The organism is Saccharothrix xinjiangensis, from assembly GCF_039527585.1.
In the GTDB taxonomy this organism is placed as follows: Bacteria; Actinomycetota; Actinomycetes; order Mycobacteriales; family Pseudonocardiaceae; genus Actinosynnema; species Actinosynnema xinjiangensis.
In genome coordinates, this window is the sequence record NZ_BAAAKE010000003.1 from 1 (window position 1) to 230686 (window position 230686).

At 74.0% G+C, this 230686-nt stretch carries 180 protein-coding genes and 2 pseudogenes (1 of these 182 cut by a window edge); 81 read left to right on the forward strand and 101 right to left on the reverse strand.

All coding sequences use genetic code 11. The features are described from left to right. Positions 1-241: 241 nt before the first annotated feature. Together ABD223_RS08295 and ABD223_RS08300 are read right to left on the reverse strand one after the other, a co-directional pair. The gene (locus ABD223_RS08295; protein WP_344035396.1) at positions 242-388 is read right to left on the reverse strand and encodes a hypothetical protein; all 147 of its coding nucleotides are present in this window, start codon (positions 386-388) and stop codon (positions 242-244) included. Positions 389-434: 46 nt separating this feature from the next. Further along, on the reverse strand, positions 435-1403 hold the full coding sequence (locus ABD223_RS08300; protein ID WP_344035397.1) for a LysR family transcriptional regulator: 969 nt from the start codon (positions 1401-1403) through the stop codon (positions 435-437). Positions 1404-1449: 46 nt separating this feature from the next. Between ABD223_RS08300 and ABD223_RS08305 the strand changes: the two genes are divergently transcribed. Both ABD223_RS08305 and ABD223_RS08310 read left to right on the forward strand, forming a co-directional pair. After that, entirely contained in the window at positions 1450-2313 is an 864-nt protein-coding gene (locus ABD223_RS08305; protein WP_344035868.1) for a serine hydrolase, read from the forward strand. Positions 2314-2435: 122 nt separating this feature from the next. After that, positions 2436-3413 (forward strand): MBL fold metallo-hydrolase, encoded by a 978-nt coding sequence (locus tag ABD223_RS08310; RefSeq protein WP_344035398.1) that lies wholly within the window; start codon positions 2436-2438, stop codon positions 3411-3413. Positions 3414-3528: 115 nt separating this feature from the next. Here ABD223_RS08310 and ABD223_RS08315 read toward each other — a convergent pair whose 3' ends face one another. From ABD223_RS08315 to ABD223_RS08335, 5 genes are all read right to left on the reverse strand, one after another. Further along, positions 3529-4158, reverse strand: a complete 630-nt coding sequence (locus ABD223_RS08315; RefSeq protein ID WP_344035399.1) for a DJ-1/PfpI family protein — start codon at positions 4156-4158, stop codon at positions 3529-3531. Continuing rightward, positions 4155-5123 carry a GlxA family transcriptional regulator gene (locus ABD223_RS08320; protein ID WP_344035400.1) on the reverse strand — a complete coding sequence of 323 codons (969 nt, stop codon included), beginning with the start codon at positions 5121-5123 and terminating at the stop codon, positions 4155-4157. The genes ABD223_RS08315 and ABD223_RS08320 overlap by 4 nt, the downstream gene beginning before the upstream one ends. Before the next feature lie 103 nt (positions 5124-5226). Continuing rightward, the gene (locus ABD223_RS08325; RefSeq protein WP_344035401.1) at positions 5227-6720 is read right to left on the reverse strand and encodes an alpha/beta hydrolase; all 1494 of its coding nucleotides are present in this window, start codon (positions 6718-6720) and stop codon (positions 5227-5229) included. Positions 6721-6769: 49 nt separating this feature from the next. Further along, positions 6770-7486 (reverse strand): MerR family transcriptional regulator, encoded by a 717-nt coding sequence (locus ABD223_RS08330; protein WP_344035402.1) that lies wholly within the window; start codon positions 7484-7486, stop codon positions 6770-6772. Between the two features lie 193 nt (positions 7487-7679). After that, positions 7680-8060 carry a winged helix-turn-helix transcriptional regulator gene (locus ABD223_RS08335; RefSeq protein WP_344035403.1) on the reverse strand — a complete coding sequence of 127 codons (381 nt, stop codon included), beginning with the start codon at positions 8058-8060 and terminating at the stop codon, positions 7680-7682. Positions 8061-8154: 94 nt separating this feature from the next. Between ABD223_RS08335 and ABD223_RS08340 the strand changes: the two genes are divergently transcribed. After that, a complete protein-coding gene (locus ABD223_RS08340) occupies positions 8155-8562 on the forward strand; it encodes a RidA family protein (protein WP_344035404.1) in 408 nt (135 codons plus the stop codon). A gap of 71 nt (positions 8563-8633) precedes the next feature. On the opposite strand, the gene ABD223_RS08345 is transcribed toward ABD223_RS08340, so the two are convergent. From ABD223_RS08345 to ABD223_RS08370, 6 genes are all read right to left on the reverse strand, one after another. After that, positions 8634-10373, reverse strand: a complete 1740-nt coding sequence (locus ABD223_RS08345) for an RICIN domain-containing protein (protein ID WP_344035405.1) — start codon at positions 10371-10373, stop codon at positions 8634-8636. Positions 10374-10605: 232 nt separating this feature from the next. Then, positions 10606-11466 (reverse strand): metal ABC transporter permease, encoded by an 861-nt coding sequence (locus ABD223_RS08350; RefSeq protein ID WP_344035406.1) that lies wholly within the window; start codon positions 11464-11466, stop codon positions 10606-10608. Beyond that, entirely contained in the window at positions 11463-12200 is a 738-nt protein-coding gene (locus ABD223_RS08355; RefSeq protein ID WP_344035408.1) for a metal ABC transporter ATP-binding protein, read from the reverse strand. The genes ABD223_RS08350 and ABD223_RS08355 overlap by 4 nt, the downstream gene beginning before the upstream one ends. Further along, the gene (locus ABD223_RS08360; RefSeq protein WP_344035409.1) at positions 12197-13105 is read right to left on the reverse strand and encodes a metal ABC transporter substrate-binding protein; all 909 of its coding nucleotides are present in this window, start codon (positions 13103-13105) and stop codon (positions 12197-12199) included. Before ABD223_RS08360 ends, ABD223_RS08355 begins: the two co-directional genes overlap by 4 nt. Positions 13106-13256: 151 nt before the next feature. Then, positions 13257-14534: an RNA polymerase sigma factor gene (locus ABD223_RS08365; protein WP_344035869.1), complete on the reverse strand. Its 1278-nt coding sequence runs from the start codon at positions 14532-14534 to the stop codon at positions 13257-13259. 14 nt (positions 14535-14548) lie between these two features. After that, entirely contained in the window at positions 14549-14968 is a 420-nt protein-coding gene (locus ABD223_RS08370) for a YciI family protein (RefSeq protein WP_344035410.1), read from the reverse strand. Positions 14969-15312: 344 nt separating this feature from the next. Between ABD223_RS08370 and ABD223_RS08375 the strand changes: the two genes are divergently transcribed. Then, complete coding sequence (locus ABD223_RS08375; RefSeq protein WP_344035411.1) at positions 15313-15948, forward strand: lytic polysaccharide monooxygenase auxiliary activity family 9 protein; 636 nt, start codon at positions 15313-15315, stop codon at positions 15946-15948. Between the two features lie 151 nt (positions 15949-16099). Then, positions 16100-16912 carry a class I SAM-dependent methyltransferase gene (locus ABD223_RS08380; RefSeq protein ID WP_344035412.1) on the forward strand — a complete coding sequence of 271 codons (813 nt, stop codon included), beginning with the start codon at positions 16100-16102 and terminating at the stop codon, positions 16910-16912. 42 nt (positions 16913-16954) lie between these two features. Here ABD223_RS08380 and ABD223_RS08385 read toward each other — a convergent pair whose 3' ends face one another. Then, positions 16955-17383, reverse strand: coding sequence for a pyridoxamine 5'-phosphate oxidase family protein (locus ABD223_RS08385; protein ID WP_344035413.1), 429 nt, complete (start codon positions 17381-17383; stop codon positions 16955-16957). Between the two features lie 119 nt (positions 17384-17502). Between ABD223_RS08385 and ABD223_RS08390 the strand changes: the two genes are divergently transcribed. Continuing rightward, positions 17503-18918, forward strand: a complete 1416-nt coding sequence (locus ABD223_RS08390; RefSeq protein WP_344035415.1) for a protein kinase domain-containing protein — start codon at positions 17503-17505, stop codon at positions 18916-18918. Between the two features lie 2 nt (positions 18919-18920). Here ABD223_RS08390 and ABD223_RS08395 read toward each other — a convergent pair whose 3' ends face one another. The 3 genes from ABD223_RS08395 to ABD223_RS08405 form a co-directional block, all read right to left on the reverse strand. Next, a complete protein-coding gene (locus tag ABD223_RS08395) occupies positions 18921-19847 on the reverse strand; it encodes a PDR/VanB family oxidoreductase (protein ID WP_344035416.1) in 927 nt (308 codons plus the stop codon). Further along, positions 19840-20706, reverse strand: coding sequence for an MOSC domain-containing protein (locus tag ABD223_RS08400; RefSeq protein WP_344035417.1), 867 nt, complete (start codon positions 20704-20706; stop codon positions 19840-19842). Before ABD223_RS08400 ends, ABD223_RS08395 begins: the two co-directional genes overlap by 8 nt. A gap of 66 nt (positions 20707-20772) precedes the next feature. Then, positions 20773-20901 carry a hypothetical protein gene (locus ABD223_RS08405; protein WP_344035418.1) on the reverse strand — a complete coding sequence of 43 codons (129 nt, stop codon included), beginning with the start codon at positions 20899-20901 and terminating at the stop codon, positions 20773-20775. A 123-nt stretch (positions 20902-21024) separates the two neighbouring features. Here ABD223_RS08405 and ABD223_RS08410 point away from each other — a divergent pair, with 123 nt between their 5' ends. Further along, entirely contained in the window at positions 21025-21525 is a 501-nt protein-coding gene (locus ABD223_RS08410; RefSeq protein ID WP_344035419.1) for a hypothetical protein, read from the forward strand. Positions 21526-21545: 20 nt separating this feature from the next. Then, positions 21546-21908, forward strand: coding sequence for a DUF2203 domain-containing protein (locus ABD223_RS08415; protein WP_344035420.1), 363 nt, complete (start codon positions 21546-21548; stop codon positions 21906-21908). 22 nt (positions 21909-21930) lie between these two features. Here ABD223_RS08415 and ABD223_RS08420 read toward each other — a convergent pair whose 3' ends face one another. The 3 genes from ABD223_RS08420 to ABD223_RS08430 form a co-directional block, all read right to left on the reverse strand. Beyond that, positions 21931-25137 (reverse strand): S8 family serine peptidase, encoded by a 3207-nt coding sequence (locus ABD223_RS08420; protein ID WP_344035421.1) that lies wholly within the window; start codon positions 25135-25137, stop codon positions 21931-21933. Positions 25138-25508: 371 nt separating this feature from the next. Further along, positions 25509-25793, reverse strand: a complete 285-nt coding sequence (locus tag ABD223_RS08425) for a hypothetical protein (protein ID WP_344035422.1) — start codon at positions 25791-25793, stop codon at positions 25509-25511. 45 nt (positions 25794-25838) lie between these two features. Further along, on the reverse strand, positions 25839-26885 hold the full coding sequence (locus ABD223_RS08430) for a LacI family DNA-binding transcriptional regulator (protein ID WP_344035423.1): 1047 nt from the start codon (positions 26883-26885) through the stop codon (positions 25839-25841). A gap of 229 nt (positions 26886-27114) precedes the next feature. Between ABD223_RS08430 and ABD223_RS08435 the strand changes: the two genes are divergently transcribed. The 7 genes from ABD223_RS08435 to ABD223_RS08465 all read left to right on the forward strand — a co-directional run bounded on the left by ABD223_RS08435 (position 27115) and on the right by ABD223_RS08465 (position 37309). After that, entirely contained in the window at positions 27115-29448 is a 2334-nt protein-coding gene (locus tag ABD223_RS08435) for a beta-xylosidase/alpha-l-arabinosidase (protein ID WP_344035424.1), read from the forward strand. Further along, on the forward strand, positions 29445-30428 hold the full coding sequence (locus ABD223_RS08440; protein ID WP_344035425.1) for an ABC transporter permease: 984 nt from the start codon (positions 29445-29447) through the stop codon (positions 30426-30428). The genes ABD223_RS08435 and ABD223_RS08440 overlap by 4 nt, the downstream gene beginning before the upstream one ends. Then, complete coding sequence (locus tag ABD223_RS08445) at positions 30425-31363, forward strand: carbohydrate ABC transporter permease (RefSeq protein ID WP_344035426.1); 939 nt, start codon at positions 30425-30427, stop codon at positions 31361-31363. The genes ABD223_RS08440 and ABD223_RS08445 overlap by 4 nt, the downstream gene beginning before the upstream one ends. A 20-nt stretch (positions 31364-31383) precedes the next feature. Continuing rightward, positions 31384-33009: an ABC transporter substrate-binding protein gene (locus ABD223_RS08450; protein WP_344035427.1), complete on the forward strand. Its 1626-nt coding sequence runs from the start codon at positions 31384-31386 to the stop codon at positions 33007-33009. A gap of 96 nt (positions 33010-33105) precedes the next feature. Further along, the gene (locus tag ABD223_RS08455; RefSeq protein ID WP_344035428.1) at positions 33106-34629 is read left to right on the forward strand and encodes a GH39 family glycosyl hydrolase; all 1524 of its coding nucleotides are present in this window, start codon (positions 33106-33108) and stop codon (positions 34627-34629) included. Further along, complete coding sequence (locus ABD223_RS08460; RefSeq protein WP_344035429.1) at positions 34626-35315, forward strand: glycosyl transferase; 690 nt, start codon at positions 34626-34628, stop codon at positions 35313-35315. Before ABD223_RS08455 ends, ABD223_RS08460 begins: the two co-directional genes overlap by 4 nt. Next, positions 35312-37309, forward strand: coding sequence for a beta-galactosidase (locus tag ABD223_RS08465; protein ID WP_344035430.1), 1998 nt, complete (start codon positions 35312-35314; stop codon positions 37307-37309). Before ABD223_RS08460 ends, ABD223_RS08465 begins: the two co-directional genes overlap by 4 nt. A gap of 70 nt (positions 37310-37379) precedes the next feature. On the opposite strand, the gene ABD223_RS08470 is transcribed toward ABD223_RS08465, so the two are convergent. Beyond that, positions 37380-39308, reverse strand: a complete 1929-nt coding sequence (locus tag ABD223_RS08470; protein WP_344035431.1) for an alpha-glucuronidase — start codon at positions 39306-39308, stop codon at positions 37380-37382. Positions 39309-39501: 193 nt separating this feature from the next. Between ABD223_RS08470 and ABD223_RS08475 the strand changes: the two genes are divergently transcribed. After that, entirely contained in the window at positions 39502-40464 is a 963-nt protein-coding gene (locus ABD223_RS08475) for a pirin family protein (RefSeq protein WP_344035432.1), read from the forward strand. 4 nt (positions 40465-40468) lie between these two features. On the opposite strand, the gene ABD223_RS08480 is transcribed toward ABD223_RS08475, so the two are convergent. Then, the gene (locus tag ABD223_RS08480) at positions 40469-40798 is read right to left on the reverse strand and encodes a YnfA family protein (RefSeq protein ID WP_380648670.1); all 330 of its coding nucleotides are present in this window, start codon (positions 40796-40798) and stop codon (positions 40469-40471) included. A gap of 147 nt (positions 40799-40945) precedes the next feature. On the opposite strand from ABD223_RS08480, the gene ABD223_RS08485 reads away from it, so the two are divergent. Then, positions 40946-41758, forward strand: coding sequence for a class I SAM-dependent methyltransferase (locus tag ABD223_RS08485; RefSeq protein WP_344035433.1), 813 nt, complete (start codon positions 40946-40948; stop codon positions 41756-41758). Positions 41759-41781: 23 nt separating this feature from the next. Beyond that, positions 41782-42402 (forward strand): TetR/AcrR family transcriptional regulator, encoded by a 621-nt coding sequence (locus ABD223_RS08490; RefSeq protein WP_344035434.1) that lies wholly within the window; start codon positions 41782-41784, stop codon positions 42400-42402. A 50-nt stretch (positions 42403-42452) separates the two neighbouring features. On the opposite strand, the gene atpB is transcribed toward ABD223_RS08490, so the two are convergent. Both atpB and ABD223_RS08500 read right to left on the reverse strand, forming a co-directional pair. Beyond that, complete coding sequence (gene atpB / locus ABD223_RS08495; RefSeq protein ID WP_344035435.1) at positions 42453-43220, reverse strand: F0F1 ATP synthase subunit A; 768 nt, start codon at positions 43218-43220, stop codon at positions 42453-42455. Between the two features lie 95 nt (positions 43221-43315). Further along, positions 43316-43657 carry an STAS domain-containing protein gene (locus tag ABD223_RS08500; RefSeq protein ID WP_344035436.1) on the reverse strand — a complete coding sequence of 114 codons (342 nt, stop codon included), beginning with the start codon at positions 43655-43657 and terminating at the stop codon, positions 43316-43318. A gap of 180 nt (positions 43658-43837) precedes the next feature. Here ABD223_RS08500 and ABD223_RS08505 point away from each other — a divergent pair, with 180 nt between their 5' ends. Further along, positions 43838-46516: a SpoIIE family protein phosphatase gene (locus tag ABD223_RS08505; RefSeq protein WP_344035437.1), complete on the forward strand. Its 2679-nt coding sequence runs from the start codon at positions 43838-43840 to the stop codon at positions 46514-46516. A 173-nt stretch (positions 46517-46689) separates the two neighbouring features. Here ABD223_RS08505 and ABD223_RS08510 read toward each other — a convergent pair whose 3' ends face one another. Genes ABD223_RS08510 through ABD223_RS08535 form a run of 6 tightly spaced genes read right to left on the reverse strand, consistent with a single transcriptional unit; the run spans position 46690 to position 52609 of the window. After that, the gene (locus ABD223_RS08510) at positions 46690-48237 is read right to left on the reverse strand and encodes a SpoIIE family protein phosphatase (RefSeq protein ID WP_344035438.1); all 1548 of its coding nucleotides are present in this window, start codon (positions 48235-48237) and stop codon (positions 46690-46692) included. Next, entirely contained in the window at positions 48234-49976 is a 1743-nt protein-coding gene (locus tag ABD223_RS08515; RefSeq protein WP_344035439.1) for an ATP-binding response regulator, read from the reverse strand. The genes ABD223_RS08510 and ABD223_RS08515 overlap by 4 nt, the downstream gene beginning before the upstream one ends. Continuing rightward, positions 49973-50995: an ATP-binding protein gene (locus ABD223_RS08520; protein ID WP_344035440.1), complete on the reverse strand. Its 1023-nt coding sequence runs from the start codon at positions 50993-50995 to the stop codon at positions 49973-49975. The genes ABD223_RS08515 and ABD223_RS08520 overlap by 4 nt, the downstream gene beginning before the upstream one ends. Beyond that, positions 50983-51396 (reverse strand): ATP-binding protein, encoded by a 414-nt coding sequence (locus ABD223_RS08525; RefSeq protein ID WP_344035441.1) that lies wholly within the window; start codon positions 51394-51396, stop codon positions 50983-50985. The genes ABD223_RS08520 and ABD223_RS08525 overlap by 13 nt, the downstream gene beginning before the upstream one ends. After that, positions 51393-51767 (reverse strand): STAS domain-containing protein, encoded by a 375-nt coding sequence (locus tag ABD223_RS08530; protein ID WP_344035442.1) that lies wholly within the window; start codon positions 51765-51767, stop codon positions 51393-51395. Before ABD223_RS08530 ends, ABD223_RS08525 begins: the two co-directional genes overlap by 4 nt. Next, positions 51767-52609 carry an STAS domain-containing protein gene (locus ABD223_RS08535; protein ID WP_344035443.1) on the reverse strand — a complete coding sequence of 281 codons (843 nt, stop codon included), beginning with the start codon at positions 52607-52609 and terminating at the stop codon, positions 51767-51769. Before ABD223_RS08535 ends, ABD223_RS08530 begins: the two co-directional genes overlap by 1 nt. A gap of 129 nt (positions 52610-52738) precedes the next feature. Between ABD223_RS08535 and ABD223_RS08540 the strand changes: the two genes are divergently transcribed. From ABD223_RS08540 to ABD223_RS08560, 5 genes are all read left to right on the forward strand, one after another. Then, entirely contained in the window at positions 52739-53869 is a 1131-nt protein-coding gene (locus tag ABD223_RS08540) for an alkaline phosphatase family protein (RefSeq protein ID WP_344035444.1), read from the forward strand. A 118-nt stretch (positions 53870-53987) separates the two neighbouring features. Then, a complete protein-coding gene (locus tag ABD223_RS08545; protein ID WP_344035445.1) occupies positions 53988-57479 on the forward strand; it encodes a DEAD/DEAH box helicase in 3492 nt (1163 codons plus the stop codon). 172 nt (positions 57480-57651) lie between these two features. After that, the gene (locus tag ABD223_RS08550; protein WP_344035446.1) at positions 57652-58245 is read left to right on the forward strand and encodes an acetoacetate decarboxylase family protein; all 594 of its coding nucleotides are present in this window, start codon (positions 57652-57654) and stop codon (positions 58243-58245) included. A 119-nt stretch (positions 58246-58364) separates the two neighbouring features. Beyond that, positions 58365-59957 (forward strand): alpha/beta hydrolase, encoded by a 1593-nt coding sequence (locus ABD223_RS08555; protein WP_344035447.1) that lies wholly within the window; start codon positions 58365-58367, stop codon positions 59955-59957. 94 nt (positions 59958-60051) lie between these two features. Then, positions 60052-60804 carry a class I SAM-dependent methyltransferase gene (locus tag ABD223_RS08560; protein ID WP_344035448.1) on the forward strand — a complete coding sequence of 251 codons (753 nt, stop codon included), beginning with the start codon at positions 60052-60054 and terminating at the stop codon, positions 60802-60804. Here the strand turns inward: ABD223_RS08560 and ABD223_RS08565 are convergent. Continuing rightward, positions 60801-62375, reverse strand: a complete 1575-nt coding sequence (locus ABD223_RS08565; protein WP_344035450.1) for an ABC-F family ATP-binding cassette domain-containing protein — start codon at positions 62373-62375, stop codon at positions 60801-60803. The genes ABD223_RS08560 and ABD223_RS08565 overlap by 4 nt on opposite strands. A 71-nt stretch (positions 62376-62446) precedes the next feature. Here ABD223_RS08565 and ABD223_RS08570 point away from each other — a divergent pair, with 71 nt between their 5' ends. Then, on the forward strand, positions 62447-63163 hold the full coding sequence (locus ABD223_RS08570; RefSeq protein ID WP_344035451.1) for a TetR/AcrR family transcriptional regulator C-terminal domain-containing protein: 717 nt from the start codon (positions 62447-62449) through the stop codon (positions 63161-63163). Here ABD223_RS08570 and ABD223_RS08575 read toward each other — a convergent pair. Continuing rightward, positions 63147-64352: a cysteine desulfurase-like protein gene (locus ABD223_RS08575; RefSeq protein WP_344035452.1), complete on the reverse strand. Its 1206-nt coding sequence runs from the start codon at positions 64350-64352 to the stop codon at positions 63147-63149. The genes ABD223_RS08570 and ABD223_RS08575 overlap by 17 nt on opposite strands. Positions 64353-64502: 150 nt before the next feature. Between ABD223_RS08575 and ABD223_RS08580 the strand changes: the two genes are divergently transcribed. Continuing rightward, positions 64503-66092 carry a glycoside hydrolase family 64 protein gene (locus ABD223_RS08580; RefSeq protein ID WP_344035453.1) on the forward strand — a complete coding sequence of 530 codons (1590 nt, stop codon included), beginning with the start codon at positions 64503-64505 and terminating at the stop codon, positions 66090-66092. Positions 66093-66246: 154 nt separating this feature from the next. On the opposite strand, the gene ABD223_RS08585 is transcribed toward ABD223_RS08580, so the two are convergent. Then, entirely contained in the window at positions 66247-67557 is a 1311-nt protein-coding gene (locus ABD223_RS08585) for an aminotransferase-like domain-containing protein (protein ID WP_344035454.1), read from the reverse strand. A 91-nt stretch (positions 67558-67648) separates the two neighbouring features. Between ABD223_RS08585 and ABD223_RS08590 the strand changes: the two genes are divergently transcribed. Then, a complete protein-coding gene (locus tag ABD223_RS08590; protein ID WP_344035455.1) occupies positions 67649-68455 on the forward strand; it encodes an alpha/beta fold hydrolase in 807 nt (268 codons plus the stop codon). A gap of 52 nt (positions 68456-68507) precedes the next feature. On the opposite strand, the gene ABD223_RS08595 is transcribed toward ABD223_RS08590, so the two are convergent. Then, complete coding sequence (locus tag ABD223_RS08595; RefSeq protein WP_344035456.1) at positions 68508-69587, reverse strand: serine/threonine-protein kinase; 1080 nt, start codon at positions 69585-69587, stop codon at positions 68508-68510. 504 nt (positions 69588-70091) lie between these two features. Beyond that, complete coding sequence (locus ABD223_RS08600; RefSeq protein WP_344035457.1) at positions 70092-71096, reverse strand: lysyl oxidase family protein; 1005 nt, start codon at positions 71094-71096, stop codon at positions 70092-70094. Between the two features lie 177 nt (positions 71097-71273). Between ABD223_RS08600 and wecB the strand changes: the two genes are divergently transcribed. Then, positions 71274-72473 (forward strand): non-hydrolyzing UDP-N-acetylglucosamine 2-epimerase, encoded by a 1200-nt coding sequence (wecB, locus tag ABD223_RS08605; protein ID WP_344035458.1) that lies wholly within the window; start codon positions 71274-71276, stop codon positions 72471-72473. On the opposite strand, the gene ABD223_RS08610 is transcribed toward wecB, so the two are convergent. Next, positions 72391-73701, reverse strand: coding sequence for an FAD-dependent oxidoreductase (locus ABD223_RS08610; protein ID WP_344035459.1), 1311 nt, complete (start codon positions 73699-73701; stop codon positions 72391-72393). The two genes, wecB and ABD223_RS08610, sit on opposite strands and share 83 nt — an antisense overlap. Next, positions 73701-74492: a glycosyltransferase gene (locus ABD223_RS08615; RefSeq protein WP_344035460.1), complete on the reverse strand. Its 792-nt coding sequence runs from the start codon at positions 74490-74492 to the stop codon at positions 73701-73703. Before ABD223_RS08615 ends, ABD223_RS08610 begins: the two co-directional genes overlap by 1 nt. 466 nt (positions 74493-74958) lie before the next feature. Here ABD223_RS08615 and ABD223_RS08620 point away from each other — a divergent pair, with 466 nt between their 5' ends. Beyond that, positions 74959-76269 (forward strand): sugar transferase, encoded by a 1311-nt coding sequence (locus ABD223_RS08620; protein ID WP_344035461.1) that lies wholly within the window; start codon positions 74959-74961, stop codon positions 76267-76269. After that, positions 76251-77744, forward strand: coding sequence for a putative glycoside hydrolase family 15 protein (locus ABD223_RS08625; RefSeq protein WP_344035462.1), 1494 nt, complete (start codon positions 76251-76253; stop codon positions 77742-77744). The genes ABD223_RS08620 and ABD223_RS08625 overlap by 19 nt, the downstream gene beginning before the upstream one ends. A gap of 198 nt (positions 77745-77942) precedes the next feature. On the opposite strand, the gene ABD223_RS08630 is transcribed toward ABD223_RS08625, so the two are convergent. From ABD223_RS08630 to ABD223_RS08680, 11 genes are all read right to left on the reverse strand, one after another. Then, positions 77943-79034 carry a glycosyltransferase family 4 protein gene (locus ABD223_RS08630; RefSeq protein ID WP_344035463.1) on the reverse strand — a complete coding sequence of 364 codons (1092 nt, stop codon included), beginning with the start codon at positions 79032-79034 and terminating at the stop codon, positions 77943-77945. Further along, entirely contained in the window at positions 79027-80112 is a 1086-nt protein-coding gene (locus ABD223_RS08635) for a glycosyltransferase family 4 protein (protein WP_344035464.1), read from the reverse strand. Before ABD223_RS08635 ends, ABD223_RS08630 begins: the two co-directional genes overlap by 8 nt. Further along, positions 80109-81518 carry an oligosaccharide flippase family protein gene (locus tag ABD223_RS08640; RefSeq protein ID WP_344035466.1) on the reverse strand — a complete coding sequence of 470 codons (1410 nt, stop codon included), beginning with the start codon at positions 81516-81518 and terminating at the stop codon, positions 80109-80111. Before ABD223_RS08640 ends, ABD223_RS08635 begins: the two co-directional genes overlap by 4 nt. Continuing rightward, positions 81515-82774 carry a glycosyltransferase family 87 protein gene (locus tag ABD223_RS08645; RefSeq protein WP_344035468.1) on the reverse strand — a complete coding sequence of 420 codons (1260 nt, stop codon included), beginning with the start codon at positions 82772-82774 and terminating at the stop codon, positions 81515-81517. Before ABD223_RS08645 ends, ABD223_RS08640 begins: the two co-directional genes overlap by 4 nt. Further along, the gene (locus tag ABD223_RS08650) at positions 82771-83658 is read right to left on the reverse strand and encodes a YveK family protein (RefSeq protein WP_344035469.1); all 888 of its coding nucleotides are present in this window, start codon (positions 83656-83658) and stop codon (positions 82771-82773) included. The genes ABD223_RS08645 and ABD223_RS08650 overlap by 4 nt, the downstream gene beginning before the upstream one ends. Further along, on the reverse strand, positions 83655-84701 hold the full coding sequence (locus ABD223_RS08655; protein ID WP_344035470.1) for a glycosyltransferase: 1047 nt from the start codon (positions 84699-84701) through the stop codon (positions 83655-83657). The genes ABD223_RS08650 and ABD223_RS08655 overlap by 4 nt, the downstream gene beginning before the upstream one ends. A gap of 1 nt (position 84702) precedes the next feature. Beyond that, positions 84703-86055: an O-antigen ligase family protein gene (locus tag ABD223_RS08660; protein WP_344035471.1), complete on the reverse strand. Its 1353-nt coding sequence runs from the start codon at positions 86053-86055 to the stop codon at positions 84703-84705. Further along, positions 86052-86996, reverse strand: a complete 945-nt coding sequence (locus ABD223_RS08665; protein ID WP_344035472.1) for a polysaccharide deacetylase family protein — start codon at positions 86994-86996, stop codon at positions 86052-86054. The genes ABD223_RS08660 and ABD223_RS08665 overlap by 4 nt, the downstream gene beginning before the upstream one ends. Further along, positions 86993-87817: a hypothetical protein gene (locus tag ABD223_RS08670; RefSeq protein WP_344035473.1), complete on the reverse strand. Its 825-nt coding sequence runs from the start codon at positions 87815-87817 to the stop codon at positions 86993-86995. The genes ABD223_RS08665 and ABD223_RS08670 overlap by 4 nt, the downstream gene beginning before the upstream one ends. Positions 87818-87942: 125 nt before the next feature. Further along, a complete protein-coding gene (locus ABD223_RS08675) occupies positions 87943-88893 on the reverse strand; it encodes a hypothetical protein (RefSeq protein WP_344035475.1) in 951 nt (316 codons plus the stop codon). After that, the gene (locus ABD223_RS08680) at positions 88893-89390 is read right to left on the reverse strand and encodes a SigE family RNA polymerase sigma factor (RefSeq protein ID WP_344035476.1); all 498 of its coding nucleotides are present in this window, start codon (positions 89388-89390) and stop codon (positions 88893-88895) included. The genes ABD223_RS08675 and ABD223_RS08680 overlap by 1 nt, the downstream gene beginning before the upstream one ends. Positions 89391-89516: 126 nt before the next feature. Between ABD223_RS08680 and ABD223_RS08685 the strand changes: the two genes are divergently transcribed. Beyond that, entirely contained in the window at positions 89517-90137 is a 621-nt protein-coding gene (locus ABD223_RS08685) for an SAM-dependent methyltransferase (protein WP_344035477.1), read from the forward strand. Positions 90138-90391: 254 nt separating this feature from the next. On the opposite strand, the gene ABD223_RS08690 is transcribed toward ABD223_RS08685, so the two are convergent. Both ABD223_RS08690 and ABD223_RS08695 read right to left on the reverse strand, forming a co-directional pair. Next, a complete protein-coding gene (locus ABD223_RS08690) occupies positions 90392-91264 on the reverse strand; it encodes an NAD-dependent protein deacetylase (protein ID WP_344035478.1) in 873 nt (290 codons plus the stop codon). Positions 91265-91424: 160 nt separating this feature from the next. Continuing rightward, positions 91425-92453, reverse strand: coding sequence for a LacI family DNA-binding transcriptional regulator (locus tag ABD223_RS08695; protein WP_344035479.1), 1029 nt, complete (start codon positions 92451-92453; stop codon positions 91425-91427). Positions 92454-92522: 69 nt separating this feature from the next. On the opposite strand from ABD223_RS08695, the gene ABD223_RS08700 reads away from it, so the two are divergent. Both ABD223_RS08700 and manD read left to right on the forward strand, forming a co-directional pair. Continuing rightward, positions 92523-94475 (forward strand): cellulase family glycosylhydrolase, encoded by a 1953-nt coding sequence (locus tag ABD223_RS08700; protein ID WP_344035480.1) that lies wholly within the window; start codon positions 92523-92525, stop codon positions 94473-94475. After that, positions 94472-95701, forward strand: coding sequence for a D-mannonate dehydratase ManD (gene manD / locus ABD223_RS08705; RefSeq protein ID WP_344035481.1), 1230 nt, complete (start codon positions 94472-94474; stop codon positions 95699-95701). The genes ABD223_RS08700 and manD overlap by 4 nt, the downstream gene beginning before the upstream one ends. 193 nt (positions 95702-95894) lie before the next feature. On the opposite strand, the gene ABD223_RS08710 is transcribed toward manD, so the two are convergent. Continuing rightward, positions 95895-98054, reverse strand: coding sequence for a M20/M25/M40 family metallo-hydrolase (locus tag ABD223_RS08710; protein ID WP_344035482.1), 2160 nt, complete (start codon positions 98052-98054; stop codon positions 95895-95897). Positions 98055-98228: 174 nt separating this feature from the next. Between ABD223_RS08710 and ABD223_RS08715 the strand changes: the two genes are divergently transcribed. Both ABD223_RS08715 and ABD223_RS08720 read left to right on the forward strand, forming a co-directional pair. Beyond that, positions 98229-99143 (forward strand): hypothetical protein, encoded by a 915-nt coding sequence (locus tag ABD223_RS08715; protein WP_344035483.1) that lies wholly within the window; start codon positions 98229-98231, stop codon positions 99141-99143. Positions 99144-99208: 65 nt separating this feature from the next. Next, positions 99209-100159 (forward strand): GNAT family N-acetyltransferase, encoded by a 951-nt coding sequence (locus tag ABD223_RS08720; RefSeq protein ID WP_344035485.1) that lies wholly within the window; start codon positions 99209-99211, stop codon positions 100157-100159. Between the two features lie 54 nt (positions 100160-100213). On the opposite strand, the gene ABD223_RS08725 is transcribed toward ABD223_RS08720, so the two are convergent. Next, on the reverse strand, positions 100214-101950 hold the full coding sequence (locus tag ABD223_RS08725) for a protein kinase domain-containing protein (protein WP_344035486.1): 1737 nt from the start codon (positions 101948-101950) through the stop codon (positions 100214-100216). Between the two features lie 290 nt (positions 101951-102240). On the opposite strand from ABD223_RS08725, the gene ABD223_RS08730 reads away from it, so the two are divergent. From ABD223_RS08730 to ABD223_RS08740, 3 genes are read left to right on the forward strand one after another with little or no spacing between them, the layout of a single operon-like run. Next, on the forward strand, positions 102241-103062 hold the full coding sequence (locus ABD223_RS08730; RefSeq protein ID WP_344035487.1) for a hypothetical protein: 822 nt from the start codon (positions 102241-102243) through the stop codon (positions 103060-103062). Further along, entirely contained in the window at positions 103059-104006 is a 948-nt protein-coding gene (locus tag ABD223_RS08735) for a hypothetical protein (protein ID WP_344035488.1), read from the forward strand. The genes ABD223_RS08730 and ABD223_RS08735 overlap by 4 nt, the downstream gene beginning before the upstream one ends. Further along, positions 103999-106338, forward strand: a complete 2340-nt coding sequence (locus ABD223_RS08740; RefSeq protein WP_344035489.1) for a hypothetical protein — start codon at positions 103999-104001, stop codon at positions 106336-106338. Before ABD223_RS08735 ends, ABD223_RS08740 begins: the two co-directional genes overlap by 8 nt. 73 nt (positions 106339-106411) lie before the next feature. Here ABD223_RS08740 and ABD223_RS08745 read toward each other — a convergent pair whose 3' ends face one another. Genes ABD223_RS08745 through fxsA form a run of 3 tightly spaced genes read right to left on the reverse strand, consistent with a single transcriptional unit; the run spans position 106412 to position 111323 of the window. After that, complete coding sequence (locus ABD223_RS08745) at positions 106412-107332, reverse strand: hypothetical protein (RefSeq protein ID WP_344035490.1); 921 nt, start codon at positions 107330-107332, stop codon at positions 106412-106414. A 39-nt stretch (positions 107333-107371) separates the two neighbouring features. After that, entirely contained in the window at positions 107372-111127 is a 3756-nt protein-coding gene (gene fxsT, locus ABD223_RS08750) for an FxSxx-COOH system tetratricopeptide repeat protein (RefSeq protein WP_344035491.1), read from the reverse strand. Between the two features lie 13 nt (positions 111128-111140). Then, positions 111141-111323, reverse strand: a complete 183-nt coding sequence (gene fxsA, locus ABD223_RS08755; protein ID WP_344035492.1) for an FxSxx-COOH cyclophane-containing RiPP peptide — start codon at positions 111321-111323, stop codon at positions 111141-111143. A 337-nt stretch (positions 111324-111660) separates the two neighbouring features. On the opposite strand from fxsA, the gene ABD223_RS08760 reads away from it, so the two are divergent. Then, entirely contained in the window at positions 111661-112908 is a 1248-nt protein-coding gene (locus ABD223_RS08760; RefSeq protein WP_344035493.1) for an aKG-HExxH-type peptide beta-hydroxylase, read from the forward strand. Between the two features lie 6 nt (positions 112909-112914). Here ABD223_RS08760 and ABD223_RS08765 read toward each other — a convergent pair whose 3' ends face one another. After that, positions 112915-114216, reverse strand: a complete 1302-nt coding sequence (locus tag ABD223_RS08765; RefSeq protein WP_344035494.1) for a CoA transferase — start codon at positions 114214-114216, stop codon at positions 112915-112917. Positions 114217-114300: 84 nt separating this feature from the next. Here ABD223_RS08765 and ABD223_RS08770 point away from each other — a divergent pair, with 84 nt between their 5' ends. From ABD223_RS08770 to ABD223_RS08800, 6 genes are all read left to right on the forward strand, one after another. Further along, on the forward strand, positions 114301-117951 hold the full coding sequence (locus tag ABD223_RS08770) for a DUF4132 domain-containing protein (protein ID WP_344035495.1): 3651 nt from the start codon (positions 114301-114303) through the stop codon (positions 117949-117951). 82 nt (positions 117952-118033) lie between these two features. Continuing rightward, a complete protein-coding gene (locus ABD223_RS08775; protein ID WP_344035496.1) occupies positions 118034-119110 on the forward strand; it encodes an ATP-binding protein in 1077 nt (358 codons plus the stop codon). Next, positions 119068-121377, forward strand: a complete 2310-nt coding sequence (locus tag ABD223_RS08780; RefSeq protein ID WP_344035498.1) for a DUF5682 family protein — start codon at positions 119068-119070, stop codon at positions 121375-121377. The genes ABD223_RS08775 and ABD223_RS08780 overlap by 43 nt, the downstream gene beginning before the upstream one ends. Positions 121378-121418: 41 nt before the next feature. Beyond that, a complete protein-coding gene (locus tag ABD223_RS08785) occupies positions 121419-122567 on the forward strand; it encodes a VWA domain-containing protein (protein WP_344035500.1) in 1149 nt (382 codons plus the stop codon). 19 nt (positions 122568-122586) lie between these two features. Continuing rightward, complete coding sequence (locus tag ABD223_RS08790; RefSeq protein WP_344035501.1) at positions 122587-124461, forward strand: hypothetical protein; 1875 nt, start codon at positions 122587-122589, stop codon at positions 124459-124461. 418 nt (positions 124462-124879) lie between these two features. Beyond that, positions 124880-125827: a cold-shock protein gene (locus tag ABD223_RS08800; RefSeq protein WP_425563943.1), complete on the forward strand. Its 948-nt coding sequence runs from the start codon at positions 124880-124882 to the stop codon at positions 125825-125827. Positions 125828-126056: 229 nt separating this feature from the next. Here the strand turns inward: ABD223_RS08800 and ABD223_RS08805 are convergent. Beyond that, positions 126057-126897, reverse strand: a protein-coding gene (locus ABD223_RS08805; protein ID WP_344035502.1) for an IS5 family transposase whose coding sequence is annotated in 2 segments (ribosomal slippage) — positions 126057-126555 and positions 126554-126897 — 843 coding nt in all. Because the reading frame shifts where the segments join, the coding sequence is not laid out codon by codon here. A gap of 84 nt (positions 126898-126981) precedes the next feature. On the opposite strand from ABD223_RS08805, the gene ABD223_RS08810 reads away from it, so the two are divergent. Next, positions 126982-128151: a cytochrome P450 gene (locus ABD223_RS08810; RefSeq protein ID WP_344035503.1), complete on the forward strand. Its 1170-nt coding sequence runs from the start codon at positions 126982-126984 to the stop codon at positions 128149-128151. A gap of 185 nt (positions 128152-128336) precedes the next feature. Further along, on the forward strand, positions 128337-129263 hold the full coding sequence (locus ABD223_RS08815) for an NADP-dependent oxidoreductase (RefSeq protein ID WP_344035504.1): 927 nt from the start codon (positions 128337-128339) through the stop codon (positions 129261-129263). A gap of 2 nt (positions 129264-129265) precedes the next feature. Here ABD223_RS08815 and ABD223_RS08820 read toward each other — a convergent pair whose 3' ends face one another. From ABD223_RS08820 to ABD223_RS08855, 8 genes are all read right to left on the reverse strand, one after another. Then, a complete protein-coding gene (locus ABD223_RS08820; RefSeq protein WP_344035505.1) occupies positions 129266-129700 on the reverse strand; it encodes a MerR family transcriptional regulator in 435 nt (144 codons plus the stop codon). A 144-nt stretch (positions 129701-129844) separates the two neighbouring features. Continuing rightward, the gene (locus ABD223_RS08825; RefSeq protein ID WP_344035507.1) at positions 129845-130849 is read right to left on the reverse strand and encodes a sugar phosphate isomerase/epimerase family protein; all 1005 of its coding nucleotides are present in this window, start codon (positions 130847-130849) and stop codon (positions 129845-129847) included. Continuing rightward, the gene (locus ABD223_RS08830; protein WP_344035508.1) at positions 130846-131982 is read right to left on the reverse strand and encodes a Gfo/Idh/MocA family protein; all 1137 of its coding nucleotides are present in this window, start codon (positions 131980-131982) and stop codon (positions 130846-130848) included. Before ABD223_RS08830 ends, ABD223_RS08825 begins: the two co-directional genes overlap by 4 nt. Before the next feature lie 35 nt (positions 131983-132017). Then, on the reverse strand, positions 132018-133064 hold the full coding sequence (locus ABD223_RS08835; RefSeq protein ID WP_344035509.1) for a substrate-binding domain-containing protein: 1047 nt from the start codon (positions 133062-133064) through the stop codon (positions 132018-132020). Positions 133065-133154: 90 nt separating this feature from the next. Further along, the gene (locus ABD223_RS08840) at positions 133155-134156 is read right to left on the reverse strand and encodes an ABC transporter permease (RefSeq protein WP_344035872.1); all 1002 of its coding nucleotides are present in this window, start codon (positions 134154-134156) and stop codon (positions 133155-133157) included. A 5-nt stretch (positions 134157-134161) separates the two neighbouring features. Further along, entirely contained in the window at positions 134162-135706 is a 1545-nt protein-coding gene (locus tag ABD223_RS08845) for a sugar ABC transporter ATP-binding protein (RefSeq protein WP_344035510.1), read from the reverse strand. After that, positions 135703-136911, reverse strand: a complete 1209-nt coding sequence (locus ABD223_RS08850; protein WP_344035511.1) for an ROK family protein — start codon at positions 136909-136911, stop codon at positions 135703-135705. The genes ABD223_RS08845 and ABD223_RS08850 overlap by 4 nt, the downstream gene beginning before the upstream one ends. Positions 136912-137171: 260 nt before the next feature. Next, complete coding sequence (locus tag ABD223_RS08855; RefSeq protein WP_344035512.1) at positions 137172-138374, reverse strand: ROK family transcriptional regulator; 1203 nt, start codon at positions 138372-138374, stop codon at positions 137172-137174. Between the two features lie 933 nt (positions 138375-139307). Here ABD223_RS08855 and ABD223_RS08860 point away from each other — a divergent pair. Next, positions 139308-139673 (forward strand): annotated as a pseudogene (locus ABD223_RS08860) (transglycosylase SLT domain-containing protein); the annotation flags it as partial. 72 nt (positions 139674-139745) lie between these two features. On the opposite strand, the gene ABD223_RS08865 reads toward ABD223_RS08860, so the two are convergent. Next, complete coding sequence (locus ABD223_RS08865; protein ID WP_344035513.1) at positions 139746-141152, reverse strand: BNR repeat-containing protein; 1407 nt, start codon at positions 141150-141152, stop codon at positions 139746-139748. Between the two features lie 393 nt (positions 141153-141545). Between ABD223_RS08865 and ABD223_RS08870 the strand changes: the two genes are divergently transcribed. Further along, positions 141546-142628, forward strand: coding sequence for a substrate-binding domain-containing protein (locus ABD223_RS08870; RefSeq protein ID WP_344035514.1), 1083 nt, complete (start codon positions 141546-141548; stop codon positions 142626-142628). Between the two features lie 95 nt (positions 142629-142723). Here the strand turns inward: ABD223_RS08870 and ABD223_RS08875 are convergent, their stop codons facing one another. The 3 genes from ABD223_RS08875 to ABD223_RS08885 are packed head-to-tail and all read right to left on the reverse strand — an operon-like array spanning position 142724 to position 145792. Beyond that, a complete protein-coding gene (locus ABD223_RS08875) occupies positions 142724-144313 on the reverse strand; it encodes a RecQ family ATP-dependent DNA helicase (RefSeq protein WP_344035515.1) in 1590 nt (529 codons plus the stop codon). Next, positions 144306-145328 carry a M20/M25/M40 family metallo-hydrolase gene (locus tag ABD223_RS08880; protein ID WP_344035516.1) on the reverse strand — a complete coding sequence of 341 codons (1023 nt, stop codon included), beginning with the start codon at positions 145326-145328 and terminating at the stop codon, positions 144306-144308. Before ABD223_RS08880 ends, ABD223_RS08875 begins: the two co-directional genes overlap by 8 nt. Then, positions 145325-145792: a DUF2243 domain-containing protein gene (locus tag ABD223_RS08885; RefSeq protein ID WP_344035517.1), complete on the reverse strand. Its 468-nt coding sequence runs from the start codon at positions 145790-145792 to the stop codon at positions 145325-145327. The genes ABD223_RS08880 and ABD223_RS08885 overlap by 4 nt, the downstream gene beginning before the upstream one ends. A gap of 112 nt (positions 145793-145904) precedes the next feature. On the opposite strand from ABD223_RS08885, the gene ABD223_RS08890 reads away from it, so the two are divergent. The 3 genes from ABD223_RS08890 (at position 145905) to ABD223_RS08900 (ending at position 149268) form a co-directional block, all read left to right on the forward strand. After that, a complete protein-coding gene (locus ABD223_RS08890) occupies positions 145905-146741 on the forward strand; it encodes an alpha/beta fold hydrolase (RefSeq protein ID WP_344035518.1) in 837 nt (278 codons plus the stop codon). A gap of 72 nt (positions 146742-146813) precedes the next feature. After that, a complete protein-coding gene (locus ABD223_RS08895) occupies positions 146814-148472 on the forward strand; it encodes a glycoside hydrolase family 99 protein (protein WP_344035519.1) in 1659 nt (552 codons plus the stop codon). Between the two features lie 34 nt (positions 148473-148506). After that, entirely contained in the window at positions 148507-149268 is a 762-nt protein-coding gene (locus ABD223_RS08900) for an SDR family NAD(P)-dependent oxidoreductase (RefSeq protein WP_344035520.1), read from the forward strand. A gap of 78 nt (positions 149269-149346) precedes the next feature. Here the strand turns inward: ABD223_RS08900 and ABD223_RS08905 are convergent, their stop codons facing one another. The 3 genes from ABD223_RS08905 to ABD223_RS08915 all read right to left on the reverse strand — a co-directional run bounded on the left by ABD223_RS08905 (position 149347) and on the right by ABD223_RS08915 (position 151905). Continuing rightward, the gene (locus tag ABD223_RS08905; protein ID WP_344035521.1) at positions 149347-149814 is read right to left on the reverse strand and encodes a hypothetical protein; all 468 of its coding nucleotides are present in this window, start codon (positions 149812-149814) and stop codon (positions 149347-149349) included. Between the two features lie 23 nt (positions 149815-149837). Beyond that, positions 149838-150902 (reverse strand): DNA polymerase III subunit beta family protein, encoded by a 1065-nt coding sequence (locus tag ABD223_RS08910; RefSeq protein WP_344035522.1) that lies wholly within the window; start codon positions 150900-150902, stop codon positions 149838-149840. Positions 150903-150984: 82 nt separating this feature from the next. Then, the gene (locus tag ABD223_RS08915) at positions 150985-151905 is read right to left on the reverse strand and encodes an SDR family NAD(P)-dependent oxidoreductase (protein WP_344035523.1); all 921 of its coding nucleotides are present in this window, start codon (positions 151903-151905) and stop codon (positions 150985-150987) included. Between the two features lie 125 nt (positions 151906-152030). Here ABD223_RS08915 and ABD223_RS08920 point away from each other — a divergent pair, with 125 nt between their 5' ends. Then, on the forward strand, positions 152031-152567 hold the full coding sequence (locus ABD223_RS08920; protein WP_344035524.1) for a TetR/AcrR family transcriptional regulator: 537 nt from the start codon (positions 152031-152033) through the stop codon (positions 152565-152567). A 41-nt stretch (positions 152568-152608) separates the two neighbouring features. Further along, entirely contained in the window at positions 152609-153502 is an 894-nt protein-coding gene (locus tag ABD223_RS08925) for an SDR family NAD(P)-dependent oxidoreductase (protein WP_344035525.1), read from the forward strand. 982 nt (positions 153503-154484) lie between these two features. On the opposite strand, the gene ABD223_RS08930 is transcribed toward ABD223_RS08925, so the two are convergent. Then, complete coding sequence (locus ABD223_RS08930) at positions 154485-155189, reverse strand: FadR/GntR family transcriptional regulator (protein ID WP_344035526.1); 705 nt, start codon at positions 155187-155189, stop codon at positions 154485-154487. Between the two features lie 67 nt (positions 155190-155256). Here ABD223_RS08930 and ABD223_RS08935 point away from each other — a divergent pair, with 67 nt between their 5' ends. The 4 genes from ABD223_RS08935 (at position 155257) to metH (ending at position 161867) form a co-directional block, all read left to right on the forward strand. Continuing rightward, complete coding sequence (locus tag ABD223_RS08935) at positions 155257-155985, forward strand: (Fe-S)-binding protein (protein WP_344035527.1); 729 nt, start codon at positions 155257-155259, stop codon at positions 155983-155985. Beyond that, positions 155982-157379, forward strand: a complete 1398-nt coding sequence (locus ABD223_RS08940) for a lactate utilization protein B (protein WP_344035528.1) — start codon at positions 155982-155984, stop codon at positions 157377-157379. Before ABD223_RS08935 ends, ABD223_RS08940 begins: the two co-directional genes overlap by 4 nt. Next, positions 157376-157972, forward strand: a complete 597-nt coding sequence (locus tag ABD223_RS08945; RefSeq protein ID WP_344035529.1) for a LutC/YkgG family protein — start codon at positions 157376-157378, stop codon at positions 157970-157972. Before ABD223_RS08940 ends, ABD223_RS08945 begins: the two co-directional genes overlap by 4 nt. A 298-nt stretch (positions 157973-158270) precedes the next feature. Then, entirely contained in the window at positions 158271-161867 is a 3597-nt protein-coding gene (metH, locus tag ABD223_RS08950) for a methionine synthase (protein ID WP_344035530.1), read from the forward strand. A gap of 169 nt (positions 161868-162036) precedes the next feature. Here the strand turns inward: metH and ABD223_RS08955 are convergent, their stop codons facing one another. From ABD223_RS08955 to ABD223_RS08970, 4 genes are all read right to left on the reverse strand, one after another. Beyond that, positions 162037-165126, reverse strand: a complete 3090-nt coding sequence (locus ABD223_RS08955) for an efflux RND transporter permease subunit (protein ID WP_344035532.1) — start codon at positions 165124-165126, stop codon at positions 162037-162039. A 334-nt stretch (positions 165127-165460) separates the two neighbouring features. After that, a complete protein-coding gene (locus ABD223_RS08960; protein ID WP_344035533.1) occupies positions 165461-165871 on the reverse strand; it encodes a hypothetical protein in 411 nt (136 codons plus the stop codon). Further along, positions 165864-166244 (reverse strand): hypothetical protein, encoded by a 381-nt coding sequence (locus tag ABD223_RS08965; RefSeq protein WP_344035534.1) that lies wholly within the window; start codon positions 166242-166244, stop codon positions 165864-165866. Before ABD223_RS08965 ends, ABD223_RS08960 begins: the two co-directional genes overlap by 8 nt. Positions 166245-166346: 102 nt before the next feature. After that, positions 166347-168830 (reverse strand): hypothetical protein, encoded by a 2484-nt coding sequence (locus ABD223_RS08970; RefSeq protein WP_344035535.1) that lies wholly within the window; start codon positions 168828-168830, stop codon positions 166347-166349. Positions 168831-169000: 170 nt separating this feature from the next. Between ABD223_RS08970 and ABD223_RS08975 the strand changes: the two genes are divergently transcribed. Beyond that, the gene (locus tag ABD223_RS08975; RefSeq protein WP_344035536.1) at positions 169001-170416 is read left to right on the forward strand and encodes an aminopeptidase P family protein; all 1416 of its coding nucleotides are present in this window, start codon (positions 169001-169003) and stop codon (positions 170414-170416) included. Positions 170417-170439: 23 nt separating this feature from the next. Here the strand turns inward: ABD223_RS08975 and ABD223_RS08980 are convergent, their stop codons facing one another. After that, positions 170440-171747 (reverse strand): hemolysin family protein, encoded by a 1308-nt coding sequence (locus tag ABD223_RS08980; protein WP_344035537.1) that lies wholly within the window; start codon positions 171745-171747, stop codon positions 170440-170442. 131 nt (positions 171748-171878) lie between these two features. On the opposite strand from ABD223_RS08980, the gene ABD223_RS08985 reads away from it, so the two are divergent. The 3 genes from ABD223_RS08985 (at position 171879) to ABD223_RS08995 (ending at position 174961) form a co-directional block, all read left to right on the forward strand. Continuing rightward, positions 171879-172793 (forward strand): effector-associated domain 2-containing protein, encoded by a 915-nt coding sequence (locus ABD223_RS08985; protein WP_344035538.1) that lies wholly within the window; start codon positions 171879-171881, stop codon positions 172791-172793. A 117-nt stretch (positions 172794-172910) separates the two neighbouring features. Further along, a complete protein-coding gene (locus ABD223_RS08990) occupies positions 172911-173105 on the forward strand; it encodes a hypothetical protein (protein WP_344035539.1) in 195 nt (64 codons plus the stop codon). A gap of 62 nt (positions 173106-173167) precedes the next feature. Next, on the forward strand, positions 173168-174961 hold the full coding sequence (locus ABD223_RS08995) for an HEXXH motif domain-containing protein (protein WP_344035540.1): 1794 nt from the start codon (positions 173168-173170) through the stop codon (positions 174959-174961). Positions 174962-174976: 15 nt separating this feature from the next. Here the strand turns inward: ABD223_RS08995 and fxsT (ABD223_RS09000) are convergent, their stop codons facing one another. From fxsT (ABD223_RS09000) to ABD223_RS09030, 7 genes are all read right to left on the reverse strand, one after another. After that, positions 174977-178927: an FxSxx-COOH system tetratricopeptide repeat protein gene (fxsT, locus tag ABD223_RS09000; protein ID WP_344035541.1), complete on the reverse strand. Its 3951-nt coding sequence runs from the start codon at positions 178925-178927 to the stop codon at positions 174977-174979. Between the two features lie 167 nt (positions 178928-179094). After that, entirely contained in the window at positions 179095-180606 is a 1512-nt protein-coding gene (locus ABD223_RS09005) for a VMAP-C domain-containing protein (protein WP_344035542.1), read from the reverse strand. Positions 180607-180755: 149 nt separating this feature from the next. Beyond that, entirely contained in the window at positions 180756-182690 is a 1935-nt protein-coding gene (locus tag ABD223_RS09010) for a DHA2 family efflux MFS transporter permease subunit (protein ID WP_344035873.1), read from the reverse strand. A gap of 148 nt (positions 182691-182838) precedes the next feature. After that, the gene (locus ABD223_RS09015; RefSeq protein WP_344035543.1) at positions 182839-182985 is read right to left on the reverse strand and encodes a DUF1059 domain-containing protein; all 147 of its coding nucleotides are present in this window, start codon (positions 182983-182985) and stop codon (positions 182839-182841) included. Between the two features lie 73 nt (positions 182986-183058). Next, positions 183059-183778 carry a maleylpyruvate isomerase family mycothiol-dependent enzyme gene (locus tag ABD223_RS09020; protein ID WP_344035544.1) on the reverse strand — a complete coding sequence of 240 codons (720 nt, stop codon included), beginning with the start codon at positions 183776-183778 and terminating at the stop codon, positions 183059-183061. A gap of 210 nt (positions 183779-183988) precedes the next feature. Next, positions 183989-185803, reverse strand: coding sequence for a glutamine--fructose-6-phosphate transaminase (isomerizing) (gene glmS / locus ABD223_RS09025; RefSeq protein WP_344035545.1), 1815 nt, complete (start codon positions 185801-185803; stop codon positions 183989-183991). A gap of 12 nt (positions 185804-185815) precedes the next feature. Next, entirely contained in the window at positions 185816-186097 is a 282-nt protein-coding gene (locus ABD223_RS09030) for a hypothetical protein (protein WP_380648626.1), read from the reverse strand. A 139-nt stretch (positions 186098-186236) separates the two neighbouring features. On the opposite strand from ABD223_RS09030, the gene ABD223_RS09035 reads away from it, so the two are divergent. Further along, positions 186237-186599: a siderophore-interacting protein gene (locus ABD223_RS09035; protein WP_344035546.1), complete on the forward strand. Its 363-nt coding sequence runs from the start codon at positions 186237-186239 to the stop codon at positions 186597-186599. Between the two features lie 6 nt (positions 186600-186605). Here ABD223_RS09035 and ABD223_RS09040 read toward each other — a convergent pair whose 3' ends face one another. Next, positions 186606-187142 (reverse strand): TetR/AcrR family transcriptional regulator, encoded by a 537-nt coding sequence (locus ABD223_RS09040; RefSeq protein WP_344035547.1) that lies wholly within the window; start codon positions 187140-187142, stop codon positions 186606-186608. A gap of 83 nt (positions 187143-187225) precedes the next feature. Here ABD223_RS09040 and ABD223_RS09045 point away from each other — a divergent pair, with 83 nt between their 5' ends. Together ABD223_RS09045 and ABD223_RS09050 are read left to right on the forward strand one after the other, a co-directional pair. Further along, complete coding sequence (locus ABD223_RS09045) at positions 187226-188419, forward strand: FAD-dependent monooxygenase (protein ID WP_344035548.1); 1194 nt, start codon at positions 187226-187228, stop codon at positions 188417-188419. Positions 188420-188586: 167 nt separating this feature from the next. Next, positions 188587-189108 carry a hypothetical protein gene (locus ABD223_RS09050; protein WP_344035549.1) on the forward strand — a complete coding sequence of 174 codons (522 nt, stop codon included), beginning with the start codon at positions 188587-188589 and terminating at the stop codon, positions 189106-189108. A gap of 1 nt (position 189109) precedes the next feature. On the opposite strand, the gene ABD223_RS09055 is transcribed toward ABD223_RS09050, so the two are convergent. Beyond that, positions 189110-190936 carry a DNA/RNA non-specific endonuclease gene (locus ABD223_RS09055; RefSeq protein ID WP_344035550.1) on the reverse strand — a complete coding sequence of 609 codons (1827 nt, stop codon included), beginning with the start codon at positions 190934-190936 and terminating at the stop codon, positions 189110-189112. 237 nt (positions 190937-191173) lie between these two features. Between ABD223_RS09055 and ABD223_RS09060 the strand changes: the two genes are divergently transcribed. The 7 genes from ABD223_RS09060 (at position 191174) to galK (ending at position 200319) form a co-directional block, all read left to right on the forward strand. Further along, a complete protein-coding gene (locus ABD223_RS09060; protein ID WP_344035551.1) occupies positions 191174-192352 on the forward strand; it encodes a S8 family peptidase in 1179 nt (392 codons plus the stop codon). A gap of 936 nt (positions 192353-193288) precedes the next feature. Then, positions 193289-195028, forward strand: coding sequence for a polyprenol phosphomannose-dependent alpha 1,6 mannosyltransferase MptB (mptB, locus tag ABD223_RS09065; RefSeq protein WP_344035552.1), 1740 nt, complete (start codon positions 193289-193291; stop codon positions 195026-195028). Beyond that, positions 195021-196265 carry a glycosyltransferase 87 family protein gene (locus ABD223_RS09070; RefSeq protein WP_344035553.1) on the forward strand — a complete coding sequence of 415 codons (1245 nt, stop codon included), beginning with the start codon at positions 195021-195023 and terminating at the stop codon, positions 196263-196265. The genes mptB and ABD223_RS09070 overlap by 8 nt, the downstream gene beginning before the upstream one ends. Before the next feature lie 19 nt (positions 196266-196284). Next, entirely contained in the window at positions 196285-197529 is a 1245-nt protein-coding gene (locus tag ABD223_RS09075) for a glycosyltransferase 87 family protein (RefSeq protein WP_344035554.1), read from the forward strand. A 7-nt stretch (positions 197530-197536) separates the two neighbouring features. Beyond that, positions 197537-198103, forward strand: a complete 567-nt coding sequence (locus ABD223_RS09080; protein WP_344035555.1) for a dienelactone hydrolase family protein — start codon at positions 197537-197539, stop codon at positions 198101-198103. Between the two features lie 130 nt (positions 198104-198233). Next, positions 198234-199232: a LacI family DNA-binding transcriptional regulator gene (locus tag ABD223_RS09085; protein WP_344035556.1), complete on the forward strand. Its 999-nt coding sequence runs from the start codon at positions 198234-198236 to the stop codon at positions 199230-199232. After that, positions 199222-200319, forward strand: a complete 1098-nt coding sequence (gene galK / locus ABD223_RS09090) for a galactokinase (protein WP_344035557.1) — start codon at positions 199222-199224, stop codon at positions 200317-200319. The genes ABD223_RS09085 and galK overlap by 11 nt, the downstream gene beginning before the upstream one ends. Positions 200320-200475: 156 nt before the next feature. Here galK and ABD223_RS09095 read toward each other — a convergent pair whose 3' ends face one another. Then, a complete protein-coding gene (locus ABD223_RS09095) occupies positions 200476-202215 on the reverse strand; it encodes a hypothetical protein (protein WP_344035558.1) in 1740 nt (579 codons plus the stop codon). A gap of 446 nt (positions 202216-202661) precedes the next feature. On the opposite strand from ABD223_RS09095, the gene ABD223_RS09100 reads away from it, so the two are divergent. From ABD223_RS09100 to ABD223_RS09110, 3 genes are all read left to right on the forward strand, one after another. Next, positions 202662-204173 (forward strand): alkaline phosphatase D family protein, encoded by a 1512-nt coding sequence (locus ABD223_RS09100; RefSeq protein ID WP_344035559.1) that lies wholly within the window; start codon positions 202662-202664, stop codon positions 204171-204173. Next, the gene (locus tag ABD223_RS09105) at positions 204170-205378 is read left to right on the forward strand and encodes a hypothetical protein (RefSeq protein ID WP_344035560.1); all 1209 of its coding nucleotides are present in this window, start codon (positions 204170-204172) and stop codon (positions 205376-205378) included. The genes ABD223_RS09100 and ABD223_RS09105 overlap by 4 nt, the downstream gene beginning before the upstream one ends. Before the next feature lie 192 nt (positions 205379-205570). Beyond that, positions 205571-206557 (forward strand): arabinan endo-1,5-alpha-L-arabinosidase, encoded by a 987-nt coding sequence (locus ABD223_RS09110; protein WP_380648619.1) that lies wholly within the window; start codon positions 205571-205573, stop codon positions 206555-206557. On the opposite strand, the gene ABD223_RS09115 is transcribed toward ABD223_RS09110, so the two are convergent. Further along, positions 206554-207135 carry a LysE/ArgO family amino acid transporter gene (locus ABD223_RS09115; protein WP_344035876.1) on the reverse strand — a complete coding sequence of 194 codons (582 nt, stop codon included), beginning with the start codon at positions 207133-207135 and terminating at the stop codon, positions 206554-206556. The genes ABD223_RS09110 and ABD223_RS09115 overlap by 4 nt on opposite strands. 71 nt (positions 207136-207206) lie before the next feature. Between ABD223_RS09115 and ABD223_RS09120 the strand changes: the two genes are divergently transcribed. The 5 genes and pseudogenes from ABD223_RS09120 to ABD223_RS09140 all read left to right on the forward strand — a co-directional run bounded on the left by ABD223_RS09120 (position 207207) and on the right by ABD223_RS09140 (position 211318). Beyond that, positions 207207-208061, forward strand: a complete 855-nt coding sequence (locus ABD223_RS09120) for an ArgP/LysG family DNA-binding transcriptional regulator (protein WP_344035877.1) — start codon at positions 207207-207209, stop codon at positions 208059-208061. Positions 208062-208245: 184 nt separating this feature from the next. Beyond that, positions 208246-209073: a metallophosphoesterase gene (locus ABD223_RS09125; protein WP_344035562.1), complete on the forward strand. Its 828-nt coding sequence runs from the start codon at positions 208246-208248 to the stop codon at positions 209071-209073. Positions 209074-209092: 19 nt separating this feature from the next. Beyond that, positions 209093-210266: pseudogene (locus ABD223_RS09130) on the forward strand (MFS transporter). After that, positions 210263-210460: a hypothetical protein gene (locus tag ABD223_RS09135; protein ID WP_344035563.1), complete on the forward strand. Its 198-nt coding sequence runs from the start codon at positions 210263-210265 to the stop codon at positions 210458-210460. The pseudogene ABD223_RS09130 and the gene ABD223_RS09135 overlap by 4 nt, the downstream one beginning before the upstream one ends. Further along, positions 210461-211318: a TolB family protein gene (locus ABD223_RS09140; RefSeq protein ID WP_344035565.1), complete on the forward strand. Its 858-nt coding sequence runs from the start codon at positions 210461-210463 to the stop codon at positions 211316-211318. A gap of 235 nt (positions 211319-211553) precedes the next feature. On the opposite strand, the gene ABD223_RS09145 is transcribed toward ABD223_RS09140, so the two are convergent. The 12 genes from ABD223_RS09145 to ABD223_RS09200 form a co-directional block, all read right to left on the reverse strand. Further along, positions 211554-212339: a DeoR/GlpR family DNA-binding transcription regulator gene (locus ABD223_RS09145; RefSeq protein WP_344035566.1), complete on the reverse strand. Its 786-nt coding sequence runs from the start codon at positions 212337-212339 to the stop codon at positions 211554-211556. Between the two features lie 107 nt (positions 212340-212446). After that, positions 212447-213568: a hypothetical protein gene (locus tag ABD223_RS09150; protein WP_344035567.1), complete on the reverse strand. Its 1122-nt coding sequence runs from the start codon at positions 213566-213568 to the stop codon at positions 212447-212449. Between the two features lie 239 nt (positions 213569-213807). Further along, positions 213808-215022 (reverse strand): multiple monosaccharide ABC transporter permease, encoded by a 1215-nt coding sequence (gene mmsB, locus ABD223_RS09155; protein WP_344035568.1) that lies wholly within the window; start codon positions 215020-215022, stop codon positions 213808-213810. Next, entirely contained in the window at positions 215019-216545 is a 1527-nt protein-coding gene (mmsA, locus tag ABD223_RS09160) for a multiple monosaccharide ABC transporter ATP-binding protein (RefSeq protein WP_344035569.1), read from the reverse strand. Before mmsA ends, mmsB begins: the two co-directional genes overlap by 4 nt. Before the next feature lie 8 nt (positions 216546-216553). Then, complete coding sequence (gene chvE / locus ABD223_RS09165; RefSeq protein ID WP_344035570.1) at positions 216554-217666, reverse strand: multiple monosaccharide ABC transporter substrate-binding protein; 1113 nt, start codon at positions 217664-217666, stop codon at positions 216554-216556. 29 nt (positions 217667-217695) lie between these two features. Beyond that, positions 217696-219207, reverse strand: coding sequence for an L-arabinose isomerase (araA, locus tag ABD223_RS09170; protein WP_344035571.1), 1512 nt, complete (start codon positions 219205-219207; stop codon positions 217696-217698). Positions 219208-219227: 20 nt separating this feature from the next. Continuing rightward, positions 219228-219881 carry an L-ribulose-5-phosphate 4-epimerase gene (locus ABD223_RS09175; RefSeq protein WP_344035572.1) on the reverse strand — a complete coding sequence of 218 codons (654 nt, stop codon included), beginning with the start codon at positions 219879-219881 and terminating at the stop codon, positions 219228-219230. After that, on the reverse strand, positions 219881-221539 hold the full coding sequence (gene araB, locus ABD223_RS09180) for a ribulokinase (RefSeq protein ID WP_344035573.1): 1659 nt from the start codon (positions 221537-221539) through the stop codon (positions 219881-219883). The genes ABD223_RS09175 and araB overlap by 1 nt, the downstream gene beginning before the upstream one ends. A 197-nt stretch (positions 221540-221736) precedes the next feature. After that, positions 221737-222720 (reverse strand): LacI family DNA-binding transcriptional regulator, encoded by a 984-nt coding sequence (locus ABD223_RS09185; protein WP_344035574.1) that lies wholly within the window; start codon positions 222718-222720, stop codon positions 221737-221739. Between the two features lie 151 nt (positions 222721-222871). Continuing rightward, complete coding sequence (locus ABD223_RS09190) at positions 222872-224356, reverse strand: family 43 glycosylhydrolase (RefSeq protein ID WP_344035575.1); 1485 nt, start codon at positions 224354-224356, stop codon at positions 222872-222874. Positions 224357-224471: 115 nt separating this feature from the next. After that, positions 224472-226958, reverse strand: a complete 2487-nt coding sequence (locus tag ABD223_RS09195; RefSeq protein WP_344035576.1) for an alpha-L-arabinofuranosidase C-terminal domain-containing protein — start codon at positions 226956-226958, stop codon at positions 224472-224474. Between the two features lie 811 nt (positions 226959-227769). Beyond that, on the reverse strand, positions 227770-230151 hold the full coding sequence (locus ABD223_RS09200) for an immunoglobulin-like domain-containing protein (RefSeq protein WP_344035577.1): 2382 nt from the start codon (positions 230149-230151) through the stop codon (positions 227770-227772). 254 nt (positions 230152-230405) lie between these two features. Between ABD223_RS09200 and ABD223_RS09205 the strand changes: the two genes are divergently transcribed. Beyond that, positions 230406-230686, forward strand: partial view of an ABC transporter substrate-binding protein gene (locus ABD223_RS09205; RefSeq protein ID WP_344035578.1) — the beginning only. The gene runs 691 nt beyond the window's last position; 281 of the gene's 972 nt are visible here — the first part of the coding sequence; the start codon lies at positions 230406-230408; its stop codon lies off the right edge, out of view.

Below are 230686 nucleotides of genomic sequence, written 5' to 3' on the forward strand. Positions count from 1 at the left end.
CTGGACCACTTCGAGGGCCGCTCCTGGCTCGGCTGGCACCGCCACGTCACCCTCGCCTCCCTCGCCCAGGCCGTCTGCACCCAGCTGCGCCGCACCCCAAAAGTCCCTGCGCAGGCATGACCCTCTACGCCGTCCTGCGCCACCTCCAACGATTACTCGCCGCCTGGACCGGCACCTGCCACACCTGCCGACAACCGGTCCAGGCCACAACACCACCCATAAAACCGCAGGTCAACACCACCTAACAAAGTCCTACTAGTGCCCCGACGCCGAAGCCCGCGTCCGGCGGGGAGGGCCAACGGCGTTCGAAGCCGCGCTCCTCCTCCAACCGCAGCGCCAACGACGAGCCCGGGTGGTCGTAGTCGTCGTGCCGGCCGTGCCAGTCCACGACAGGTGACCCTACGGCGACCTCGGACGCCACGGCCACCGCTTCCTCACCTCCCGTTGCCGGGCACGAACGGGTCGTACACGACGCTCCACGGACGCGTCGGGGCCGGCTCCGCGACCACCGGTTCCTGGGTCGGCTCCAGCGTCGCCGCGGCGACGGCGGCGAACCGCTCCACCGCGGGGTGCGGCGACTGCGCCGGCCAGGCGGCGGAGGTGGTCAGGTGCAGCGGGTCGCCGGCGAGGGGCCGCCAGACCACGCGCGCCTCGCGCCGCGCCGTGCTCTCCGGCTCGAACGCGACGCCGTGCCCGGCCAGCACCAGGCCGAGCAGGAACTCGGTGTTGCGCGCGTGGCGGGTCCGCGCCGGCGCGAAGCCGTGCCGCAGGCAGACGTCCAGGACGTGGTCGTGCCGGCCCGGCGCGGTGGCCCGGGGCGCCAGCACGAGGTCGTGTCCGGTCAGGTCCGCCAAGGCCAGATCGCCGCTCCGGGCCAGCGGCGACGTGCGCGGCAGGACCACCCCGAGCCGGGTCCGGGCGGTCGGGCCGAACCGCAGGTCCGGCGCGTCGACCGGGTGGTGGACCAGGCCGACGTCGAGCCGGGCGTCGGCGAGCAGGCGCAGCTGCTCGCCCGTGGTCAGCTCCTGGAGGTCGACGTCGAGGCCGGGCAGCTCGTCGGCCACGCGCCGCAGGAGGGCCTGGAGCACGACGGCCGGCGTCTCCGGCGGCACACCGGCGCGCAGCGCGCCCAGCGTGCCGTCGCGGACCATGCGCATGAGCGCCCGCGCCCGCGCCTCGCCGGCGAGGAGGCCGCGCGCCTCGTCGAGCAGCAGCCGGCCGGCGTGGGTCAGCTCGACCCGGCGCCGGGAGCGGTCGAACAGCTCGACGCCCAGCTCCCGCTCCAACCGCTGGACCGACTGGCTCAGCGGGGGCTGCGCGATGCCGAGCGCCTCGGCGGCGCGGCCGAAGTGCAGCTCTTCCGCGACCGCCGCGAAGTAGCGCAGGTGCCGGAGGAGGTCCACGCCGCGACGGTACGCGACCCGGGCCGGCTACCTTGGCGACGTGCTCATGGCGGAAATCTTCGACGAGGTCGGCGTGGACGCGCGGCTGCACGTGGTCGACGTGGACACCGGCCGCGAGGTCGGGTCGGGCGCGGACGAGCAGGTGGTGATCGCGTCCGTGTTCAAGGTCCTGCTGGTGCTGGAGTTCGCGCGGCAGGCGGTGGCCGGTCAGCTCGACCCCGCCGAGCGGGTGCTGGTGCGCGCCGGTGACCGGTTGGGCGGCTGGGGCACTGCCGGGTGCGCCGACGACGTGGAGCTGTCGCTGCGGGACCTGGCGCACTTCGCCATGTCGGTCAGCGACAACACGGCCGCCGACCTGCTGATGCGCCGGGTCGGGCCGGACGTGGTGCCGCTGCTGGCCGCGGAGCTGGGGTTGGGGCGCACCAGGGTGGTCGGCGGGCCGCGGCAGCTGCTGGAGAGCATGTTCGCCGACGTGGGGGCGCGGGACGCGGCCGAGTTCGCGCGGGTGTTCCCGACCCTGTCCGAGGAGCGGGTGCGGGCGCTGCGGGTCTTCGACCCCGACCACACCACCTCCAGCACCGCGCGGGAGGTCACCCGGCTGCTGGGGCTGATCTGGCGCGACGAGGCCGGTCCGCCCGCCGCGTGCGCGATGGTGCGGGACCTGATGTCGCGGCAGGTGTTCCGGACCCGGCTGCCGTCCGGGTTCCCGCCCGACGTGCGGGTGTCGGCCAAGACCGGCACCCTGCCGGGGCTGCACGTCGAGGCGGGCGTGGCCGAGTACCCGGACGGCGGCCGGTACGCGATCGCGGTGTTCGCCCGCACCCGGCGGCTCGCCACCCGCCGGATCGACGTGGACCTCGCGATGGGCGCGGCGGCCCGCGCCGCGGTGGAGTCGCTGCGCGCGGTGTGAGCCGCGCCTCGGCCGCGCGCCCGGTCCGACCGCCGTGGCCAGGACCGATACGCGACCGGATATCGCGGCGGTGGCCCGGTGGTCTTGGACGCGCCGCGCCGGGCGGTGCTTCGCTGCGCGCCATGACCGATCCCCGACTCGGCCGCCGCCGGTTCCTGGGCGCCGCGGCCGGCGCGGCCGTGGCCACTGCCGCGATGCCGCCCGCCGCGTCCGCCGCGCCGGTCGCAGCCACCCCCACCGCCCCGCGCCGCCGCGGCCCCGGCGGGCCCGCCGCCACGTTCCGCTGGCTGGGCGCCGCCGGCTGGCGCATCGACGTCGGCACGACGACCGTGCTGGTGGACCCGTACCTGAGCCGCTTCGAGACCGGGTTGTTCAGGCCGCCGTTCAACCAGGCCACGGCGCTGACCGTCGACACCGCGCGCATCGCCGACCACCCCGGGGAGCCGCGGGCGATCCTGGTCACCCACACCCACTGGGACCACTACAGCGACGTGCCGCACATCGCGGAGCGGTCCGGCGCGCGGGTGTTCGGCACGCTCACCGCCTACCACCTCGGGCTGGCCAACGGCCTGCCCACCTCCCAGCTCAGCCCCGTCAAGGGCGGCGAGGTGCTGGACCTCGGCGAGTGCGTGGTCGAGGTGGTGGCCGCGCTGCACAGCCGCAACGGCTCGTACTCGCTGGCCTTCCCCGGCGTCCGGGTCGAGGTGCCGCCGAAGCCGGCGACGATCGCCGACCTGCCGGAGGGCGACACCCTCGCCTACCAGGTGACACCGCGCGGCGGCCCGTCGGTGTTCTTCATGGGCGCCAGCGACTTCGTCGAGCGCGACCTCGTCGGCCTGGCGCCCGACGTCGCGATGGTCGCGGTGCCGAGCGGCGACGCCACCCACGAGTACGTGCCGCGCCTGCTGTCCGCGCTGGACCGGCCCGCCACCGTGGTGCCGGTGCACTGGGACGACTTCGAGACCGCCCTGACGAACCCGCCGCCGGTCGCGCCGAGCGACCGGGACCGGCTCGACCGGTTCGTCGCCGAGGTCCGCCGCGTCGCGCCGCGAACCCGGGTCCTGGTGCCGGAGTACCTGACGCCTTACACGTTCGCGTGAGGGCCTTGAGGAGATCGGGTCGTGCAGTCGCCGGAGCACGTGGGGCCGAGGGGTTGCGGCCGGCGCCGACCCGCGCCCACCGGCCGGCCGGCGCCGGGCCGCCGCGCCACCCCGGCTACCGCGCGGACCGGAGCTGATCCTGGTCGAGGGGCTCGTCGGCGAGGTACGGCGGGGCGGGCTCGTACTGCACGTAGCGGCGGACCCGGCGGGCGTGGTCGCGGCCGTGCAGGCGGCCGACCAGCCACAGGGCCATGTCGATCCCGGCGGACACGCCCTGGCTGGTGACCAGGTTCCCGTCCACCACGTAGCGGGCGTCGCGCACGACCGTGACGTCGCCCAGGGCTTCGAGCCGGTCCTCGTACGAGAAGTGCGTGGCCACGCGGCGGCCCCGGGCGACGCCCGACGCGTGGAGGAGCGCGGCGCCGGTGCAGACGCCGGTCACCCAGGACGCCCCGGCGGCCGTCCTGGCGATCCAGCCGGTCACGACGGGGTTGTCGACCTGGGTCTCGCGGGCGCCGTTGCCGCCGGGCACCAGCAGGACGTCCAGCGGCGGGTGGTCGTCGAGGGTGTGGTCGGGCAGCACGCGCATGCCCTTGTTGCAGCGCACGGGTTCGGCGCTCTCGGCGATCAGCACGGCGGTGTCCGCGCCGTCGCGCAGCATCGACGACGCGGTGAATATCTCCCAGGGCCCGACGAAGTCGAGTTCCTCGACGCGGTCGAAGATCAGCAGTCCGTACGTGGTCACGTGTGCTCCCTCAGGGCTCGGAATCGTTCGCGGTAGTCGGACGGGGCGACGCCGACGTGCCGGTGGAACGCGCGGCGCAGCGTCTCGGCGGAGCCGAAACCCAGGCGCCGGGCGATCGCCTCGACCGGTTCGCCGGCCTCGGCGAGCGCGCGGCGCGCGGCTTCGACGCGCACGCGCTCCACGTAGGCGGCGGGCGGCACGCCCAGCTCGGCGGTGAACCGGCGCTGGAGGTGCCGCGGGCTGAGCCCGGCGCGGGCGGCCAGGTCGGCGATGCCGTGCCGGGCGCCGGGCTCGGCGTTGACCGAGGCCACCGCCTCCCGGATCGGGTCGGTGGCGGGCCGCGCGCCCCACAGCGGCACGCTGAACTGCGACTGGCTGCCCGGCCGGCGCAGGAACATCACCAGTTCCCGGGCGACCGAGTGCGCCACGTCGCGGCCGTGGTCGTCCTCCACCAGGGCCAGGGCCAGGTCCATGCCCGCGGTGACGCCCGCGGACGTCCAGACCCGGTCGTCCCGGATGAAGATCGGGTCGCAGTCGACGGTCGCCTCGGGGTGCTCGCGCCGCAACTGGGCCTCGCGCGCCCAGTGCGTGGTGACCCGGCGTCCCCGCAGCAGGCCCGCGGCGGCCAGCAGGAACACCCCGCTGCACACGGAGGTGACGCGGCGCGCGCCGGCGGCCGCGGCGGAGACCCAGTCGACGAGCGCGGTGTCGTGCCGGGCCCGGTCGACGCCCCGCCCGCCCGCGACGACGAGCGTGTCGACGCCCTCCGGCGGCAGGTCGGCGATCGCGTGCCCGGCGTGGAGCGACAGCCCGCCGGAGGTCCGCACGGCACCGGCTCCGGGCGCCGCGACCTGGCAGAGGTAGCCGCCGCCGGTCAAGCCGCTCGCGTGCTCGAACACCTCGTGCGGCCCGACCAGGTCGAGCGGCTGGATGTCCTCGTAGATCACGAAAACGACGCGGCGCATGTGCTCAAGGCTGGTGGCGCGGGGCCGTGGCGTCAACGACGCGCACCCCACGGATCGCGCCATCGCCCGTGCCCCCGGCGGGCCGGGGGCACGGGCGTGGGAGCTACCAGGCGGACGGCAGCCGGATGTGGCTCCGGTCCGCGGTCGGCTCCTCGGCGGCGCACGCGAGGTCGCGCGCCGGGCGTCGCCCGCCGAGCAGGTACGCGGTCACCTCGGTGTTGGCGCACCGGTTCGCGCCCAGGACGTAGACGCCGTGCCCGCCCTGGTCGACGGTCAGCATCGCGGCCCGGTCGCCGAAGGCGCGGCGCAGCGTCCGCGCGCCGGCCAGGGGCGTGGCGGGGTCCCGCTCGTTCTGCACCAGGAGCACGTTGCGCGGGCCCCGGTCGGAGATCCGCACCGGCTGCTCGACGGGGTCCGGCCAGAAGGCGCACGGGTAGACGTTGGCCGCCGCCGCGCCGAACATCGGGTGGCGGACGCGGTCGACGGCGACGTTGCGCTCGTAGGTCGCCACCGAGGTGGGCCAGCGGGAGTCGCCGCACACGACGTAGTGGCGACTGGCGATCAGGTTTTCGAGGTTCGCCGGGACGGGCGTGTCGTTCGGCGGCAGCGGCGTGTCGGTGTCCAGCGCCTTCCAGATCCCGGCCAGCGCGGTGAACGCGGCGTCACCGGTGCCGTAGAGGCCGGCGAACGTCAGCATCCGGAACAGCGGGCCGCTGACGCCCTGCACGGGCGCCTCGTCGAGGCGGCGGGCGAGGTCGAAGTACTTCGCCCGCACCTGGTGGGGCGTGCCGCCCAGGCCGAACCCGGGGTGCGCCGCCAGCCACTCCGCGAAGTCCGGGAACGTGTCCTCCACGCCGCGGCCGTACCCGCGCCCGCCCTCGACGTCCCAGCCGGTCGCGCCGAGGTTGCTGTCGAGCACGACGCGGTCGGTGGTCCGCGGGAACAGCGTGGCGTACACCGCGCCCAGGTACGTGCCGTACGAGTAGCCGAGGAACGAGGCCTTCCGCTCGCCCAGGGCGGCGCGGACCCGGTCCAGGTCGCGTGCGGTGTTCGCGGTCGTGATGTGCGGCAGCAGGTCCGCGGTGGACGACGTGGTGCACCGCCGGGCGACGTCCCGCACCTCCTCGGCCCGCTTCCGCACGTCGGCGGGCGTCACGGCGTAGGGCGGGACGCTGCCCGCGTACTGCTGCTCCTGCGTCAGGTCGCACGTCACCGGCGTGCTGTGGCCGATGCCGCGCCCGTCGACGCCGATCACGTCGTAGGCGTCCCGCACCTCCCGCGGCAGGCCGGCGAACTCCAGGAACGCCGGGAACGTCAGGCCAGGGCCGGGCCCGCCCGGGTTGGTCAGCAGGATGCCGCGGCGCGCGTCCGGGTCGCCGCTCGCCAGGCGCGAGATCATCAGCTCGATCGTGCGACCCCCCGGCTCGCGGTAGTCCAGCGGCACCTGGAGCGTCCCGCACTCCAGGCCCGGGACGGCGACGTCCGCGGGGCAGTCGACCCACCGCACGGTGGGCGCGGGCGTCGCCGACGACACCCCCGGCGCCACCAGCGACGCCGCGGTGACCAGCACCGCGATCAAGGACAATGACTTTCGCATTTGCAAATACCTCCCCGAGGGCGCGCCCCTCGCGCGCCCGGTGGACATCTCAGCCGTTCATGCGCACCAGGACGTCGACCTGGGCCTCGTTGTAGAGCTCGACGATGACCTTGCCGATCGCCCGCATCGTGAACTCCTCGCCGCGCGGAGCGCCGACGAGCATGTCCTCGGCCCTCGGGAACGTCGCGCTCATCTCCTTCACGTACGGGAGCGAGCGCAGGCGTTCGGCCAGGCGTCGACGGGTCCCGTCGTCCGCGTCGGCGGGCAGGTCGTCGAACTCGTCCATCGCCGGGTCCCGCGAGAAGCCCGACAGCACCCCGGCGTACGCGGCCAGCGCTTCCGGCGCGAGCAGCTGGGCCAGCACGACGGTGAACGAGCGGTCCTGCGGCGACAGGTCCGCGCCGGCGATCGTCGCGGCGACGTCGGACGGCAGGTCGGTCGGCGCCTCCTGGCGCAGGATCAGGGCCAGTTCGGCGCGCACCCGCCGCAGGCGCTCGATCGTGGCGGCCAGCTCGGCGTCCAGCCGGCGCAGCGCCTCACCGGGGTGCTCGTCCGCGTCGCCCAGGTCGGCGATCTGCGCCAGCGACAGCCCGAGGCCGGTGAGGCGCTTGACGCGCAGCACGCGCACGAGGTGGGGCACGCCGTAGCTCTTGTAGCCGTTGGCCCGGCGCTCGGGCTCGGCGAGCAGGCCGACCTCGTGGTAGTGCCGGATCGTGCGCAGCGTCGTGCCGGCGAGGTCGGCCAGCTGGCTGGTGCTCCACCCCACGACGCCCTCCCCGGCCCCTCGGTGCCGCCGACGCGGTCGCGCCGGCCCACCCAGTGGAAACCATGCCGCTACGGCACGGTCAATCCAGGGGGAAAGTTTCCGACGAAGGTATGACGCCGGAGTTCACTTTCGTCCAGGGTGCGGGCGCGGATGGTCGTCGATGATCCCGAGCGGGTGGTCCTCGACGGCGCCGTCAGGCGTCGAACCGGCGGCGGGAGGTCTCGATGTGGCCGAGGTGCCGGTGGGTCCAGGCGCACATGGCGTCGACCGTCGCCCGGAGCGCCCGACCCGGCCCGGTGAGGGTGTACTCGACGCGCGGCGGCACGGTGGGGTGCACGGTCCGCTCGACCAGGCCGTTGCGCTCCAGCATCCGCAGGTTCTGGGTGAGCATCTTGTGGCTGATGCCGTCGACCTCGCCGCGCAGCGCGCTGAAGCGCAGCGTGCGGTCGCCCAGGGCCTCGATGATCAGCAGCGCCCACTTGTTGGCCACGTCCGAGAAGATCTCCCGCGCCAGGGAGTCCGCGCGCGCCAGGTCCGCGTCCTCGGCCGAGCCGCTGAACTGCTTGGTCACCATGAGGTTCCCCAGTTTCCGAAAAGTGCGTTCTTCCACGTCAGCGGCCACTCTCCTACGGTTACCCAGTAACCACAAGAGAGCACGAGGAGACATGATGGCCATCACCCTGGTGAACCCCGACGGGCTGCCGGAGATCGACGTCTACCGGCAGGTGTCGGTCTCGACCGGGTCGAGGCTGGTGTTCGTCGCGGGCCAGGTCGCCTGGGACGCCGACGGGGCCGTGGTCGGCGAGGGCGACCTCGCCGCCCAGGTCGAGCGGTGCTACCTCAACGTCGCCACCGCCCTGGCCGGGGTCGGGGCCTCCTTCGCCGACGTGGCGAAGCTGAACGTCCACGTCGTCGACTGGACGCCCGACAAGATGCCCCTGCTCCTGGAGGGGATCGGCCGGGCGGCGGCGAAGCTGGGCGTGACGCCGGCCCCGCCCGCCACGCTGCTGGGCGTGGCCGCGCTGGACGTGCCCGAGCACCTGGTGGAGGTCGAGGCCACCGCGGTCCTCGACTGAGGGCCGCGCGGGACCGGGGTCGCCCCGGCCCCGCCGGGCGCGTCGGCGGGACCGGGGGCGAGCGGGGTCGGCTACCAGGTCACCGGCTTGCCGCCGAAGGTGACGGCGAGGCGGCCGTCGGAGGCGTAGGACCAGCCGAGGGACCCGGTGTAGGACGAGCAGCGGGAGCCGTTGGTCCCGGACCAGAACTGGTTGGTGCCGTCGACGTCGCCGACGGTCTTGTCGTTGCTGCCGCTGCCGCTGCGGCAGGAGGTGTTGCCGCGGAAGACCGAGCTGCCGCCGTCGAAGCTGAAGTTGCGCTCGGTGTTGTCGATGCTGATGTTGTTCGACACGGCCATGGAGCCCAGGTTGCGGTTGTAGGTGAAGCCGTGCTTGCCGTTGTCGTAGGCGATGCTGCGGCGGACGACGTGGTTGACGCCGATGTCCTCGCCGCCGAGCTTGTAGCCGTTGCGGTCGCCGTTGCCGGCCTGGCCGCCGTTGCCGAGGGTGCCGTTCTCGTAGGCCAGGGAGTCCTCGATGGTGACCGCGCCGATGGGGCCGGTGTCGGTCTTGGTGTAGAGGTCCCAGCCGTCGTCGATGTTGTTGTGGGCGACGGCGTAGCGGAAGACGTTGCCGGGGCCCGAGGTGAGCTTGGCGGCGAAGCCGTCGGCGTCCTCGCCGTCGGAGTCGGCGTTGTCGTGCGACTCCGCGCTGAGGATCAGGTTGTTGGCCGGCCACTGGTCCTTGGGCGTGCTGGACAGCATCCGCGACAGCTGGAGGCCGGTGTCGCGGTTGAAGCGCGTGATCGTGCGCTCCAAGACGTTGTTGCTGCCGCCGACGAAGATGCCGTTGTCACCGGCGCGCTCGACGACGACGCCGCGCACATGCCAGTAGTCGCCGTTCACCGCGAGGCCGCGGTTCGCCGGGTCCTCGGCCTGGGCCGAGAAGTTCAGCACCGGGATCTCGCCCGGGTGGGCGAACAGCTCCGTGCGGTCGGACGAGGTGCCGTTGTTGCCCTGCGGGATGGTGACGGTCTGCGAGAAGCGGTAGGTGCCGCCGCGCAGGTGGATCGTCCCGCCGGACGTGACGCGGGCGATCGCGGAGGTCAGCGTCGTCGGGTCCGACTGCGTGCCGGACGCGCCGTCGCCGCCGTTCGGCGCGACGTACAGCGTGCCCGCGGGCGGCTGCGACGTCGTGGTGGTCGTCGTGGTCGTGGTGGTGGTCGTCGTCGTGGTGCTCGTGGTGGTGGACGTGGTGGTCGAGGTCGGCCCACCGCCGGACGCGGTCAGCGCCCACTGCTTGGTGGCGGCGTTGTCGCAGGAGTTGGTCTGCACGAGCGCGCCGGACGCCGTGGAGTTGTCCTTGACGTTGGCGCACTTGCCGCCGTTGGCGTCGACCAGGCGGTAGTTGCCGCCGCTCGCGGTCGCGGCCCAGACCTGGCCCGCGCCGCCCGTGCACGCCTGCTGCTGGATCGCCTTCCCCGCGCTGGTCGACGCGCCCTGCACGCCGACGCACAGGCCGTTGGCGGCCGAGGTGATCCGGAAGCCGCCGCTGACGGCGGTCAGCGTCCACCGCTGGTTGTCCGCGCCGGTGCACGCCGACTGCCGGAGCTGCGCGCCCGCGCCCGACCCCGGCGAGTCCAGGCACAGCCCGCTGCCCGCGTTCTTCACCGCGTAGGTCCCCGCGCCGACGGCGGCGCTCGCGGGCGGCGCGGCCGGCCAGGCGACGAGCGTGGTGGCCAGTGCCGCCGCGGCGGCCGCGGCGGTCAACCCGGCGCGTGTGCCGCGCGTCCGTGGGGCCCGGGTGCCGGCGGGCCACTTCATCGTGCTCATGCCAACTCCACTTCCGAAGGATTCGCGACAGCGCGGCCGTTAATTCCGGCGCGTTTCCAGCCGGATGTTAAGAGGGGTTGCGACGCGTGGTCAACGACGGATTTCGAGATCCCCCTTCGGCGTTCGATTCGAATTCGTCGAACGCCCAGTTGGGAGCGCATGTCCTGTTCGCCGGGGAGATACGTGCCGATCACGGTTGTGAACGAATCACGGTTGTGAACGAATCCGGCCGTCAGGAAGTCGCCCGCCGATTTGCCGCGATTCGCCGGCCGAGCACGCCGTGCCGCGGCGCGAAAAGGTGCGCCGCCGCGAACACCGCGCCCTGCACCACCACCACCGTGGCGCCCGAGGCGGTGTTCAGGTGGTAGCTCAGGTACAGCCCGAGCACCGCCGCGCCGACCGACGACGCCGGCGCGAGCACGAGCATCCGCCCGAACCGGTCGGTGAGCAGGCGGGCGGTCGCGCCCGGGATGATCAGCATCGCCACCACCAGCACCACGCCGACGACCTGGAGCGCCACCACGCAGGTCAGCGCCAGCAGGCCGAGCAGGGCCCCGCCGAGCAGGCGCGGGTTGAGCCCGATGGCGTGGGCGTGCACCGGGTCGAAGGCGTAGAGGGTGAAGTCGCGGCGCTTGAGCAGCAGCGCGACGAGCACGACCGCGCCGAGCGCGGTGATCTGGGCGAGGTCGGCGCGGGCGACGCCGAGCAGGTTGCCGAACACGACGTGGTCCAGGTCGGTCTGGCTGGGCGTCACCGAGACCAGCACCAGCCCGAGGGCGAACAGCGTGGTGAACACGATGCCGATCGCCGCGTCCTCCTTGACCCGGCCGGAATCGCGGACCACGCCGATGAGCCCGACCGCGAGGAACCCGAACACCGCCGCGCCCAGCGCGAACGGCAAGCCGAGGACGTACGCCAGCACCACGCCCGGCAGCACGGCGTGCGACACCGCGTCCCCCATCAGGGACCAGCCGATGAGCACCAGCCAGCACGACAGCACCGCGCACACGGCGGCCGCGGTCACCGTGGCCACGAGCGCCCGGACCATGAACCCGTAGGCCAGGGGTTCCGCGAACAGCTCGTAGGCGGTCACACCGGCTCCTCGCGGGCGGTCACGTCGAGGCCGAACGCGCGCACGAGGTTGTCCGGCCGCAGCACCTCCCGCGACCGGCCGTGCACCAGGACCCGGCGCATCAGCAGCACCGCCTCGTCGGCGAGGTCGGGCAGCGCGCGCAGGTCGTGGGTCGACACCAGCACCGCCGCGCCGTCCGCGGCCAGTTCCCGCAGCAGGCGGGTGATCGTCGCCTCCGACCGCTTGTCCACGCCCGCGAACGGCTCGTCCAGCAGCAGCACGCGGGCCTCCTGCGCGATGCCGCGGGCGACGAACGCCCGCTTGCGCTGGCCGCCCGACAGCGTGCCGACCTGCCGGTCCGCGAGGTCGGCGAGGCCGACCCGGCGCAGCGCCCGGTCCACCGCCTCGTGGTCGGCGCGGCGCGGGCGGCGGGTGAAGCCGAGCCCGCCGTGCCGCCCGGTCATGACCACGTCCCGCACCGACACCGGGAACGCCCAGTCCACCGCCTCGCTCTGCGGCACGTAGGCCAGCGCGCCGGAGCGCCGCGCCAGCAGCGGCGGACCGCCCCGGACGCGCACCACGCCGTGATCGGGCCGCACCAGCCCGGTGATCGCCTTGAACAGCGTGGACTTGCCCGACCCGTTCACGCCCACCAGGCCGCACACCCGGCCGGTCGCCAGCGACAGGCTGACGCGGTCGAGGGCGAGCACGTCGCCGTAGCGGACGGTCACGTCGTCCACCTCGACCGCGTTCACCCGGCGGTCCCGGTCAGCGCGCCGGCGATGGTCCGCGCGTCGTGGCGGACCAGGTCCAGGTAGGTCGGCACCGGACCGTCCGGTGTGGACAGCGAGTCGACGTGGAGCACACCGCCGAAGGCGGCCCCGGTGGCGGCGGCGACCTGCCGCATCGGCGCGGCGGACACGGTGGACTCGCAGAACACCGCGGGCACCGCGTTGGCGCGCACGAACTCGATCACCCCGGCGACCTGCCGCGGCGTCGCCTGCTGCTCCGCGTTGACCGCCCACAGGTAGCGCTCGGTCAGGCCGGCGTCGCGGGCCAGGTAGGAGAAGGCGCCCTCGCAGGTCACCAGCGCCCGCTCGCCCGCGGGCAGGACCGCCAGCGCCGCCACCAGCTCCTCGTGCACGCGGCGCAGCTCGTCCCGGTAGCGCGCGCCGTTGGCCCGGAAGTCCGCGGCGTGCTCCGGCGCCAGCCCGGAGAACGCGACGACCAGGTTGTCCACGTAGGTCCGGACGTTGAGCGGCGACATCCACGCGTGCGGGTTCGGCCTGCCGGCGTAGGCGTCCTCGTTGATCGGGAGGGGTTCCACCCCCTCGGAGGCCACCACGTGCGGCGCGTCGACCTCGGCGACGAAGCGGGCGAACCAGGCCTCCAGCCCCAGCCCGTTGTCGACCACCAGGTCCGCCTCGGCGGCCGCCTTCACGTCGTCGGGCGTCGGCTCGTAGCCGTGCACCTCCGCGCCGGGCTTGGTGATCGACTCGACCCGGAGGTGCCCGCCCGCGACGACGGCGGCGATGTCGGCCAGCACCGTGAACGTGGTCAGCACCACCGGCCGGTCGTCCGACGCCGTCGCGCCCGTCGCGCCGCACCCGGCGGTCAGCAGCAGGGCGATCGCGCCGAGGGCGTTGAGCGGCTTCGTCATGGCCGGACCGTAAGCCGGGGTCCGTTCGGCCGGCAGGCGCGTGCACCGAAGAGCGCAGCGCGACTACCTCGTCCGGCCCACCGCCGGCGGGGCGTCGCGAACGGTGCGCAGCGGATCCGCCGCCGGCCTGGGCCGACCGGGGCGGCCCCGGTCACCCCAGGTCGGCGATCTTGCCCCTCAGCACCGTCCGCTCCCGCTCGTTCCCGCACAGCTCCAGGGCGCGCTCCAATTCGACCCGCGCCTCGTCGGCGCGCCGCAACCGGACCAGCAGCTCACCGCGGACGCCCGGCAGCAGGTGCGAGCCGCCCAGCGCCCCGGCGGCCACCAGCCCGTCCACGATCGGCAGCGCCGCGGCCGGCCCGCGGGCCATGGACACCGCCACCGCCCGGTTGAGGTCGACCACCGGGGACGGCGCGAGCCTGCCCAGCGCCTCGTAGAGCAGCACGACGCGCTCCCAGTTCGTCGCCCCGACCGACGGCGCCACGGCGTGGCACTCGGCGATGGCCGCCTGGAGGCCGTAGGCGCCCAGGCCCCGGCCGGCCTTCTCGGCGTGGGCCAGCGCGGCCCGTCCCCGGCGGATCGCGGCGCGGTCCCAGCGGCGGCGGTCCTGGTGCTCCAGCAGCACGGGTTCGCCGTCCGGGCCGGTGCGGGCGGGGAAGCGGGCGGCGGTCAGCTCCAGCAGCGCCAGCAGGCCGTGGACCTCGGGCTCGTCCGGCACCAGGTGGGCCAGGACGCGGGCCAGTCGCCGCGCCTCGCCGGCGAGGTCGACCCTGATCAGGTCGTCGCCGGAGCTGGCCGACGAGCCCTCGGTGAAGATCAGGTAGATGACGCTGAGCACCGAACCGAGCCGCTGGGCGCGCTCGCCGGCGGCCGGCACGGCGAACGGGACCCGGGCCGCGCCGAGGGTCTTCTTGGCCCGGGTGATCCTGGCCTGCACGGTCGCGGTCGGGACGAGGAACGCCTTGGCGATCTCGTCGCTGGTCAGGCCGCCGACCACGCGCAGGGTCAGGGCGACCCTCGCCTCCCGCGACAGCACGGGGTGGCAGGCGGTGAAGACCAGCGCGAGCACGTCGTCGTCGATCCGGTCCGGGTCCCACGGCACGTCGTCGACCTCCTCGGGTGGCGCGCCGCCCGAGGAGGCGCCGCCCTCGCCCAGGTCGCGGGCGAGGACGGCGTACTTCTCGTCACGGGTGGCGCGCCTGCGGAACGCGTCGATCGCCCGCCGCCTGCCGACGGTGAGCAGCCACCCCGCGGGGTTGCGGGGCACCCCCTCGCGCGGCCACGTCACCAGCGCCTCGGCCAGCGCCTCCTGGGCGAGGTCCTCGGCCAGCGCGAAATCGCCGGTGTGGCGCGCGAGCGCCCCGACGATCCGCGCCGACTCGATCCGCCAGACGGCGGCGACGGCCTTGCGACCGGTGGGGTCCGACATGCCCGCCGACCCGCTCAGAGCTGGCCGGTGGTTTCCCGCCACGCCCGCTCCCTCTTGATCCACTCGTTGTCCTGCGGGAACTCGTCGATCGAGGGGACCCGGCGGACCTCGGTCTTGAAGCCCGGACCGGCCGCCGGCAGCCGCTTGGCCCACTCGACCGCCTCCTCCCGGGAGGCCACGTTGAGGATGTAGAAGCCGCCGAACAGCTCCTTGGTCTCGCCGTAGGGGCCGTCGGTGATCACGGGCGGCTCGGACGAGTGGTCGACGACCACGCCCTCGGCGGCGTCGGCGAGCCCCTCGGCGGCGACGAGCACACCGGCCCGGATCAGCTCGTCGTTGAACCTGCCCATGGTCTCCAGCATCGTGTCGAAGTCGATCTCCCCCATGCGGGCGTAGGCCTCGTCGGTGGCGCGCATGATGAGCATGTACTTCATGGTCGTTCGTCTCCCTGGCTGTTCGGGCCGCTCCGGTGGACCCTCTCACCCCCAGGTCGAACGGGCAGGGCACTCGATCGACACGGCCGCCAAGATTTTTTCCGGGGAAGTCGCGATCACGCCGCCGCTCGCGGGCGCCTTCGCGTAACGGCAGGTCAACACCACGGCTCGAAGATCGATTCCCGGGATCCGGAGCCCGTCTCGATCACTACACAAAGTTTCGTTGAAGTTTCGCTCAGTGACGGATAGTCTGGCAATCGATCTGGGAGCGTTCCCACATCACCCATCACCGCTCAACGGAGAGTGGAGGCTCATCCATGCGCACTCGCAGCACCTCCGGGTCCGTGACCAGACGGCGGGGCGCCATCGCAGTGGTCGTCGGCTTGCTCGCCACCATGTTCGTCTGGACGCCCACGGCCTCGGCGCACGGCACCATCGTCGGGCCCGCGACCCGCGCCTACCAGTGCTGGAACAGCTGGGGCAGTCAGCACATGAACCCCGCCATGCAGCAGCAGGACCCCATGTGTTGGCAGGCCTGGCAGGCCAACACGGACACCATGTGGAACTGGATGAGCGCGCTGCGGGACGGCCTGCGCGCGAACTTCCAGGGAGCTACCCCCAACGGGCAGCTCTGCAGCAACGGGCTCTCGCGCAACAACGCCCTGAACACGCCCGGCAAGTGGCGGACCACCAGCGTCGGCAGCAACTTCCAGATGCACCTGTACGACCAGGCCAGCCACGGTGCCGACTACTTCCGCGTGTACGTCAGCAAGCAGGGGTTCGACCCGACCACGCAGTCCCTCGGTTGGGGCAACCTCGACCTCGTCACGACCACCGGCAGGTTCGCCCCGGCGAAGGACATCAAGTTCAACGTCCAGACCAACGGCTCCTACCGCGGTCACCACGTCGTGTTCACGATCTGGCAGGCTTCGCACGCTGACCAGGCGTACATGTGGTGCAGTGACGTGAACTTCGGCTAAACCCCCGCGACTCCGGTCCGGCGACCGGAACCCGGGAGCGCCCGGCTCGGTGCCAGCGGTATTGGCACCGGGCCGGGTTTTTCCGTGCCGGGCGGGGATCGGCGTGGAAATCGCCGGCCCCGCACCCGGCTCCCCGGTTAAGGTCGCCGCCGTGAGCGCCGACTGGCTCGACCTCAACCGCGCGAACTGGGACGACCGGGTGCGCGTCCACGCGGGCAGCGAGTTCTACGACCTGGAGGGCTTCCGGGGCGGCGCCTGCACGCTGCGCGCGTTCGAGGTCGAGGAGGTCGGCGACGTCGACGGCCTCGACCTGGTGCACCTCCAGTGCCACATGGGCCAGGACACGCTGTCGTGGGCCCGGCGCGGGGCGCGCGTCACCGGCGTCGACTTCTCCGCCGAGGCCATCGGGACCGCGCGGGCGCTGGCCGAGGACACCGGCCTGGCCGACCGCGCCCGGTTCGTCGTCTCCGACGTCCACACCGCGCCCGAAGCCCTGGGCGGCGAGCGCTTCGACGTCGTCTACACCGGCATCGGCGCGCTGGTGTGGCTGCCCGACCTGACGAGGTGGGCGCGGGTCGTGGCCGACCTGCTCACCGACGGCGGCTTCCTCTACCTGGCGGAGTTCCACCCGCTGGGCGAACTCCTCGACGACGACGGCCTCGCGCTCCGCGGCGACTACTTCCGCACCGGGGGCACGACCCACGACTACCCGCACACCTACACCGACGGTCCCGCGCTGACCGAGACGCTCTCGGTGGAGTGGCAGCACCCGCTGGGCGAGGTGGTCACCGCGCTGGCCGGGGCCGGGCTGCGCGTCGACTCCCTGCGGGAGCGGGAGAACACGCTGTTCCGCCGCTACCCCGCGCTGGAGGCGACGGGCGACGGCGAGTACCGGTTCCCGCCGGGCCACCCGCGCCTGCCGCTGATGTACACGTTGCGCGCCACGAAGCCCGCCGCGCGCTGACGGCCCCGCCACGCGCGGCGGCCGAGCCGGTCGTCGCGCGGGTCAGTTCACGTAGCGGCGCACGGTCTCCGGGTGGAGGACGAGCCGGACCCAGTCCACGGCCAGCATCCCGGCCAGCTCCTCGGCGCGGGCCGGGTCGTCGAGGTCCCAGTAGCGGGCGGCCAGGCGGGCGCACAGGTCCTGCGCCCCGTCGGGTTCCACGGTGGTGCGGCCGGCCGCCGAGAGCCAGCGCTCCCGCTCGCCCACCGGGGCGGCGACGACGATCGAGGCGCGGGGATCGCGGCGCAGGCGCCGCACCTTGAGCGAGTCCGGCGCGGTGAACAGCTGGATCGCGCCCTCGTCCGTGGCCTCGAACCACACCGGGCGGGGTTGTGGCGGCAGCGGTCCCGCGGCCACGGACAGGAAACCGTGCAGGGGGCGTCGGAGGAACTCCAGGTCCTCGGCGGTCAGCGAGTCGGCATCGGTGCTCATGGCACCGATTGAACACCGGCCGACCGCGGTCGGGCCGGACCGGCTCGCGGGAAGGCGTCCTCGGGCCCCGGCGACCCCGTAGGGTGCTCACCGCACGGGACGAGGGGACGGAGGAGCCGGTGACGGACGAGGGGCGCCTGGTCGCCGGTCGCTACCGGGTCCGCGCGCGGCTCGGCGCCGGTGCGATGGGCGTGGTGTGGCGGGCGTTCGACGAGCGCCTGGGCCGCGAGGTCGCGCTCAAGCAGCTGGTGGTGCCCGAGGGCGTCGACGCGGTCGAGGCGGCCGCCCGCGCGGCCCGGGAGGGGCGCATCGCGGCCCGGCTGCACCACCCGAACGCGATCACCGTCCACGACGTCGTCGAGGAGGCCGGCCGGCCCGTCCTGGTCATGGAGTACCTGCCGTCGCGGTCGTTGGCCGAGGTGGGCGTGCTGGAGCCCGGTGCGGCGGCCCGGGTGGTGGCCCAGGTCGCCTCCGCGCTGGCCGCCGCGCACGCGGCCGGGATCGTGCACCGCGACGTCAAGCCCGGGAACGTGCTCATCGCGGCCGACGGGACGGCCAAGATCAGCGACTTCGGGATCGCGCGGGCCGTCGGCGACGTCGCGGTGACCCGGACCGGGCTGCTCGCGGGCACGCCCGCGTTCCTGGCGCCCGAGGTCGCCCGCGGCGGGGAGCCGGGGCCCGCGTCGGACGTGTTCTCGCTGGGCGCGACGCTGTACGCGGCGGTCGAGGGCAGGCCGCCGTTCGGGGACGGGGTCAACGCCATCGCGCTGCTGCACACCGTGGCCTCGGGGCGGTTCGCGCCGCCCGCGCACGCCGGGCCGCTCACCGGCCTGCTGATGGACATGCTGCGCACCGAACCGCACTCCCGGCCGACCATGGCGCAGGTGGCCGAGCGGCTGCGGGGCGGGCCGCCGGCGCACACGCCGCCGCCGCAGGTGCCGCTGCCGCAGACCCGGCTGGACCTCGCGCCCGCGCCACCGGGTCGGCGCGGCCGCCTGCTGCCCGTCGCGCTGGTCGCGCTGACCGTCGTCGGCGCCGTGGTCGCGGTGGTGGTGGCGACCAGCGGTGACGACGGCGACCGGGTGGCCGCCCCGACCAGCGGCGTCACCACGGGCAGCGCCACGGCGGGCAGCGCCACGGCGGGCAGCGCGCCCGCGACCACCACGACGGCTCCGGCGGTCGAGCTGGAGCGGGCCGTCGCCGACTACTACGCGCTGCTGCCCGAGCACGTCGACGAGGCGTGGGAGATGCTGGGACCGGGCGCGCGGGCGCAGGGCAGGCCCGGGTTCGAGAAGGCGTGGCGCGACGTGGAGGACCTGACCGTCGTCGCGACGCCCGTGCTCAGCGGGCCGGGCGCCGTCACCCTCGCCATCGGCTACACCAAGGGCTCCCACCGGGTCACCGAGACCCGCCGGCACCGGGTCGTCGTGCGCGACGGCACACCGCTCATCGAGTCCGACGAGGTCCTGCTGTCCGAGCGGGAGGACCGGAAGAAGCGCCACCGGGACGAGGAGAAGGACGAGGGTGACGGCTGAGGTCAGCCGGGCGGCCCCACGGTGATCTCCTCGGACGCGGCGCGGGAGACGCACGAGATCAGCGACGCGCGCCGCTCGTCGTCGGTCAGCGCGAAGTCCCGGTGCTCGGCCTCGCCGTCGAGCAGCGCCAACCGGCAGGTGCCGCACGTGCCCGCCTCGCAGGACGAGTCGACGGTGACGCCCGACCGGCGCAGGGCGGTCAGCAGCGAGCGGTCCGCGGGGACCTCGACCCGCCGGCCGGTGGGCGCCCAGACCGCGGTGAACGGCGCGGCGAACCCGTCGGCGGGCGCGGCGAACTCCTCGACGTGGACCCGGCTCGGCCGCCAGTGCGCGGTCATCGCCTGCACGGCGCGGATCAGCGGCAGCGGGCCGCAGCAGTAGACGCGGGTCTCGTCGTCGGGCACGGCCAGGTGGGGCCACAGGTCCAGCCGGCCGCGCTCGGCGCTGTGGTGGACGGTGTCGTCGCCGAACTCGTCGAGGAACGGGGTCTCGGCCGCCGTGCGGGTGAGGTACACGACCCGGGCGTCCGCGTGCCCCTCGGCGCGCAGCCGCGCCACCATGGACCGGATCGGGGTGATGCCGATGCCGCCCGCGACGAACAGGTAGCGCTTGGCGGGGTGCAGGGGGAAGCGGTTGCGCGGTTCGCCGACGGTCAGCTCCGCGCCGACGAGGGCCTCGTCGTGCATGCTCGCCGAGCCGCCGCGGCCGGCGGGTTCCCGCAGCACGCAGACCACGTACTCGTCCGGGGCCTCGCCGCCCGGCTCGACCAGGCTGTAGCTGCGCTGGTGGCCGGCCGGGGTGGTGACGGTGACGTGGGCGCCCGGCTCGTAGCCGGGCAGGGGACCGCCGTCCGGGCGGCGCAGCGCGAAGCGGCGCACCGCGGGCGTGAGGTCGGTGCGGTCGGCGACGACCAGGCGCAGGTCAGCCAACGGACCCACCGCCACCGGAACCGCTCCCGACGAGGCCACCGCCAACGGCCTCATCGCCAACGGCCTCACCGTCGACAGCCCCACCGCCGGAGAACCCGTCGCCGACCTCCAGGACCCCGTCCGAGAGCACCCGGGCGTAGACGCCCATCATCTCGTGCCCGAGGTGCTGCTTGAGCAACCGCAGCACGGGCAGGTCGCGCCGCCCGCTGCCCGGGTCGACCTCGGTGGCCGCGCAGCGCACGGTCCGGCTCGTGCCGCGCAGCCGCACGCCGCCGAGGGTGAACTCCCGATCTGCCAGGTCCAGCTCCGACCACGCGGGCAGCCCGTCGAGCAGCACGTTGGCGCGGAACCGCCGCGGGTCGATCGCGTCCACGCCGGCGCGCCCGGCCAGGTCGCGCACCGAGGCGAGGTTGAGCAGCGAGATCCAGTTCATCGGCTCGTCGCCGCGGCGCGAGACGTCGGTGAAGCGCCTGCCCCCGTCCCGCGCGGGCACCGGCAGGACGCCTTCGGGCAGGTCGAGCACGCGGGCGAAGAACCGCAGCACCTCGTCCCGGTCCCGCTCCAGGTGCGCCGACAGCACCTCGTGCCCGGCCACCCGGACGGTGAGCACGTCGGCGGCCACGTCGAGGTGCGTCTCCAGGCCGGCCAGGCGGTGCTCGTCGACGAGCGTGTAGAACTCGCCCTTGGGCAGGCCCACGCGACGGCCGGGCTCGTACCGGCCGTCCGGGCGGGCCAGCGCGAACTCCCGGTCGTGCGGCACTCCCCCGCCCGCCCGCAGCGCCACGCTCGTCAACGGCTGCGGGCTCAACCCCTTGATCGGGTGGACGTACAGCCCGACCACCCGGCCACCTCCGGTCACCGGACCTCCTTCTCCATCGGACGGGAACTCCACCGGCACTGTGCCACGGCGCCCCCGGGGCGCCGCTCAGCGGCTCCCGCTCAGCTCGCCGCTGAGGGTGCGGTGGAGGGTCGCGCTCCGCTCGTCCAAGCCGGTGATCCCCACGGTCTTGCCCCGCCGCAGGCACCCCTCCTCGACCGCGTCCAACGCGGCCACGGACGACGGCCGGCACCTCGGTGCGCAGGACCTCGGGCGACAGCCGGACCTTCGGGAACAGCGGGGCCTTCGGGGACAACGCGGTCTTCGGGAGCAGGCGGGGACCGCGCCGGGGCGCGGGTGGTGGCGCAGGGGGCCGAGGAGGACCTGTCGTGCTCGGGGCGCGCCGAGCTGCTCGGCGGCGTGCGGGGTGGCGCGTCCGGGCCGGGAGACCCGGGAACCGGCCGGGGACAGCCTACCGGCGGGCGGGCGGGCGGCGGCCCGGTGTGGATCGGCGCACAGCGCCCGCCGGCGGGCGGGTTCGCGTCGCGCGCGTCGATCACGGGTACCCGGCCGGCAGGTGGCTGTCGAGCGGAGGTGGCCGAGGTGGCGGCGTGGTGGTGGCGGCAGGCCCGGTGGAAGCGCACGGCCCTGCTGGTGGTCGCGGTGTACGTGGTCGCCGTGCCGCTGAACCTGCTGATCCGCTGGGCGCTGAAGGGGTGGGAGTGGCACCCGGACCTGTGGATCAGCGCGCTGATCACGGGATCGGCCCCGGCGGTGGCCCTGCCGATCGTCGCGGCGGTCCAGCGACGGGTGGGCGACCGCGACCCGGGCGCGACCGGGCGGGGCGACGCCGGCGGGTAGCCCGCCGGTAGGCTGACCGGGTGAGCCTGTTCAGCGTGCCCGAGGCGCGGGAGGAGCTGGCGGGGCTCCGGCCGGTGCTGGCGGAGGTCGTCGAGCTGCGCGCCGACGCGGCGGAGCTGGCCGCGTCGCTCCAGGAGGGCGGCCGGCCGACGGACCTGGGCGGCCTGCCCGAGTTCAAGGCGGCGCAGGCCCGGCTGGACGACCTGCTGTCCACCGTGCAGGCGACCGGCGCCGAGCTGAAGGGGTTCGCCCCGCTGCTGGTGGACTTCCCGGCCGAGCTGGACGGCGTGCCCGTGCTGCTGTGCTGGCTGGAGGGCGACGAGGGCCTGGACTGGTACCACCGGGCCGACCTGGGTTTCGCGGGACGCCGCCGGCTGCCGTGATCCCGGCAGCCGGCGGCGCGCCCTAGCCGATCCGGTAGGCGTGGACCGCGGTCTGCCGGAAGGTGTTGCCCCGCGCGTCGGAGCCCTCGACCCGCAGCGAGGCGAACGCCCCGACCGCGCCGGTGTTGCGCACCAGCGCGGTGCCGCCCACCACGGGGACCCGCGCCCAGGACTTGCCGTCGTCGAAGGACACCTCGACCCGGAGGTCCCGCACGGTCGCCCTCACCTGCTGCCCCACCACGAGCGGCACGGGCAGCAGCCGGCCCGCGGGCGCCGAGCCGGTCTCGTCCAGCCGGGGCGCGAACCGGACCACCGTCAGCGGCAGGGCCCGGTCGCCGGCAGCCGAGCGGAACGTCCAGCTCCCCTCCACCCGCGTGCCGAACTCCGACACCCCGTCCGCGCGCACCGCCCCGGTCTCCAGCCGGTAGTCACCCCGGCCCGCCGGCACGTCGAACCCGCCGAACCCCGCGCGGGTGTTCTCGCCGACCAGCTCGCCGTCCCGGTACAGGGCCGTGCGCGCCGACGCGGTGCTCGACGTGCCGGCGTTGCCCGCCTCGTCGCCGAACAGCGGCAGGTCGAAGGTGATCCGGTCACCCTCGCGGTGCAGGTGGCGCGCACCCCGCTCGGGCGGGACCGGGCCGAACACCGGGTGGCCGAACTCCTCCCCGTAGGTCCGCCCCGGGCGGTAGGTGCGCCTCGGGCTGATGAGCTGCGCCTCGAAGTTGCCGAACCAGGCGGCCCAGGTCCACTCGACGCCCTCGGTCAGCACGTGGTCGACGAAGTCACCGGACGGCCCGGAGCCCTGCGACCACCGGAGCCCCCCGATGCCCACCACGGTGGAGTCGCCGCCGTGCGCGACGACCTGCCCCTCCAGGCGCGGGCCGGTGGACGTGCGGACCTCGGCCAGCTCGGACTTCGCGGGCGCGCGTTCCAGCCCGGTGAACCCGGCGCCGGTCCGGCCCCAGGCGAACCGGTAGCGGACCCGGGGGTCCGATCCCGGGCTGCCCTCGAACTCGGCGCCGATCCTGGCCGCGAACCCCGGGACGGGCTGCTCCGGCCCGAGGTACCCGACCGAGAACCGCTCGTCGAAGCCGCCGAAGAGCACCGCGAGGCCCCAGCCGGAGACCACCCCGTCGTGGGTCCGCTGCGCCGTGATGTCGGCGAGCATCCCGACGGCGGTCGGGTCCGGGGCGGTGATCCTGATCGGCTTGGCCGCCCTGGCGTCGACGGTCAGCTCCGCGTCGGCGGTGAACCGCAGGTCCGGGTGGAAGAGCATGGCGAGGCCGTCGGCGCCGACGTCGACGACCCCGGCCACGAAGTACGTCCCCTTCGGCAGCCGGGTGACGCCGCTGCGGACGAGCCGCTCCTCGCCGGTGGCGACGTCGGTCAGGCGCGTGCCGTACTCGACGGGCCGTCCCTGGTCGTCCAGGTGGTGGACGGTGAGGTCGTAGCTCTCGACCTCGCGGTGGACGGTCACGTGGGTGCGCAGCGCCGCGTCGCCCGCGGTGGCGACGACCGCCCCGGCGTAGTGGCCGTCGAGGGAACCCACGCGGGTGTCCGCGGTGACGGTCACCGCCGCCTGCCCGCCGGCCGGCACGGTGACCTCGGCGGGAGAGGCGGTGAGCAGGCCGGCCGGGGCGGGCCCGCCGTCCGGTCCGGTCGCCTCCACGGCGACGCGCAGCGACACCGGCCCGGTCCCGGAGTTGCGGTAGACCAGCTCGCGGGTGATCGGGGTGTCGTCGTGGTGCGGCCACCGCTGCGTGCCGAAGGAGAGGTTCGCGGGCTCGGCGGTGAGGACCCGGGTCCTGGCCGCGGCCACGTCGATCCGTCCCGAGCCCTGCTCGTACGGGGTCAGCGCGGGGTTGGGCCGCGCCGAGGACGCCAGCGCGGCCTTGATCCGCGCGCCGGTCCAGTCCGGGTGCTCCTGCGCCAGCAGCGCGGCGGCGCCGGCGACGTGCGGGGTGGCCATGGAGGTGCCCGACAGGGAGACGTGGTGCTCGCCGACCGGGGTGCCGATGGTGCCCTTCGCGGCCTTGGCGGCCACGATGCCCACGCCGGGCGCGGTGACGTCCGGCTTGATCCCGCCGTCGCCGAGGCGGGGTCCGCGGCTGGAGAAGGGGGCGAGGCCGTCCTGGCGGTCCACCGCGCCCACGGTCAGCGCGGCGTCGGCGCTGCCGGGCGAGCCGATCGTCCCGGGCCGGCCGGAGTTGCCCGCCGCGACGACGAACAGCGCCCCGGTCTCGGCCGACAGCGCGTTGACCGCCTGCTCCAGGGGGTCGAGCTCGGGGGTGTCGCCGCCGCCGAGGCTGAGGTTGACGATGTCGGCGCCCTGGTCGACGGCCCACTGCATGCCCGCGAGGATCGACGACTCGGCGCAGTACTGCGTGGCGCAGACCTTGCCGTCCAGCAACCGCGCGCCCGACGCCACGCCCCGGTACCCCGGGTTGGTGCTCGCGATGGTCGCGGCGACGTGGGTGCCGTGGCCGACCTCGTCGGTGTTGTCGGCGGCGTCGCTGAAGTTGGCCTCGGCCGCCTCGCGGCCGACCAGGTCGGGGTGTTCGCCGTCGACCCCGGTGTCCAGCACGGCGACCTCGACGCCCTCGCCGGTGTAGCCGGCATCCCAGGCGGCGGGCGCGTTGATCTGCGCGGTGCTGCGGTCCAGGGAGAGCTGCCGCACCCCGTCCAGCCAGACCTTCTCCACCGAGGGGTCCGCCATCAGCGCGCGGAAGGCCGCGGCGGCGTCGGCCTTGGCCACCTGCCCGGCGACGCCGTCCACCGCGGGCAGGTCGCGGGTGGCCCGCAGCTCCCCGGCCCGCGGGTTCCCGGCCCGGACGCCGGTCACCAGCAGCGGCACGGTGTCGCGGCGCGCGTCGCCGTACCCGGCCTCGACCAGCCCGACCACGTCGAACAGGCGCCGGTCCAGCCGACCCTCGTCCACCGGCCGCAGCGCGTCGGAGGGGACGACGTGCTCGCGGCCGCGGTCCCGGAAGCGGTGGAAGAACACGCCCTCGCGGCCGGGGCCGGGGTGCAGCGACACGACCTCGTCGCCGTCGAGCACCACGCGGTCGCCGGTGACCAGGGTGACCTCGACCGGCGCGGCCCGCTCGACGGCGGGCCGGTCGGGGGCGGGCGGTCCCGGCGCGGCGGACGCCGGCGGAGCACCGCTCGCGACCAGCAGGACCACCGCGGCGGGAACACCGACGCGGCGCAGGATCTCCTTGCTCGGCACAGGTACCTCCGGTCCGGTTGAGCGGGAGGCGTCGCACACCGCGGCGGCGGACCGGACAACGCGGAGCCTTCCCGCGCCTCCGAACCTAGCGGCGCGCACAGGCGCCGGAAGGGTGCCCATGGCGGATCTTCGGCGGGGCGAACAGGCGAGTAATTTCAGGCAGCGAAGGCCGTGACGGGGCGTCGGTCGGCAGGTGGGCCGGGGTCAGCAGGCGGATCGGGGTCGGCAGGCGGGCCGGGGTCGGCAGGCGGGCGGAGGTCGACAGGCGGGCGGAGGTCGACAGGCGGGCCGGGGTCCGGGTCCGGGTCGTGGACGACGCCGGGCCCCTCGTGCGACAGCCGGGACCGGACCCGGGCCGGGTGGTCGCCGGGTCACGGCTCCAGGCCGGCCTCCCAGCGCCGTCGGCGTTCCTCCGCGCCCTGCTCCCACCACGGCGTGCCGCGCTCCCCCAGCGCCACCTTGGCGGCGTGCACGCGCGCCCGCGCCCGCGCCTCGGCCTCCGCGTCGCCCGCGCGCAGGGCCGCGCCGACGTCGCGGCGGGCCGCCATCAGGACCTGCCGCAACCGCGCCGCCACGTCCTCCGGGATGTCGGGGTCGGTGGCGCGCCAGCGCCTGCCGTTGATCACCACGTGACGGCCGTCCGGTGTGCGTTCCACCCCGCCAGGATCACCCGGCCGGGCCCGGTCCGCAGCCGGGGCGGGTCAGCTCTTCGGCGGCGCGGTGCTCTGGCGCACGACCAGCTCGGTGGCCAGGTCGATCCGCTCGTTCGGCGGCCGCTCGCCGCGCGCCAGGGTGAAGACCATCTGCGCGGCGGTGGTGGCCATCTCCCGCAGCGGCTGGCGGACGGTGGTCAGCGGCGGGCCGATCCACTCGGTGACCTGGACGTCGTCGTAGCCGACGATCGACACGTCCTCCGGGATGGACAGGCCGAGCTCGCGGGCCGCGCGCATCACGCCGAGCGCCTGGAAGTCCGACCCGGCGAAGATCGCCGTGGGCCGGTCCGGCCGGTCGAGCAGGGACAGGCCGTGCGAGTAGCCGCCCTTGACGTAGAAATCGCCGTAGCGCACGAAATCCGGTTCCACGGCAACGCCTTCGGACTCCAGCGCGCTGCGGAAACCGTCGATGCGGGCGCGGCTGCACAGCATGGTCGTGGGTCCGGAGATCACCGCGATGCGCCGGTGGCCGAGGGAGAGCAGGTGGCGGGTGGCGGCCAGGCCGCCCGCCCAGTTCGCCGAGCCCACGGTGGGCACGCCCGGCGGCTGCTCGCCCGCGGTGTCGACCACGACGAACGGGATGTTGCGGGTGGCCAGCTGGTGGCGCTGCCCGTCGTCCAGCTCGGCCAGCACCAGGATGACGCCGAGCGGGCGGCGGGTGAGCAGGTCGTCGAACCACTCCTGGCGCGGCCGGTGCGCGCCGCCCAGCTCGGACAGCACGACGGCCGCCCGCTCGGCGGGCGCCGCCAGCTCGACGCCCCGGATGATCTCGGTCGACCACGCCGAGTGCATCTCGTGGAACACCAGGTCGATCAGCGCCGGCCGGGACGACTGGCGCGCTCGTCGCCGCTGGTAGCGGTGGCGTTCGATGACGCCCTCGACGCGCGCCCTGGTGTCGGCGGCGACGTCCGGCCGCCCGTTGAGCACCTTGGACACCGTCGGGATGGACACGCCGGCCTCGGCGGCGATGGAGGAGATCGACGGCGTCCGGCCGTCGGTGGCCCCGGCCGCGCCGGGTTCGATGGACGCGCTCATGCAGGCCCCTGTTCGCGACGTAACCCGAGCAGCAGCGGCGCCGGGGCTAAAGTTTCGATCTCGAAGCGTAAACGTTCTTACCAAGGTTGAACAGCGGCTGTTCACAAATACGAACTTGTTGACGCCCCAACGACTAGCCCCTACGTTCTCCCCACCGGGTCGTAATGTCGGCATTCGAGCCGATACTTTCGGCCTTCACGAAGACGTGAACTGCGGAGGAACCTGGTCAATGGGGAACAGGACGACGAACACCGCTCCGCCCGAAGCGCCCGCTTGGCGCGACGTGCGACTGCCCGCGGCCGAGCGGGTCGAGGCGCTCGTCTCCGCCATGGCGCTCCGCGAGAAGCTGGCCCAGCTCGTCGGCCTCTGGGTGGGCGCCGACCCGGGGGGCGGCGAGGTCGCGCCCCACCAGGCGGACCTGACCGGCGCCCCCCCGGTCTGGTCGGACGTCATCGCGCACGGCCTCGGCCAGCTCACCCGCCCGTTCGGCACCCGGCCGGTCGACCCCGTGGCCGGCGCGCGCTCGCTCGCGCTGTCCCAGCGGCAGGTCGTGGCCGCGAACCGGTTCGGCATCCCGGCGCTGGTGCACGAGGAGTGCCTGACCGGGTTCGCCGCCTGGCGGGCCACCGCCCACCCCGCGCCGCTGTCCTGGGGCGCGAGCTTCGACCCCGCCCTGGTCGCCGAGATGTCCCGGCTGATCGGCGCGTCGATGCGGGCCGCGGGCGTGCACCAGGGCCTGGCCCCGGTCCTGGACGTCACCCGCGACTACCGGTGGGGCCGCACCGAGGAGACCATCGGCGAGGACCCCTACCTGGTCGGCACCGTCGGCACGGCCTACGTGCGCGGGCTGGAGGAGTCGGGCGTCGTCGCCACGCTCAAGCACTTCGCGGGCTACTCGGCCTCCCGCGCCGGGCGCAACCTGGCGCCGGTCGCCATCGGCCCGCGCGAGTTCGCGGACGTGGTGCTGCCGCCGTTCGAGATGGCCGTGCGCGACGGCGGCCCCCGCTCGGTCATGCACTCCTACAGCGAGGTCGACGGCGTGCCGTCCGCGGCCGACCGGGGCCTGCTCACCGGGCTGCTGCGCGACACCTGGGGCTTCACCGGCACGCTGGTCGCCGACTACTTCGCGGTCAAGTTCCTGGAGTCCCTGCACGGCGTGGCGGCCGACGAGGCGCGGGCCGCGGCGCTGGCGCTCGCCGCGGGCGTCGACGTGGAGCTGCCGACCGCGCGCTGCTACGGCGACCCGCTGCTGGCCGCCGTGGAGCGCGGCGACGTGCCCGAGGAGCTGGTCGACCGCGCGCTGCGCCGCGTGCTGGCGCAGAAGGTCGAGCTGGGCCTGCTCGACCCCGACTGGTCGCCGCTGCCCCCGGACGTCGACGACCTGCGGCTGGACACCCCGGAGGCCCGGGACGTGGCGCTGCGGCTGGCGCGCGAGTCCGTGGTGCTGCTGGAGAACGACGGCGTGCTGCCCCTCGCGCCGGGCGCGGAGGTCGCCGTGGTGGGGCCGCTGGCCGACGACCCGATGGCGATGCTCGGCTGCTACTCCTTCCCCGCGCACATCGGCGTGCACCACCCGGACGTGCCGCTGGGCCTGGAGGTCCCGACCGTGCTCGACGCCCTGCGCGAGGCGCGCGGCCGGGTCACCCACGTGCGGGGCTGCGAGGTGCGCGACGGCGGCGTCGACCCGGCGGCCGTCGAGGCGGCGGCGGGCGCGGACGTGTGCGTGGTGGTCGTCGGCGACCTGGCCGGCCTGTTCGGGCGCGGCACCTCCGGCGAGGGCTGCGACGCCACCGACCTGACCCTGCCCGGACCGCAGGGCGACCTGGTGCGCGCGGTGCTCGCCACCGGCACGCCCGTGGTGCTGCTGCTGATCACCGGGCGCCCCTACGCCGTCGGCGACCTGGTCGCCGGCTCGGCCGCCGCGGTGCAGTGCTTCTTCCCCGGCCAGCTCGGCGGCCGGGCGATCGCCGACGTGCTGACCGGCGCGGTGTCCCCCTCCGGCCGGCTGCCGGTGGGCATCCCGGCCGACCCCTCCGGCCAGCCGGGCACCTACCTGTCCGCCAAGCTCGGCCTGCGCACCGACGTGTCCGACGTCGACCCCACGCCGGCGTTCCCGTTCGGCCACGGCCTCGGCTACGACGAGTTCACCTGGTCGGAGCCGCGCGTCGACCGCGCCGACTGGCCCACCGACGGCGCGGTGGAGCTGGAGCTGGAGGTGCGCAACCCCGGCTCCCGGGCGGGCGCGGACGTGGTGCAGCTGTACCTGCACGACCCGGTCGCCCAGGTCACGCGCCCGGTGGTGCGGCTCGTCGGCTACGCGCGGGTGCCGCTCGACCCCGGCGCGGCGGCCCGGGTGCGCTTCCGCGTGCCCGCCGACGCCACCTCGTTCACCGGTCTCGACGGCCGGCGCGTGGTCGAGCCCGGCGAGGTCCGGCTGCGCGTGTCCCGGTCGAGCGCCGACGTCCACCACGAGGTCGCCCTCGACCTCGTGGGCCCGCTCCGGGAGGTCGACCACACCCGGGACTGGCTGACCACCGCGACCGTGAAGGAGGTGGGTCCGTGACCACCCAGGTCCGCGAACCGGTGTCCGCGGCGGGCGACCCGGTCGCGAAGCCCCCGAAGGGCCGCAGGCCGCGCAAGCGGGAGACCTGGCGGCGGGCGATCCGCCGCGACTGGCAGCTCTACACGCTCGTCATCGTGCCGCTGCTGTTCTTCCTGGTGTTCCGGTACCTGCCGATGCTCGGCAACGTCATCGCGTTCCGCCGGTTCGTGCCGGGCGGCGACATCTACGGCGAGACGTGGGTCGGCCTGCGCTACGTCAAGATGTTCCTCAACGACCCGACCTTCTGGCAGGTCTTCGGGAACACGATGGTCATCGGGGCGCTGACCCTGCTGTTCTGCTTCCCGCTGCCGATCGTGCTGGCGCTGCTGCTCAACGAGGTCCGCACCCGCTACTTCAAGCGGTTCGTGCAGACGGTGTCGTACCTGCCGCACTTCCTGTCCATCGTGATCGTCGCGGGCATGGTGCTCCAGCTGGTCTCCGTCGAGGGCACGGTCAACCAGGTGGTCAAGGCGTTCGGTGGCGACCCGGTGGCGTTCGCGCAGGACGCCGACTGGTTCCGCACCATCTACGTCTCCTCCGAGGTGTGGCAGACCGTCGGCTGGGGCACGATCCTCTACCTGGCCGCGCTGACCACCGTCGACAACCAGCTCTACGAGGCGGCGCGCATCGACGGCGCGGGCCGCTGGAAGCAGACGTGGCACATCACGCTGCCCGGCATCCGCCCCACGATGATCACCCTGATGATCCTCAACATCGGCACGTTCATGGCGGTGGGCTTCGAGAAGGTCCTGCTGCTGTACAACCCGCTGACCTACCCGACCGCGGACGTCATCTCGACGTACCTGTACCGGGTCGGCCTGGTGTCCAACAACTTCAGCTACGCCGCCGCGATCGGCCTGTTCGAGGCGGTCATCGGCCTGACGCTGATCCTGTCCGCCAACGCGATCTCGCGCCGAGCAGTGGGGACGAGCCTGTGGTGACCACCGACCCGACGCGGCTCGCCGAGCGGATGGGGAAACCGGCCGCGCCGCGCCGCACCTCCCTCGACGACACCCGCGGCTACCGCGTCTTCCGCCGCGTCAACGCCGTGGTGCTGTCGATCGTGGTCGTGGTGACGCTGTACCCGTTCGTGAACATCGTGGCGCAGTCGTTCAGCGACGAGCGGCACATCCTGGCGGGCCAGGTCAACTTCTGGCCGCGCGGCTTCAACCTCGACACCTACGAGGTCGTCATGGGCGACCCCGCGTTCTGGAACAGCTACCTCAACACCGTGGTGTACACGGTGGTCGCGACCGCGATCTCGCTGGTGCTGACCACCACGTACGCGTACGTGCTGTCCAAGCACCACCTCAAGGGCCGGTCCCTGCTGATCGGCATCGCCGTGTTCACCATGTTCTTCAACGGCGGCCTGATCCCGAACTACGTGCTCATCAACGAGCTGGGCCTGAAGAACACGCTCTGGGCGATCGTGCTGCCCAACGCGATCAGCGTGTTCAACCTGCTGGTGATGAAGGCGTTCTTCGAGAGCCTGCCCAGGGAGCTGGAGGAGGCCGCCGCGATCGACGGCCTCAACACCTACGGCATCCTGCTCAAGATCGTGCTGCCGCTGTCGAAGGCGGTGATCGCGACCATGGTGCTGTTCTACGCGGTCGCCAACTGGAACTCGTGGTTCACCGCGTTCCTGTACTTCGACCGGGCCGACCTGTTCCCGGTCACCGTGTACCTGCGCAACATGATCTCCGGCGCGTCCACGGCCACGTCCGTCAGCGGCGGCCTCGGCGCGGACATGACCCAGATCAACTCCAACATCAAGGCCGTCACGATGGTGCTCACGGTGCTGCCGATCGTGACCGTCTACCCCTTCATCCAGAAGTACTTCGTGTCGGGCGTGATGCTCGGCGCGGTGAAGCAGTGACCCCCGAGGAGAGCAGCACGATGAGAACGATGTGGAAGCGCGCGCTTCTGACGCTGACAGCCGGCAGTCTCGTGCTGGGATCCGCGGCGTGCAGCGAGGAGGAGCCCACCGCGGCCGCCGCCAACCTGGACGGCAAGAGGGTCGCCGCGATGGCCGACTACCAGGCCGGGCAGCAGTTCAAGGCCTCCGAGGCGGTCGAGTTCAGCCTCCTGTACAACGACCACCCGAACTACCCGATTAAGGACGACTGGCTGTTCTGGCAGGAGCTGGAGCAGCGCACGAACGTCTCGATCAAGCCGACGGTCGTCCCCAACAGCGACTACGAGCAGAAGCGCAGCCTGGTGGTGGGCGCGGGTGACGCGCCGTTCATCATCTCCAAGACCTACCCGGGTCAGGAGCAGGCGTTCGTGGCCTCGGGCGCGATCCTGCCGGTGAGCGACTACCTCGACCTGATGCCGAACCTCAAGGACAAGGTCGAGAAGTGGAAGCTCCAGCCTGAGCTGAACACGCTGCGCCAGGAGGACGGCAAGTTCTACCTGCTGCCCGGCGTGCACGAGAACGTGTGGCCGGACTACACCCTGGCCTTCCGCACCGACGAGCTCCAGCGCCTGAACCTCCAGACCCCGAAGAGCTGGGACGAGGTCTACACCGTCCTCAAGGCGATCAAGGCCGCGCACCCCGACAGCTACCCGCTGTCCGACCGGTTCGAGGGCAAGGCGATCCTCAACTACGCCGCGGGCACCTTCGGCACCAGCGGCGGCTGGGGCTGGACCAACACCCAGTGGAACGCCGACGAGGGCAAGTTCGCCTTCACCGGCGCCTCGGCCCAGCAGAAGGCGATGGTCGAGTACTTCCGCAAGCTCGTCGACGAGGGCCTGATGGACCCGGAGAGCTTCACGCAGAAGGACGAGCCCGCCTTCCAGAAGCTGGCCAACGGCAAGTCCTACGCGATCAGCACCAACGCCCAGACGCTGGTCAACGACTACCGCCCGGCGCTGAAGAACATCCCCGGCGCGACCATCGCCAAGATCACCCTGCCCGCGGGCCCCAAGGGCGACGTGGTCGCCGGCACGCGCCTGGAGAACGGCCTGATGATCTCGGCCAAGGCGCTGGAGAGCGACAAGTTCGTGGCCATGATGCAGTTCATCGACTGGCTCTGGTACTCCGACGAGGGCCAGGAGTTCGCCAAGTGGGGCGTGCCGGGCACCACCTACGACAAGGACGGCTCCGGCAAGCGCGCGCTGAAGCCCGACGTCGCGTTCGGCGGCCTGAACACCGGCGCGCCGCAGCACCTCCAGAAGAACTTCGGCTTCCAGGGCGGCGTGTTCACCTACGGCGGCAAGACCGAGCTGCTCCGGTCGATGTTCACGCCCGAGGAGATCACCTTCCAGGAGGCGATGAAGGCCAAGAAGCCCGTCCCGCTGGCCCCGCCGCACCCGTTCACCGCGGACGAGCGCGAGCAGGCCACCCTGTGGGAGACCCCGCTCAAGGACGCCGCCACCCAGGGCACGCTCCAGTTCATCCTGGGCGACCGCGACATCTCCGAGTGGGACGCCTACGTCAAGGAGCTGGAGGCCAAGGGCATGACCCAGTACATGGAGCTGGTCAACAGCGCCCACGAGCGGTTCAAGCAGAAGAACGGCTGACAGAGGAACGGCTGATCCCCGCCGGGGCAGCCGTGCAGACCCGGGTCCGGCCGCGGTCGGGCGGCCGGACCCGGCCCGCGTGCGGAGGTGTTGGAGTTGAGCCACGTCGTCGTGCCCGCCCGGCCGCTCGGCCGCCTGTCGGATTCCTGGCGCCACTGCGTCGGCACCGGCAGGCTCAACCTGGCGCTGCGGTCGGACTACCAGGAGTCGCTGGCGCTGGTGCAGCGGGAGATCGGGTTCCGGCACATCAGGGGCCACGGCCTGCTGTCCGACGACATGGGCGTGCTCCGGGTGTCGGAGGGCGAGACCCGGTACTCGTTCACCTACCTGGACCAGGTGTTCGACCGGTTCCTGGAGCTGGGCGTCCGCCCCTTCCTCGAACTGGGGTTCATGCCCACCGCGCTCGCCTCCGGCGAGGACACCGTGTTCTGGTGGAAGGGCAACATCACCCCGCCGCGCGAGCAGGCCGAGTGGGCCGCGCTCGTGCGGGCGGTGGTGGCGCACCTGATCGACCGGTACGGCCTCGACGAGGTGCGCGCCTGGCCCATCGAGGTGTGGAACGAGCCGAACCTGACGGCCTTCTGGAAGGACGCCGACCAGCAGGCGTACTTCCGGCTCTACGAGACCACCGCGCGGGCGATCAAGGACCTGGACGCGGGCCTCCAGGTCGGCGGGCCCGCGATCTCGCCCGGCTCGGACGAGTGGTGGGCGCCGTTCGCGGAGTTCGTCGCCTCCCGGGACGTGCCGGTCGACTTCGTCTCGCGGCACGCCTACACCTCGGGCCCGGCCCAGCACATCCCGTTCGGGACCTACCAGGAGCTGCTGCCGCCGCAGTCGCTGCTGGAGCAGTTCGACGCGCCGCGCAGGCGCCTCGCGGGCACCGCGCTGGCCGGGCTGCCGGTGCACATCACCGAGTTCAACACCTCCTACCGGCCGGACAACCCGATCCACGACACCGCCTACAACGCCGCCTACCTGGCGCCGGTGGTGGCGGGCGGCACGGACCTGGTGGACTCCTACTCGTACTGGACGTTCTGCGACGTCTTCGAGGAGGTGGACGTGCCCACCTCGCTGTTCCACGGCGGGTTCGGCCTGCTCACCCACAGGCAGGTCGCCAAGCCGACCTACCACCTGTACGCGTTCATGGCCCGGATGGGCGCGCACGTGCTGGCGCGCGGCGAGGACCACCTGGTGTGCCGCGACGACGACGGCCGGGTGACCGTGCTGGCCTGGCAGCCGGTGGGCGGCACCGAGGGCGCCGCCGCCCCCGAGCGGCACACCGTGCGGCTGTCGGTCCCGGCGCCCGGCGAGCGGGTCTTCACCCGCCGCGAGCGGGTCAACGAGCACGACGGCAACGCGTTCGCCGCCTGGCGCGAGCTGGGCAGGCCCCGGTCGCCGGGCAAGCGGGAGCTGGAGGTGCTGCGGGACTGCGCGCGGCCGGCCGTGGAGCACCGGGCGCACGCGGTCGCGGACGGGCGGGTGTCGCTGGACCTGGCGCTGAGCAGGCACGAGGTGACCTTCGTCGAGGTGCTGCCGGTGCGGCCCGAGGAGCACCCGGGCCTGGACGACCGCAGGCTGCTCGGCGGCTCCGACGACCGGCTCGTGGCGGAGTGGCCGTGACCGCGCCGCGGCGGGACCCGGCGGACGAGGTCGGCGCCGGTGTCCTGTCGCGCATCGCCTCGGTGGTGTACTGGTTCCTGGTGGTCGAGGTGCTGGTGGTGCTCACCACCGCGCCCGCGCTCGTGCTCGTGGTGTTCCTCGCGGGCGGCGGCGGCAACGCCCCGCTGATCGGCCTGTGCTTCCTCCCGGTCGGCCCCGCGCTGTCGGCGGCGGTGTTCGCGTGGCGGGTGTTCCTGGCCGACCGGGACCTCTCGCCCGCGCGCCACTTCCGGCGCGGCTACCGGCTCAACTGGCTCGACGTGCTGCGCTGGTGGGCGCCCGCGGTGGCGGTGCTGACCGTGATCGGGTTCAGCCTGGCCAACCTGGGGTCGGCGGGCGTGCCCGCCGCGTACGGGGCGCTGCTCGTGCTGGTCGCGGTCGGCGTGCTGGTGTGGGCCTCCAACGCCCTGGTGCTGTCCTCCGCGCTGTCGCTGCGCGCGCGGGACACCGCGCGGCTGGCGTCCTACTACCTCGCGGCCCGCCCGGCGAGCGCGTTGGGCGCGCTGTCGCTGGTCGTGGCCGCCGGCGGGCTGGTCGCGCTCACCTCGGACTGGGTGCTCGTGCTGCTCGCGTCGCCCTTCACCCTGCTCCTGCTGCGCAACGCCGAACCGGTGTTGCGCGACGCCACGGAAAGGTTCACCGCGTGATCGGCTACGGCGGCGACTACAACCCCGAGCAGTGGCCCCGGGAGGTGTGGGACCGCGACTACGAGGCGTTCCGGCTCGCGAAGGTCAACACCGTGACGCTCGGCGTGTTCGCGTGGGCGCACCTCCAGCCGGCCGAGGACACCTACGACTTCTCGACCCTGGACGCGATCGTCGGGCGCGCGACCGCCGAGGGCGAGCGGGTCGTGCTCGCCACGCCCAGCGGCGCGATGCCGCCGTGGCTCGCGCACGCCTACCCCGACGCCTGCCGGGTCGACTTCGAGGGCCGCCGGCACGTCTACGGGCAGCGGCACAACGCGTGCCCGTCGTCACCGGACTTCCGCCGGCTGTCGGTGGCGCTGGCCGGGCGGCTCGCCGAGCGGTACGGGCGGGACCCGGCGATCGTGGCCTGGCACGTGGGCAACGAGTACGGCGGCGCGTGCCACTGCCCGCTGTGCGCCGCCGCGTTCCGGGACTGGCTGCGCGAGCGCCACGGCGACCTGGACGGCCTCAACCGGGCGTGGAACACGACGTTCTGGTCCCACACCTTCACCGACTGGGAGCAGGTCCAGCCGCCCACCGCGCTGTCGGAGCACTGGCGCGGGCCGAACCACACCGCGTTCCAGGGCATCACGCTGGACTACCGGCGGTTCCTGTCCGACGCGCTGCTCGGCGGGTTCGTCGCGGAGAAGGCGGCGATCCGCGAGCACGTCCCGGACACGCCCGTGACCACGAACTTCATGGGGCTCTACCAGCCCGTCGACTACCACCGGTGGGCGCCGCACCTGGACTTCGCCTCGTGGGACAACTACCCGCCGGAGGACCCGTCGGCGTCGCGCACCGCCGCGCGGATGGCGCTGGCGCACGGGCTCGTGCGCGGGCTGTGCGGCGGCAAGCCGTTCTGGGTCATGGAGCAGACCCCGTCGGTGACGGCCTCGCGCGACGTGAACCCGGTCAAGCGGCCCGGCGTGCTGCGGCTGTGGTCGTGGCAGTCCGTCGCGCACGGCGCCGACGCGGTGCTGTACTTCCAGCTGCGCCAGTCGCGCGGCGCGTGCGAGAAGTACCACGGCGCGGTCCTCGACCACGCCGGGCGCACGGGCACGCGGCTGTTCCGCGAGGTGGCGGCGCTGGGCGAGGAGTTCGCCCGGGTCGGCGCGGAGCTGACCGGCGCGCGCACGCCCGCGCGGGTGGCGCTGCTGGTCGACTGGGACAGCTGGTGGGCGGTCGAGATGTCCGACGGCCCCAACCGGAACGTGCGCTACCTCGACGTGCTGACCGCGTACCACCGGGCGCTGTGGCAGGCGAACGCGCCGCTGGACGTGGTGCCGGTGACCGCGGACCTGTCCGGCTACGACGTGGTCGTGGCGCCTTTGCTGCACGTGGTGAAGGGGGATTTCGCCGAGCGCGTCACGGCGTTCGTGGAACGCGGCGGCGCGTTCGTGACCACCGCCCTGTCCGGGCGCGTGGACGAGGACGACAACGCCTTCCTCGACGACGGCCCGTTCGCCTCCCTGCTCGGCCTGTGGGTCGAGGAGACCGATGCGCGGCAGCCGGACGTGGTGAACCCGGTGGCGCTGTTCGGGACCGGCCACGAGGCCCGGCACGTGTTCGAGGTGGTCGTGGTCGAGGACGCCGAGGTGCTCGGCACCTACGGCGCCGACTTCTACGCCGGCGCGCCGGCCGTGACCCGGGCGGCGCGCGGGCGTGGCAGCGCCTGGTACGCGGCCACCCTGCTGGACGACGCGGGGGTGGCCGCGGTGGTGCGGGCGGCGCTGGACGAGCACGACCTGACCGGACCGCTGGCCGACGTGCCCGACGTGGAGGTCGCGGAGCGGGTCACCGAGGACGGCGCCAGGTGGGCGTACGTGCTCAACCACGGGCCGCGGCGGGTCGTGCCCTGCCCGGTGTCGGGGGTGGACGTGCTGTCCGGTCGCGAGCTGGCGGCGGGTGACGAGCTGGTGCTGGAGCCGACCGACGTGCTGGTGATCCGGGTGTGAGGGCGGGCCCCCGCTCCCAGAAGAGGGTCCGGAACGCGCCGCCCTCCCGCCGCACCCGCGCCCCGGGCGTTCAGTGGATCGTGCGCCCGTGGGCGTCCGGCACGCCCGACTTCCGGAAGAAGTAGGTGTTCACCTGGTCCCGCCACTCGGTGGCGCACCGCAGCTGCTCGGCCAGCAGCTCCTCCACCCGGCCGAACACCGCGTCCGGCACGCGCCCCTTCAGCTCCGCCCACACCCCGACCATGCGCCCGACCTCCTCGACCCCCGCGAAGTGGGTGTCGTAGATGTGCTGGACCACGGTCCGCCCCGAGCGCAGCACGTGCCCGTACGGCACGTGGTGGAAGAACAGCAGCAGCTCGTCCGGGCAGGTCTCCGCCGACTCGTAGACGTCCCGCCACGGCGCCGGGTACTGGCCGGTGAAGCCGGTGCCGGTGGCGCGCGTGCGGTCCACGCCGACGCCGTCGCGGTCGGCGAAGTGGTAGGTGCCCCACCGCGAGTACTCGTAGCCGTCCACGCCGGGGCCGTAGTGGTCGCCCGGGTTGACCATGAAGCCGACGCCCAGCGGGGCCGTGTAGCGCTCGTAGGTGCGCCACGAGTCGCCCATCAGGTCGCGCAGCGGTTCGCGCGCGGCGGGGTCCTCGAACGTCAGGCCGATCCACTCGTCCAGCACCGCCTCGGGCGCGAGCCGGTCGTCCCAGGCCAGGCGGCCGAAGCCGAACAGGTTGGCCTGCGCCAGCGGGTGGCCGGTCCAGAACCGGTCCTGCCCGACGTTGGACACGGCGACGACGCCGTCCGCGATGTCGCCGACGGCGTCCCCGCCGAGCGGGAAGCGGAGGATCTCGCTCCACTGCGGGACGAGGTGGCAGACGTGCTTCTGCTGCCCGGTGTACTCCTGGGTGACCTGGAGCTCCACGGCCAGCCGGGTGCCCGGCATCGCGGCGATCACCGGCGAGACGGGCTCTCGGGCCTGGAAGTCCAGCGGGCCGTACTTGACCTGGAGCACCACGTTGGGGTCGAACGCGCCGTCGAGCGGGGCGAAGTGGTCGTGCGCGGCGCGGGCGCGGTCGGTGGAGCGGTCGCGCCAGTCCTGGTGGTGGTCGTAGACGAAGGCGCGCCAGAAGACCGTGCCGCCGAACGGCGCGAGGGCGCGGGCCAGCAGGTTGGCGCCGTCGGCGTGGTCGCGGCCGTAGGCGAAGGGTCCGGGCCGGCCCTCGGAGTCGGCCTTGACCACGTACCCGCCGAAGTCGGGGATCGCGGCGTAGACGGCGGCGGTGGCGCGGTTCCACCACTCGCGCACGGCGGGGTCGAGCGGGTCGGCCGTCGACAGGCCGCCGAGGGTGATGGGCGAGGCGAAGCCGACCGACAGGTGGACGCGGATGCCGTGCGGCCGGAACGCGTCGGCGAGCCGCACCGCGTCCGGCAGCAGGTCGGTGAGCAGCCGGGCCTCGGTGCGGTGCACGTTGACGTTGTTCAGGCCGACCCGGTTCACGCCGGTGGAGCCGAGCAGGCGGGCGTACGCCTCGACCCGGCCCAGGTCCTCGCGCACGCGGCCGTCCGCGTAGAAGATCGAGTCGCCCGAGTAGCCGCGCTCGACCTGGCCCATGACCGGGTGGACGTCCATGTTGTCCCAGTGGTCGAGCATCCGGATCGACCGCCGGGGCGCGTGGCGCTCGGGCGCGAAGTCGGCGGCGAACGCGGCCTCGCCCAGCCGCACCACGTGGTGGAACCCGTAGAGCAGGCCCGCGCCGCCGTCGGCCCGGACCGAGGTGGCGCCCGCCCGCGCCACGGTGAACGCCTCGGAGCCGTCGTCGCCCCCGCAGACCAGCTCCAGGTCCGCCGGGCCGTCGTCGACCAGCGCGCCGCCGTGCGCGGCGACCGCGGCGGCGACCTCGCCGCGCACGGTGTCGACGAGGGTCCCGGCCCCGGTCACCCGGACGCGCCGGGAGCCGACGGGCCGGAACGCGGAGACGGGCAGCCAGGCCGGGTGAGGAGGCGTCACGCCACCGAACCTAGTTGCCGCCAAGGCGGAAATCACCACTCGGAGTCCACAGGGGACGGCGAAAGATTTTCGTCGCGAACGGGAACGCGGGCGGGAGCGGAACGGGAACGCGGACGGGAACCGGACGCCCGCCCGGCGGTGGCCGCGCGTGGTCCGCGCCACACCCCCGGGGAGCCGCCTACCATGGGTCGCTGTGAGCAACGTCGAGACCGAACCGGCCGCGCTGGTCTGCGGCAGCGCGCCCGGCGCCGCCGCGGTCGAGGTCCTGGAGCCCCGCGACGTGCCGTTGGGCGGGCCGCGGGCGATGACCGTGCGCCGCACCCTGCCGCAGAGGTCGCGGTCGCTGATCGGCGCGTGGTGCTTCGCCGACCACTACGGGCCCGACGACGTCTCGCTCGGCGGCGGCATGGACGTCGCGCCGCACCCGCACACCGGCCTCCAGACGGCGAGCTGGCTGTTCAGCGGCGAGATCGAGCACCGCGACAGCCTGGGCGTGCACGCGGTGGTGCGGCCGGGCGAGCTGAACCTGATGACCGCCGGGCACGGCATCTGCCACTCGGAGGTCTCCACGCCCGGCACGTCCGTGCTGCACGGCGTGCAGCTGTGGATCGCGCTGCCCGACGCCGACCGCGACGCGCCCCGCGACTTCCAGCACCACGCGCCCGAGCCGGTCGACCTGGGCGGCGCGACCGCGCGCGTGTTCCTGGGCACGCTGGCCGGCCGCACGTCCCCGGTCCGCACCTTCACCCCGTTGCTGGGCGCCGAGGTCGTGCTGGACCCGGGCGCGCGGCTCGACCTGGAGGTGGACCCGGTCTTCGAGCACGGCGCGCTGGTCGACCTGGGCGGTGTCGAGCTGGAGGGCGTGGCCCTGACCCGGGGCGCGCTCGGCTACGTGGGCGCGGGCGGCTCCCGGCTGCGCCTGGCCAACCCCGGCGACGTGCCCGCCCGCGTGGTCCTGCTCGGCGGCGAGCCGTTCGGCGAGCAGCTGGTCATGTGGTGGAACTTCGTCGGCCGCAGCCACGACGAGGTGGCGCGGCACCGCGAGCAGTGGCAGGCCGGGGCGGAGCGGTTCGGCCGGGTCGAGGGCTACCCCGGCGACCGGCTGCCCGCGCCACCGCTGCCGACGGGCAGGCTCCGGCCGCGCGGCAACCCGTAGGGCGTCAGCGCGGCCCGTACATGATCACGGCCACGCCGACGAGGCAGATCGCCGCGCCGGCGCAGTCCCAGCGGTCGGGGCGGAAGCCGTCCACGAGGACGCCCCACGCCAGCGACCCGACCACGAACACCCCGCCGTAGGCGGCCAGGATGCGGCCGAAGTTCGCGTCGGGCTGCAACGTCGCCACGAACCCGTACAGGCCGAGCGCCACCACGCCCGCGCCGACCCACAGCAGGCCCCGGTGCTCGCGCACGCCCTGCCAGATCAGCCACGCGCCGCCGATCTCGGCGAGCGCGGCCAGCGCGAACAACACCAGCGAGCGGACGACCGTCATGATCGCGACGATAGCCGGGGCCGGCCGGCCGTCACGGCCGCGACCACGGCCGGGGCCGGTTGACCTGCCGGGTGAAGTCCCTTGACAAGCCCTCCCCTTCTTATGAACGCTTGTTCATGAACAGATGTTCACAAGGAGGGGGCGAGTGTGCGCGACATCGTCAACACCCACCAGGCCGAGGCCTGGAACGGCTACGAGGGCACCCACTGGGCCGACCACCACGAGCGCTACGACGCGGTGAACAGCGGCTACAACGAGGTGCTGCTCACCGCCGCCGCCGTCGGCCCGGCGGAGCGCGTGCTCGACATCGGCTGCGGCAACGGCCAGCTCACGCGGCTCGCGGCACGACGCGGCGGCGGGGCGCTCGGCGTCGACCTCTCGGGCCCGATGCTCGCCCGCGCACGCGCCCTCGCCGCCGAGGAGGGCGTCGCCGACGTCGCGTTCGAGCAGGGCGACGCCCAGGTCTTCCCGTTCCCGCCCGGCGCGTTCGACGTCGCGCTGAGCCGGTTCGGGGTCATGTTCTTCGCCGACCCGGTCCGGGCCTTCGGCAACGTCCGCGGCGCGCTCCGCCCGGACGGGCGGCTGGCGTTCCTGTCGATGCGCGGCCTGGGGGACCTCGCCGGCGTGCTCGCCGCGCTCGGCGGCGGCGGACCGCAACCCGGTCCGGCCGGCCCGCTGTCGCTGTCCGACCCGGGCGTCGTGCGGGACGTGCTCGGCGCGGCCGGGTTCCGGGACGTCGCGACCGAGCCGGTCGAGGCCGCCGGCACGTGGGGGCGCGACGTCGCGGACGCCGCGGACTTCGTCCTGGCGTGGGGGCCGGTCCGGTTCGCGCTGCGCGACGCCGACCAGGCCACCGGGGAGCGCGTCCGGCGGGCGGTGGCCGACGCCCTGGCGCCGCACGCCGGACCGGGCGCGGTGCGGCTGCGCGGCGAGGCGTGGCTCGTGACCGCACGGGCCTGAACCGGCCCTTACGATGCAGCGCGATGGCACCGAGACGAGCAGCGGCACTGCGCGACGGCGACGTGAGCCTGCGTGACCACCTCATCGCGACGGCGACCCGGCTGGTGGCCGAGCGCGGCACCGCCGGTCTCACCGTCCGCGACATCGCCCGCGCCGCGGACGTGGCGGTCGGCGTGCTCTACAACCACTTCGCCGACAAGGAGGAGCTGCTCGCGCTGGCCCTGCACGAGCACGTCCGGTCCACCGGGCGCCGACTCGGGCAGCCGGTCACCGGCGGCACGCTCGCGGAGGACCTGCGCGCGTTCGTCGTGCACGCCCTGGAGGTGCACGCGGCGATCCTGCCCGCGTTCGCCGGCCTGGTCGGTCAGCCCGAGGTGTTCGCCAGGTTCGACGCGCTGCCCGACCCGATGGCGGACGGGCGCGGCCTGCGCGCCGCGCTGGCCGACCACCTGCGCGCCGAACGCGACCGCGGCCGGGTCGCGGCGGGCGCCGACGTCGACGCCGTCGCCACGCTGGTGGTCGGCGCGTGCCACGAACTCGTGCTGCCCCGCCTCTACCGGGGCCCCGGCGCGACCGTCGAGGTGCCGCCCGGGTACGTGGACGCGCTGGTGTCGACCGTGCTCGACGGCATCGCGCCGAGGTAGTCGCCGGCGACGGTGGTCGCCGCCGGCGGACACGCCCCGCACGACCGCGCTCAGTGGTGCGCCGCCAGCGCCCGGCCGATGTAGTGCGCGGACAGGGTCGCGAAGATGTAGGCCTGCAACACCTGGATCAGCGCCTCCAGCAGCGTGATCCCGATCGCCAGGGCGAAGCTGACCAGCGACACCGGCTTGAGCAGCGGCCCGGCCTCCAGCAGCAGGAACTCGCCGCTCAGCGTGAACACCATGACCAGCATGTGCCCCGCGAACATCGCCGCGAACACCCGGATCGCCAGGTTCACCGGGTCGAAGAAGAACTTGAGGATCACCTCGGTCGGGATCAGCAGCAGCCACAGCACCGGTTTCGGCACGTCCGGCACGACGAACTGGTTGCGCAGGTAGCCGACGAGCCCGTGCCGCCTGATCCCCACGTAGTGGTAGAGCGGGAACACCAGCAGCAGCGCCACCGCGGCCGGGAAGCCGATGTGCGCCATGGTCGGGAACTGCACCAGCGGCACGATGCCGAAGATGTTGTTCACCAGCACGAAGCAGAAGATCGACACGATGAACGGGACGAACGGGCGGAAGTCCTTCGCCCCGATCTGCTCCCGCGTGATGGTGTTGCGGCCGAAGTCGTAGACCGACTCGGCGGCGAACTGCCACCTGCCCGGCACCAGCTTCGGTTTGCGGCTCGCGAGCAGGAAGAACGTGCTGATGATCACCACCGACAGCACGACCAGCACCATCGGTTTGGTCACCGCGCCGAAGATCGGCGGCGGGAACATGTCCACCGCGCCGGGCGGGCGAAAAGAATCGTCGGCCATGGGCGTCCCCCTCGTCCAAGGTCTTGACGAGAATCTAACGGACGGCCCGTGGCCTGTCGTCAGACTAAAGTTGACGATTCCGGGTCACCGGGCGGTCAACCCAGCGCCCCCTCCAGCGTGTCGTGCAACTCCAGCACCTCGCCCAGCCCGACCGAGATCAGGGTGCGCCGCACCAGGCGCGGCGTGACGACCTTCAGCGCACCGCCGCCGGCGCGGGTCCGCTCGTGCGCCACCAGCAGCACCTCGATGCCGATCGAGGCGAAGAACCGCACGTCCGTCAGGTCCACGACCACGCCGCCACGTCCGTCGCCGATGGCGTCGAGCAGCGGTTCACGCAGCTTGTCCACGGTGGCTATGTCCAGCTCACCGCGTGCCGCGACCACGGTGAGGCCCTCACCGACGCGGGTGGTCGACGTTTCGAAGTCCAGGGAAGGCATGCGGATCCGTTCTCCAGCGGGTTCACTCGCGCAGGTGCGCTGTGGGCTCAACGACACCGCCTGACACCAGAAGATCACACCCCGGCCGCGGTCCTGCGGGCACCTCCCCCTCAACGGTGATCGGTGCGGCGGGGTCCACGAGGTTAACCTGGGTGCCCCGCACTCACGAGGAGCCACCGCATGACAAGACCGAGCGAGCCGGGATCGACGGACCCGGCGAGCCTGGTCGACGACCTGCCCGTGGTCGTCTGGGAGGCCGACGCGCGGACCCGGCGGCTCACGTACGTCTCGCGGCACGCCGAGCGGCTCCTCGGGTTGCCGGTGGGCCGGTGGCTGGAGTCGTGGGACTCGGTGGTGCACCCCGACGACCGGGAGGCGGTCGCGCGGGGCCGCCTGCCCCGCCCGGACGGCCCCGACGAGTTCGAGCTGGCCTACCGGGTGGTCGCCGCGGACGGCGGCGTGCGGTGGGTGCGGGACGGGATCCGCGTGGTGCGGGACGCGGACGGCGCGGTCGCGCGGCTGCGCGGCGTGCTGGTCGACGTGACCGGGAGCAGGCTGCGCGAGGAGCGGGAGCGGTTCCTGGGCGAGCTGGACCGGGAGCTCCAACGGCTGGTGGACGCCGAGGAGGTGATGTCCGCGGCGATGCGGCTGCTCGGCGAGCACCTGGGCGTGAACCGGTGCGCCTTCGCCGAGGCGGAGGCCGACGAGGACCACTTCCTGATGAGCGGCGACTACTCCGACGGCCTGCCGCCGCTGCCGGGCCGGTTCGCCATGTCCGCTTTCGGGGCGGGCGCGGTGCGGGCGATGCGCGCCGGGGAGCCGTGGGTGGTGCGCGACAGCCTCGCCGACCCCCGGCTGGGCCCCGACGACCTGCACGCCTACCGGGTCACGGGCATCCGCGCGGTGATCTGCCTCCCGCTGCTGCGGGCGGGCAGGTTCGTCGCGGCCATGGCCGTGCACCAGGCTACAGTCCGGCACTGGACCGAGGCGGAAGTCGAGCTGGTCACCGTCGTGGTGAACAGGTGCTGGGAGTCTTTGCAGCGCGCGCACGCCGACCGCGCGCTGCGCGCCAGTGAGGAGAGGCACCGGTTGCTGGTGGAACGTGCCACGGACGGCATCTGGACCGTGGATCGCGACCTGCGGTTCGTGGACGTCAACCCGGCCGCGTGCGAGCTGCTCGGGTACGCGCGGGAGGACCTGCTCGGCCGGCCGCTGACCGACCTGGTCGCGCCGGACCTCGCCGGCCGGCTGGCGGACCTGGTGGGCTCGACCGGCCGGGTGATCACCGACGTGTGGGAGTTCCGGCGCGCGGACGGCGACGCGGTGCCGCTGGAGCTGAGCGTCCAGAGCACGCCGACCGGGTTGCAGGCCATCGGGCGGGACGTCACCGAGCGGCGGCGCGCCGAGGCCGAGCGCGAGCTGCTGCTCCAACGCGAGCGCGAGATCGCCGAGACGCTCCAGCGCAGCCTGCTGCCGCGCGAGCTGCCGTCGCTGCCGCGGGTCGCGGTGTCGGCCCGGTACCTGCCGGCGTCGGCGCACGGGCAGATCGGCGGCGACTGGTACGAGGTGCTGCCGGTCGGTGGCACGTCGGTCGCGCTGTCGGTGGGCGACGTGGTGGGCAAGGGGCCGACCGCGGCGGCGGTGATGGGGCAGCTGCGCAGCGCCCTGGCCGGGTACCTGCTCGACCACCACTCCCCCTCCGCCGCGCTGGAGCGGCTGGACGCGTTCGCCCGCCGCACGCCCGGCGCGCTGGGCAGCACGTGCGCCTGCCTGACGTTCGACTGGACCACGGGCCGGGTGTGCTGGGCGGCGGCCGGGCACCCGCCCGCGCTGCTGGTGTCGGCAGAGGGCACGCGGTTCCTCACCGCGCCCGACGACGCCGGCGGCGCGGTCCTGGGCACGCCCGACCGCGCGCCGTACCGGGACAACCGGGTGGACGTGCCGGTGGGCTCGTCGGTGGTGCTCTACACCGACGGGCTGGTCGAGCGGCGTGGCGCGCTGCTCGACGTCGGGCTGTCCCGGCTGGCCGAGGTGGCGGGCAAGGCGCACGCGTCGGGGCCCGACGAGCTGGCCGACGAGCTGGTCGGCCGGCTGCTCGCGGACGGGCAGGACGACGACGTGGCGCTGGTGGTGCTGCGCCGGGTGCCGGAGCCGCTGGACCGGCGCGGCGTGCCCGCGGTGCCCGAGGCGCTGTCGGACATGCGCCGCGACGTGCGGTCGTGGGCGGCGCTGGCGGGCGTGTCGACCGACCTGCTGTGCGACGTGCAGCTGGCGCTGGGCGAGGCCGCCGCGAACGCGGTCGACCACGCCTACCCGGACGGCCCCGGCCAGTTCGACTACCTGCTGGACCGGGCCGCGGGCGGCGCCGTGCGGGTGGTGGTGCGCGACCGGGGCCGGTGGCGACCGGAGCCCGCGGACAAGGGCCACCGCGGGCGCGGCATCGAGATCATCCGGGAACTGGCCGAGGACGTCGTGTTCGAACGCGGCCCGCACGGCACCAGGGTGGACTTCCTCGTCCCCGCCGAACCGCGGCACCCGCACCCCGAGCCGCCGCCCGCCGCGCCACCCGCCGACGACCGGGTGGTGCGCCTGACCGGCGACCTGGACGCGGCCGGCGTGGCCGCCACCCGCCCCGACCTGCTGTCCCGCGTGCGCGGCGGCTCGGTCGACCTGGACCTGACCGCCCTGGACTACCTCAGCAGCTCGGGCATCGCCCTCCTGCTGGAGGCCGCCGCCACCGCGCGGAGCGCCGGCCACCACATGACGTGGACCCTCCACCCCGGCTCGGCCCCGGCCCGCATCATCAAGCTGTCGGGCCTGTCCAACACCCCGGGCCTGACCATCCACCCACCCCTCTGACCCCGCGCGAGTCGTACCCCCAGCCCCCGCGAGTCGTACGTTCAGGACCATCGTGTCGAACGCTCAGGACCCCCGAGTTCCACGTTCGCGCAGCCCTCAGGGGTACCTGAACGTAGAACTCGGGGTACCGGAACGTACGACACGGTTGGGCTGGACGTACGACTCGCGCGGGGTCAGGGGGTGGTCAGGTGTTCCCGGCGGAACGCGAACAGGGCGATGTCGTCCTTCTTGTCCCGGCCGAACTCGTCGAGCAGGCGGTCGCACAGCTCGTCCATGTCGTCGTCGTGCGACACCGCCGCGCGCAGCAGCTCCATCCCCTCGTCCAGGTCGGCCCCCGAGTGCTCGACCAGGCCGTCCGTGGTCAGCAGCACCAGGCCGCCGACCGGCAGCACCACCCGGGACGCGGGCGGGCGCGGCAGGCCGATGCCCAGCAGCGGTCCCCGGACGTCCAGGTAGCGGGCGCCGGAGGCGTCGGCGAGCAGCGGCGGGATGTGGCCGGCGTTGGCCACCACGGCGGTCTCCTCGGCCGGGTCGACCAGGATCAGGCACATCGTGGTCAGGCCCTTGGTCGAGTGGAACTTGTGCAGCATCGCGTCGATGCGCCGCAGGATCTCCGCCGGGTCGCTCTCGTCCACCGCGTAGGCCCGCATCGCGTGCCGCACCTCGCCCATGATCGTGGCGGCGTGCAGCGAGTGCCCGGTGACGTCGCCGATGGCGATCAGCAACCGGTCGTCCAGCTCGGTGACCTCGTAGAAGTCGCCGCCGATCTCGGCGTGCGCGGACGCGGGCGCGTAGCGGGCCGCCATCGGCAGCGCGGGCAGCGACGGCAGCCGGCGCGGCAGCAGGCTGCGTTGCAGCGTCAGCGCGAGGTTGTGCTCCTCGGTGAAGGCGCGCAGGCCCTCGGCGGTCAGCGCGGTCGCCTGGGCCAGCTGCCGCAGCAGGTTGCGGTCCTCGTCGGTGGCGACCGCCTCGGGCGCGACCGCGACGCGGATCGGCGGGCGGCGGGGGTTGCCGCGCGCCACCACGACCAGCGCGGGCACGCCGCGCTCCCACGACGGGTCCGGCCTGGTCCCGGTGTCGGGCGGCAGCCCGTCGAGCAGGCGCGCGGACTCGCGGCGCAGCGCGGCGGGCGCACCGGGCTCGGCGCGGCCGATCAGCAGCTCGCCGTCCGGGTTGGTGACCAGCGCGGTGGCCGGCGCGCCCAGGACGGTCGCGGTGCCCTCGGCCGCGGCGGCGACCAGGTCGTCGAACGTGCTCGCGGCGTTGATGCGCAGGGTCGTGCCGGTCAGCTTCGCCAACCGGTCGGCCAGGCGCTCGGCCAGCGCGCGGGCCCGGTAGTAGCGCAGCGCCGCCTCCACGGTGGCCAGCAGCTCACCGGGCTCCAGCGGCTCGGTCAGGTAGGCGTCGGCGCCCCGGTTGAGGCCGGTGATCCGGTCCTCGGCCTGGCGGAACGCCGCCGAGACGTGCACCACCGGCACGGCGGCGGTGCGCGGGTCGCCCTTGATCCGCTCGGCCACCTCGAACCCGGTCATGTCCGGCAGGTCCACGTCCAGGACGACCAGGTCGAACTCCTCCTCCGCGAGCAGGTCCAGGGCCTGCCCGCCGGTGGCCGCCTCGGCGACCTCGTGCCCACCGCGGCGCAGCCAGCTGACCCGCACGTACCGGCTGGCCATGGTGTCGTCGACGACGAGGACGCGGGCCGGCACGACGGGCGGGGTCACCGGTCCGCCTCGGTCGGGGGAGCGGTGGCGCGGGCGGCGGCACGGGCGGCGCGCACGGCGTCCCGGACCTGGCCGGGCGCGAGGGCCGCCACCGGCAGCACCGCCGCGGCGTGACCGGCGGCGGTGCGCTCCAGCCCGCTGTCCACGTCGTGGCTCACCAGCAGCACCGGCACCGACCGCGACTCCTCGGCGCCGCGCAGCACCGACAGGATCTCGGTGCCGCTGACCTGCGGCACGTCCGCGGCCACCACCACCAGGTCCGGCCGCTCGCGACGGGCGACGGCCAGCGCCTCGCGTCCGTCGGAGACCTCCAGGACCCGCTCGGCCAGCCCCGCCAGCGCGGCCACCAGCCGGGCCCGCACCGCGTCGTCGGGCACCACGACCAGCGCGAGCGCCGCCTCGGAGTCGTCGGCCTGCCGCAGCGGCAGCCGCACGACGACCTCGGTGCCCTCGCCGGGCGTGCTGCGCAGCTCCAGGTCGCCGCCGAGGATGCCCGCGAGCCGCCGGGCGTAGGGCAGGCCGAGGCCGGTGCCGCTCGCGCCGACCTGGAGCGGGCCCGGCACCTGGTAGAAGTCCTCGAAGATCCGGCTCTGCTCCGCGTCCGGGATGCCGATGCCGGTGTCGGTGACGGCGAAGCGCACGGAGTCGGCGTCCGGGTGCACGGCCAGCCGCACGCGGCCGCGCTCGGTGAACTTCAGCGCGTTGGACAGCAGGTTGCGCAGGATGCGCCCGAGCATCACCTCGTCGGTGACCAGCTCGGACATCGGCGGCGGGTGGTCCACCACCAGCTCGACGTCGGCCGAGCGGACCAGCGGCTGCACCGAGCCGTGCAGGCGGGCCAGCAGCAGCGGCAGGTCCACCGGCGCGAGCCGGGGCCGCAGGCTGCCGGACTCGGCCTTGGCGGTGTCCAGCAGCTCGTTGATCAGGGCCAGCAGGGTCGAACCCGCGTCCTCGATCAACCCGACCTGCCGGCGCTGCTCGTCGGTCAGCGGGTCGCCCGCGGGGTCGGCCAGCAGCCGGGCCAGGCCGAGCACGGAGTTGACCGGCGAGCGCAGCTCGTGGCTGATGCCGGACCAGAACCTGGTGCGCGCCTCGGCCGCCTCGCGCAGCTGGGTGGTCTTCTCCTCCAGCTCCGCGTACAGCGCCACGACGCCCTGGTTGGTCTGCTCCAGCTCGTCGGACAGCTCCTTGTGCAGGGCGATGATGCCGCGGTTGGTGTCCTCCAGCTCCTCGTTGAGGCGCACCAGCTCGCGCTGCTTGGCCTCCAGGTCCTCCAGGGTCAGCACGAGGTCCTGGTTCTGGGCGCGCAGCTCGTCGAGGGAGTCGGCGACGTCCCGCACGCTCAGCAGCTGCCGCAGCCGCTCGACCTCGGCGGGCCGCGGCGGCTCGTGGCCCTCGGGCAGCACCTTGACCAGGGTCGTCGCCCAGCCCTCGGCCAGCACCTGGTCCATCAGCCGGCGCGCGGTGTCCCAGCCGGGTCCGCCGGTCTCCCCGGTCTCGACCCTGATCAGCAGCGCGGGCTCGGGCGGTCGGCGCAGCAGGAACACCAGGGTGGTGGGCGTGGTCAGCCGCACCAGCTCGCGGCCCACGTCGCTCAGCGAGGTGGCGACGCGGATCTGGTTCTGGCCGTCGAGCCCCAGCGCCGCCGCCGCGTCGCGGCCGTGCCGCCGCAGCGGGAACACGTCGGCCTCGCGGTGCACCGTCACCCGCAGCAGCACCTCGTCCTCCTGTCCGGTCACGGCGCCACCGCCACGAGGACGCCCGCGTCGTCCCTCCGCACACCGGCGTCGCGCAGCAGCGTGGCGGCGACGACCAGCGGCGGTCGGGTGACCAGGTCGTCCTGCGGCGACCAGCGCTCGGTCAGGCCGTCGGAGTGCAGCACGACCGCCGCGCCCGCCGGCAGCTCGTAGTCGAACGCGCGGATGGTGCGCGCCTGGTAGCCGGCCACGCCGGGCACCGACACCATGCCGTGCTTGCGCGCCGTGGTGACCACGGCGGCGGCGATGTTGCCCAGCCCGGCGAAGCGGACCGTCCCCGCGGACCGGTCCACGTCGGCCACGCCGACCGCGCCGCCCCGGGTGCCGCGCAGCGCCTCGTGCAGCCGCGCCACGGCTTCCTCCGGCGGCCCCGGCGGCAGGGCGCAGAACACCCGGACCGCCTCGCGGGACGCCGACGCGGCCAGCGGTCCGTGCCCGGAGCCGTCGCACATCATCAGCGTCACCCGGTTCCCCGAGCGGCGCACCGCGTAGGCGTCGCCGCACTGCTCCTCGCCCCCGATGGCCCTGGTGAGACCGGCCGTGGCGCCGTCGTCGTCGAGCCGGGCGGCGGCGTGGGGGTGGAACCGGGCCACCAGCACGGTGCCCCGGCCCCGGTCGGAGGACAGCGCGAACCGGTCGGCGGACCTGGCCACCGCGCCCAGGCCCAGGCCCAGGGTGCCGGTGGTGGACTGGCCGTCGGTCATGGCCAGCTCGATGTCGGCGATGCCGGGGCCGCGGTCCACGGCCAGCACCTCGACCGCGGCGTGCTCGGCGGCCCGCACCGAGCGCACCACCACCTGGCCGCCACTCGCGTGCTTGTTCAGGTTGGTGCCGATCTCGGTGACCGCGAGCGCGATCTCGGCGACCCTGGTGGCGGGGAACGCCAGCCGCTCGGCGAGGTTCGTGGCGGTGCGGCGGACCCGGCCGACCTCGGCGGCCTCGTCCACGTTCAGCCACGCCACGTCCTCGGTGACCGGCAGGCAGGTGCTCACCTCTTCCACTTCACCACCGTCACCGTCGTGCCGCGACCCACCTCGGTGTCCAGGTCGAACTCGTCGACCAGCCGCCGGGAGCCGCTCAGGCCGAGTCCGAGGCCGCTGCCGCTGCTCCAGCCGTCGGCCAGGGCGAGCGTCAGGTCCGGGATGCCGGGCCCGCTGTCGCGGAACGAGGCCCGCACGCCCTGGCGCGAGCCCTGGGTGACCACGGCGACGGTGGCGGAGCCGCCTCCGCCGTGGATGAGGGTGTTGCGCGCCAGCTCGCTGGTGGCGGTGACCAGTTTCGTCTGGTCGACGAGGGACAGCTTCACGCGCTGGGCGTACCCGCGCACGAGCTGCCGCACGCGCACCACGTCGTCGTCACCGGCGATCGGCAGTTCCTCGGGCGTCTCGCCGGGGTTGTTCACCGCGGTCCTCTCCGCCGCGCGCCGAGTTCGCGCAGGATCCTCATGCCCCGTTCGAGGTTCAGCGCGGTGCGCACCCCGCCGAGGGTCAGCCCCAGCTCGACCAGCGTGATCGCGACCGCGGGCCGCATCCCGACCACGACGGTGTCGGCGTCGAACAGCCGCGACAGGGACGCGATGGTGGCGAACATGCGGCCGATGAACGAGTCGACGATCTCCACGGCGGAGATGTCGATCACCACGCCGTGCGCGCCGCTGGCGCAGATCCGCTCGGCCAGGTCCTCCTGGAGGGCCAGCACGCTCTGGTCGTGCAGGTCGATCTGGATCGACACCAGCAGGATGCCCTCGATCTCCAGGATCGGGACCCGCTCCATCAGCGGTTCACCTTCACGATGTCCGCGCCCTCCTTGCGCAGGGCGTGGCGCAGCGCGTCGGCCAGGGAGGCCTTGGTGGTGATGTCGCCGAACTCGATGCCCAGCTCCACGATCGTCTGCGCGATCTGCGGCCGGATGCCCGAGACGATGCAGTCCGCGCCCATCAGGCGGGCCGCCACGACCGTCTTGAGCAGGTGCTGCGCGACCTGCGTGTCGACCGCGAACACGCCGGTGATGTCGATGATGGCGTGCTCCGAGCCGGTCTCGACCAGCGTCTCCAGCAGCTTCTCCATCACCACCTGGGTGCGCGCCGAGTCCAGGGTGCCCACCAGCGGCACGGCCAGCACGCCCTCCCACAGCTTGACCACCGGCGTGGTCAGCTCCAGCAGCTGCTCCGACTGCTCCTTGATGACCTCCTCGCGCGCGCGGGTGTAGCTCTCGAAGGTGAACAGGCCCAGCGCGTCGAGCAGCGTGGAGAAGTCCATGAGCTGCCGGTACAGGCCCCGGTCCTCGTCGTCCTCGGCCAGCTCGAACACCACGCGCTTGAGCGCGAAGACGCTCGACGCGGTCTCCGACGGGCTGTAGCCGTTGCGCGCCCGGTTGCGCGACATCTCCTCCAGCAGCGACCGCACCTCGGCGAGCTCCTCGCCGCGCACGTCACCGCCGTCGATCACCGGCACGAGGACGGCGAAGAACTCCCGGAAGTCGCGCTCCAGCTCCGCGGCGGTCGCCCGCCCGCGCATCGTCCCCGCCACGGACGAGACCCAACGCCGGACGAGTTCGTCGGCGTTGTCCCGCAGCAGCACGGTCAGGCGGTGCGCCTGCCCCGTTCCGTCAACCACTCGTGCCTCCTGGTGAGAGCTGTCACCGAGACAGTAGACGGGCGGGCCGGCGGCGCCACCAGGCGACTCTCCGGATCAGCCCGTCGCGCGCGGGGCGGTTCACCCCTCCCGCGCCCTAAGGTCGGTGGGATGGATCTCCTGGTGCCCCGGTACGGGGAAGGTTCGCTGTCGGACGTGGTGCCGTCGCTGCTGGCCGGGTTGGGGGTGCCGGGCGCGGTCGACGTGCTGGGCGTCTCCGGTCCCCCGCGGGTGTGCGTGCTCCTGGTGGACGGCCTGGGGTGGCGCTTGCTGCGGGAGCACGGCGACGACGCGCCGTTCCTGTCGTCACTGGCCGGGCGCGCGATCACGGCCGGTTTCCCGGCGACCACGGCCAGCAGCCTCGCGGCGCTCGGCACCGGCGCGCCGACCGGCGAGCACGGGGTGGTCGGCTTCTCGTTCGCCGAGGGCGGCGAGCTGCTGAACGCGCTGGGGTGGAGCCGGTACGACGCGGCCGAGCACGTGGACCTGCGGGAGTCGCTGGCGCCCGAAGCGGTGCAGCCGCGGCGCACCGCGTTCGAGGTGGCGGCCGAGGCGGGGGTGGCGGTGCGGCTGGTGCTGCCGCGCGAGCACCAGGGCAGCGGGCTGACCAGGGCGGTGCTGCGCGGCGGGCGGTTCGAGGCGGTGCTGGGGTTCGGCGACCTGGTCAGCCGGGTGGGTCACGCGCTGCGGTCGGCGGACCGGGTGCTGTGCTACGCCTACCACGGGGACCTGGACGCGCTCGGGCACGTGTACGGGCCGGGCAGCGAGCCGTGGCGGTGGCAGCTGCGGTTCGTGGACCGGGTGGCCGAGGCGATCGCGGCCGGGCTGCCGGACGGCGGGGCGCTGGTGGTGACCGCGGACCACGGCATGGTCACCGCCGGTGAGCGGGTCGACCTCGACGCGGTTGGCGGGCTGCGGGAGGGCGTGCGGGCGCTGGGCGGTGAGGCGCGGGTGCGGCACGTGTACACCTCCACCCCCGGTGAAGTGCGGGAACGCTGGTTGTCGGTGCTGGGTGAGAAGGTGTGGTTGGCGTCGCGGGCGGAGGCGGTCGCGGCGGGCTGGTTCGGGCCGCGGGTCGAGGAGCACGTGCTGCCGCGCATCGGCGACCTGGTCGTGGCGGCCCGGGACTCGCTGGTGCTGGTGCGCTCGGAGGTCGAGCGGTTCCAGACGGGGTTCACCGGGCACCACGGGTCGTTGACCGCTGTTGAGCAGGAGGTGCCGTTGTTGGTGGTGGGCAGCTGAGATCGGTGTGGCCGAGGTCGGGGTGGCCGAGGTCGGTGGACGCGGGCAGGCGGCGTGCTCGGGCGGGGTCGGCATAGCATCGCTTGTCGGTCCGCCGGGGCCGGGACGGAGGCGGTGAGTGGAGCGCGGGTCGCCCGTGGTGGACACGTCGGTCGCCGGGGTCGTGGCCGCCCGGTGGGGTGTCCGGCCGGAGCCCGCGATCGCGCGGTACGCCGAGCCCGGGTGGCAGCTGTCGCCCGTGCCCGTCAACCGGCCGTGCCCCCGCTGTGACGGCGAGCTGCACGGCCTGTACCGGGCGCACCCGCACCGGGGCAAGCACCAGCTCCAGGCCGCCGTGGCCTGCCCGGGGTGCCCGGCGACGTTCACGCTGCGCGAGCTGAGGCTGTCGCAGCGGTCGGTGCTGGGCGAGCTGCGCCCGGAAGCGGTGTCGCGGCGGATGACCGAGGACGCGCAGCTGGCGGCCCTGGCCCAGCCGGCCGTGCCGCCCGCGACCGAGGCGACCGGGCCGGGTCCCGGCTCCCGTCCCGCCCCGAAACCGCGCGCCAGGAGATCCGGCGCCGCCCCCGGCCCGGACGACCCTCCCGCGCCCCGCGACGCGCTCGCCCCGGCGCCCGACCACAGCTCCCCCGCCCACAGCCCTCTCGATCACAGCCCTCCAGGCCGCGGTCCCTCGGAAAACGGCCGGGCCGCCCCTGTGGCGACCCCCGAGCCGACCCCTGAGCCGACTCCCGAACCGCCGCCCGAGCCGACTCCCGAGCCGGTGCGCACCGGGCGGCGCGTCTCCACCGTCGCCATGGCGGCGCGCATCCGGTCGATCCTCAACGGCTCCGAGGCCGCGCCCGCCACCCGCGAGACCGACCTCCCCACCCTCCCGCCGGCGGCCGGCTCCCGACCGGTCTGGTGGCGCAAGACCGTCGACCCCGCCCTCGACGTCCCCGGGCTCCCGCCCGGCGTGGACGCCCGCGTCGTGCTGCCCGACCGGCCCGAGTTCGACGACCTGCGCGCCCGCCTGGACCGGGCCGGGGTGCCGCACCGCTCGATCCGGCACTGGCTGGAGCAGGAGGACGTGGCGGCCGACGCGGCGGCGGCCTGGTTGTCCGAGGTCGGCGGGGTGGTGCCGGAGCGGTGCGAGCCGGTGTCCGGTGAGGCCGCGCGGGCCGCCCGGCTGGCGTTCGAGGTGCTGTGGGACCTGCACGAGCCGCCCGGCGAGGTGCCCGCGCCCGTGCCGGTGGAGCGGCACGTGCCCGCCGACTGGGCGCGGTTCCTGCCGTTCCCGGTGCTCAACCCGGCGCAGACCCAGGCCGCGCCCCACCTGGTGGACGGCGACTCCCACGTGCTGATCACCGCGCCGACCGGCGCCGGCAAGACCGCGATGGGCATGCTGGCGGTGCTCAAGGCCATCCTGGAGGAGGGCCGCAAGGCCGCCTGGCTGGTGCCGCAGCGCTCGCTGACCGACGAGCTGGACCGGGAGCTGGAGGCGTGGCGCGCGCACGGCCTGCGCGTGGAGCGGCTGTCCGGCGAGTACGCGGTCGACGTGGAGGCGGTCAAGGCAGCCGACCTGTGGGTGGCCACCACCGAGAAGTTCGAGGCGATCTGCCGGGCCGCCTCGCTCCAGGCGGCGCTGGGCGAGGTCGGCTGCCTGGTCGTGGACGAGATCCACCTGCTGGGCAGCCCGGGGCGCGGCGCGCTGCTGGAGGCCCTGCTGGCCCGGGTGCGCGGCGCGGACTCGCCGGTGCGCATCATCGGCCTGTCGGCGACCGTGACCAACGCCGCCGAGGTCGCCGAGTGGCTGGAGGCCGAGCTGGTCACCACGACCTGGCGGCCCTCGCGGGTCACCTGGCAGCTGCCGACGATCCCGGCGGCCTCCGGGTTCGCCGCGAACAACCGGCAGCGCGAGCAGGTCGTGATCGACCTGACCCACCGGCACACCGCGGAGGGCGGCAGCGTGCTGGTGTTCTGCGGTTCCAAGCGCAACGTCCGGTCCACCGCCATGGCGATCGCGGCCGACCGCGGCGCGCCCGTGCACACCGTCGCCGCCGACGACGTGGACGGCCTGACGCGGGTGTGCGCGGACGTCGGCGTGCGGCTGCACTACGCGGACTACGAGCACAAGCACGCCGCCGAGCGGGCCTTCCGCGGGCGCCAGGCGGACGTGCTGGTGGCGACCTCCACCGTGGCGGCGGGCGTGAACCTGCCCGCGCGGGCCGTGGTCGTGCGGGACGTGTCGATCGGCGGCGAGCCGATGGACACCTCCACGGTCCTCCAGATGTTCGGCCGGGCCGGGCGGATCGGCGCGGGCGAGACCGAGGGCTGGTCCTACCTGGTGGTGGACGAGACGCAGCGCGCCGAGTGGCAGACCCGGCTGGTGGCGGGCTACTCGGTGTACTCGCGGATCCGCGAGTCGCTGCCCGACCACGTGCTGGCCGAGGTGCTCCAGGGCCGGATCCAGACCGCGGGCGACGCGCAGGCCTGGTGGGTGGAGACCCTGGCGCACGCGCAGGGCGACGACGACCTGGAACCGGTGCAGGAAGCGGTGTCGTTCCTGGTCGACGAGGGCCACCTGGCCGAGGTGGACGGCCGCCTGGCGATCACCGAGCTGGGCAGGCTGACCGCGCGGATGATGGTGTCCACCCACACCGGTCACCGCCTGCGCCGCACGCTCGACCTGCTGCCCGTGCCGCACGACCCGGACGAGGCGGAGACCGCGCTGAGCCTCGTGCTGTCGGTGGCGGTGCCGGACCTGGCGGGCATCCCGGTGCCCGAGCCGGTGCGGCCCGCGGTGGCCACGGTGATCAAGGCGGGCGGCCGGACGTCGCGGATCACCAGCACCACGTCGGTCAAGGGCCTCGGCTCGCAGGCGACCACCGCGCCGGGCGACCTGGCGTGGGCGGCGCTGCTGCTGGCGGCCCGCTCGCCGCACCTGTTCGACGCCTCCGGGTCGGGCCGCCGGGTCGCGGGCGGCATCCCGCTGACCACCCTGCACCCCGTGTACGAGCAGGCGCCGCGGTTCCTGGCGTGGCTGGCGGCGCAGGGCGCGCTGGGCTCGGTGCACCCGTGGATCGCCGTGGTGGCGGCGGACCTGGACCACCGCGTGCGCTGGCGCTCGCTGGTCCCGGCGCGCGGCGCGGGGCGGCTGCTGTGGATGTGCGAGGAGATGGCGACCCGCCCGCACCTGAGGACGCACGTGCCGGACCTGTGGCGCTCGGCGGTGGCGCGGGGCGTGCGGTCGCCGGACTGGCCGCCGGGCAGGTCGCCGGCGGGCTGCGTGCTGGACCACGCCGGGTACACCGCGCTGTTGCGCGAGCGCACCACCAACTACGTGCTGACCGCGCACGCGTCGGGCGCCGCCGCGACCGGGGGCACGGGCGCGTCGGTCGTCGCCTGGCGCGGCCGGGCGCGCACCGAGCCGACGACGTCCGCGTCGACCGTCGCCTACCCGGAGCCGGACGACGGCGCGGACCCGGGGGCGCAGGCCACCGGGGTCGCGGTGTTCACCCGGCGGGGCGACTACCGGGCGACCGGCTGGCTGGACGCCTACACGGCGGTGAACCCGCCCGAGGAGGCCCCGCCACCGAGCCGCCCGCGCCGGGGGCTGGGCGCGCGGCGCTGACCTGGGGTTGACCGGCCGGCCCTGGTCGCGGCGGCGGGCGTGGCGGTGGCGCGCGTGGCGGCAGCAGCGGCTTCCCGATCGCCACGGTGTCGGGCAAGCGCCGGGCCGCGAGGCGTCCCGGCGCGGAACCGGTGCGCTTCGTGATCTGGCAAGCCACGCCGGCCGGGGCAGAATGGTCCCCGTGACCTACCCGCCGGAACCCTGGGTGCTGCACGGCAATGCGTACGCGTCCCTGTGGCTGGCCGACGCGGCGAGGTTGCCGCCCGCGCCGATCCGCCCGGTCACCGTGCGGGGCCGCGCCGTGGTGGGCACCGCGTTCGTGGACTACCGGCCGCCCGGCCTGGCCTACCACGAGCTGGCGGTGGCGGTGCTGGTGCGACGGGGGTGGCGGCTCGGCGTGTCCGTCACCCAGATCTGGGTCGACAGCCCGGTGTCGCGGGCGGGCGGGCGCGAGCTGTGGGGCATCCCCAAGGAGTTGGCGACGTTCGACTCGCCGACCTCCGCCCACGACGACCGGGGTCCGATCGCCCACCTGGCCACCTCGTCGGCGCGCTCCGGGCTGCGGCTGCCGCTGGCGGCCTCGACCTGGCAGGTCCTCGGCGCGGCCCTGGCCCGCACACCGCTGCGCGCCACCGCCCGCGTGGCGCCGCTGCGCGCGACCTGGCGGGTCAACCCGGCGGGGCCGCTGAAGTGGCTGCCGGCCAGGCCGCTGGTCAGCGTCGCGCTGACCGGTCTGCGGCTGCGCTTCGGGCCGCGCGCCGCCTGAGCGCCGGGTCCGCGCGACCACGGCGAGGCGTCACCGGTGGGCTCCCCGAAAGCGCGGTGACGGCGTCCGCCACCGCGCTACGCTCCCCGCGACGTGGCCCCTCCGCGAGGGAGAGCACCATGCGAAAGCTGTTACCCGTGCTGGTCGCCGTCGTCCTGCCGGCGCTGTCCGCACCGCACGTCGAAGCCACGACGAGCCCGGACCTGGTCTGGTCGGACTGCCCGCCGCCGCCGGCGAACGTGCCGGACGACCCCCGGATGCGCTGCGCGACCCTGGAGGTCCCGCTGGACCACCGAGCCCCGCACGGCCGCACGATCGAGATCGCGATCTCGAAGATCGCCACCGCCGAGCCGGGCCTGCGCCGGGGCGTGCTGCTGCACAACGGCGGCGGGCCGGGGGCGCCGAGCCTGCACCTGCCCGCGGCGTACGCCACGCTGTACCCGCCCGAGGTGCTCGACCGCTACGACCTCATCGGCTTCGACCCGCGCGGTGTCGGGTACAGCGCGCCGGTGACGTGCGGGCGCACCGCCGACCAGTACCCGGTCGACCTCTACTTCCCCTTCCCCGCGCCGAACGGCTCGATCGACCGGAACGCGGAGTTCGCGCGGGAGCTGGCCCGCGACTGCCTGGCGCACGGCGGCCCGGTGATGCCGCACGTCACCACCGCCAACACCGCCCGCGACGTGGACCGGGTCCGCATCGCCCTGGGAGAGCGGAAGATCTCCTACAACAGCGGCTCGTACGGCAGCTACCTCGGCGCCGTCTACGCCACGCTGTTCCCCGACCGCACCGACCGGTTCGTCCTGGACTCCAACGCGGACCCCGACCGGGTGTGGCACGAGCAGTTCGCGCTGTGGGACCACGGCATGGAGCTGCGGTTCCGCGACATCGCGGCGTGGCTGGCCGAGCGCGACGCGACGTACCACCTCGGGACCACGCCGGCGCAGGTCCGGCAGCGGTACTTCGACACCGTCGCCGAACTGGACGCGAACCCGGCGCACCACCCGGCGGTCGGGCCCATCACCGGGAACGTGTTGCGCGCCATCGCCTTCGCGTACAGCTACCACACCGCCCTGTTCCCCACCCTGGCCGAGGTGTGGGTGTACGCGGACCAGGGCGGGGCCGCGCCCGAGGCGCCCGGCTCCCCCGCCGCGCCCGACCCGTCCCCCGCGCTCAACCCGGCCCCCGCACCCGACCCGTCCCCCGCGCCCGGCTGGCCCCCCGTGCCCGCCGACAACGTGCGCGCGTCCCAGCTCTCCGTGCTCTGCGGTGACACCCGGGCGCCACGGGACCTCGACCGGTACCGCCGGGAGGTCGCGGCGCACCGGGCCCTGTTCCCGGTGACCGGGGGCATGGGCACGAACGTCTGGCCGTGCGCCTTCTGGCACGACCCGGTCGAGCGCCCGGTCGAGGTGACCGACGAGGGTCCCGCCAACGTCCTCATGGTGCAAACCCTGCGCGACCCGGCCACCCCCTACCTCGGCGCGCTCGGCCTGAAGCGCGCCCTCGGCCAACGGGCCCGCCTGGTGACGGTGGACTCCGGCAACCACGGCGCGTACGACCCGTCCACGCCGTCGTGCGCGGTCCGCGAGGCGAACCGGTTCCTGGAGACCGGCGTCCTGCCCGCGCGGGACCTGTTCTGCGCGCCCGACCCGGCGCCGCCGGCCGGCGCCCCGATCAGCCCGCTGGTGTCCACCGCGCTGCCGAGCTGAACCACCCCGGCGGGGCAACCGCACCGCCGGGGTGATGACACGACCGGTGTAAATCGGCTGCGAGCGCCGGTGACCGCCTGCCACCCTCGTCACCATGCCCACGTTCGACGAGCTGGTCGCCGAAGGCGAGTCCGTCCCGACCGAGGGCTGGGACTTCTCCTGGTTCGACGGCCGCGCCACCGAGCAGCGCCCGTCCTGGGGCTACTCCGGGCTGCTCGCCGGGCGGATGGCGCGAGCCCGGGCGGCGCTCGACGTCCAGACCGGCGGCGGCGAGGTGCTGGCCTCGGTCCCGACCGCCCCGCCGGTGCTGGCGGCCACCGAGTCGTGGCCGCCGAACCTGGCGATCGCCCGCCGCAACCTGGCGGGGCTCGGCGCGACCGTCGTCCAGGTCGAGGACACGGCCGACCTGCCGTTCCCGGACGACCACTTCGACCTGGTGGTCAGCCGCCACCCGGTGACGACCCGCTGGGACGAGGTGCGCCGCGTCCTGCGGCCCGGCGGGACCTACCTGTCGCAGCAGGTCGGCGCGGGCTCCGTGCGCGAGCTGACCGACCTGATGATGGGCCCCCAGCCGGTCGACCCGGACCGGAGCGCGATGCGGATCGCGGGCGACGCCGAGGCGGCCGGGCTGGAGGTCGTCGACCTGCGCCAGGAGTCGCTGCGGATGGAGTTCTTCGACATCGCGGCCGTGGTCCACTTCCTGCGCAAGGTGATCTGGATCGTGCCCGGCTTCACCGCGGCCGACCACCGGGACCGGTTGGTCGAGCTGCACCGCTTCATCGAGCGCCACGGCCCGTTCGTGGCGCACTCCCAGCGGGTCCTGGTGGAGGCCCGGGAGAACGGCTAGCGCCAGACCGGCTCGTCCACCTCCACCACCCGGCCGTCCGGTGCGAAGTGCAGGTAGCGGTCGAAGTCGGCGGCGAACCAGCGGTCGTGGGTGATGGCCAGCACGGTGCCGGTGAACGCGCGCAGGCCGTGCTGGAGGGCGTCCGCGCCGGCCAGGTCGAGGTTGTCGGTGGGTTCGTCGAGCAGCAGCAGGGTCGCGCCGGACAGCTCCAGCAGCAGGACCTGCAACCGCGCCTGCTGGCCGCCCGACAGCTGCTCGAACCGCTGCCGCCACGACGGGGCCAGCTCGTAGCGGGCCAGCGCGGCCATGGCGTCGTCGCGCGCCAGGGCGTGGTCCCGCATCACGATGTCGTCGACCTGCCGGCCGTGCAGGTCGGGGCGGGCGTGGGTCTGGGTGAAGCTGCCGGGCGTGACGCGGGCGCCCAGCTCCACCGCGCCGGTGTGCGGCACGTCGTCCGCACCGCCCAGCAGCCGCAGGAACCGGGTCTTGCCGGAGCCGTTGGGCCCCAGCACGGCGATCCGCTCGCCGAACCACACCTGGAGGTCGAACGGCCCGGTCAGGCCGGTCAGCGCCAGGTCCGAGCACGTCAGCGCGCGTTTGCCGGTGCGGCCGCCGCGCAGGCGCACCCGGACGTCCTGGGCGCGCGGCGGGCGTCGCGGCGGCCCGGCCTCCTCGAACCTGGCCAGCCGGGTGCGGGCGGCGCGGTAGGCGGAGGACATCGCGTCGTTGCGCGCGGCGCCCTGCCGCAGCAGGTGCGCGGTGTCGCGCAGCCTGCGGTGCTCCTCCCGCCACCGCTTGCGCCGCTCGTCCAGGCGTTCGACGCGGTCGCGGCGGGCCTGGGCGAACGTGGCGAACCCGCCGCCGTGGACCCACACGTCCCGGTCCTCGACGGCCACGACCCGGTCGGCCGCGCCGGCGAGCAGCCACCGGTCGTGCGAGACCAGCAGGATCGTCTTGCGGCTCGTCCGCACCCGCTCCTCCAGCCACTCCTTGCCGGGCACGTCGAGGTAGTTGTCCGGCTCGTCGAGCAGCAGCACGTCGTCCGGGCCGCGCAACAGGGCCTCCAGGACCAGGCGCTTCTGCTCGCCGCCGGACAGGGTGGCCACGGGCCGGTCGGCGGCTTCGGCGAGCGGCAGGCCGAGCGCGGCGGTGGCGCAGGTGTCCCAGACGACCTCGATGTCGTAGCCGCCGGCGTCGACGTGCTCGGTGATCGCCTCGGCCAGGGCGAGCTGGGCGTCCTCCTCGTCGCGCTCGCGCAGCGCGAGTTCGGCCGCCCGGAGGGCCGCCGCGCTGCGCCTGATCCGTTCGGGCGCGACGGCCAGCAGCAGCCCGCCGACGGTGTCGCCGCTGATGAACTGCCGCATCACACCCACTCCGCCGCTGGTGGCGACCTCGCCCGAGGCCGGTCGCAGCTCGCCCGCGACGAGCCGCAGCAGGGTGGTCTTGCCCGCGCCGTTCGGGCCGACCAGCCCGGCCGTGACGCCGTCGCCGACGCGGAACGAGACGTGGTCGAGCAGCACGCGGCCGTCGGGCAGCGCGTAGGTCAGGTCGGACACCTCCACGTGCGCCACCAGCACCCCTAACGTTGGTCAGTCTCTCGAACGTTGGTCGAGAGTGCGAACAACGTACTACTGTGCGGGCCGTGGACGCGAAGGGGAATCGGGCGGGCGGGCGCGGGGGCCGGTCGGGCGGCGTGCCGGGCGAGGTGTGGCTGCGGGAGCCCAGGGCCCGCCGGGACGCGCTGACCCTGGACCGCATCGTGGCGACGGCCGTGGACCTGCTCGACGCCGACGGCGTGGCGGGCCTGACCATGCGGCGGCTGGCCGACCGCCTCGCCGTCGCGCCGCCCACGCTCTACTGGCACGTCAAGACCAAGGACGACGTGCTCGACCTGGCCGTGGACGCGATCTTCGCCGAGGTGCCGGTGCCGAGCGGACCGTGGCGGGACGCGGTGCGCGAGCTGGTGCTGGCCTGGCGGGCGACCATGCTGCGCCACCCGTGGTCACCGCCGCTGCTGGGCCGGCCGGCGCTCGGGCCGAACGTGCTGGAGCGCACGGAGTTCCTCCAGGGCGCGCTGGCGTCGGCGGGCTTCACCGGCGCGCACCTGGCCGCCGCCACGCACGGGCTGGCGAACTTCGTCATCGGCTCCGCGCTCACCCAGTCCACCTGGCACAGCCCCGAGGCGCTGGGCACGGCGCGCGCCCACCTGCGGGCGCGCGCCGACGACTACCCGACCCTGGTGGCCAACGACCACCTGGCCGACCAGGACTGGGACGCCCTGTTCGAACGGGGCCTGGACCACTTCCTGACCGGCCTGGCCCAGGGGATCGGGAGCGGCCCGGTCAGCTCTCCCCCGTGAACCGCGCGAGGCCGTCGAGCAACCGGTCCACCTCGGCGTCCGTCGTGTACGCCGCCAGACCGATCCGCAGCCCGCCCACGTCGCCCAAGCCCAACCACCGCGACGTCTCCACCGCGTAGAAGGACCCGGCGGGCGCGTTGACGCCCGACCCGGCCAGGAAGCGGTACGCGTCGACCGCCGAGCGGTCCTCGAACGTCACCAGCAGCGTGGGCGTCCGCCGCGCCGCCCGCGACCGCACCACCACGCCGGGCAGCGCGGCCAAGCCCGCCTCGACCCTCTCGCGCAGCCGGTCCTCGTGCGCGCCGACCTCCGCGAGCGACCGCGCCAGGCGCGTGCGCCGGTCGCCCTCCGAGGGGACGAGGTCGGCGATGAAGTCGACCGCCGCCGTGCAGCCGGCCAGCAGCTCGTAGGGCAGCGTGCCCAGCTCGAACCGCTCCGGCACCGCGTCCGACGACGGCAGCAGCTTGTCCGGCCGCAGCCGGTCGAGCAGCTCGGGCCGCGCGGCGACGACACCGCAGTGCGGTCCGAAGAACTTGTAGGGCGAGCAGGCGAAGAAGTCCGCGCCGAGCGCCGCGACGTCGACCGCCCGGTGCGCGGTGTGGTGCACACCGTCCACGTAGCACAGCGCGCCGCGCGCGTGGACCAGCTCGGTGATCGCGGGCAGGTCGGGGCGGGTGCCGATCAGGTTGGACGCCGCGGTCACCGCGACCAGCCGCGTCCTGCCCGACAGCACGGCGGCCACGTCGTCGGGCGCCAGCTCGCCGGTGCCCGGGTCGAACGCGGCCCAGCGCACCACCGCGCCGACCGCCTCGGCCGCCTGCACCCACGGCCGCACGTTGGCGTCGTGGTCGAGGCGGGTCACCACCACCTCGTCGCCGGGCTCCCAGGTCTTGGCCAGGGTGCGCGCGAAGTCGTAGGTCAGCTGGGTCGCGCTGCGGCCGAACACCACATCGGTCGGGTCGACGCCGAGCAGGTCGGCCAGCGCGCGGCGGGCGTCCAGCACGATCGAGTCGGCGGTGCGCTCGGCCGCGGTCACGGCGCCTCGGTTGGAGATGGAGGAGGTCAGCGCGTCCCGCACCGCGTCCGCGACCGCGGCGGGCACCTGGGTGCCGCCGGGCCCGTCGAAGTGGGCGATCCCGGAGGCGAGCGAGGGGAAGCGGTCGCGCACGGCGTCGACGTCGTAGGTCATGGTGTCCACTCTCTCCTATTGACAGCGAATGGACCTTCGGCCGACCCTATGGAAGCGCTCTCACGAATCGGTCTGGACCAGTTTCGTGAAGGCTCCGCCGCCCGTCCCTGAAACCCCGGGTGGCGGATGAACCCTGCCCTAGGAGTCAAGATGCGCACCCGAACAAAGCTGTTTAGCGCGCTCGTCGCCCTGGCGGCGGCCGGGACCGTGGCCGGGGCCCCGGCCCAAGCCGTCGGCCCCGACCTGCTGCCGCTCACCGTCACCAACAACAGCGGCCGGTCGGAGGCCGTCCACCTCTACGTCCTCGGCACCGACATCCGCAGCGGCCGGCTCGGCCACGTCAACCAGGGCGGCGGCTTCACGCCGTGGCCCGTCGGCTCCAACCCGCCCGTGCCCGCGCCGGACGTGTCGATCGCCGGTCCCGCGCAGGGCGGCAACGTGACGCTGCGCGTGCCGCGCTTCATCTCCGGCCGCGTCTACATGTCGTTCGGCGAGAAGCTGAAGTTCTTCCTCACCCCGGACGGCCTGGTGCAGCCCGCGCCGTGGGCGTCGGGCGACCCCAACCACGGCATCCTGTTCGACTGGAGCGAGTTCACCTACAACGACGCCGGCCTGTGGCTCAACAGCTCGCAGGTGGACATGTTCGCCGTGCCGCACGCGGTCACCGTGACCGGCGCGAGCGGCGTGACGAAGAAGACCGGCGAACTGGTCGCGAACGGCCGCGACAACGTGATCAACGGCGTCCGCGGCCAGGCCGGCTGGGGCAACTCGGTCGTCACCAGGTCCGACGGCACGGTGCTGCGCGTGCTCGCGCCGGGCAAGGCGGCCGACGTGGGCCTGTTCGACCGCAACTACCTCGACCCGTACATCACGCAGGCGTGGAACGCGTACACGTCCAAGACGCTGACCGTGGTGCCGTTCGGCGACCGCCCCGACGTCCGCTACTTCGGGCGGACCTCCGGCAACACCATGAACTTCACCAACTCCGCCGGGCAGCAGGTGGCGTCGTTCGCCAAGCCGTCCACCGCGAACGTCTGGGGTTGCGACGGCGCGCTGCACGCGCCCAACGACCAGGTGGTCGGCCCGATCGCGCGCACCCTGTGCGCCGCCCTGCACCGCTCCACGCTCGGCGTGATCGACACCCAGCCCGGCGGCGGCGCGGCCGACTTCTACAAGGGCGCGATCACCAACCACTACTCGCGGCTGGTGCACCAGAACATGGTGGACGGCAAGGCGTACGGGTTCGCGTTCGACGACGTGCAGGCGCAGGAGTCCCTGGTGCACGACGGCGACCCGCGGGCGGCCGGGATCGTCCTGACCCCGTTCACCGGTGGCGGCGGCACCACCCCTCCGCCCACCGGCGGCAGCATCGTCAGCAACTGGCACGACAAGTGCGTCGACGTGCCGAACTGGAACTTCACCGACGGGCAGCGCCTGATCGTGTGGAACTGCACGGGCGGGACCAACCAGCGGTGGGAGTTCACCGGCGGGACGGTGCGCACGCAGAACAACATGTGCATGGACGTGGCGTGGGGCTCGACCGCGAACGGGGCGGCCGTCCAGGTCGCGCGGTGCAGCGGCAACGCGGCCCAGCAGTTCGTCCTGTCGGCGGCGGGTGACCTGGTGAACCCGCAGGCGAACAAGTGCGTGGACATCGCGGACTGGAACCCGAACAACGACGCGGTGCTCCAGCTGTGGGAGTGCGGGGGCACGGCGAACCAGAAGTGGCGGCGCGGCTAGGTCGTCGAGCTCGGACTCGGGCTCGTCGCGGTGGTGTCACCGCGTCGAGCCCGGTCCAGCCGACAACCGCCCGGTCGCCTGCTTCATCGCTTGTCTCGTCGAGCGCCTGATCGACCGCTTCGGCGGGCGCTTCATCGGCTGCTCCGTCGGGCGCTCAGTCGACCGCTTCGTCCTCCGGGTCGCCGAGCGCCAGGGCGGCCAGGGTGTCGAGCGCCTGGGTCAGGACCTCGGCCGGGGTGGAGGCCAGGGCCAGGCGGACGGCGTTCGGCGCGTGACCCGGCACGACCGCGAACGCGGCGGCGGGCGTCACGGCGATGCCCCTCCTGCCGGCGGCGGCCACGAACGTCTCCGCCCGCCACTGCTCCGGCAGGCGCCACCAGCAGTGGAAGGCGCCCGGGTCCGAGCGGACGTCGAAACCGGCGAGGTGGTGGCGGGCCACCTGCTGGCGCTGCGCGGCGAAAATCCTTTTTCGGTCCACTATGGACTGAACGGTGCCGTCCGAGATCCAGGCGGTGGCCGCGGTCACGGCGAAGCGCCCCGCCGTCCAGCTGCCGGAGCGGGCGGCGGCGGCCACGCGGTCGACCAGGTGCGCGGGCGGCACCACGAAGCCCAGGGTGAGACCGGGGGCCAGGCGCTTGGACAGGCTGTCCACCACGGTCGTGCGCTCCGGCGCGAGGGGTGGCGGGCCGGGGCCCAGGAACGCGTAGACCGCGTCCTCGACCACCTGCGCGTCCAGGTCCCGCACCGCCCGGGCCAGCTCGGCGCGCCGGTGCTCGGGCGCGGTCGTGCCGAGCGGGTTGTGCAGCACCGGCTGGAGGTAGAGCGCGCGGACGCCGCTCGCCCGCACGGCCTCCGGCAGGACGCCGGCCTCGTCCACCGGCAGCGGCACGAGCGTGACGCCCAGGCGGGTCGCGATCGCCTTGACCGCGGGATAGGTGACGGCCTCGACGCCGAGCCGGCCGCCGACCGGCACCAGGGCCGCCACCGCGGCGGCGATCGCCTGCCTGCCGTTGCCGGTGAGCACCACGCGTCGCGGGTCGGGCGCCCAGCCCTCGCGGGCCGTCGCGCGGGCCACCGCCTCGCGGGCCCGGGTCGTGCCGCGCACGCCGATCGGCGTCATCGCCTCGGCGAAACCGCGGTCGACGAGGTCGTGGAGGGCCGGTGCGAGCAGTTCGGCCTGCTCGGGCAGGACGCAGGTGTTGAACTCCAGGTCCACGCGGGCGTCGGCCGGTTCGGCGAGCGCCGTCTCGACGGGAGGCGTCCCGGCGCGGACGAACGTCCCCCGCCCGACCTCGCCGACCGCCAGGCCGCGCCGGACCAGTTCGCCGTACGCGCGGGCCGCAGTGGACACGGCGATGCGGTGGGTGCGGGCGAACCGGCGCTGGGGCGGCAGGCGGTCACCCGGCTTGAGCGCGCCGCCCGCGATGTCACGCGCGAGCCGGTCCGCGATGTCCCGGTAGTCCACAACACCTCACATTGCACCGAGAGCATTGTTTTGATTGCACCGAGATAATGCGGTTCCTAGGCTGGGGACGTCAACCGGAGCGGGGGTCCTCATGCGGGTGAACGACATCGATGTCGCCTACGACGACAAGGGCGGCGGCACGCCGGTGCTGCTGGTGCACGGCCACCCGTTCAACCGCTCGATGTGGCGGCCGCAGGTCGAGCGGTTCAGCGAGGTATATCGTTTTATCGTGCCGGACCTGCGCGGCTACGGCGAGACCCGGCTCCCGGTCGACGAGACGGGCGCGGTGCCGGACAAGACGCCGTTGAGCGCGTTCGCCGACGACCTGGTCGCGCTGCTCGACGGGTTGGGGTTGGAACGCGTGGTGCTGGGCGGGTTGTCCATGGGCGGGCAGATCGCCATGGAAGTGCACCGAGCCCACCCGGACCGGATCAGTGCAATGATCCTCGCGGACACCTCCCCCGAGGCCGACACCCCCGCCGGGCGGCGGACCAGGCGGGCGGTGGCCGAGCGCCTGCTGCGCGAGGGCCTCGCCCCGTACGCCGACGAGGTGCTGGACAAGATGATCACCCCGCGCAACGTGCGCGACCTGCCCGAGGTGGCGGCGCACGTGCTGCGGATGATGCGCGGCACGTCGCCCGGAGGCGCGGCCGCCGCGCTGCGCGGGCGGGCCGAGCGACCGGACTACGCGGAGTCGCTGGCGGAGGTCTCCGTGCCGGTGCTGGTGGTGGTCGGCGCGGAGGACGAGTACACGCCGGTCGAGGTGGTGCGGGACATGCACGCGGTGATCCCGGGCTCGACGCTCGCCATCATCGACGGAGCGGGCCACCTGCCGAACCTGGAGCGGCCGGAGGCGTTCAACGAGGTGGTGGGGCGGTTCCTCGCGGAGGTGCTGTGACGCCCGGCCCCCCGGGCTGGGACCCGGGCTGGGACTCGGACCCGGACTCGGGTCAGGGCATCAGGTAGCCGGGCAGCTGCTGGTGGAAACCGGTTGTCGGGCGGGGCGGCGCGGTGTCGAACTGGCCGGAGAAGGCCCAGGCCGTGCCCACGGCCGCGATCACCGCCGCACCCGCGACCACCAGCTTGGCCCACGACGTCGACACCGGCCTGGTGACCTCGGTGTCCGGCTCGACGGCGAACACCGTCGTCAGCTGGGTCGGCGTGCGCAGGAGGGCCGCGCACTCGGCGGTGGTGGGGCGCTGGCGCGGCGACAGGGCCGTCATGCGCCTGAGCAGTCGGGCGAGGTCGGTGGGCAGGTGGCGCGGGATGTCCGGGGGTCGGTGCAGCCGCGCGACCGCGGCCTCCACCTGGCTGCCCTGGTACTCGCGCCGCCCGGTCAGGCACTCCAGCAGGACGAGGCCGAGCGCGTAGACGTCGGCGGCCGGGCCGACGTCCTCGCCGCGCACCTGCTCGGGGGCCAGGTAGGCGGCGGTGCCGACCACCTGGCGGGCGTTGGTCAGCCTGGTCGAGCCCGCCGAGCGGGCCAGGCCGAAGTCGGCCAGGTAGGGGATGCCGTCCTCGTCGAGCAGGATGTTGGACGGCTTCACGTCGCGGTGCACGACTCGGTGCTGGTGCACGTGGGCGAGGGCGTCGGCGAGGAGCGCGCCGAGCGCCCGCGTCTGCCTGGAGGTGAGGGGGCCGCCGGCCAGTTGCTCGCGGAGCGTGGGGCCGTCAACCAGTCGCAGGACCACGAACGACGTGCCGTCCCACTCCCCCGCGTCGTACACGGAGACGAGACCCGGGTGCGACAGACCGGCCAGGGTGCGCACCTCGTTGTCGAACCGGCTGCCCGCGACCAGGTCCTCGCCCCGGAACACCTTCACCGCGACGTACCGGCGCAGCACCACGTCCCAGCCCCGGTAGACCTCGGCCATGCCGCCCGTGCCCAGCTTCCCCACCAACCGGTAGCGACCCGCCAGCACCTGGCCACCCGCATTGCCAACCACGTGGACAGCCGTGCGATCGGCCACGCGGTCGACCACGTGATCGACCACCTGATCGGCCACGCGGTCGTCGGTGGGCAGCGACACGGCCTCGCCCCTCTGATCGACTGGTCCTGACGCCACCGGTTTCCCGACGGTTGACCTGGACAAACCGAGGAAGCCGATTCGAGACACCCGCCGGCCGTGACACCGATCTCATCGGAGGAACGTGACGCCGATCTCACCGAGAAGGGGGAACGCGCATGACAGGGCGGGGAGATGAGGACAGGGCGGGAGGCAAGGACAAGCCGGCCGGGTGCGGACGAGCCAAGCGCCGATGAGCCGAGCGCGCACAGGTCCGGTACGGGCAGATCGGCGTGGGCAGATCGGCGTGAGCAGTCCCGGGTCGGCAGTCCCAGCGCGGGCAGTCCCAGCGCGGGCAGTCCCAGCGCGGGCGGGCCGGTGGTCGGTTGGTGGTGAGCGTTGGCCCGCCGACCCGCCGGCCCGCTAACCCCTGGCCTCTGCCCCGTGGGCTCGCCGGCTCATGGGCCCGTCACAGCCCGCTGGTCCGCCAGCCGCCGGCCCGTCACAGCCCGCCGGCCCGTCAGCTCGTCAACGCGGCACGGCGGACTCCGGTGGTGCCGAGACCTGCGGTGGTGAGACCTGCGCCGCCCCGCTGCTCTCCCCGCGCCAGCACGACGCCTCCCCGGGACAGCTGCGCAGCAGCTTCACCTCGGGCGGCGAGGTGATGCGCTCCGGCGGTTCGACGGCTCCCCCCGGCCACTGGAGCGAGATCGCCATCGACGACACGTTGTTGTCGTACGACTTCTCCACCAGCGAGCGGTCGCCGTTGACGACGTTCAGCACGTCGTACACGCCCGACTTCACCCGGGTCAGGTCGAGCCACTGGAAGTCGACCGTGTACCGGTAGTCGTCGCCGTACCCCACGGAGATGCCCTCGACCACCTCCAGCGCCTCGGGCGCGTGGTGGCCGCAGCGGTTCTGGCGCAGGTAGTCCGCCAGCCTGCCCTCCGGCGTGCCCAGGTCGCCCGGGCTGTGCGGCAGCCCGTCCCGCAGCGGGTAGCGGTCGCCCAGGCAGAAGCCGGTCTTGCGGTCGGCCACCACGACCCGGCCGTCGGGCGTGCGCAGCTGGAAGTGCTCGAAGCCGAGCAGGTGCCAGTGGGTGTGCGCCGGGGCGGGCTCGTAGTACAGGGTCGCCGGGATCGGGTTCTGCGCCGCCTGGTACGAGGCCGGGATCGAACGGTCCACAGAGGACTGGAAGGCCTGTCGCGCGGTCATGGTCCGCGTCCGCTCGTCCGGGCGGCTGCCGTAGATGAGCAGCGGTCCCTCGCCGACGTTGTCGGCCGCCGTGGTGAAGCGCAGCCGGACCGCCGCGCCCTCGCCGCCGCACGGCCCGTTGGGCGACGCCGCGTCGGCGACCACGCACACGTCCCAGTCGGTGCAGCGCGCCGGGTCGCCGGTGTGCCCGCCCGCGCACCCGATCGGCGCCTGCCTCAGGTCCGGCAGCAGGTGCGCGTCGCCCGCCCGCGCGTTCGATGGCCCCATGAGCGCCGCGACGAGCACCGTCGTGGCGAGCAGGGGCACGTGTCTGCGCATTTCTCCTCCTCGGTTGCGGGGACGGATGTGTCCACTCGAGAACCTAATGAGGTACCCCGACAAAATCGGCCGCACACCGCCGATTTTCACTCGATCGACTGAGACACAAGGGAATCCGACCGCCGGGACTCTAACCTTCTCCGCGATCGCGCCCCGGCGGGGCGACCGCGACTGGAGGTGGGTCAGATCGACACGGGAGCGCCCGGCGCCGTCACGATGGTGTGCGGCACGAGGCCGGAGCTGATCAAGCTGGCGCCGTTGATCCAACTGCTCGGGCAGGCGGCCACCGTCGTCTACACCGGGCAGCACTACGACGCCGCGATGTACCACCGCATCCGCCGGGACATCGGTTGTCCGGGCCGGTTCCACGAGCTGGCCGTCGGCGGCGCGCGCCGGGGCGCGCAGCTCGGCTCGGCGGTGGCCGCCGTGGACGACGTGCTGGCCCAGCACCCGGCGCGGGCGGTGATCGTGCAGGGCGACACGACCTCCGCGCTCGCGGGCGCGCTGGCCGCCAACGCCAACGAGGTGCCCCTGGTGCACGTCGAGGCGGGCCTGCGCAGCTACGACCGGGCGATGCCCGAGGAGCACAACCGGGTGGCCATCGACCACCTCGCCGACCTGTGCTGCGCGCCGACGCCGCTCAACCGCACCAACCTCCTCGCCGAGGGCGTGCCCGACGAGCGCATCGCGATCACCGGCAACACCGTGGTCGAGGCGCTCGTGACCGCCCTGCCCGGCCGCGAGGAGGAGGACGTCGTGCTGGCCGCGCACGAGCTGCGGCCGGACGGCTACGTGCTGGCCACCGTGCACCGCCCGGAGAACGTGGACGACCCGGCGAACCTGGAGACCATCCTGCGCGAGCTGCGCCACCTGCCGCTGCCGGTGGTGCTGCCGCTGCACCCGCGCACCGCCAAGCGGGTCGAGGGCTTCGGCCTGGGCGGCCTCCTGACGGGGCTGAAGGTCGTGGAGCCGCAGGCGTACCCGGCCTTCCTCGCCCTGGCCCGGTGCGCCGCGGTGGTCGTCTCCGACTCCGGCGGCATCCAGGAGGAGGTGAGCGTGCTCAAGCGGCCCGTCGTCGTGGTGCGCCGCAGCACCGAGCGGCCGGAGATCGAGGGCACGTTCGGCACGCTGGTCGCGCCCGGCGCGGGGGTGCGCGCCGAGGTGCTGCGGTGGCTGGACGACGTGCCCGGCCACCGGGAGCGCCTGGAGCGCATCCCCTCCCCTTACGGCACCGGCTCGCCGTCGACCCGGATCGCCGCGGCGCTGCGGCGGCTGGTCGGCGACGAGCGGGTGCTCAGCCCGGAACGGGTCGTGGTGCCCCCGCCCGCGTCGCGGCCACGCGGTTCGCGAGTCCCACGCTCGAATTCCAGCTCGTGACGTCCGGGTACACGTGGGCGGTGGTCGCCAGCAGCAGCGGGGTGCCGGCGACCACCACGGGCGGCCTGAGCGCCAGGTAGCCCAGCGGGTGCACGGGCTCCACGAACGGGGCCCGGAACACCCGCACGTCGTCGACGTCCTCGCGGCGCAGGCCGGGGTGCAGGGCGAGCAGCTGCGCGGTCCAGCGCTCGGCCACCGCGGCGTCGCCCTCGGCGAACAGCGCGGAGCCGCGGTCGGTGTAGCGCATGGCGTACACGAGGTGCCGGCCGTCGTAGGGCCCCACGCCCGCGAGCGGGGTCATCTGCACCAGGCCGTCGAAGTCCGTGCCGGAGCGCACCACGGGCGTCCAGTAGTGGCCCGACAGCGGGCGGCGCAGGAAGAACAGCGCGTTGACCACGCCCTGGTAGGGCAGCTCCACGTCGGGCAGGCGGGGTGCGAGGTCGTCGTCGGCGACCTGCCGCAGCTGCGGCAGCGGCAGCGTCGAGATGACCCGGTCGGCGGTCAGCACCTCGTCGGGCAGCTCCAGCCGCGCGCCGCCGGCGACGCCGATCCGCCGCACGGGCGCGTTGAGCCGCACCACGCCGCCGTTGTCCTCGATCGACGCCCTGAGCGCGTCGATGACGGCCCGGTACCCGCCTTCGGGGTAGCCGCGCACCGAGACCGCGCCCTCGCGGCCCAGGCGCTGCCACAGGTACAGGGCCGGCACGTCGCCGAAGCGCTCGCCGAACTTCGCGCCGAACAGCGGCGCCAGCAGCAGTTCCCACACGCGGTCGCCGTACAGGCCGCGCAACCAGTCCTCGGTGCGGGTGGTGTCGAGGTCGCGGCGGCGGCCCAGGCGGCGCAGCAGCAGCGTGACCACGCCGAAGCGCACCCGGTCGACGAGGCTCAACGGGGTGAAGCGCAGCAGGTCCAGGGCCGTGTTGAACGGGTGGTGGCGGCCGGACACGACCATGCCCATCCGGGTGCGCTCCCACCTGATCGAGTGGCGCAGGCCGAGTTCGTCGAGCAGGCCGAGCAGGTGGTCGTCGGTGGGCATCACGCAGTGGTAGAACCGCTCGACCCACCGGTCGCGCCAGGGGAAGAACGTGCCGAGGCCGCCGAGCCGGTCGCTGCCCTCCAGCAGGGTCACCCGGGCGCCCGAGCGGGCCAGCCGGTGGGCGGCGGCCAGGCCGCAGATGCCGCCGCCGACGACCACGACGTGCTCGTCCCGCGGCGTCGCGGTCGCCATCACAGGGCCCGGTGCGGCGCGGGCGCGAGGCGGTCGCGCGCCAGCAGCTTCAGGTACTGCCCGACGGTCCGGGCGATGCGGATCTTGCTCGCGCCCCGCTTGCGGTCGTAGCGCAGCACCAGCGGCACCTCGGCCACCACGGGGCGGCAGTGCCGCAGCTTCAGCAGCAGCTCGACCATGCAGGCGAACCCGCGCTCCTCGATCAGCCGCTCGCCCCAGTGGCGGGCGGCCCGCGCGAGCAGGTCGGCCCGGTAGGCGCGGAACCCGCTGGTGAAGTCGCGCACGCCGTCGACCCGCACGAGCCGCCGGAACAGCACCGCCGCGCCGCGCGACAGCAACCGGCGCAGCGCGGGCGCGGTGGCGTCGTCGCCGCCGTCGACGAAGCGGGAGCAGATCACCACGTCCGCGCCCGCCTCGATCTCCTCGCGCAACCTGCGCAGCAGGCCCGGGTCGTGGGTGTCGTCGGCGTCCATCACGACGACGACGTCGCGCTCGGTGGCCTCCGCGAGCGCGGCGCGGAGCCCGGACTGGACGGCCTGGCCGAGGCCGAGGTTCACCGGGTGGCTGACGAGCCTGAGGTCCAGGCCCGGCACGCCGGCGGCCACCACCTGGGCGGTGCCGTCGGACGAGCCGTCGTCCACGACCCAGGCGGTGAGCTGCTCGGCGAGGGCGACGTCCGCGAGCCGGCTCAGCAGCGGCGGCAGGGACTCGGCTTCGTTGTAGGCGGGCAGCACGACGTGGGAGCGGGCGAGGGAACGGACCGGTGCGCCCTGTTCCGGCGCGGTGCGCACAGCGCCTTCATCGACGGTCAAAGGGCCCCATTTCACTGGAGGGCGGATGTCGGTCCAGAATTATCCGCCTGTGCGCCACCACCCGATCCGGCCACCCCGCGCGTTTCGGGTCGCACGGCAGGGCGAATGAGCTGAGACAATACCAACCAATGAGATCCGATAAGGGGAAACGTGGTTCCCGAAAGACTGAATTAACCCGGAGAGGGCTGACCGAATCAACACCGAGTAACCAGAACTTCCCGTTCGACTGGTCTCGAACGGGTGACCAATATCGTGATCGTGGCGGAGAGGACGACGTCCTGATGTGGTGTGGCGTGTGCGGCACGCCCGCGGCCCCCGGCCTGGGCGGTCCGCGGTGAACGGGGTGGGGGTGAACGGGGTGCGCTCGGCGGCCACCCGCCCCCCGGCGTCGCGGCGGCGGAGCCCGAGGCCGCGCGAGGCCTCGTGGCCGGACTTGCTCCGACGGGTGAACGCGGTGGCGGTGCTGCTGGTCGCGGTCGACGCGGCCGCGGTGGCGGCGGCGGTCGCGCGGGCCCAGCCGGGCTGGCGGTGGGCCGCGGTGGCGGCCGCGGCGTTGCTGGGCGCGCGGGCCGCGTGCCGGCTGTACCGGCGGCGGCTGTGGCTGTCCTGGCTCCAGGACCTGCCCCGCTCGGTTGGCGCGACCGCGCTGGCGTTCGCCCTGGTCACCGGGGTCGGCCTGGTGGTGGGCGAACCCGCGCGGGCCGCCCAGTGGACGGTGCTGGCGTTCGCCGCCGGCAGCGAACCCGCGCGGCTGGCGGTGTTCGCGTTCGGCCGCTGGTGCCGCCGCCGGTTCCACCGCTGCGACCGCACGATCGTGGTCGGCGCGGGCAAGGTCGGCGTCGACCTGGCCGGCGCGATGCTCGCGCACCCCGAGTTCGGCCTGCGCCCGGTCGGGTTCGTCGACCCGGAGCCGGCGCTCGACCCGGCCGCCCTGCCGGTCGACCTGCTGGACGAGGACCTGGCCGACGCGATCACCCGGTTGGGCGTCGGCACGGTCGTGCTGGCGTTCTCCCGCGCCCGCGAGTCGTCCGTGGTCGACTCGGCCATCACCGCGCACCGGCTGGGCTGCACCACCCTGGTGGTGCCCCGCATGTACGAGCTCCACCAGGACGGGCCCGACGTCGAGCGGCTGCGCAGCTACCCGCTGATGCGGCTGGGCACCGCGCCCACCAGCAGGCCGAGCTGGTGGGTCAAGCGCGGCGCGGACGTGCTGCTGGCCGCCGCCGCGCTGGTGGTGCTGGCGCCGGTGATCGCCCTGTGCGCGCTGGCCGTGCTGCTGGAGAGCGGCCGGCCGGTGATCTTCCGGCAGGTTCGGATAGGCATGGATGATCAGCCCTTCGTGCTCTACAAGTTGCGCAGTGTGAGAATGCGCGGTGAAGACGATTCCCAAATCACCTGGTCAGTGGTCGGAGACCACCGTGTCGGACCAGTCGGGCGATTCCTGCGCACCACATCCCTGGACGAACTGCCCCAGCTGTGGAACATCATCCGGGGCGACATGTCCATCGTCGGCCCGCGCCCGGAAAGGCCCGGTTTCGTGCGCGAGTTCTCCGCCATCCACGAGCTATACTGGGCCCGGCACCGGGTCCCGACGGGATTGACCGGGCTGGCGCAGGTGCACGGCCTCCGGGGCGACACCTCGATAGTCGACAGGTCCCGGTACGACAACTACTACATAGCCAACTGGTCCTTGTGGCTGGACGTCAAAATCCTGTTGCAGACGGTGGGTGAACTGGCGTGCCGAAGGAACCGCTGAGCCGTCGGGCGCGACGCGCCCTGGGCCTGCTGTGCGCCGCCCTGCTCCTGGCGGGCCCGGCCTGCACAATCATCCCCGCCACGGGGCAGGGCGGCGACGGGTCCCCGCCCGACCCGCTGGCGCCGCCGCCCGAGCCGCTCGCGCCGTGCGCCTGGTGGTACGGCATCGGCAAGTCGCCGACCGCGGTGGAGCTGAAGTTCGCCGCGCAGCACTACGACCTGGTGGTGCTCAACGCGACCGAGACCAAGGCCCTGCGCCGGCTGAAGAGGATGAACCCGGACGTCAAGGTCCTGGTCTACAAGGACTTCTCCAGCGTCCGCAACTACCCCGGCGCGGTGATCGGCGACTCGGACGCGCCGTTCCTGCCCAGCGGCATCGGCTACTACGCCGCCCAGCGGAACAACCCGGAGTGGTTCGCGGTGGACGACGACGGTCACCGCATCGAGTGGAAGCCCTACCCGAAGCACTGGCAGATGGCGGTGTGGGACCAGGGCTACCAGAAGGCGTGGACCGAGGCGGTGACCACCGAGGTGGTGCGCGAGGGCTGGGACGGGGTGCTGGCGGACAACGACTTCAGCTCGCTGCGCTACTACTCCTCGGCGGTCATCAAGGGCGCGGAGGACGCCACCGAGTCCGACCGGATCCTCCGCGAGGGCCTGGACGCCTTCCTCACCACGGCGGGCGACTCCCTCCAGAAGGCGGGGAAGATGCTGGTGCCGAACGTGTCCGAGTCGCACCTGACGGCCGGGCGCTGGTCGGCGCACTCCCGCTACCACGGGGCGATGGAGGAGAACTTCGGCCTCCGCGACACCGGCACGGGCGAGCTGCTCACCTTCAAGGGCAACGAGTGGAAGGAGCTGCGGTCGCAGGCCGCGCTCGGCGAGACGTGGCTGCTGCTGATCACGCACACCAAGTCCGAGCGGGAGGAGCGGGTCGGCTACGCCACCGCGGCCCTGCTCGCCAGCCCCCACACCTGCTGGAGCGGCGCGACCACGGGGGACTACCGCCACCCGGACTGGTCGCACTACCAGGAGGCCGAGCTGGGCGAGGCGGTCGAGACGGCGAACCAGCTGCCGTCCGGGGTGTGGGACCGCCGGTTCACCGGGGGGTACGTGGCGGTCAACCCGACCGGGCAGGCGGTCCTGGTGACGCCGCCGGCGGGGCTGGTGGACCTCGACACCGGCGAGGCCGTGCCCGGGACCGTCGAGCTGGCCGCCGCCGACGCGCTGGTCCTGGTCGCGCCACCGGACCAGGAGGAGCCGACGACCAGCCGGCCGGAGAGCCCCACCACCCAGCCGGGCGCCACGACGAGCACCGAGGCGCCCCCCACCACCGGGACCTCCGCGCCGACCACGCCGACCACGCCGACCACGACCACCGAGGACCCGCCGACCACCCCCGGGCCGACCACGACCGAACCGACCACGACCACCGAGGACCCGCCCGCGACCACCCCCGGCGGCGCGCCGGGCTGAGCGGCGCGCCCGCCCTCTGACGTGACGTGGCCGCGGTACGCCTCGACCAGGCAGACCGGGCTCCGGCCGGGCTCGTCGCCCGCGCTCCGGGTCGGGTGGCCGTGCCACGTCGCGCGGGCGAGGTCGGGCGGCGGGTCGACGTCCGCCGGGGAACCGCCCCTCGGGCGCGCCCCGGTCGGCGCCAACCCCTGGCCCCGACTACCCCAGCAGCTCCCGGTAGAGCGCGAGGTGCCGCCCGGCGCACGCGCCCGGCGCGAACCGCTCCCGCGCCCGCTCCGCCAGCTCGCGCCCGGTCCGCGCCGGGTCCGGGTCCGCGAACAGGGCCCGCAGCCGGGCCGCGAGCTGCGCCACGTCACCGGGCGCGGCCAGCCGGCCCGCGTCGCCGAGCATGTCCGCCACGCCGCCGGTGTCCGTGGCGACCACCGGCTTGCCCGCCGCCATCGCCTCGGCCACCACCAGCGGCTGCTGCTCCATCGTGGACGGCAGCACCAGCGCGTCGTGCGCGCGCAGCAGCTCCGGCACGTCGGCGCGGAACCCGAGGAACCGCACCCGGCCGCCCAGCCGCGCCGCCAGCGCCTCCGCCCGCGCCCGCTCCGGGCCGTCGCCGACCACCGCCAGCGTCGCGTCCGCCGGCATCACCCTGGGCGCGGCCAGCGCCTCCAGCAGCGTCGCCACCCCCTTGCGCGCCACCAGCGACCCGACGAACACCAGCCGCCGCACCGGGCCGGCCGGCGGGTGCGGCCGCACCGGCTCCACGCAGTTGTCGATGTGCGCCAGCCGACCCGCGGGCACCCTCAGCCGGGAGTTCAGGAACAACCCCATCGACCGCGCCGGCACCACGGTCCGGCGCAGCGCCCGCGCCACCACCGCGTCGGCGGCCAGCACGGTCCGCGTGTACGCCGAGGGGCCGGGCGCCCGCGCCACGCCCCGGAACCACGCCTCGCCCACGTCGTCCGGCACGCCGTGGTAGGTCTGCACCACCGCGCACCGCGACCTCAGCCCGGCGCCCACCAGCCCGGCCCGCCGGTCCTGCGCGTGCAGCACGTCGGGCCGCCAGGCCAGCACCGCCGACCGCGCCCGCCGACCGGCGCGCACGTCCGACTTCCGCCCGACCTCCACCCGTTCGTGGTGCTCGCCCAGCAGCTCGGCACCGCGCCTGGGCACCGGCCCGAACACCCGCACGTCCGCCTCGCCCGAGTCGAGCAGGGCCCGCGCGAGCCGCACCGCCACGTCCACCGGCCCGCCGCCGTCCTGCGTCAGCAGGTACGCCACCCTCAGCCGCTCACCCACGGTCCACCAGCTTCTCCACCAACGTCGTGACCTGGTCGGTCGCCTGCCTCAGGTCGAACAGCAGCTCCACCCGCCGCCGCCCGCGCCTGCCCTCCACGTCGGCCGACGCGGGGGCGGCCAGCCGGGCCGCGACCGCCGCCGCCAACCCGGCGACCTCGCCGACCGGCAGCACCGCGCCGGACGAGCCGAGGGCCTGCCGCACCCCGCCCACGTCGAACGCCACCACCGACCGGCCGCACGCCATCGCCTCCAGCGGCACCAGCGCCATCCCCTCCGCCCGCGACGGCAGCACCACCACGTCCGCCGCCGCGTAGAAGTCCGAGGGCTCGTCGTCGTGCCCCCACCACCGCACGGACTCGTCCAGGTACTCGGCCCGCCAGCGACGCCCCAGCGGCCCGTCGCCGACCAGCAGCAGCCGCGCCTCGGGCACCGCGGCCAGCACCGCGGGCCACGCGGCCAGCAGCAGGTCCTGCCCCTTGAGGTGGGTCAGCCGGCCGACGCACACCGCGGTGGGCCGGTCCGGCAGCCCCAGCCGCCACCGCGCGGCCAACCGGTCGCCCGGCCGGAACCGCTCGGTGTCCACCCCGTTGCACACCACCTCGGCGGGCCCGCCGATCCCGGCGACGCGCCCGACCGCCAGCTCGTCGTCGCTCACGCACACGAGCTGGTGCGTCCACCGCGCCCCGAACCGCTCCCACCACCGCGACGCGCGCCCCACGAAACCGGAGGCCGTCTGGAACGACCACAGGTGCGGCTGGAACAGCGTCGGCCGCCGCCCCCGCAGCACCAGCCGTCCGGCCAGGCCGGCCTTGGAGCTGTGCAGGTGCACCACGTCCGGCGCGAGCCGCCGCAGCACGCGCCGCAACCGGATCACCTCGGCCACCACCGCCGGGCCCGGTCGGCGGCCGGCCCGCCACTCCTCCACCCGCACGCCCGCGGCCCGCGCCCGGACGGCCAGCGGCCCCGGCGGGCACACCACGGTGACGTGCCAGCCCCGTTCCCGCTGCGCGCGCGCCAGGTCCAGCACCACCGCCGCCACGCCCGCGGTCACGGGCTGGCTCACGTGCACGACCTTCACCGCCGCACCTCCCGCAGCACGTCCCGGTTCAGGACCACCACGACCGCACCGCACACCGCCACCAGCACCACCCCCTGGGTCACCGCGCCCGCCACCGAACCGGGCGGCCCGAACTCGTCACCGGCCAGCCGCACCACCAGGGCGGCGCACCCGGCCGCCGCCACCACCCCGACCGCCCCCCGCGCCAGGGACCCCGCCGGCGGGGTCAGCCCCCGGCGCGCCAACGCCCGCCACGTCACCGGGACCAGCGACCACGCCGCCACGGCGTGCACCAGGGACACCGCCACCACGCCCCGGGCGGTGAACGCGAACAGGCCCGACACCAGCACGACCAGGTGAGTCACCTCCAACGCCAGGTAGCGGCGCGCGTGCCCGGTGGCCTTGAGCACCTGGTACCACACGTGCAGCAGGCTGATCCCCAGGCCGTACAGGCAGAGCAGGGCCAGCGGCAGCGCCGCCGCAGCCCACCGCTCGCCGAGCACCACGACCCGGTCCGCCGACGCCGCCACCACCGCGTACAGGCCGCCGGTCAGCGCCAGCACCGCCAGCGTGAACCGGCCGACCACACCGGACAGCTCCCGCCCCTCGCGGGCCAGTTCGGCGCACAGCGGCAGCACCACGCCGCCCAGCACCACGGCGACCACGATGTAAGGCACCCACGCGATCCGGTACGCCAGCGAGTACGCGCCGACCGCCTCCGCGCCCAGCACCCGCGCCACCGCGAGGTAGTCCACGTTCACCAGCAGCACGGCGACCAGCGCGCCCGGACCGACCACCGCGATCCAGCGCAGCGACTCGCCGGCCGCCGCCGCGTCCCAGCACGGCCGCACCCGCACCCCGGCGAGCACCGCCAGCAGGGGTGCGGACACCGCCGTGCACAGCAGCCCGAGCACGGGCGCGTGCGGCCCCGCGCCGGCCACCGCGAGCGCGACCGCCACCACCGCGCCGAGCACCGCGCCGCCCGCGTCGGGCAGCAGCCTGCGCCGGAAGTCCAGGTCCCGGTGCACCAACCCCAGCTGCACACCGGCCACGGCCGAGAACGGCAGGCTCACCGCGGCCAGCCGCACCAGCGGCGCGGCGCCGGGCGCGTCCAGCACCCCCGCGACCTCGTCGGCGGCCAGCACCAGCACCAATGCCAGGACCGCGCCCGCTCCCGCGCTGAGCACCAGCAGCGTGCCCGCCACCCGGCGCGGGTCGCCCGAGGTGCGGCTGATCACGTCGTACACGCCCATCGACTGCACGACCTGGCCGATGTTCACCAGCGCCACCGCCAGCGCCACCAGCCCCAGCGCCCCGGGGGTGAGGAACGCCGCCAGCACCAGCGTGACCGCCACCTGGCTGCCCTTGCTGACGACGTTCACCAGGAATAACCACAGCGAGCCGCGCACCGCCACGTCGCCGGTCACGGCGTGCGCCCACGCGCGACGCCCGCGGCGAACGCGGCCAGCAGCGCCCACGCCAGCACCAGGGCCACGCCGTCGAGCGTCACGTCGGCCCGCGCGCCCAGCGCGTCCCGGACCGCCAGGCCCACGAAGTGCAGGTGCGCGAACGGCACCGCCACCAGCAGGAGCGCCACCCCGACCGGCCGCCAGGCCCGCACCCGGCGTCGCGGCCACCACACCGCCGCCACCGCGACCAGCGCGGGCGCCGCGATCAGCACGTCACCGGGCTGGTGCACCACCGCGACCACCACGGCCAGGCACGTCAGCAGGTCGGCCGCCGCCGGCGCGCCCGCCCGGTCCAGCCGCCGCACCAGCACCGCGCTCACCGCGAGGGCGCCCACCAGCGCCACCACCTCCGCGCCGGGCGGCGCCCAGCCGGTGAGCCGGAAGAACACCGCCGCGATGTCGACCCGCTGGGCCGTCATCGAGTCCACCGCGCCGTAAGGGGTCTGACCGGCGTGCGCGAGGTTCGCCGCGATCGAGTCGAGGAACGCGCCCGACCCGCCGCGCGACACCAGCGGCGCCACGACCGCCAGGCTCGCCGCCGCCGCCACCGCCGTGCCGGTCAGCGCGACCCGCCGCGAGCCCCGGGCGAACAGCAGCAGCGCCAGCGGCAGGCCGAACTGCGGCTTCAGCCACGCCAGCGCCAACGCCGGCGCCGCCCACCTCGGGTGCCGGTCCCGCCACAGCAGGGCGCCCGCCGCGCCCACCGCGATCAGCGGGTTGACCTGCCCGACGTAGAGCTGGGCCTTGCCCACCTGGCTGAGCACCAGCAGCGCCGCGACCACCGCCGTGCCGACCGCCAGGGGCACGTGCGGGCGCAGCCGCCCCGCCGCCAGCACCGCCAGCAGGACCAGGAGCACCAGCGAGGCCAACGCGAACGCCACCGCGCCCACCCGGTAGTCGGGCAGCGCGAACGGCAGGTGCAGCACCAGGTGGTACGGCTGGTACAGGTTGAAGCTCTGCCGCACCGGCCAGTGCGCGAACATCACCGCCGGGTGGTAGGGGTTGCCGCCGTCGAGGAACTCCCGGATCGGGAAGTACAGCGCGTCCCGGAAGTCCTGCATCCGCTCCTCGGCCGCGTTCGCGGCGGTCGGCGGTGGCGCCTGCCACGCCGGCCGCAACGCGCGCCACGCGCCCGCCGCGCCCACCAGGCACGCCAGGCACGCCAGCGCGCCGAGCGCCAGGCGTCCCCTGACGCGGGTGTCCGGCGCGGTCACGCCAGCACCACCCCGACCACGGTCGTCGAGCCGGGCAGCGCGCCGACCACGGCGGCCAGCTCGTCCTGCCGCCCCCGGTCCCGGGGCGCCAGCGCGATCAGCGCCTCCCCGTCGGCGGGCTCCCCCGTCTTGTCCGGTAGCTCGGCGGCCAGCTCCTCCGCGCGCGCGATCAGCTCGGGCGTCACGGCCACCACGCGCGCCGGCCGCGCCGCCGCGCCGCACAGCACGGCCAGCCGCGGCACCAGGTCCGGGTCGTCGTCGTCCAGCACCGCCACCGGGCGCCGCGCACCGCCCGCCGCCAGGGCCGCGCGCACCCGGTCGCCGGCCCGGGTGCGGCGCAGGTGCCCGAACGCGTGCGCGGCCAGGCCCGCGACCACCCCCGCGACCAGGGCCAGGCCGAGCGCCAGGGGTCGGTCCGGCACGACCCGCGTGGTCTCCGGCCGGTCGAGCAGGCGCAGGCGGGCGGAGGGCGCGAGCAGGTCGGCGGCCACGACGGCCCGCGCGATCCGGTCCGCCGCGTCGCTCGCCTGGTCCGCGGTCGGCAGGCGCACGGACAGCCGGGCCAGGCCCGAGGCGGGCACCAGCTCCACCGAGACGCGCGCCGCGAGGTCGGCGGGCCCCATGCCGAGCGCCTCGGCGGGTTCGCGCAGCACCGACGGGCTGCGGGCCAGCTCGACCAGGGCCGGCAGGGAGAGCGAGACGACCTCGCCGAACGGGGCGGGCGAGTCGGTCGCCACCGGTCCGGCGAGCAGGCCGACCCGGCTCTGGTGCTCCTCGCCGCGCACCTCGGCGGACAGCACCACCGCCGCCGCGACGACCACCGCCACCCCGACGCAGGCCAGGGCGGGGCGCCACGGGGTCAGGCGCCGCAGCAACCCGGTCACCGCTCGCCGCCCAGCGCGCCGCGCAGCAGCTCGTCGTAGGAGAGCATCAACGCGTCCGGGTCGTGCGCCCGCCGCACCGACGCGCGGCCCTCCGCGCCCAGCTCGGCCCGCGCCAGGGGGTCGTGCAGCAGCGAGCGCAGCGCCACCGCCGTGGCCTCGGGGTCCCGGGGCGGCACCACGACACCGCCGCCGCCGGCCAGGGCCTGGCGCACGCCGTCCACGTCGGTCGCCACCACCGGGCGGCCGGCGGCCAGCGACTCCAGCACGGCCAGCGGCATGCCCTCCCAGTCGCTGGTGAGCACGGTGACGTCGGCGGCGGCCAGCAGGTCGGGCACGTCGCAGCGGTTGCCGAGGAACCGGACCCGGTCGGTGACGCCCAGGTCGGCGGCCAGCTTCTCCAGCACGTTGCGGCGGCTGCCGTCGCCTGCCAGCCACAGCACCGCGTCGGGGTCCAGCCTGGCCCACGCCTCCAGCAGCACGTCGTGCCGCTTCTGGGGTTCCAGGCGGGCCGGGCACAGCGCGACCGGCACGTCCCGGCCGACGCCGTGCACCGCGCGCACCGCGTCCCGGTCCACCCGCTCGGACTGCGGGAACACCGCGTTCGGGATCACCACCGGGTCGGGCACGCCCGCGGCGCGCAGCCGGTCGGCGGTGGCGTCGGCGACCGCGACCACCGTGCCGGAGGTGCGCCTGAGCACGCGCGCGGCGCTCGGGTAATCGGCGTCGGGCACACCGTGGAAGACGGTCAGCAGCGGCAGCCGGCGCGGCACCGCGGCGAGCCTGGCGACCAGGCTGGCGGACACGTTGTGGGCCAGCACGACCTCGGGCCGGAAGCTGCCGATCGCGACCCTGGTGGCCGCGGCGGCGCGCAGCACCCCGGTGGCCCGGCGGCGCGCCACCGGCACGGCGAACGTGGGCACGCCCAGCGCGCGCAGCGCCTCGGCCCGGTGCCCGCCGCCGCTGGCGACGGCCGAGCGCCACCCGAACCGCCCGCCGGTGCGGGCCATGCCGGCGACCAGGGCTTCGGCGCCCCCGGTCCCCATCTCACTGATCACGTGGAGCACACGCAACGTAGCTCGTCCTCCTCAGGCGCAGGTCGGCCGCGGCCACGACCGCGACCAGGGACCACAGGGGCAGGTAGTACTGCTGGGACAGGAAGGCCGAGGCGACCGCGACGGCGACCAGGCTCGCCTGCACGGCGACCACCGGCCCGGGGTCGGCGGTGGCGCGCAGGACGCGTTCGCCGGTGACCGCGGTGAGCGCCAGCAGCGCGGCGAACAGCGCGAAGCCGGGCAGGCCCAGCTCGGCGGCGACCTCCAGGTACATGTTGTGCGCCACCGGGGACTGCTCGTCGACCTCGGCGTTGTGGGAGGCGGCGGGGTAGTCGGCGCGGAAGCCGCCGGGTCCGACGCCCAGCACCGGGTGCTCGGCGAGCATGCGGGCGGCGGCCTCCCAGCGCAGCTCGCGGGTGTCCGCGTTGGCGCCCGCGACGTGGGTCTTCTCCTGGAAGGCGCGGTCGAGCGCGGGACCGGCGACCAGCGCCGCGCCGACGACGAGCACGGCCGACCCGGCGACACCGGCGAGCAGCGCGCGGACCGGGATCGCGCGGCGGGCCGCCAGCCACGACGCGTCGGCGGCCATCGCGCGCGCGCCGCCCCGGGAGAACGTGGCCGCCGCGCCCGCGACGAGGACGGTGGCGGCGAGCGCGAGCCCGGCGGTCGCCGCCCTGCCGCTGCCGGTCGCGTCGCGCCGGGGTCGTCGGAGCGCGACCAGCAGCGGCAGGGCGGCGACGAGGAAGTAGGCCAGGTCGTTGGGGTCCTCCAGCGGGCCGCTGGCGCGGGTCTCCCCCTCCACGAACAGGCTGTGCAACGCGCCCGTCGCCGCCACGACCGCGCCCGCGACCGCCGCGCCCAGCACCCACCGCAAGGGCGCCTCTCGCGAGGCCACGTCCACGAGCACCACGGTGACCAGCAGGAACGGCAGCCAGCGGAGGGTGTACTCGATCGTGTAGGCGCCACCGGCGTGCAGCGCGGAGGACGCCAGCAGCACGACGGTCAGCAGGGCGAGCACGGCGTGGACGGGGTGGGGCGCGGGGAGCGCCCGCCGGCGGACGCGGACGGCGGCCCAGGCGAGCACCAGCAGGGCGGGCGGCAGCTTGGCCAGCTGGCCGTGCCACTGGAGCAGGTAGCCCTCCAGCGGCGCGGCGAAGACCGTCGCGCAGACCAGGGCGCGCAGCAGACCGGTGGCCAACGGGCCGGTCTCGGGCGGACCGGCGGCAGGGGGTTCGGCGGGCCGGGGTTCGGCGGGCCGGGGTTCGGCGGCGAGCGACCCCGGGGTCGGGGGTGCCGGGGTCGGGGCTCCCGCAGCCGCGGCCCCGGTCGCGAGCGGCTCGGTCATCCGGACCGCGCCAGCAGTCCGGCGTCGCGGTCGGGCAGGCCCGCCAGGCGGCGCACGTGCTCGCCGGTGCCCACCACGTCGAAGCCGCGGCGCAGCGCGTCGAGCACCCAGCCCAGGAACTCGACCTTGCGGGCGCCCGGCACCGCCATGCCGGGGAAGAACTCCATGCCCGGCGCCTCGGTCGCGCCCAGCACGTCGGTGGGGTGCAGCAGCAGCGACGGCTGCACCCCGCGCGCCCGGCACAGCCGCACCGCGGTGGTGAAGTAGCCGCGGGCCAGGCGGGGCGAGACCTGGTGCAGCTGGAGCAGGTAGGAGCCGTGGATGGGCACGCGCAGCAGCGGCATCGTGGTCACCGGCAGCTCGACCAGGCCCGCGCCGACGCGCCAGCGGTAGGCGGCGTTGGGCGCGCGGACGCGGCCGAAGCCGCCGAACAGGTCGCGGTCGCCGCCGCCCGGCGCGGTGCGGTTGTGGTAGGCGCGGGCCAGCGGGCCGATCCACGTGGGCAGGGTGCTGGCGTCGTAGTCGTAGCCGCGTTCGGCCAGCAGCTCCAGCAGGTCGCGGGTGACGCTGTAGCCGGGTCCGCGGAAGCCCCTGGGCCGGGGCGCGCCCGCGGCGGTGATCGCGTCCTCGGCGCGGGTCAGCTCGTCCGCCAGCTCGGCCCGCGAGTAGCGGTGCAGCCAGGGTTCGTGCCCGTAGGAGTGGTTGGCGACCTCGTGGCCGGCGGCGGTGATGGCGGCCACGGCCTCCGCGCCGTCGTCGCGCTCGGCGTCCGCGCCCACCACGAACACGGTGGTGGTGAGGTCGTGCGCGCCGAAGACCTCCAGCAGCCGGGGCACGGCGGTGCGCAGGAAGCTGGGCCGGCGCTCCCACGCGGGGTCGCCGTGGGTCTTCAGGTAGGCCCAGAGGTTGTCCAGGTCCAGCGAGACGCTGGCGGTGCTCATCCGGTCACCCGCGCGGTGCTCGGGGCGAGCCGGTCGGCGGAGCCGAGCAGCAGGACCCCGGTCACGACCAGCCCGACGCCCAGCACGACCCACCACTCGCGACCGGGCACGACGCGGTCGCCGAGGGCGGCGATGCCGACCACCGAGGTGATCACGACGGTGGTGGCGTCCATGGTGGCGGCGGTCGAGGTGGCCGAGCCGCGGCGCAGGCCGAGGGCCAGGTAGGACTGGCCGACCAGGGCGGCCGCGACCATGAGCCAGGCGAGCGCGTTCAGCGGCAGGGCGAGCACCGGCTCGTCGGCGATGGTGCGGCTGGTGATCGCGACCACGGCGAACGCGACGCCGGCGAGCGCGGCCAGCGGCACCGCGGCGCGCACCCCGCGCTGGACCGCGGCGAGCAGCACCAGCGGGAGTCCGAAGAGGACGAACGCGGCGAGCGGCGGCACGTCGTGCGCGGTGGACGGCGTCGCGGCCGCCACCAGCAGCACGAGCCCCAGCGCCATCACCACGAGCACGACGACCTCGACCCGGCGCACCCGCCAGCCGAGCACGAGGACGCCGAACGCGGTGGCGAGGCCGACCGCGCACGTCGAACCCGCCTGCACCAGGTAGAGCGGCAGGCGGGCGCGGGCGAAGAAGGCCAGCGCGAAGCCCGCCAGCTGCCCGGCGAAGCCCAGCAGGTACAGGCGGTCGCGGGCCAGCCGGGCGAGCAGCCCGACGCCGCCGAGGTCGTCGGCGGCGCGCCGGGAGGCGACCGACTGGGCGACCACGCCCAGCGCGTACATCACCGCGGACGCGGCGAGTTCGAGGTAACCAGTCACGCAGCCCTTCCCCAACGGGGCGATCCGATGTCGGAGGGGCAGCGTAGGGTGCGGGGACGGCCTTCTCTTTCGAGCGATGGGCAATTACACGAGCGAGTGAAGCCCCTGGTTACGCACAGAAGTCCTCAGTGGACGGATTCGGCGACCGCCATCCCGATCCGGGTGAGCTGGTCCTCGCTCAGGGGCAACGTCTCCCGGCCCGAGCCGGTCCGGTTGAACGCCCGCTGGTCCGCCTGCGGCGTGAAGTCCGGGCTGCCGTGGTTCGCCGCGGAGATCGCGTAGACGTCGCCCGACGGCGCGTAGACGCGCAGCTCCAGGCTCAGCGACTGGAACGGCTCGCTCGCCTGCACCTCGTAGAGCTGGACCACCGCGCCGTTGTCGAGCACCGCGCGGCGCGGGGGGTGGCAGTTGCCCACGCCGAACACCTCGTCGTCGGCCGCGGCGAGCGGTTCGAGGGACGTGCGGCCGACCCGCAACCAGACGCTGCCGGTGCCCCCGTCGTCGGTCACGTCGATCCAGCGGGTGTGCCCGTCGACCGACTCCGGGTCCTTGAGCTTGTTGGCCGGGAAGGTGTGCGCGTGCGGTTCGCTCACCTGAGCGGGTGACACGACCTGGCTGACGGCGGTCGTCCACGCGTTCAGCACGTGCGGCGGCGGGTGGGGCAGCGTCCACCTCGTGGTGGCGTCGTCGAGCACGCCCAGGTCGCACTGGGGGATCGACAGGATCGCGCGCCCGGACGGCGGCGGCGCGGTCCACGCCGGGGTGAAGGTGCGGTAGGGGGTGCGGGCCTCGATGGTCATCGTCGTCAGCAGCGGCCGGGCGGAGGGGCCCGGCGACGGCGTGCCCGACCACCCGGCCGGGTCGGTCGGGCCGCCCGCCAGGCCGCCCAGCGCCACCGTGCCGACGCCGACCACGCCGACCGCCACCAGCGCACCGGCCACCGCGCCCGCCCGGCGGACCAGCAGCCGCCGCCTGCCGCGCCGCACCACGTCCGCCAGGTCGGCCCGCGCGGGCGGCGCCGGACCGTCCACCTCGGACTTCAGCGCCCTGCGCAGCTCGTCGCTGTCGCTCCACATCACGCACTCCCCGGGGTCACGACGCCGCGATAGGCCTCGCGGAGCGTCTTCAAACCGCGTGCGGTCTGGCTCTTGACCGTGCCCGTCGAGCACCGCAACGCCTCGGCCACCTGCTCGACCGACAGGTCGTGGACGTACCGCAGCACCAGCACGGCCCGCTGCCGCGGCGGCACCTGTTGCAGGGCGGCCAGCAGCGGCGGGCGCTCCTCGGCGGCGTCGGTGCCCGGCGGCACGGCGGTCTCCGGCGGCTCGGCCATCACCTGCTCGCGCTTGCGCCACCGCCGCCTGCCGTCCAGGAAGAGCCTGGTCACCACGGTGCGCAAGTACGCCTCCGCGCTGTCCCGGCGCACCCGGGACCAGTTCGCGTACACGCGCACGAAAGCGTGCTGCGCGATCTCCTCCGCCTCGCCCCAGTTCCCGCACAGCGCGTGCGCCGTGCGGCGAGCCTGGTCGAACCGGCTCGCGAAGAACTCGGCGAACTCGTCATCGCGTCGCACTCCCGGCCCCTCCTGTCGGTCACCACTCCTACGCGCTTCGGGCGCACCTGGTTGCACCCGGCCACCGGTTGCCGGATCGGCAACTTTTGTTGTCACTCGCGCGGGCCCGTCCGGAGGATCGGAGCCATGACCACCACAGAGGAGTACTGGGAAACGTTCTACCGCGAGCGCGACCAGGTCTGGACCGGGAAAGTCAACGAATTGCTGGCCAAGGAGGTGTCGGACCTCACCCCCGGCACCGCGCTCGACCTGGGTTGCGGAGAGGGCGGGGACGCGCTGTGGCTGGCCGCGCAGGGCTGGCGCGTCACCGCGGTCGACGTGTCGGCCGTCGCGCTGGACCGGGTCGGGGCGCGGGCCGCCGAGGCCGGGTTGGCCGAGCGGGTCGACCGGCAGCGGCACAACCTGTCGCACTCGTTCCCGGAGGGCGAGTTCGACCTGGTGTCGGCGCAGTTCCTGCACTCGACCACCGAGGCCGAGGGCGAGCGGAACCGCATCCTGGCGCGGGCGGCCGGCGCGGTGGCCCCCGGCGGGGTGCTGCTGATCGTGGGCCACGCCGGGTGGCCGAGCTGGGAACGCGGCCGCGTGGGCGAGTACCACTTCTCCACCAACGCCGAGGTCCTGGCCGGGCTCGACCTCGACGAGGGCTGGTCGGTCGAGGTGAACGAGTCGGTCTCGCGGGAGATCACCAGCCCCACCGGCGAGCCGGGCACGCGCGCGGACCACGTGCTGCGGCTGCGCCGCCGCTAGGCTGCGCCGCCGACACGAGAGGGTGCCGGCCGGGTTTGAGGCGGTGGCGGCACCGCGAGGGTTCAGGCTCGGCCACACCGCGATGGTCCCCGCAGCCAGGGTCGGCGAGCGGGGTGGGCGGGACAGGCTGGACGGGCGGAGCCGGCTGGGCAGGGCAGGCCGGCGGGCCGGGGCGGGCAGGGCAGGGCCGGCTGGGCAGGGGCGGCTGGTGGGGCGGGCGAACGAGATGGCCAACCGGGGTCGGGGGTCCCGGCTCAGGCCAGCAGGTCGGCCAGGGTGGTCAGCGCCTGCCCCAGGGGGAGGTCGACGCGGACGGACGCGTGCGCGTCACCCCTGGTCTCACCCCGGTTGACGATCAGGACCGGCGTGCCCGCGTCCGCCGCGCGCCGGACGAACCGCAGGCCGGACATCACCGTCAGCGACGACCCGAGCACCAACAGCGCGTCGGCGGCGTCCACCAGCGCGCCGCACCGCTCGACGCGCGGCTTGGGCACGTTCTCGCCGAAGAACACCACGTCCGGCTTGAGCACTCCCCCGCAGTCGGCGCAGTCGACCAGCCGGAACGAGCGCACCTCGGCCTCGGCCAGGTCGACGTCGCCGTCGGGGTTGACCCGGGACGCCTCGGCCGCGAAGCCGGGGTTGACCGCGCGGAGCCTGCGGTCCAGGTCCTCGCGGGGACTGGTCCGGCGGCAGCCCAGGCAGATCACCCGGTCGAGGCCGCCGTGCAGCTCGACCACGTCGGGCGTGCCGGCGGCCTGGTGCAGGCCGTCGACGTTCTGGGTGATCACGCCGGTCACGCGACCGGCGGCGTGCAGGCGCGTCACGGCGAGGTGGCCCGCGTTGGGCCGGGCGCGGGCGATGGTGCGCCAGCCCAGGTGGCTGCGCGCCCAGTACCGCCGCCTGCCCGCCGGGCTGCCGACGAACTCGTCGTAGGTCATCGGGGTGTGCTTGCGCAGGCTGCCCGCCGCGCCCCGGTAGTCGGGGATGCCGGACTCGGTGGACAGGCCCGCGCCGCTGAGCACCAGGACCCGGCCTGCCGCGAGCGCCCGCACGACCTCGTCCAGGCTCGTGGTGCGCGGCAGCGGCGCGCCGGTGGCCGTCCAGCTCAGCGTCGGCCTTGTGCGCATGGCACCCAGGTTACGTGGCCGGACCGACAACCCTGGTCGCGCGGCGACAGCCCAGGCCGCACAGCCGGCCCAGGTCGCGCGGCGACAGCCCGGGTCGTGCGGCCGGCCCGAGTCCGCCGCGCACGCGGTGGACCCGGCTGACCTGACCGGTGAACCCGGCTCACCTGGCCGGTCCGGTCGACTCGCGGATCACGAGTTCGGGCGGGTTGACCTGGACGTGGCCGTCGTCGACCTCGCCGAGCGCGGCGAGCAGCACCCGGGCCGCCGCCCGCCCCAGGCCGACGAGGTCCTGCCGCACGGTGGTCAACCTCGGGTACACCAGCTCGCTCATCGGCAGGTCGTCGTGGCCGATGATGGACAGGTCGCGGGGCACCTCGACGCCCAGCCTGCGCGCGGTGCTCAGGCCGGCCACGGCCATCGAGTCGTTGGCGAACAGGATCGCGGTGGGGCGGAGGTGGGCCAGCATCTCCCGCACGGCGTCCACCGCGCCATCCGGGCTGAAGTCGCCGGACGTCACCGAGGGCGCGGTTCCGAGGCCGTGCTCCTCCAGCACCTCCTCGACCGCCCGGATCCGGTGGTGGGTGTGCACCCGGTCCTCGGGGCCGGAGATGTAGCCGATGCGCCGGTGGCCGTACCGCAGCAGGTGCTCGACGGCCTGGTGGATGCCGCAGTCCGAATGGGGCGCGCGCACGGCCGGGATCGGGTCGTCCTCCCACGGGGTGCCGACGAGCACGGCGGGCAGGCCGAGGTCGCGCAGCAGCGCGAACCGGGTGTCCCCGACCCGGCTCTCGGTGAGCAGCACGCCGTCGACCCGGCCCTCCTCGGCGAGCCTGCGGTAGGCGGTCTCCTCGGCGAGCTGCTCCTCGCCCACGATGTGCAGCAGCAGGCCGTAGCCCCTGGGCGCCAACTCGCGCTCGATGCCGTCGATCAACAGGGTGAAATGCGGGTCCGTGCTGAGCAGGTTCGTCTCGCGTCGCAGGACCATGCCCACGGCCCGCGTCTTGGCGGCCCGCAGGGCGACCGCGGTGGCGGACGGCGTCCACCGGAGCTTGGCGGCCGCGGCCAGCACCCGCTCGCGGGTGGACGAGGAGATGCCGCTCTTGCCGTTGACGACCTTGGACACGGCCGAGACGGACACGCCGGCGAGCGAGGCGACGTCGGCGATCGTGGGCTTGCCACTTCTTACCATCTGGAAAACGTTACACCCGGCTTCTACCAGGGCCTCGACGGGTCGCATGTAAAACGATATACCTGTCTCGTGCAGCGCAACTCGGCAAAGCTGATCGGCCCGGACGGCACCCCGCTGACGTGGGTGGGCGTCAACTACTGGTCGCGCACCGGCGGTCCGCTGATGTGGCGGCACTACGACCCGGACGTGGTGGACGAGGAGTTGCGCACGCTGCGCGACCACGGCATCGGCCTGACGCGCAGCTTCTTCTACTGGCCCGACTTCATGCCCGAAGAGGACCGGCTCGACGAGGAGCTGGTGGGCAGGTACAACGATTTCCTCGACCGCCACCACGCGCTCGGCATGACCACCGTCCCCACCTTCGTCGTCGGTCACATGTCCGGGCAGAACTGGGACCCGCCCTGGCGCGACGGGCGCGACGTGTTCGGCGACGAGTCGTTCGTGGCGCTCCAGCGCTGGTACGTGCGGGAGCTGGCGGCCCGCTGGAAGGACCACCCGGCGGTGGCCGGGTGGCTGCTCAGCAACGAGATGCCGATTTACGCCGACTGGCGCTCGCGCGGCATCGGCACCCTCGACGCGGACGCCGTCACGGCGTGGGCCGCGGCGCTGATCGGCGAGATCAGGGCGGTGGGCGCGACCCAGCCGGTGTCGGTCGGCGACGGCGCGTGGGGCGTGGAGGTCACCGGCCTGGACAACGGTTTCCGGGTCCGCGACCTGGCGCCGCTGATCGACTTCCACGGGCCGCACGTGTACCGGATGGAGGACGACCCGCTGCGGCTGCACCTGGGCGCGGCGTTCGTCTGCGAGCTGCTCGACGTCGGCGGGAAGCCCGTCGTGCTGGAGGAGTTCGGGGTGACCTCGGACTACACCTCCGAGGAGCACGCCGCCCACTACTACCGGCAGGTCCTGCACACCACGCTGCTGGCGGGCGCGACCGGCTGGATCCCGTGGAACAACACCGACTACGACGACCTGTTCGACCAGGAGCCCTACCGGCACCACCCGTTCGAGATGCACTTCGGCCTGACCGACGCGCGCGGCCGACCCAAGCGGCAACTGGTCGAGGTACGACGTTTCACCGAGGTGCTGCGGCGCACGGACTTCGCCCGGTTGCGCCGCCCGGACACCGGGGTCGCGCTGCTGGTGTCGTCGTTCCTGGAGGCCCGGTACCCGTTCACCCAGCCCGAGGACGCCACCAGCGTGGCCGACCACTGCCGCCAGGCCTACGTGGCGGCGTGGGAGGCCGACCTGCCGGTGGGCGTGGCGCGGGAGCTGGACGGCGTGCCGGAGGACTGCGCGCTGTACCTGGCGCCGTCGGTCAAGCAGCTGACCGCGCCGACGTGGCGGGCGCTGGTGGCGCGGGCCGAGCGGGGCGCGGTGGTGTACGCGTCGTACTTCGTCGGCGAGCACCGCACGCAGCGCGGGCCGTGGTGGCCGGACCTGGACGGCACGTTCGGCGTGGTCAAGCAGCTGCGGTACGGGCTGGTCGACCCGATCGAGGACGACGAGCTGCGGATGGTGTTCGTCCACGACCTCGGTGACATCGCGGCGGGCGAGGAGCTGGTGTTCCGGGTCGCCGGCACGGAGCACTCGCGGGCGTTCCTGCCGGTCGTGCCGGACGGCGCGCAGGTGCTGGCGACCGACGCGCACGGGCGGCCCGCGCTGCTGCGCCGGCGGGTCGGCGACGGGTGGCTGGTGCTGTGCACCTACCCGTTGGAGCACATGGCCGCCCGCACGCCCCGGGTCAACCCCGAGCCGACGTGGCGGCTCTACGCGGCGCTGGCGGCCGAGGCGGGCGTGCGGCCGCGCGTGCGGGTGGCCGACCCGCTGGTGATGGCGGCGGTGATGGAGCACGAGGACGGGCGCGAGTTCGCCTGGTTCGTGAGCGGGCACGACGCGCCGGTGTCGGTGACGCCCGAGGTGGACGGCGGGTCGCTGGTGTCGCTCGACGGCGAGCCGGTGCGCGCGCTGGAGCTGGGTCCGTTCGGTGTGGTGGTGGCGGAAGTGCGGAGGGGCGAATGAGGATCGCGGCGGCGGACGTGGTGGTGACCTGCCCGGGGCGGAACTTCGTGACCCTGCGGGTGACCACGGAGGACGGCCTGGTCGGGCTGGGCGACGCGACGCTCAACGGCCGGGAGCTGGCGGTGGCGTCCTACCTGGCCGACCACGTGGTCCCGCTGCTGCTCGGGCGGGACGCGCGGGCGGTCGAGGACACCTGGCAGTACCTGTACCGGGGCGCGTACTGGCGGCGCGGGCCGGTGACCATGGCCGCGATCGCCGCCGTGGACACGGCGCTGTGGGACATCAAGGCCAAGGCCGCCGGGATGCCGCTCTACCAGCTGCTCGGCGGCGCGTGCCGGGTCGGGGCGCTGGCCTACGGGCACGCGTCGGGGCGCGACCTGCCGGAGCTGTTCGACTCGATCCGGCTGCACCTGGAGCGGGGTTTCCGGGCCATCCGCGTGCAGACCGGCATCCCGGGCCTGGCGACCGTCTACGGCGTCGCCTCGTCCGCGGCGGGCGGCGGCGACCGGTACGACTACGAGCCGGCCCGGCCGACCGCGCTGCCGGTCGAGGAGACCTGGGACACCCGCGCGTACCTGCGGCACGTGCCGGGCGTGTTCGAGGCGGTGCGCCACGAGTTCGGGCCGGAGCTGCCGCTGCTGCACGACGGTCACCACCGGATGACGCCGATCGAGGCCGCCCGGCTGGGCAAGTCGCTGGAGCCCTACGACCTGTTCTGGCTGGAGGACGCCACCCCGGGCGAGGACCAGGCGGCGCTGCGGCTGATCAGGCAGCACACCACGACCCCGCTGGCCATCGGCGAGGTGTTCAACTCCGTGCACGACTACACCACGCTGCTGGGCGAGCGGCTGATCGACTACGTGCGGTCGGCGGTCACGCACACCGGCGGCGTGACCGCGATGAAGAAGCTGCTGGACTTCGCCGCGGTGTACGGGATCAAGTCCGGGCTGCACGGCCCGACGGACATCTCGCCGGTGGGCATGGCCGCGGCGCTGCACCTGGACCTGGCCGTGCACAACTTCGGCATCCAGGAGTACATGCCGCACACCGCGGAGGCGCTGGAGGTCTTCCGCACCTCCTTCACGTTCGCCGACGGCCTGCTGCACCCGTCCGACGCGGCGGGGCTGGGCGTGGAGCTGGACCTGGACGCGGCGGCCCGCTTCCCCTACCGCGCCGCGTACCTGCCGGTGAACCGCCTGGCGGACGGGACCCTGCACGACTGGTAGGGCGCGGGCGCGGGTCGACCAGCGGTGGCCGGCCGTGGCCGGCTGTGGGGCCGGCCGCGGCCGGTCGTGGTGGTCGTGGTGGTCGTCCGGCTCCGCGCCGGGCCGGCTCCATGCCGGGCCGGGTCCGGTTCGCGGGTGTCGTCCGCTGCCCCGCGCCGGCCGATTCGGGCTGGGCGCGCCGCCCCCGAAGCGCTCAGCCGCGGACCACCGCCCGCACCAGCGCGGCGTCGTACGGGCGGTTCCCGGACTGCACCGGCATGGTGTCGGGCGGGCGCGGGCCGACCAGGGCGGCGGCCTCCGGCGGCAGGCCGATCCAGTGGTCGACCAGCTCCACGGCCACCGGCGCGCCGGGCGCGACCTCGCAGGTGATCTCGCGCGGCGTCGTGCCGTACAGCTCCAGTTGGCGGCTGCCCAGCGGGCGGTCGTCGAACCGGCAGCTCCCCTCGGGCAGCGTCACGTGCGTGCGCCACGCCCGCTCCCCCGGCGTGATCAGCAGGCGCAGCGCACCGGCGTCGGACGTCACCCCGGCGGTGGGGGCGGTCAGGTCCAGCGCCGGGGCGTCGGCGCGCAACGCCGGCTCGGGCAGCGGCGGCGCGGCGACCCGTTCCGGTTCCCCGCCCAGCACGCGGCGGGTCCACTCGTCGGTCTCCGGGTCGCCGGACAGCCAGTCCGCCCGGCCCGACTCGGTGTCCAGGCGGTAGACCAGCGCGTTCGGGCGCGGTTCGGCCGGGCTGAAACCGAACCTCAGCGTGCCCGCGGCCAGCAGCGCCAACGCCACCGCGCCGACCACGAGCGCGCCGCGGCGCGGCAGCTCACCGAGCAACGGCACCAGCAGCACACCGGCCAGCAGCGCGAACACCACGCCCACCGCCGCCAGCGGCATGCCCAGCGCCACCAGCAGCGTGCCGACCAGCGGCGGGTAGACGGCGGCGGCGACCAGGGGCGGCAGGAACGCCAGGCGGGGCCGCCACAGCGCGAGCAGGCCGGCCGCCAGCGGCCACTGGAACAGGAAGCTCGCACCCGGCACGAGCACCGCGGTGACCGCCAGCAGCACGGCGGGCAGCACCAGCACGCCCCCGATCACCTCCTCCGGGGACCGGTCCCGCACCAGCCGCGCCGCCACGAGCAGGGCCGCCAGCCCCAGCACCGCGAACCCGGCGACGAACCAGCCCCGCTCGTAGGGCTCCGACAGCGCCAGGAACGCCAGGCCCGGCCGCAGCGCCGCCACCGCCGACCACAGCGCGAACGTCACCGCGCCCGCCACGACCACCGCGCCGGCCGCCACCCCGGCCACGAACAGCACCCGCAACCGCCGCACGACGACGACCGCCAGGAACGCCAGGACCGTCAACGCCGCCAGGACCGCGGCCAACCACACGGGGTAGCGCACCAGCACGCGCGAGAACAGGTCGAAGTACACCGCCGAACCGCCGTCGGCCGCGCGCAGGTCCCGGTCGCCCAGCTCCCGCACCAGGCCCACCATCGTGTCGCCGTGGTGCTGGAGGCTGCCGCGGTCGAGCCGCTCCAGGTCGTCGTACGGCGAGTGGTAGTCGTGGACGTGCTCGATGAACGCGCTGTTGAGGCCCCGCGCGCCGGCGTCGAGGAACACGCTGAAATCGCTGTAGTTCGGCATCAGCCGGTAGACCTCGGCGGCCAGCGAGTTCGCGATGGGCCGGCCGGAGGCCCGCGCGAACGCCGACACCAGCGGCCCGTTGCCCGGACCCGTCTCGAACATCCACACCGGCCCGCCGCTGCCGCGGGCCTCCCAGTTCAGCACCGCGCCGTACCCGTCGACGCCGTGGCGCCGCACGAACGCCTCGGCCCCGAGCGTCCCGGCCTCCTCGCCGTCGGTGAACAGGAACACCACGTCGTTGCGCACGGGCCGCTGCCCCAGCGCCCGCACGGTCTCCAGCATCGCCGCGACCGCCGCGCCGTCGTCCGCCGCGCCGGGACCGGTCGGCACCGAGTCGTGGTGCGCGACCAGCAGCAACGCCCGGCCGCCGCTCGTGGACGGGTCGGTGCCGCGCACGCGGGCGACGACGTTGTGCGCGGTCGCGACCCGCTCCACCCCGCGCCACGACCGGACCACGTCGTCGGACTCCACCGACACCTCGGCGCCGAACCCGCGGGCGGCGCCGGCGACGTACTCGCGCACCCGCGCGTTGTCGGCCGAGCCGATCGGGTGGGGCCGCTGCGCGACCGCGCGCAGGTGCTCCTCGGCCCGGCCCGCGGCGAACTCGGCGGGCGGGGCGTCGGCGCGCGGCGCGGGCGGCCGGAACGCGAGCACCGCCAGCGCGCCCACCGCCGCGATCACCACGAGCAGCACCGCCGTCGACCACGTCCGCTGGAGCACCGGCCGACCTTAGCCGGCCGGCCGGCGGACCGGAACCGTTCCACCGGGCCTTTCGGATACCCGCAGCGCGTCCGCCCCGGCGCCGCACCCGTCGGGGCCGAACGGACGACGGGGGTCCTACCGGTGGGCGCGGCCGACCCGTAACGTCAGCCCGCGCTGCGAACAGGAGGCCCGATGGACACCCGCGACCACGTCTCCACCGAAGACCCCTTCGCCACCGCGCTGCGCGCCGCGATCGCCGCCCGGGGCCTGGGCCTGGACCGCATCCGGCAACGGCTGCTGGACCGGGGCACGGAGATCAGCGTCGCCGCGCTGAGCTACTGGCAGTCCGGCCGGAGCAGACCCGAGCGGCGCGGCTCCATCCAGGCCGTGCGGCACCTGGAGGAGGTGCTGGAGCTGGCGACCGGTTCGCTGACCGGGCTGCTGGGCGAGCCGCGCTCGCGCGGGCGGACCAGGCGGACGGCCGACGCGCCCGCGCTGGAGGAGATGTGGCCCGACCGCGAGCGGATCGAGCCGGTGCTGTCCCTGGTCGACCGGGACGAGGCGCTGAGCAGGATCACCCTGCACATCGCCGTGGAGGTCGCGGCGGACCGGGGCGTGCGGACCGTGCGGACCAGGCAGGTGCTGCGCGCCGAGCGCGACGGCGCCGACCGGTGGGTGACGGTGCACGACCTCACCCAGGCCGGCCCGGCGCCGCGGATCGTGCCGATCCGGTCGTGCGCGCTCGGCCGGGTCGTGCGCCAGGAGGAGGACGGGGTGGTGGCCGCTGAGCTGGTGTTCGACCGGGTGCTGGCGCGCGGCGAGACGATCGTGGTGGAGTACGCGTCGGTGGTCGACGGGCCGCCGTACCCGCGCGGCGACGACACCTATTGCAGCCAGTTCCGCACGCCGGTGCGCGACTACGCGGTGGAGGTGCAGTTCGACCCGGCGGCGCTGCCCACGTCGGTGCGCCGGTACGTGGTCAAGCCGGACGCGCCGCGCCCGGTCGAGCACCAGCGGATGGTGGTGTCGCCGGAGGGCTACACCCACGCGGTGGCGCTGGGGTTCGGTCCGGGCATGTTCTGCGTGGCCTGGGAGTGGCCGGACTAGGCGGCGACCCGACCCACCCGACCGCCCGCGATATCGGTCGACACGGGAGGTGGGCGCGGCGCACCATGTCCGCCGTGCTCACCACCCCCGCCGGTCACACCGCCCGGCCGCCCTCGCTCGACGACGCCGCGGCGATCCTGCGGCTCGTGCACGCCTACACGACCGCCGTCGTCGGGTTCGGCGACTACACCCTGGACGACGTGCGCGACGAGCTGGTCAGGCCCGGCTTCGACCCCGCGCGCGACGCCTGGCTGGTCTTCGACGGCGACGAGCCGGTCGGGTACGGGGTGGTCGAGAACCGCGGCGACGGCGCGCGGGTCGACGTGGACGTGACCTCCTCGCGGCCGGCCGTGGTGGACTGGCTGTTCGAGCGGGTGCTGGCGCGGGCCGGCGAGGTCGCGCGCGCGGCCGGGCACGCCGAGGTGGTCGTGGACCAGGGCGTCTACCGGCAGGACGAGGCGCTGCGGGACAAGGTGGCGGCGCTCGGGTTCACCGTTGGCACGACGTTCCACCGGATGCGGGCCGACCACGCGGGCGACGTGCCGCCTCCCGCGCCCGTCGGCGGGCTGGTGCTGCGCCCGGCCGTCGACGACGGGGCCCGGCGAGCAGCGCACGCGATCTGGAACGAGTCGTTCACCGGGCACTTCGGGTTCACGCCGAAGACCTACGACGAGTGGCACGAGGTGCAGGACCGGAAATCGATTTTCGACTGGTCCGGGCTGTGGCTGGCGGAGCTGGACGGCGAGCCGGTCGGGTTCCTGGAGCGCACCGACCAGTTCGCCGACGAGAACCGCGGCTACGTCGGCCACCTGGGCGTGCTGCCCGCGGCGCGCGGCCGCGGCGTGGCCGGGCACCTGCTGCGGCACGCGTTCCACCTGGACGCCGCGGAGGGCCGGGTCGGCACGGTGCTGCACGTCGACTCGAACAACCCCACCCCCGCGCTCGGCCTGTACGAGTCGGTGGGCATGCGGCCGGTGCTGGTGATCGACGTGTGGCGCGGCGCGTTCCCGACCTGAGCGGCCGCCATCCGCTGGACAGGGGATGGCCGCCCGGCGGCCGGCGGCCGGTGGTCAGGCGAAGCGCTGGCCGTCGATCAACCACCCGCCGTCGGTCTTGACCAGCGTGTAGACGTGCTGCTCCGGCTGGGTGCCGCCGTTCTTGTACGAGTACGTGACGGTCGCCGCCACCTCGTTGCCGCCCACCGGTCGCACGTCGGTGACGCTGACCGAGCTCATCTGGCCCCAGAACGCCTGGTAGTCGGCGAACGTGGGGGTGAACCGGGCCTTGAAGCCGTCGGTCAGCCGCGCGTAGCCCGCTTCCAGGTTGCCCGGCAGCAGGGCGTAGTAGTCGCCCAGGGCCCGGTCGGCTGGCACGTCGGCGGGCGGCTGCTCGGGCGGGGGCGTCGTGGTCTGCTCGGGCTGCGGGGTGGTCGTGGTCGTGCCTGGCGGCGGGGCGGTGGTCTGCTCGGCGGGCGGTTGCTGCTGCCCGGTGGTCGTGGCCTGCGTGGTGGTGGTGCTGTTGTCCGGGCCCGCCGTCGTAACCGGGTTCCCGTCCCGGTTGAGCAGGTAGACCACCAGGGCCACGGCGACCAGCGCCACGACGCCCAGCACGGCCAGCGCCTTGCGGTCGCCCCGGCGCTCCTCCCGCTCGGGGGTGGGTGACGACGGGGGCGGCGCGACGACGGGGGCGGACTTCGACTGGGCGGGATTCGGCTGACCCGACCTCGACTGGGCAGGCTCCGACTGGGCGGCGGGCGACGAAGCCGGCTGCAATCGCGACTGCGGTTGCGATTGGGCCGGTGACCCGGGCTGCAATTGCGACTGCGGTTGCGATTGGGGCTGCGACTGCGACTGTGGTTGCGATTGCGGCGGGGGCGGGGGCGGGGGCGTCGGCGTCGCGGCCGGCCGGGCGGCCGACTTCGACTCCGGCTCCGGCTCCGACGCCGGCTCCACCGAGGTCAGCGTGGCCAGCGGGGCGGCCAAGAGCGCGGTCGGGTCGGGCGTGCGCTCGAACCGCACGTCACGGATCATGCGCTCGGCGTCGGCCATGGTCGGCCGGGTGTCCGGGTTCGGGTCGAGCAGCCGCATCAGCACCGGCGCGAGCGGGCCCGCGTGGTCCGGCGGCGCGAACTTGCCCTCCGCGACCCGGTGCAGCAGGGCGATCGTGTTGCCGTCCACCCCGAACGGCGGATCGCCCTCCACCGCCGCGTACAGGGTGGAGCCGAGCGCGAACACGTCGGCCGGGAAACCGCCCTTCTCGCCGCGGGCCACCTCCGGCGCCAGGTAGGCGGGTGTGCCGACGAGCATCCCGGACGCGGTGACGGTCACCTCGTCGGCCGCGCGCGAAGTGCCGAAGTCGGTGACCTTGACCGTGCCGAACTCGGTGACCAGCACGTTGCCGGGCTTCACGTCGCGGTGCACGACCCCGGCCGCGTGCGCGGCGGCCAAGCCGGCCGCCAGCTGGCCGCCGATGCGCACCACCTCGTCGGGCGGCAGGGTGCCGCGCTCGGTCAGCACCCCGGCCAGGCTCCGCGACGGCAGGTACTCCATGATCAGCCACGGGTGGCCGTCGTGCTCGATGACGTCGTAGAGCGCGATCACGTTGGGGTGCTGCAACCGGGCCGCGATCCGCCCCTCGCGCACGGCGCGGTCGACCGACTCCTGGTCGAACCCGGCGCGGGACAGCAGCTCCTTCACCGCCACGACGCGGCGCAGGCGCGTGTCCTCCGCGCGCCACACCACGCCCATCCCGCCCGAGCCGATCCTCTCGGTCAGCCGATACCGGCCTGCGATCGTGCGGTCCTCCACCGGTGCTCCCAACGTCGTGCGCACGTTCGTCGCCAGGGTTACCCGATCAGGTGATCATTCGAACGTGCGTGTCAGTCCTAGCACCTCCGGCGGCCCCGAGCCGCTCACCACGCGGCGCGTCGCGGGCCCGGCGGACCGGCGTCCGGAGGCACCGCGACCGACCCCACCACCGCAGAAATGCGGAAACCCCTTCCCCCCGGCCCGCCGGTGATCCGAATCGTTACCGCCGAACGCGGACCGATAGTCCCGAACGGCGTTACGCGCGAGCGCGTTCACGCGAAGAAGGGAGCGTGCGAACACCGACCGCCGTCGCGCTGATCGGAGCCGGTCTGGCCACCGCCCTGGGTCTGGCCTTCTGGTCGGCCTCCTCGGCGCCACCGGACGCGACCCTCGTCCAGTGCACGTCGAAGTCCCGCCGCGCCGCGACCGTGGAGGCCGCCGTCTCCCTGCGCCTGGTCGACCGGGGCTCGACGCCGGACCGCGTCTCCACCGGCGGCCGGGCGCTGTCCTTCGACGAGTGGCGGGACGCGGAGCGGGACCTGTTCGAACGGGCCTGCGAGGTGTCGGTCCGGGCGGCCCAGCCCCAGACCTCGCCCGACCCGCTCGTCACGGCGCTGATCGGCCTCGTCCCGATCGCCGGCGGCGCGGCGATCGCGTGGTTCACCGCCGGCTGGCGCGACGCGCTCAACCGCGGCAAGGCGCAGGCGGCCGCCTTGAGCAAGGCGAGCCGGGCGTTCGTGACCGCCGTGCGCGACTACTGCGACGCGCAGGTCAACGGCGCGGCCGACACCGTGGCGACCCTGACCTCGGAGGTGCGCCACAAGCGGGACGACCTGGTCTCGCAGCTCAACCGGACCGCCGCGCTGCGCCGGGGCTGGACCGCGCCCGGCGCCCTGGAGGGGCAGGTGACCTCGGGCGTGCTCGGCGACGCGATCTCCACCGGTTGGGCCTACCGCGACGACCGGGGCGAGCGGCGGGGCAGGGCCGGCGACGTGACCCGGGCGGTGGAGGAGGTCGACCGGCGGGTCGACGTGGTGGTGCGGGCCCTGGAGACCCCCGGCAGGCGGCACGCCGAGCTGTGGGCCGAGTTCCCGAAGGAGAAGAGGCGGTGAACCCCTACGAGGTTCCTCACCTGGACGTCGGCAGCGGCAAGCCGCTGTCCCCGCTCAAGCACCGGGGGCACGAGGACTACTACGTCGCGGTCGACCACTCGGACGAGGCGTTCGAGCAGTTCAAGTCGAAGATCGGCGACGCGTCCGCGCTCAAGCGGGACGGGCGGCTGGTCGTGGTGGTCGGCCGGGAGCACTGCGGCAAGACGTCGTTGCTCAACCGGTGCGCCGCGTGGGTGAGCGGCGCGCTCACCGCCGAGGGGAACGGGGACGAGGGCGCCGGGACAGACGTGCACGTGCTGAACCTGGTGGACTCGTGCGAGCGGAACAAGTCGGTGCTGGACCGCCAGCAGTACGTCTACAGCTGCGTGGTGGACGAGCTGGAGCGCCGGGGCCAGCTCACCGCGGACCAGGTCGGCGAGTTGCGGGAACGCGAGGACAAGCTGGACCGCGGTTACCGCTACCTGAGCCTCAACCTGCGGCCGGAGGCGTTGGTGGTGGTGCTCCTGCCGCCCACCGAACTGCTGGCCGAAGTCGTCGAGTACGCCCGGTTCACCCAGAGGCGGTTGCTCTTCATGGTCGAGACCGCCGAGGTCGACCTGATCGAGCGCAAGTGGTCCGAAGTGGCCGACGTCAGCCGCGCCGAACCCCTGCGCCTGAAGGTCAACCTGCTCAAGGAGGGCGACGGGTGGGCGTTCATCCAGTCGAGGCACCGGCTTCACCCGGACGGGCAAGCGTGTCCGAAGGTCACGGAAAGTGCCGCGCAGAAGGTGATCGAGACGTGGAAACCGTCGATCGGGCAACTCCAGACGTTGCTCTACGGTATCTACAACGAGATGCTTGTCGAGCAGCGGGCTGAAGCGCGGACCGAGGTCTCCTTCGACGACATCAAGGACCTGTTCTTCTCGATGAACAGGACCGGAAGAGGATTCGAGGGCCATGGATGACGGACACGGTGACTCGCCGTCGATCGAGGACACCAACCCGTTCGCCGCGGTCGCGGTGGCCGACGCGACCGGCTTCGACTCGGACACCGTCACCGTCGTGACGCCCGCGGTGCGCGAGGCGGTCGGCCTCGTGAACGACTTCCTCAACGCCCCCGTCGAGCCCGGCCGCCCCACCGGCAACACCATCGCCGTCGTCGGCGAGTACGGCACCGGCAAGACGCACCTGCTCGGCACGGTCCTGCACCACGTCCGGGTGCGGGCGGACCAGGGGACGACCCGCGCCGTCTACCTGGAGGCGGAACCGCGCAGCTTCATCGAGCTGTACCGGGACTTCGTGGCGGAGCTGGAGCTGGAGGACGTGCGCGACCGGGTCCGCGAGTACTACGCGGACGTGGTGGCCGACGAGCTGGGCAAGACCCCGTTCACCGCGGAGATGGCCCCGCTCGTGCGCTCGGGCGCGCTGGACCCCGTGGAGACCAGCGCCCGCCTCGGCCTCGCCGAGACCGGGAACCTGGCCACGTTGCGCGGCAAGCTGGCGCAGGTGACCGAGAACGCGATGTTCGGCACCGCGCTGACCCTGCTGCTGCGCCCCGGTTTCACCCACGCGGCCTGGGAGTGGCTCACCGGTCACGCGCCCGACGGCGTGCTGGTGGACCGCGGCATCGACCGCGCCATCGACTCCGAGGAGGCCGCGCTGGAGGCGATGGGCGTGTTCGCCCTGCTCCACGGCCACCGCAACCGCCGCTTCATCGTGGTGGTGGACGAGCTCAACCGGCTGCTGTCGGCCCGGCGCAGGCCCACCCGGGAGGCGGTGGCGGCGTTCGACAAGATGCTCCGGGTCTTCGCCGGCACGCACGCGCTGCTGGTGCTGTGCGGCCTGCCCGACTACCTCGACGCGCTGGGCGACAACTTCTCGCAGCGCATCGGCCGCACCATCACGGTCTCGCCGCTGGACGCCGAGGCCGTCTCCGAGCTGATCCGCCGCAGCCAGCGGCGCATCGGCAGGCCGCCGCGGCTCCAGCCGTTCGACGCCGACGTGGTGCGCTACCTCGTCAAGTTGACCGAGGGCAACGCCCGGCGCGTCGTGCTGCTGTGCCGCCGGCTGTACCGGATGGCGCTGGACGAGGCGCCCGAACCGGACGGCGCCCGGGTGACCGAGGCGATGGTCCGCCAGGTCGCCCGCGGCCGGTCGTTCTTCGAGACCGTCCCGAACGTGCGCAACGAGATCCGCCAGGTGCTGTCCGCGTCGGGCGTCGAGTACCTGCGCGACCGCGCGCTGGGCGTCGCGGGCGCCCGCGCCGACTACTGGATCCCCGTGGCGGGCGACGAGGTCGGGTGCGCGGTCCTGGTGTCCGGTCCCGTGCTCGACCCCGCCGAGTCGAAGGAGCTGGTGGGGCGGGCGACGGCGATCCAGGCGGCGGTGGAGCGGGCCGACGTCCTGCTGGTGGCGGTCGGACCCGTCCACCCCGAGCTGGCGGGCGCGCTGACCGACGCGTTCACCGCGGAGCCGATCGAGTACCACCACTGGACGTTCAAGGAACTGCTGGCGAACGTGCTGGGCGAACGCCTGCGGGTCCTCCAGGAGAGCACCGCCTCGGACCCGGTGTCGATCGTGGGCGAGCGCGTCAACCGGGTCAGCCGCCAGCAGGCCAACACGCAGCGGATGCTCGACCAGCTCGTCGGCGCCCTGGAGCAGCTGACCTCCACGTCGGACCGGCAGTTCACCCAGCTGCGCAGGGAGATCACCGGTCTGGCGGACGGGTCGCGGTCGGTCTCCCGGGCGGCCGAGCGGGTGGGCGGGCGGGCCGAGCGCCCGGAACCGGCGGGGCTCCCGCTGCCCGTGGCGGAGCTGTTCGCCGAGGCCCAGCGTTCGCTGGACCGGGTCGACCACGTCGACGCGGCGCTGCGCGCGGTGTTCGGCGACAGCGCCGACGATCCCGCGCGGGCGGGCGGGGTGCGCAACGGCATCCGCGCGAAACTGCGGTCGCAGCAGGTGTTCCACTCCGTCGGGGTGGCCGCGCTGCTGCACCGGCTGCTGGCCGGCTTCCGCGAGGGCATCGTCGACTGGTACCGGGCGTACGCCTCGTCGTTGAGCGGCCCGCCCTTCGCCGACGAGCACGAGCGGCTCAAGTCCCTGTGCCGCGCCTACGACGCGGTCTACGAGTACATCCCCGTGTTCCGGTTGGACGGACTGGAGGAGTTCGCGTCGTCACCGACCGGCGGCAGGTCCGACGCGGCGCCCGCGGCGCTCGACCACGTGCGCGAGACGTTCAACGAGCTGGGCAGGCAGGTGCAGTCCACGGTGTGGCAGTCGGTCACCGGCCCGCGCTGAACCCCGTGCCCCGCCCGGTGACCGGGCGCGGTGGCCGAACCCGGTGGCCGAACCCGGTGACCGGGCCCGGTGCTCAGCCCGTGCGCGCCAGGGAACCGGCCAGGTCCGCCACGAGGTCCTCGGCGCGGTCGACCGCTCCGGGGTGGAGGGTCAGCCCCACGACCGAGTGGCCGGGCCGCACCCGTCGGCAGTGGATCGCGCCGCGTTCCAGGTGGACGCCGACGTGCTCCAGCCGACCGCCCAGCGCGTTCAGGCCGACCCGGCTGAACTGCCCGACCAGCCTGGGGAACCGGGCGCCCAGCTCGCCGAAGGCGGTCCTGGCGCGGCGGGTCGCCGGGTCGAGCCGGTCGTCGTCCAGGCAGTCGACCGAGACCACGCCGTCGGGTGTGCACCAGGCCGCGTAGTGCAGCGCCTCGAACCCGACGGCCCGGCGGCAGGCGGCCGCCGGGTCGGTGTCCTCGCGCCCGGTCGCGCGCGCGACCCGCCGCTCGCCCGTCGGCAGCGGCCGGGGTGTCAGGGCCGACCCGCTCGGCCACGCGCCGGACGGCCGGCCGGCCAGCCTGTCGCGCAGCCGCAGCACCAGTTCCGACACCAGCGCCTCGGCGCCGGGACCCGCTCGGCCGCCGCGCGCCGCCTCGGCGAACCCGATCACGTGCTGGTTGGGCACCACGGCGGCGCAGTGCACCGCGGCGTCGCGGCCGTTGAGCACGACCCGCAGCAGGCTGCCCGTGCCCGCCGCGGCCAGTTCGGCCTCCAGGTCGCTCACCGACAGGTTGAGCTGGCGCGCGATCCGCGAGTAGTCGTCCCGGGTGCAGTCGATGTGGTGGTTGCCGACGTCGTCGACCACGTCGACCGAGAGGTCCGCGACCCCGTTGGTGTAGTGGCCCAGGTGGCACAGGGAGTGCCCGCCGCCCACGGTGGTGCGCAGCATCCCCACCACGTCGCCCCAGCGGGCGTCCACGTGGGAGGACAGGTTCTCCACCGGCCGCGTCACGAGGACCTGCCGCGGCCACGGCGCGGGCAGCGCCCGGGTTCACATCTCGGGGGCATCGAGAACCACGTCCTTCCACTGGGCGGGGTCGTCCGAACCGAGGTTCGCCCGCACGGTCAGGGTGATCGGGTGCTCCGCCTCCAGGTGGTCGAGGCAGTGCTCGTAGATGGTCCCCAGCTGGTCGCGCGCGAGCTGCACGTCGTCCGCCGCCCCCCTGATCCGCGCGCGGTTCGCCGCGGCGGCGAGGCTCCACGGGTGGACCGGGCCGAGCCTGGTCCGCAGGCCCTCGTACGCCTCGTCCGCGGCGCGCAACGCCGCCTCCGTGCGGCCGTCGGCGTTCAGGAACACCGCGTGGTCGAGCCGGCACAGCAGGGTGAAGGGGTGGAACACGCCGTGGTGCCGGTGGTAGCCGTCCAGGCACTGCCGGGAGAGGCCGACCGCCGTGGCCGCGTCGCCCGCGGCGTGGTGCGCGGCGGCGAAGCTCAGCAGGCACGCGCGGGTGTCGGTGTGGTGCTGGCCGTACAGCTTCCGGTACTCCCGCGACGTGTCGGTCAGCACCTCCAGGGCGGCCAGGGGGTCGGCGCGCACCCTCAGCTCGGGCCGCGGGTCGACGCTCATCCGCCGCAGCGCGGCGCCCTTGCTCCACTGGACGCGCAGCTCGTACCGCGAGTTGCCCGACCCGATCGAGATGATCCGGACGCTCGCCTCCTGCAACACGGTCAGCGCCTCCTCGTACCGGCCCAGCTCCCTAAGGTAGGTGCCGGTGGAGCACGCGGACCACCACACGTCCGGGTGGTCCGGGCCGAGCAGGCGCAGCCGCTGCTCGCGGATCTCCCGCTGGACGGCGAGCGCCTCCTCGGTGAAACCCGAGAGGTACAGGGAGAACGCGAGGTTGTTGGCGGCGCGCAGGGTGTCGGGGTGGTCGCGGCCGAGCACGGCGCGGAACCCGTTGATCGTGGCGTGCTCCTCGGTGAGAGCGCTGTAGAAGTCCCCGATCACGCGCAGCCCCTGGGCGACGCTGCGCGCGGTGCGCAACGTCCGGGGGTGGTGCAGGCCGAGCACGCGGCGCTGGTCGTCCAGGAGCGCCTCGTCCAGGTGGAGCGCCTCCTTGTCCTGCCCCAGCGCGCGTTCGAGGTTGGCCAGGTGGAACCGGAGCCTCATGCGCAGCTCGACGTGCTCGGCCTCGTCCCAGCCGTCGAGCAGGGACCGGGCGAGCCCGGCGGCGAAGCGCCACACCTCCGGGTCGCCGTCGAGCAGGAAGAAGCGCAGCTGGTCGACCAGCCAGCGCCGCACCTCGGGCAGCTCGCACGCCGGCGCGCCCGAGGGCACGATGTGCCCGCGCAGCTCGCGCAGGTCCGCGACCCGGTCGAAGTTGTCGATCTCCGCCTCGGTGGGCGCCGCGGCGGCCAGGGCGCGCAGCACCGCGGTGCGCCGCTCGACCAGCTCGTCCTCGTCCATGAGGTCCCGCAGGAGCTCCAGCACCAGGCGGTGGACGACCAGGGAGGCGGGCTGGGCGGCGGTGAGCCGGAACAGGCCGGCGCGCACGCCCGCCCAGAGCACCCGGTCCAGCTCCAGGTCGTCCCAGGGCTCCTCGCCGGCGCCGGCCGGCGCGGCGAGGAACGGCGGCGAGTGCAGCAGCCGCGACGCCACGCCCTCCTCGCCGAGGAAGGCGCACAGCTGGGCCACCCGCAGCACCCTGCGGCCCAGCGGCCGGGCCGCCAGCTCGTCCAGCACGACCCGCAGGGCGCCCGCCGCGCCGCGCCGGGCGCCGTCCTCCAGCGCCTCCAGGAACTCCGCGGCGGCCAGCGAGGCGGCGTCGGCGCTCGGCTCGCCGCGGCCCCGGTGCGCGGCGGCGGCGTCCTCCAGCCGGCAGGCCACGAGGTGGAGGGCGAGCGGCAGGTGCCCGACCGCCTCCGCGACCTCCTCGGCCGCCTCGCCGGGCAGGTCCCGCACGCGGGCGAGGAGCAGCGCCTCGCTCTCGGCCGGGCGGAACGCCCCGAGCCGCACGGGCGCGGGGTCGAGCGCGCGGGAGGTGACCAGGACGTGGCCCGCGCCGGCGGCCGGCACCAGGTCGTGCAGCGCCTCGGGGTCGTCGGCGTTGTCGTACACCAGCAGCCAGCGCGACCCCTCGTCGGCGGTGGACAGCCGCGCGAGCACCCGTTCGACCGCGTCGCCGCCCTCGGTCAGCTTCAGCCGGCCGGCCAGCCGCGCGAGGGACGCGGTGATGGACTGCCGGTCGTGGGCGCGCACCCACCACACGTGCTCGTAGTCGAACGCGAACCGCCGGGCGTACTCGCGCGCCAGCTCGCTCTTGCCGACGCCGGCCGGGCCGGTGACCCACCAGGTGCGCGGACCGGGCTCGGCCGTCAGGTGGTCCCGGATGCCCTCGATCTCGTCCTCGCGCCCCACGAACGGCGACGGCGGCGGTGGCAGGTCGTCGAGGCGCGGCGCGAGGCGGGGGAACCGCACGCCGGTCCCGGTGGCGACGGGCACCACGGGGAACGGCGCCAGCAGCCGGGTGCGCGCCTCGGCCGGGTCGGTCACGTCGTCGAGCTCGACGACGGTCGCGCCGGTGAACTCGCCGGGCGCGGCGCCGGCGGTCGGCGCCACCACGACCACCGGGGTCCCCGGGCTGTCGCGCAGCGCCGACGCCAGGGCCAGGCCGCGCGCCGACCCGGCGAACGCGGGCGAGTGCACGACGACCGCGGTCGCACCGGGCGGCAACGCGCCCTCGAACCGCGTGACCAGCGCGCCGGCGAGCGAGAACTGCGACTCCGCCCAGTCCGCCCAGGGTCGGTCACCCGGCGCGTGGGCGAGCACGACGCGGGCCGGGCCGGTCGGGGCCGCGAGCCCCACCGCGTGCAGGTAGCTGGCCAGGAACTCCGGCGGGAGCGGCACCGGCGCGACCTGGCGGTCGGCCACGGCCGCCGCCAGCCTCCGGTAGGCCTCCCGGTGCGAGCCCTCGTCGTCGTCCGCGATCACGGCCAGGGTCGTGTCGAGGTGGGAGCCGTAGGGGTGGCGGGGCATCGGGACCGCCGCCGTCGACATCCGGCGGCCCTCGCCCTTCTCCGCCAGCACCCGCCGGAACGCCGCGTCGACCTCCGCCGCGCCCTGCCGCGACCGGGCCGCGTCGGCGTCGTCCTGGTCGAGCCCGAGCGACACCGCGAGCAGCCGCACGCCCGCCAGCGTCGAGTCCCACACGTCGCCGGCGATCCCGACCGCCCGGCGGACGGCGCCGGTGACCGGCGGGAAGCACACGGCGACCACGTCGCACAGCCGCGCCAGGCGGCCCGCGGCGTCGGCCGACAGGTCGGTCGGCGCGTCGACCAGCACGAAGTCGTAGTCGCTGCGGCGGATGCCGTCGCGGAGCCGTTCGACCTCGCCGGGGCCGCCGTGGTCGCCGGAGAAACCCCGCACCGGCGACGCCGGGTCCCGCGGCGACACGACGTCGAGGCGGCCCGCGCCGCCGGGCAGCCGGCAGCGGCTCACCACCAGGGACGGGAACAGCTCGTCGTCGAAAGCGCGGTCGGCGGGCAGGCCCGCCCGGCGCGGCCGGACCACCTCCGCCAGGAACTCCCGCACGGGCGGGCCCGCGATGTGGAACGGGCCGAGGTAGTCGTGCACGCGCGAGGTCTCGGCGCCCCAGTCGGCGACCGCGACGCGGTTCCCGGCGGCGGCCAGCAGCCACGCGAGGTTGGCCACCACCCCGGCGCACCCGACGCCGTTGGCGGCCGACGTGAACGCCGCGATCAGCGGTGAGCGGGCCGGCGCGCCGCCGCGGGTCCGGAGGTCGGTCATCGGCGTCCCCGCCTCAGATCCGGCTCTGGAACGAGGCGTACTGGTCCGCGGGCGCGCCGCTCTCCCGCAGGATGCGCCGCAACGAGCCGTACAGCGCCGTGCGCGGCAGGGCTTCCAGCCGCTGGAGGTCCACGCCGGTCAGGTCGACCAGGTCCGATTCCAGCTCGGCTCCCCCGACACCCGCGGTGTCACCCACCCGTGCTCCCTTCGCGGGGCGGTCACCCCGCGGCGCGGGGCGGATCCGGCCGCGTCAGCATCATGCACCCATCGGGACGTTCCGAATCCGCAAACGTGTGGCCGTTAACCCGGACGGATGATCACAAGCCACCGCTTGGCGAAATCTGCCCGGCCACCACGGGATCGGACGCACGCGGAGTACCGCCGAGGAGGACCCGCCGTTACGCCGTTCGGGTCGCCCCCGGCGTCGCGACCGCGGGTCCTAGCCTGGTCCGCACGGCACGACCGGGCACCCGACCTCCTCCGCCCGGACCTCCCCGGAAGGCGGCCCGACCCCGATGACCACGGTGCACCGCATGTCGCGCGCGATGTTCCGGGAACTCGCCGCGGGCGGGGGCGGGGCGCGCGCCGTCCACGCGCTGGCCGCCGCCCGCCGCAGCCGGGTGCTGGTCGCGCTGCGCGCGGTGGTGGACCTGGTGGCGGAGGCGGGCCACCCCGACGCGGCGCTGGTGCGCACCGCGTTCCGCGACCTCGCCGACCTGCCCTGGCCGGCCGTGCGCGAGGTGCTGGCCTACCCGCGGGTCGCCGCCTGGGTGCTGCGCACGGCGGGCGCGCTGGCCTCGGGCGGGCCGGGGGACGCCTCGCCGGGGCGCCTGGTCGCCGTGCTCGCGGCGGCGCGGGCGCGAGCGGGCGCGCCCGGCTCGGTCGAACTGCCGGCCGCGGCGACCGTCGTGCTGCCCACGCTGGGCAGCTACCGGCCCGCGTCGGCCTGCCCGGTGCGCGTGACCACGTCGGCGACCGGGACCACCCTGTGCGAGGACGGCGTCGAGACGCCGGTGGCGGACCGGGCGCTGCCCCGGTGGCAGCCGGTCGGCCGCGTCGCGGTGGCCCACCGGGGGCGGGTGCTCGACCTGCGGGTCGACGGTGCGCTCCGGCACGGCCTGCCCGCCGAGGTGCTGGTGCACGAGCGCTTCGCGGACGACCTCGACGCGGCCGCGTGGCGCGGGCGGCTGGCGGGCGGGTGGGCCGTGCTGGTCGACGGGCACGGCCGCGTCGCCGAGGAGGTCGCCGCGGCGACCTCGGTGCTCACCCCGCTGTCCGGGCCGACGCCCGAGCAGGTCAGCGCGACCTTCGCGGACATGTTCGGGTGCGTGGCGATGTCCCTGCCCGCCGACGCCGTGACCGCCGCCCTGACCCTCGCGCACGAGGTGCAGCACGCCAAGCTGGCCGCGCTGGCCGACCTGTTCACGCTGGTGCGCCGCGACTCGCCGGTCCGGCTCTACGCGCCGTGGCGATCCGACCCGAGACCGCCGGGGGCCCTGCTCCAGGGCGCTTACGCGCACCTGGGCGTGGCCGCGTTCTGGCGTCGGCGCGGGGGCGCGCGGGCCGAGGTGGAGTTCGCCCGGTGGCGGGCGGCGGCGCACGGCGCGGTGCGGGCGCTCGACGGCTCCGGCGCGCTGACCGACGTGGGCGACGAGTTCGTCGCGGGCATGGCCGAGGTGCTCGACGCCTGGTCGGCCGAGCGGGTGTCGCACCGGGCCGAGGAGGAGGCCGCGCGGCTCAACGAGGAGCACCGGTCCCGCTGGCTGCGCGCCGACGGGTGACCCCCGCTACCGCCAGCGGGGCTCGTCGGAGCCCTGGCGGGAGGGGCCGCGGTCCCACGTGGTCGGCGCGCCCGCCCAGGTCACAGGCGGCAGGGCGTGGCGCAGCGGCCCGTACGGGGACGGGGTCGTGGTGAGCCACCGCCCCGGGTCGTGCTCGCCCTCGGGGGTGGACGGGCGGACGTCGTGCAGGAGCCAGGACGCGGTGCCCGCCAGCGACAGCCGCACGTGCCGCCCGCCCGGTTCGGCCAGCCCGCGCAGCACGGCCGCCGCGAGCAGGTAGCCGGTGCCGTGGTCGAGCGCCTGCGCCGGGAGCACGCCCGGTTCGCCGTCGACGCCCTCCACCGCGGCGATGCCGGTGGCGGCCTGCACGAGGCTGTCGAACCCGCGCCGAGCCGCCCACGGGCCCTCGTGCCCCCAGGCGGACAGCTGGGCCACGACCAGGTCCGGCCGCCTCTCCAGCAGCGCCGCGGGGGCCAGGCCGTGGCGGTCGAGCGCGCCGGGCCGGTAGCCGGTGACCACCACGTCGGCGTCGTCGAGCAGGGCGTCGAGCGCTCGTCGGTCGGCCGGGTCGTCCAGGTCCAGCAGCGTCGAGCGCTTGCCGATGCCGGTGTCGGCGTGCGCGTCGGGGTCCTCGGGCAGCCGGGGGCTGTCCACCCGCAGCACGTCCGCGCCCAGGAACGCGAGCGCGCGGGTGGCGACCGGGCCGGCGATCACCCTGGTCAGGTCCAGGACGCGGACGCCGTCCGCCGGGCGGTCCGCCGGCGGCAGCGCGCGCCGGGCGCCGGGGGTGCGCCGGACCTCCACCAGGGGACGCCGGGCGGGGTCGGGCCCGGTCGCCGCCGCCACGGCCAGCGCCCCGGCCGCGTACGCGGTCTCCTGCACCTCCAGGGCCCGCCGCGTCGCCAGCTCCCGCCGCAAGGCTTCGCGGTCCTCGGGCACGCCCAGCGCGCTCAGCAGCCGTTCGCGGTGGTGCGGGTAGTTGGCGTGCGTGCGCGCCCACCCGTCGGCGGTGCGCCAGAACCCGGACAGCGGCGCGAACGCCGCACCGGCCCGACCGTCGACCCGCAGGTGCCGCTCGCTGGTGAACGCGACGGCGACCGCGCCCTCGTCCACCACCACGTCCGGCGTGGGCCCGCCGTTGCGCAGCGCCAGCAGCTCGGCCGCCGCGAGCGAGCACGCGCCGACCGTCGCGCGCGCCGCGTCCCGCACCGGCAGCCGGGCGGGCAGCACGTCGCCCGCGCCCCGGTAGGACACCTCCCCGGCGGCGCCGCCGAGCGCCGTCCACACCTGCCTGGTGACCGCGTCCACGGAACCAGTGTGCCCGGCGGCGCGTCGGGATTGTCGGACCTGCGGCGTAGGGTCCGCCGCAGTTGGTCGAGCAGGGGGTGTGACGTGCGCAGGTGGGAACTCGTCGAGGGCGGTTCCGCGAAGTTCTGGGAGGTGTCCCGGGACGGGTCGGTGGTGACCGTCCGGTTCGGGCGGTTGGGTTCGTCGGGTCAGCAGAAGGCCACCGAGCTGTCCTCCGAGGACGCCGCGACCGCGCACGTGGCGAAGCTGGTGGCGCAGAAGGAGAAGAAGGGCTACCGCGCGGTGGCCGGCTCCGCGACGGGCTCGACCACCGCGCCCGGCCCGGCCACGTCCGGCCCGGCCACGTCCGGCCCGGCCACGTCCAGCCCGGCCACGTCCAGCCTGACCACCACGTCCAGCCCGACCACCACGTCCGGCGTGTCCCTCTCCCCCGGGGCCACCACCGGGCCCGGGGTCGGCGAGCTGCCCGACGAGTCGGTGTTCGCGCTGCCGCGCAAGTGGTGGCGGCACGTGCACCCGAGGCGTGACGGGCACGTGCGGCGGGAGGCGGAGCCCGACCGCGGCGCGGTGGAGTCGGTGCGCGCGGCGCTCGGGTCGTTCCCGCCGAAGTCTGCGCGGGCGTTGGACAACCCCGCCGGCGACGCCGGGCTCGCCGAGGCCGCGCGGTCCTACCTGGCCGGTGAGGCCACGCCGCTGGGCGCGGGCGCGGTGGCGCAGCTCATCGCCGCCGAGGGCATCCCCCAGTCGCAGGTGCTGGCCGAGCTCGCCGACGCGTGGGCGGTCGAGCACGGCCTGGCGTTCGCCGCGCGGGCGGCGCTGGAGGCGAGCCGGGTGCAGGTGCACTGGCGCAGCTCCGGTCTCCAGGAGACGCCGCGCGCGCTCCGGTTCGCCCAGCCCCGGCAGGGGCGGCGCTGGGACCACTCCCACGGCGTCGTCGCCGCGCGGGTGCGGGAACTCGTCGCGGACGCGGACGACGCGGGCGACGCGGCGGTCCAGTCCGTCGTGGACGGTTACCTGGACGACCCGGTGGCCCGGTTCACCGCCGCCTACCTGGCGCCCCACCGGCACGACCTGGTGGAGCGGGTGTGCGCCGAGGTCGAGGCGAGCGGCGCGGTCGACGACTGGATCTCGCTCGTGTGCGCCCTGAACTCGGCCGGGCAGCTGAGGAGCGCCCTGGCGAGCGACCCGGTGAGGTGGCGGCTGATGAGCCCCGACGTGCTGCACACGGTGCTCGACGGCATCGGGCCGGCCGTGGCCCCGGTGCTGGCGCCCCTGCTCGACGAGGACCTGGGCGCGGACTTCCGCAAGGCGCTGCTGGACGTCTTCGCCGAACTGCCGACCGACGAGGCGTTCGGCCTGCTGGTGAGCCGCCTGGACGGCAAGGGCGTCCAGGCCGCCGTGCTGGAGATGTCCCGGCGGTACCCGGTGCGGGCGCTGCGCCTGCTGGCGGGCGCGCCCGGCGACACCGCCCGCCTGCTGTTCCGGGGCCACCTCCAGCGCCACCCCGACCTGCCCGACCGGATCGGGCTGTCCGACGCGGAGCGGGCCGCGGTCGAGCGGGTGCGCGAGGAGGACGGGCGGTTGGTGGAGGCGTCGGCCGAGGGGCTGCCCGAGCTGCTGCTGAACCCGCCGTGGGCGGGCGGGCGCACGACCGTGCGGCCGGTCGTGGTCGAGGGGCTCACCGCGCCCGACCTGCGGGCGGTCGAGTGGGCCGAGGGCGAGCGGGAGTCGTGGCTGGCCGAGGGGCGGGCCCGCTACCACCGGTTCCGGTCGGGCGACTGGGCGCGGACCGCCGAGGAGTTCCTCGGCGGCAGGCTGCCCTGGTTCGGGCGGATGGCGCTGATGTTCAACGGGCCCGAGGCGGTGGTGCGCCCGCTGCTCGCGCGGTGGGAGCCGGGCACGCCGTGGGAGTCGGAGGGCGTCGCCAGGGCGATCGCCGCGCGTTTCGGGGTCGACGCGCTCGACAAGCTGGCGCCGATCGTGGCGGCCGGGTACTCGGCGAGCGCGGCCGAGCTGGTCCAGCCGCTCGTGTCGCGGGAGGTCGCCGAGGTGGTGGCGGACTGGCTGGCGCGGTTGAAGTCCGCGCGCCCGGCGGCGGTGGCGTGGGTGCGCCGCCACCCCGCGGCGGCGGCCCGGCTGCTGCTGCCCGCCGCGGTCGGTCCCGTCGGCCCGGCGCGGCACGCGGCGGAGTCGGTGCTGCGGCTCGTGCCCGACGAGGCCCGGGAAGCGGCGCGCGAGCAGGGGCCGGAGGCGGAGCGCGCGGTCGGGCAGCTGCTGTCGGCCGACCCGCTGACCGTGCTGCCGGCGAAGATCCCCGTGCCCGGTCCCTGGGCGGACCCGGCCGTGCTGCCGCAGGTGATCGCGAGGAAGACCGGCCTGGCGCTGCCGCGCGACTCCGTGCGCCACCTGCTGACCGTGCTCGCGCTGTCCAAGCCGGACGCGCCGTACGCGGGCGTCGCCGTGGTCGAGGAGGTCTGCGAGCCCGCGTCCCTGGCGCGCTTCGGGCGGGAGCTGTTCCGGCTGTGGACGGCCGTCGGCGCGCCCGCCAAGGACTCCTGGGCGCTCACCGCCCAGGGGGTGCTCGGCGACGACGACACGGTGCGGCTGCTGGTGCCGCTGATCAGGGCGTGGCCCGGCGAGTCGCAGCACGCCAGGGCCGTCGCCGGCCTGGACGTGCTGGCCGCGATCGGCACCGACCTGGCGCTGGTGTCGCTGAACGGCATCGCGCGGAAGGCGAAGTTCAAGGCGCTCAAGCAGCGGGCCCAGGAGAAGGTCGCGGCCGTGGCCGAGCAGCTCGGGCTGACCGCCGAGCAGCTGGCCGACCGGCTGGTGCCCGACTTCGGCCTGGACGACGCGGCGACGCTGGTGGTCGACTACGGTCCGCGCCGGTTCACCGTCGGGTTCGACGAGCAGCTCAAGCCGTACGTGCTCGATGAGGACGGCAAGCGGCGCAAGGACCTGCCCAAGCCGGGCGCGAAGGACGACGAGAAGGCGGTCGACGAGCACAAGCGGTTCGCCGCGCTGAAGAAGGACGTGCGGACCGTGGCCGCCGACCAGGTCGAGCGGCTGGAGCTGGCGATGGTGCTGGGCCGCCGGTGGAGCGCGGCGGAGTTCCGCACCCTGCTCGCGGGCCACCCGCTGCTGTGGCACGTCGTGCGGCGGCTGGTGTGGGTGACCGACGGCGGCGCGTCGTTCCGCGTCGCCGAGGACCGCACGTTCGCCGACGCGTCCGACGACGCCTTCGAGCTGCCCGACGACGCGCGGGTCGGCGTGGCGCACCCGCTGCGCCTCGGCGACGACCTGGCCGCGTGGTCGGAGGTGTTCGCGGACTACGAGATCCTCCAGCCGTTCCCGCAGCTGGGCCGGGCGGTGCACGCGCTCGACGAGCGGGAGCGGCGCGCGCGGAGGCTGGAGCGCTTCGAGGGCTCGGTGGTGCCGGTGGGCAGGCTGCTGGGCCTGACCAAGCGGGGATGGGAGCGGGGGCAGCCGCAGGACGCGGGCGTCGAGTGCTGGATCCTCAGGCCGCTGGCGGGTGGCGCGGCGATCGTGGTCAACCTGGAGCCCGGCATCGTCGTCGGCGTGCCGCACGAGTTCCCGGAGCAGAAGCTCACCGAGATCTGGGTCGACGGCTCCGGCCGCGGCGACTGGCACGCCCGGGGTGACCGGGCGTTCGGCGAGCTGGACGCCGTGACGGCCTCCGAGGTGCTGGCCGAGTTCACCGCCCTGACGAGTTGACGGCCTTGACGGGTTGACGGCCCTGACGAGTCCACCGCCCTGACGGGTTGACCGACCCGCCCCACGACCAGGAGTGCCCGAGATGACCGACCCGCGGCTCCAGCGCCCGCCCGCCGAGGTGCGGTTCGCCGACGAGCTGGCCCGCCTCCGCGAGGACGACCCGGCTCCCCGACCGCCCGGCTGGGCGCTGAGCATGTCGGCCGCGCGGCGGTTCGTCCTCGGCGACGAGCGGGCGGGGATCAGCCGGAAGTTCGTCGGCGACCCGTCGCTGGTCGACCGGTCGCTGGTCACGCTCGCCACCAGCCGGGGCCTGATGCTGGTCGGCGAGCCGGGCACCGCGAAATCGCTGCTGTCCGAGCTGGTCGCGGCGGCGGTGAGCGGCGAGTCGACCCTGACCGTCCAGGGCGGCGCGGCCACCACCGAGGACCAGATCAAGTACTCGTGGAACTACGCGCTGCTGGTGTCGGAGGGCCCGTCCCGGCGGTCGCTGGTGCCCGCGCCGGTGCTGCGCGGCATGGCCGAGGGCAAGGTGGTGCGGTTCGAGGAGATCACCCGCTGCCCGCTGGAGGTCCAGGACAGCCTGCTGTCGCTGCTGTCCGAGCGGGTCGTCGCGATCCCCGAGCTGCCCGGCCCGGACGGCATGGTGTTCGCCCGCGACGGGTTCGCCGTCATCGCCACCGCCAACACCCGCGACCGGGGCGTCAACGAGATGAGCGCGGCGCTGAAGCGGCGGTTCAACTTCGAGACGGTGTTCCCGATCGCGGACTTCCGCACCGAGCTGGAGCTGGTCGAGCAGGAGGCGACCCGCCTGCTGGAGCGGTCCGGGGTGGGCGTGCCACCGCGCCGGGACGTGCTGGAGGTGCTGGTCCGCACGTTCCGCGACCTGCGCGGCGCGGGGCAGCCGGCGGACCGGCTGTCGACCGTGATGAGCACGGCCGAGGCGGTGTCCGTGGCGCACGCGGTCGGCCTGCGCGGCTGGTACCTGCGCGGCGAGCCGGGGACGCCCGCGGACGTGGTGGAGTGCCTGGCCGGCACGGCGGCGAAGGACGACGCCGACGACCTGGCCCGGCTGCGCCGCTACCTGGAGCAGCAGGTGCCGCGCCGCACCGGGGAGCAGTGGCGGGCGCTGCACCGGGCGCGCCACCTGCTGCCGGGCTGATGGGCGCGGTCTTCGTCGGCGTGCGCCACCACAGCCCGGCGTGCGCCCGGCTGGTCCGCGAGACCATCGCGGCGCTGCGACCGGCGCACGTGCTGGTGGAGGGCCCGGCGGACGTGAACGACCGGCTCGACGAGCTGCTGCTCGGCCACGAGCTGCCGATCGCGATCTTCACCCACCACCGCGACGGGCGGCGCTCGCACGCCTCGTGGACGCCGTTCTGCGACCACTCGCCGGAGTGGGTGGCGCTCACCGGGGGCCGCGAGGTCGGCGCGCGGGTGTCGTTCATCGACCTGCCCGCGTGGCACCCGGCGTTCGCCGAGCGCGGCAACCGGTACGCCGACGCCGAGCTGCGGTACGCGGAGGTCGTGGACCGGCTGTGCCGCGAGTTCGCCGTGGACAACGTGGACGCGCTGTGGGACCACCTGGTGGAGGTCGCCGACCCCACCGGGCTCGCCGAGCGGCTGACCGCGTACTTCGACCTGGTGCGCGGCGACACCGCGGCGGGCGACGCCGACGCGGAGCGCGAGGAGCACATGGCCGCGTGGGTGAGGGCGGCGGTGGCCGACGCGGGCGACCGGCCGGTGGTCGTGGTGACCGGCGGGTTCCACACCCCCGCGCTGCGCGCCCTCGCCTCCGGCGGCGGCGGGCACGGGTGGCCCGAGGTGCCCGCTCCCCCACCGGGCTCGACCGGTTCAAGCCACCTGGTCCCGTACTCGCACCGGCGGCTGGACGCCTTCACCGGCTACGAGTCGGGGATGCCGTCGCCCGCCTACTACGACCGGCTGTGGACCGACGGCCCGGAGGGCGCGGCGGCCGCGCTGGTCGAGTCGGTCGTGACGCGGCTGCGGGCGCGGCGGCAGCCGGTGTCGACCGCCGACCTGATCGCCGCCCGAGCCCAGGCCACCGGCCTGGCCCGGTTGCGCGGCCACGAGCACCCGGCCCGGGTCGACGTGCTCGACGGCCTGGTCAGCGCCCTGGTGTCGGAGGACCTGCCCCAGCCGCCGCCGTGGTCGGTGCGCGGTCCCCTGGCCCCCGGCACGCACCCCGCCCTGGTCGAGGTCGTGGCGGCGCTGAGCGGCGACCGGGTGGGCCGGCTGCACCCGGCGACCCCGGCGCCACCGCTGGTCGCGGACGTCGAGGCGGAGCTGGCCCGCCTCGGCCTCGACGGCCGTGACCCGGTCGAGCTGAGTCTCACCGACCCGCGCGACCTGGAGCGCAGCCGGGTCCTGCACCGGCTGCGCGTGCTCGGCGTGCCGGGCTTCCGCCGCCGCTCCGGGGCGTCCGGCGGGACCACCGTCGCGGAGGAGCGCTGGGAGCCGGCCCCGGACGGCAACCGGCAGTCCGCCCTGCTGGAGGCCGCGGCGCACGGGGCGACGCTCGCCGAGGCCGCCGGCGCGGTGCTGCGCGACCGGGCGCCGGGCGCGGACGTGACCGGGCTGGCCGGGGTGCTGTTCGACGCGGCGCTGTGCGGGATCGACGAGGTGTCGGGCCGGGTCACGGCCGCCCTGGCGCGGGGCGTGGCCGCGGCGGGCTCCCTCGACCCGCTGGGCGGTGTGCTGACCGACGTGCTGGGCCTGTGGCGGCACGACTGGCTGCTGGGCACGGCGGGCAGCCCGGTGCTCGCCGAGGTGCTGGACGCCGCGGTGGACCGGGTGCTGTGGCTGGCGGAGGGGTTGCGCGGCGGTCCCGCGCCGGCCGAGCCGGGTCGGTTGCGGGCGCTCGTGGGCGCCCGCGACGCCCTCGTGCACGCGGCGGACGTGCTGACCGCGGACCGCGAGCGGGCGGTGGAGGTGATGCGGCGGGTGGCGGCGGCTCCCGCCGCGCCACCGGACCTGCGGGGCGCGGCGCTCGGGTTCGCCTGGTCGCTGGGCGGTGGGGCGCCGGTGGGCGCGGGCGGCGCCGGTGCGGCCGGTGCGGTGCGCGGCATGGCGGCTCCGGCCGTCCTCGGTGACTGGCTGACGGGGCTGTTCGCGCTCGCCCGGCAGGAGGTCGTCTCGGACGGGTCCGTGGTCGGCGTGCTGGACGAGGTCGTCGGCGAACTGTCCGAAGAGGACTTCCTGGTGGCGCTCCCCGCGCTGCGCCAAGCGTTCGCGCACTTCCCGCCCGCCGAACGCGAGGTGATCGCGTCGGCGCTGCTCGCCCGGCGCGGCGCGCGGGGATCCGCGCGGGCGCTGCTGCGGACGCCGGTGGACCCCCTGCTGGTCGCCGAGGTGCGGGCGTTGGAGGAGAAGGTGGACCGGGTGCTCGCGCGGGAGGGCCTGTCATGAACGACCCCGGAATGAGCGGCCCCGGAATGAGCGGCCCTGGGATGAGCGGCCCCGGGATGAACAGCTCCGGGATGAGCAGCTCCGGCGTGCACGACCTGGAGCGGTGGCGGTTGATCCTCGGCGAACCCGCGTCGCGGGCGAGCGGGCCGCTGTCCGTGGAGGCGGCGCGGCGGGACGCGGCCCTGGAGTGGCTGTACGGGCGCGACCCCGACCTGGCCGAGCGCGGCGTGCGCAAGGGCGGCTCCGGCGACTCCGTGCTGACCACGGTGGACTGGCTGGACGACGTGCACCGGCTGTTCCCGAAGGAGACCGTGGAGCGGCTGGAGCGGGACGCGGTCGAGCGCTACGACATCACCGACGTGGTGACCGACCCGGCGGTGCTGGAGCGGATCGAGCCGAACCCGGCGCTGCTGCGCGCCGTGCTGCGGACCAAGCACCTGATGAACCCCGAGGTGCTCGGCCAGGCCCGGCGCATCGTGGAGGCCGTGGTGCGGGAGCTGGTGCGCAAGCTGGCCGGGGAGGTGCGGCGGTCGTTCGCCGGGGCCCGGTCGCGACGGCCGAGCAACCTCGCGCTGGCCCGGAACTTCGACTTCCGCGGCACGATCCGCGCGAACCTCGCCCACTACCAGCCCGAGCACCGGCGGCTGCTGATCGAGCGGCCCCGGTTCACCTCGCGCACGCGGCGGCACGTCGACCGCCGGCAGCTGGTGCTCGTGGTGGACCAGTCGGGCTCGATGGCCGGTTCGGTGATCCACTCGGCGGTCACCGCGTCGTGCCTGTGGGGCCTGCCGGGCCTGAAGACCCACCTCATCGCGTTCGACACCGACGTCGTCGACCTCACCTCCGACGTCACCGACCCGGTCGAGCTGCTGATGAAGGTGCAGCTCGGCGGCGGCACGGACATCGCCCGCGCGGTCGACTGCGCCGCCGCCCTGGTGGAGAACCCGAGGCGGGCGATCGTCGTCGTCATCACCGACTTCTTCGAGGGCGGCGACGCGGACCGGCTGGTGCGGACCGTGCGCGGGCTCGTCGAGCAGGGCACGCAGGTGCTGGGGCTGGCGGCGTTGGACGAGGACGCCAACCCGGTCTACGACCGGGACCTCGCGCAGCGGCTGGCGAACGCGGGCGCGCACGTGGGCGCGATGACGCCCGGCGAGCTGGTGGAGTTCGTCGCGGAGAGGATGGGCTGATGCGCCGCGGGAGGCCGGCGTGACGCGCGCGGACCTGCTGTCGCTGACCGCCGACGCGTTGGCGGCGCTCGCCAACCGGGGGCTGGTGAAGCGGGCGGCCAAGGAGTTGGACGCGGGCGCGGGACCGGCGCTGGAGGTCGACGGCGGCGCCGTCGCGGGCCGGTTCGCCGACGGCGTGGTGGCGACGCTGCCGCCGGGCGTGGGCCTGGAGCGGGCGGGCTGCACGTGCGGCGCGACGGGCGTGTGCCGGCACCGGGTGGCGGTCGTGCTCGCCTACCAGCGGCGGCACGGGGCAACGGCGGTTTTCACGCCGTGGTCGCCGGGCGACGTCACCGACGACCGGTTGCGCGAGCTGCTGGGCGAGCGGGTGCTGACCGCGGCCCGCCGGCTGCGCGCGTCGGGCGTGCCCGTGCGGCTGCGCCGCCCCACCGCGGCCGACCCGGTGGCGACGGCCGAGCTGCCGTCGTGCACGGTGCGGTTCCTGGTGCCCGGCGAGCTCGGGTACGCGCACACCGACGCCGCGGCGTCCGCGCGCGACCAGTGGACGGTGCTCGCGGTGTGGGCGTTCCGCGAGGCGGACGAACGGGGCCTCGTCGACGACGTCGTGCGGTTCGACCTGGGCGGGCGGGCCCCGGACGGCGGTCTCGGGCCGGTGCCGGAGCTGGCCTCCGCGCTGCTGCTGGACGGCGCGGCCGCCTCGGGCCCCGTGTTCGAGGCGGCCCTGGAGCGGGCCCGCGCGGACCTGGTCGCGGCCCGCCTGCACTGGCCCGCCCTGGCCGTGGCCGAGCTGGTCGACCAGCTGCGGGCGTACCGGGAGCGCAGCGCGCACCACGACCCGGCGCGGGTGGCCGACCTGATCACCGAGCTGCACGCCCGGAGCCGGGCCACGGGCCCGCGGTCGCAGGTGCTCGGCGTGGAGGAGCCCGCCGAGACCCCGCTGCGCCGGATCCGGCTGACGTCCCTGGGGTGCCGCGTGCGCGCGACGTCCGAGGACCGCACGGCCGAGCTGTTCTTCGCCGACGGCGGCGCGGCGCTGGTGCTGCGGCACCGGTGGCCGGTCGCCGAGGGCGAGCACCCGACGGGCCACGACCTGGCCGGACGGCGGGTGCGCGGCACGTCCCTGGCCGCCCTGGCGGCGTCGAACGTGGTGTCCGAGTCGGCGACCCGCAGCGCGGGCCGCCTGGTGCGGGTGTCGGGCCGCGCGTCCAGCACGTCGGTCACGCCGCTGGGCGCCGCGTGGGAGGCGCTGCCCGACGACCTCGTGATCCGCGACTTCGCGACCGCGGAACGGGAGTGGGACGACCTGCCGCCGCGCGTGGTGCGGCCCCGCGTGGCCGCCGAGCTGGTCCGGGTGGTCGAGGTGGCGGAGGTGGGGCGCATCACCTACCACCCGGGCGCGCAACGGCTCGACGCCGTGCTCGTCGACGGGTCGGGCGCCACCGCGTCGGTCCGCGCGACCCACCGCGCCCACTGCCCCGCGGCACTCGACGCCCTGGCCCGCGCCCTGCCGGTGGCGACGCACGTGAGCGGCGAGGTCCGGAGGTCCCGTGGCGGCCTGGTCGTCGACCCGATCGCGGTCCTCACCCCCGACGGCGTGGTGGTGCCGGACCTGGCCACGGGCACGGCCGCGCTGGAACCGGGCGACGCACCGACCCCGGACCCGCTGACGTCCGTTGTGGACGGTGCGCTGTCGCTGTGCGCCGAAGCGGCCCACCGGGGGCTGCGCCACCTGGCGCCGCCCCTGCTCGACCGCGCCCGCCGCGCGGCGCACGACCTGCGCCGCCTCGGCCTGGTGGCCGCGGGCGACCTGGTGGCCGCGTTCGCCGACGACCCGACGCCGGACACCTGGCGCCGGGCCCACCTGAGGCTGGTGGTCACCGCCGAACGCCGCTGAGCCGGACGAGAGCCCGCAAGGCCCCGCGCGCGAGACACCGCGCGGTCGGGTGGTCGAGCCACACGCCGGCCACCTCGGAGGCGACCGAGGTGGCCGAACCGCCCTCCGCGCCACCACACCTCCGCCTGCCGCCCCTCGCGCCCGACCGCCCGAGCCCCCAGCCCCTCAGCCCTCAGCGCCGCCCAGCCCCTCAGCCCTCGACCCCGCCCCGCCGAACCACGCGTGTCCCCCTCACCCGAGACCTCCTCGCGATCACCAACCGCGGCTAAGACCTGGTCTCAAAACTCGGCGTGTCGCTAGGTGAACCAACGGCCCGCCCCTGGCTCCGCACCGCCCGCCCGTGGACCCGGCCCGACGGACCGGAAGTCCGTCAGAGAGACTGGGGGCCAGTGCCCGCCCTCTCGACCTGGAGCCTTTGATGCCGCAAGGGACCGTCCGTTGGTTCGACGCCGAACGTGGTTTCGGCTTCCTCGCGCCCGAGGACGGCTCGCCGGACGTGTTCGTGCACGCCTCCGAGATCGTCGAGGACGGCGGCGCGAAAGTGCTCCGCGAGGGTCAGGCCGTGGTGTTCGAGGTCGGCGAGAACGACCGCGGGCCCCAGGCGCTGCGCGTTCGCGTCACCGCCGATGCGGCCACCGGCAGCGCCGTGGGCCTGCTCGGCACCGTCAACTGGTACGAGCCGGGCAAGGGGTACGGCTTCGCGTCGCCGGACGGCGGCGGCGCCGACATCTTCGTGCACAGCTCCGCCATCGTGACCGGCGGCGTGGTCACCGAGGGGCAGCGGGTGGCATTCCTGATCGTCGAAGGCGAGCGCGGCCCGCAGGCCGGGCACGTGATCCCGCTGGGAGCAGGGGCCGGCTCACCCGCTGCGGCTGGTATCTCGGACGGTGCCGACGGCACGGTGGCCTGGTACGACGAGGACAAGGGCTTCGGCTTCATCAACCCCGACTCCGGCGCCGGGGACATCTTCGTTCACGCCCGGGCCCTGGCCGAGGGGCTGACGTGGCTCGCGGAGGGCGACCGCGTCGCCTACGAGGTGGCTAGTGGAAACAAGGGCCCGCAGGCCCGCGACGTGCACCTGGTCCGGAGCGCCGAGCCCCAGACGGCGCCGCAGCGGTCGGCACCTGCCGCGGCCGCAGGGCCGGCCGCGCGGGACGTGCCCGTACGAGGCGGCGAGGGCGTCGTCGCGCGCTACGACGGCGACCGCGGCTTCGGCTTCATCACCCCGGACGCAGGCGGCGACGATCTCTTCGCCCACGTGTCCGTGATCATGGGGTCGGAGCCGCTGCAGAAGGGTGACCGGGTCCGGTACGCGGTGCGTCAGAGCGACCGGGGCCCGCAGGCCGACCGCATCGAACGCCTCTGAAGAGGCGGCCCCACCGATGGCTGATCACTTCCCGACGAGAGTGCTCGTTCATCCCCGTCGATGGTGCCGTCAGCAACGCGGCTGCAGCCTCCTCCAGGAGATCGATCTCCCTCGTGGTGACGGGGGCCCCGTGCCGACCCGAGGACCTGCTCCGCGCTCAGAAGCTCACCAGTCACCCCACCCGACGACACAGAGCCACCGATGTATCCCCAACGAGTGAATGGATGCGTTAGACCTGGTCGCAGAGCTCGATCTTCATGAGCCGGCGGACGTTGGTCACGGTGCAGGCCAGCGTGAGTAGCGCCAGCGTGGTGCGTTCGGTCCGGTCGTAGCGCAGCCCGAGGCGTTTGAACCGCAGCAGCCAGGAGATGGTGCGTTCGACGACCCAGCGGACCCGGCCGAGGCGGGACTTGCCCTCAATCCCGCGCCGGGCGATACGGACCTCGATACCGCGGCGGGTCAGGTAGCGGCGGCAGCGGCGGTAGTCGTAGCCCTTGTCGGCGTGCAACTTGTCCGGTCGGCATCGTGGCCGGCCCGCCCGGCCGTGGTGGCCACGCACGGTCGGGTTCGTGTCCAGCAGCGGCTCGAACAGCATGCTGTCGTGGGTGTTTGCCGCCGACAACATGAGGTGCAGCGGTAGCCCGTTCGCGTCGCACAGAACGTGGTACTTGGAGCCGGCTTTACCCCGGTCAGTGGGGCTGCGGCCGGTCAGCTCGCCCCCCTTTCGACCGCACCGACACCGCGTCGATGCAGCCTCTGGTCCAGTCGAGCTCGTCGATGTTGGACAGTTCGTCGAGCACGAGCTGGTGCAGCCGGTCCCACACACCAGCGTCCTGCCACTCGCGTAACCGCCGCCACGCGGTGTGCCCGGAACCGCATCCGAGCTGCTCGGGTAGGTCTCGCCAGCGGCAGCCGGTGTCGAGCACGAACAAGATCCCCTCTAGCGCGGCACGGTCATCGATCCGGGGCCGCCCACCCGGACCGCGCGGCGCTGGTCGGGACGGGATCAGGGGTTCGATCAGCTCCCAGAGCCGGTCTTCGACCCGCCGCTGCTGCGTCGTCTTCGCCATGACTGCCCACGATCGACGACCAGGACCGGCAGGTTACGCAGTGACACACCCTTAAGTTTGAGACCAGGTCTAAGGTCGAGCACCGTGGACTACCCGATTCCGCGCCGCCCCGGGTTCGACCCGCCCGCCGAGTTCGCCGCGCTCCGCGACACCGCGCCGGTGTGCCCGGTGTCGTTGCGGCACGGGCAGGAAGCCCTCCTCGTCACCCGGTACGACGACGTGCGCGCGGTCCTGCGCGACCACGAGCGGTTCAGCTCGGACCCGAGCCGGCCGGGTTTCCCGCAGCTGCGGCCCGTGGTGGACCGCAAGGCCGCGCCGGGCAGCTTCCTGGTCACCGACCCGCCCGAGCACACCCGGTACCGGAAGATGCTGACCGGCGAGTTCACCGTGCGGCGGATGAACGAGCTGCGCCCGCACGTCGAGCGGCTCACCCGGGAGCGCCTCGACGCGCTGGTGGCCGGCCCGCGCCCCGCCGACCTGGTGGCCGGGTTCGCGCTGCCGGTGCCGTCGGACGTGATCTGCCTGCTGCTCGGCGTGCCGGTCGCGGACCAGGAGTTCTTCTCCACGCGCAGCCGGGCCCACCTGAACCGGTCGTTGACCGCCGAGCAGGTCAAGACCGCGCTGGACGAGCTGCACGCCTACCTGGAGGACCTGATCCGGTCCCGGCGCGCAGAGCCGGTCGACGACCTGGTCGGCCGGCTGGTGGCGGACCCCTCGCTGACCGTCGGGGAGGCGGTCGGCATGACCGTGCTGCTGCTGGTCGGCGGGCACGAGACCACGGCGAACTCGATCGCGCTGTCCGCGCTGGCGCTCCTGCGGGACCGGGCGCAGTGGGAGGCGCTGGTCGCCGACCCCGACCTGGTGGACGACGCGGTCGAGGAGCTGCTGCGCTACCTGAGCCCCGTGCACCACGGCGTGGTGCGGGCCGTGGCGGGCGACGCGCGGGTGGGCGGCTGCCCGGTGCGGGCGGGCGAGGGCGTCATCGCCTCCCTGTTCGCCGCGAACCGGGACCCCGCCGCGTTCCCCGACCCGGACCGGCTCGACCTGCGGCGGTCGGCGAAGTCGCACCTGGCGTTCGGCAGCGGGGTGCACCAGTGCATCGGCCACCTGGTGGCGCGGTTGGAGATGCGGGTCGCGCTGCGGGCGCTGGTGACAACGCTGCCGGGGCTGCGCCTGGCCGTGCCGTTCGAGGAGGTCGGGTTCAGGTTCGACGCCCCGATCTACGGCCTGCGGTCGCTGCCGGTGACCTGGTAGCCCGTCCCGAGCAGCTCGCCGGCCGGTCCGCCCATCGCGGTGCCGGACGCGGTCGCCACCGAGCCCGCAGCGCGGCGGATGTGCCCCGCGTCACATCCACTGGAACCTGACACCGGTGTCACGGAATAGCTTCGCACCGTCCTCGGACCGAACGCCGGTCGAGGACGGTGAGAGGGGAATCCGTGATGAGCACAGCCCTGGGGTACCGGACCTTCGGCTCCGCCGACGTCCAGGAGTTCTTCGACCGGCCCGACCCGTCGCCCGGTCCCGCCGAGGTCCTCGTCCGCGTCGCGGCCGCGGGGGTCAACCCGCTCGACCACCTGCTCCGTTCCGGGCACGTCCGCGCGTTGAACGGCCACGTGCCCTTCCCGCAGGTCCTGGGGATGGAGGCGGCGGGGGTGGTCCTGGCGGTGGGTGACGAGGTGACCGGCCTGGCCGTCGGCGACCGGGTCACCGGATTCGCCCTGACCGGCGCGGGCACGTACGCGGGGACGACCCTGCTGCTCGCCGGGTCCACGGCCCGCATCCCCGACGCGCTGCCGGAGACCTGGGCGGCGACCATCCCCGTCGCCGGCACGACCGCGCTCGACGTCCTCGACCAGCTCGCGCTGCCCGCCGGGGCGTCGCTGCTGGTGAACGGGATCGGCGGCGGCGTCGGGCTGGCCGTGGCGCAGCTCGCGCGCGACCGCGGCCTGGTCGTGGTCGGCACCGGCGGCGCGGGGAAGCGGGAGCGCGTGGCGGCCACCGGGGCCGCCTTCGTCGACTACACCGCCGGCGACGTCGTGGACCGGCTCCGGGCGCACGCCCCGGACGGCTTCGACGCCGTGGTCGACGCGGTCGGCGGCGACTCGTTGCGCGGTGTCGCCCCGCTGGCGGCGAAGCCGGACGCGCTCGTCTCGGTCGGGGACCCGTCGGTGACCGAACTCGGCGGCGCGCCCGTCCAGCGCCGCCTCGACCGGGACGGCCTGGAGCGCGTCGCCGCGCTGATGGTCGCCGGGCGGCTCGATCCGAACATCACGGCGACCTACCCGCTCGCGCGGGCGGGGGAAGCGCTGGCGCTCGTCGAGTCACGCCACGCGTCGGGCAAGCTCGTCATCGACATGCGCCTCTGACCTCACGACGCGCGGTGGAGACCGCCCTCGGCAGGACCGGCGCCACCCCGGCCCGCGCCGAGCCGGTACCGGGTGTTCGCCTCGATCAGCGCGTCGAGGGCGTCCCGGGCCTCGGCGAGCCGGGTGATGTCGGCGGTCAGGCGGTCGCGTTCGCCGACCATCGTGCCGAAGGCCTCTTCGGCGACGTCGGCGTCGTCGCTGTGCACGCAGGGCAGCAGCCGGGCGATCACCTTGCTGCCCAGCCCCGCGTCGAACAGCCGCCGGATGATCTCGACCCGCGCGACCTCCGCCGCGGTGTAGTGCCGCTGCCCACCGCTGGACCGCGTGCTGAGCAGCAGGCCCTGCTGCTCGTAATACCGCAGCGATCGGGCGCTGACCCCCGTCAGCCGGGCCAGCTCGCCGATCCGCATGGTCGCGGGGGAAGGCGTCGTGGTCACGAGACCCCCATCCCGCACGCCGGTCGGTACCGCACCCCGACAGCTTAGAGCTCCTGCCGGCGCGGTCGGCAGCGGATCGGGGCGCGGGCCTCGGGACCGGTGCGGCGTCCCGTCCCCCGGCACGACGGGACGCCGCACGCCCGGCTACTTCTCCGTGCTGAACGCGGCGTCGAAGGACGCGGCCGGCGGGTCGAACAGGTGGCGGCGGATGAAGCCGACCGCCTCCTCCGCGCCCCGCAGCCGGTCCATGCCCGCGTCCTCCCACTCGACCGAGATCGGCCCCCGGTACCCGATCGCGTTCAGCGCCCGGAAGCACTCCTCCCACGGCACGTCGCCGTGCCCCGTCGACACGAAGTCCCAGCCCCGCCTCGGGTCGGCCCACGCCAGGTGCGAGCCGAGCCTGCCGTTGCGGCCGTCGAAGCGCTTCTTCGTGTCCTTGCAGTCCACGTGGTAGATCCGGTCGGCGAAGTCGAGGATGAAGCCGACCGGGTCGAGGTCCTGCCAGATGAAGTGCGACGGGTCCCAGTTCAGGCCGAACGCGGCGCGGTTGCCGACCGCCTCCAGCGCCCGCCTGGTCGTCCAGTAGTCGTAGGCGATCTCGGACGGGTGGACCTCGTGCGCGAACCTCACGCCCACCTCGTCGAACACGTCGAGGACGGGGTTCCAGCGCTGCGCGAAATCGATGTACCCCTCGTCGATCACCGACTGCGGCACCGGCGGGAACATCGCCACGTACTTCCACGTCTTGGACCCGGTGAAGCCGACGACCGTGTCGACGCCGAGGCGGGCGGCCGCGCGGGCGGTGTCGGCCATCTCCGCCGCCGCACGCTGCCGCACGCCCTCGGGCTCGCCGTCGCCCCAGATCCGCGCGGGCAGGATCGCCTGGTGCCGGAAGTCGATCGGGTCGTCGCACACCGCCTGGCCGACGAGGTGGTTGGAGATCGTCCACACCTGGAGGCCGTGCTTCTCCAGCACCTCGCGCTTGGCGGTCACGTAGCCGTCGTCCGCCAACGCCCTGTCCACCTCGAAGTGGTCGCCGGAGCAGGCGATCTCCAGGCCGTCGTACCCCCAGCCGGCGGCGAGCCGGCACACCTCCTCGAACGGCAGGTCGGCCCACTGGCCGGTGAACAGCGTGACCGGTCGGCTCATCGGGTTCCTCCGATCGTGGTCCAGGTGGACTGCCGCTCGGCGCTCTCCTCCACGGCGGCCAGCACCCGCTGCACGCGCAGGCCGTCGGCGAAGCTCGGCGCGGGGTCGGCCCCGTCGCCGATGGCGGTGAGGAAGTCGGCGGCCTCGTGCGTGAACGTGTGCTCGTAGCCGAGGAGGTGGCCGGGCGGCCACCACGCTCCCACGTACGGGTGGTCCGGCTCGGTGACCAGGACCCGGCGGAACCCGGCCTCGGGGCCGTCGGCCTCGAACACCGACAGCTCGTTCATGGACTCGAAGTCGAACGCCAGGCTGCCGCGGCTGCCGTTGACCTCCAGCCGCATGGCGTTCTTGCGGCCCAGGGCGTACCGGGTGGCCTCGAACGTGCCGAGGGCGCCGGACGAGAAGCGCGCCAGGAACACCGCCGCGTCGTCGACGGTCACGGCCGCGCGGCCGTCGCCGTCCGGGCGCTCGGGCACGAACGTCTCCAGGGTCGCGCTGACCCCGGTGACCAGGGAGCCGGTGACGAACTGGGCGGCGTCGACGATGTGGGCGCCCAGGTCGCCGAGCGCGCCGGAGCCCGCCTTCTCGCGCCGCAGCCGCCAGGTCATCGGCGACTCGGGGTCGGACAGCCAGTCCTGGAGGTAGACGGCGCGCACGTGGCGGACGTCGCCGAGGCGGCCGTCCGCGACGAGCTTCCTGGCCAGGGCGATGGCGGGCACCCGCCGGTAGTTGAACGCCACCATCGACCGGACGCCGCGCCGCGCGGCCTCCTCGGCGGCGGCGGTCATCGCCTCGGCCTCCTCGACCGTGTTGGCCAGCGGCTTCTCGCACAGCACGTGCTTGCCGGCGGCCAGCGCGGCGATCGCGATCTCGGCGTGCGTGTCGCCGGGCGTGCAGATGTCGACGAGGTGGACGTCGTCCCGGTCGACGAGCGCGCGCCAGTCGGTCTCGGCGGCGGCCCAGCCGTACTTGGCGGCGGCCTCCTTGGTGCGCGCCGCGTCCCGCCCGCCGACCGCGGCCAGCCGAGGCGTCAGGGGCACGTCGAAGAACCGGTGGACGTTGCGCCAGGCCTGCGAGTGCACCGCGCCCATGAACGCGTGGCCGACCATGCCCACGCCGATCTCTTCCGTCATCAAGCAGCCTTTCCGCGTCAGCAGGAGTGGGTGGGTCAGGAGTCGAAGCCGACGTCCAGGTACTGGTCGACGTTCTCCTTGGTCACCACGGCGGAGTAGGTGGTGATCGACGCGGGGATGTCGTGCTCGGCGAGGTCGCCGATGCCCTTGGTCTGGCCGAGCAGGCGGGCCAGCGCGATCGCCGAGGACGCCATCGACGGGCTGTAGAGCACGGTCGCCTTCATGACGCCGCTGTCGGCCTTGATCAGGTCCATCATGTTGCGCGAGCCGGCGCCGCCGACCATGACGAACTCGTTGCGCCCGGCGCTGTCGATGGCGGCCATGACGCCGATGCCCTGGTCGTCGTCGTGGTTCCACAGGGCGTCGAGCTTGGTCGCGGCCTGGAGCAGGTTGGCGGTCTGCTGCTCGCCGGACTCGGAGGTGAACTGCGCGGACACGCGCGGGCCGACCTGGAAGCCGCTGCGCGCCAGGGCGTCCTTGAAGCCCCGGCTGCGCTCCTGGGTCAGCGGCAGGGAGTCGATGCCGGCGACCTCGCCGATGATCGGGCTGCCGATGTTCTTGGCCTTCATCTGGGAGGCGATGAACTCGCCCGCGTTGACGCCCATGCGGTAGTTGTCGCCGCCGATCCACGTCCGGTAGGCGAGCGGGGTGTCGAAGACGCGGTCGACGTTGATGACGGGGATGCCCGCGTCCATGGCCTGGCGGCCGACCTCGGTGAGCGCCTTGCCGTCGAACGGCAGCACCACCAGCACGTCGACCTTGTCGTTGATCAGCGTCTCGACCTGGCTGATCTGCTGGTTGACGTCGTTGGTGCCCTCGGTGGCCTTGAACGTCACGTCGGAGAACCGCTCGGCCTGCGCCCGCGCGTTCTTGGTCATCGCGGCCATCCAGCCGTGGTCGGCGGCGGGCGCGGAGAAGCCGACGGTCACCGCCTTGCCGGGCCGGCTGTTCTCGCCGGACCCGGCGGCGACGGCGTCGGGCGCGGAGTTGCCGGTCTCGTTGGACGTGCAGCCCACCAGCAGTGCGGCGGTGCCGACGGCGGTCGTTCCCCAGAGGAAGCGGCGACGGTCGAGTGAGGGCATGGCGATACTCCCGGGCGAGGTGACGGGTGTGGCGGGACGGGTGTGGGGCGACGGTGCGCGCGTCGGGTGGTGCCGGTCCGGTTGTGCGCGTCAGGTCGTGCGCGCGCCTCGGCGGCGTGCGGAGGTGGTGCGCTGGAGGAGCACCGCGGCGACGATGATCACGCCCTTGGCGATGTTCTGGATGTCGGTGTCGAGGTTGTTCTGGGTGAAGATGTTGCCCACCACGGTGAAGATGAGGACGCCGATGAGCGTGCCGATCAGCGAGCCGCGCCCGCCGGTGAGCAGGGTGCCGCCGATGACGACCGCGGCGATGGCGTCCAGCTCGTAGAACATGCCGTTGGTCGACGCGCCGGAGGTGGTGCGGGCGACGACCATGAGCGCGGCGATGCCGCAGCACAGGCCGGCGATGCCGTACACGAGCGCGGTGTGCCGCTTGACGTCGATGCCGGCCAGGCGGGCGGCCTCGGCGTTGCCGCCCACGGCGAACGTGCGGCGCCCGAACGTGGTGCGGTTGAGCACCACCCAGCCGACCGCGAACACCGCGGCCAGCAGCCAGATCAGCACCGGCACGCCCAGCAGGTCGCCGCGGAAGAACGTGGTGAACCCGGTCTCGGTGACCACCTGGGTGCGGCGGCCGGACAGGCGTTCGGCCAAGCCCTTGGCGGAGGCGTACATGGCCAGGGTGGCGATGAACGGCACTATCTTCCCGTAGGAGATGAGCACGCCGTTGACCAGGCCGCAGGCCAGGCCGACCAGCAGCGCGCACAGGACCATCACGACCGGCCCGTAGGACTGGGTGGCGACGGTGGTCATCCACACGCTCGACAGCGCCACGATCGACCCGACGGACAGGTCGATGCCGCCGCTGATGATCACGAACGTCATGCCGACGCTGACCACGCCGATGGCCGCGGCCAGGCGCAGCATGGTGGAGATGTTGGCCTCGGTGAGGAAGCTGTCCGGCCGGGTGGCGTACCCGACGGCGCACAGCACCACCAGCACCCCCAGCAGGCCGGCCAGCCGCAGGTCCAGCGCTCGTCGGCGCCGGGGCTCCTCCCGGGGTGGTGCGGATTTCGGGTCGAGGACCCTCAGTTCGGTCACTTGACCTCCTCGGTCACGGCGCCCTGAGTCGCGGCGCTCTCGGTGAGGGCACTGCCCGCCAGCACGATGTCCAGCACGGCCGATTCGGTGAGCTCGCCGGCCGGCCGGTCCGCGACGACCTCGCCGTCGCGCAGCACCAGCACCCGGTCGGCCAGGCCGAGCACCTCGGCGACCTCGCTGGAGACGAGGACCACGGCGACGCCGGCGGCGGCCAGCTCGTGGATCACGCGGTACAGCTCGGCGCGGGCGCCCACGTCGACGCCGCGCGTCGGCTCGTCCAGCAGCAGCACCCGGCAGCCCCGGACCAGCCAGCGCGCCACCACCGCCTTCTGCTGGTTGCCGCCGGAGAACTCGGACACCAGCCTGCGGGGGTCGGCGGGGCGCAGGTCCAGGCGCTCCAGGGTGGCGCGCGAGTCGCGCAGCTCCCGGTCGCGGTCGACGAACCCGGCGGTGCTGTAGGCGGGGAGGCTGGAGAGGGTCACGTTGTGCGCCACGCTGAGGTCCAGCAGCAGGCCCTGGGCCTTGCGCTCCTCGGGGGCCAGGCCGATGCCGGCGCGCACGGCGGCGGGCACGCTGCCCGGCTTCACCGGCCTGCCGTCGACCTTCACCACGCCCGCCTGGGGTTTGCGGGCGCCGAAAACGGTTTCCAGGATCTCGCTGCGGCCCGCGCCGACCAGGCCAGCGATGCCCAGCACCTCGCCCGCGTGGACGTGGAAGGTGACGTCGCGGAACTCGCCCTCGCGGGTCAGCCCCTCGACGGTCAGCACCTCCCGCGAGCTGTCCACGGTGGACACCTCGCGGTGCGGGAAAACGGTGTCCACCGCACGGCCCGACATCACGTCGACCAGTTCGGAGGTCGGGGTGTCGGCGGGCAGGCCGGCGGCGACCGTGCGGCCGTCCTTCAGGACGGTGACCCGGCTGCCGATGCGGCGGATCTCCTCCAGCCGGTGGGAGATGTAGAGCACGGCCACGCCGTCGGCGGTCAGCTCGGCCACGATGCGGAAGAGGTTGTCGACCTCGTCGGCGGCCAGGGCGGCGGTGGGCTCGTCCATCACGATCAGCCGGGCGTCGTGGGCGAGCGCGCGGGCCATGGACACCAGCTGCTGCCCGGCGGCCGACAGCGTGCCGACCTCGCGGTCGGGGTCGATCTCGGGGTGGCCGAGGCGGGCCATGAGCGCGCGGGCCCGCTGCCGCGCCACGCGGCCGCCGGTGAAGCCGAACCGGCTGGGTTCGTGCCCGAGCAGAACGTTTTCCGCGACCGAGATGCCGGGCACGAGGTCCAGCTCCTGGTACATGGTGGCCACGCCGAGCCGCAGCGCGGCCACCGGCGACGGCAGGGTCGTGGGCCTGCCGAGCCAGGTGATCTCGCCCTGGTCCGGCTGGTGCGCGCCCGCCAACACCTTGATCAGGGTCGATTTGCCGGCGCCGTTCTGGCCGAGCAGGCAGTGCACCTCGCCCTCGGCGACCTCCAGGTCCACGCCGTCGAGGGCGCGGACGCCGGGGAAGGACTTGCCGATGCCCGTCATCCTGAGCAACGTCATGCTGGGGTGCCTCCCTGTCGGGTGCCTTCGTGGTCGACGCCGTCAGGTGCATCGTTTTCCTTCACCGGCACGACCGTCGGGTCGTCGAGCACGCGGCGCAGCGCCGCCAGGGCCGCGCCCCGCGCGCCCGCGGTGAAGCCGAGCGCGGACGCGGTGATCGTGGCGCCCTCCTGGCGCTGCGGCGCGACCAGCCAGTCCTGGAGGGCGGCGAAGTAGCCGCCGAGCACGATGCGCCGCGGGTTGAGCAGGGTGGCCAGCGCGGACAGGCCGGTGGTCAGGTGCGCGGCCGTGCGGTGCAGGGCGTCGATCGTGCGCGCGTCGCCGCCTTCGGCGCGGGTGCGCACGATGCGCATGCGCTCGCCCCGGGACAGGTGCGGGTCGTGCACCTGGTCGTGCCGCGGCGCGCAGGCGTGCAGGAACGCGTCCAGGCCCACCTGGGTGTTCCAGCAGCCGCGCTTGCCGCAGCCGCAGTGGGGGCCGAAGTGGTCGAGGACCATGTGACCGATGCCGCCCGCGCGGTTGTCCGCGCCCCGCACCAGGGCGCCGTTGGCGATCACGCCCGCTTCCACCTCGTGGTCGCCGTGGAGGTAGACGAGGTCGTCGACGGGGTCGGCGTCGTGTTCGGCGCGGGCGGCGAGGTGCGCCTCGTTGTCCACTTCGAGGCGGGCGATCGGCAGGCCGGTGCGGGCGGCGAGCCCGTCGACCACGGCCACCTCGCGCCAGCGCAGCGCGGTGGCGGTGACGGTGCCGGCGCGGTGGTCGGCGCGGCCGGGCACGGCGACGGCGACCCCGGTCCAGCCGGCGTCCGCGACGTCGTCCAGGGCCTGGCGGACCAGGTCGGCCAGCTGGTCGAGGGCGTGCTCGGGGGCGGTGGTGTCGCAGGTCCGCCCACGGCGCAGGTGGACCTCGCCGGTCAGGTCGGTGATGGTCGCGCCCACGCTGCCCGGCCGGATGTCGAGGCCGATGCCGCAGACCGCGCCGGGGCGGAGCTGGACCAGGCCGCCGGGACGGCCCTGGGTGGTCGTGGTGCCCGCCGTCTCGGTGAGGCCGCGGTGGTCGAGGTCGGCCAGCAGCGGGGACAGCGTCGCCTTGGAAAGACCCGACCTCGCGGCGAGCTGGGCGCGGGAGACCGGGCCGTGGGCGCGGAGCGTGCGCACGAGGAGGGCGAGGTTGGCCTCGCGCCTGGTCTCGGTCTGCGCTTGCATCACGTCTCCGACTTCGTCGAGGGAGCCGATCAAAGGGGGTGGTCCAGCTCACCTTCGGGCGTGAGTTGCGGCAGATCCTGACACCAGATCGGGCATCTTGACAAGAAGTCGGGCAGACTTTTGTCTTTTCGTTGCAAAAGTTGGCTCGATCAAGACAGAAGTGAGGGCACGTCGGTAACTGTGGGCCAGCGGAACCGAACACGCTGTTGACCTGTGAGCCGAACACGGCCCACAGGTCAGACATCGGAGCTCTGGGAAATTCAGCCCGCCGCGGAGAAGGCGCGGTCCGTGGCGGACCACGCGGCGCCGATCACGCCGGCCAGGTCACCCAGCTCGGACAGCACGATGGGCAGGTTGCCCGTCGCCAGGGGCAGCGACCGCCGGTACACCGCGCTGCGCACCTCGGCCAGCAGCGAGTGCCCCAGTCCGGACACGCCGCCGCCGATCACCACCATCCCCGGGTTCAGGAAGCTGACCAGCGACGCCACCACGTGCCCCAGTCGCCTGCCGCCCTCGCGGACCAGGTTGGCCGCCGCGAAGTCGCCCGCCGCGGCCGCCGCGCCGACGTCCGCCGCGGTCAGCGAACCCCGGTCGCGCAGCGCGCCGGCCAGCGCCGGCGAACGGCCGCTGCGGGCCAGCGTGGCCGCGTCCCGCGCGAGGGCCGCGCCGCCGAAGTACGCCTCCAGGCACCCGACCTCACCGCAGGCGCACGCCGGCCCGAAGTCGTCCAGCCGGATGTGCCCGATGTCGCCGGCCGTGCCCGCCACACCCCGGTAGACGCGTCCGCCGAGCACGATGCCGCACCCGATGCCGGTGCCCACCTTGACGAAGATCAGGTCCTCCAGCGACCGCGCCACGCCCGCGTGCCGCTCCCCCAGCGCCATGGCGTTGACGTCGTTGTCGACCGTCACCGGGCAGCCCCACCGGCCGGCCAGCTCGTCGCGCACCGGGTAGCGGTCCCAGCCGGGCATGATCGGCGGCGCCACGGGCATGCCGTCGCGGAAGCTCACCGGACCGGGCAACCCGATGCCCGCGCCGATCAACCGGCCGGGCGCCTTGGCGTAGACGACGTCCGCCAACTCGGCCACGCGGCTGAGCACGTGCGCCGGGCCGCCCCGCACGTCGCACTCCTCGCTGTGGCTCTCCAGCACCTCGCAGCGGCCGTCGGTGACCGCGACCGTCACCGACGTCGCGCCCACGTCCACGCCCAGCACGCGCAGGTCGTCGGCCAGGTGCACCAGCGTGGAGCGCCGCCCGCCCCGACTCGCCGCCGGACCGCCCACCTGGACCAGGCCGACGTCCACGAGCCTGGCCAGCTCGGCGGTCAGCTTCGCCCTGGGCAGTTCCAGCCGCTCGCCCAGCGCCACCCGGGACATCGCGCCCTCGTCGCGCAGCACGGCCAACAGCTCCGACTGCCGCCCGGAGACCACGTGCGGCTGCCTGCCACTGCCCGTCGCGCTCATGGAACCAATCTAGAGCCCGGGGGCTCGCGGGCAAGCTCCGAGCGAGGGCGCGCGGAACGCCGGTGCGCGGAAGAGCCGGCCCCGGGGTCGGCGGCCGTGGCGGGGGAAGGAAGGAGAGGGCAGGACTCGGCGGGAGCGGGTGAATAAGGACAGCGGGCAGGCGAGTCGGCCGGCAGCGCCGTGGTCGTGGCCCCGGCGTTCACGCGCCTCGACGCGGGGCCGCACCCCTGCTCGTTGCCATTCTGAGATATGCGTGATGTCCACATCAACGGAGAGTGACAGATACCCCCTAGGTCAAGTGACGCGCGTCACCCATTACGCATCCATCCTTGCCCCCGTAAATCACGAACGGTTACGTTTCCGCGCGCAGATCACGGTTCTGTCACCGAACGGACACGGCCCACTCCCCCGAAGTCGGGCCCGTCCACCTGGATCCCCCGCCAGGTCCGGTGTCGGAACTCCCCGACGCAGGAGGCTGCACCGTTGGCTCGGCACGCACGGCACACCCGACATGAGAACAGCAGTGAGGACACCTTCCGGTTCCAGGCCCCGCCGCCCCCTCCCGGTTACCGGGGCGCGCACCGGGCGGAGCCGGAGCGGGTGCTCCCCAAGCGCCTGGCCGGCGTCGCCGTCGCGGTCGGCGTGGTCGGTGGTGGCGCCGGCGCCGCCGCGGCCACGATGACCGGGCAGTTCACCCCCGTCGCGGGTGGCGCGGAGTTCGTCGCGGTGCCGGACACCAGCGTCCGGGCCGGCAAGGTGGACACCGTCCACGCGATCAACCTCGGGTCGGAGACCGCCCGCATCATCCGCCAGGAGCAGCTGACCGCGCTCCACGCGTTCAACCAGGCCAGCACCTTCGCCCAGGACGGGTACGCGGCCCGCAAGGCGGCCGAGGAGAAGGCCGCCAAGGAGGCCGTCGAGGCCGCCAAGCCGCCCAAGCAGCGGCAGGTCGAGGGGTGGATCCGCGAGGCCATCGGCATCCTCGCCGCCAACGGCACGGCCATCGACGAGGGCAGCCTCGACGAGATCTACACGATCATCATCAAGGAGTCCAACGGCAACCCGAACGCCGTCAACACCTGGGACTCCAACGCCATGCGCGGCACGCCGTCCAAGGGCCTGATGCAGTGCATCGACCCCACCTTCCAGGCGTACAAGCTGTCGGGCCACAACGACATCTACAACCCGGTGGACAACATCATCGCCGGCGTCCGCTACACCTACGCGCGCTACGGCGGCTTCCACAACCACCCGGGCCTGGTCTCCATGGCCGCCGGCACCGGTTACCAGGGGTACTGAGAGCCCCGGCGGGGGCGGCACGACCCGACACCGCGCCGCCCCCGTCGGTTCAGTTCGACCTCGACCCGGCCTTCAGCCCAGCCTGAGGTCCGCCACGCGGATCGGCGACGGGGTCGTGCCGCTGGAGCGCTGCTGGTACTGGAACGACAGCACGCCGTCCACCGCGACCCGCGACAGGTCCACGTTCACCTCGCCGAAGGCGTTCATCGACGGCCGGTCGAACACCAGCGCCCAGTCGGTCCACCCCGACGCCCGGCTCGCCGAGACCACCCGGCCGCGCGGCATCACCAGGTAGGCGTTGTCGTCCCGGTCGAAGACCAGCTTGGTGCGCTGCGTGCTGCCCGGCGGCACGGGCACCTCCCGCTTGGTCCACGTCCCGTTCGCGTTGCGGAAGACGTGGAACGTGCGGCCGTGCCGGGTGCGCTGCTGGGCGTAGTTCGACACGCACTGGGTGAACCGGCCCGGCACGTAGCTGATCACCACGTGCGGCGCGCCGGTCGAGTCGACCGCCTGCCCCTCCTGGTTCATCAGGCCGTGGTCGGGGTCGAGCGGGTCGACGACCAGGCCCGGCGAGGTGATGGAGACGCGGGCGCCGCCGGTCGTGCCGACCACCGCGCCCGCCGCGTTGCGCCACGTCCGACCGCGATCGTCGCTGTAGGCGTAACCGGTGTCGTGGTTGGTCAGGCCACCGGGGTTGCACAGCACCCTGGTGTTGCCCTCGCGCCACGTGAACGAGACGTGCAGCCGACCGCGCCGGTCGTAGGTCAGGCCGTGCAAGTACATGTTGCGGGTCGTGGAGACGACGCCGTTCGGGCCGGTGTAGTCGCCGGTCGCCGACGACCACGCGCCCAGCCTGCGCCACGTGCCGTCGGTGTACTCGGCCAACTCGTTCACGCCGTTGCCCGACCCGCCGGTCCGGTAGCTGAACTGGAGCGAGCCCTCGGGCGTGACGACGAACTGCGGGTAGGTCATGGTGCCCAGCTCGACCCCGCCCAGGGTCCGCTGCACCGAGCCGAACAGCGTCGCCGACCAGCGGTGCGCGCCGGGGTCCGACGCCAGGCCGGGAATCGATTTCGCGTAGTGCAGGCGGGTGTTGTGGGTGTCCATGGCCACGTGCAGGACGCCGTCCCGGGGCGAGACGCCCAGGGAGATCACGTTGTGCGAGTCGTCGGCGCTCAGCCGGTGCGGCAGCACGGCGGTCTCCCAGGTCCCGCCCAGCGCGCGGCGAGCGACCACGGCGTTGCGGCTCGCCGTGTACCAGGCCGCGTACTGGTGACCGTTGTGGGTGATCAGGCCGTCCTGGAACGCGTTGTTGTTGACCAGGCCGTCATAGGAGACGAAGTACAGCGCGGACTGGTCCAGCAGCGCGTCCGACAGCGGGGTCACGGCGGGCGCGGCGCCGGCCGTGCCGGGAACGGTGACCGACGCGGCCAGCACCAGCGCCACCACCGCGCCCGGGTAGAACGATTTCCTCGTCATGCCATCACCCCGTCGGTGTGAATGGTGTGCAGGTCGGAGCTGTCGTCGTCGCCGTGCTCGGAGTTCCACGGCACCTCGCCCGCCGCCCGGACGTGGTCGTGGTGCGGGCCAGGTCGCAGCCGGTCTCGTCGGAGGCGGAGACCCGCGCCCCGGACAGGCCCTGCCGGTTCAGCTCGGTGCGCAGGTCCGCCGGCACGCCGTGCCGGGTCGCGGCGTCGACGTGGCAGCCCTCCTGCCACGAGTGGCGTAGTGCCGGACGCGCGCGGCACGGTGCGTCGAGAAGGCAGCGTCATCGCCGATCCCCCTGCTGGAGTGGTGTCGCCCACTCCAGCCCGTGGCACACTCAAGGTCAACGAACCGAACAGGAACGATCAAAGTCGATCGGGACCGACGATGAAGCTGGCGGCGCAGCGGCGTGAACTGATCCTCGCGGCGGTCCGCGCGAACGGCGTGGTCCGGCTCGCCGACCTGGTGGACCAGCTGGGCGTCACGGCGGTGACCGTGCGCCGGGACGTCACCGCGTTGGCCGACCGCGGCCTGGTGGTCCGCGTGCACGGCGGCGTCACCATGCCCCGCCACGGCGAACCGCAGGCCGCCGCCCGCCCGGGTCACGCCCTGGTCGGCATGGTCGCGCCGTCGGAGGACTACTACTGGCCCGCCGTGATCCAGGGCGCGCAGGCCGCGGTCGGGGCTGCCGGGGGCCGGTTGGCGCTGCGCACCTCGTGCTACCACGCGGTGGAGGACCGGCGGCAGGTGGTCAAGCTGCTCGACCGCGGCGTGCACGCGCTGCTGGTCGCGCCGAGCACGGACGGCCCGGCGGGGCTGGACCTGATGCGCTGGCTGGGCTCGCTGCCCGTGCCGGTGGTGCTGATCGAGCGCGTGCCGCCGCCGGAGCTGCCCACCATCGGCCTGGACGCCGCGGTCACCGACCACGCGCTGGGCGCGGGCCTCGCGGTGCGGCACCTGGCGACCCTGGGCCACCGGGGCGTCGGCCTGGTGGTGTCGCGGCCGAGCCCGCACCACGCGGCGATCCGGGCCGGGTGGCGGGAGGCGGTGGCGTCGCTCGACCTGCGGCCCGCGCCGGTGGTGGAGGTGCCGCCGTTCGGGTCGGCGGACTGGTCCGCGGCGAGCGACGAGGTGCTGGACGGGTGTTCGCGCGCCGGCGTGCGAGCCCTGCTGGTGCACGCCGACCGCGAGGCCATCGGCCTGGTGGAACGCGCCCGGGACCGCGGGCTGGCGGTGCCGGGCGAGCTGGCGGTGGTGTCCTACGACGACGAGGTGGCCGCGGCCGCCGACCCGCCGCTGACCGCCGTGCGACCGCGCAAGCACCGGCTCGGCGCGCTGGCGGCGCGACTGGCGCTGGCCCGGGTGGCCGATCCGCTGGACCGCCCGGTGCACCGCGTCGCGCTGTGGCCGAGCCTGACCGTCCGCGAGTCCTGCGGGACGCCTCAGCGCCGCCAGGTCCAGGCGCCCTGATCAACGGCGCGCCGGACACCACCCAGCCGAACAGCAGGCGGGCGGCGTCCGGCGACGGCGGCGGGTCCGGGATCCACCCGGGTCGACCGGGCGCCTCAGGGGTGCCTGCCCAGCACGTCGGCCGCGTGCACCGCCTCCAGCGACAGCGTCTTGTAGCCGACCGCCTCGAACAGCACGGTCAGCCGGTCGGTCTCGCTCTGCACCACGGTCCCGGGGCCGAACTCGGTGTGGTGCACCCGGGACTGCGCCGGGTACTCGGGGTTCGCCGAGACGCCGGTGCCCGCGTCGCCGCTCCAGCACGTGTCGCAGTTGCCGCACGCCCGCTCCAGCACCTCGCCGAAGTAGCCGATCAGGTGCTGCCGGCGGCACGCCCTGGTCTCGGCGTAGGCCCGCAGCACCTCGATGCGCGACTTGTCCAGCCGCTGGAGCCGCTCCGCCTCCTCCGCGGCGAGGTCCGCGGCCCGCGCCGGCTCGGCCACCAGCCGGAACCGCGCCCCGTCCACGACCACCGCGCCGACCCGCTCCAGCAGGTTGACCCCGGTGGTGACGTTGCGGCGCGACCGCCCGGACTCCCGGACCAGCTCGGTGACCCGCAGGCCGGGGTGCTCGCCGACGAACGCGGCCAGCGCCAGCAGGTCGTCCCGGTCCACGCGCCGCGACTGGAGGAACCGCTGGAGCCCCAGGTCCTGCGGCCGGTAGAACAGCACGGCTTCCCCCGGTTCGCCGTCGCGCCCGGCCCGCCCGATCTCCTGGTAGTAGGCGTCCAGCGAACCGGGCGCGGACGCGTGCGCGACGAACCGCACGTCCGGCTTGTCGATGCCCATGCCGAACGCCGAGGTGGCCACCACCAGGTCCGTCGACCCGCGCATGAACGCGTCCTGCACGCGTTCCCGCTCGGCCGCCCTCATGCCCGCGTGGAACGGGTCGACGCCCAGCTCCTCCGCGTACCGGGCGGCGTCCTTGCGGGTCGCCACGTACACCAGCCCAGGCCGGGGCGCGTCGCGCACCCAGTCGAGCAGGGCGCGGCGCTTGTCGTCGTCGGAGGTGAACATCCGCACCTCCAGCGACAGGTTGGGCCGGTCGAAGCCGATCGCGACCACGAGCGGGTCCCGCATCCCCAGGTGGGTGATCACGTCCTCCCGCACGGTGGCGCCCGCGGTGGCGGTCAGCGCCAGCACCGGCGGCCTGCCGACCCGTTCCACCGCCGTTGCCAGCCGCAGGTAGTCGGGCCGGAAGTCGTGGCCCCAGGCGGAGACGCAGTGCGCCTCGTCGACCACGAACAGCGCCGGCCGCCCCACCCGCGCCAGCACCTCGGGGTTGGCCAGTTGCTCGGGTGACACGAACAGGTACCGCGCCTCACCGCGCCGCACCGCCTCCCAGGCCTTCTCGTTGTCCTCTTCGGACTGCCCGGAGTTGACCAGGACCGCGGTCGGCGCGCCCGCCTCGCGCAGCGCCGCCACCTGGTCCCGCTGGAGCGCGATCAGCGGCGACACCACCACGACCAGGCCGTCCAGCAGCACTCCGGGCACCTGGTACACCGCCGACTTGCCCGCACCGGTCGGCAGCACGACGAACACGTCCCGGCCCGCGACGACCTGCTCCATCGCGTCCAACTGCTCGGCGCGCAGCTCCGGCCACCCGAACACGTCGGCCGCCGCCGCGCGCAAGCGCTCCCGGTCACCCACGACCCATCCGCTCCCAGAAGTGCGCCAGGGTGGCCGCGCCCGCGAGCAGCACGTCCACCGATACCCGTTCGTCGCTGTCGTGCCGGCGGTCCTCCGGCAACCCGGTGCCGAAGAACAGCACGGGCACGCCCACGCCCTCCGCCAGCCGGGCGGCGGGTCCGCCGCCCGCGTTGCCCATCCGGCCCACCGACCTGCCGAACCCCTCTTCCACCGCCTCCGCCAACAGCTCCGACTCGGGCAGGTCGTCGGGTGTCCGGCAGGCCTCCTGCGCGGTGCCCTCGCTGAGCGACACCTCGTGGTCGTACCGGTGGTCGACGGTCTTCGCGAGCCACCGCCGCAGCTGCTCGCCGACCTCGGCGACGCGCTGGTCGGACACGGTGCGGACGCTCAGGTCCGCTGCCGCCACCGAGGGCACCGCCCCGAGCGGCGGCCCGACCGGGTCGCCCGCGAGCATCGTCAGCACCTCGATCGCGGGCCGCGCCCACAGCCGTTCCGGCACGGTGCACCCGGCCTCGCCGACCACCGCCCGCGTCTCGGTGCGCGTGACCCAGTCCTCCTCGTCGACCTCCACGGGGAACACCAGGTTCACCGCGGGCGCGTCCCGGTCGAGCAGGTGCGCGCGCAGCCCCCACAGGTGGGCCGGCACCTGCCCCTTCGCGTCCGACGCGCCGCGCCCGTGGACGAACCCGCCCCGAACGGCGGGCTCGAACGGCGCGGTCTCCTCCCACCGCCCGCTCCCGGCCGGCCGCACGTGGTGGTGGCTGCACACCAGGACCGTCGGCGCGCCGGGCGCGGCGCGCCACCGGGCGAACACGGCGGGCGCGTCGGCGGCGGACCACACCTCGACCTCGGGGAAACCGAGGTCGCGGAACGCGGCGGCCAGCCAGTTCGCCGACCGCACCACGTCGATCTCGTGCTCGGGCAGGGCGGCCACCGAGGGGATCCGGCACCACTCGACCAGCTGCCCGGTGAACCGCTCCCGGTGGGAGGTCGGGTACTCGCGGACGGCGCTCACGGGCGGCTCGTCGTGACGCGGTCGCCGCGCGGCTCGCGGTGCCGCGACAGCAGCACGCCCACCACCACCAGCAGTGCGCCGAAGACCAGGAAACCCAGGTCGTAAGCCAGTTCGTGCGGTCCGGTCCGGACGTGGTGCACGCCGAGCACCAGGTGGTTGAGGACGCCCTCGACCAGGTTGAACACGCCCCACCCGGCCAGCACGCCGCCCCACAGCACGGGCGCGGGCAGCGGCGCGGTCCGGTTGAGCAGCACGACCCCGGTCAGCACCAGCAGCAGGCACAGCAGGTGGAACAGGCCGTCGCCGACCATGTTCGCGTGGAGGTCGTCCGGGTACCAGCCGGACAGCATGTGGTGCCAGCCCAGGAGCTGGTGGACCACGATGCCGTCGACGAACCCGCCGACCCCCAGACCCAGCACCAGCGCCGCCGGTGCCACCGGTGCCGCCTTCCGGACGTTCGCCATGACCGTGTGTTGCCCGGCTGGAGCCGATCAAACCCCGGGCGAGCCACCCCGCCGGCACGGTCACCCCCGACGCACCGACCACCGCCGCCCACCCGCGTGTGAAGATCGATTGATGACCCCTGTGATCGTCTTCGTCCCCGGCTCCAACAGCAATTCGTTCTCCTTCGCCCCGCTGCTGCGGGAGCTGACGTTGCGCGGCAGGCACGCGCTGGCCGTGGACCTCCCCGGGCACGGCTACGGTGCAACGTTCCACCCCGCCTACCAGGCCCCGCAGGACCCGGCCGCGCTGAGCGCCGCGACGGCGGGGCTGGCCGGCGTGACGCACGCCGACAACGTGGCGCACGTGATCGACGTGGTGCGCAAAGCCGCTGGTCTGGGTCCCGTGACGCTGGTCGGGCACAGCCGGGGCGGGGTGACCGTGACCAGCGTGGCGAACGCCGTGCCGGAACTGCTGCACCGCGTGGTGTACGTGTCGGCGTGGTGCTGCGTGGAAAACGATGTACAGGGTTATGCGCAGGGTCCGGAGTACGCGACGAGCGCGCTCAACGACACCATGGGAGTCCTCGCCGCCAACCCGGCCGAACTGGGCGCCCTGCGGATGAACTGGCGCACCGCGGACCCGGCCCTGCTGGCCGCGCTCAGGGTCGCGGTGCACGAGGACGGCCCCGAGTCGGAGTTCCTGGCGATGCTCAACACCCTCGAACCCGACGAGGGCCTGGACGCGGGCGACGACCGCGTCGACCCCGCCACCTGGGGCGGGCTCCCGCACACCTACGTCCGCCTGGCCCGGGACCGCTCGCTCCCGCTCGCGCTCCAGGACCGGTTCGTCCGCGAGGCCGACGCGCTGACCCCGGACAACCCGTTCGACGTGCGCACCCTGGACAGCACCCACGTGGGTTTCCTGATCCACCCCGGGGCGGCGGCGGACCTGTTCACCGATCTGAACTGAACCTGTCAAGTTCTTGCGTGATGCTGCTCACTTCTTACATGCTGATGCCGTCCCTCCAACGAAGGAGTTGCGGTGTCCCTGTCGCGCAGGACGTTCATCGGGTCGGCGCTCGCCGTCCCCGCCCTCGGTAGCGCCGCCCCGGCCCGCGCGGCGAGCCCTCCCGGCGACGTGGTCGGCAAGATCACCGTCGGCTACCAGGGCTGGTTCGCCGCCGCCGGCGACAACTCGCCCCTCAACGGCTGGTGGCACTGGAGCGACAACTGGGGGCAGCCGCCGTCGCCGGGTAACCACGCGCTGATGGCGTGGCCGGACATGACGGACTACGCAAATCGGTACACCACCGCGTTCGGCACGCTCGGCAACGGCCAGCCGGCCACGGTGTTCTCCAACCACGACTTCCAGACCGTCGACGTCCACTTCGGCTGGATGAAGCAGTACGGCTGCGACACCGCCGCCCTCCAGCGGTTCAACCCGACCGGCGGCGAGGGGCCGATCCGCGACGCGGTCACCGCGCACGTGCGCCGGGCGGCCGAGAAGCACGGCGTGAAGTTCTACATCATGTACGACGTCACCAACTGGGCGAACATGCAGTCGGAGATCAAGGCCGACTGGGTGGACAAGATGCGCGCCCACACCTCGTCGCCGATGTACGCGCGGCAGAACGGCAAGCCCGTGGTGTGCGTCTGGGGCTTCGGCTTCAACGACCCGGGTCGCCCGTTCACCCCGCAGCAGTGCCAGGACGTGGTCGACTGGTTCAAGGGGCAGGGCGTCTACCTGATCGGCGGCGTGCCCACGCACTGGCGGCGCGAGGTCGAGGACTCCCGGCCGGGCTTCGCGGGCGTCTACCGCAGCTTCCACATGCTCTCGCCGTGGATGGTCGGCCGGATCGGGAACGTCGCCGACGCGGACCACTTCCACACCAACGTCAACGGTCCCGACCAGGCCGAGTGCAACCGCCTGGGCATCGACTACCAGCCGTGCGTGCTGCCCGGCGACCTGTCCCGGCGGCACCGCGCGCACGGCGACTTCATGTGGCGGCAGTTCTACAACGCGGTGCGCCTGGGCGCGCAGGGCATCTACATCTCGATGTTCGACGAGTACAACGAGGCCAACCAGATCGCCAAGACCCCGGAGACGCAGGCGGGCATCCCGGTCGGTTCCGGCTTCCTGGCCCTGGACGAGGACGGCACCCGCTGCTCGTCGGACTACTACCTGCGGCTCACCGGCGACGGCGGCCTGATGCTCAAGGGCCGGATCGCGCTGACCCCCGTGCGCCCGACCAAGCCCATGCCCGACGGCAACCCGCCCGTCGAACGGGACCTGGCCGCCGGCCGGCCCACCGCGCAGAGCAGCCAGACCCAGCACTACGGCGGCCACTTCGCCGTGGACGCCGACCCGAACACCTACTGGGAGAGCGCGAACAACGTTTTCCCCCAGTGGCTCCAGGTCGACCTGGGCACGACGTCCGCGCTGGGCCGCCTGGTGCTCGGCCTGCCGCCGAACCCCGCGTGGGGTCGCCGCACCCAGACCGTCGCGGTCGAGGCGAGCGCGGACGGCTCCGCGTTCACCACGCTCGTCAACGCCACCGGCCACACCTTCGACCCGGGGTCGGGCAACACCGCGACCATCGCCCTGCCCGCCGGGGCGCGGGCCCGTCACGTGCGCTTGCGCTTCACCGGGAACACGGGGTGGCCGGCGGCCCAGCTGGCGCGCCTGGAGGTCTACGGCTGAGCCGATGGGAGCGCTCCCAGGTACGCTGCCGGCCATGGTGAGCGTTCTGATCACGGGATCGTCCGACGGCATCGGCCGGGAGACCGCCGCGACGCTGGTGGACCAGGGCCACCGCGTGGTGCTGCACGCGCGCGACGCCGGGCGGGCCGAGCAGGCGCTGGCCGCCGTGCCCGGCGCGGCCGGCGTCGTGGTCGGCGACCTGTCGTCCCTGGACCGGACCCGGGAGCTGGCCGCCGCCGCCGGGGCCTTCGACGTGGTCGTGCACAACGCGGGGCTCGGCGGCGGGCTGCCCGAGCGGGTGGTCACCGAGGACGGCCTGGAACTGCTGTTCCAGGTCAACGTCCTGGCGCCCTACCTGCTCACCGCCCTGATGCCGCGCCCGTCCCGCCTGGTCTACCTGACCTCCGGGCTGGAGGCGCAGGGCGTCCTGGACCTCGACGACCTCCAGCACGAGCGCGGGCCGTGGGACGGGATGCAGGCGTACTCCGACTCGAAGCTCCTGGACGTCGTGCTGGCGTTCGCCGTGGCCCGCCGGTGGCCGGACACCCTGAGCAACGCGGTGGACCCCGGCTGGATCAAGACCAAGCTGGGCGGCCCGAACGCCACCGACGAGCTGCCCAGGGGCGCGGACACGCAGGTCTGGCTGGCCACGTCCGACGAGCCGGCGGCGCGGGTCACCGGCCGCTACTTCAAGTGGCGCGAGGACCTCCGGGCCAACCCCGCCGCCTACGACGTGGCGGCGCAGGACCGCCTGCTGGCCGTGTGCGCCGAGCTGACCGGGGTCGCGCTGCCCTGACCGGGTCGGCCGGAGCGGGTCGCCCCGAGCGAGTCGCCCCGAGCGGATCGGCTGGACCGGCTCGGCCGGCCCCGCGCGTCAGCCGGGCGCGCTCGCGCGCTTCTCGGTGGACCGCCGGTCGATCGCCTCGGCGACCTCGTCGATCACCCGCCGGATGAGCGTGCCGTACCCGTCGTCGGCGAGGGCGTGCTCGTGCCGCCGCGCGGCGGCGATGTGGTCGCTCGCGGCCTCGAACGACCCGAGCCTGCGGAAGTCGTCCGCCAGGTTGAGGTGCAGCGAGGGGTGGAACCCGGCGACGCCCAGGCCGTCGTGGTGGCGGCGGACCCGCTCGTCGGTGAGGGCCGCCGCCGCGTCGAGCGCCCGCACGTCCCACACGAGGGCCCGCGCCGGGTCGTCGTGGAGGTCGGCCATGTGGTGCGCCAGGGTGCAGCGGTGCAGGGGGTCGCCCACCGGGCCGATCCGGTCCCAGAGGTCGTGCAAGCGGGTGCGCGCCCCGTCGGCGTCGCCCCCGGCCGCGAGCGCGAGGGCGGCTCCGATGTCGGTCATCGTGGGATCCGCTGGTGCGGTGGTCATGACGGGCCTTCCTGTGCGGGTGGTTCGGGTCGGACGGGCATCACCAGGGTGGTGAGGTCGCCGTCGTCGGCGGAGCGGACCACGACCGGCTGGTCCGCGCCCGCGATGTCGAGCATCACGTCGGGGCCGACGGCCGTGCCGATCGCCGGGTGCAGGGTGGCGAGGGCGAAGTCGAGGCCGATCGCGGGACCGGTGACCGCGGCGGGGACCGCCTCCCCCGGCGGGACGGTCACCGCGCCGTCGGACACCTCCAGCCGCACCCGGTGACCGCCCTGCCGCTCCAGGCAGCGCACGAGGGCGTTCCGGGAGACCACGGCACGCGTGCGCACCTCGGGCAGGGACGCCACCACCAACCGGTGGTCGGGGAAGGGCCCCGCCAGGGTCCGGCACTCGCGGGCCGCGTCGTCGCCCTCGAACAGGACGCTGCCGGGTCGGGCGCTCAACCGCAGCTCGGGACGGCGGCGCGCCCACGACAGCAGCGGCCGCAGGTCGTCGGCGTCGAGCGTGGCCGACCAGTCCGACCCGCTCGGCCGCACCGGCACCAGCGTGCGGATCGCGAGCCGGTACCGGTCGGTCGCGGCGAGCACGACTCCTTCGGCGGAGACCTCGACGCGCACGCCGTTGAGCACGGGCAGGCCCGGCTCGTGGGTCGTCGCGGTGAGGACCTGCTCGACCGCGGCGGTGAACACCGGCCCGCTCAGCCGCACCGGCGGCGACTGCGGCGCCGGGACCAGCCGGGCCTTGACCGCCGCGGCCGTCTCACGCGCGAGGTCCGCCCGGTGCGCGAGCCCGGCCACGTGGTCGTCGATGATCCGCGCGGCGTCGCGGCCACCCGGGTCGAGGACCTCGGCGATCAGCTCCAGGGGCATGTCGATCTCGCGCAGCCGGCGGACCATGACCGCGCGTTCGACCTGGTCCGGCGCGTAGTAGCGGTAGCCGGACGACCGGTCGACGCTCGCCGGCTCCACCAGGCCCGAGTCCGCGTAGAAGCGCAGCGCGCTGGCGGTCAGCCCGCTGGAGCGGGCGAACACGCCGATCGTGAGGAGTTCGGACTTCGGCACCCGGCCATCATCGGGTTTCAGGTAACCCGAAGGTCAACCCCGCCCGGCGGTCGCGCGGACCGCCGGGTGCGCGGGGACGGGTTCAGCGGGCGAGGGTCTCCTCGGTCACCGCCCACAGCCGGGTCGCGGCGTCCTCGTCCAGCGCGTGGGGCGCGACACCGTGCCGGGCGTCGGCGACACCCCGGACGGCCTCGTTGCAGTCCTCGAAGTACCGCCCGCCGACGCCCTCCAGCAGCGGCGAGGTGGCCAGCAGCACCGAGGTGGCCGCGCCCTGCTCCGGCGTCTTCCACCGGAAGTCGGTGGCGCCGGTCCGCGCGCGCAGCAGGTCGAGCTCCTCCTGGGTGATGTGCCGCTGGAGGTTGGTCCTGATGCCGCCGGGCATCAGGGCGTTCGCGGTGATCCCGTCGGCGGCCCACCGCTTGGTCGCCTCGATGGCGAACAGGACGTTCGCGGTCTTGCTCTGACCGTATGCGGACCACGGCTCATAGGGGCGGCGCTCGAAGTGGATGTCCTCGAACACCACGCCGGACCGGTGGTGGGCGCTGGAGCTGACCTGCACGACCCGGGCGCCCTCGGCGGCCAGGTGCCGGTGCAGCCCGGTGGTCAGCGCGAAGTGCCCCAGGTGGTTGGTGGCGAACTGGAGTTCCCAGCCCTCCGGCGTGCGGGTCTCCGGCGTCGCCATCACCCCCGCGTTGTTGACCAGGAGGTGCAGCGGACCGTCCCAGCCGGCGACGAACCCGGCGACGGACGCCTGGTCGGCCAGGTCCAACCGGGCCACGCGCACGTCGCCGCCGAGTTCCTCGGCCACCCGCCGCCCGGCGGCCGTGTCGCGCACCGCCAGCGTGACCTCCGCGCCCGCGCCGGCCAGCGCCCGCGCGGTCTCGACGCCGATGCCGGACGAGCCGCCGGTGACGACGGCCCTCCTGCCGGTCAGGTCGATGCCCCTCACGACCTCCGCCGCGGTCGAGTCCGCGCCGAACGGCGTGGTGATGCGCTCGCCCATGATCTGCTCCATCCGTCGTCCGTGGCCCCTACACTGAAGCGGAGGACCCTCCGGTAATTCCACGCTAACCGGAGGAGCCTCCGTTTTCATCGTGACCCCCGTCACCACGAGCACGAGGAGGCACCGTGTCGCGTCCGTTGCGCGCCGACGCCCGGCGCAACCGCGACCGCCTGCTGGCCACCGCGCTGGAGGCGTTCTCGACCGAGGGCGCGGACGTGCCGCTGGAGCTGGTCGCCAAGCGCGCGGGCGTGGGCATCGGCACCCTGTACCGCCACTTCCCCACCCGCGAGGCGCTGGTGGAGGCGGTCTACCGCAACGAGCTGGGCAAGCTGTGCGACGCCGTGCCGGAGCTGCTCGGCACCCTGCCGCCGGACCTCGCGACCAGGGCGTGGATGGACCGGTTCCTCGACTACACCGCCACCAAGCACGGCATGGCGGACGCCCTGCGCGCGGTCGTCGCCTCCGGCTCGGACCCGTACTCGGAGAGCCGCGAACTCCTGGTCGGCGCCATGACGCGGCTCCTGGCCGCGATGGGACGCACCGACCTGGAGCCGACCGACGTGCTGGTCACCATCGCCGGCATCGCCGGCGCGGCGGCCCAGCTCGGCGACCCTGGCCGCATGCTCGACCTCGTCCTCGACGGCCTCCGCCACCGGACCTGAACCCGCCGGCACGGGCCGATCACCCGCGCCACACTGGTGCGGTGCGCACCACGACCGAAGGAGGCCGCATGGCCCGGCAGCTACCCCCCTACCGGTTCGCCGGCGGCACCGCCGTCCTCACGGGCGCGGCGAGCGGCATGGGCGAACAGATGGCGTACGGCCTGGCCAGGCGCGGCAGCCGCCTCGTCCTGATCGACCGGGACGCCGACCGGCTGGCCGAGGTCGCGGGGCGCATCCGGGGCGTCGAGGTCGACGCGGTCGTGGCCGACCTGTCCGACGTGTCCGGGTTGGACGACCTCGTCGCCGACGTCCTGACCAGGAACCCGCGCCCCACGCTGCTGGTCAACAACGCCGGCGTCGCCCTCGGCGGCACCTTCGACCAGGTGAGCGCCGAGGAGTTCGACTGGGTGATGGACGTCAACTTCCGCGCCCCGGTGGCGCTCACCCGGCTGTTCCTGCCGCGCCTGCTGGACTCGCCCGGCAGCCACGTGGTGAACGTGTCGAGCCTGTTCGGGCTGATCGCCCCGCCCGGCCAGACCGCGTACTCGGCCAGCAAGTTCGCGCTGCGCGGCTTCACCGAGGCGCTGCGGCACGAGCTGGCGGACCGGGGCGTCGGCGTGACCAGCGTCCACCCCGGGGGCATCCGGACCCGGATCGCCGAGACCGCGCGCGTGGCGGGCGCCGCGGACGCGGCCGAGGTGGCGGCGGGCAGGGCCCGCTTCGCCAAGCTCCTCACCTACCCCGCCGACAAGGCCGCGGAGCAGATCCTGACCGGCGTGCGGAAGCGCAGGGGACGCGTGCTGATCGCGTGGACCGCCGTCGTCCCGGACGTCCTGGCGCGCCTGTTCCCCGCCTCGCACATGACCGTGGCCGCGCGCATCGGCTCGACCTCGCGCCACCGCGCCCGGCGCAGCACGACCTCGACCGGTTCCTGACCGGGCCGGCGGACCGGGATCGGCGAACCGCGGTGATCGGCACAACCGATCATCGAACCTCCTTGTCATGAATATGCACCCGGCCTGATGCATTCCTCACCGGACAGGCCGAACACGAGATCACCCATCCCGTCTCGATTGGCGAGAACCACTCGCGCCGTTGACCTGGCAATTACCGGGTCACCTGGATTACCGCGCTCCTACCGGCGGAAATAACCCGTGTATCTCCGCCGGGAATGCTGGTACTTGTGTAATGGCGGGGGTGACCGAAGGGGACGCGTCCACCCCGCGCCCGGTTCGCCGGGATGCGTCGAACCTGGGGGTTCCATGGCACAACGCGACATTCCTCGTTTCCCGGTCGTACCAACCACCGCCGACAACCGGCTCCCGTTCCCGCCCACCACGGGGGACGTGCACGAGCGGCGCGCCCGGCGGTCCTCCGCCCGGCACGCCCGAGATCACCGGTGACTCGCCGGCGGCGGACCCCGTAGGGGCCGACCGCACCGGGGCAGGCCAGGAACCTCGGCCTCCCCGAGGTGGTCCGGGGTCTTGCCGGGCCGGTGTTGCCGCCTGGGCGGCCGCCACGGCTGACGCTGGTCGTCGTGGCGGTCCACTCCCGGCGAGGGCGTTCCGGGTCCCGCCGGGACGCCGGCCCTCGCGGAGCGCGGTGCGCACCCCGCGCCGCGCCACCGCGAACGGCGAGTCAGTGCTGGAGGACGTGGCGCCCGACCGCGCCGCCGGTACCCGCTACCGGCTCACCGGCCGGGCCGACCACGCCGGTGGGGCCCGGTCCCCGGTCCTCCCGGGGACCGGGCCCCACCACCCGCCCCGCGCGAGTCGTACCCCCAGCCCAACCGTGTCGTACGCCCAGACCACGCGAGTCGTACGTTCAGGACCACCGTGTCGTACGCCCAGACCACGCGAGTCGTACGTTCAGGACCACCGTGTCGTACGTTCAGGACCCCTGAGTTCTACGTCCAGGTCAGCCCGAGGCCCCGGCGTGCCGGGCCCACTCCCGGTGGAACCCCCGCACGTGGCGGGTCACCCGCGCCGCCGCCAGCTCGGCGTCCCCCGCCCGCACCGCGCGCAGGATGCCCCGGTGCTCGCGGCGCAGCCGCACGGCCGTGCGCGACCAGTCGGGCAGGGCCCGCACCGCGTCCAGCACCGTCCGGTGGATCGCGTCACGCAGGGCCGCCATCACGGCGGTGTTCACGGCGTTGCCCGCCGCCGCCGTGAGCGCCACGTGGAAGTCCGCGTCGAGCTGGTGGAACGCGTCCGCGCCCAGGTCCGGCGCGTCCATGCGCACCAGCAGGCCGGCCGCGCGCGCCAGCTCGGGGTGGTCGGGCGTGGCCGCCGCCGCGCGCACCGCGTGGCTCTCGATCATCACCCGCGTGTCCACCAGGTCCGCCATCGGCAACCGGCGCGTGGCCAGGTGCAGCCGCAGCGCCGCCCCGATCCCGCCCGCCGGGTCCGCGATCACCGTCGTCCCCGCGTCGGGCCCGGACCCCACGCCGCTCCGGACCACGCCCATCGCCTGGAGCACCCGGATCGCCTCGCGCACGGTCGCGCGGCTGACACCCAGCTCCTCGGCCAGCCGCCGTTCCGCGGGCAGCTGCTGCCCGACGCCGAGCCTGCCCGCGGTCAGCTCCGACTCCACGTGCCGCAGCACCGCGTCGTACCCGGACACCGCACACCTCCCTGTGGTCAGACCACAGCCTGGTGTGGTCTGACCACAGAGCCTAGACTCCCGTGGCGTGAGAGTCGCGCTGTTCATCACGTGCCTGGTCGACGGCCTGTTCCCGGACGTCGGCAAGGCCACCGTCCGGCTGCTGGAACGGCTCGGCCACGAGGTGGTCGTGCCGCCGGCCCAGTCGTGCTGCGGCCAGATGCACATCAACACCGGCTACGCGGCCCAGGCCCTGCCGATCGTGCGCAACCACGTCAAGGCCTTCGAGCGGGCCGACGTGGTCGTCGCGCCGTCCGGGTCGTGCGCGGGCTCGGTGCGCCACCAGCACGCCGCGGTCGCCCGCGAGCACGGCGACGCGGGGCTCGCCGAGGCCGCCGAGGACACCGCGAGGCGCACCTACGAGCTGTCCGAGTTCCTGGTGGACGTGCTGGGCGTCACGGACGTCGGCGCGTACTTCCCGCACCGCGTCACCTACCACCCCACGTGCCACTCGCTGCGCGTGCTGAAGGTCCGGGACCGGCCGTTGCGGCTGCTGGAGGCAGTGGAGGGCATCGACCTGGTCGAGCTGCCCGACGCCGAGACGTGCTGCGGCTTCGGCGGCACGTTCGCCCTGAAGAACGCCGACACCTCCACCGCCATGCTGGCCGACAAGATGAGCAACGTCATCGGCACCCGCGCCGGCGTCCTCACCGCCGGCGACTCGTCGTGCCTGATGCACATCGGCGGCGGCCTGAGCAGGCTGCGCAGCGGCGTCCGCCCGCTGCACCTCGCCCAAGTCCTGGAGCACACCCGATGAGCACGTTCCTGGGCATGCCCGCCGGTCGCGGCAACCTGACCGGCGCGCCGTTCCCCGAGGCCGCCCGCGAAGCCCTCGGCAACGCGCAGCTGCGCCGCAACCTCGCCAAGGCCACCGCCACGATCCGCGGCAAGCGCGCGAACGTCGTGGGCGAGCTGCCGGACTGGGCCGAGCTGCGCGCGGCGGGCGCGGCGATCAAGGACGAGGTGCTGGCCGACCTCGACGAGCACCTGGTGCGGTTCGAGGAGGCGCTGACCGCGCGCGGCACGCACGTGCACTGGGCGCGCGACGCCGACGAGGCCAACCGGATCGTCACCGGCCTCGTCACGGCGACCGGCACCCGCGAGGTGATCAAGGTCAAGTCCATGGCGACCGCCGAGATCGGCCTCAACGAGGCGCTGGCGGACGTGGGCGTGCACGCCGTCGAGACCGACCTGGCGGAGTTGATCGTCCAACTGGGCCGCGACCGGCCGAGCCACATCCTCGTGCCCGCGATCCACCGCGGCCGGGCGGAGATCCGGGAGATCTTCCGGCGCGAGATGCCCGGTGTGGACCCGGACCTGACCGCCGACCCGCGCGCGCTCGCCGAGGCCGCCCGCGCGCACCTGCGGCGGAAGTTCCTGACCGTGGACGTGGCGATCTCCGGCGCGAACTTCGGCATCGCGGAGACCGGGTCGCTGGTGGTGGTCGAGTCCGAGGGCAACGGCCGGATGTGCCTGACGCTGCCGCGCACGCTGATCAGCGTGGTCGGCATAGAGAAGCTGCTGCCCTCGTGGCGGGACCTGGAGGTGTTCCTCCAACTGCTGCCCCGGTCGTCCACGGGCGAGCGGATGAACCCTTACACGTCGGTGTGGACCGGGCCGACCGAGGGCCAGACGAGCCACGTGGTGCTGGTGGACAACGGTCGCACGGCCACGCTCGCCGACCCCGACGGCCGGGCCGCGCTGCGGTGCATCCGCTGCTCGGCGTGCCTGAACTCGTGCCCGGTGTACGAGCGCACCGGCGGCCACGCGTACGGCTCCACCTACCCCGGTCCGATCGGCGCGGTGCTGTCGCCGCAGCTGACCGGTGTGGAGCGGAACCCGACGCTGCCGTTCGCGTCGTCGCTGTGCGGCGTGTGCTACGACGTGTGCCCGGTGGCAATCGATATACCTTCGATGCTGGTGCACCTGCGGAAGAGGGTGGTCGAGGCCAAGGGCGGCACGCCCGAGTCGACCGCGATGCGGGCCCTGGCGTGGGTGATGTCGGACGCGCGGCGGTGGCGGCGGTTCGCGCGGCTGGGGCGGTTCGGCCGGACGGCGAGCAGGCACGTGCCGCTGCCGGGGTGGTCGACGGCCCGGGACCTGCCGCAGCCTCCCAGGCAGACTTTCCGCGACTGGTGGGAGGACCGATGAGCGCGCGTGACGAGGTGCTGGCCAGGGTCCGGCGGGCCAAGGGCGGCGCGGCGGGCCCGGCGCCCCGCGCCTACCGCGCGGCGGGCTCGCGGGGACCCGGCGACGTCGACCTGTTCGCCGAGCGGCTGCGGGACTACCGGGCCCGCGTGCGCGTCACGTCCGCGGAAGACCTGGTCGACACCATCGCGGCCGCCCTGCGCGAACGCGGCGCGAGCCGGGTCGTGGCCGCGCCCGGCGTGCCCGCGGACTGGGCGCCCGGGGCCACCCGCACCCCGGTGGACGTGGACGCCCTGGAACGCGCCGACGCCGTGCTCACCGCGTGCCACGTCGCCATCGCCGAGACCGGCACGATCGTCCTGGACCACGCCGCCGCCGACCAGGGTCCCCGCGCCCTGACCCTCGTGCCCGACTACCACCTGGTGGTGGTCCGCGCCGCCCAGGTCGTCGCCGGCGTGCCCGACGCGGTGGCCGCCCTGGTCGGCGTCGACACCCAGACGTGGATCAGCGGCCCGTCCGCGACCAGTGACATCGAGCTGGAACGCGTCGAAGGCGTCCACGGCCCCCGCACCCTGGAAGTGGTCATCACCCTTTAGAACCGCGCGAGTCGTACACCCGGGTCGACCGTGTCGAACGCTCAGGACCCCCGAGTTCCACGTTCAGGCGTGCGCGAACGTGGAACTCAAGGGTCCTGGACGTACGACACGGTGGGTCTGGACGCACGACTCGCGCGGTTGGGCTGGGACGTCCCAGGTGGTGGGAGGAGGTGTCCGGAATCGCGGAGGCGACTACCATCGCACGTGCGGTCGAGAGGCGCTGCAACGGGTGAAGAACCCGCCACGCTCGGTCGCGAGCGACGACGAAAGGGCGCCTCCCAGACCACGGGAGGCTTGCGTGTCGGAAAACGCCCTGCGGGAGCTGCTGGACCAGCGCGTCGCCGTGCTCGACGGCGCATGGGGCACGATGCTCCAATCCGCGGGCCTCTCCCCCGCCGACTTCCGCGGCGACCTGCTCGGCGACCACCCGCACGACGTCACCGGCGACCCCGACCTGCTCAACCTCACGCGCCCGGACCTCATCCTCGACGGGCACCGCCGGTACCTGGCCGCGGGCGCGGACATCACCACCACCAACACCTTCACCGCGACGGGCATCGCCCAGGCCGACTACGGCCTGGAGCGGCACGTCCGCGACATGAACCTGCGCGGCGCCCAGCTCGCCCGCCAGGCCGCCGACGAGGTGGGCGGCCGGTTCGTCGCCGGCTCCGTCGGCCCGCTCAACGTCACCCTCTCGCTGTCGCCGCGCGTCGACGACCCGGCCTTCCGCACCGTCGACTTCGACCGGGTCCAGGCCACCTACGCCGAGCAGATCGGCGCGCTCGCCGAGGGCGGCGTCGACCTGCTGCTCATCGAGACGGTCTTCGACACGCTCAACGCCAAGGCCGCCGTGGCCGCCGCCCGCGAGGTCGCGCCGCACCTGCCGCTGTGGATCTCGGTCACCATCGTCGACCTGAGCGGCCGCACGCTGTCCGGGCAGACCGTCGAGGCGTTCTGGAACTCCATCGCCCACGCGAACCCGCTGGTCGTCGGCGTGAACTGCTCGCTGGGCGCGACCGAGATGCGCCCGCACGTCGTCGACCTGGCGCGCCTCGCGGGCACCTACACCGCCAGCCACCCGAACGCGGGCCTGCCCAACGCGTTCGGCGGCTACGACCAGACCCCGGAGGAGACCGCCGAGCTGCTGCGCGGCTTCGTCGACGAGGGCGTGGTCAACATCGTCGGCGGGTGCTGCGGCACCACCCCGGAGCACGTCGAGCGGATCGCGCGGGCCGTCCGGGGCACGACGCCGCGCGCGGTGCCCCGCATCGGGGACCGGACCCGGTTCAGCGGCCTGGAGCCGTTCGAGATCGGCCCGGACACCGGTTTCGTGATGATCGGCGAGCGCACCAACGTGACGGGCTCGGCGAAGTTCCGCAGGCTGATCGAGGCCGACGACCACCAGGGCGCGGTGACCGTGGCGCTGGAGCAGGTGCGCGGCGGCGCGAACCTGCTGGACGTCAACATGGACGCCGACCTGCTCGACAGCGAGCGGGCGATGACCACGTTCCTCAACCTGATCGCCACCGAGCCCGAGATCGCCCGCGTGCCGGTGATGGTCGACAGCTCCCGGTGGAGCGTGCTGGAAGCCGGCCTGAAGTGCGTGCAGGGCAAGGGCGTGGTCAACTCGATCAGCCTCAAGGAGGGCGAGGAGCCGTTCCTGGCCCAGGCGCGCCGCATCCGCGACTTCGGCGCGGGCGTGGTGGTGATGGCGTTCGACGAGAAGGGCCAGGCCGACACCACCGAGCGCAAGGTGGACATCTGCGGCCGCGCCTACGACCTGCTCACGCGGGAGGCCGGCTTCCCCGCCGAGGACATCATCTTCGACCCGAACGTGCTGGCGGTCGCCACCGGCATCGCCGAGCACAACGGCTACGCCAAGGCGTTCCTGGACGCGATCCCGCTGATCAAGCGGCGCTGTCCGGGCGCGCGGATCAGCGGCGGCATCTCGAACCTGTCGTTCTCCTTCCGCGGCAACGACACCGTGCGCGAGGCGATGCACTCGGCGTTCCTGTTCCACGGCGTGCGCGCGGGCCTGGACATGGGCATCGTCAACGCCGGCCAGCTCGCGGTCTACCAGGACATCCCGCCCGACCTGCTGGAGCTGGTCGAGGACGTGCTGTTCGACCGCCGCCCGGACGCCACCGACCGGCTGGTGTCGTTCGCCGAGACCGTGGCGGGCAAGGGCACCAGGCGCGTCGTGGACCTGTCGTGGCGCGAGGGCACGGTGGCGCAGCGCCTGGAGCACGCCCTGGTGCACGGCATCGTCGACCACATCGAGGCCGACACCGAGGAGGCCCGCCTCCAGGCGAAGCGCCCGCTGGACGTCATCGAGGGCCCGCTGATGGACGGCATGAAGGTCGTCGGCGACCTGTTCGGCTCGGGCCGGATGTTCCTGCCTCAGGTGGTGAAGAGCGCGCGCGTGATGAAGCGGGCGGTCGCGCACCTGGAGCCGTTCATGGACGCGGAGAGGGACGCCGAGGGCAACCCCACGGGCGCGCCGCGCGGCAACGGCAAGGTCGTGCTGGCCACGGTCAAGGGCGACGTGCACGACATCGGCAAGAACATCGTCGGCGTGGTGCTGGGCTGCAACAACTACGAGGTCGTCGACCTGGGCGTGATGGTGCCCGCGGCGAAGATCCTCGACACCGCGGTGATCGAGGGCGCGGACGTGGTCGGCCTGTCCGGCCTGATCACGCCGTCGCTGGACGAGATGGTGTCGGTGGCGGCGGAGATGCAGCGGCGCGGGCTGAAGCTGCCGCTGCTGATCGGCGGCGCGACCACGTCCCGGCAGCACACCGCGGTCCGCATCGCCCCCGTGTACGACGAGCCCACGGTGCACGTGCTCGACGCGTCGCGCGTGACCGGCGTGGTGTCGGCCCTGCTGGACCGCGACCGGGCCGAGGAGCTGGCCGAGGCCAACCGGGTCGAGCAGCAGCGGCTGCGCGAGGAGCACGAGAACCGGCACAGCACGCCCCTGCTGACCGTCGAGCAGGCCCGCGCCAACGCCGAGGACGTGCCGTTCGGCGAGCTGCCGACGCCGGCGTTCACCGGGGTGCGCGTGGTCGAGCCGAGCCTGGCCGAGCTGCGCGGGATGATCGACTGGACGTTCTTCTTCCTGGCCTGGGAGCTGAAGGGCAAGTACCCGAAGGTCCTGGAGAACCCGGCCGCGCGGGAGCTGTTCGACGACGCCACCGCGATGCTGGACAAGATCGTCGCGGACGGTTCGCTGCGCGCGCGGGGCGTGTACGGCTTCTGGCCCGCGCACTCCGAGGGCGACGACGTCGTGGTGGACGGCGTCCGGTTGCCGATGCTGCGCCAGCAGACGCGGAAGCCGCAGAGCCGCCCCAACCGCTGCCTGGCCGACTACGTGGCCCCGGAAAACGATTTCCTCGGCGGGTTCGCCGTGTCGATCCACGGCGCGGAGGAGCTGGCGGCGGAGTACGAGGCCGAGTACGACGACTACCGGTCGATCATGGTCAAGGCGCTGGCCGACCGGCTGGCCGAGGCGTTCGCCGAGCACGTGCACCTGAAGGCCCGGCGCGAGTGGTTCGAGCCGGACGCCGACCCGGCGCTGGAGGACCTGCACGCGGAGCGGTTCCGCGGCATCCGGCCCGCGTTCGGCTACCCGGCCAGCCCGGACCACAGCGAGAAGCGGGAGCTGTTCGCGCTGCTGGGCGCCGAGGAGCTGGGGACCGCGCTGACCGACTCGTTCGCCATGACGCCGGCGGCGAGCGTGAGCGGGTTGATCTTCGCGCACCCGGACTCGCGGTACTTCACGGTGGGCCGGATCGGACGCGACCAGGTCGAGGACTACGCCCGCCGCCGAGGCGCCCCGCCGGCCGAGGTGGAGCGCTGGCTGCGCCCGAACCTGGCCTACGAACCCGAGGCCTAGAGCGGAGCAGCACTGCTCGACCCGCACGGGCCGAGCGGCGCACATTCCCGCCCGACCGCCCGGGTAAATCGTTTTCCACGGTCCTGGTGAATCGTTTTCCACGTGAATCGCCGTCCACGGCGAGGGGCCCCGCCCGGAGAACCGGACGGGGCCCCGTCGTCGGACCACCTCAGACCGAGACCGGCTCGCGCTCCTCGGCCCGGGTCTCCGCCCGCTTGGCCGCCTTGCGCTCCTTGCGGCCCTCGACCATCGAGTACAGCGTCGGCACCAGCACGAGCGTCAGCAGCGTCGAGCTGATCAGGCCGCCGATCACCACGATCGCCAGCGGCTTGCCGATGAACGCGCCCTCGCCGGTGATGCCCAGCGCCATCGGCAGCAGCGCGAAGATCGTCGCCGCGGCGGTCATCAGGATCGGCCGCAACCGCCGCCGACCGCCCTCGACCACCGCCTCGCGCACCGGCATCCCGTCCCGCCGGTACTGGTTGACCAGGTCGATCAGCACGATCGCGTTGGTCACCACGATGCCGACGAGCATCAGCATGCCGATCAACGCCGGCAGGCCGAGCGGGGTGCCGGTGAGCAGCAGCAGGCCGATCGCGCCGGTCGCCGCGAACGGGATCGACACCAGCAGGATCAGCGGCTGCACCAGGCTGCGGAACGTGGCCACCATGATCAGGAACACGATCGCGATGGCCGCGAGCATGGCCAGGCCCAGGTCGGCGAACGTCTCGGCCTGGTCGGCGCTCACGCCGCCGATCTCGTAGGACGCGCCGCCGGGCAGGTCGAGGCCCTCCAACCGCGAGGTCAGGTCGGCGGTCACCGCGCCCAGGTCCGAGCCGGTGGCCTTGGCCGACACGGTGGTGCTGCGCGCGCCGTCGGTGCGCCGCACCTGCACCGGGCCCTCCACCACGGCCACGTCGGCGACCTGGCCGAGCGTGACGCCGCCGGGCAGCGGCAGGGCGCGCAGCGCGTCCACGTCGCCCGGCGCGGCGCCGGTGCGCAGCACGACCTGCTGCGACCGCCCGTCGAGCGGCAGCTCGGCCACCGGCACGCCGCGCAGCGCCTGCGCCGCGAACTGGCCGATGCTCTGGCTGGTCAGGCCGCGCGCGGCGGCCGCGTCCTGGTTGACGGTCACCTGCACGCGCGGCGCGCTGACGCCCAGGTCGTTGGTCACCTCGCCCACGCCGGCGGTGCCCGCGACGGCCTCCTGCACCCGGTCGGCCGCGGCGCGCAGGGTGTCCGCGTCGGGCGCGGTGACGAGCACGTCGATGCTGTCCGAGCCGAACCCGGCGGCGGCGGCGCCGAAGGTGACCTCGCCGGTGCCGGGCATACCGGCCAGCCGCTCGGTGAGCCGGTCCTGCAACGCCTCCAGGTCGGTGCCCTCGCGCACGGTGGCGTTCACCGAGGTGTCGCCGCTGCCGCCGAACCCGAACGCGGCCAGGCTGTTGTCCGTGCCGATCGTGACCTGGTAGGTCTCGATCTCCTCGGTCTCGGCGAGCACGCCCTCCAGCTCGCGGGCGGCCTCGTCGCGGGCGGCCAGGCTGGTGCCGGGCGGCAGCTCCTGGCTGCCCTGGAGCGCGGTGCCGCCGGAGTCGTCGATGAAGTTGGTCTGCAACGACCCGGCCAGGCCGAGGGTGCCGCCGAAGATGAACACCGCGATCACCAGCGTCAGCCAGCGGCGGGTGGTGGCGAACTTCAGCACCGGCACGTAGGTGCGCTGGAGCGGGCTGCGCCGCTCCTTGTCCAGCACCGCCTGCCGGGCGCGCTCGGCGGCCTCCGGGTCCCCCGGCACGTCCGGGCGCTTGAGGAACCAGTACGCGAGCACCGGCACGATCGTCAGCGACACCAGCAGCGAGGCCAGCAGCGCCACGGTGACCGTGATGGAGAACGGCCCGAACAGCTCGCCCGCGATGCCGCCGACGAACGCGATCGGCAGGAACACCGCGACCGTGGTGAGCGTGGACGCGGTCACCGCGCCCGCCACCTCGCGCGTGCCGTCGAGCACGGCGCGCTCCTTGTCCTCGCCGTAGCCGAGGTGGCGCTTGATGTTCTCCAGCACCACGATCGAGTCGTCGACCACGCGGCCGACCGCGATGGTCAGCGCGCCGAGGGTGAGCAGGTTCAGCGACAGGTCGCCGGTGTAGAGGGCGATCAGCGCGACCACCACGGACAGCGGGATGGACACCGCCGTGACCAGGGTGGACCGCACCGACAGCAGGAACAGCAGGATCACCACGACCGCGAACAGCAGGCCGAGCAGGCCCTCGGTGGTCAGGCCGCTGATCGCCTTCTCCACCTCGGGGCCCTGGTCGAAGGCGATGGTGAGCCGGGAGTCGGCGGCCTCGCCCAGCTCGTCGAGCCGGTCGCGCACGGCGCGGGAGATCTCGACCGCGTTGCCGTCGGCGTTCATGGTGACGGTGACGCCGAGGGTGGGTTCGCCGTCGGTGCGGGTCAGCACGGTCGCGGCGGCGGGGACGGACTCCACCTGCGCCACGTCGCCGAGCCGGACCGGGCCGGCGGGCGAGGCGAGGGGCAGGGCGCGCAGGTCGTCCACCGAGGTGACCGGGCCGCCGACCTGGACGGTCAGCGCCTTGTTCGCGTCGGGCACGGTGCCCGCGGGCACCGCCGCGCCGGCGGTGGTGAGGGCGGCGGTCAGGGCCTGCGGGTCGACGCGCGCCGCGCCCAGGCGGGCGTAGTCGACGGTGACCGTGACCTGGCGGTCGCGCTCGCCGCTGACGGCGGCCTCGCGGACGCCGGGGATGGCCTCCAGCTCGGGCACGACCTCGGCGCGCAGCCGGGCGGCGGTGGCGATGTCGTCGTCGCCGGAGGTAGCGGCGAGCGCGACGACCGGGATGTCGTCGGTGCCGCCCTGCGCGACGGTGGGCTCGACGCCCTCGGGCAGGCGCGGGCCGAGCCGGTTGACCGCCTGCTGCATCTGCGTGACGGCGGCGTCGATGTCCGTGCCGTAGGTGAACATCACCTGGACGGTCGCAGAGCTCTCCTGCGAACGGGTGACCACCTCCTCGACACCGTCGACGCCGCGCACGGCCGCCTGGATCGGCTCCGCGACCTGGCTGTCGACCAGGTCCGGCGACGCGCCCGGGTACGGCGCGATGACCACCGCGGCGGGCAGTTCGATGGAGGGGAACAGCTGCTGCTTGATCGAGGGCAGCGTCAGCACGCCGAAACCGATGACGACGAGGCTGAGCAGCCCGACGAGACCTCGGTTGGCCAGGCTGAGCCGAGCCAGCACGGACATCTTGGGCATCTCCTTGGTGGGCGGACCGGCCGACGCCTCATCGCGCGTGGTCCGCGGGTCGGTGCGCGAACGCTCGCACACCCCTGCTGAGAACGGGCTCAGGGTCGGGGACGTCCCCATCCTCGTGACCTGCGGTGATCACCGTGACCCGATCATTCACGCGGATGGGTGATCTTTGTCACGGAGGCCGGGAACGTGGTCACGTTCCCGGCCTCCTCGTCCGCGACGGTGTGCCCTGCCAGACACCCGAGGTCGATTCGGCGCCGCCGCGGACCTGCGGACGAGGTCCGGCCCCCGTCCGCCGCAAGCATTACGCACGCGGCCCGGGATCGGTTCAGCGAGTCCCGCGAGTCCCGTCGGTGTGCCGAAGCCACAGCAGGCCCAGCACGGGCAGCACGAGCGGGATGAACAGGTAGCCGCTGCCGAAACCCGACCACACCGTGGCGTCCGGGAACGCGCCCGGGAACACCAGGCTCGCCACGCCGACCAGCAGCACCCCGGCCAGCTCGACCCCGCAGGCGAGGTAGGCGAGCCGCCTGGGCACCGCGCCCGCCAGCGCGGCGGTCGCCACCACGTAGACGACGGCCGCGAACGCCGACAGCACGTAGGCCAGCGGCGCCTGGTCGAAACGCGAGGCCAGCTGCACCGCCGACCGGGCGGTGGCGGCCAGCGCGAAGATCCCGTAGACGGCGATCAGCATCCGGCCCGGACCCGACCGCGTGGTCTCCTCCAGCGAGTCACCCATGGCCGGCCCACAGCTGGTTGAGCCGCAGGACCATCACCGGCACGCTCAGGCAGGCGACGGCCAGCACGCCGGCGCCCCACCGGGACCGCTCGGCCAGGGACCAGAACGCGCCCAGCGGCAGCACCACGGCCACACCGACCAGGTAGCCGATGAAGGTGGGCGTGTCGAGCTCCCGGTCGGTGCCGACCGCGGCGACGACGCCCGCGACGAGCTGCGCCAGCAGGCCGACCTCCAGCAGCACGACGACGCCGGCCAGGCCGAGGGTCGGCTTGGTGGCGAGGGTGATCGGCCGGTTGGCGACGGCCAGGACGAGCGACCACGCGGCCGCGACGAGCGCCACGACCACCAGCGCGGTCGCGAGGACTTCGATCATCTGGTCTTCCCCGGGTGGTGGACTACCCGCGCAACCTACCCCGCGCCGCGATCACGCCCCGAGGGCGACCCCGGACCGCCGCGCACCCCCGGTCCAAGCCGTTCAGGGGCTGAGCGCCTTGAGCACCTCGGCCTCGCGCCGCGCCACGACGGCTTCCGCCACCCGCGCCACCACCTCGTCGAACACCGGGTCCCGGTAGTAGTCGCCGTGCCCGCGCAACGGCGAGGCCACCATGTCCGGGTCGGGGTCGAGGAACTCCGGGTCGCGCAACCGCACGTCGTACCCGCACCGCACGCCCCACAGCTTGTCCCCCGCGCACACCCGCTCGTCCTCGGTGGACCCCCAGGCCTCCACCGGCCCGCCCAGCGGGTCGGTCAACCGGTGCACGTTCCACCACCGGCCCTCCAGCTCCGCGTGCAGCGAGCACAGCTCGGCGTGCCCCAGGTAGTGCGGGAACAGCCGCGAGTAGGCCCACTGCAACTGCGACCCGTAGGTCACCAGGCCGACCCGGCGCAACGCCTCCCGCGCCTCCGCCTGGGCGATGTAGCGCCGCCCGTCGGCGGGATCGGGCCGTTCGGCCTCGCGCCTCAGCAGCGCCAGCGCGGCGAAGCACACCACGCTGCCCTGGCTGTGCCCGGACAGCACCACCGCCTCGACACCGTGGTGACCGGCCAGCCGCACCGCCCGCGAGGTCAGCTCGATCGTGGCCCGCCCGCCGTACGGGGGCGGGCAGATGGGGTGCGCCGCGCGCGGCCAGAACGCCACCAGGTCCCACACCACGCCGACGGCCGTGCGCATCTTGCCGCTCTGCCACGACCTGAGCCCCAGCACCAGCAGCACCAGCACGAACCCGGACACCACGAGGCTGCCCAGCCCGCCCAGCTCCTGCGCCGGGCGCGACGACAGCCAGTCGGCCAGGCCCGGCGGCGGGGTGGCCCGCCAACCCGGCACCACCAGCCGCGCCAGCGCGATCGCGCCGCTCGCCACCACCAGCACCCCGCCCAGCGCGGCCAGCGCGCCGAGCACCCAGTGGTAGCGGTACTTGGCCGAGGCGAGCCGCCTGCTCAGGACGACCTTGGCGATGCCCGGCCTCGTGGGCGGGCCCGGGTAGTCCTCGCACACGCCGGCGCGGACCTCCTCGCCCACCGCGTGGCGCACGGCCGACCACGCGCCCACCGCCCACAGAGCCGCCGCGCCGGCCAGGACGGCCCAGAACGCCCAGTCCGGCGTGGACGTCCACCTCAGCGCGACCGCCGCGCAGGCCAGCGCGGACCCGGCCGCGAGCACGAGCGCGCTGGACGCCTGCCGCACCATCGCCGCCACGACCGGGCCCAGCAGCAGCGCGAACCCGATCGCCAGCACGCCCCACAGACCCGCGCCGAACAGGTAGCTGGTGCTCAGCTCCAGCCCCGACCGCCCGGTGGGTGCCGGGGCGCCCAGCCACTCGACCACCCGGTAGGCCAACCCGCCGCTGAACCCGACCGCCAGCGTGGTCGCGAGCGCCGCGATCACCACCGCCCCGTACCCGTGCCACAGCGGCCGGAACCGCGCGTCGACCGCCATCAGCTCGGCGCCGCGCCGGGAGCGCCGCATCCCCGCGCACGCCGCGAACAGCGCCACCAGCAGCAGCATCGCCAGCGCGGCCAGCAGGTTGGTCACCGCCTCGAAGCCCGCCAGGCGCGGCGCGGGACCGGTGGGCAGGCGCCACAGGAACGCGGCCGACAACCCGGTCGCGAGCAGCAGGTACAGCGCCGCCGCCCACTTGAGCGGCCTCGTGTTGACGGCGCGCCGGTCCGGGGAGGCGACCACGCAGCCGACCGCCCACGCCAGCAGCGCCAAACCGACGCCGATCACCGACCACGACAGCGCGCCGTCGGGCAGGGCGGTCCGCACCGCGCCGGCGTGCAGCACGCCCAGCACCACGCAGGACGCCGCCACGTGCGCGTCGCGCAGCACGGGCGTGCGCGGCGAGGTGTGCCAGAACGCGTAGTCGCCGAGGCTGCCGGCGTGCGTCTCCCACCGGTGGTGCGTGCCGCGCGGCTCGTACAGGAAGGTCTGCCTGCCGAACCACCAGAGCACCGCGACCACCAGCACCGGCGGCGCCGTCCCGAGCAGCAGCACCGCGCCGAACGGCCAGTCGGCGAAGGACCCGAGCCAGGTCTGCTCGGCCCGGCACGCCGCGTCGGCCGCGCACTGCCGCACCAGCAGCTCCAGCGACACGTAGCCGACGGTCGTGACGAACATGCAGGTCAGCACCAGGCCGAGCAGCCGGAGCACCGCCTCGGCGAACCGGCCGGGACCCAGCAGGGCGTACCGGGCGAGGTTGAGCACGGCGAACGGGGCCATCAGCAGCCACAGCGCCCGGTTCGCGCCGCCCGAGGTGAACCGGCCCCAGTGGAACGCCTCGACCACCCGCTCCCGCGCCGGCCGCTCGCCGGGCAGGGTCGCGGCGGGTCGGGCGGCCCGCAGGAACCTGGCCACGTCGTCCCCCGCCACGGGGGTGGGGAACGGGTCGCCCAGCACGTGCTCCGGCGGGGTGCCGGACACGCCGTGGACCCGCAGTTCGACCACGTCCTCGGGCTTCATGCGGACACCTCCCGGCTGTTGCCTACCGGATCGCCCGATCCGGCGCGGCCGTTTCCGCCTGGAGGCACCCGGCCGGGTGAACAGGTGACGATGAGAGCATGCCCGTGCTCGTCCGTTCGCCGATCGGGACCGGACGGGCTACCGAGCCCCGACCCGAAAGGCTGCCGCCCGTGACCAAACCCGCCCGCCGCGACCCGAGCAACCTCGTCGACGCCTCGGGGTTCCGCGAGTTCGTCCGGCACGGCTGGGGCCCGGCCGACCGGGCCGCGCGCGTCGTGCCCGGCGCCGCCGACCCCGCCGCCGCGCACCGCGCCCGGCTCAGCGCCGCGCTGCCCGGCGCGCGCATCGCCGTGGCGGCCGGCTGGTCGCCCGTGCGGTCCAACGACACCGACTACGGGTTCCGGCCCGACAGCGACTTCTCGTGGCTGACCGGCTGCTCCGCCGAGGGCGCCGTGCTGGTCATGCACCCGGTGGGCGGCGGGCACGAGGCCGAGCTGTTCCTGCGCCCGCCCGCGGGCCCGGACGAGCCGGACTTCTTCGCCAACGCCCGCGACGGCGAGCTGTGGATCGGCCCCGTGCCGGGCCTGGCCGAGTGGTCCGAGGCGCTGGGCGTGCGGTGCCGCCCGCTGCACGAGCTGCCCTCGGCGCTGCGCGGCAGGCTGCCCGCCGTGCACGCGACGGCGGGCGCGGACCCGCTGCTGGACGCGCTGGCGGGCGCGGACCACGCGGCCGGGCTGCGGACCGCGCTGGCCGAGCTGCGGCGGGTCAAGGACGACTGGGAGGTCGGCCAGCTCCAGGCCGCCGTGGACGCCACGGTCCTGGGCTTCGCCGACGTCGCGGCCGAGCTGGGCGCCGCGGTCGAGGGCGGCGGCGAGCGCTGGTTGCAGGGCACGTTCGACCGGCGGGCGCGGACCGCGGGCAACGGCCCCGGCTACGCCTCGATCGTGGCCGCCGGGCCGCACGCGCCGGTGCTGCACTGGGTCCGCAACGACGGTCCGGTGCCGGAGGACGCGGTGCTGCTGCTGGACGCGGGCGTGGAGCTGGACACGCTCTACACCGCCGACATCACCCGGACGCTGCCCGTGTCCGGCGCCTACACCCCCGCCCAGCGGCAGGTGCACGAGTTGGTCGAGCGCGCGTCGACGGCCGCGCTGGCGGCCGTGCGACCGGGCGCGGACTACCGGGACTTCCACCGCGCGGCCATGCGCGTGCTCGCCGAGGGCCTGCGCGACTGGGACCTGCTGCCGGTGTCGGTGGACGAGGCGCTGGACGCCGACGGCCAGCACCACCGCCGCTACATCGCCTGCGGCGTGGGGCACTTCCTGGGCCTGGACGTGCACGACTGCGCCAACTCGCGGGCCGAGGCGTACCACGACGGGGCGCTGGAGGTCGGCATGGCGCTCGCCGTCGAGCCGGGCCTGTACTTCCACCCGAACGACGAGACCGTGCCGCCGGAGCTGCGCGGCATCGGCGTGCGGCTGGAGGAGAACGTGGTGGTGACCGGGGAGGGCAACCGGGTGCTGTCCGCGGCCCTGCCGTCCGACGCCGCCGGGCTGGAGGCGTGGGTGGCCGCCGCGGGCCGCTGAGCCGGGCGCGATCGGCCGCCGAGCTACGCGTGGGCCCCGTCCTCCGGGGCGGGTCCCCGCCCGCGGCCCTTGCGCAGCAGCCGCACCGACGTGATGGCGTGGTGCTCCACGGCCAGCACCTCGACGGTCCAGCCGGACACCGCGACCTGGTCGCCCGGCTCCTCGGGGATGCGCCCGAGCAGCACCAGCACCAGGCCCGCGATGGTGGCGTAGTCGCCGTCCGGCGCGTCGGGCAGCTCCACGCCGAGGTCGTCGAGGTCGTGCACGGGGAACGTGCCGGGCAGCACCATCGACCCGTCCGCGCCGCTGCGCACGGCCATCACGTCCCGGTCGGTCTCGTCGAGGATCTCGCCGACGATCTCCTCCAGCAGGTCCTCCAGCGTGATGATGCCGTCCACCGCGCCGTGCTCGTCGACCACGAGGCCCAGCTGGGCGCGCTCGGCCTTGAACCGGCGCAGCGCGTCGGACACCTTCACCGAGTCGGGGAACACCAACGGCGGCCTGGCCAGGTCGACCAGCTCCGCGTCGTCGTCGAGCAGGTCGCGCAGGTGCACCACGCCCACCACGTCGTCGAGGTGGCCGCCGCGGGCCACCGGCGCGCGGGAGTGCCCGGACGAGGCCAGCTCGGCGCGGGCGGCGGGCACGTCCAGGGCGGAGTCCAGGGTGACCACCGCCCGGCGCGGCACCAGGACCTCGCGCAACCTGCGCTCGTTGATCTCCAGCGCGCCGGTCATGATCATCCGCTGCTCGGCGTTGAGGCCGCGCTGGGCGTGCACCAGCTCGCGCAGCTCCTCGGACGACATCTGCTCGGACTCGGCGTCGGGCTTGCCGCCGAACACGCGCACCACCAGGTTCGTGGACGTGCTCAGCAGCCACACGGCCGGGCGGGAGATCGTGGAGAGCAGGTGCAGCGGGCGGGCCACCAGCAGCGCCCACCGCAGCGCGTTCTGCATGGCCAGCCGCTTGGGGGCCAGCTCGCCGAACACCAGGGTCAGGAACGTCAGCACGACCGTGACCAGGGCGATGGCCACCGCGTTCGCCGCGTTGCCCAGGAACGACAGCAGCGGCACGATCGGCCGGGCCAGCGACACCGCCGCCGTCGCCGAGGCCAGGAACCCGGCCAGGGTGATGCCGATCTGGATGGTGGCGAGGAACCGGTTGGGGTCGCGCGCCAACCGGACGAGGGTCTTCGCGCCGGGTTTGCCGTCGCGGTCCAGCGCCCGCAACTGCCCCTCGCGCAGCGAGATCAGGGCCATCTCCGAACCGGCGAACACCGCGTTGAGCAGCACCAGCACCGCGACCAGCGCGAGCGTGAATCCGTACCCGTCCACCCCCACCCTTTACCCAAACGCGGCGAACCCAGACCACCGGGTGCGCGACGCCACCCGCGCGTTGGTCATTTCGAGTGGCACGGCTGCCGCGACGCGCCCCGTGTGGGTTACAACAGGCACCGGGAGGTCACATGGGGTCAGCCGCGGTCCACCGGTCCTTCGTGGTCGTGGACGTCGAGAGCTACGGCGACCCGACCCGCACCACCCACGACCGCCTCGTGCTGCGCGACGGCATGTACCGGGTGCTGCGCGAGGCCTTCGCCGAGTGCGACCTGCCGTGGTCGGAGGACGACGTCGACGACGCGGGCGACAGCCTGCTGGCGATCGTGCCGCCGGAGGTGCCGAAGGCCGTCCTGGCCGACCACCTGCCGTCCAGGCTGGCGGCCGGGCTGCGCCGCCACAACGCCGCCCACGCCGCGGGCGCGCGGATGCGGGTGCGAATGGCGCTGCACGCGGGCGAGCTGGCCTACGACGCGCGCGGCCAGAACGGTCCGGGCCTGATCCTGGTGCACCGGATCCTGGACGCGGCGGCCGCGAAGCAGGCGCTGCGCGACTCCACCGCGACCCTGGTCCTGATCGTCTCCGACTGGTTCTACGACGCGGTGGTCAGCCAGGACCCGGCCACCCACCCGGGCGACTACCGGCCCGTGCCGGTGGAGGTCAAGGAGGTCCGGGGCAAGGCGTGGGTGCGCCTCGTGGACGGCCACCCGACCACCCGGCCGACCGCCGGCGCGGCCGGCCGACGGGCCGCCCCCGCGCGCCCGCTGACCCTGGCCGAGCTGGGCCCGCTGGTGGCCGTGCTGCTGAGGACGCCGGGCTTCGACACCCGCGAGGGACGCGACCTGGTGCTGCGCGAGCTGCCGTTCGCCGCGTCCGTCCCGCGCCACGGCGCGGACCGGCCCGACGCGGTGAGCATCGTCCGGACGTGCGCGCACTACCCGGGCGGGCTCACGGCGCTGGTCGAGGTGATCCGCTTCTACGCCGCCGGCACCACCGAAATGGCCGAACTGGACGCCCTGATGGGTGAACAGGACGACGACGTCTAGTTGCCGCAGGCAGCACCGAATACCGCCATACGCACCTCTTCCCCGCTGTTTCCACGACATTACACTGAGTCATGCCGTCGAGGGTGAATCCCCCACAGCGCGGGGACGCCCAACCTGGTGGCCAAGTCGGGAGGCTCGCTGGTGGATGAATCCACAATTCGGATCGACTCCGGTCTGGTGGACCTGACGAACGTTCCCCTCGACGCCTTGGAGGCATTCGACGACGAGGCGCTGGCGGCGTCGGCGGAGCGTTTCCTCAGACAGGTCGACCACGCCAGCAGCAGCGTGGGCGGCGACTACAACGGCTCCTGACCAGCGGGAGCCACGTCCATGACGAGGGACGACCACCCAGCGGCGGAACGGGACCCGGGCGCGTGACCTCGCCGGTCAACCACACCACGACACCGGGGCAGCTGGACGTGCTGGCGTCCGGCCGGTTCGACGCCGACGTGGCCGGGCTGCTGCGCGACGTCGAGCGCACGAGACGGCTGCTCGCCCTGCGCCTGGTGCTGCGCCACCTCAGGGACCTCCGGCCGGCCGGCGGCCCCCTGCTCCCGGTGGACGACGCGTGGGACCTCCTGGTCGAGGCCGAGCGCGCCCGCCCGGAAGCCGTCGCGGACCTCCTGTCGCGCCCGCAGGTCGGCGTGTGGTCGGCGCATTTGCTGCGCGCCCTGCGGCACAAAGCGACCGACACCGCGCCCCTGTGGTTCCACATCGGGCAACTCCACGCGCTGGCGGCCGCGGCCGGGATAACCGCAGGATTGCGCTTCACCACGACCATTCCGCTGTGGGACGGCAGTGGCGCGCTCCCCGGCCTGGGCACCGCGCGGGTGCCGGATTCGACCGGGTGGGGCTGTGGCGTGGTGATTTCGGACGCGTCCGGGTTCACGGTGGAAACCGGTGCCGGCGGGACCGGGCCCGCCGACTGGCGTCCCATCCGAATTCTGGTGGGCAAAGGGGACGCGCACGCGCCGCGCGTGCACCTGGACGACACCGGGCCGTACCGGGGGTTGGCGATACCGGAGCGGCCGGAACCGCTCACCGGACCGGCCGCCGCGCGGTGGGCCGAGGTCTTCGCCGACGCCTGGGCGCTGCTGGAGCGCGACCACCCGCACCGGGCGCGGGAGCTGGCCGGCGGGCTGTCCGTGATCACGCCGCGCCCGGCGAAGCACCGGTTCCGGCCGCACAGCGGGTCGATGGGCGACGGCTACGGCGCCGCCGTCATCTCCGAGCCGCACGACGCCGTGCAGCTGGCCGTGACGATGGTGCACGAGTACCAGCACAGCAAGCTCACCGCGATCGGCCACCTGGCGCCCCTGAGCGGCCTCGACCCGGCGGCCACCTGCTACGCGCCGTGGCGCGACGACCCCCGGCCCGTGCCCGGCCTGTACCAGGGCGTCCACGCCTTCCTCGCGGTCGCGGAGTTCTGGGAGCGGCACCGCGCGCGGGCGGGCGGGCCGGACGCCGAACCGGCGCACTTCGAGTTCGCCCTCGTCCGGGCGCAGGTCGACGAGGCGCTGGGCGCGCTGCGCCGCAGCCCTTCGCTGACCGACGTGGGGAGGAGGTTCGCGGCCCGCCTCGCGGAGCGGCTGGCGGTGCTGCGGGACGCCGACGTGCCGGCCGGGCCGCTGGCCGCCGCCGAGGTGGCCGTCCTCGACCACCGGGCCGCGTGGCGCGCCACCCACCTGCGCCCCGAACGGGCGCACGTGCTGGGGTGCGCGGAACGGTGGTCCTCCGGCGCGCCCGCGCCCGCGTCGACGCCGCTCTTCCCCGTCGCCGCGGCCGCCACGCCGCCCAAGCTGGACACCAAGGCGGTCCTCATCAGGATCCGGCTCTCCGACCGGGCCGGGTTCGACGCGATGCGGTCGGCGCCCGGCGACGGCGCGCGGGAGGTCGACGCCGACGTCACCGGGGCCGACTTCGCCCTCGTCGCCGGTGACCACGAACGGGCCCGCGCGGCGTACGCGGAGGAGATCGCCGCCGGCTCCGACCGGCCGGGCGCGTGGTCCGGCTACGGGCTGGCGCTGCGCGGCCTCTCACCCGGCCCGGCGTCACGGGCGCTGCTGGAGCGACCGCACCTGGTCCGGGCGGTGCGCGCGGAGTTGGCGCGCCGCGGCGAAGCGCCCGACGTCGAACGCCTCGCCGCGTGGCTCGGGACGGTGGACTAGCGGTGGACTAGCAGGTCACAGGGGCATCGGGTCGATGTCGAAGTCGGCCCGCGCCACCGGGTCGCCGAGCCGGATCACCAGGGGGTGGCGTTCGCCGAGCCGGTCGCGCAGGGCCTGCGCGGTCCCTTCGTGCAGGACGTCCGCCTCGGCGTCCCGCCCCAGCGCGCGCAGGTCCTGGGCGAGGTTCGACCGGCAGGCCAGCGTCGTCGGGTGGTCGGCGCCGAACACGGCCGTCGCCCGGTCCAGCACCTCGGTGTCCAGCTCGAACGCCCCCCGCGCGTCGCCCGCCCTGTGCAGGTCGCTCGCCAGGTTGAGGGCGGTGAGCACGCTGGACGGGTGGTCCGGCCCCAGGCGGGCGCGGAAACCCGCGAGGGTCGACTCGTCCAGCTCCCGCGCGCCCCGCGCGTCGCCGGCCAACCGCCGCAGGACCGCCACGTTGACCGCGGCCGACAGCGTGTGCGGGTGCTCGGGGCCCAACGTCTTCGCGTACCGGATCAGGATGTCCTGGGCGAGCTGCGCGGCCTTGCCGTGGCGACCGAGGTACCTCATGGTGATGGACCTGGCCAGCGCGGCGGCGAGCGTGTCGGCGTGGTCGAGGCCGTACCGCATGCGCAGGCCCTCGAAGGCGGTGTCCGCCGCCTCCATCGCGCCCTCGTGGTCGCCGGCCTTGCGCCGCGTCGCCGCCAGGTGGCGCACCGCGCGCAGCATCCTCGGGTCGAGCGGCCGCAGCTCGCCCTGCCGCTCGTAGACGCGCACGATCTCCTCGTGCTCGACCCGCGCGTCCTGGTAGTCGCCCAGCTCGCGCCGGTCGAGCACGAGGCTGACCTGCGTCATGAGCGCCATCTCGTGCTCTTGCCCGTACATCTGGACCTTGCGGTCCCAGGTGTCGGTGTCCAGCTCGTGGGCCGACCGGTAGTCGCCGGCGAGCCGGAGGCTCACCCCGAGGTTGTGCGCCTCGTTCAGGGTCATCGGCTCGTCGTCGCCCAGGTAGCGGACGCAGAGCTCGTAGTTGCGCCTGGACAGCTCCAGCGCGCCGGGGAAGTCGCCCTCGGCGCGCCTGTCCGCGGCCACGGCGCTGATCGCCGCGATGGTCTCCTCGTGCTCCTCGCCGAAGGCGCCCCGGTGCCGCTCCAGGAGAGCGCTGTTGAGGGGCGCCGCCTCGGCGTAGCGGCTCTGCACCCACAGCATGAAGCCGTACCAGCGCCCCATCCTCAGGGTGTCGTGGTGCACCTCGCCCAACCGCTCCAGCCAGATCCGGTAGATCCGCTCGGACAGCTCCAGGCTCCGGTCGTGCTCACCCCAGCGGTAGAGGAACTGCACCTGGTTGTTGATCAGGGACCGCACCGGTTCCGCCTCGCACTCGTAGGCGTTGGACGCGGCCAGGTGCGCGTTCAGGTCGGCGTACTTCCGCCAGTTGTCCGACTCGCCCGGCGACTCCGGGTCGTTCGCGGCCAGCATCTGGTGGGCGGCGTGGCGCATGGTGGCGCGCTCGTCGTCGGTCATCTGGCTGATGAGCACGGCTTGGACCAGGCGGTGCAGCTCGATCGAGTTCGCGCGGTGGTCGACGCGCACGAGCGCGAAGCGGTGGATGTCGCGGATCGCCTCGCTGAGCCGCAGGCGGTCGCGCAGGACCCGGGACAGCTCGGGCGGGACGCCCACGATGTTGCGGCTGTTGTAGGTGAACATGGTGCGGTTGATCGGCTCGGGGGCCAGGAACGCGCACATCTGGAGCAGCCGCAGCGCGGAGGGGTTCTTGCGCTTCAGCTCGCTGAGGGAGAGGTCCCACATCGCCGCGACCGACTTGGGGTAGTCGAGGGTCGTGGTGACGTCGAGCAGCTCCAGCTGCTTCTCCGCCAGGAGTTCCAAATATTCAGCGGCGGGCATACCCGTCTCCACGCGCCACGCGGCCGCCTGCGCGACGGCCAGCGGCAGGTCGCCCAGCGCCTCCGCCAGGCGGCCCGCGTCCTCCTCGGTGAGGTCCGGGTCGCGGCGGCGCAGCAGCTGCACGCTCTCCGCCCGCCGGAAGACGTCGACCTCCAGGGGGCGGGCGACGCTGAGCCACTGGGAGTTGCGCGAGGTGACGAGGATGCGGCCGGTGCCGCCGGTCGGCAGGTACTGCTGGACGGCGTCCGGGCTGTCGGCGTTGTCGAAGATGAGCAGCCAGTTCGCCGGGACCTTGGGGTGGCCGCCGCTGCGGAGGGCGTCGAGCACCTGCTGCACGGCGACGTTGGCCTCGGTGCCGACGTTGAGGTCCAGGCGCTGCCCCAGCTCGACGAGCGAGTCGACGATCTTCACCGCCCGCTCCGCGGGGATCCACCAGATGACGTCGAACTTGGTGCGGTTGCGGTAGGCGTACTCGATGGCCAGTTGCGACTTGCCGACGCCGCCCATGCCGTGCAGCGCTTCGGGCAGCACCGCCGCCGTCGAGCCCCGGACCAGCCGTCGTTCGAGCTCCTGGAGCAGGTCGGCCCGCCCGGTGAAATTCGGGTTCCTCGGCGGCAGCCCCCCGAAGACGGGCGCTACGAGGGTCTCACTCCTTTCCTCGCGGTCGACGGTCGAGGTCACGTTCTCTCCTCCTGCGTTTCGCCGGTCACCGTCAGCCCCCGCTCGCACGCGCGCGTGGTCGTGCCCATCCGGTCGTGAGACTCTAGCGCCGTCTTTTTTACCTTGATCGACATTCACCGCGGACACCGGGTCGAGCCGGCTGGAATAGGGCAGGTGAATACCCGACAAGGCCCGGCGCACGGCTTGGTCCACGCCGACGACGTGACGCGGTGCGGGGATGGTGGGCCCCTCGGTCCGCGGCAATTCCCCGACCGCCGGCAGGGCCGTCCCGGTCATTTCCGACTCGTGCTCGTGCAGGTATTCGCGCACGAGTCGCGCCACCCGTTCGGTCTCGCTGCGACGGCCGTGCGCCAGCAGTTCCTCGCGGACACCCGCAACCACGAAATCGAATGTCGCTCGCCTTCGGTCGGTGTAGGAATCGCGCGGGGGCTGGGCCACGAGGGGACCGCCCAGGAACTCGGCGACGGCGGCGGGCCCGGCGTCGGGGCGCAGGCGCTCCTGGATGCGCGCCAGCAGCGCCACTTCGAGCGGGGCCGCGGCGAAGTGCACGGCCAGCGCGGCCACGGACCTCGACGCGGACGCCCGGTAGGCCGCGACCAGCTGCGCGGCGGTGGGCGGTCCGCCGCCGGTGGCCGGTTCGGCCGCGGCGAGGTCCGGCTCGACGGCCGCGAGGTCGCGCCCAACGGCCACGAGGGCCGCGCCCGACGTCGTCCAGCCGGTCGCGGCGGTGAGCCCGGCCCAGCGCCGCAGCCCCGGCAGGCCGAACCCGGTGAGGAAGATCGGCACCACGTGGCCGAGGTCGTCGTACAGGCCCGGCACGTCGACCTGCGGTTCCCACTCCTGGGCGGTGTTCGGCGCGCCCGGTTCGGGTGCCTTCAGCCGCACGCGGTGGAGGTCGAGGCCGGTCCGGCGGGCCATCGACCAGGACAGCGGGCCGGCCACGGCCACCGAGTGCCCGGCGCCCAGTTCGCCCAGGGTGGCCCACGCCCGACCGGACCGCCAACCCCGGTCGACCAGGTCGGTGAGCACGAGGACCAGGCGACGGCCGGCCGGCTCCAGGACGTGGCCCGCGTCGGGGTCCCGCAGCGCGGGCCGGCCGGTGTCGCCGGGGCCGAAGGCGCACGCGGTGACCGCCTCGAACACGCCGGACCCGCGCAGGCCCTCGACGAAGTCGTCGACGGCGGAGGCCCAGATCGCCATGGCGGGGCCGTCGTCGACCGCCACCACCAGTTCGTGCGCGCGGCCGGCGAGCGGCGCGAGCGCGTCCCGCAACCGGTCCGCGGCCCACCCGGGTGCGCCCGGGCCGGCCGCCGCTCTGTCGTCGGCGCCCTCGTCGAGCGCGCGCACGGTCACCGCCTCCCGGGGCGACAGGTGGGCTCGTGCCCGGACCGATGGCACCATTGACGCGAATATTCAACCGAATCGACGTGCGGCGAAGAGCGATCCCCGTGAATCCGCGCCGAATGGATCGTCACGCCACCGCGCCCTCGGGTCGTCCGCGCGGGCCGCGCCGGCGAACGGTCGACCGATAAGCACCCGATATCCGCCGCGCGTCGGTGGGGCATGACTCAGATCCCTCCCTGCGAACCCCACCCGTGGGCCGGAGGTTCCGGTAGACGCTCTGCGTCATCCCACAATACGGCAAGAGTGCGCCCCAGGTGGGGCTCGATCGGGTCGCGCGACCGCAACGACTCGGCCCGCAACTCCGCCACCCGGTGGGGTAACCCGCGAACCTCACCGCCTTCGAACAACTTCGTCACGACCTCGTGAAAACGCAGGTTCGAGCAGTCCTCCCGATCCCAGATGATGATCGGAATGCCCGCGCGGAACGCCAGCGCCGCCTCGTGCCACGCCCGGCCGCGGCGGTCGCCCGGCGGTTCGCTGAGCACGAGTGACACGATCGAGTTGTCCTTCAGCTCGACGGCCATGTCGGTGAGGTCCCAGCCGCCGTTGTCCCGGCTCCAGTACAGCCGCGGCGAAGCGCCTTCGCCCGACATCGCGCTCCAGCGCTGCTTCCACGCCAACCAGTAGCGCTGCGCGCGCATCCGCTCCAGGCTGCGCAGCACCACCGGGTGGTCCATCGCCAGCGGCACGGCCACGTCGGACAGCGACGCCTTCCGCCAGAACTCGACCGGGGTGTTGATCATCTCCCAGGGGAGGGTGAACTCGACGACGATCGCGCTCACCCGCGGGCCGCCGGTCGTGGTGCCCAGCTCGACCTCCAGCTCCGCGATCACGTTGTCGACCTCGGTCTCCAGGTCCGCCCGGAGGACCTGGGCGTCACCGCGGCGGCCGGTGTTCCCGCCGGACCCCGCCCAGTACCTCCAGTGCGAGAACACGACCTTGTCCGGGTCCTCGGGATCGGGGTCGACCTCGAACACCAGGTGCACCGCGTCGACTTCCCGGTCGTTGAGCCCGGTGCGCCAGTCCGCCCGCTCCACCAGGTCCGTCACCTCGAACCGCTCGGCCCACCGCCAGTTGTACCGCCGCAGCTCGTCGGCCAGCGCGCCGTCACCGACGCGGCCGGCGAGGCAGTCGACGAACACCATGGCGGGCGGCAGCGCGCCCGGACCGGCGTTGTGGTCCGCCAGGTGGAGGAACACCGACCACACCGTCCGGCACCGCGCCGGCATGTCGTCGCAGCGGCCGGCGCAGGCGACCCGGGTCAGCAGGCGCAGCAGGCGCCGCTCCTCCGCGGGGTCCTCGGCCAGCCGCACGGACCGCAGCACCCGCCCGAGCCGGTCCCAGTCCCGGGTGGGCAGCGCCCGGCAGGCCGTCCACTCGTCGGCGAGGTCGCGGAGCAGGTCGAGTTCCGGCGCGTGGGGCTCCAGCACCGACAGGCAGTCGACGAGGGCGTTCAGGCCACCACCGCGGCGGCCGCACCAGCGGACGAGGCCGAGCAGCTGGAGGTGGGCCTCCTGCCCCTCCAGGTGCACCGGTTCGCCGAGGACGTCGGAGAGCAGGTCCACGAGCATCGCCCGACCGTGCTCGGTGCGCAGGCACTCGCAGCGCGCCAGCGCGGAGACCAGCTCGCCCTGCAAGCGCAGCTGGGCGGTGCCCGCACCGAGGTCCGTGACCATGCGACCATCCCCCTGTCCCACCGCCGACCCCCTGTCCCACCGCCGGCGCCGGATCGCGACGAGCGTCGACGAAGGGGAGGTCGTCACCCCCCGCTCATCACGAGAGCAACTGTTCCACAGGGACAAGGGGCCTTTTCCGCAAAATGCGGTCACACGGCGGCCGGGTGCCGGGTGGACAGGGCGCGGCCCGTGGTGGTCAGCTCGGTCGCCACGCGGTCCACCGCGCCGACGAACTCGGGCTCGTCGCAGTCCCAGTCGTCCAGCCTGACCAGCAGCCAGCGCCGCCAGGCGTCGACCAGGCGGGCGAAGACCTCCGTGCCCTGCGGGGTGAAGCGGTAGCGGCCGCCGTCCTCGGCGAGGTAGCCGCGGGTCTGGAGCTGGCGGGCCACCGGCTCGAACACGCCCGCCGGCACGCCGGTCTCGTCGGTGAGCCGGTCGAGGTCGGCCGCGCCGCGGGCGACGCTCTGCCGGAACACCCTGACCACCAGCCACGCCTGGGCGTGGGTGAGGGGCACGCCCGAGGCGGCGAGGACCTCGGGCGTGGGGTCGCGGCGCTCCCTGGCGACGATCAGGGCGACGAGCTTCTCCAGCTCCCGCTCCGAGTTCCAGGCCCTGGGTTCGGCGAAGTTGTCGCCCACCTCGTTCGCGGCGGCGCGCGCGGTGTCCCGCAGCGGCACCTCCCGCAGGAACAGGGCCACCAGGAAGGCGACCGCGGCCACCGGCGCGGCGGCCAGGAACACCGTGTGCAGCGTGTCGGCGTAGGCGGCGATGATCGGGGCCTTCTGCTCGGCCGGCAGGGCGTGCAGGGCCTGGACGTCGGTGGCGACGCGCGGGTCGACGCCGGGCGGGATCGCGCCGGCCAGGTGGTCGGGCAGGTTGCCCGCGTAGATCGTGCCGAAGACCGCCACGCCGAACGAGCTGCCGAGGGTGCGCAGGAAGCTCACGCCGGACGTGGCCACGCCGAGGTCCTCGTAGCTGGTGGTGCTCTGCACGACCACCATCGTCACCGGCATGCACATGCCGACGCCCAGGCCGAGCACCAGCATGTACGCCGACGCCTCCCAGAACGACGTGCCGACGCCGAGCCGGGACAGCAGGAGCATCCCGAGGACCATGAGCGGGCTGCCCACCAGCGGGAACACCCGGTAGCGGCCGGTCTTGCCGATGATGTTGCCGGTGGTGATCGACGCCGCCATCAGCCCGACGACCAGCGGCAGCATCTCCAGGCCCGACTGCGTGGCCGACGCGCCGTGCACGTACTGGAGGTAGGTGGGCAGGAACGTGACGCCGCCCAGCATGGCGAAGCCGACGACGAAGCTGAGGACCGCGCACACGGTGAACACGCGGCCGCGGAACAGCCGCATGGGCAGCATCGGCTCCTCGGCGCGCAACTCGACCAGCACGAACGCCACCAGCGCGGCCACCGAGCCCGCGGCCATCCACAGGATCGTCGGCGAGGCCCACGGGTACTCGACGCCGCCCCACGACGTGACCAGCGTGAGGCCGGTGGCGGCCAGGGCGATCAGCAGGATGCCGAGGTAGTCGATGCGCGGTCGGGCGCCGCCCTTGCCCGGTGGCAGCGCGACCGCGGCGACCGCGAGCACCACCACGCCGAGCGGCAGGTTGACGTAGAACGCCCAGCGCCAGCTCAGGTGGTCCACGAACAGGCCGCCCAGCAGCGGTCCGACGACCGTGGCCACGCCGAACACCGCGCCGATGAACCCCTGGTACTTGCCGCGCTGGGCGAGCGGCACCACGTCCGCGATGACCGCCGCGGACGTCACCATCAGCCCGCCGGCGCCCAGGCCCTGCACCGCGCGCGCCAGGATCAGCCGCGTCATCGAGTCGGCCCAGCCGCACAGGAACGAGCCGACCAGGAACAGCACGACGCTGATCAGGAACGCGGGCTTGCGCCCGAACAGGTCGCCGAACTTGCCGATCAGCGCGGTCATGATCGTCTCGGCGAGCAGGTACGAGGTGACCACCCACGACAGGTGCCCGCCGCCGCCCAGGTCGCCGACGATGGTCGGCAGCGCGGTCGCCACGATGGTCTGGTCCAGCGCGGCGAGGAGCATCCCGAGCATGATCACCGCGACGACCGCGTTGCGCGCGCCCCGGTTCACCCCGGTTCGTTCGGCCTGATGGACCACGGCGGACCTCCCGGGTGGACCATAGGGCGCTGGTCCACCCGCCGCCCGTTCGCACTCACCCGGCCAGGTGAGGCGCTCCGGTTCAGTAGGCCATGAACAGGATTTCGTCGCGCGAGTAGTCGTGACCCGGGTGGTTCTCCTTGAGGTGCTGCTGGGTCTTCGCCACGAGGTCGTCCTCGTCCTGGCCGATGATGCGCTCACCGCACGGGCAGGTGATGTTCCTCTTCATCGCTTTCCTCCACTGGAGATCACTCCCGTCGACTCTACTGACGACGGGCGGGCGGCGACGGGGGTTCCCCGCTTCACCGGCGCCGCGGGTAGGCGGGCCAGGGACCTAGCTGCGGCAACGGTCCGTCGAGCGCGACCCGGGGCTCCCGACCGGCGAGCCACGCCGCGAGGTCGCGCACCGCACCGACCACTCGCTCCCCTCCCGCTCTTGTCGCTCCGGCGCCCCACTCGCGCTCCACGTCCGTGGCGCGCAACCGGCACCCGTCGGGCAGCCGGGGCGACAGGACGTCGAGGACGTGGCAGGAGAACTCCACCCCCCACTCGGCGGGCGTCACACCCAGGTCGAGGTCGACGAGGTGGATCCACACCTCGCGCCAACGGGTGAGCACGGCGGGCACGAGGTCCACGTCACCGCCCGGCACGGGCGCGTCCCAGTCCTCCACCCCCGCCCACACCTCCTCCAACCGGCGGGAGTGCTCGGCGTGGGCCGCGCGGTGCTCCTCGGCGGTGCGACCCGCCGTGGCCTCGATGACCGCGTCCCGCTCCCCCGGCTCCCACAGCTCCACGACCTCACCGCGCAACGCGTGCTCGACCACCCGAGCCCGAGCCCGAGCGGCGTCGCTGAGGTGGGCCAGCACGTGCCCCCGGGTCCACCCCGGCAACAGCGACGGCTCACCCACCTGCTCGTCCCCCAACATGTCCAACACCTCGGCCAACCGCCGATGGGCCTCCACAACCCCCACCAACAAATCCACCCAAACCCCCCAAACCGCGCGTGTCGTCCACTCAGGCATCTCGTGTCGTCCGTTCAGGACCCCCGAGTTCTACATTCGCGCACACCCGGCGCCCCGGCCAAGCCCCGCCGAGGGGTACGCGAACGTAGAACTCAGGGGACCGGAACGTTCGACGCGGTGGGCCTGAGCGTTCGACTCGCGATGTCTGAGTGGAGGACTCGCGATGTCTGGGTGGAGGACACGCGATGTCTGGGTGGAGGACACGCGGGGTTATTCGACGGTCACGCTCTTGGCCAGGTTGCGGGGGCGGTCCACGTCTCGGCCCAGGGTGCGGGCCAGGTGGTAGGCGAACAGCTGGAGGGGCACGGAGAGGGTGATGGGGGTCAGGGAGTCGTGGGCGCGGGGCACCCGGATGACGTCGGTGGCGAGGTCGGCGGGCAGGGTGGCGTCGGTGACGGCGATGACCGGGCCGCCCCGGGCCTTGATCTCCTCGACCGTGGCGATGTTCTTGGGGAGCAGTTCGTCGTCGGGGAGCAGGACCACGGTGGGCATGGCCGGGTTGATCAGGGCCAGGGGGCCGTGCTTCAGCTCCGACGCCTGGTACGCCTCGGCGTGCACGTAGGAGATCTCCTTGAGCTTCTGCGCCCCTTCACGCGCGACCGGCCAGCCGCGCACCCTGCCGACGAAGAACATGTGCTCGGCCCCGGCGTACTTCCGCGCCACCTCCGCCACCGCCTCCTCGTCGGCCAGGACGCTCGCGATCGTGCGCGGCAGTTCCGCCAGCCCGGCGACCAGCCGCCGCCCCTCGGTGATCGACAGGTCCCGCACCCGCCCCAGGTCCAGCGCCAGCATCGCCAGCGCGACCGCCATGGTGGTGAACGACTTGGTCGCCGCCACCGACACCTCCGGCCCCGCGTGCAGGAACACGCCGTGCCCGCACTCGCGGGCGATCGTGCTGCCCACCGCGTTGACCACGCCGATCACGTGCCCGCCCTTGCGCTTCAGCTCCTGCACGGCGGCCAGCGTGTCGAGCGTCTCCCCGGACTGGCTGATCGCCACGTACAGCGTGTCCGGGTCCACCACCGGGTTGCGGTAGCGGAACTCCGACGCGGGCTCGGCGTCGGCCGGGATGCGCGCCAGCTCCTCGATCAGCTGCGCGCCCACCTGCCCCGCGTAGTACGCCGAACCGCAGCCGAGCAGCTTCACGCGCCGGATGCGCTGGTAGTCCTGCGGCGTCAGGCCGACGCCGTCCAGCCGGGCCGACGAGAACCGGTGGTCGAGCCGCCCGCGCAGGCACCGGTCGACGGCGTCGGGCTGCTCGCGCATCTCCTTGTGCATGAAGTCGGGGTGGTCGCCCTGCTCGTAGTCGAGCCCGGTGACGTCCACGGACGTGGGCGTGCGGGTGGTGGCGCGGGCGTCCATGGTGGAGGTGCGGTAGCCGTCGGCGGTGACCGAGGCGATCTCGTCGTCCTCCAGGTAGACGACCTGCTGCGTGTAGCGGACCAGGGCGGTCACGTCGGAGGCGACCAGCATCTCCTGCTCGCCCACGCCGAGCACGACCGGGCTGCCGCGCCGGGCGGCGACCAGCTCACCGGGCCGCTCGATGTCCATCACGATCACCCCGTAGGCGCCTTCGACCTGCGCCAACGCCTCGCGCACCGCGTCCTCCAGGGTGGCGGCGGCGCTGCGGGCGACCAGGTGGGCCAGGACCTCCGAGTCGGTGTCCGAGACCAGGTCCACGCCGTCGGCCCGCAGCTGCGCGCGCAGCCGGTCGGAGTTCTCGAACACGCCGTTGTGGACGATCGCCACCCGGCGCGCCGCGTCCACGTGCGGGTGGGCGTTGCGGTCGCTGGGCTCGCCGTGCGTGGCCCACCGGGTGTGGGCGATGCCGGTGGTCCCGGACAGGCCCGCGGGCACTGCCCGCCGCAGGTCGCCGACCCGCCCGGCGGTCTTGACCACCTCAAGCCCGTCGCCGGCGACCGCGATGCCCGCCGAGTCGTACCCCCGGTACTCCAGCCGGTGCAGGCCCTCCAGCAGCACGGGCACCGCGTCCTTGGCCCCGACGTACCCCACGATCCCGCACATGCGCACTCCTGTTCAGCCGTAGACGATCCGGCGCAGCTGGCGCTCGGACAGCGGCGCCGCCGCGACGGGCCGCACGTCCAGCTCCGCGCGCAGCATCGCCCAGATCCGCGCGTTGGGCAGGCCGTCCCGGCGCAGCTCGGCGTGCCTGCGCAGGACGTACTCCTCCGCCGTCTCGACGAAGTAGCCCATGACGTCGGAGACGACGCGCCGCGCGAGCGCGGGCGGCAGCCCGGTCGTCCGGACCACGTGCCGGAGGAGCTCCTCCGGCACCTCGTCTCCCACGGGCTCCAGCATGGCGACCAGCCAACCACCGGGCCAAAACCCGTGCCCGGTTTCGGGCACGGGCCGGCGGGGGGCGCGTTCGCGGACCTTCGCGAGGTGCCATGAAAAGTAGTGTTAGGTTAGGCTTACCTCAGCAAGTACGATCGCGCCCATGCCCCGGTACCCGGTGTTGGACCAGTTGCAGCTCAAGGTGCTCACCAAGGCCGCCGGCCCGGTGATGGCGCCCGGCGACCAGCGCGAGGTGTTCGACCAGTTCGCCATGACCGTGACGGCGGTGGCCGACCTCTCCCCGGGCCTGCGCCGGGCGACCTTCCACGCCGACGGGTTCGCCGGGTTCCGGCCCACCGGTCCCGACGAGCGCTTCGGGCTGCCGGCGCCGCCGGAGGGTCGGCCGCCGACCATGCCCGGCGAGGACCGCGTCAACGTCCGCGCCTCCCTGCGCGCGATGCCCGCCGAGGACCGGCGCCCGGTGATGTCCAGCGGTTGCCGGAAGGTGGGCGCGGCGCGCCTGTGAGGCGCGTCAACGGCCGAGGGTGTCCAGGGCGGCGTCGACGGCGGCGGCGCGCACCTCCTCGACCGGCTCGTCGGCGAACACGAGCACGCAGTCGGCCAGACCGCCCAGGGCGATGGTGGCGCGCGTGGCGGCGGAGAGCGGCGGGTCCTCGCCCACCAGCAGCGCGCTCAACCGCGTCCGCCAGTCCAGCACCCGGCCGACCAGGCCGAGGTCCGCCAGCGCGACCAGCTCGCCGATCAGCAGCGAGACCACCTCGCGGTGCGCGAACTGGAAGTCGAAGTAGCCCTCCAGCACCGCGCGCGGGTCGGCGTCCGGGCGGGCCTCGGCCGCCGCGACGAACGCGTCGCCGTCCTCGATCAGCGGCTGCACGATGCTGCGCACCAACTCGTCGCGCGACGAGAAGTGGTAGTAGAGCGCGGGTTTGGTGATGCCCAGCCGGTCCGCGATGTCCTGGAGGCTCGTCCGCCGCACGCCCTGCTGGAGGAACAACTCCTTCGCCACGGCCTGGGCGCGTGCTCTGGTGTCGGACTTCGCTCTGGCCACCACCGCAGCTTAATAACCGGTCGCCCGCTCCCGGGGCGCTGGTACCGTGGCACTTACCGACCGTTAAGTAAGGGGGAAGCGGCATGGGGGTGCTCATCTCCGGCGCGAGCGTGGCGGGACCGGTGCTGGCGTGGTGGCTGACCAGGCACGGGTTCGAGGTGACCGTGGTGGAACGCGCGCCCGCGCTGCGCAGGACCGGTGGTCACGCGGTGGACCTGTTCCGGCCCGCGATGGAGGTCGTGGAGCGCATGGGCGTGCTGCCGCAGGTCCTGGGCAAGGCGACCGGGACCGCGCGGATGTCCCTGCGCAGCCGGGGCAAGCGCCCGGTCGAGGTCGACCTGGGCCGCTTGTTCGACGCGATGGCCGACCGGCACGTGGAGGTCATGCGCGACGACCTGGCCGAGATCTTCCACGACGCCACGCGGGCCGACGTCGAGTACGTGTTCGGCGATTCGGTCACCTCGATCTCCGAGGACGGCGAGGTGGCGTTCGAGCGCGGCGCGCCGCGCCGGTTCGACGTGGTCGTCGGCGCGGACGGGCTGCACTCCGCCGTCCGGCGGCTGGTGTTCGGCGAGGTGCCCGAGCACTTCATCGGCGCGCACGTGGCCGTGCTGTCGCTGCCGAAGCGCTTCGCGCCGGCGGACCGGGCCGTCGCCCACGCCGAGGTCGGCCGGCTCGCCGCCGTCTACAGCGCCCACCACCTGCCGGACGCGCGGGCGGTGTTCCTGTTCCGCACGCCCGGCCCACTGGACTACCACCACCGCGACGTCCCGAGGCAGCGGGAGCTGCTGCGCGCCGCGTTCACCGGGATGAACGACGAGGTGGAGCGGTGGCTCGACCACCTCGACGGCGCGTTCTACTTCGACTCGGTCACCCAGCTGCGGCTGGACTCGTGGTCGCGCGGCCGGGTCGCCCTGGTCGGCGACGCGGGCTACTGCCCCGGCCCGGCGGTCGGCGGCAGCACGAGCCTGGCGGTCGTCGGCGCGCACGCGCTGGCCGGTGAGCTCGCGGCGGCGGGCGGCGACCACGCGCGCGCGTTCCCCGCCTACGAGGCCCGGATCGCCGACTACGTCCGGGGCAGCCGGGAGTTCGCGGTGGACGCGGCGAGGCGCCTGGTGCCCGGCACGCCCCGCGACCTGTGGCTGCTGCGGCAGGGCTTCCGGGCCATGGGCTCCCTGCCCCGGCCGTTGGGCCGGGCGCTGGTCCGCCTCAACCGGGCCGGCGCGCGGCTGCACGACTCGGTCGAGCTGCCCGACTACCCGCTGCCGGCGCGCTGACGCCGGGGCCGGCACGGCTCCTCCACGTCCACAGAGGACGGTCCGGCCCCTGCCGACCGGTTCGGGGAACCGCACCGCCGACCGGGTGGTACGCGACCCCGGCGGCTAACGGGCGGGCGGACGGGGCGAACTCACCGGTGCCACCCGTCGTCGAGGAGGACGAACCCATGATGCCGTCACGACCGCTCCGCCTCGCCGCGGCGACCCTCCTCGCCGCGGCGGGCGCGCTCGTCACCGCGCCCGCCCACGCGGCGGGGGTCGACCAGGTGTGCGCGGGGACGGAGGTCACCACCTTCGACCCGCCGCTGACCCTCACCGCGCGGCCGACGACCGTCACCGTCAGCGGGATCTACACCACCTGCACCAACCCGGACGCGGTCACCGCCACCTATGCCGAGACGTTCACGCTCACCGCGTCCTGCCTGGTGCTGTTCGACTCCGGCTCGGCGTTCCGCACGTTCACCTGGGGCGGGACCACGGCGCCGAGCGACTTCCGGTACAACGTCACCTCCAGCGCCGTGGCCGGCCAGGTCGTGGTGGTCAACACGGGCGTGATCACGGCGGGCGGGTTCGCGCCGGCCGGGGCCGAGCAGGTGATCACCCTGGTGACGCCGAACGTCCTCCAGTGCCTGGCCGGCGGGGTGGCCTCCGTGACCGGGCCGACCACCCTCACCGTGCACGGCGCCTGACCTACCACAGGATGTCGGTCAGGGCTCCCAGCGGCGCGCGCTCGTCGGTCGACGACGGCAGGACGAGCGCGTCCGCCGCCCGCACCTCGTCCGGGAAGGCGAACCCGCACCGCTCCTCCACCTCGGCCACCTTGACCTGGAACACCCGGAACTCGTCCAGCTCCAGCGACTCCAGCTGGTTCAGGTTCTGGGTCAGCAGGAACGCCCGCGCGGTGAGCGCGCCGCCCGAGGCGAACACGACCACCTTCCAGTACTCGCGCGGCAGGGCCACGCCGCGGAAGACCCGGTCGTCCGCCCGGAACACCGGGCCGCCGTAGACGCTGACGCGCAGGCGGTCCACCTCGGCGTCGGCGAGCACGGCGTCCTCCAGCCTGCCCCACAGGCCGCGCCGCGAGCTCTGGTTGAAGTCGTCCATCTGCGGCGTGATGTTGGTGAAGTAGAACGAGTCGACGTTGGCCTGCTCCGCGTCCGGGCCCCACAGCAGGTCCGCGCGCCGCGCCAGGTGGCCCCGGTCGAGCCGGTTGCCCCGGTACAGCTCGTCGCCGACCTGGTGCTCGGCGGGCACGCGCGGGTCGAGGACGAACGGGATGCCGCTGCGGTTGATCTGCTTCAGCCCGCCGCCGTCGATGTTCCACGCCACCCAGAGCGCGAAGCGCCGGGACTTGGACTGGGCCAGGGAGAAGTGGGTGTAGTCGATGACCGGCTCGCCGTCCAGCTCGACCGCGTCGGCCCGCGTGCGCTCGCCCAGCACCGGCAGGCCCGCGGGCGTGCCGAGGAAGTCGGGGTCGAAGCCGAGCCGGGCCGCGCGCTCCGGCCGCACGCCCTTCGGCGGCGTGATCGAGATGCCCAGCTTCTCGAACACCGAGCCGGGCAGGCACGCGAGCGCGTGCTCGTCCGCGTCGCCCGCCGCTTCGCCGGCGAAGTGCAGGCCGGCCAGGGTCCGGCCGGGTTTGCCGTTGGCGGACTTGAACACCCACGCCGCGCCCGAGTCGCCGCCCCGGCTGATCTCGCCGTCGGGCGCGGGCTTGGCGCGGTCGGGGCCGATCTCGAAGCAGCCGATCTCGCGCTGCCCGACGCCCGGCCCGTAGTCGATCTTGGCGAGCACGTCGACGCGCCGCACCACGCCGTGCGTCACGCCGGTGGTGCGGCCGCTCTTGACGACCTTGTCGCCGAGGTCCGGCTCGCCGAGCTTGTCCACGGCGACGCCCAGCTCGTGGATCCGGGCGGCGAACCCGCGGTCCTCGACGGTGGCGATCGCGCAGTCGCCCGCGGCGCCCAGGTGCGACCGGACGAGCCGGCCGAGGCGGTTGCGCCCGGTGCGGTTGTCGTCGTGCACGCCCGGCTGCACCACGTCGTCGCCCAGCGCGCCCTGCGGCCCGTGCAGGACGTGCCAGTTGCTCAGCACGTACGGGGTGCCGTCCTCCCGGTCGTGCACGACGCAGCCGACGGTGCCCGCGGACACCCGCACGTGCCCCACGCTGACGCCGGGCACCACGGGGTCGACGCGCGTCTTGCGCGGGTCGACGGCCGCCTCCTCCAGCACCCGGAACTCCACGCGGTAGTCGCGTTGCAGCACGTCCGTCGGCACGGCCACGCCGTCGACCTCGATCACCGCGGGCAGCGGCGCGGTGCCCAGCGCGGCCAGCTCCTCGGGCGCGGCCTTCCGCCGCACGGTGAACTGGATGGCGACCTCGTCGGTGGTCCGACCACCGGACACCTTGTGACCGATGCCGATGGATGACACGTTCGGGTCGCTCAGGTAACCGGCGCCTTTCGTGCGCACGAACTGCCGCAGCGACGTGGGCGCCTCGTTCTTCTTCCTGGCCATGAGCGCAATTCCCCCTGTGTGCGCGCGTCGGTGGCCTTGCTGTCGAAGTCCCCCGAATGAGCGTTAGCCCGAACTTAACGCGTTCAGCCATTCAGCCTAACGAGTGCACCCGGACACGACCGTCGGGTGATCGACCACTGATCGGCCCTGCCGCGTGTCACGCCCGACGTGTTGAGGTGCAGGGACGAGTTCCCCTGAAAGTCGGCGACCCCGCCGACCCCTGCTCTAGGAGGAGCCATGAGGACCAGACACGTCGCGGTGGCCGGAGCGCTCTTAGCCGGGCTCGTCGCACCGACCGCGCACGCGGCCGCGCCGGTGCTCTACAGCGGGCACCCCGACGCCGTCGCGGACAGCTACATCGTGGTGCTCAAGCGGCACGAGGACCTGGCGGCGACGCGCACCGCCGCCCGGGGCGTCACCCGCGCGTACACCTCCGCCCTGGCGGGCTTCGCCCTGCGCGCCGACGCCGCGAGCGCCCGCCGCCTGGCCGCCGACCCGCGCGTGGCCTACGTGGCGCAGGACCTGGAGGTGGACCTGGGCGCCACCGCGCGGGCCGCGGGGGTGCAGCCCGACCCGCCGTCGTGGGGGCTGGACCGGATCGACCAGCGCTCCCTGCCGCTGGACGCCGAGTACCACCACGCCAACACCGCGGCGGACGTGCGGGCGTACGTCTTCGGCACCGGCATCCGCTACACCCACCAGGAGTTCGACGGCGCGGCCGTGCCGGGCCTGGACGCCATCGGCGGCGTCACCCCGCCGGGCAACGACTGCAACGGGCACGGCACGCACATGGCGGGCATCGTCGGCGGCCGGACCACCGGCGTGGCCAAGGACGTGACCCTGGTGTCCGTGCGGGTGCTCGACTGCCAGGGCTCCGGCTCCTACTCCCGGATCATCCAGGGCATCGACTGGGTGACCAGGGACGCGGCGGCCGGCGGCAGGCGCGCGGTCGCGCTGATGACCCCCGGCGGGCCGAAGCACCAGGCGTTCAACGACGCCATCACCGCGTCGATCAGGGCGAACGTGCACTACTCGGTCGTGTCCGGCAGCTCGAACACCGACGCGTGCGGCTTCTCACCCGGCAGCACCCCGCTCGCCACCACCGTAGGCGCGACCGACTCGAACGACAACAAGGCGGGCTTCTCCAACCAGGGCGGCTGCATCGACGTGTGGGCGCCGGGCGTGAACATCACCTCGGCGTGGGGCACGTCGGACACCGCGTACTCGACCATCAGCGGCTCGGCGGCGTCCGCGCACGCGGCGGGCGCGGCGGCGCTGTGGCGGCACCGGTTCCCCGGCGACTCGGCGGTGCAGGTGGCGTCCGCGCTGACCGCCAACGCCACGCCCGGCGTGGTCAAGGGCCTCGGCGCGGGCTCGCCGAACCTGCTGCTGTTCACCGGCATGGTGCCCGCGTGACGACGCGCGGACCACGCACTCCTCGTCGTCGGACGCAGCCGCAATCGCAATCGCAATCGCAATCGCAGTCGCGTTTGTGGTGCTAACCCGCCCACAATCGCAACCACAGTCGCGATTACGAGCCCGACCGCCCCGCAATCGCAACCACGGTCGCGACTACCGGCCCAGCCCGGTCGCAATCGCAACCACGGTTGCGATTGCGGCCGGCATGACGGCGTTGCCGGTGTCCACGCTCACCGCGACCCTGCCGGACGCCTCGCCGACCAGCGCGCCGCACGTGGCCGGTCGGAGGTTCGCCGTCGTGGTTCGCGCGGCCGGTCCTCGCTCACGGCACAGTCCACTCGCAACACGAAAGTTATTACACGATCAGGTGAATCGTGCAATCTCGCGCGGGTCAGGTGATTCCCCGTAAATGCACCCCGCGGGCAACGGTGTGACGCCGCGGTCGCGAGGACGGCTCGGTTCGTCACAGGCATGACGTTAAGCACTCGGCGAAGGGGCCAATTCGTCGGTCGCGGAAGGACCTGGCCGCCTCCCGACCAGGCCGGGGTTTGACCTCGTCGGAACCGGGGTAACGCACTCCGGTGACCTCCACCCCCTCGTGCGCCGTGTCGGGAGAACAGCCCCGGACCTGGCCTTCCGCCCTCGGGCGCGCCGGTCCGACCCCACCACGGCGAGAACGCCGGAACCCCGCGCGGCGGCTCGGGCAGGATGTCTGACGCACGTCTCGTCGAGGTTGCGTTTCAGTGGGGATCGTCACACCGCTCTGTAACGACGAGGATAAAAGACCGGTCCGTGTCATCTACGGTGGAGTGTCGTGCCAAGATTCCTGGTTATGGCCCCACACGTCCCTGATCTCAGCGACGGTGCCGCGCACACCCGGCCCCGTCGGCGTGTACGCGGACCGGTCCCGGGATCGACGAGGTGGATCCGGCTGTGACCGCTGATCGGAGCGGAAGTGCCGGGCGGGCGGAACTGCTCCCTCCCCGGCTGAACGCGTGGCTGACGCTGTCCCGGCAGGTGCCCTCCAAGGTGCTGCGCCCGGGCGTGCTCGGCGCTGTGCTGATCACCTTCGGCGGGCTGGGCGCGGGCGCGGTCGTCCGCCGCGACCCGCTGCTGAGCGGCACGTTCCTCAACGCGATGCGCTACGGCCACGGGCACGACCTCGCCTTCGCCGTCCTGTACGCGGGGCTGGCGCTCATGGTGGTGTCGTGGGTCCGGCTCGGCCGACTGGTGCGCACCGGGCGGATCGGCGGCCGGGCGGTGGCGCTGACCGCCGCGGCCTGGACCGCGCCGCTGATCATCGCCCCGCCCCTCTACAGCCGGGACGTCTACAGCTACCTGGCGCAGGGCGCGGTGGCGCTGCGCGGGTTCGACCCCTACACGACCGGCGCGTCGGCGCTGGACCTGCCGCTGAGCGGCAACGTGGCCGGGCTGTGGCAGGACACGCCGTCGCCCTACGGGCCGCTGTTCCTGCTGCTGGCCAAGTCCACGGTGGCCGTGGTCGGCGACAACGTCATCCTCGGCGCGATCCTCATGCGCCTGGCCGTGCTCGCCGGGCTGGTGCTGCTCGCCTGGGCGATCCCGGGCCTCACCCGCCACCTCGGCGGGCGCGCCCCGGTGGCCCTGTGGCTGACCGTGGCCAACCCGCTGGTGGTGGCCGTGGGCATCGGCGGCGCGCACAACGACATCCTGATGGTCGGCCTGATGGCCGTCGGCGTGCTGATGGTGCTCGACCGCAGGCACGTGCTCGGGTTCGCGGTGATCGCCCTGGCCGCCGCGGTGAAGGCCACGGCGCTGCTGGTCGCCCCGTTCCTGGTGTGGGTGTGGGTGGCGCGGCTGTCCGGTCCCGCGCGGCACCGCTTCCTCAAGGGCGCGGCCGCGGGCGGCGGCGCCTTCGTGGTCGTGTTCGCCCTGTCCACCCTGGTGGCGGGCGTCGACCTGGGGTGGATCGACGTGCTGCGCTCGCAGACCCCGCTGCTGACCTGGATGTCCCTGCCCTGCGCGGTGGCGGAGCTCACCTACCACGCGGTCGGCCGCCACTTCGGCGTGTTCACCTACGAGGGCTTCCTCGGCTTCTTCCGGTCGGCTGGCATGTACGTGCTGGTCGCCGTGCTCGTCCGCCAGTGGTGGCTGGCCCGGGAGGGCGGCGCGGAAGCGGTCCGGCGCGCCGCGATCGCCCTGCTCGCCGCCTCCGTGCTCGCCCCGTCGGTGCTCCCCTGGTACTTCACCTGGGCGCTGGCGCTGGCCGCGGTGTTCGCGTGGCGGGACAGGTGGCTCGCCGTCGCGGCCGGCGTGTCGGTGTGGATGGTGCTGGTCACCCTGCCCGACGGCACGATCGTCGCCCGGTGGACCTACGGTTCGATGAACCCCTGGGTGTGGTGGCCCTACCTGGCCCTGACCGTCCTGGTGGGCGTGTGGGTGGGCCGGGCGCTGCTCCAGCGCGAACCCGGCGCGGCTCTGCGCCACATCGCCGGCGTCACGTCGCACGGCGCCGCCCGGTCGGGCGTGGACCTGCCGGGCGTCGACCTCTCGGGCGTCGACCTCCCGAGGGTGGACCTCTCCGGCGTGGACTTCAAGGACCTGGCCGACCTGGACAAGATCGATTTCAAGGACGTCGACCTCACCGGCGTCGACGAGGGGGCGGACGTGCGGCGCGGGAGTTCGGGTGGCTGACCGGGCGCACGCGGTCGAGGAGGGGGTCCTCAGGTTCGCGCCGCTGGTGCTGGTCCTGTCGCTGGGCTGGTACGCGTGGCGGCTGGGCGACCCGGCCGACTGGGGCATGATCGACCTCAAGGTCTACTGGAGCCTCTCGCCGAACCTGCTGGGCGACCAGCTCTACTCGATCAACATGCCGTTCACGGCGGACTTCCCGCTGCCGTTCACCTACCCGCCGTTCGCGGCGCTGGCGTTCCTGCCGATCTCGTCGCTGCCGTGGCTCGCCGCGCGCGTCCTGTGGCAGGTGCTGTCCCTGGTCTGCCTGTGGTGGCTGGTCCGGACGGCGCTCGGCTTGCTCGCCTCCCGGGCCGGGCAGCCGTACGACGCCACCTGGTCGCGCCGGGCGCTGCTGTGGACCGGGCTGGCGCTGTGGTGCGAGCCGGTGCGCAAGACCCTCGACTTCGGGCAGATCAACCTGGTGCTGGTCGCGGGCACGTTCGCGGCGATGGTGGCGACCCGCCAGGCCGTGGCGGGCCTCGGCGTCGGCGTCGCCGCCGGGCTGAAGCTGACCCCCGCGATCTCGGGGCTGTACTTCCTGGTCACGCGCAGGTTCGCGGCCGCGGCGTGGTCGGTGGCGGGCTTCGCGCTCACGGTGGCGCTGGGCTTCGTCGCCTCGGCGGGCGACTCGTGGCGCTACTGGTTCGAGCTGCTCGGCGCGGCCGACCGGGTCGGCCCGGTCGGCTCGGCGATCAACCAGTCGCTGCGCGGCGCGCTGTCGCGCACCTTCGGGCACGACGTGGGCACGTCCTGGCCGTGGCTGCTCGCCGTGGCGGTGTCCGCGGTGCTGACCGGGTTCGCGCTGCGCGCCGCGGTGCGGGCCGGCGACACCCTGGCCGCCGTGGTGGCCGTGCAGCTGTTCGGGCTGCTGCTCTCGCCGATCTCCTGGAGCCACCACTGGCTGTGGGTCATCCCGCTGGTGCTGTGGCTGGTGCACGGCGGGTCGCGGCGGGGGTGGCCGGCGCTGTCGGTCGCCGCGGCGTGGGTCGTCGTGACCGGCGCGGACCTGATCACGTTCCTGATCGACCAGCAGCCGTCCATCTGGGAGGTCCCCCGGCCGTGGCCGCTCGCCGCGCTCGGGTGGGCCTACCCGGCGCTCGGCCTGCTCAGCCTCGCCGTGATGCCCCGGCTGCTCCGCGGCGGGCGGACCGGCGCGCCCCTCCCCCCGACCTCGAAGGCCGAGCGCAGTGCCCTCTGAACCGTTCGCCCCGGCAACCTTGGAGAGGCGGCTGCTGGCCGTCGCGCCGTGGCTGCTGATCGCCTCCGCGCTCGTCCGCGGCTGGACCATCGTCACCGGGTTCGGCAACGAGACGATCGACCTGTACGTGTACTGGGCGCTCGCGCCGCACGTGCTGGAGGGCGACCTCTACCAGGTCACCTCGCCGCACTCGCCGCCCGACTTCCCGCTGCCGTTCACCTACCCGCCGTTCGGCGCGCTGGTGTTCCTGCCCATGACGTGGCTGCCGTGGGTGGTGGCGCAGTGGGCGTTCCGGCTGCTGTCCGGGCTGTGCCTGTACTGGCTGGTGCGCGTGTCCCTGCGCCTGGTGGCGGGCGCGGGGTGGACCGAGGAGCCCCGGCTGTGGCGGCGGCGGGCGATCCTGTGGACCGCGGTGCTGCTGTGGATGCAGCCCGTCTACCACACGTTCGAGTTCGGGCAGATCAACCTGGTGCTGGCGGGCGTCGTGCTGGCGGCCATGGTCGCCAGGGACCCGCGGGTCGCGGGCGCGGGCATCGGGCTGACCGCGGGCGTGAAGCTGGTGCCCGCCATCTCCGGGCTGTACTTCCTGGCCACGCGCAGGTTCGCGGCCGCGGCGTGGTCGGTGGCGGCGTTCGCGGCGAGCGTCGGCCTGAGCTTCCTGGTCGACGCGGAGCAGGCGAGGCGCTACTGGTTCGAGCTGCTCGGCGCGGCCGACCGGGTGGGCCCGATCGCCACCGCGCACAACCAGTCGCTGCGGGGCGCGCTGTCCAGGACCCTCGGCCACGACGTCGAGATGACGTGGCCGTGGATCCTGGCCGCGGTGGTGGCGTCCGTGCTGGCCGGGTTCGCCCTGCGGGCGGCGGTGCGGGCGCGCGACGCGCTGCTCGGCGTGCTGGTGGTGCAGTTCCTCGGGCTGCTGCTGTCGCCGATCTCGTGGGACCACCACTGGGTGTGGGTCGGCGCGCTGCTGATCTGGCTGGTGCACTCGCGGGTGGTGCCGTGGGCGCGGTGGACGCTGCTGGTGCTGTGGTGCCCGATCATGTTCTGGGACCTGATCGCCTTCCAGCTCGACCGGCAGCCGACGATCTGGACCATCACCCGGCCCGGGTGGCTGTCGCTGATCGGGTGGGCGTACCCGGCTTTCGCCCTGCTGACGCTGGCCGTGGTCGCGTTCGTGGTGAAGGGGCGGAGCGGTGGCGGGCGCGGACCTGCCGGCGCCCCTTCCGAGTTGGGCGGGGTGAACGGTGCCAAGGCCGCGCAGTAGGACCGCCGTGACCGACATCGTCCTGTTCCACCACGCCCAGGGCCTCACCCCGGGCGTCCACGCCTTCGCCGACCGGTTGCGCGCCGCCGGTCACCGGGTCACCACGCCCGACCTCTTCGACGGCAGGGTGTTCGCCACCGTGGAGGAGGGCGTCGCCCACGCCGAGGAGATCGGTTTCGACGCGGTGGTCCAGCGCGGCGTCGAGGCGGTGGCCGGGTTGCCCGAGCGGGTCGTCTACGCCGGTTCCTCCCTCGGGGCCATGCCGGCGCAGAAGCTCGCCCAGACCCGTCCCGGCGCGCTCGCCGTCCTGCTGTACCACGGTGCGGTGCCCGCCACGGCGTTCGCGCCGTCCTGGCCGGCCGGCGTGGCGGTGCAGGCGCACGTCAACGACGAGGACGCGTGGGGCGACCTCGACGTGATGCGGGAGCTGGTCGGGCTGGTCCCCGACGCCGAGCTGTTCACCTACCGCGGTTCGACCCACCTGTTCACCGACAGCAGCCTCGACGCCTACGACGCGGCAGCCACGGAGCTGGTCGTGGAGCGCAGCCTCGCCCTGGTGGCCCGCCTGTCCTGAGCGGTCTCGACCGGTCTTGACCGGCATTCGCCGGTGACGTGGGTCACTCCCGCGTTACAACGTTGTAAGCGAAGTGGTGGCCGGCTACGATTCCGGTCGTTGCCGAGACCAGAGTTCGCGGAGGAGCCGGTTGGCCACGCTGAAGGACGTCGCCGCGCTGGCCGGCGTGTCGGTGAAGACGGTGTCGAACGTGGTCAACGGCTACGCGTTCGTGAAACCCGAGAACCGCCGCCGGGTCGAGGAGGCGCTGCTCACCACGGGCTACCGGCCCAACCTGGGCGCGCGCAACCTGCGCCGGGGCCGGACCGGTTTCGTCGCCCTGGTGCTGCCGGAGCTGGTGGTGCCCTACTTCGCCGAGCTGGCGAACCTCGTGCTCGGCGCGGCGCAGGAGCACGAGTGGAACGTGCTGATCGAGCAGACCCAGGGCACCCGCGACGGTGAGCGCGACACGCTCGCCGCCCTCGGCCCGCACATGATCGACGCCGCGATCGTGAGCCCCGAGGCGCTGACGACGCACGACTTCGGCGAGCTGGTGCCCGGCATCCCGGTGGTGCTGCTGGGCGAGCACCGCGTGGACGTGCCGTTCGACCACGTCGGCATCGACAACGTGGCCGCCGCGCGCGAGGCCGTGGCGCACCTGGTCTCCCTCGGCCGCACCCGGATCGCCGCCATCGGCGCGCACCCCCACCGCGGCACCGCCGCGCAGCGCCTGGCCGGCTACCGGCTCGCGCTCACCGAGGCGGGCCTGCCCGTGCGCGAGGACCTGGTCGCGACCGCCCTGAACTACCACCGCCGCGACGGCGCGGAGGCCATGGCGCGGCTGCTGGGCTCCCCCGAGCCGCCGGACGCCGTGTTCTGCTTCAACGACCTGCTCGCCGTCGGCGCGGTGCGGGCCGCGGCCGAGCGGGGTGTGCGGGTGCCGGACGACCTCGCTGTCGTAGGCTTCGACAACACTGAGGAAGGCGCCTACAGCCTCCCCTCGCTGACCACGGTCGCCCCGGACAAGGCCGCCATCGCGCACGCCGCGGTGGACCTGCTGCGCCGGCGCGTGGAGGACACCGAACGGCCGACGGAGCACGTGCGGACGCCGTTCACGCTGCGGGTGAGGGAGAGCACGGGTGGCGCGTGACGGGGTGTTCGAGGCTCCGGGCAGGATCAACCTCATCGGCGAGCACACCGACTACAACGACGGCTTCGTGCTGCCCATCGCCCTGCCCCACTCGGTGCGGGTGCAGGCGCACCGGCGCGACGACGACGTGCTGCGGATGGCCTCCCGGCAGGCAGCCGGCACCGCCGAGTTGGGCGTGGCGGACCTGCGGCCGGGCGCGGTGACCGGGTGGGCCGGGTACGTGGCGGGCGTGGTGTGGGCGCTGCGCGAGGCCGGGCACCCGATCGGCGGGTTCGACCTGCTGGTGGACGGCAACGTGCCGCTGGGCGCGGGACTGTCCTCGTCGGCGGCGCTGGAGAGCGCCACCGCGCTCGCCGTGACCGAGCTGTCCGGGGTCGAGCTGGACCGCCGGGAGCTGGCGCGGCTCGCGCAGCGCGCGGAGAACGAGTTCGTCGGGATGCCGTGCGGGATCATGGACCAGTCGGCGTCGCTGCTGGCGTGGGAGCGGCACGCGCTGCTGCTGGACACGCGGACGCTGGCGGTCGAGCACATCCCGTTCGACCCGGCCGCCGCCGGGCTCGCGCTGCTGGTCGTGGACACCAAGGCGCCGCACCGGCTGGTGGACGGCGAGTACGCGGCCCGCCGCCGCGACTGCCACCGCGCGGCCGAGCTGCTGGGCGTGCCCGCGCTGCGGGACCTGGTCGGCGAGCCGCACGACCTGCCCGAGAAGCTGGTGCCGCGGGTGCGGCACGTGGTGAGCGAGAACGCGCGCGTGCTGGAGGTGGCGGACCTGCTGCGGGAGGGTCGGATCGGCGAGATCGGGCCGCTGATGACCGCGTCGCACGAGTCGCTGCGCGACGACTACGAGGTGACGGTGCCCGAGCTGGACGTGGCGGTGGACGCGCTGCTGCACGAGGGCGCGCTGGGCGCCCGGATGACCGGCGGCGGGTTCGGCGGCTGCGTCATCGCGCTGGTCGAGGAGTCGGCGGCCGACGCCTGCGCGGCGGCCGTGCGCGCGGCCTTCGCGGGGCACGGCTACACCGAGCCGGAGAGCTGGACCGCCACCGCGGCGGCCGGCGCGCGCCGGGTCGGGGAACCGGTCGGGTAGTCCGGCGCACGCCGGGGTTCCGGGGCCGGTCGCCCGGGCCGGCGCGGGACCGGTCGTCCGCGCGCCGCTCACACCGCCGGGCGCCCGCCGACCGCGCGGCGCGAGGCTCACGCGGTCGGCGGGCGCCCGGGACCAGCCCGGACCAGCGCCGCGGCATCAGCGCTGCGGGACCGGCGGTGCCGTGGTCCGGTCGAGCGGCAGCACGTCGCGCAGCGGCTTGAGCACGGTCGGCTCGGTGTCCGACCTCGGCTCCGGCGCCGGCCGATCGGGGTCGACCTGCGGCACGACCGGCGTCAGCGGGGCGGCGGGCGGCCGCGCCGGGACCTCCGCCAGGTAGGACTCCGGGAAGTCCACGTCGACGGCCACCTCGTCGCCGCCGATCTCGCGGGTGATCCACGCCCCGCTCTCCACGAGCTGCTTCACCGTCTTCACGTGCAGGCCGTTGATGCGCTGGAGGTACCACTCGTCCGGCGGCAGCTGCCCCATGCGGCCGACCAGCCGCGCCTTGACCGCCTTGACGCGCTCCCACAGCGCGGTGGTCAGCGCCGCCCGGTCGTACGGCCCTTCGAGGCCCTCGCGCAGCCGCGCCTCGATGCCGCGCGACACCCCGTCCTCGTCGGGCATGAGCATGGTCGTCCACGCCCGGGACTTCTCGCGGTACTGGAGCTGCTGCATCAAGCCCTCGTGGCCGGAGAAGTCGGACGCGCGGAACTGCCTGCCCTGCCACCGCGAGCGCAACGCGCCCGCCAGCGACAGCGCGCTCTTCACGCCGGTGTTCAGGCCGCGGCCGGGCCAGAAGTGCAGGGAGTTGGCCGCGTCGCCGATGAGGAACCCGAACGTGGCCGGGCCGAGCTGGGCGGTGAAGCGGGAGTTCTGCGTCATGCTCAGGTTGAACATGGTGATGCCCTGGATGTCGCGCGGCGTCGCGCCGAAGAACCGCACGCCCTCCAGGACGCGCGGCCACAGGAACGACAGCCGGTCCACCGACGGCTTGAAGACCGCGCGGTGCCGGTCGCAGGCGAACCGGTCGCCGCGCGGCAGCACCGTGCACCGGTAGGTGCGGATGCAGTCGACCGGGCCGTTCTCGCCGATGGCCACGATCTCCGAGGCCTCCTCGGCGGTCAGCCGCATGTTGATGAACCCGCCGCCCAGGGAGTTGAACAGGTACCGGTTCTGGCTGACCGTCAGCGGCACCGTGTGCTCGTCGGGGAACACGCCCTTGACCCGGATGCCCAGCACGGTCTCGACCAGCTGCTCGCCGTCGACCGAGTAGAAGTCCCGGTCGGGCTTGCCGAAGTGGTCCTTGAGCCGGTCGCGGGTCGGCGAGTTCGCGCCGTCGGCGACGACCAGGATGTGCGTGTCGCCCCACGCCGCGGGGACTTCGTAGCGGCCGGGCACCAGTTCGACGCCGTAGACGTCCTGCGCCATGTCCAGCAGGCAGTCCTCGACCCACCGGATCTTGATGTTGCGCGGGCGGCCCTTCGCCGCGGGCGAGTCCGGGCCCAGCGGCCACATCTCGCCGAACCTGCCCCCGGTGAACAGCCGCTCCTGCACGCGGTGCGGCAGGGTCGACCACACGTTGCTCTGGAGCGTCACGACCTGCTCGCGCCGGAAGTTGCCCTCGGCCTGGCCCAGCCACACGACCCGGTCGCCCTGCCGCTTCCACCGCCGGTCGTGGACCCTGACCTCGACCTGGTCCCCCATCATCGCCCGCAGCGCGCAGGCGAAGGACAGCCCGACCGGGCCGCCGCCCGCCACCACGACGCGCAACGGCTCCCGGCCGGTCGGCAGCGGGTCGAGCTTCTTGAACAGGCCGGTCGCCCAGTCCCCGGCCGGGGTCTCGGCCGGCCGGCGCGGCATCTTGATCAACGTGGTCTTGGCTTCGGCCTGGTGCACGACCGGGTCGCCCCCTCAAGGATGGTCGTCGAGTACTGCTTCGACACGTACGGTGACCCGGATCGGTTCACCCGGGTTCTTGACACGCCAGAGACCCCTCCAGATACACCCCGTCGGCGGTTTTCTTCTCCGACCCGCCACGGACCGTCAGGAGTCCAGGCTGATCATGCCCTTCGCGCGCGCCAGGGACTCCTCCGAGGCGGCGGGAGGCCTCCGGCTCCGGCGCGGTCTTGGCGCGGGTGTGGAAGTGGTGGACGGCGCGGTCGGCGTTGGTGGACGTGCCGGTCCTCTCGCCCCGCGGGTCCGCTACGGCACCCCGTCTTGCCGTGCCTCGTCGCCCACCCGGATCCACCGCGCGTACACGTCGCGATCACCTGGCGGGTGTAGGCAGGAGCTCGCAAGTGTTTCGGCAGCGTGCTTCCCGGCCCTGCACCGAAGGAGTGCCGATGTCCCCGCTGACCCGACGGACGCTCATCGCCGGCGGCGTGGCGGGTGCGGGCGCGACGATCCTCGCGCCCGCACCCGCCAACGCCCTCGCCTACCCGTTCACCCTGGGCGTCGCCTCCGGCGACCCCGCGCCGGACGGCTTCGTGATCTGGACGCGCCTGGCGCCCAGCCCGCTCGCCGCCGACGGCCTGGGCGGCATGGCGGCCGACCCGGTGACCGTCGAGTGGCAGGTCGCGACCGACAACCGGTTCACGCAGGTCGTGCGCAGCGGCTCGCACACCGCGACGCGCGAGTGGGCGCACAGCGCGCACGTGGAGGTGACCGGCCTCCAACCCGGCCGCGAGTACTCCTACCGGTTCCGCGCCGCCGGCCATATCTCGCCGGTCGGCCGCGGCGTGACCGCGCCCGCGCCCGGCGCCGGCTCCGAGCTGACCATGGTGTTCGCCTCCTGCTCGCACTACGAGGAGGGGTACTTCACCGCCTACCGGCGGATGGCCGAGGAGAACCCGCACCTGGTGCTGCACCTGGGCGACTACATCTACGAGGGCGCCGCGACCACCACCAGGGTGCGCCGGTTCGCGCCGTCGGCGGAGATCGCGGGCCTGGCCGACTACCGGGTGCGGCACGCGCAGTACAAGACCGACGTGGACCTCCAGGCCGCGCACGCCGCCGCGCCGTGGCTGGTCGTGTGGGACGACCACGAGGTGGAGAACAACTACGCCGACCTGGTGCGCGCCAACACCTCCCCCGCCGGTGACTTCCGGGCGCGCCGCGCGGCGGCGTACAAGGCCTACTACGAGCACATGCCGCTGCGTGCGGCGCAGCGGCCGGTGGCGGAGGACATGCGGCTCTACCGCCGGGTGCGCTGGGGCGGCCTGGCCACGTTCCACATGCTCGACACCCGCCAGCACCGCGACGACCAGGCGTGCGGCGACGGCACCAAGGTGTGCGCGGACGCCGACGACCCGGCGCGCACGCTCACCGGCGCGGCGCAGGAGGCGTGGCTGCTCGACGGGATGCGGCAGCGGCTCGGCACCTGGGACTTCCTGGGCCAGCAGGTGTTCTTCGCGCAGAAGCTCGCCTCGGCGGACGGCGCGCGGTCCATGGACTCCTGGGACGGCTACCGCGCCAACCGGGACCGGCTCCAGCGCGGCTGGGACTCGGCGGGCCTGCGCAACACCGTCGTGCTCACCGGCGACGTGCACCGGTCGTGGGCGGCGGACCTGCTGCTCGACTACGACGCCCAGGACCGGGTGATCGGCACCGAGCTGGTCACCACCTCGATCACCTCGGGCGGCGACGGCAACGCCGCGGACAACGGCCTGTCCGGCCTGAACCCGCACGTCAAGTTCCACAAGAACCTCCGGGGCTACGTCCGCACCCGGACCACGCCCTCGCGGGTCGACGTCGACTTCCGCTTCGTGGACCGGGTCACCACCCGCGACTACCCGGTCAGGACGCTCCAGAGCTACGTCGTCGAAGCGGGCAACCCCGGATTGCAGGCGCCATGAAGAAGATCATCCCCCTGGTGTGCGGGCTCCTCCTGCTGGGCGCGGGCACGGCGTCGGCGGCGGCCACGTGGACCACGGCCAACAGCGCCGCGACCGGCGACCAGGACAACGCCGCGGTGTCCGCGGTCCGCAACGGCTGGACCGCCGTCGCGTGGGAGGACGACCGCGACTCCGCGACGCCCGCCGACGACGCGCGCACCGACGTGTGGGTGCGGCTGTTCAAGGACGGCGCGTCGCGCTACGAGCAGAAGCTGTCGGCGGGCGGCAGCGGCGACTGGCGGCACGTGCGGCCGGACGTGGCCCTGCACGACGACGGCACCGCGGTCGTGGTGTGGGCCGACGACGCGGACGGCAACGGCTACTACAACGTCCAGGTGCGGACGCTCTCGACCACGGGCGCGGTGACCGGTTCGGCGCGGGCCAACGCGAGCGCGGACGGCCAGCAGCTCGCCCCGGCGGTCGCCGCCGACCCCGACACCGCCGGGTTCGCGGTGGTGTGGGAGGACCGGCAGACCGGGGCGGAGCCGACCGTGCGGGCGGCCGGGTTCGCGTCGGCGACCTCGAAGACCTACGAGGCTCAGGTCAACAACGCGGGCGGCGCGCACCAGCGGCCGGACGTGGCCATGGGCGCGGCGGGCAACGCGATCGTGGTGTGGGACGAGGACGGCGACGGCAACGGGTTCTCCAACATCGGCCGGAAGGTCCTGACCCCGTCCGGCGGCGTGAAGCTGGCGCAGGGCACGGCCAACGCCGCGGGCGACGGGCAGCAGCGGCGGCCGGTGGTGGCGGCGAACTTCAACGGCGACTTCGCGGTGGCCTGGGAGACCGACCACACGGGCGCCGCCGCGGTGGCCGCCCGGTCGTTCACCGCCGCCGGGGCGGCCCGGACGGCCACCGACACGGTCTTGGCCGATGCCGTGCAGACCGGGGCGGATCCCCGGGTCGGCATCGACGACCAGCTCAACGTCGTGGTGAGCTGGGTGCGGGCGCAGGACGTCGTGACGCAGGGCCTGAACCCGGACGGCACGGCCGAGGGCCGGCTGCCCCGGCAGGCGACCGTCTCGACCGCCACCGGCAGGCAGGACGAGCCGGCGCTGGGCGTGGACGCGTGGGGGCGGATCACCGTCGCCTACACCGACGACAACGACGGCAACGGGTTCGACCAGGTCTACCTGGGCACCGGGCTGGTCAACAGCACCTGGTGACCCCTCGGCGCCGGGTGGGGTCCCCGCCCGGCGCCGACGCGGTCTCGTGTACCTCACGGTCGGCCCGCTTGGGCACCCCGACCTGTTAACGCTCACATAAATCACCGGCAAGCCTTGACTTCGCCACCCCGAACTCGCGATAGTTCCGAGGTGTTGGGAGCGTTCCCAAACCTGCTCGCAAGGAGGCGAAGCATGGATACACGCAGGTCAAAGGCGATCGCGTGGGGCGCAGGGCTCTTAGCCGCTCTTACCGTCTCGGCGACGTTGACCGCCGGTGGTAGCGCTAACGCGGCACCCGCTTATCCGGGTCCGGGACGGGTGACCGGCGACGTCCACGTGCACGACCCGACGTTCGTCAAACGACCCGAGGGCGGCTACCTGGTCGCCCACACCGGCGACAACATCGCGCTGAAGACCTCCGCCGACCGCACCGCGTTCCGCAACGCGGGCCAGGTCTTCCCCAACGGCGCGTCGTGGACGACGACCTACACCAACGGCGGCCGCAACCTCTGGGCGCCGGACCTGTCGTACCAGAACGGCCGCTACTACCTGTACTACTCGGCGTCGTCCTTCGGCTCGAACCGGTCGGCGATCTTCCTGGCCACCAGCACCACCGGCGCGGCCGGTTCGTGGACCAACCAGGGCCTGGTCGTCGAGTCCCGCACCAGCGACAACTTCAACGCCATCGACCCCAACCTGGTGATCGACGACCAGGGCCGCTGGTGGCTGAGCTTCGGCTCGTTCTGGTCGGGCATCAAGATGGTCGCGCTCAGCCCGTCGACGGGCAAGCGCAGCGACAGCACCATCCGGTCCATCGCGAGCCGCAACGGCGGGCCGATCGAGGCGCCGACGATCGTCAAGCGCGGCAACTACTACTACCTGTTCGTGTCGTTCGACTACTGCTGCCGCGGCGCGTCGAGCACGTACCGGGTCATGGTCGGCCGCTCGACCAGCGTCACCGGCCCGTACGTGGACCGCAACGGCCGGGACCTGAACTCCGGCGGCGGCACCGAGATCCTGGCGACGCACGGCTCGGTGATCGGCCCGGGTCACCAGGACGTGTTCACGGACACGGACGCCGACGTCCTCGCCTACCACTACTACACCAGCAGCGGGGCCGCGCTGCTCGGCATCAACCTGCTCGCCTACGACAGCCAGGGCTGGCCGTACGCGTACTAGAGGACGAGTGAGACGCCGGTCGCCGTGACCACCACGGCGACCGCCGCGTCCAGCACCCGCCACGCCGAGGGGCGGGCGAACGTGCCCGACAGCCGACGCGCGCCGAAGCCCAAGCAGCCGAACCACAGCGCGCTGGCGGCCATCGCGCCCGCCCCGAACCACCACCGGTCGTCGCCGAAGCCGGTGGAAGCGGTGCCGAGCAGCAGCACGGTGTCCAGGTACACGTGCGGGTTGAGCCAGGTCAGCGCCAGGCACGTGGCGATCGCCGCGGACGCCGCGCCGCCGACCTCCAGCGCGGCCGGCCGCAGCACGCGCCGCGCGGCCAGCACGCCGTAGCCGACCAGGAACGCCGCGCCGACCCAGCGCACCACCTCCAGGGCGGCCGGCCACGCGGTCAGCGCCGCGCCGACACCGCCCACGCCGAGCGCGATGAGCAGCATGTCCGAGCCCGCGCAGATGGCCACTACCGCCGGCACCCGCTGCCTCAGCACGCCTTGCCGCAGCACCAGGGCGTTCTGCGCGCCGATGACGACGATCAGGGAGAGGCCGGTGCCGAGCCCGGCGAGCAGTGCGCGCATCACACCACGACGGTAAGAACGGGCTCGCCATAAGGCCAGCTACAGTTACTTACGTATCATTAGCAGCCGTGATGCTGGATCCGGAGTGCGTGCGCACCCTGCTGGCCGTGGTGGACGAGGGCACGTTCGACGCCGCGGCCAAGGCGCTGCACGTCACGCCTTCCGCGGTCAGCCAGCGCGTCAAGCAACTGGAGCAGCGCACCGGCCGGGTGCTGCTGGTGCGGTCCAAGCCCGCTCGGCTGACCGGCTCCGGCGCGGTGATCGCCCGGTACGGCAGGCAGCAGGCGCTGCTGGACCGGGACGCGCGCGAGGCTCTCGGCCTGGTCGAGGACCCGACGCCGATCCCGGTGGCGGTGAACGCCGACTCGCTGTCCACCTGGTTCCGCCGCGCGGTCAAGGAGCTGGCGGGCGACGAGGGCCTGGTGCTGACCGTGCGGCGGGAGGACCAGGACCACACCGCCGACCTGCTGCGCCAGGGCTCGGTCGTGGCCGCCGTGACGTCGTCGCCGCGGCCGGTGCAGGGTTGCCGGGTCCGGCCGCTGGGGAGCATCCGCTACCACGCGGTGGCCGCCAGGCGGTTCGCGCGCCGCTGGGCGGACCGGCCGCTGCACGAGGCGCCGGTCGTCGTGTTCGACGCGAAGGACGACCTCCAGGACGCGTTCTGCCGCGAGCTGACCGGCCACGACGCGGCCGCGCGCCGCCACCACCTGCCGGACGGGCACGTGTTCGAGGACGCCGTGGCGGCGGGCGCGGGGTGGGCGCTGCTGACCGAGCACCAGGTCCGGCGGCACCGGGGCCTGGTGCACCTGGCCCCGGACCGCCCGGTGGACGTGCCGCTGCACTGGCAGCAGTGGAAGCTCGACTCCCCGCCGCTGGCGCGCGTGGCGGACGCGGTCTTCCGGGCCGCGGCGGCCGAGCTGCACTGACCGCGGCCGATCCCCCCTTTCGCCCCGCGTTCACCTGCCGTCCGCCTGACCATCGGCACGACGTGTTCAAGGGTCCCTGCTCTCTGCAACGCCCCGAGGGCGCACGAACTCGAAGGCACATGCCTCGTCCGGGCACACCTGAAGCGGAGGGTTCCGCACGTCAGGTCGCGGGGCTTTACCGGCGGTGCTCGTCATCGGCGTCGTCACCGCCGCCGCGTTGACCGCCGTCGCCTCGTCCGACCACCTCCCGGCCGCCTGGGCGGCCACCGCCACCTTCACCCCGACCGCCGACACCTACGTCGACGGTTCCGCACCCGGCACGAACCACGGCACGTCCGGCCGACTCGGCGTGGACGGCTCGCCGGTCAAGCGGATGTTCCTCAGGTTCTCCGTCTCCGGCCTCTCCGGCTCCGGCCTCTCCGGCTCCGGCGACAGCGCCACGGCCGCGCTGCTGGACGGCATCCCCGGCACGGTGTTCACCACCGACAACCACGACTACAACACCAGCGGCGCCACCGGGTACTACAACTACTTCGGCTCGCTCGCCGGACCAGCCGGCCAGGGCTACTACTCCTACGACCTGGGCAACTGGCACGTCGTCTCGCGGAACAGCAACATCAGCACGGCGGCCGGCTCGGCGCAGGAGAGGTGGCTGCGCGCGGACCTGGCGCCAACCACTCGCCGTCCACCGCGACGCGCCCCCTGTTCCAGGCCCTCTACGACCACAACGCCGACGTGGTGCTCTTCGGGCACAACCACCAAGTACGAGCGGTTCGTCCCGCAGAACCCCAACGGCGGCCTGGACACCGCGCAGGGCATCCGCACGTTCGTCGCGGGCATGGGCGGGGCGAGCCACTACTCGTTCGGCACCATCCGGCCCAACAGCGAGGTGCGCGACAGCAACACCTACGGCGTGCTGAAGCTGACCCTGCACAGCGACAGCTTCTCCTGGCAGTTCGTGCCGGAGGCGGGCAAGACGTTCACCGACAGCGGCTCCACCGCCTGCCACTGAGCCCGCCCGCGCCCGGGAGCTGGGCCGGCGGGGCGTGAGCGCCAACGTCTTCGCGCTCGGCGCGGTCAGCCTGATCACCGACGTCTCGTCGGAGATGGTCACCGCGGTCCTGCCCCTCTACCTCGTCGTCGGGCTCCAGCTCAGCCCCGCCGCCTACGGCGTCGTCGACGGCCTCTACACCCAGGGCCACCACCCTGCTGCGGCTGGTCGGCGGCTACCTGGCCGACCGGACCAGCAGGCGCAAGGCCGTGGCCGGCCTCGGCTACGCCCTGTCCGCGGTGGCCAAGCCGGCGCTCGTGCTCGCCGGGACGTCCACCGCCGCGCTGGGCGCGGTGATCGCCCTCGACCGCGCGGGCAAGGGCCTGCGCACCGCGCCCCGCGCCCCGCGACGCGCTGATCACCCTGTCGACGCCGGCGGACGCCCTGGGCCGGGCGTTCGGCGTGCACCGGGCGATGGACGGCGCGGGCGCGTTCGCCGGTCCCCTGGTCGCCCTGGCGATGCTGGCCGCGACCGGCGGCTCGTTCGACTCGGTGTTCGTGACCAGCGCGTGCGTCGCCGCCATGGGCGTGGTGGTCCTGGTGCTGTTCGTGCGCGACCACCGGTCGGCGCTGCCCGCCGCACCGGTGCGGGTGGCCGCGGTCGGCGGGCTGTGGCGCGACGCGGGCGTGCGGCGGGTCGTGCTCGCGGCGTCGCTGCCGGGCCTGGCCACGATCGGCGACGGGTTCGTGTACCCGCTGCTCCAGCGGCGCGAGGGCCTGGCGATCGGCTGGTTCCCGCTGCCGGCGGTCGGCACCAGCCTGGTGTGCCTGCTGCTGGCCGCGCCGCTCGGCGCGCTGGCCGACCGCGTGGGCAGGCTGCCGGTGCTGCTCGGCGGGTACGTCGCGCTCGGCGCGGTCTACCTGCTCGTGCCGGGGCCCCTGCGCGGGTGGCCGCTGGTGGTCGCGGTGGTGCTGCTCTACGGCGTCTTCTACGCGGCGACGGACGGCGTGCTGGTGGCGCTGGCCGGACCGCTGCTGCCGGAGCGGCTGCGCGCCACCGGCATCGCCCTGGTCCAGAGTGGACAGGCGGTGGCGTACCTGGGCTCCTCCGTGCTGTTCGGGCTGGCCTGGCAGTTCCGGGGGCCGCGACCGGGGCGGCGGCGGTCGGGGTCGCCCTGGTCACCACGTTCGTCCTGCTGAGGAGGCGCCCGTGAACGTCCGGGCCAAGCTGCTGACCACCGCGGTGGCGGCGCTGCTGCCGGCCGGGGTGGCGGTCGGCTACGCGGCGAGGTCCGCCGGTCCGCCGGCCGCGCCCGCGCCCGGCGCGGTGAGCGGTCCCCGGCTGGTGGTGCCGAGCAACGGCGTGCTGTCGACCGTGGCGAGGTCGGACCCCGGCGGTCCGCGGTAGGTGGTCGGCCAACGGTGCGACCGGGCCTACAGCGCGGGTGGCGCCACGGCCTGCCTGCGGCCGGTCGGCGCGTTCGAGGCGGGCGGGCCGGCCGTGCTCGACAGCTCCTGGCGGGAGCTGCGGGCGGTGCCGCTGACCGGCTTCCCGAACCGGGCCCGGGTCTCGGCGAGCGGCCGCATGGTGGCCTGGACGCTGTTCGTGGACGGCCACTCGTACGCCTCCGGGGCCTTCTCCACCAGCACCGGGATCCTCGACACCCGCACCGGTGAGCTGGTGCGCGACCCGGAGGAGTTCACCTCCTCGGTGGACGGGGTGGTGACCACCGCGGCGGACCGCAGCTTCTGGGGCGTCACGTTCGCCGACGACAACCGCTTCTACGCCACCATGTCCACCGGCGGGCGTCGCCACCTCGTGGAGGGCGACCTCGCGGCGCGGTCGCTGCGGTCGGTCGCCGACGGCGTGGAGTGCCCCTCGCTGTCGCCGGACGGGACCCGCATCGCCTACGAGGCCGCGGTGGGCGGTGACCCGGGGCGCGGGTGGCGGCTGTCGGTGCGGGACCTGGCCACCGGGGCGGTGACGCCGCTCGCGGAGACCCGGAGCGTGGACGACCAGCCGGCCTGGCTGGACGACCGCACCGTCGCCTACGGGCGGCAACGGGACGACGGCGTCAACGACGTGTGGTCGGCGCCCGCGGACGGCTCGGGCGCGCCCGTCCTGCTGGTCCCGGGCGCGGCCTCGCCCGCCGCCATCGGGTGGCGACACCCCCGAAGGGGGGAGCGCGCCGCGTCGCCACGGCGCGCTCCCCGCCGTTTGTGGCCGGTCGCCACGGCTCTCCCAACACGTGACGACCGGCCCTGAGAACCGCGTGGCACTTCTCCTCCCACTGCGGTCAAGTCGTGAACGCCGAGCGTGCCATGGCCAGGCCCCCTCGTCCCGGAAAACGCTCCCCCGTTACCGACGTCCGAAATCGGCGGCAACTGTGTCCCGGGCCACAGGGCGGTGTCAAGCACTTCGCGCGACGGCGTGACCGGAACGCAACCGGAGGGGTCGGCGACCGAGGGAAGCTCACGTGCGGACCACAGTGGACCGCGCCTCAGACCAGCCTGACCTCGACCCCGCGCTCGCGGAACCGGCGCACGTCCTCCGGGGCCGCGTCGACGTCGGTGACCAGCACGTGGACGTCGCTGATCGGGCAGGCCTCGGCGAACGCCCTGGCCCCGATCTTGGCGGAGTCGGCCACCACGACCACGCGCCGGGCGCGGGTGGCGAGCATCCGGTTGACGTCGGCCTCGCCCTCGTCGTGCGAGTAGGCCCCCGAGTCGGGGTCGATGGCGTCCACCCCGAGGAACGTCACGTCGAGGCTCAGCCCGTTGATGATCTTCCCGGCGAGCGGGCTCATCAGCTGGTAGGTCTGCGGCCGCGCCACCCCGCCGGTCACCACCAGCTTCACCTGGGGCCGCACGGCCAGCTCGGTGGCGATGTTCAGCGCGTTGGTGACCACGGTGACCAGGCCGTCGCCGTCCGCGCCGCCGAACTCAGCGCTGGTCGCCAGGGCGCGGGCCACCTCGGTGGTGGTCGTGCCGCCGTTCATGCCGACCACGGCGCCCTTGGTGACCAGCCCGGCCGCCGCGCGCCCGATGCGCTGCTTCTCCCCCGCCCGCCGCACCGTCCGGTAGCGCAGCGGCAGGTCGTAGGCGACGGCGTGGGCGACCGCGCCGCCCCTGGTCCGGGTGAGCAGCTGCTGCTCCGCCAGGTGGTCGAGGTCGCGGCGGATGGTCGCGCCGGAGACGTCCAGCTCGACGGCGATGTCGTCCACCTCGACCCGCCCGCGCTCGGCCACGAGCTCCAGCAGTGCGTTCAACCGGTCATAGCGGTTCACGCGGCACCTCCCGGACCCCAGGCACCGCACATTACCGATTCCGGGACTCCGGGCGGAACGGTTCAGAAGGCGGTACCGTTCCGCCCGGCGCCCCGGTCAGGTCGGGGTCAGCAGATGCTCTGGCTGCTGTTGACCAGCGTGTTGTTGCGGAAGGTGGTGTTGTTGCCGCACGGGCTCTCGCGAATGGCCGAATTCGACACCCGCAGGTTCTGGATGAGGATGTCGCTGGTCACCGGGAACTCGCTGCGCGCCGCCAGCCGGATGTCGCCGGGGCCGGAGACGCTGCCGCTCTGCGCGGCGAGGTTCACGTTGTAGCAGTTCTCGATCAGGATCGCGTTGCTGCCGGTGTTGGCGATGTCGATCCGGTCGATCTGGAGGCCGCCGCTCTCCGAGACGCAGAAGATGCCCCGGCCGCCGCCGCGGGCGATGACCTGGCCGACCCGGACGTTGATCGGGTAGCTGCTGCCGACGCGGCCGTTGCGGTTGGCGGTGCGGAAGGCGGCGTAGCCGGTGCCGGTGCCCGCGTTCTCCGCGTCGACGGTGCCGACGGTGGCGTTGATCGTCTGGTTGAGCAGCAGGCCCGACTCGCCGACGCCGCGCGCCACGACCGTGCCGACGGTCAGGCCGTCCACGCCGTAGGTCTCCACCGCGTGCGAGCTGGCGCCCTGCACGTAGGCGTAGTCGATGCGGACGTTGCGGGTCCACTGGCTGGTGTCGCCGCGGTTGTCGATGCGCACGCCGAGCCCTCGGGACAGGCGCATGTTCACGGTGCCGATGACCACGTTGGTGACGTTGCGCATGAAGATGCCGTAGACCGGCGTGCCCGTGAGGGTGAGGTTCTGGACCTCGATGTCGCGCACGCCGCGCGCGTACACCGGGGCGTAGTCGCCCGAGCCGGAACCGGTGACGTTGATGGTGCCGCACAGGTCGATCGCGGTGTAGCTGCGCATCGAGTACCGCTCGCCCGCCGGGATGGAGCCGGAGGCCCGGACGACGATCCGCTCCTTCGAGGTGCGGTTCGCGGTGAGGCTGTCGTTGGCTGCTTGCAGGGCGGCGCGCAGGCTGTTGCCGGTGTAGACGGTCCGGCTGCCGTTCCGGGCGGTGAAGCTGCTCCCGGAGCCGGTCACCTCGGCGTTGTACGAGCCGTCGCCACAGGCGGCCCGCGCCTCGGGCGCGGCGACCTGGAGGAGCGCCGCGGTCAACGCTGACACGGCGAGCAGAGCTTTCATCTGGGTCTCCTGCATCGGGTTGGTAAGCGCTTTCCTACACGGCGGCGGATGTCCTCGGGTTTTCGGTGGTGGTAGGGGGTTCGGCGGCGGTCCGCCGGGGGACGGCGGACCGCCGCCCAAGACCGCTGACGCGGCGGCGAGGAGCACCGGTCGCGCCTGGGAGCGTTCCCAGACCGGTAGTAGAGCGGATGGGCGGTGCGCCGTCAAGGGCCCGGGTCGGGCCCTTGACGGCGCAGGGGTCACGCCCGCCGCTTGGTCCACACGTCGTAGGCGACGGCCACGAGCAGCACCAGGCCCTTGACCAGCATCACCCGCTCGCTCGGCGCGCCGATCAACGACATGCCGTTGTTGATCACACCCATGATCAGGCCGCCGGTGATCGCGCCGACCACCTTGCCCACGCCGCCCTGCACCGCCGCGCCGCCGATGAACGCCGCCGCGATCGCGTCCAGCTCGAACGAGGTGCCCGCGGTCGGCCCGGCCTGGTTGAGCCGGCCCGCGAAGATGATGCCCGCCAGCGCCGCCAGCACGCCCATGTTCACGAACACCCAGAAGGTCACCTGCTTGACCTTCACGCCGGACAGCGTCGCCGCCTGGAGGTTGCCGCCGATGGCGTAGATGTGCCGGCCGAACACCGACCGGTCGGCCATCACCGAGTACCCCATCACCAGCACCGCGAGCACCACGAGCACCCACGGCAGGTTGCGGAACCGGGCCAGCTGCACCACCACGGCCAGCACGACCGCCGCCGCCAGCGCGATCTTCAGCACGAACACCGGGAACGGGTCGACGACCTGCCCGTAGCCCAGCCGCGCCTTGCGCCTGCGCCACTGGGTGAACGCGAACCCGGCCACCACCGCGACGCCGACCAGCAGGCTCACCAGGTCCGCGCCGCCCAGCGGCCCCAGGCCGACGTTGCCCAGGTAGCCGGAGGTGAAGCCGTTGGCCAGGGTGCGGATCTGCTCCGGGAACGGCCCGATGCCCTGGTTGCCCAGCACGGTCAGGGTGAGCGCGCGGAACACCAGCATGCCCGCCAGCGTCACGATGAACGCCGGGATGCCGAAGAACGCCACCCAGTACCCCTGCGCCGCGCCGATCACCGCGCCCGTGAGGAGCGTGATCAGCACCGCCAACCACCACGGCAGGCCCATCTGCACGGTCAGCACCGCGCAGACCGCGCCCGTCAGCGCCACCACCGACCCGACGGACAGGTCGATGTGGCCGCCGATGATCACCAGCATCATGCCGATGGCCAGGATCAGCACGTAGGAGTTCTGGACGATGATGTTGGAGATGTTCTGCGGCTGGAGCAGCGCGCCGTCGGTGAGCACCGCGAACAGCGCCACGATCAACGCGAACGCCACGTAGATGCCGGACTGCCGCAGGTTGATCGTGAACCGCCGCTGCGGCCCCGCCTGCTCCTTGACCGGCGTCGCCGCGGTCTTGGTGGTCATGAGGTCTGTCCCTGGGTCATGTGGTGCATCAGGCGTTCCTGGGTGGCTTCGGCGCGGGTCAGCTCACCGGTGATCCGGCCCTCGGCCAGCGCGTACACCCGGTCGCACAGGCCGAGCAGCTCGGGCAGCTCGGAGGAGATGACCAGCACCGCGCGACCCTGGTCGGCCAGTTCGTTGATGATCGAGTAGATCTCGTACTTCGCGCCCACGTCGATGCCGCGCGTCGGCTCGTCGAGGATGAGCACGTCCGGGTCGGTGAACATCCACTTGGCCAGCACGACCTTCTGCTGGTTGCCGCCGGACAGCGTGCCGACCTGCGTGCCGACGCCCGAGGTCTTGATGTTCATCGACCGCCGGAACCGCTCGGCGACCGAGAACTCCTCGTTCTCGTCCACCCAGCCCCGGCTCGCGAGCTTGCCGAGCCCGGCCGCGGACACGTTGCGCTTGACGTCCTCGATGAGGTTGAGGCCGTAGCGCTTGCGGTCCTCGCTGACGTAGGCCAGGCCGTTGCGGATGGCCCGGCGGACGGTGCGCGTGTCGATCTCGCGCCCCTCCTTGACCACCCGGCCCGAGACGCCGACGCCGTAGGAGCGGCCGAACACGCTCATCGCCAGTTCGGTGCGCCCCGCGCCCATCAGGCCCGCCAGGCCGACGATCTCGCCGCGCCGCAGCACCAGGTTGGCCCGGTCGACCACGACGCGGTCCGGCTGCGACGGGCTGTGCACGGTCCAGTCCTCGATCCGCAGCACCTCCTCGCCCACCCGCGGCGTGCGCGGCGGGAAGCGGTGCTCCAGGTCGCGGCCGACCATGCCCGAGATGATCCGCTCCTCGGCCACCTCGCGGGCCGGCAGCGTCTCGATCGTGCGGCCGTCGCGCAGGATGGTGATGCTGTCGGCGATCCGCTTCACCTCGTTGAGCTTGTGCGAGATGATCACCGAGGTGACGCCGTGCTCGCGCAGGCCGTCGAGCAGGTCGAGCAGGTGCGCGGAGTCGTCGTCGTTCAGCGCCGCGGTCGGCTCGTCCAGGATCAGCAGCCGCACGTCCTTGGCCAGCGCCTTGGCGATCTCCACCAGCTGCTGCTTGCCGACGCCCAGGTCGTGCACCGGCGTCGTGGGGTTCTCCCGCAGGCCCACGCGGGCGAGCAGCTCGCTCGCCGCGTGGTTGGTGCGGTTCCAGTCGATGAAGCCCCGCGAGGCCCGCTCGTTGCCCAGGAACAGGTTCTCCGCGATGGACAGCTGGCCGCACAGCGCGAGCTCCTGGTGGATGATCGCGATGCCGCGCCGCTCGCTGTCGCGCACGCCGCCGAACGAGCACGGCCGGCCCTCGAAGACGATCTCGCCCTCGTACGACCCGTGCGGGTGCACGCCGGAGAGCACCTTCATCAGCGTGGACTTGCCCGCGCCGTTCTCGCCGCAGATCGCGTGGATCTCACCGCGCCGCACGGCGAGCGAGACGTCGCGCAGCGCGGTGACCCCGCCGAACCGCTTGGTGATGCCCCGCATCACCAGGATGTCGTCGGACATGCCCCCGACTACCTCAGCTGGTCTTCGGTGTAGTAGCCGGACTCGACGAGGACCTTCTTGTAGTTGTCCTTGTCGACGATGACCGGCTCCAGCAGGTACGAGGGGACGACCTTCTCGCCGTTGTCGTAGTCCTTCTCGTTGTTGACCTCGGGCTTGCCGCCCTTGAGCACGGCGTCGGCCATGTCCACGGTCACCTCGGCCAGCTCGCGGGTGTCCTTCTGGATGGTCGAGTACTGCTCACCGGCGATGATCGACTTCACCGAGGCGACCTCGGCGTCCTGGCCGGTCACGACCGGGTAGGGCGTGGCGCCGACGCCGTAGCCGTTGCTCTTGAGCGCGGACAGGATGCCGATGGACAGGCCGTCGTAGGGCGAGAGCACGCCCTGCACCAGCTGGCCGCCCTGGTAGCTAGAGGTGAGGATGTCCTCCATGCGCCGCTGGGCGGTCGCCGGGTCCCACCGCAGGATGGACACGGTGCGGAAGTCGGTCTGGCCGCTCTTGACCACCAGCGTGCCCTTGTCGATGTGCGGCTGGAGCACCGACATCGCGCCGTTGAAGAAGAACGTGGCGTTGTTGTCGTCGGGCGAGCCCGCGAACAGCTCGACGTTGATCGGGCCGGTGGCGGTGCCGGTGCTGCCGTCGGCGTTGAGGACCTTCAGCCCGGTCAGCAACGAGGTGGCCTGCTGCACGCCGACCTTGAAGTTGTCGAACGTGGCGTAGTAGTCCACGTTCGGGCTGTTGCGGATCAGCCGGTCGTAGGAGATGACCGGGATCTTCGCGTCGGCGGCCTGCTGGAGCTGGCTGGTCAGGGCGGTGCCGTCGATCGAGGCGACGATGAGCAGCTTCGCGCCCTTGGTGATCTGGTTCTCGATCTGGTTGGCCTGCGTGGGGATGTCGTTCTCGGCGTACTGGAGGTCGACCTGGTAGCCCTTCGCCTCCAGCGCCTTCTTGATGTTGTCGCCGTCGTGGATCCAGCGCTCCGAGGAGCGGGTCGGCATGGTCACGCCGACCACCGCGCCCTCGGTGGACCCGCTCTGCTGGTCGACGGTCTTCTCCGCCGACCCGCAGGCGGCGAGCATCAAACCGGCCGCGGCGATGGCGGCGATCCGCGGAAACCTCATCGTTTCTCTCTCTCCCTTTGGCGGTGCGGCTAGCGCAGGCCCTGCGCGAGCCGGTAGTACGCCTGGTTCCAGCGCAGGCGGTCGGTGAACGAGGCGGTGGTCGTGTCCCGGTCGATGACGACGAGCTCCGTCCGCACCATCTGCGCGAAGTCGTTCAGCGTCTCCGCGCCCACCGCCTGCGTCATCACGGTGTGGTGCGGGCCGCCCGCGGTCAGCCACGACTCGGCGGAGGTGGACAGCGACGGCGCGGGCTTCCACACCGCGCGCGCCACGGGCAGGTTCGGCAGCGGCTCGTCCGGCGGCACGACCTCGACCTCGTTGGCCACCAGGCGGAACCGCTCGCCCAGGTCCGCCAGGCCGACCACCACGGCGGGACCCGCGGCCGCGTCGAACACCAGCCGCACCGGGTCCTCCCGGCCGCCGATGCCCAGCGGGTGGACCTCGCAGCTGGGCCGGTCGGCGGCGATGGTCGGGCAGACCTCCAGCATGTGCGCGCCCAGGATCTTCGGCTCGCCGGGGCCGAAGTGGTAGGTGTAGTCCTCCATGAACGACGTGCCGCGGCCGGTGCCCGCGCCCATCGCCTTGACCGCGGCCAGCAGCGCCGAGGTCTTCCAGTCGCCCTCGCCGCCGAAGCCGTAGCCGTCGGCCATCAGCCGCTGCACGGCCAGGCCCGGCAGCTGCCGCAGCCCGCCGAGGTCCTCGAAGTTCGTGGTGAACGCGCCGAAGCCGCCCTCGGTGAGGAACCGGCGCAGGCCGGCCTCGATGCGGGCGGCGTAGCGCAGCGAGTCGTGCCGGTCACCGCCCTTGGCCAGGCCGGGTGAGAGCCGGTAGGTGTCGGCGTAGGCGGCCACCAGCAGGTCGACCTCGTCGTCGGGCACCGCGTCCACGACCTCGACCAGGTCGTTGACGCCGTAGGTGTTGACGCTGACGCCGAAGCGCAGCTCGGCCTCCACCTTGTCACCCTCGGTCACCGCCACGCCACGCATGTTGTCCCCGAAGCGGGCCAGCTTCAACCCGTTCAAGTGGTGGTGGCCGGTGGCCGCGCGGACCCAGCCGTCGATGCGCTCGGCCAGTCGCGGGTCGCTCGCGTGACCGGCGACGGTCTTGCGCGCCACGCCCAGCCTGGTCTGGATGAACCCGAACTCCCGGTCGCCGTGCGCGGCCTGGTTGAGGTTCATGAAGTCCATGTCGATGGTCGACCACGGCAGCGCCTCGTTCAGCTGCGTGTGCAGGTGCAGCAGCGGCTTGCGCAGCACGTCCAGCCCGGTGATCCACATCTTGGCGGGCGAGAACGTGTGCATCCAGGCGATCACGCCGATGCACGTGGGGTCGCTGTTGGCGGCCAGCATCACGTCGCGGATCGCGGCGGTGTCGGTCAGCACCGGCTGCCACACGACCTCGGCGGAGATCCGGCCCGACCCCGTGAGCATCCGCTGGATCTGCTGCGACTGCTGGGCGACCTGTTCGAGCGTGTCCGGGCCGTAGAGGTGCTGGCTCCCGGTCAGGAACCAGACCTGCGGCTTCGCAGCAGCAGAGGACATGCGGAGCTCCCCTCGTGGGCTCATTGCCCGTAGACGTTCTGGTAGCGGGCGTAAAGGCTGTCGACGTGGTGCTGCTCGATCGGCTCGGGCCTGCCCAGCTGGTGCGCGAAGTGGACGGTGCGCGCCACGTCCTCCAGCATCACCGCGGCCTTGACCGCCGCGCGGGCGTCCTTGCCGACGGTGAACGGGCCGTGGTTGCGCATGAGCACCGCCTTGGAGCGGCTCGCGCGCAAGGTCTCCACGATGCCGCGGCCGATCGAGTCGTCGCCGATGAGGGCGAACGGGCCCACCGGGATGTCGCCGCCGAACTCGTCGGCGATCATGGTGAGCACGCACGGGATCGGCTCGCCCCTCGCCGCCCACGCGGTGGCGTAAGGCGAGTGGGTGTGCACCACGCCGCCCACCTCGGGCATGTGCCGGTACACGTAGGCGTGCGCGGCGGTGTCCGAGGACGGCGCCAGGTCGCCCTCCACGAGGTTGCCGTGCAGGTCGGTGACGACCATCGCCTCGGGTCCCAGGTCGTCGTAGGACACCCCCGACGGCTTGATCACCATCAGGTCCCGCTCGGGCACGCGGGCCGAGACGTTGCCCGCCGTCCAGATCACCAGCTCGTAGCGGGTCAGCTCCCGGTGCAGGTCGGAGACCGTGCGGCGCAGGTCGTCCAGGACCGACATCAGCTCTCCCCCTTCGCGGCGCGGCGCATGGCCTTGAGCCGGTGCATGACCTCGTTGGCGCCGCGCCCGAAGTGGTCGTGCAGCTCCTGGTACTCCGCGAACAGCTGTTCGTAGGCCTCGACGTTGGCCGGGATCGGCTGGTAGACGCCGCGCCGGACCGAGCCCATGGCGTCGGCCGCCGCGCGGATGTCCGCGTGGGCGCCCGCCGCGACCGCGGCGTGCATGGCCGAGCCGAGCGCCGGGCCCTGCTCGGAGCCGATCACCGACAGCGGCAGGTTGGTCACGTCGGCGTAGATCTGCATGAGCAGCTCGTTCTTCACCAGGCCGCCCGCGATGACCAGCTCGGTCACCGGGATGCCCGCGTCGGTGTAGGAGTCCACGATCACGCGCGTGCCGTAGGCGGTGGCCTCCAGCAGGGCGCGGTAGGTGTCCTCGGCGCGCGTGGCCAGGGTCTGGCCCAGGACCAGGCCGGACAGCTCGTGGTCGACCAGCACCGACCGGTTGCCGCTGTGCCAGTCCAGCGCGACCAGGCCGTGCTCGCCGATGCGCTGCCCCGCGGCCAGCTCGGTCAGCAGGTCGTGGACCGAGGTGCCGCGCTCGCGGGCCCGCTCGTGGTAGGCCGGTGGCACGTTGTGGTCGACGAACCAGGCGAAGATGTCGCCGACGCCGCTCTGGCCCGACTCGTAGCCCCACAGGCCGGGCACGATGCCGCCCTCGACCACGCCGCACATGCCGGGCACCTCGCGCAGCACGTCGCCGTTCATCACGTGGCAGGTGCTCGTGCCCATGATCGCGACCATCTGGCCGGGCTCGACGGCCCGCGCGGCCGGGGCGGTCACGTGCGCGTCGACGTTGCCCACGGCCACCGCGATGCCCTCGCGCAGGCCGGTCCACGCCGCGGCCTGCGCGGTGAGCGCGCCCGCCTTGTCACCGAGCCGGCCCAGCGGGTGGTCGAGCTTGTCGGCGACGAAGCCGCCGAAATCGGGGTTGAGCCCCTTGAGGAACTCCGGCGAGGGGTAGCCGTCCTGGTAGATGCCCTTGTAGCCGGCCGTGCAGGCGTTGCGGGCGTAAGTGCCGCACAGCTGCCACACGATCCAGTCGGCGGCCTCGACCCAGTGGTCCATGGCCGCGTAGACCTCGGGCGCCTCCTCCAGCAGCTGGAGGCCCTTGGCGAACTCCCACTCCGAGGAGATCAGGCCGCCGTACCGGGGCAGCCAGGCCTCCCCGCGCTGCTCGGCCAGGGCGTTGATGCGGTCGGCCTGGCCCTGCGCGGCGTGGTGCTTCCACAGCTTGACGTAGGCGTGGGGGTTGCCCGCGAACTCGGGCAGCTCGTTGAGCGGCGTGCCGTCGCCCGTCGTGGGCACCATGGTGCACGCGGTGAAGTCCGTGCCGATGCCGATCACGTCGGCCGGGTCGGCGCCCGCGTCCGCGACGGCCGCCGGGACCGCGTTCCTCAGCACGTCCACGTAGTCCTGGGGCACCTGGAGCGCCCAGTCCGGGGGCAGCGGGCGGCCGTCGGGCAAGGCCCGGTCCAGCACGCCGTGCCGGTATTCGTGCACCGCCGTGCCCAGCTCCGCGCCGTCCCGCACCCGGACCACGACCGCGCGGCCGGACAACGTGCCGAAGTCGACACCCACCACCAACGGTTCACTCGCCATGCAGGGCAGTGTTATCGCTAACATTCATCACGTCAAGACCCGCCCGCAACGTGCTCTTAACAGCCTGGTGAACGTGCACAACGAGGCCGCGTCGCCGAGGTGGCTCAGGTCCAGCCTAGGGTGCCGAACACCGTTCGAGGAACACGAAAGAGTTACGCGCCCGGCTCACGCCGGGCGCGCTCCCCGCGCGTGGCGGGTCAGGCCGGTGGCGCGACGCTGTCCCGCTTCACCAGGGTGGGCGCGATGGTGCGCTGGGAGGCGCCGACCTCGCCGTCGCCGACCTGGGCCAGCAGCAGGCCCAGGGTCTCGCGGGCGACCGCGTCGAAGTCCGGTCTGATGGTGGTCAGCGGCGGGATGAAGTAGGCGGCCTCGGGCACGTCGTCGAAGCCGACCACGCTCACGTCGCGGGGCACGTTGCGGCCGCGCTCGCTCATCGCCCGCAGGATGCCCAGCGCCAGGTGGTCGTTGGCCGCGAAGATCGCCGTGACCTCCGGCATCCGCGCGAACATCTGCCCAGCCCGGTAGCCGGAGGCCGCGCTCCAGTCCGCGGGCACCAGCGGCGGCACCTCCGCGCCCGCGGACTCCAGCGCCGAGCGCCAGCCGCGCACGCGGCCCGCGCTGTCGAACCAGTCCGGCGGGCCCGAGACGTGCCACACCGTGCGGTGACCGGCCTCCAGCAGGTGCCGGGTCGCCTCGAACGCGCCCGCCGCCTGGTCCACCGTCACCAGCGGGGTCGACCGCTCCGGGTCGCCGTCCACGGTCACCAGCGGGATGCCGGCGGAGACGTCGCCGACCGCGTCGTTGGCCGACGCGGTCGGCGCGATCACCACTATCCCCGCCACCCGCTGGTCGCGGTGCCGCTCCACGGCCGCGGAGATGGACGCGCGGTCCAGCACGTTGACCCGGCCGACGCTGACCGCGAACCCGGCCTCCGCCGCCGCCTGCTCGAACGCCGCGAGCAGCGACGCCGGCCCGTACAGGGTGGAGTTCTGCGCCACCACCCCGATGAGCTGGGAGCGGCCGGTGACCAGCGCGCGGGCCGCCTTGTTGGGCCGGTAGCCCAGCTCGGCGATCGCCGCGCGCACCCGCAGCCGGGTCTGCTCCCGGACGTTGGGGTGCCCGTTGAGGACCCGCGACACCGTCTGGTGCGAGACCCCGGCGAGCCGGGCGACATCCGTCATCGCGGGATCGCGCGCGGTCTTCTGATCCACTACCGCCCCATCTCTGCTCATTGCCGTGCACCTCCGATGTTAGCGATAACACGCGTTCTTCGCCGCGAAGGTGCTCCTTCTCCCATTGTCCACCAGGGACCGTCGCTACCGGCGGGTTCGCTCAGCCCAGCCGGAAAGTCGCCCGCTCGCGCGCCCTCCGGTCGTTGCCCGGCCTGGCGACGACCAACCGCCCGGACCCGTCGTGCGCCACGTAGGCCGACTGGTCGCCGGCGAGCCGCAGCGACACCCCGCCCCGGTCGGCCAGCCCGGCCACCCTCACGAACGAGGCGGCGCGCCGGTAGGCCTCCGTGCCCTCGTTCGGGTCCAACCGCAGCGAGGCCCCGTCGAACCTGGCGTAGCGGCTGGGGTGGTTGACCGACTGGAGCGACGTCGTGCCCGCGCCGAGGAAGCCGGGCTCGAACCGGAACTGCGAGTCCGCCAGCTCGCGCACGTTGCCCTCCACCCGGAGGCGGTAGGCGAAGTGGCGCACGTGCAGCCTCGGCGAGTCCAGCGGGGACAGGCGCACGGCCGGGCCGCCCTTGCCCACCGGGACGCCGAAGCTCGGCGTGCCGTCGTCGTTCCAGTACAGCCGCTGCACGCGGGTGTGCCGGTTGGGGTCGAACAGCGGGTCGCCGGTGATGTCGCGGTAGTCGCGGGCGTGGTAGACCAGCACGTCCTGGTCGCCGACGGTGGTGAACGAGTTGTGCCCCGGCCCGTACTGGCGGGTGGCGTCGTTCGTGGTGAACACCGGCGTCGGCGTCTTGGTCCACGACCGCGCGTCGAGCAGGTCGGCGTTCTCGTCGGCGGTGAGCAGGCCCATGCAGTAGCGGGCGTCCGTGGCGCTGGCCGAGTAGGTGACGAACACCCGGCCGTTGCGGACCAGCACCGCCGCGCCCTCGTTCACCCGGAAGCCCTGCACCTCCCAGTCCAGCGTGGGCACGGCGATGCGCACGGGCGCGGTCTTGAGCGCCAGCGGCGAGGCCATCTCCGCGATGTAGAGGTTGCTGTTGGTGTTGATGCCCGGTTCGCTCTGCGCCCACAGGAAGTAGCGCCGGCCGCGGTGCTCGAACGTGGTGGCGTCGAGGGTGAAGGTGTCCCAGGCGGTGACCACCTGGCCGCGCAGCACCCAGCCGCCCGCGCGGGGGTCGGCGTTGGCCGACTCCAGGACGTAGGTGCGGATGCGGAAGGGCTGGTCGGAGTCCCCCGCGGCGAAGTAGACGTACCACTTGCCGTCGATGCGGTGCAGCTCCGGCGCCCAGATGTAGCCGCCCATGGCCCCGGACGCCGGGCGTTGCCAAATGGTGGTCTCCTCGGCGGTGGCCAGCCCTTCAAGGGTCGGCGCGCCGCGCACCACGACGCGGTCGTACTCCGGCACGGAACCGGTCATGTAGTACATGCCGTCCGCCGGGCGGGTGATGAACGGGTCGGCGCGCTGCTCGACCAGCGGGTTGCGGGTGGTCAACGCGGGACCGCCCGGGTCGCCGCCGGACCGCGCCGGCGGCTCGGCGGAGGCGACGGCCGCCGACGTGGGCAGGGCGCCCGCCACGGCCAGCGCGCCGCCGACGCGGAACAGTGATCTGCGGTCGAGCATCAGGAGGACTCCCATCGGGGGCGGCTCTGCCGGTCACTTGATCGAGTGATCATGAGGGGCTTCGAGCTCTTTTCGAACATTTGTTCGATAACGTTGCGGCATGACGAGATCAACGTGTGTCCAGCAGTTGTCATCGCCGCTTGTCCTTGAGGCGCAAGAAGGTCACGGAGTGCGGCGGGAACGTGTGCGTGAACGAGCCGGAGACCCTCACCTGCGCCTTGCGCGCCCTGATCGGCTGGGTGTGCTCGGTGTTCACGTCGTCCGGCAGGCCCTCCAGCACGGTGGCTTCGGCGAAGGGCAGGACCCGGGTGTTCCGGCCGAGGTCGACCTTGGTCCTGGCCGCGTCGGCCTGGGCGTTGACCACCTTGACGATCAGGTCGCCGGTCTTCTGGTCCCGGGTCACCACCTGGCGGAAGGGCTCGGGGGCCTGGCTCGCCTCGTCGGTGAACTCGGCCCAGAGCCGCCCGTCGATGAAGAGCTTCACGGTGCGGTCGCGCACCTCGACGCGCAGGTCGTAGGTGCGGCCGGTCTCGATGGTCGTGTTGTCGGAGTGGAAGACGCGGGACTGGTTGCCGCCGTCCACCGCGGACCGGGTGTTGTTCCAGCCGCCGAGGTTCCAGAAGTACGGGTTGCCGGCGCCGTTGACGGCGAAGGGAATCAGGAAGCCCTCGCTGCCGGACAGCTTGGTGGCCTTGACGCTGAAGGTGAAGTCGCTCCAGCTCGGGTCGCCGGCGGTGACGATGGGGTTCGTGGCGGTGGCGTCGGACTGCACGTAGGCGCCGTCCTGGACGCCCCAGCGGCCGTAGCCGTTGCCGGTCCAGTTGCCCGCGTCGCCGGAGAAGTCGTCGGCGAACAGCTCCCGCCCGTCCGCGGAGGTGACCTTCACGTCGTCGTAGGCGACGGAGGTGGCCCAGGAGGAGAGCGCGATGGCGCCGGTGATCGGGGACGGGCTCCACGGCGTGCCGGAGGCCGTGCTGGGCACCACGTGGTCGCCCACGTTGGTCATGAACAGCTTCTGCACCTCGTAGGAGGCCGAGCCCCAGGAGGCGTGGTTGTTGAACCAGATCATGTCCGGCCGCCACTGCACGTAGTCCTCGTTGGACAGCAGCGGCGCGTAGGAGGCGAGCTTGACCACGTCGGCGTTGCGCTCCAGGCCGGTCATGAAGGCGGCCTCGGACAGGGCGTTGTAGAAGCGGTTGTCCTGGGAGGCGTACTCACCGAGGAAGACCTCGGGGCCGTTGCGGTCGTAGCTGTCGTACCGGTTGTTGTTCTCCAGGAACCAGTTCGGGCTGTTGTAGTAGTGCTCGTCGACCATGTCGACGCCGGCCTCGCGGTTGAGCTGCCAGAGCCGGTCGAAGTTGGCGCCGGTGTCGTCGGGCCCGGAGTTGCTGATGATGGTGATGTCCGGGTGCTTCGCCTCGATCGCGGCGCGGAACTGCGTGAAGCGCTCGAAGAACGCGTCGGCCAGGTTCTCCTCGTTGCCGACACCCAGGTGGGTGAGGTTGAACGGCCTCGGGTGCCCCATCGCGGCGCGCTTGCGGCCCCAGGTCGAGTCGACCGGGCCGTTGGCGAACTCGATCAGGTCGAGCGTGTCCTGGATGTGGCGCTGGAGCAGCGCCGGGTCGTCGGTGGCGCGGTTCTGGCCGCAGCCGGTCACCAGGGCGGGCACCACGGGCAGCGGCATCGCGCCAATGTCCTCGGAGAACTGGAAGTACTCGTAGTAGCCGAGGCCGTAGGACTGGTTGTAGCCCCAGAAGTTCGCGTTGGTGGCGCGCTGCTCGACCGGGCCGATGGTGTCCTTCCACTGGTAGGAGCGCTTGCGCTCCCAGTTGGAGGACTCGTCGTAGCCGTAGTGGCTGCCGGTGTTCACCAGGCAGCCGCCGGGGAAGCGCACGAACCCGGGTTCGAGGGCGGCGATCTTCTCGGCCAGGTCCTTGCGCAGGCCGTTCGGGCGGCCCTTGAAGGTGTCCTTCGGGAAGAGCGAGACCTCGTCCAGCCGGAGCGTGCCCGTGCCCCCGCCGGTCACCAGCAGGCGGCCGGTGGTGGAGGACTCCCGGGCCGTGAGGACGCCGGTGTACCTGGTCCAGCCGTCACCGCGCACCCGGAGCTTCAGCTCCTGCCCGAGCTCCTTGCCCGCCGGATCGGTCAGGCCGACCTCCAGCGGGGTGCCGGCGGCCTGGTCCGTGCGGGCCCAGACGGAGAAGTCGTACCGCTTGCCCTTCTCCACGTTGATGCCGGAGTTGTACCCGGCGTTGATGAGGCCGGCGGGCAGCCCGACCCGGAGGTAGTTGCGGTTGCGCTCGTTCAGGCGACCGTCGTCGTTGACCACGTCGAGGGCGCCGCCGGTCGGGGCCCACCCGGTGAACGGGGTGTAGGCGGCGTTGTCGGCGGTGCTGTACTCGAACGATCGGTTCTGCACCAGCTCGGCGTACAGGCCGCCGTCCGCGGCGCGGTTGATGTCCTCGAAGAAGACGCCGTACATGGTGTCGTCGATCGAGGCGCCCTTGGCGGTCGGGTCGATGGTGAGGGTGTAGTCGGTGTCGGCCGCCACGCCGGACGCGGGCACGGCGACGAGCAACCCGGCGACGAGCGCCGCGGCCATCACTACGCGGGACATGCGTGCTCCAGGGAGATCAGGGGAAGGCAACGCGTACTGGGTCGGCCCGACCCCCAAGCCCATTCCCGGGCCCATTCCTAGGCAGGGACCGAGCGGGGCGTCAGGAGGTCGGTGGTCAGGAGGTGAACTGGACAGGGACGTGGTGACCTGAGGCAGTCGGTCAGGCAGCTGGTCGAGCAGGCAGTCAGGCAGGCGATCGGTCGAGCAGTGAGCCGAGCGGGCAGTCGAGCGGGCAGTCAGCCGGGCGGGCAGTCGGGTGAGGCTCAGGTTTGGCTTCAGGTCCCGGCATCGGAATTGGCGCTCCGCCTTCGGGTCGGGTCCGGCTCCGGGTCGGGTCCGGCTCCGGGTCAGGTCGGTCCGGGTCAGGTCCGGGTCCGGGTCAGGTCCGGGTCCGGGTCGCAGTCGGCTCCAGAGCGGGTCGCGGTCGGCTCTGTGCCGGGCCGTACTCCGCAGGGCGCGGCAGCACCCCGCGGAGTCCGGCCACGCCTCCCGGTGTCGCGGTCAACGGCCGTGGGGCATCGACGGTGTTCCGCGTGAGGACCCCGCCAGGCCTCTGCGGAACACCGATCCGGCCCCGTGGCGCGCTGCCGCGGCACGTGAGGCGTCGGTCCTGTCGCGCGGGGCGTTGGTGGTGCCCCGCGGACGTCGCCCGGCCCTCGTCCGCCACCGGTGCGACGGAGGACGTGGGATTCGATGGGGATCGGGATGGAGATGGAGTTGGGGTGCGACCGGCCGCGTCGTGGATGTCGGTGCGGCCGGCCGCTGGTCTCGGAGGTGGAGGTGGAGCTCAGAGGTGGAGGTGGAGGTGGGGTCAGGGGTAGGCGGCGCGGACTCGGTCCAGTTCGGCCTTGGTCACCGGTAGCACGGTGCCGTGGCGCGGGCGGCTGGGCAGCTCGTAACCGGTGGCGAGCTGCCACTGCCCGGAGGCCAGGTCGGTGGTCTCGAAGGGGACGTAGCCGCGACCGCCGAACTCGTCGATGAACAGGTACCACCTGTCCTCGGTGTTGGACTTGAACACCGTCGGGCCCTCGCCCTGGTTGATCGAGCCCTTGCCGATGCAGTCGGCGACGAAGTCGTAGGAGGTGTCGCGCAGCTGAGTGGACTTCTCGGCCAGGATGAACTTGCTGCACGGGGTGCTGGAGGTGTTGTTCCGCTCGTCCTTGGTGAAGCGGTAGTACTCCGCGCCGTGCTTGATGACGGTCGAGTCGATGACCGAGTAGCCCGGGTCGACCCAGACCTTCGGCTCGGTGAAGGTGCGGAAGTCGCGGGTGGTCGCGTAGAGCATCTTGTTGTAGGTGTTGCCGGTGTGCTGCGGGTCGTCCGCGGTGTAGAGCTTGGAGGCCCAGAAGACGACGTACGCGCCGATGGACTCGTCGTAGTACGCCTCCGGCGCCCAGGTGTTGCCCGCCGTCTCCGGCGACACCCGCACGTGGCGCTGCTGCGACCAGGTGACCAGGTCCGTTGACTCCCACACCTCGATGTGGCGGCTCCCATTGCGCTGCACCAGGTCCCAGTTGCCGTTGCCGTGGATCTTCAGGTCGGTGGCGATGAGGTAGAACTTGTCGCCCTCCGGCGACCTGATGATGAACGGGTCGCGCACGCCCTTGTCCCCCAGAGAGGAGGTGAGCACCGGTTTGCCGTTGTTGAGCTCGTCCCACTTGAGCGCGTCGTTGCCGCGGCTGGCGGCGAAGTGCACCTGCTCGCCGGTGGCGCTGCCCTCGCCGGTGAAGTAGCCGAACAGGTAGCCCTCGTAGGCCTGCTCCTGCGGCAGCGGCGTGACGGTGACGGGGAAGACGCGGACGGCCTTGCGCTTGCCGCTCGCGACCACCGCCAGGAGGACCACGTGCTCCGGGCGCTTGCCGTGGGCGGGGCGGGTGACCTCGCCGGTTTCGGTGATCACCTTCTTCTTCGTCGTCTTCCACGTCACCTCGGCGCCGTGGAGGCCGGTGGTGGGCAGGGTGATGTTGCCGCGGATGTCCTCGGGGTTCCACACGGTCAGCGCGGCGGCGGCCTCGGCGACCTTCTGGCGGTCGGTCAGCTCGGGTTTCACGGTGACCGTGAAACCCCGGGTCTGGTCGGCGGCGGTCGCGGTGAGGGTGACCGTGGCCGGGCGTGCGCCCGGGGCGGGGCGGGTGACCGCGCCTTGATCGGTCACGTGCCGCGGGTCGCTCGACCGCCACGTGATCACCGAGCCGTACGGGCCGGTGGTGGGCAGGGTGAGGTTCGCGGTGACCGCGGACAGGTCGCCGAGGTCCAGGGCGGCCAGGTCGCGGCGGGCCTTCTCCTCGACCGGGACGAAGCCGAGCTCGTGGGCTTCGGCGGCGGTGAGGGCGCGGTCGTACAGGCGGAAGTCCCTGACCGCGCCCTTGAGGTGGCGGTCGCCGCTGTAGACGGAGCGGCCGATGTGGTTGGCGGTGGTGCTGCCGTTGCCGATCATCGCCGGGGTGGTGGTGACGCCGGTCTTGCGGGCGACCTCCACGCCGTCCTCGTAGAGCACTGCGGTGCCGTCGGCGAGGGTGTAGGTGAGCGTCTTCCACACGCCTCGGGCCAGGTCGCGGCCCGCGGTCGTGGTCTGCTCGGTGGACCAGTTGCCGGTGGCGATGGAGGTGCGGTATGCGTTGCCGGTGGTGAACAGGTAGCCGTTGCCGGAGGTGCCCGAGGAGTTGCCGAGGCCCCAGATGAAGTACGGCGTCGCCTGGTCCGGTGCGATGCGGACCTCCAGCGAGACGCTGACCTCGGTCAGGTCGCGCAGGAGGTGGTCGGGCAGCTTCACGTGCCCGTTGGCGCCGCCGAGCTGGAGGCCGTCCGCGCCGGCCGGGGTGGCGTCGCCGAGGACGGCGGCGTCGCGGCCGTTGCCCGAGGCGTCGCGGGCGACGGTGCCGGCCGTCTCGGTGAGCGGGTAGTGCGCGGCCAGCCCGTCGGTCGGGCCGTCGGTCGGGCCGTCGTCAGCGGCGGTGGCGGCCGCTGCGGCCATGGCGGCGGTGGTGGCCATGGCGGCAGCGGCGGCGGTCGAGGTGGCCGTGGCAGCAGCGGCGGCGGTGGCGGCGGCGGCCGTGGCGGCGGCGGTCGGGGTGGCGGCTGCGGGCGCCGCGGTGGCTGCGGTGGCGGTCGCGGTGCTGCCTGTCATCGTGGCGAGCAGTGCCGCGACGAGGACCGTCGCGGTGGTGCGTGGACGGTGGCGAAGGGAGAACATGGGGCGTCGCTCTCGTCGTCGTGCGCGGCGTTCGCCGCGCGGCGTGAACAGGACGTCCGGGTGTCGACGTGCGCTGAGTCACAAAAGTGAGCGCTAACATATGTCCGCCTCTCCAAACATGTCAAGCGTGCAAAGTTGACGTTTCGGAGGGGTTGACGTGGCGATTGTGAACGTTCACTCTTGTGGCCCAGGTGACCACCGTCACGCGGTTCGCCGCCCCCGCAAGTGTCTCGGGTTCACACGGAGGAAGACCAGTGCTCAAGAAGATCGCGACCGCCACCAGCGCGGTCCTGTTGGCCGCGTTGACCGCGTGCGGTTCCGGAGGTTCCGGGGACGCGGGGTCGTCGGGCGCCGACGACGGGAAGATCACCATGGGCTTCGCCCAGGTGGGCGCGGAGAGCGGGTGGCGCACCGCCAACACCAAGTCGGTCCAGGACGAGGCCGCCGCGGCGGGCGTCGAGCTGAAGTTCTCCGACGCGCAGCAGAAGCAGGAGAACCAGATCAAGGCGATCCGGTCGTTCATCCAGCAGAAGGT

Excerpts from the sequence above, each read along its gene's own strand:
- ABD223_RS08305 (WP_344035868.1), top strand. The coding sequence starts at position 1,450 with ATGGCGGAAATCTTCGACGAGGTCGGCGTGGACGCGCGGCTGCACGTG.
- ABD223_RS08310 (WP_344035398.1), top strand. The coding sequence starts at position 2,436 with ATGACCGATCCCCGACTCGGCCGCCGCCGGTTCCTGGGCGCCGCGGCC.
- ABD223_RS08320 (WP_344035400.1), bottom strand. The coding sequence starts at position 5,123 with ATGCGCCGCGTCGTTTTCGTGATCTACGAGGACATCCAGCCGCTCGAC.
- ABD223_RS08325 (WP_344035401.1), bottom strand. The coding sequence starts at position 6,720 with ATGCGAAAGTCATTGTCCTTGATCGCGGTGCTGGTCACCGCGGCGTCG.
- ABD223_RS08335 (WP_344035403.1), bottom strand. The coding sequence starts at position 8,060 with ATGGTGACCAAGCAGTTCAGCGGCTCGGCCGAGGACGCGGACCTGGCG.
- ABD223_RS08340 (WP_344035404.1), top strand. The coding sequence starts at position 8,155 with ATGGCCATCACCCTGGTGAACCCCGACGGGCTGCCGGAGATCGACGTC.
- ABD223_RS08345 (WP_344035405.1), bottom strand. The coding sequence starts at position 10,373 with ATGAGCACGATGAAGTGGCCCGCCGGCACCCGGGCCCCACGGACGCGC.
- ABD223_RS08360 (WP_344035409.1), bottom strand. The coding sequence starts at position 13,105 with ATGACGAAGCCGCTCAACGCCCTCGGCGCGATCGCCCTGCTGCTGACC.
- ABD223_RS08365 (WP_344035869.1), bottom strand. The coding sequence starts at position 14,534 with ATGTCGGACCCCACCGGTCGCAAGGCCGTCGCCGCCGTCTGGCGGATC.
- ABD223_RS08370 (WP_344035410.1), bottom strand. The coding sequence starts at position 14,968 with ATGAAGTACATGCTCATCATGCGCGCCACCGACGAGGCCTACGCCCGC.
- ABD223_RS08385 (WP_344035413.1), bottom strand. The coding sequence starts at position 17,383 with ATGAGCACCGATGCCGACTCGCTGACCGCCGAGGACCTGGAGTTCCTC.
- ABD223_RS08430 (WP_344035423.1), bottom strand. The coding sequence starts at position 26,885 with ATGAGCGCGTCCATCGAACCCGGCGCGGCCGGGGCCACCGACGGCCGG.
- ABD223_RS08435 (WP_344035424.1), top strand. The coding sequence starts at position 27,115 with ATGGGGAACAGGACGACGAACACCGCTCCGCCCGAAGCGCCCGCTTGG.
- ABD223_RS08450 (WP_344035427.1), top strand. The coding sequence starts at position 31,384 with ATGAGAACGATGTGGAAGCGCGCGCTTCTGACGCTGACAGCCGGCAGT.
- ABD223_RS08480 (WP_380648670.1), bottom strand. The coding sequence starts at position 40,798 with ATGACGGTCGTCCGCTCGCTGGTGTTGTTCGCGCTGGCCGCGCTCGCC.
- ABD223_RS08490 (WP_344035434.1), top strand. The coding sequence starts at position 41,782 with ATGGCACCGAGACGAGCAGCGGCACTGCGCGACGGCGACGTGAGCCTG.
- atpB (WP_344035435.1), bottom strand. The coding sequence starts at position 43,220 with ATGGCCGACGATTCTTTTCGCCCGCCCGGCGCGGTGGACATGTTCCCG.
- ABD223_RS08500 (WP_344035436.1), bottom strand. The coding sequence starts at position 43,657 with ATGCCTTCCCTGGACTTCGAAACGTCGACCACCCGCGTCGGTGAGGGC.
- ABD223_RS08505 (WP_344035437.1), top strand. The coding sequence starts at position 43,838 with ATGACAAGACCGAGCGAGCCGGGATCGACGGACCCGGCGAGCCTGGTC.
- ABD223_RS08530 (WP_344035442.1), bottom strand. The coding sequence starts at position 51,767 with ATGGAGCGGGTCCCGATCCTGGAGATCGAGGGCATCCTGCTGGTGTCG.
- ABD223_RS08540 (WP_344035444.1), top strand. The coding sequence starts at position 52,739 with ATGGATCTCCTGGTGCCCCGGTACGGGGAAGGTTCGCTGTCGGACGTG.
- ABD223_RS08550 (WP_344035446.1), top strand. The coding sequence starts at position 57,652 with ATGGTCCCCGTGACCTACCCGCCGGAACCCTGGGTGCTGCACGGCAAT.
- ABD223_RS08555 (WP_344035447.1), top strand. The coding sequence starts at position 58,365 with ATGCGAAAGCTGTTACCCGTGCTGGTCGCCGTCGTCCTGCCGGCGCTG.
- ABD223_RS08560 (WP_344035448.1), top strand. The coding sequence starts at position 60,052 with ATGCCCACGTTCGACGAGCTGGTCGCCGAAGGCGAGTCCGTCCCGACC.
- ABD223_RS08575 (WP_344035452.1), bottom strand. The coding sequence starts at position 64,352 with ATGACCTACGACGTCGACGCCGTGCGCGACCGCTTCCCCTCGCTCGCC.
- ABD223_RS08580 (WP_344035453.1), top strand. The coding sequence starts at position 64,503 with ATGCGCACCCGAACAAAGCTGTTTAGCGCGCTCGTCGCCCTGGCGGCG.
- ABD223_RS08590 (WP_344035455.1), top strand. The coding sequence starts at position 67,649 with ATGCGGGTGAACGACATCGATGTCGCCTACGACGACAAGGGCGGCGGC.
- ABD223_RS08600 (WP_344035457.1), bottom strand. The coding sequence starts at position 71,096 with ATGCGCAGACACGTGCCCCTGCTCGCCACGACGGTGCTCGTCGCGGCG.
- ABD223_RS08610 (WP_344035459.1), bottom strand. The coding sequence starts at position 73,701 with ATGGCGACCGCGACGCCGCGGGACGAGCACGTCGTGGTCGTCGGCGGC.
- ABD223_RS08655 (WP_344035470.1), bottom strand. The coding sequence starts at position 84,701 with ATGGGGACCGGGGGCGCCGAAGCCCTGGTCGCCGGCATGGCCCGCACC.
- ABD223_RS08660 (WP_344035471.1), bottom strand. The coding sequence starts at position 86,055 with ATGACCGAGCCGCTCGCGACCGGGGCCGCGGCTGCGGGAGCCCCGACC.
- ABD223_RS08665 (WP_344035472.1), bottom strand. The coding sequence starts at position 86,996 with ATGAGCACCGCCAGCGTCTCGCTGGACCTGGACAACCTCTGGGCCTAC.
- ABD223_RS08675 (WP_344035475.1), bottom strand. The coding sequence starts at position 88,893 with ATGTGGAGCGACAGCGACGAGCTGCGCAGGGCGCTGAAGTCCGAGGTG.
- ABD223_RS08685 (WP_344035477.1), top strand. The coding sequence starts at position 89,517 with ATGACCACCACAGAGGAGTACTGGGAAACGTTCTACCGCGAGCGCGAC.
- ABD223_RS08690 (WP_344035478.1), bottom strand. The coding sequence starts at position 91,264 with ATGCGCACAAGGCCGACGCTGAGCTGGACGGCCACCGGCGCGCCGCTG.
- ABD223_RS08695 (WP_344035479.1), bottom strand. The coding sequence starts at position 92,453 with ATGGTAAGAAGTGGCAAGCCCACGATCGCCGACGTCGCCTCGCTCGCC.
- manD (WP_344035481.1), top strand. The coding sequence starts at position 94,472 with ATGAGGATCGCGGCGGCGGACGTGGTGGTGACCTGCCCGGGGCGGAAC.
- ABD223_RS08715 (WP_344035483.1), top strand. The coding sequence starts at position 98,229 with ATGGACACCCGCGACCACGTCTCCACCGAAGACCCCTTCGCCACCGCG.
- ABD223_RS08720 (WP_344035485.1), top strand. The coding sequence starts at position 99,209 with ATGTCCGCCGTGCTCACCACCCCCGCCGGTCACACCGCCCGGCCGCCC.
- ABD223_RS08740 (WP_344035489.1), top strand. The coding sequence starts at position 103,999 with ATGGATGACGGACACGGTGACTCGCCGTCGATCGAGGACACCAACCCG.
- fxsT (WP_344035491.1), bottom strand. The coding sequence starts at position 111,127 with ATGACCGACCTCCGGACCCGCGGCGGCGCGCCGGCCCGCTCACCGCTG.
- ABD223_RS08760 (WP_344035493.1), top strand. The coding sequence starts at position 111,661 with ATGTCGCGCGCGATGTTCCGGGAACTCGCCGCGGGCGGGGGCGGGGCG.
- ABD223_RS08775 (WP_344035496.1), top strand. The coding sequence starts at position 118,034 with ATGACCGACCCGCGGCTCCAGCGCCCGCCCGCCGAGGTGCGGTTCGCC.
- ABD223_RS08785 (WP_344035500.1), top strand. The coding sequence starts at position 121,419 with ATGAGCGGCCCCGGGATGAACAGCTCCGGGATGAGCAGCTCCGGCGTG.
- ABD223_RS08800 (WP_425563943.1), top strand. The coding sequence starts at position 124,880 with ATGCCGCAAGGGACCGTCCGTTGGTTCGACGCCGAACGTGGTTTCGGC.
- ABD223_RS08815 (WP_344035504.1), top strand. The coding sequence starts at position 128,337 with ATGAGCACAGCCCTGGGGTACCGGACCTTCGGCTCCGCCGACGTCCAG.
- ABD223_RS08825 (WP_344035507.1), bottom strand. The coding sequence starts at position 130,849 with ATGAGCCGACCGGTCACGCTGTTCACCGGCCAGTGGGCCGACCTGCCG.
- ABD223_RS08830 (WP_344035508.1), bottom strand. The coding sequence starts at position 131,982 with ATGACGGAAGAGATCGGCGTGGGCATGGTCGGCCACGCGTTCATGGGC.
- ABD223_RS08835 (WP_344035509.1), bottom strand. The coding sequence starts at position 133,064 with ATGCCCTCACTCGACCGTCGCCGCTTCCTCTGGGGAACGACCGCCGTC.
- ABD223_RS08845 (WP_344035510.1), bottom strand. The coding sequence starts at position 135,706 with ATGACGTTGCTCAGGATGACGGGCATCGGCAAGTCCTTCCCCGGCGTC.
- ABD223_RS08850 (WP_344035511.1), bottom strand. The coding sequence starts at position 136,911 with ATGCAAGCGCAGACCGAGACCAGGCGCGAGGCCAACCTCGCCCTCCTC.
- ABD223_RS08855 (WP_344035512.1), bottom strand. The coding sequence starts at position 138,374 with ATGAGCGCGACGGGCAGTGGCAGGCAGCCGCACGTGGTCTCCGGGCGG.
- ABD223_RS08865 (WP_344035513.1), bottom strand. The coding sequence starts at position 141,152 with ATGACGAGGAAATCGTTCTACCCGGGCGCGGTGGTGGCGCTGGTGCTG.
- ABD223_RS08870 (WP_344035514.1), top strand. The coding sequence starts at position 141,546 with ATGAAGCTGGCGGCGCAGCGGCGTGAACTGATCCTCGCGGCGGTCCGC.
- ABD223_RS08885 (WP_344035517.1), bottom strand. The coding sequence starts at position 145,792 with ATGGCGAACGTCCGGAAGGCGGCACCGGTGGCACCGGCGGCGCTGGTG.
- ABD223_RS08890 (WP_344035518.1), top strand. The coding sequence starts at position 145,905 with ATGACCCCTGTGATCGTCTTCGTCCCCGGCTCCAACAGCAATTCGTTC.
- ABD223_RS08900 (WP_344035520.1), top strand. The coding sequence starts at position 148,507 with ATGGTGAGCGTTCTGATCACGGGATCGTCCGACGGCATCGGCCGGGAG.
- ABD223_RS08905 (WP_344035521.1), bottom strand. The coding sequence starts at position 149,814 with ATGACCGACATCGGAGCCGCCCTCGCGCTCGCGGCCGGGGGCGACGCC.
- ABD223_RS08915 (WP_344035523.1), bottom strand. The coding sequence starts at position 151,905 with ATGGGCGAGCGCATCACCACGCCGTTCGGCGCGGACTCGACCGCGGCG.
- ABD223_RS08940 (WP_344035528.1), top strand. The coding sequence starts at position 155,982 with ATGAGCACGTTCCTGGGCATGCCCGCCGGTCGCGGCAACCTGACCGGC.
- ABD223_RS08945 (WP_344035529.1), top strand. The coding sequence starts at position 157,376 with ATGAGCGCGCGTGACGAGGTGCTGGCCAGGGTCCGGCGGGCCAAGGGC.
- ABD223_RS08955 (WP_344035532.1), bottom strand. The coding sequence starts at position 165,126 with ATGTCCGTGCTGGCTCGGCTCAGCCTGGCCAACCGAGGTCTCGTCGGG.
- ABD223_RS08960 (WP_344035533.1), bottom strand. The coding sequence starts at position 165,871 with ATGGGTGACTCGCTGGAGGAGACCACGCGGTCGGGTCCGGGCCGGATG.
- ABD223_RS08965 (WP_344035534.1), bottom strand. The coding sequence starts at position 166,244 with ATGATCGAAGTCCTCGCGACCGCGCTGGTGGTCGTGGCGCTCGTCGCG.
- ABD223_RS08970 (WP_344035535.1), bottom strand. The coding sequence starts at position 168,830 with ATGAAGCCCGAGGACGTGGTCGAACTGCGGGTCCACGGCGTGTCCGGC.
- ABD223_RS08985 (WP_344035538.1), top strand. The coding sequence starts at position 171,879 with ATGGGGTCAGCCGCGGTCCACCGGTCCTTCGTGGTCGTGGACGTCGAG.
- fxsT (WP_344035541.1), bottom strand. The coding sequence starts at position 178,927 with ATGGTGCCATCGGTCCGGGCACGAGCCCACCTGTCGCCCCGGGAGGCG.
- ABD223_RS09005 (WP_344035542.1), bottom strand. The coding sequence starts at position 180,606 with ATGGTCACGGACCTCGGTGCGGGCACCGCCCAGCTGCGCTTGCAGGGC.
- ABD223_RS09010 (WP_344035873.1), bottom strand. The coding sequence starts at position 182,690 with ATGCTCGGGATGCTCCTCGCCGCGCTGGACCAGACCATCGTGGCGACC.
- ABD223_RS09015 (WP_344035543.1), bottom strand. The coding sequence starts at position 182,985 with ATGAAGAGGAACATCACCTGCCCGTGCGGTGAGCGCATCATCGGCCAG.
- ABD223_RS09020 (WP_344035544.1), bottom strand. The coding sequence starts at position 183,778 with ATGCCTGAGTGGACGACACGCGCGGTTTGGGGGGTTTGGGTGGATTTG.
- glmS (WP_344035545.1), bottom strand. The coding sequence starts at position 185,803 with ATGTGCGGGATCGTGGGGTACGTCGGGGCCAAGGACGCGGTGCCCGTG.
- ABD223_RS09030 (WP_380648626.1), bottom strand. The coding sequence starts at position 186,097 with ATGCTGGAGCCCGTGGGAGACGAGGTGCCGGAGGAGCTCCTCCGGCAC.
- ABD223_RS09035 (WP_344035546.1), top strand. The coding sequence starts at position 186,237 with ATGCCCCGGTACCCGGTGTTGGACCAGTTGCAGCTCAAGGTGCTCACC.
- ABD223_RS09045 (WP_344035548.1), top strand. The coding sequence starts at position 187,226 with ATGGGGGTGCTCATCTCCGGCGCGAGCGTGGCGGGACCGGTGCTGGCG.
- ABD223_RS09050 (WP_344035549.1), top strand. The coding sequence starts at position 188,587 with ATGATGCCGTCACGACCGCTCCGCCTCGCCGCGGCGACCCTCCTCGCC.
- ABD223_RS09055 (WP_344035550.1), bottom strand. The coding sequence starts at position 190,936 with ATGGCCAGGAAGAAGAACGAGGCGCCCACGTCGCTGCGGCAGTTCGTG.
- ABD223_RS09060 (WP_344035551.1), top strand. The coding sequence starts at position 191,174 with ATGAGGACCAGACACGTCGCGGTGGCCGGAGCGCTCTTAGCCGGGCTC.
- ABD223_RS09100 (WP_344035559.1), top strand. The coding sequence starts at position 202,662 with ATGTCCCCGCTGACCCGACGGACGCTCATCGCCGGCGGCGTGGCGGGT.
- ABD223_RS09105 (WP_344035560.1), top strand. The coding sequence starts at position 204,170 with ATGAAGAAGATCATCCCCCTGGTGTGCGGGCTCCTCCTGCTGGGCGCG.
- ABD223_RS09110 (WP_380648619.1), top strand. The coding sequence starts at position 205,571 with ATGGATACACGCAGGTCAAAGGCGATCGCGTGGGGCGCAGGGCTCTTA.
- ABD223_RS09115 (WP_344035876.1), bottom strand. The coding sequence starts at position 207,135 with ATGCGCGCACTGCTCGCCGGGCTCGGCACCGGCCTCTCCCTGATCGTC.
- ABD223_RS09120 (WP_344035877.1), top strand. The coding sequence starts at position 207,207 with ATGCTGGATCCGGAGTGCGTGCGCACCCTGCTGGCCGTGGTGGACGAG.
- ABD223_RS09150 (WP_344035567.1), bottom strand. The coding sequence starts at position 213,568 with ATGAAAGCTCTGCTCGCCGTGTCAGCGTTGACCGCGGCGCTCCTCCAG.
- mmsB (WP_344035568.1), bottom strand. The coding sequence starts at position 215,022 with ATGACCACCAAGACCGCGGCGACGCCGGTCAAGGAGCAGGCGGGGCCG.
- mmsA (WP_344035569.1), bottom strand. The coding sequence starts at position 216,545 with ATGTCCGACGACATCCTGGTGATGCGGGGCATCACCAAGCGGTTCGGC.
- chvE (WP_344035570.1), bottom strand. The coding sequence starts at position 217,666 with ATGAGGTTTCCGCGGATCGCCGCCATCGCCGCGGCCGGTTTGATGCTC.
- araA (WP_344035571.1), bottom strand. The coding sequence starts at position 219,207 with ATGTCCTCTGCTGCTGCGAAGCCGCAGGTCTGGTTCCTGACCGGGAGC.
- ABD223_RS09175 (WP_344035572.1), bottom strand. The coding sequence starts at position 219,881 with ATGTCGGTCCTGGACGACCTGCGCCGCACGGTCTCCGACCTGCACCGG.
- araB (WP_344035573.1), bottom strand. The coding sequence starts at position 221,539 with ATGGCGAGTGAACCGTTGGTGGTGGGTGTCGACTTCGGCACGTTGTCC.
- ABD223_RS09185 (WP_344035574.1), bottom strand. The coding sequence starts at position 222,720 with ATGACGGATGTCGCCCGGCTCGCCGGGGTCTCGCACCAGACGGTGTCG.
- ABD223_RS09190 (WP_344035575.1), bottom strand. The coding sequence starts at position 224,356 with ATGGGAGTCCTCCTGATGCTCGACCGCAGATCACTGTTCCGCGTCGGC.
- ABD223_RS09195 (WP_344035576.1), bottom strand. The coding sequence starts at position 226,958 with ATGTCCCGCGTAGTGATGGCCGCGGCGCTCGTCGCCGGGTTGCTCGTC.
- ABD223_RS09200 (WP_344035577.1), bottom strand. The coding sequence starts at position 230,151 with ATGTTCTCCCTTCGCCACCGTCCACGCACCACCGCGACGGTCCTCGTC.